The organism is Fangia hongkongensis FSC776 = DSM 21703 (genome assembly GCF_000379445.1).
Classification (GTDB): Bacteria; Pseudomonadota; Gammaproteobacteria; order Francisellales; family Francisellaceae; genus Fangia; species Fangia hongkongensis.
Map to the genome: position 1 here is coordinate 1 of NZ_KB902272.1, position 175,206 is coordinate 175,206.

At 37.4% G+C, this 175,206-nt stretch carries 163 protein-coding genes and 1 pseudogene; 100 read left to right on the plus strand and 64 right to left on the minus strand.

The features are described 5' to 3' along the window. Together A37Q_RS0111445 and A37Q_RS16630 are read right to left on the minus strand one after the other, a co-directional pair. A partial coding sequence (locus A37Q_RS0111445; protein WP_018300414.1) for an IS1/IS1595 family N-terminal zinc-binding domain-containing protein occupies positions 1 to 218 on the minus strand: 218 nt, incomplete at its 3' end. A gap of 43 nt (positions 219 to 261) precedes the next feature. Continuing rightward, positions 262 to 552, minus strand: coding sequence for a polymorphic toxin-type HINT domain-containing protein (locus tag A37Q_RS16630; RefSeq protein ID WP_154648687.1), 291 nt, complete (start codon positions 550 to 552; stop codon positions 262 to 264). 198 nt (positions 553 to 750) lie between these two features. On the opposite strand from A37Q_RS16630, the gene A37Q_RS0111455 reads away from it, so the two are divergent. Both A37Q_RS0111455 and A37Q_RS0111460 read left to right on the plus strand, forming a co-directional pair. Beyond that, complete coding sequence (locus A37Q_RS0111455) at positions 751 to 1,581, plus strand: polymorphic toxin-type HINT domain-containing protein (protein WP_018300416.1); 831 nt, start codon at positions 751 to 753, stop codon at positions 1,579 to 1,581. Between the two features lie 120 nt (positions 1,582 to 1,701). Continuing rightward, on the plus strand, positions 1,702 to 2,616 hold the full coding sequence (locus A37Q_RS0111460; protein WP_018300417.1) for a polymorphic toxin-type HINT domain-containing protein: 915 nt from the start codon (positions 1,702 to 1,704) through the stop codon (positions 2,614 to 2,616). A 185-nt stretch (positions 2,617 to 2,801) separates the two neighbouring features. Here the strand turns inward: A37Q_RS0111460 and A37Q_RS0111465 are convergent, their stop codons facing one another. Continuing rightward, positions 2,802 to 3,272 carry a hypothetical protein gene (locus A37Q_RS0111465; protein ID WP_018300418.1) on the minus strand — a complete coding sequence of 157 codons (471 nt, stop codon included), beginning with the start codon at positions 3,270 to 3,272 and terminating at the stop codon, positions 2,802 to 2,804. Positions 3,273 to 3,396: 124 nt separating this feature from the next. On the opposite strand from A37Q_RS0111465, the gene A37Q_RS0111470 reads away from it, so the two are divergent. From A37Q_RS0111470 to A37Q_RS16315, 7 genes are all read left to right on the plus strand, one after another. Beyond that, entirely contained in the window at positions 3,397 to 8,244 is a 4,848-nt protein-coding gene (locus A37Q_RS0111470; protein WP_018300419.1) for a hypothetical protein, read from the plus strand. A gap of 158 nt (positions 8,245 to 8,402) precedes the next feature. Beyond that, positions 8,403 to 9,284: a polymorphic toxin-type HINT domain-containing protein gene (locus A37Q_RS0111475; protein WP_018300420.1), complete on the plus strand. Its 882-nt coding sequence runs from the start codon at positions 8,403 to 8,405 to the stop codon at positions 9,282 to 9,284. A 113-nt stretch (positions 9,285 to 9,397) separates the two neighbouring features. Then, on the plus strand, positions 9,398 to 10,117 hold the full coding sequence (locus tag A37Q_RS0111480) for a Hint domain-containing protein (protein ID WP_018300421.1): 720 nt from the start codon (positions 9,398 to 9,400) through the stop codon (positions 10,115 to 10,117). Positions 10,118 to 10,259: 142 nt separating this feature from the next. After that, the gene (locus tag A37Q_RS0111485; protein ID WP_026196676.1) at positions 10,260 to 11,579 is read left to right on the plus strand and encodes an NCS2 family permease; all 1,320 of its coding nucleotides are present in this window, start codon (positions 10,260 to 10,262) and stop codon (positions 11,577 to 11,579) included. Between the two features lie 89 nt (positions 11,580 to 11,668). Then, positions 11,669 to 12,094 (plus strand): acyl-CoA thioesterase, encoded by a 426-nt coding sequence (locus A37Q_RS0111490; protein WP_018300423.1) that lies wholly within the window; start codon positions 11,669 to 11,671, stop codon positions 12,092 to 12,094. Further along, positions 12,087 to 12,824, plus strand: a complete 738-nt coding sequence (locus A37Q_RS0111495) for an SDR family oxidoreductase (protein WP_018300424.1) — start codon at positions 12,087 to 12,089, stop codon at positions 12,822 to 12,824. Before A37Q_RS0111490 ends, A37Q_RS0111495 begins: the two co-directional genes overlap by 8 nt. A gap of 333 nt (positions 12,825 to 13,157) precedes the next feature. Beyond that, the gene (locus tag A37Q_RS16315; protein ID WP_018300425.1) at positions 13,158 to 13,334 is read left to right on the plus strand and encodes a hypothetical protein; all 177 of its coding nucleotides are present in this window, start codon (positions 13,158 to 13,160) and stop codon (positions 13,332 to 13,334) included. Here A37Q_RS16315 and A37Q_RS0111505 read toward each other — a convergent pair whose 3' ends face one another. From A37Q_RS0111505 to lepB, 5 genes are all read right to left on the minus strand, one after another. Further along, positions 13,335 to 14,399, minus strand: coding sequence for a beta/alpha barrel domain-containing protein (locus A37Q_RS0111505; RefSeq protein ID WP_018300426.1), 1,065 nt, complete (start codon positions 14,397 to 14,399; stop codon positions 13,335 to 13,337). Between the two features lie 91 nt (positions 14,400 to 14,490). After that, the gene (gene rnr / locus A37Q_RS0111510) at positions 14,491 to 16,887 is read right to left on the minus strand and encodes a ribonuclease R (RefSeq protein WP_018300427.1); all 2,397 of its coding nucleotides are present in this window, start codon (positions 16,885 to 16,887) and stop codon (positions 14,491 to 14,493) included. Continuing rightward, a complete protein-coding gene (truB, locus tag A37Q_RS0111515) occupies positions 16,880 to 17,797 on the minus strand; it encodes a tRNA pseudouridine(55) synthase TruB (RefSeq protein WP_018300428.1) in 918 nt (305 codons plus the stop codon). Before truB ends, rnr begins: the two co-directional genes overlap by 8 nt. 2 nt (positions 17,798 to 17,799) lie before the next feature. Continuing rightward, positions 17,800 to 18,480 carry a ribonuclease III gene (gene rnc, locus A37Q_RS0111520; RefSeq protein WP_018300429.1) on the minus strand — a complete coding sequence of 227 codons (681 nt, stop codon included), beginning with the start codon at positions 18,478 to 18,480 and terminating at the stop codon, positions 17,800 to 17,802. Further along, positions 18,480 to 19,313, minus strand: coding sequence for a signal peptidase I (gene lepB / locus A37Q_RS0111525; RefSeq protein ID WP_018300430.1), 834 nt, complete (start codon positions 19,311 to 19,313; stop codon positions 18,480 to 18,482). The genes rnc and lepB overlap by 1 nt, the downstream gene beginning before the upstream one ends. Positions 19,314 to 19,499: 186 nt before the next feature. Here lepB and A37Q_RS0111530 point away from each other — a divergent pair, with 186 nt between their 5' ends. After that, a complete protein-coding gene (locus tag A37Q_RS0111530; RefSeq protein ID WP_018300431.1) occupies positions 19,500 to 19,934 on the plus strand; it encodes a GNAT family N-acetyltransferase in 435 nt (144 codons plus the stop codon). Here A37Q_RS0111530 and dnaX read toward each other — a convergent pair. After that, positions 19,929 to 21,578 carry a DNA polymerase III subunit gamma/tau gene (dnaX, locus tag A37Q_RS0111535; RefSeq protein ID WP_018300432.1) on the minus strand — a complete coding sequence of 550 codons (1,650 nt, stop codon included), beginning with the start codon at positions 21,576 to 21,578 and terminating at the stop codon, positions 19,929 to 19,931. The two genes, A37Q_RS0111530 and dnaX, sit on opposite strands and share 6 nt — an antisense overlap. A gap of 189 nt (positions 21,579 to 21,767) precedes the next feature. On the opposite strand from dnaX, the gene A37Q_RS0111540 reads away from it, so the two are divergent. Further along, the gene (locus A37Q_RS0111540; RefSeq protein ID WP_026196678.1) at positions 21,768 to 22,433 is read left to right on the plus strand and encodes a response regulator; all 666 of its coding nucleotides are present in this window, start codon (positions 21,768 to 21,770) and stop codon (positions 22,431 to 22,433) included. 64 nt (positions 22,434 to 22,497) lie between these two features. On the opposite strand, the gene A37Q_RS0111545 is transcribed toward A37Q_RS0111540, so the two are convergent. The 5 genes from A37Q_RS0111545 to A37Q_RS0111565 form a co-directional block, all read right to left on the minus strand. After that, the gene (locus A37Q_RS0111545; RefSeq protein ID WP_018300434.1) at positions 22,498 to 23,823 is read right to left on the minus strand and encodes a cation:dicarboxylate symporter family transporter; all 1,326 of its coding nucleotides are present in this window, start codon (positions 23,821 to 23,823) and stop codon (positions 22,498 to 22,500) included. A gap of 142 nt (positions 23,824 to 23,965) precedes the next feature. Then, on the minus strand, positions 23,966 to 24,625 hold the full coding sequence (locus tag A37Q_RS0111550) for a phosphatase PAP2 family protein (protein ID WP_018300435.1): 660 nt from the start codon (positions 24,623 to 24,625) through the stop codon (positions 23,966 to 23,968). Positions 24,626 to 24,656: 31 nt separating this feature from the next. Then, the gene (rsfS, locus tag A37Q_RS0111555; protein WP_018300436.1) at positions 24,657 to 24,998 is read right to left on the minus strand and encodes a ribosome silencing factor; all 342 of its coding nucleotides are present in this window, start codon (positions 24,996 to 24,998) and stop codon (positions 24,657 to 24,659) included. Positions 24,999 to 25,108: 110 nt separating this feature from the next. Next, positions 25,109 to 26,482 (minus strand): Trk system potassium transporter TrkA, encoded by a 1,374-nt coding sequence (gene trkA, locus A37Q_RS0111560; RefSeq protein ID WP_018300437.1) that lies wholly within the window; start codon positions 26,480 to 26,482, stop codon positions 25,109 to 25,111. 8 nt (positions 26,483 to 26,490) lie between these two features. Continuing rightward, entirely contained in the window at positions 26,491 to 27,060 is a 570-nt protein-coding gene (locus tag A37Q_RS0111565) for a cob(I)yrinic acid a,c-diamide adenosyltransferase (protein ID WP_018300438.1), read from the minus strand. A gap of 176 nt (positions 27,061 to 27,236) precedes the next feature. Here A37Q_RS0111565 and kdsA point away from each other — a divergent pair, with 176 nt between their 5' ends. Together kdsA and udk are read left to right on the plus strand one after the other, a co-directional pair. Beyond that, the gene (gene kdsA / locus A37Q_RS0111570; RefSeq protein ID WP_018300439.1) at positions 27,237 to 28,070 is read left to right on the plus strand and encodes a 3-deoxy-8-phosphooctulonate synthase; all 834 of its coding nucleotides are present in this window, start codon (positions 27,237 to 27,239) and stop codon (positions 28,068 to 28,070) included. A gap of 92 nt (positions 28,071 to 28,162) precedes the next feature. Continuing rightward, the gene (udk, locus tag A37Q_RS0111575) at positions 28,163 to 28,810 is read left to right on the plus strand and encodes a uridine kinase (RefSeq protein ID WP_018300440.1); all 648 of its coding nucleotides are present in this window, start codon (positions 28,163 to 28,165) and stop codon (positions 28,808 to 28,810) included. Here the strand turns inward: udk and A37Q_RS0111580 are convergent. Next, positions 28,807 to 30,000 (minus strand): multidrug effflux MFS transporter, encoded by a 1,194-nt coding sequence (locus A37Q_RS0111580; RefSeq protein ID WP_018300441.1) that lies wholly within the window; start codon positions 29,998 to 30,000, stop codon positions 28,807 to 28,809. The genes udk and A37Q_RS0111580 overlap by 4 nt on opposite strands. A 290-nt stretch (positions 30,001 to 30,290) precedes the next feature. Continuing rightward, a complete protein-coding gene (gene dacB, locus A37Q_RS0111585) occupies positions 30,291 to 31,757 on the minus strand; it encodes a D-alanyl-D-alanine carboxypeptidase/D-alanyl-D-alanine endopeptidase (RefSeq protein ID WP_018300442.1) in 1,467 nt (488 codons plus the stop codon). Between the two features lie 30 nt (positions 31,758 to 31,787). Between dacB and A37Q_RS0111590 the strand changes: the two genes are divergently transcribed. The 3 genes from A37Q_RS0111590 to A37Q_RS0111600 all read left to right on the plus strand — a co-directional run bounded on the left by A37Q_RS0111590 (position 31,788) and on the right by A37Q_RS0111600 (position 34,543). Then, a complete protein-coding gene (locus tag A37Q_RS0111590; RefSeq protein WP_018300443.1) occupies positions 31,788 to 32,150 on the plus strand; it encodes a dihydroneopterin aldolase in 363 nt (120 codons plus the stop codon). Next, the gene (gene folP, locus A37Q_RS0111595; RefSeq protein ID WP_018300444.1) at positions 32,138 to 33,478 is read left to right on the plus strand and encodes a dihydropteroate synthase; all 1,341 of its coding nucleotides are present in this window, start codon (positions 32,138 to 32,140) and stop codon (positions 33,476 to 33,478) included. Before A37Q_RS0111590 ends, folP begins: the two co-directional genes overlap by 13 nt. 108 nt (positions 33,479 to 33,586) lie before the next feature. Further along, complete coding sequence (locus A37Q_RS0111600; protein ID WP_018300445.1) at positions 33,587 to 34,543, plus strand: DNA-directed RNA polymerase subunit alpha; 957 nt, start codon at positions 33,587 to 33,589, stop codon at positions 34,541 to 34,543. A 113-nt stretch (positions 34,544 to 34,656) separates the two neighbouring features. Here A37Q_RS0111600 and rpiA read toward each other — a convergent pair whose 3' ends face one another. Then, on the minus strand, positions 34,657 to 35,340 hold the full coding sequence (gene rpiA, locus A37Q_RS0111605; protein ID WP_018300446.1) for a ribose-5-phosphate isomerase RpiA: 684 nt from the start codon (positions 35,338 to 35,340) through the stop codon (positions 34,657 to 34,659). Between the two features lie 178 nt (positions 35,341 to 35,518). Here rpiA and A37Q_RS0111610 point away from each other — a divergent pair, with 178 nt between their 5' ends. Further along, positions 35,519 to 37,702, plus strand: a complete 2,184-nt coding sequence (locus tag A37Q_RS0111610) for an AMP-binding protein (protein WP_018300447.1) — start codon at positions 35,519 to 35,521, stop codon at positions 37,700 to 37,702. A 19-nt stretch (positions 37,703 to 37,721) separates the two neighbouring features. Here the strand turns inward: A37Q_RS0111610 and A37Q_RS15375 are convergent, their stop codons facing one another. Further along, positions 37,722 to 39,080 (minus strand): S53 family peptidase, encoded by a 1,359-nt coding sequence (locus tag A37Q_RS15375; protein ID WP_018300448.1) that lies wholly within the window; start codon positions 39,078 to 39,080, stop codon positions 37,722 to 37,724. 206 nt (positions 39,081 to 39,286) lie between these two features. Beyond that, on the minus strand, positions 39,287 to 40,876 hold the full coding sequence (locus tag A37Q_RS0111620; protein ID WP_018300449.1) for an FMN-binding glutamate synthase family protein: 1,590 nt from the start codon (positions 40,874 to 40,876) through the stop codon (positions 39,287 to 39,289). A 315-nt stretch (positions 40,877 to 41,191) separates the two neighbouring features. Between A37Q_RS0111620 and pdxS the strand changes: the two genes are divergently transcribed. Together pdxS and pdxT are read left to right on the plus strand one after the other, a co-directional pair. Next, positions 41,192 to 42,073, plus strand: a complete 882-nt coding sequence (gene pdxS / locus A37Q_RS0111625) for a pyridoxal 5'-phosphate synthase lyase subunit PdxS (protein ID WP_018300450.1) — start codon at positions 41,192 to 41,194, stop codon at positions 42,071 to 42,073. Further along, positions 42,074 to 42,628: a pyridoxal 5'-phosphate synthase glutaminase subunit PdxT gene (pdxT, locus tag A37Q_RS0111630; protein ID WP_018300451.1), complete on the plus strand. Its 555-nt coding sequence runs from the start codon at positions 42,074 to 42,076 to the stop codon at positions 42,626 to 42,628. A gap of 63 nt (positions 42,629 to 42,691) precedes the next feature. Here pdxT and mutM read toward each other — a convergent pair whose 3' ends face one another. The 4 genes from mutM to trxA all read right to left on the minus strand — a co-directional run bounded on the left by mutM (position 42,692) and on the right by trxA (position 45,672). Next, positions 42,692 to 43,537 carry a bifunctional DNA-formamidopyrimidine glycosylase/DNA-(apurinic or apyrimidinic site) lyase gene (gene mutM / locus A37Q_RS0111635; protein WP_018300452.1) on the minus strand — a complete coding sequence of 282 codons (846 nt, stop codon included), beginning with the start codon at positions 43,535 to 43,537 and terminating at the stop codon, positions 42,692 to 42,694. After that, complete coding sequence (locus tag A37Q_RS0111640; protein ID WP_018300453.1) at positions 43,530 to 43,823, minus strand: DUF2845 domain-containing protein; 294 nt, start codon at positions 43,821 to 43,823, stop codon at positions 43,530 to 43,532. The genes mutM and A37Q_RS0111640 overlap by 8 nt, the downstream gene beginning before the upstream one ends. A gap of 172 nt (positions 43,824 to 43,995) precedes the next feature. Beyond that, positions 43,996 to 45,255, minus strand: coding sequence for a transcription termination factor Rho (gene rho / locus A37Q_RS0111650; RefSeq protein ID WP_018300454.1), 1,260 nt, complete (start codon positions 45,253 to 45,255; stop codon positions 43,996 to 43,998). A 99-nt stretch (positions 45,256 to 45,354) separates the two neighbouring features. Continuing rightward, a complete protein-coding gene (gene trxA, locus A37Q_RS0111655; RefSeq protein ID WP_018300455.1) occupies positions 45,355 to 45,672 on the minus strand; it encodes a thioredoxin in 318 nt (105 codons plus the stop codon). Between the two features lie 303 nt (positions 45,673 to 45,975). Between trxA and A37Q_RS0111660 the strand changes: the two genes are divergently transcribed. From A37Q_RS0111660 to A37Q_RS0111705, 10 genes are all read left to right on the plus strand, one after another. Continuing rightward, a complete protein-coding gene (locus A37Q_RS0111660; RefSeq protein ID WP_026196681.1) occupies positions 45,976 to 47,415 on the plus strand; it encodes an SGNH/GDSL hydrolase family protein in 1,440 nt (479 codons plus the stop codon). 126 nt (positions 47,416 to 47,541) lie between these two features. Continuing rightward, positions 47,542 to 48,183, plus strand: coding sequence for a hypothetical protein (locus A37Q_RS0111665; protein WP_018300457.1), 642 nt, complete (start codon positions 47,542 to 47,544; stop codon positions 48,181 to 48,183). Positions 48,184 to 48,203: 20 nt separating this feature from the next. Beyond that, entirely contained in the window at positions 48,204 to 48,602 is a 399-nt protein-coding gene (locus tag A37Q_RS0111670) for a DUF4156 domain-containing protein (protein ID WP_018300458.1), read from the plus strand. 160 nt (positions 48,603 to 48,762) lie between these two features. Next, on the plus strand, positions 48,763 to 50,517 hold the full coding sequence (gene argG, locus A37Q_RS0111675) for an argininosuccinate synthase (protein WP_018300459.1): 1,755 nt from the start codon (positions 48,763 to 48,765) through the stop codon (positions 50,515 to 50,517). After that, a complete protein-coding gene (argC, locus tag A37Q_RS0111680) occupies positions 50,514 to 51,467 on the plus strand; it encodes an N-acetyl-gamma-glutamyl-phosphate reductase (protein WP_018300460.1) in 954 nt (317 codons plus the stop codon). Before argG ends, argC begins: the two co-directional genes overlap by 4 nt. 18 nt (positions 51,468 to 51,485) lie before the next feature. Further along, a complete protein-coding gene (locus tag A37Q_RS0111685; RefSeq protein ID WP_018300461.1) occupies positions 51,486 to 52,493 on the plus strand; it encodes an N-acetylornithine carbamoyltransferase in 1,008 nt (335 codons plus the stop codon). Beyond that, positions 52,480 to 53,283 (plus strand): acetylglutamate kinase, encoded by an 804-nt coding sequence (argB, locus tag A37Q_RS0111690; protein WP_018300462.1) that lies wholly within the window; start codon positions 52,480 to 52,482, stop codon positions 53,281 to 53,283. Before A37Q_RS0111685 ends, argB begins: the two co-directional genes overlap by 14 nt. Before the next feature lie 47 nt (positions 53,284 to 53,330). Continuing rightward, positions 53,331 to 54,449, plus strand: a complete 1,119-nt coding sequence (locus tag A37Q_RS15380) for a M20/M25/M40 family metallo-hydrolase (protein WP_018300463.1) — start codon at positions 53,331 to 53,333, stop codon at positions 54,447 to 54,449. After that, the gene (gene argH, locus A37Q_RS0111700) at positions 54,449 to 55,822 is read left to right on the plus strand and encodes an argininosuccinate lyase (protein WP_018300464.1); all 1,374 of its coding nucleotides are present in this window, start codon (positions 54,449 to 54,451) and stop codon (positions 55,820 to 55,822) included. Before A37Q_RS15380 ends, argH begins: the two co-directional genes overlap by 1 nt. A gap of 155 nt (positions 55,823 to 55,977) precedes the next feature. Further along, on the plus strand, positions 55,978 to 56,976 hold the full coding sequence (locus tag A37Q_RS0111705; RefSeq protein WP_018300465.1) for an OmpA family protein: 999 nt from the start codon (positions 55,978 to 55,980) through the stop codon (positions 56,974 to 56,976). Positions 56,977 to 57,169: 193 nt separating this feature from the next. Here A37Q_RS0111705 and A37Q_RS0111710 read toward each other — a convergent pair whose 3' ends face one another. Then, complete coding sequence (locus tag A37Q_RS0111710; protein ID WP_018300466.1) at positions 57,170 to 58,564, minus strand: hypothetical protein; 1,395 nt, start codon at positions 58,562 to 58,564, stop codon at positions 57,170 to 57,172. A 123-nt stretch (positions 58,565 to 58,687) separates the two neighbouring features. On the opposite strand from A37Q_RS0111710, the gene ampD reads away from it, so the two are divergent. Together ampD and A37Q_RS0111720 are read left to right on the plus strand one after the other, a co-directional pair. Further along, entirely contained in the window at positions 58,688 to 59,251 is a 564-nt protein-coding gene (gene ampD, locus A37Q_RS0111715) for a 1,6-anhydro-N-acetylmuramyl-L-alanine amidase AmpD (protein ID WP_018300467.1), read from the plus strand. Between the two features lie 12 nt (positions 59,252 to 59,263). Beyond that, on the plus strand, positions 59,264 to 60,139 hold the full coding sequence (locus A37Q_RS0111720; protein WP_018300468.1) for an ABC transporter substrate-binding protein: 876 nt from the start codon (positions 59,264 to 59,266) through the stop codon (positions 60,137 to 60,139). A 3-nt stretch (positions 60,140 to 60,142) separates the two neighbouring features. On the opposite strand, the gene A37Q_RS0111725 is transcribed toward A37Q_RS0111720, so the two are convergent. Further along, positions 60,143 to 61,165, minus strand: a complete 1,023-nt coding sequence (locus A37Q_RS0111725; protein WP_018300469.1) for a hypothetical protein — start codon at positions 61,163 to 61,165, stop codon at positions 60,143 to 60,145. Positions 61,166 to 61,434: 269 nt separating this feature from the next. On the opposite strand from A37Q_RS0111725, the gene A37Q_RS0111730 reads away from it, so the two are divergent. The 3 genes from A37Q_RS0111730 (at position 61,435) to A37Q_RS15390 (ending at position 64,277) form a co-directional block, all read left to right on the plus strand. Further along, positions 61,435 to 62,175: an MIP/aquaporin family protein gene (locus A37Q_RS0111730; protein ID WP_018300470.1), complete on the plus strand. Its 741-nt coding sequence runs from the start codon at positions 61,435 to 61,437 to the stop codon at positions 62,173 to 62,175. Positions 62,176 to 62,178: 3 nt separating this feature from the next. Then, positions 62,179 to 62,592, plus strand: a complete 414-nt coding sequence (locus A37Q_RS15955) for a GFA family protein (RefSeq protein WP_018300471.1) — start codon at positions 62,179 to 62,181, stop codon at positions 62,590 to 62,592. A gap of 227 nt (positions 62,593 to 62,819) precedes the next feature. Next, positions 62,820 to 64,277 carry a sugar porter family MFS transporter gene (locus tag A37Q_RS15390; RefSeq protein WP_018300472.1) on the plus strand — a complete coding sequence of 486 codons (1,458 nt, stop codon included), beginning with the start codon at positions 62,820 to 62,822 and terminating at the stop codon, positions 64,275 to 64,277. Positions 64,278 to 64,302: 25 nt separating this feature from the next. On the opposite strand, the gene ispF is transcribed toward A37Q_RS15390, so the two are convergent. Beyond that, entirely contained in the window at positions 64,303 to 64,782 is a 480-nt protein-coding gene (gene ispF, locus A37Q_RS0111745; protein ID WP_018300473.1) for a 2-C-methyl-D-erythritol 2,4-cyclodiphosphate synthase, read from the minus strand. A gap of 13 nt (positions 64,783 to 64,795) precedes the next feature. Beyond that, positions 64,796 to 65,164: pseudogene (locus A37Q_RS0111750) on the minus strand (rhodanese-like domain-containing protein); the annotation flags it as partial. A 207-nt stretch (positions 65,165 to 65,371) separates the two neighbouring features. Here A37Q_RS0111750 and A37Q_RS0111755 point away from each other — a divergent pair. The 4 genes from A37Q_RS0111755 (at position 65,372) to A37Q_RS0111770 (ending at position 67,693) form a co-directional block, all read left to right on the plus strand. Continuing rightward, positions 65,372 to 65,971, plus strand: a complete 600-nt coding sequence (locus A37Q_RS0111755; protein WP_018300475.1) for a UPF0149 family protein — start codon at positions 65,372 to 65,374, stop codon at positions 65,969 to 65,971. Positions 65,972 to 66,098: 127 nt separating this feature from the next. Then, a complete protein-coding gene (trxB, locus tag A37Q_RS0111760) occupies positions 66,099 to 67,046 on the plus strand; it encodes a thioredoxin-disulfide reductase (RefSeq protein WP_018300476.1) in 948 nt (315 codons plus the stop codon). A 155-nt stretch (positions 67,047 to 67,201) separates the two neighbouring features. Further along, complete coding sequence (gene infA, locus A37Q_RS0111765) at positions 67,202 to 67,420, plus strand: translation initiation factor IF-1 (protein WP_018300477.1); 219 nt, start codon at positions 67,202 to 67,204, stop codon at positions 67,418 to 67,420. Between the two features lie 90 nt (positions 67,421 to 67,510). After that, the gene (locus tag A37Q_RS0111770; protein WP_018300478.1) at positions 67,511 to 67,693 is read left to right on the plus strand and encodes a hypothetical protein; all 183 of its coding nucleotides are present in this window, start codon (positions 67,511 to 67,513) and stop codon (positions 67,691 to 67,693) included. Positions 67,694 to 67,700: 7 nt separating this feature from the next. Here the strand turns inward: A37Q_RS0111770 and A37Q_RS0111775 are convergent, their stop codons facing one another. The 6 genes from A37Q_RS0111775 to A37Q_RS0111805 form a co-directional block, all read right to left on the minus strand. After that, the gene (locus A37Q_RS0111775) at positions 67,701 to 68,669 is read right to left on the minus strand and encodes a biotin--[acetyl-CoA-carboxylase] ligase (protein ID WP_018300479.1); all 969 of its coding nucleotides are present in this window, start codon (positions 68,667 to 68,669) and stop codon (positions 67,701 to 67,703) included. 65 nt (positions 68,670 to 68,734) lie between these two features. Further along, entirely contained in the window at positions 68,735 to 70,168 is a 1,434-nt protein-coding gene (locus tag A37Q_RS0111780; RefSeq protein WP_018300480.1) for an SLC13 family permease, read from the minus strand. Between the two features lie 117 nt (positions 70,169 to 70,285). Continuing rightward, positions 70,286 to 70,744: a MarR family winged helix-turn-helix transcriptional regulator gene (locus A37Q_RS0111785; protein ID WP_018300481.1), complete on the minus strand. Its 459-nt coding sequence runs from the start codon at positions 70,742 to 70,744 to the stop codon at positions 70,286 to 70,288. A 5-nt stretch (positions 70,745 to 70,749) separates the two neighbouring features. Then, entirely contained in the window at positions 70,750 to 71,622 is an 873-nt protein-coding gene (locus A37Q_RS0111790) for a DMT family transporter (protein ID WP_018300482.1), read from the minus strand. A 456-nt stretch (positions 71,623 to 72,078) separates the two neighbouring features. After that, positions 72,079 to 72,585 carry a hypothetical protein gene (locus A37Q_RS0111800; RefSeq protein WP_018300484.1) on the minus strand — a complete coding sequence of 169 codons (507 nt, stop codon included), beginning with the start codon at positions 72,583 to 72,585 and terminating at the stop codon, positions 72,079 to 72,081. A gap of 52 nt (positions 72,586 to 72,637) precedes the next feature. Further along, positions 72,638 to 73,333 (minus strand): ComF family protein, encoded by a 696-nt coding sequence (locus tag A37Q_RS0111805; RefSeq protein WP_018300485.1) that lies wholly within the window; start codon positions 73,331 to 73,333, stop codon positions 72,638 to 72,640. Positions 73,334 to 73,418: 85 nt separating this feature from the next. On the opposite strand from A37Q_RS0111805, the gene A37Q_RS0111810 reads away from it, so the two are divergent. From A37Q_RS0111810 to lptB, 5 genes are all read left to right on the plus strand, one after another. Beyond that, positions 73,419 to 74,105: a class I SAM-dependent methyltransferase gene (locus A37Q_RS0111810; RefSeq protein WP_154648689.1), complete on the plus strand. Its 687-nt coding sequence runs from the start codon at positions 73,419 to 73,421 to the stop codon at positions 74,103 to 74,105. Between the two features lie 103 nt (positions 74,106 to 74,208). Further along, a complete protein-coding gene (locus A37Q_RS0111815; RefSeq protein WP_018300487.1) occupies positions 74,209 to 74,751 on the plus strand; it encodes a KdsC family phosphatase in 543 nt (180 codons plus the stop codon). After that, positions 74,748 to 75,341: an LPS export ABC transporter periplasmic protein LptC gene (lptC, locus tag A37Q_RS0111820; RefSeq protein WP_018300488.1), complete on the plus strand. Its 594-nt coding sequence runs from the start codon at positions 74,748 to 74,750 to the stop codon at positions 75,339 to 75,341. The genes A37Q_RS0111815 and lptC overlap by 4 nt, the downstream gene beginning before the upstream one ends. Then, complete coding sequence (locus A37Q_RS0111825) at positions 75,331 to 76,107, plus strand: LptA/OstA family protein (protein WP_018300489.1); 777 nt, start codon at positions 75,331 to 75,333, stop codon at positions 76,105 to 76,107. Before lptC ends, A37Q_RS0111825 begins: the two co-directional genes overlap by 11 nt. A 6-nt stretch (positions 76,108 to 76,113) precedes the next feature. Then, the gene (lptB, locus tag A37Q_RS0111830) at positions 76,114 to 76,851 is read left to right on the plus strand and encodes an LPS export ABC transporter ATP-binding protein (protein ID WP_018300490.1); all 738 of its coding nucleotides are present in this window, start codon (positions 76,114 to 76,116) and stop codon (positions 76,849 to 76,851) included. Between the two features lie 205 nt (positions 76,852 to 77,056). Here the strand turns inward: lptB and A37Q_RS0111835 are convergent, their stop codons facing one another. Together A37Q_RS0111835 and A37Q_RS0111840 are read right to left on the minus strand one after the other, a co-directional pair. Beyond that, the gene (locus tag A37Q_RS0111835) at positions 77,057 to 77,398 is read right to left on the minus strand and encodes a hypothetical protein (RefSeq protein WP_018300491.1); all 342 of its coding nucleotides are present in this window, start codon (positions 77,396 to 77,398) and stop codon (positions 77,057 to 77,059) included. A 180-nt stretch (positions 77,399 to 77,578) separates the two neighbouring features. Beyond that, positions 77,579 to 78,487, minus strand: a complete 909-nt coding sequence (locus tag A37Q_RS0111840; RefSeq protein WP_018300492.1) for a LysR family transcriptional regulator — start codon at positions 78,485 to 78,487, stop codon at positions 77,579 to 77,581. 207 nt (positions 78,488 to 78,694) lie between these two features. Between A37Q_RS0111840 and A37Q_RS15395 the strand changes: the two genes are divergently transcribed. Continuing rightward, a complete protein-coding gene (locus A37Q_RS15395; protein ID WP_018300493.1) occupies positions 78,695 to 79,297 on the plus strand; it encodes an NAD(P)H-dependent oxidoreductase in 603 nt (200 codons plus the stop codon). Positions 79,298 to 79,343: 46 nt separating this feature from the next. Here A37Q_RS15395 and A37Q_RS15960 read toward each other — a convergent pair whose 3' ends face one another. Together A37Q_RS15960 and traT are read right to left on the minus strand one after the other, a co-directional pair. Beyond that, positions 79,344 to 79,832 (minus strand): hypothetical protein, encoded by a 489-nt coding sequence (locus A37Q_RS15960; RefSeq protein ID WP_018300494.1) that lies wholly within the window; start codon positions 79,830 to 79,832, stop codon positions 79,344 to 79,346. Continuing rightward, entirely contained in the window at positions 79,829 to 80,521 is a 693-nt protein-coding gene (gene traT / locus A37Q_RS0111855) for a complement resistance protein TraT (RefSeq protein WP_018300495.1), read from the minus strand. Before traT ends, A37Q_RS15960 begins: the two co-directional genes overlap by 4 nt. A gap of 979 nt (positions 80,522 to 81,500) precedes the next feature. On the opposite strand from traT, the gene A37Q_RS0111865 reads away from it, so the two are divergent. From A37Q_RS0111865 to A37Q_RS0111875, 3 genes are all read left to right on the plus strand, one after another. After that, positions 81,501 to 82,457 carry a hypothetical protein gene (locus A37Q_RS0111865; protein ID WP_018300497.1) on the plus strand — a complete coding sequence of 319 codons (957 nt, stop codon included), beginning with the start codon at positions 81,501 to 81,503 and terminating at the stop codon, positions 82,455 to 82,457. A gap of 203 nt (positions 82,458 to 82,660) precedes the next feature. Then, a complete protein-coding gene (locus A37Q_RS0111870) occupies positions 82,661 to 83,458 on the plus strand; it encodes a helix-turn-helix domain-containing protein (protein WP_154648690.1) in 798 nt (265 codons plus the stop codon). A 33-nt stretch (positions 83,459 to 83,491) separates the two neighbouring features. Next, on the plus strand, positions 83,492 to 84,901 hold the full coding sequence (locus A37Q_RS0111875) for a hypothetical protein (protein WP_018300499.1): 1,410 nt from the start codon (positions 83,492 to 83,494) through the stop codon (positions 84,899 to 84,901). A gap of 57 nt (positions 84,902 to 84,958) precedes the next feature. Here A37Q_RS0111875 and A37Q_RS0111880 read toward each other — a convergent pair whose 3' ends face one another. Further along, positions 84,959 to 85,876 (minus strand): LysR family transcriptional regulator, encoded by a 918-nt coding sequence (locus tag A37Q_RS0111880; protein ID WP_018300500.1) that lies wholly within the window; start codon positions 85,874 to 85,876, stop codon positions 84,959 to 84,961. 189 nt (positions 85,877 to 86,065) lie between these two features. Between A37Q_RS0111880 and tatA the strand changes: the two genes are divergently transcribed. Genes tatA through A37Q_RS0111905 form a run of 5 tightly spaced genes read left to right on the plus strand, consistent with a single transcriptional unit; the run spans position 86,066 to position 93,644 of the window. Beyond that, positions 86,066 to 86,290 carry a twin-arginine translocase TatA/TatE family subunit gene (gene tatA / locus A37Q_RS16495; protein ID WP_018300501.1) on the plus strand — a complete coding sequence of 75 codons (225 nt, stop codon included), beginning with the start codon at positions 86,066 to 86,068 and terminating at the stop codon, positions 86,288 to 86,290. 3 nt (positions 86,291 to 86,293) lie between these two features. Then, a complete protein-coding gene (locus tag A37Q_RS0111890) occupies positions 86,294 to 86,479 on the plus strand; it encodes a Sec-independent protein translocase subunit TatA/TatB (protein WP_018300502.1) in 186 nt (61 codons plus the stop codon). 38 nt (positions 86,480 to 86,517) lie between these two features. Then, positions 86,518 to 87,258, plus strand: a complete 741-nt coding sequence (tatC, locus tag A37Q_RS0111895) for a twin-arginine translocase subunit TatC (RefSeq protein ID WP_018300503.1) — start codon at positions 86,518 to 86,520, stop codon at positions 87,256 to 87,258. A 55-nt stretch (positions 87,259 to 87,313) separates the two neighbouring features. Further along, on the plus strand, positions 87,314 to 92,593 hold the full coding sequence (locus A37Q_RS0111900) for a hypothetical protein (RefSeq protein WP_018300504.1): 5,280 nt from the start codon (positions 87,314 to 87,316) through the stop codon (positions 92,591 to 92,593). A 52-nt stretch (positions 92,594 to 92,645) separates the two neighbouring features. Continuing rightward, a complete protein-coding gene (locus A37Q_RS0111905) occupies positions 92,646 to 93,644 on the plus strand; it encodes a glycosyl hydrolase family 18 protein (protein ID WP_035405298.1) in 999 nt (332 codons plus the stop codon). Between the two features lie 35 nt (positions 93,645 to 93,679). On the opposite strand, the gene A37Q_RS0111910 is transcribed toward A37Q_RS0111905, so the two are convergent. Together A37Q_RS0111910 and A37Q_RS15405 are read right to left on the minus strand one after the other, a co-directional pair. Then, complete coding sequence (locus tag A37Q_RS0111910) at positions 93,680 to 94,606, minus strand: type 2 periplasmic-binding domain-containing protein (RefSeq protein ID WP_018300506.1); 927 nt, start codon at positions 94,604 to 94,606, stop codon at positions 93,680 to 93,682. A 94-nt stretch (positions 94,607 to 94,700) separates the two neighbouring features. Beyond that, entirely contained in the window at positions 94,701 to 95,270 is a 570-nt protein-coding gene (locus A37Q_RS15405; RefSeq protein ID WP_018300507.1) for a helix-turn-helix domain-containing protein, read from the minus strand. A gap of 208 nt (positions 95,271 to 95,478) precedes the next feature. Between A37Q_RS15405 and coq7 the strand changes: the two genes are divergently transcribed. The 3 genes from coq7 (at position 95,479) to dcd (ending at position 97,909) form a co-directional block, all read left to right on the plus strand. After that, a complete protein-coding gene (gene coq7, locus A37Q_RS0111920; protein WP_018300508.1) occupies positions 95,479 to 96,135 on the plus strand; it encodes a 2-polyprenyl-3-methyl-6-methoxy-1,4-benzoquinone monooxygenase in 657 nt (218 codons plus the stop codon). Positions 96,136 to 96,216: 81 nt separating this feature from the next. Next, on the plus strand, positions 96,217 to 97,314 hold the full coding sequence (apbC, locus tag A37Q_RS0111925) for an iron-sulfur cluster carrier protein ApbC (protein WP_018300509.1): 1,098 nt from the start codon (positions 96,217 to 96,219) through the stop codon (positions 97,312 to 97,314). A gap of 28 nt (positions 97,315 to 97,342) precedes the next feature. Further along, entirely contained in the window at positions 97,343 to 97,909 is a 567-nt protein-coding gene (gene dcd / locus A37Q_RS0111930; RefSeq protein ID WP_018300510.1) for a dCTP deaminase, read from the plus strand. A gap of 13 nt (positions 97,910 to 97,922) precedes the next feature. Here the strand turns inward: dcd and A37Q_RS15965 are convergent, their stop codons facing one another. Then, positions 97,923 to 98,498: a DedA family protein gene (locus A37Q_RS15965; RefSeq protein ID WP_169710312.1), complete on the minus strand. Its 576-nt coding sequence runs from the start codon at positions 98,496 to 98,498 to the stop codon at positions 97,923 to 97,925. A 184-nt stretch (positions 98,499 to 98,682) separates the two neighbouring features. Beyond that, complete coding sequence (locus tag A37Q_RS0111940; protein ID WP_018300512.1) at positions 98,683 to 99,858, minus strand: MFS transporter; 1,176 nt, start codon at positions 99,856 to 99,858, stop codon at positions 98,683 to 98,685. 184 nt (positions 99,859 to 100,042) lie between these two features. Between A37Q_RS0111940 and A37Q_RS0111945 the strand changes: the two genes are divergently transcribed. The 4 genes from A37Q_RS0111945 (at position 100,043) to A37Q_RS0111960 (ending at position 104,471) form a co-directional block, all read left to right on the plus strand. Next, a complete protein-coding gene (locus A37Q_RS0111945; protein ID WP_018300513.1) occupies positions 100,043 to 100,462 on the plus strand; it encodes a MerR family transcriptional regulator in 420 nt (139 codons plus the stop codon). Further along, a complete protein-coding gene (locus tag A37Q_RS15415) occupies positions 100,452 to 102,668 on the plus strand; it encodes a heavy metal translocating P-type ATPase (RefSeq protein ID WP_018300514.1) in 2,217 nt (738 codons plus the stop codon). Before A37Q_RS0111945 ends, A37Q_RS15415 begins: the two co-directional genes overlap by 11 nt. Before the next feature lies 1 nt (position 102,669). Further along, positions 102,670 to 103,029, plus strand: coding sequence for a cupredoxin domain-containing protein (locus A37Q_RS0111955; protein ID WP_018300515.1), 360 nt, complete (start codon positions 102,670 to 102,672; stop codon positions 103,027 to 103,029). Positions 103,030 to 103,196: 167 nt separating this feature from the next. Next, positions 103,197 to 104,471 (plus strand): RING finger domain-containing protein, encoded by a 1,275-nt coding sequence (locus tag A37Q_RS0111960; RefSeq protein ID WP_018300516.1) that lies wholly within the window; start codon positions 103,197 to 103,199, stop codon positions 104,469 to 104,471. Between the two features lie 29 nt (positions 104,472 to 104,500). On the opposite strand, the gene A37Q_RS0111965 is transcribed toward A37Q_RS0111960, so the two are convergent. Both A37Q_RS0111965 and A37Q_RS0111970 read right to left on the minus strand, forming a co-directional pair. Next, the gene (locus A37Q_RS0111965) at positions 104,501 to 105,325 is read right to left on the minus strand and encodes a helix-turn-helix transcriptional regulator (RefSeq protein WP_018300517.1); all 825 of its coding nucleotides are present in this window, start codon (positions 105,323 to 105,325) and stop codon (positions 104,501 to 104,503) included. Between the two features lie 187 nt (positions 105,326 to 105,512). Further along, positions 105,513 to 106,169 (minus strand): autotransporter outer membrane beta-barrel domain-containing protein, encoded by a 657-nt coding sequence (locus A37Q_RS0111970; protein ID WP_018300518.1) that lies wholly within the window; start codon positions 106,167 to 106,169, stop codon positions 105,513 to 105,515. A gap of 273 nt (positions 106,170 to 106,442) precedes the next feature. On the opposite strand from A37Q_RS0111970, the gene A37Q_RS0111975 reads away from it, so the two are divergent. After that, positions 106,443 to 107,579 (plus strand): nitroreductase family protein, encoded by a 1,137-nt coding sequence (locus A37Q_RS0111975; RefSeq protein ID WP_018300519.1) that lies wholly within the window; start codon positions 106,443 to 106,445, stop codon positions 107,577 to 107,579. On the opposite strand, the gene sugE is transcribed toward A37Q_RS0111975, so the two are convergent. The 6 genes from sugE to A37Q_RS0112005 all read right to left on the minus strand — a co-directional run bounded on the left by sugE (position 107,576) and on the right by A37Q_RS0112005 (position 111,515). After that, complete coding sequence (gene sugE, locus A37Q_RS0111980) at positions 107,576 to 107,896, minus strand: quaternary ammonium compound efflux SMR transporter SugE (protein WP_018300520.1); 321 nt, start codon at positions 107,894 to 107,896, stop codon at positions 107,576 to 107,578. The genes A37Q_RS0111975 and sugE overlap by 4 nt on opposite strands. Positions 107,897 to 108,057: 161 nt before the next feature. Further along, positions 108,058 to 108,525: a protein-export chaperone SecB gene (gene secB, locus A37Q_RS0111985; protein ID WP_018300521.1), complete on the minus strand. Its 468-nt coding sequence runs from the start codon at positions 108,523 to 108,525 to the stop codon at positions 108,058 to 108,060. A gap of 18 nt (positions 108,526 to 108,543) precedes the next feature. Further along, complete coding sequence (gene grxC, locus A37Q_RS0111990) at positions 108,544 to 108,798, minus strand: glutaredoxin 3 (protein ID WP_018300522.1); 255 nt, start codon at positions 108,796 to 108,798, stop codon at positions 108,544 to 108,546. A gap of 36 nt (positions 108,799 to 108,834) precedes the next feature. Next, entirely contained in the window at positions 108,835 to 109,317 is a 483-nt protein-coding gene (locus A37Q_RS15420; protein WP_018300523.1) for a rhodanese-like domain-containing protein, read from the minus strand. Positions 109,318 to 109,512: 195 nt separating this feature from the next. Then, positions 109,513 to 110,763 carry a sensor histidine kinase gene (locus A37Q_RS0112000; protein ID WP_018300524.1) on the minus strand — a complete coding sequence of 417 codons (1,251 nt, stop codon included), beginning with the start codon at positions 110,761 to 110,763 and terminating at the stop codon, positions 109,513 to 109,515. Next, complete coding sequence (locus A37Q_RS0112005; protein WP_018300525.1) at positions 110,760 to 111,515, minus strand: response regulator transcription factor; 756 nt, start codon at positions 111,513 to 111,515, stop codon at positions 110,760 to 110,762. The genes A37Q_RS0112000 and A37Q_RS0112005 overlap by 4 nt, the downstream gene beginning before the upstream one ends. A 292-nt stretch (positions 111,516 to 111,807) precedes the next feature. Here A37Q_RS0112005 and A37Q_RS0112010 point away from each other — a divergent pair, with 292 nt between their 5' ends. From A37Q_RS0112010 to A37Q_RS0112075, 14 genes are all read left to right on the plus strand, one after another. Continuing rightward, the gene (locus tag A37Q_RS0112010) at positions 111,808 to 112,119 is read left to right on the plus strand and encodes a LuxR C-terminal-related transcriptional regulator (protein WP_018300526.1); all 312 of its coding nucleotides are present in this window, start codon (positions 111,808 to 111,810) and stop codon (positions 112,117 to 112,119) included. A gap of 123 nt (positions 112,120 to 112,242) precedes the next feature. Continuing rightward, entirely contained in the window at positions 112,243 to 113,019 is a 777-nt protein-coding gene (locus A37Q_RS0112015; protein ID WP_018300527.1) for a helix-turn-helix transcriptional regulator, read from the plus strand. Positions 113,020 to 113,021: 2 nt separating this feature from the next. After that, on the plus strand, positions 113,022 to 113,786 hold the full coding sequence (locus A37Q_RS0112020) for a prepilin peptidase (RefSeq protein ID WP_018300528.1): 765 nt from the start codon (positions 113,022 to 113,024) through the stop codon (positions 113,784 to 113,786). Between the two features lie 92 nt (positions 113,787 to 113,878). Next, the gene (locus A37Q_RS0112025) at positions 113,879 to 114,430 is read left to right on the plus strand and encodes a hypothetical protein (RefSeq protein ID WP_018300529.1); all 552 of its coding nucleotides are present in this window, start codon (positions 113,879 to 113,881) and stop codon (positions 114,428 to 114,430) included. 20 nt (positions 114,431 to 114,450) lie between these two features. Continuing rightward, positions 114,451 to 115,854 carry a PulJ/GspJ family protein gene (locus A37Q_RS0112030; protein WP_154648693.1) on the plus strand — a complete coding sequence of 468 codons (1,404 nt, stop codon included), beginning with the start codon at positions 114,451 to 114,453 and terminating at the stop codon, positions 115,852 to 115,854. Next, positions 115,854 to 117,446 (plus strand): type II secretion system protein, encoded by a 1,593-nt coding sequence (locus tag A37Q_RS0112035; RefSeq protein WP_018300531.1) that lies wholly within the window; start codon positions 115,854 to 115,856, stop codon positions 117,444 to 117,446. The genes A37Q_RS0112030 and A37Q_RS0112035 overlap by 1 nt, the downstream gene beginning before the upstream one ends. 25 nt (positions 117,447 to 117,471) lie before the next feature. Further along, the gene (locus A37Q_RS0112040) at positions 117,472 to 119,286 is read left to right on the plus strand and encodes a hypothetical protein (protein ID WP_018300532.1); all 1,815 of its coding nucleotides are present in this window, start codon (positions 117,472 to 117,474) and stop codon (positions 119,284 to 119,286) included. Between the two features lie 108 nt (positions 119,287 to 119,394). Beyond that, positions 119,395 to 120,135, plus strand: coding sequence for a hypothetical protein (locus A37Q_RS0112045; RefSeq protein ID WP_018300533.1), 741 nt, complete (start codon positions 119,395 to 119,397; stop codon positions 120,133 to 120,135). A gap of 32 nt (positions 120,136 to 120,167) precedes the next feature. Continuing rightward, complete coding sequence (locus A37Q_RS0112050) at positions 120,168 to 120,758, plus strand: hypothetical protein (RefSeq protein WP_018300534.1); 591 nt, start codon at positions 120,168 to 120,170, stop codon at positions 120,756 to 120,758. Positions 120,759 to 120,795: 37 nt separating this feature from the next. Further along, positions 120,796 to 122,376 carry a type II secretion system protein GspD gene (locus A37Q_RS0112055; RefSeq protein WP_018300535.1) on the plus strand — a complete coding sequence of 527 codons (1,581 nt, stop codon included), beginning with the start codon at positions 120,796 to 120,798 and terminating at the stop codon, positions 122,374 to 122,376. An 11-nt stretch (positions 122,377 to 122,387) separates the two neighbouring features. Next, on the plus strand, positions 122,388 to 123,800 hold the full coding sequence (locus A37Q_RS0112060; RefSeq protein WP_018300536.1) for a hypothetical protein: 1,413 nt from the start codon (positions 122,388 to 122,390) through the stop codon (positions 123,798 to 123,800). Positions 123,801 to 123,899: 99 nt separating this feature from the next. Next, on the plus strand, positions 123,900 to 124,511 hold the full coding sequence (locus A37Q_RS0112065; protein ID WP_018300537.1) for a hypothetical protein: 612 nt from the start codon (positions 123,900 to 123,902) through the stop codon (positions 124,509 to 124,511). Further along, positions 124,495 to 125,547, plus strand: coding sequence for a type II secretion system F family protein (locus A37Q_RS0112070; protein ID WP_018300538.1), 1,053 nt, complete (start codon positions 124,495 to 124,497; stop codon positions 125,545 to 125,547). Before A37Q_RS0112065 ends, A37Q_RS0112070 begins: the two co-directional genes overlap by 17 nt. 11 nt (positions 125,548 to 125,558) lie before the next feature. Next, positions 125,559 to 127,064, plus strand: a complete 1,506-nt coding sequence (locus tag A37Q_RS0112075; protein WP_018300539.1) for a GspE/PulE family protein — start codon at positions 125,559 to 125,561, stop codon at positions 127,062 to 127,064. Positions 127,065 to 127,068: 4 nt separating this feature from the next. On the opposite strand, the gene A37Q_RS0112080 is transcribed toward A37Q_RS0112075, so the two are convergent. Beyond that, a complete protein-coding gene (locus A37Q_RS0112080; RefSeq protein WP_018300540.1) occupies positions 127,069 to 127,944 on the minus strand; it encodes a LysR substrate-binding domain-containing protein in 876 nt (291 codons plus the stop codon). Between the two features lie 104 nt (positions 127,945 to 128,048). Here A37Q_RS0112080 and parE point away from each other — a divergent pair, with 104 nt between their 5' ends. Continuing rightward, positions 128,049 to 129,935 (plus strand): DNA topoisomerase IV subunit B, encoded by a 1,887-nt coding sequence (gene parE, locus A37Q_RS0112085; RefSeq protein WP_018300541.1) that lies wholly within the window; start codon positions 128,049 to 128,051, stop codon positions 129,933 to 129,935. A 6-nt stretch (positions 129,936 to 129,941) separates the two neighbouring features. Here parE and A37Q_RS0112090 read toward each other — a convergent pair whose 3' ends face one another. Next, complete coding sequence (locus A37Q_RS0112090) at positions 129,942 to 130,373, minus strand: acyl-CoA thioesterase (RefSeq protein WP_018300542.1); 432 nt, start codon at positions 130,371 to 130,373, stop codon at positions 129,942 to 129,944. 18 nt (positions 130,374 to 130,391) lie between these two features. Continuing rightward, on the minus strand, positions 130,392 to 131,156 hold the full coding sequence (locus A37Q_RS0112095) for an SPOR domain-containing protein (protein ID WP_018300543.1): 765 nt from the start codon (positions 131,154 to 131,156) through the stop codon (positions 130,392 to 130,394). A 164-nt stretch (positions 131,157 to 131,320) separates the two neighbouring features. On the opposite strand from A37Q_RS0112095, the gene A37Q_RS0112100 reads away from it, so the two are divergent. From A37Q_RS0112100 to A37Q_RS0112110, 3 genes are all read left to right on the plus strand, one after another. Then, positions 131,321 to 132,415, plus strand: a complete 1,095-nt coding sequence (locus tag A37Q_RS0112100; RefSeq protein WP_018300544.1) for an AI-2E family transporter — start codon at positions 131,321 to 131,323, stop codon at positions 132,413 to 132,415. Then, positions 132,393 to 134,162: a single-stranded-DNA-specific exonuclease RecJ gene (locus A37Q_RS0112105; RefSeq protein WP_018300545.1), complete on the plus strand. Its 1,770-nt coding sequence runs from the start codon at positions 132,393 to 132,395 to the stop codon at positions 134,160 to 134,162. The genes A37Q_RS0112100 and A37Q_RS0112105 overlap by 23 nt, the downstream gene beginning before the upstream one ends. A gap of 122 nt (positions 134,163 to 134,284) precedes the next feature. Then, the gene (locus A37Q_RS0112110) at positions 134,285 to 135,736 is read left to right on the plus strand and encodes a catalase (RefSeq protein WP_018300546.1); all 1,452 of its coding nucleotides are present in this window, start codon (positions 134,285 to 134,287) and stop codon (positions 135,734 to 135,736) included. Here A37Q_RS0112110 and A37Q_RS0112115 read toward each other — a convergent pair. Beyond that, positions 135,724 to 137,217, minus strand: a complete 1,494-nt coding sequence (locus A37Q_RS0112115; protein ID WP_018300547.1) for a carboxypeptidase M32 — start codon at positions 137,215 to 137,217, stop codon at positions 135,724 to 135,726. The two genes, A37Q_RS0112110 and A37Q_RS0112115, sit on opposite strands and share 13 nt — an antisense overlap. A 127-nt stretch (positions 137,218 to 137,344) precedes the next feature. Here A37Q_RS0112115 and cysS point away from each other — a divergent pair, with 127 nt between their 5' ends. From cysS to radA, 6 genes are all read left to right on the plus strand, one after another. Beyond that, positions 137,345 to 138,751 carry a cysteine--tRNA ligase gene (gene cysS, locus A37Q_RS0112120; RefSeq protein ID WP_018300548.1) on the plus strand — a complete coding sequence of 469 codons (1,407 nt, stop codon included), beginning with the start codon at positions 137,345 to 137,347 and terminating at the stop codon, positions 138,749 to 138,751. 3 nt (positions 138,752 to 138,754) lie between these two features. After that, positions 138,755 to 139,714 (plus strand): 50S ribosomal protein L3 N(5)-glutamine methyltransferase, encoded by a 960-nt coding sequence (gene prmB, locus A37Q_RS0112125; RefSeq protein ID WP_018300549.1) that lies wholly within the window; start codon positions 138,755 to 138,757, stop codon positions 139,712 to 139,714. Next, complete coding sequence (aroC, locus tag A37Q_RS0112130; protein WP_018300550.1) at positions 139,704 to 140,765, plus strand: chorismate synthase; 1,062 nt, start codon at positions 139,704 to 139,706, stop codon at positions 140,763 to 140,765. The genes prmB and aroC overlap by 11 nt, the downstream gene beginning before the upstream one ends. A 20-nt stretch (positions 140,766 to 140,785) precedes the next feature. Beyond that, positions 140,786 to 141,406: a DedA family protein gene (locus tag A37Q_RS15425; protein WP_018300551.1), complete on the plus strand. Its 621-nt coding sequence runs from the start codon at positions 140,786 to 140,788 to the stop codon at positions 141,404 to 141,406. Between the two features lie 78 nt (positions 141,407 to 141,484). Continuing rightward, a complete protein-coding gene (locus A37Q_RS0112140; protein WP_018300552.1) occupies positions 141,485 to 141,796 on the plus strand; it encodes a PilZ domain-containing protein in 312 nt (103 codons plus the stop codon). A gap of 10 nt (positions 141,797 to 141,806) precedes the next feature. Next, positions 141,807 to 143,162, plus strand: coding sequence for a DNA repair protein RadA (gene radA, locus A37Q_RS0112145; protein ID WP_018300553.1), 1,356 nt, complete (start codon positions 141,807 to 141,809; stop codon positions 143,160 to 143,162). Here the strand turns inward: radA and A37Q_RS0112150 are convergent. Next, a complete protein-coding gene (locus tag A37Q_RS0112150) occupies positions 143,157 to 143,945 on the minus strand; it encodes a sulfite exporter TauE/SafE family protein (RefSeq protein WP_018300554.1) in 789 nt (262 codons plus the stop codon). The genes radA and A37Q_RS0112150 overlap by 6 nt on opposite strands. A gap of 101 nt (positions 143,946 to 144,046) precedes the next feature. On the opposite strand from A37Q_RS0112150, the gene A37Q_RS0112155 reads away from it, so the two are divergent. Next, positions 144,047 to 144,919: a LysR family transcriptional regulator gene (locus A37Q_RS0112155; protein WP_018300555.1), complete on the plus strand. Its 873-nt coding sequence runs from the start codon at positions 144,047 to 144,049 to the stop codon at positions 144,917 to 144,919. On the opposite strand, the gene A37Q_RS0112160 is transcribed toward A37Q_RS0112155, so the two are convergent. Together A37Q_RS0112160 and A37Q_RS0112165 are read right to left on the minus strand one after the other, a co-directional pair. Then, the gene (locus tag A37Q_RS0112160) at positions 144,903 to 145,895 is read right to left on the minus strand and encodes an inositol oxygenase family protein (RefSeq protein WP_018300556.1); all 993 of its coding nucleotides are present in this window, start codon (positions 145,893 to 145,895) and stop codon (positions 144,903 to 144,905) included. The two genes, A37Q_RS0112155 and A37Q_RS0112160, sit on opposite strands and share 17 nt — an antisense overlap. A 24-nt stretch (positions 145,896 to 145,919) precedes the next feature. Then, positions 145,920 to 147,317, minus strand: coding sequence for a sugar porter family MFS transporter (locus A37Q_RS0112165; RefSeq protein ID WP_018300557.1), 1,398 nt, complete (start codon positions 147,315 to 147,317; stop codon positions 145,920 to 145,922). A 314-nt stretch (positions 147,318 to 147,631) separates the two neighbouring features. Between A37Q_RS0112165 and A37Q_RS0112170 the strand changes: the two genes are divergently transcribed. Then, positions 147,632 to 150,625 (plus strand): ligand-binding sensor domain-containing protein, encoded by a 2,994-nt coding sequence (locus tag A37Q_RS0112170; RefSeq protein ID WP_154648696.1) that lies wholly within the window; start codon positions 147,632 to 147,634, stop codon positions 150,623 to 150,625. Between the two features lie 96 nt (positions 150,626 to 150,721). Here the strand turns inward: A37Q_RS0112170 and uxaC are convergent, their stop codons facing one another. From uxaC to A37Q_RS0112195, 5 genes are read right to left on the minus strand one after another with little or no spacing between them, the layout of a single operon-like run. After that, on the minus strand, positions 150,722 to 152,122 hold the full coding sequence (gene uxaC, locus A37Q_RS0112175; protein WP_018300559.1) for a glucuronate isomerase: 1,401 nt from the start codon (positions 152,120 to 152,122) through the stop codon (positions 150,722 to 150,724). A 22-nt stretch (positions 152,123 to 152,144) separates the two neighbouring features. Continuing rightward, the gene (locus tag A37Q_RS0112180) at positions 152,145 to 152,687 is read right to left on the minus strand and encodes a bifunctional 4-hydroxy-2-oxoglutarate aldolase/2-dehydro-3-deoxy-phosphogluconate aldolase (protein WP_240402943.1); all 543 of its coding nucleotides are present in this window, start codon (positions 152,685 to 152,687) and stop codon (positions 152,145 to 152,147) included. Between the two features lie 13 nt (positions 152,688 to 152,700). Next, positions 152,701 to 153,702: a sugar kinase gene (locus A37Q_RS0112185; RefSeq protein ID WP_018300561.1), complete on the minus strand. Its 1,002-nt coding sequence runs from the start codon at positions 153,700 to 153,702 to the stop codon at positions 152,701 to 152,703. Beyond that, positions 153,671 to 154,855: a mannonate dehydratase gene (gene uxuA / locus A37Q_RS0112190; protein WP_018300562.1), complete on the minus strand. Its 1,185-nt coding sequence runs from the start codon at positions 154,853 to 154,855 to the stop codon at positions 153,671 to 153,673. Before uxuA ends, A37Q_RS0112185 begins: the two co-directional genes overlap by 32 nt. Further along, positions 154,852 to 156,312 carry a mannitol dehydrogenase family protein gene (locus tag A37Q_RS0112195; protein WP_018300563.1) on the minus strand — a complete coding sequence of 487 codons (1,461 nt, stop codon included), beginning with the start codon at positions 156,310 to 156,312 and terminating at the stop codon, positions 154,852 to 154,854. The genes uxuA and A37Q_RS0112195 overlap by 4 nt, the downstream gene beginning before the upstream one ends. A 231-nt stretch (positions 156,313 to 156,543) precedes the next feature. Here A37Q_RS0112195 and A37Q_RS0112200 point away from each other — a divergent pair, with 231 nt between their 5' ends. Next, the gene (locus tag A37Q_RS0112200; protein WP_018300564.1) at positions 156,544 to 157,782 is read left to right on the plus strand and encodes an MFS transporter; all 1,239 of its coding nucleotides are present in this window, start codon (positions 156,544 to 156,546) and stop codon (positions 157,780 to 157,782) included. A 4-nt stretch (positions 157,783 to 157,786) separates the two neighbouring features. Further along, positions 157,787 to 159,289, plus strand: a complete 1,503-nt coding sequence (locus A37Q_RS15430; protein WP_018300565.1) for an MGH1-like glycoside hydrolase domain-containing protein — start codon at positions 157,787 to 157,789, stop codon at positions 159,287 to 159,289. 36 nt (positions 159,290 to 159,325) lie between these two features. On the opposite strand, the gene A37Q_RS0112210 is transcribed toward A37Q_RS15430, so the two are convergent. Continuing rightward, positions 159,326 to 160,048: a helix-turn-helix domain-containing protein gene (locus A37Q_RS0112210; protein WP_018300566.1), complete on the minus strand. Its 723-nt coding sequence runs from the start codon at positions 160,046 to 160,048 to the stop codon at positions 159,326 to 159,328. Between the two features lie 592 nt (positions 160,049 to 160,640). On the opposite strand from A37Q_RS0112210, the gene A37Q_RS0112215 reads away from it, so the two are divergent. The 10 genes from A37Q_RS0112215 to A37Q_RS0112260 all read left to right on the plus strand — a co-directional run bounded on the left by A37Q_RS0112215 (position 160,641) and on the right by A37Q_RS0112260 (position 173,382). After that, on the plus strand, positions 160,641 to 161,486 hold the full coding sequence (locus A37Q_RS0112215) for a DotH/IcmK family type IV secretion protein (protein WP_018300567.1): 846 nt from the start codon (positions 160,641 to 160,643) through the stop codon (positions 161,484 to 161,486). Then, positions 161,476 to 162,612: a TrbI/VirB10 family protein gene (locus A37Q_RS15970; protein ID WP_018300568.1), complete on the plus strand. Its 1,137-nt coding sequence runs from the start codon at positions 161,476 to 161,478 to the stop codon at positions 162,610 to 162,612. Before A37Q_RS0112215 ends, A37Q_RS15970 begins: the two co-directional genes overlap by 11 nt. 10 nt (positions 162,613 to 162,622) lie before the next feature. Then, positions 162,623 to 163,378, plus strand: coding sequence for a hypothetical protein (locus tag A37Q_RS0112225; protein ID WP_018300569.1), 756 nt, complete (start codon positions 162,623 to 162,625; stop codon positions 163,376 to 163,378). A gap of 13 nt (positions 163,379 to 163,391) precedes the next feature. Continuing rightward, positions 163,392 to 166,337, plus strand: a complete 2,946-nt coding sequence (locus A37Q_RS0112230; RefSeq protein ID WP_154648697.1) for a hypothetical protein — start codon at positions 163,392 to 163,394, stop codon at positions 166,335 to 166,337. Continuing rightward, complete coding sequence (locus tag A37Q_RS0112235; protein WP_018300571.1) at positions 166,330 to 166,788, plus strand: type IVB secretion system protein IcmW; 459 nt, start codon at positions 166,330 to 166,332, stop codon at positions 166,786 to 166,788. The genes A37Q_RS0112230 and A37Q_RS0112235 overlap by 8 nt, the downstream gene beginning before the upstream one ends. Next, positions 166,785 to 167,393 carry a DotI/IcmL family type IV secretion protein gene (locus tag A37Q_RS0112240; RefSeq protein ID WP_018300572.1) on the plus strand — a complete coding sequence of 203 codons (609 nt, stop codon included), beginning with the start codon at positions 166,785 to 166,787 and terminating at the stop codon, positions 167,391 to 167,393. The genes A37Q_RS0112235 and A37Q_RS0112240 overlap by 4 nt, the downstream gene beginning before the upstream one ends. A gap of 15 nt (positions 167,394 to 167,408) precedes the next feature. Then, on the plus strand, positions 167,409 to 167,855 hold the full coding sequence (locus A37Q_RS15975) for a hypothetical protein (RefSeq protein WP_018300573.1): 447 nt from the start codon (positions 167,409 to 167,411) through the stop codon (positions 167,853 to 167,855). After that, positions 167,855 to 170,689, plus strand: coding sequence for a DotA/TraY family protein (locus A37Q_RS0112250; protein ID WP_018300574.1), 2,835 nt, complete (start codon positions 167,855 to 167,857; stop codon positions 170,687 to 170,689). Before A37Q_RS15975 ends, A37Q_RS0112250 begins: the two co-directional genes overlap by 1 nt. A 10-nt stretch (positions 170,690 to 170,699) precedes the next feature. After that, positions 170,700 to 171,395, plus strand: coding sequence for a hypothetical protein (locus tag A37Q_RS0112255; protein ID WP_154648698.1), 696 nt, complete (start codon positions 170,700 to 170,702; stop codon positions 171,393 to 171,395). Between the two features lie 253 nt (positions 171,396 to 171,648). Next, positions 171,649 to 173,382 carry a hypothetical protein gene (locus tag A37Q_RS0112260; protein WP_018300576.1) on the plus strand — a complete coding sequence of 578 codons (1,734 nt, stop codon included), beginning with the start codon at positions 171,649 to 171,651 and terminating at the stop codon, positions 173,380 to 173,382. An 86-nt stretch (positions 173,383 to 173,468) separates the two neighbouring features. Here A37Q_RS0112260 and A37Q_RS0112265 read toward each other — a convergent pair whose 3' ends face one another. After that, entirely contained in the window at positions 173,469 to 174,119 is a 651-nt protein-coding gene (locus tag A37Q_RS0112265; protein WP_018300577.1) for a helix-turn-helix domain-containing protein, read from the minus strand. Positions 174,120 to 174,315: 196 nt separating this feature from the next. On the opposite strand from A37Q_RS0112265, the gene A37Q_RS15445 reads away from it, so the two are divergent. Together A37Q_RS15445 and A37Q_RS0112275 are read left to right on the plus strand one after the other, a co-directional pair. Then, positions 174,316 to 174,699 carry a DUF4156 domain-containing protein gene (locus tag A37Q_RS15445; RefSeq protein ID WP_035405305.1) on the plus strand — a complete coding sequence of 128 codons (384 nt, stop codon included), beginning with the start codon at positions 174,316 to 174,318 and terminating at the stop codon, positions 174,697 to 174,699. A gap of 290 nt (positions 174,700 to 174,989) precedes the next feature. Further along, on the plus strand, positions 174,990 to 175,206 hold a 217-nt coding region (locus tag A37Q_RS0112275; RefSeq protein ID WP_018300579.1), incomplete at its 3' end, for an IS1/IS1595 family N-terminal zinc-binding domain-containing protein.

Below are 175,206 nucleotides of genomic sequence, written 5' to 3' on the forward strand. Positions count from 1 at the left end.
GTATCACGAATACCACTACCATTGTTGCACATATCAATAATCTTTTCTTTTGTCTCAGGAAGCCTGCCTTTTGCTTTATATTCAAGCTGAAAGTATTTGCCACAATCTTGGCATTTATACTTCTGAACTCCCTCAGGGTTTGACTTTATCCTATGCCTACCAGCCTTTACTGTATTATTGGATTTACATAGCCTGCAAGTAACGTCAATTTTTGCCATTTTTGATTGAGCATTTTACACGGAGTTAAGACAAAGTAAAACACTACCCTTTTTTTGATACAAAATAGGTATGTGATTCATCTACGGTCAATTCAAATACTGTGGATTTTTTGCACGTTATAGTGACACTATCTAGCTTAATGTTTCTTGATAAGATTGATATAAATTGATCATGAGAAGCACATTTATGCGCAGGAACAAACCCTTTATTATGGATATAAATAAGATGGTTTAGCGTGCACTCAATTGATATATTACTACTTGTATTTATTCTTAGAGTTTGTTTGCCTGCATTCATATAAGTTCTAGAAACTCGGCTAAATATATATTTCATCTATAGAAATTTCCAGTTAGTGCTATTTTTCAGCCCTGATTTTTTCAGATAAATATTGGCGAGTATATACACAAAGTCAGTAATTATTGCTAGGCGACAATTACCCTGACACATAGGAAGCTACATAAACTACGTATAGAAGAACATAAAGCTTTCATTTATAGTTCACTCTAGCCCTGTGGTGTGTTAGGAGAGAGAGTGAAAAGGAAACTAAATCAGAAAGTGGCATTTAATCGTGTGGAGGAAATGCTTTATTTTAAGCACAAGGAAATCTGGAAGATAGAGATTTGCAGTATTATATCAAAGTGTATTTCCTCTATTTTTACAACCAAGGAACATCCTTTTTATATTGAAGGGCTTGGCTTTGTGCCTGCTTTCTTATTAAAAAAGGGCATGTATGCTACTTCAGCTGATGGAGAAAGAGTTGTCATCTGTGCTGATGCAAGAGTGCAAATGGAGAGAAAAGCGGTATATAATTTTAGTGTGCAAAGCCATCATAGTTATTTTGTCGATAAATTGGGGGTATGGGTTCATAATCCAAGTTGTTTGGAGATGAATGTGCTTGATGCTCAAGCCGCTCAAGAATTAGTTATAAGAGAAAGAGGTGATACCCGTGCTAGCATTGACTCTGATGGCTGGGAGCAAGTTTATAGAGTAGAGTCAGATGCAAGCAGTATAAGCGACTGGCATGACCTAAAAGAGGAAATGGATGCGCCTAAGGGTTTTGAAAGTGCAGATGAGTTAATAGCTGAACTGTCAAACAGAAACTATATTTTAGAGAAGATTGACAAGGGAGCAATTCAAGGTTATATGAGACAAAGGATAGATCCACCTTTGCAACCTATGAATGACAGTGTTGAGTTAACACATGACTTTAGTATTTCTCTTAGAGTGAAAGGACGACCTTGGGCGGAAAAATCTCAGGTTCAAATTAAATATGATGGCGTTGAATTCTTTATTGGAACTCCAGAGGTTTTACATGATGTGGATGTGATTCTTCCAAGTGATTTAAGTGGCATGGTAGGCTAAATTGGCTTTGTGACATTAGACTTTAATGCTGCAAGTACTTATATTGGGCATACTGTATGCACTATTTATTGTTGCGAATGAGGTGAGCTTAACTTAACTAATAATTTAATGGAGAGATAAGTGAATTTAAGTTTTAATAAAGTAACTCAGATGTTCTCCTTTGCATCCAAATGTGTCGTTCGACTCGATATAGAGCAGCATGTAGGGGAAAATGAAAATGTTTATGAGAGTGTTTATTGTACAAAGGAGCATCCAATTTATATTAAAGATAGAGGCTTTGTCTCTATAGATGTACTGAGTCAATTGCGTGCAACTTCGCATATTGGTATTAGTGTGGAAAGAGAAAAGGTGATGCTTTATCCTCAAGGAAATAACAGTATAAAGCTTGCACCAGTATATAATGTGGAGGTTAATAAAGCGCATACTTATTTTGTAGGTAATGCGGGTGTATGGGTGCATAATACATGTGATGGCATGGAGCTTTCGCATATTGCTGTACATGAGACGTCTGTAAGTGAGAGAGATCGAGCTGGCTCATTTAATGATTTTAATGACCCAAATGTACTTACAGCAGATATATGGAGGCGTATAGTCTCTTATGTGCCTTTTGATCAAATATCACCTACGATTAACAGGGTTTCTCGTATGTTCAGATCTTTTTGGCCAGATGTTCGAAGCCTAGAGTATAGTGTGAGGGTGGGTCGGATGTTAGATGCAGGGTTTCAAGTTAAAAACGGGGATTTAATAGCAATGAATCATCTTTTACCAGAGCATGCTCGTGCAAATCTACCAGAAACTCGCGAGCTGCATTTTTCAGACAAGCCATTGGTAAAGCAGCTTATGGATGCACATGAAGTTGATATAGTGGGTGAAATAAACATCATTGGTCGTGAGGCCTCTTTTTACATATCTAGTGAACAAGGTGTGGAAAAGTTGAGTCAATTAATGCTGCAAGTTAATCCTGAAGCTGTAGATACATTAGGTTTGCCCGAGGGTGTTAGAAGAGAGAGCTGGGAGGAGTTTATGGCTGATTAAAATATTTGCCTAAGTATATACCACTCGCGAATCATTTTGCGGTGTTTAATGTTGAAGAAGTTTTTGATAGTTTTGAGTCATTGGGTTGCAGGTAATAGCTCGGACTATTAGCAATATTTGATGACTCAAAAGAACAAGCAATTCAATGGCAGAAATAGGGTAAAATGGTTTGCAGGTGGTATATGCTAGTTATAATCACTCCCTGCAAGTACACGTTTTGTTGGGTTTGTCTTGGGATTAAATATATTGCAAGTAATTGAGTAGCCTGCCCAATGTACAAAGCCATCAATAAAACCTGAAAAGTATTTAGACTCTTTCGCGCCTGCAACATTTTTAAAATCAGGATCATGATAGGCGGCAAAATAATGGGTGTTAATATAATCAGCGGTGGTATTGATGATGCCAAGCCCGTTAAACCCTTTTACATTTTGCGCATAGTTAACAAGGGTGACTTCAGTAAATTCAAGTGGTGGCGTCCATTTAGCTAAAGTTGGGTGCCCACCATTTGCAAAAGATTTTTGTGCTGAGATAGTGCATTTGAAGTAACTTGGATTTTGCGGTGTGCTATCTTTATCTAACATCAGTCGTGTATAGCTGTCAGCGGCTATAAATTGGCAAGAGATCGCAAATGCAACGAGTGCTAAAATGGGTTTCATATTATCATCCTTTAAACTGAAATTTAGCATTATTATAACAAAATATTAGGGCATTCATAAGCACGCTATTTGTTCTCAAACTATACTGAAATAATATTCAATAATGTTGAGATTAAGGCTAAGCATGCGAGATTTCATCAGAAACATATTTATTGTAAATAGTTTTTTAATAATAAGTACAGCACTTGGATTTTCCAGTGAAAGCTGTAGTGATTTAACACATGCAAAAGAGCTTAAAAAGACATGCGTTCCAGGGACAACTACTACCTGTACACTTACTTCAGGCACTGTCTATAAAATTACTGAAACGACAGGCTCTGCCTCTAATTTACTGCCTCCCATTATTATTCCCAAAGACACGAGTATTTGTATTGCTGATGATAAATTAAGTGGAGCGATTGATATTTACGCGCAAGGCATCTGGATAAAAGGCGGCCTTTTTCAAGTGGGCTCACAAAGCGCGCCGATTACAAGTGCAAACAAAGTTACTGTTTATATGGGGGGAAGTTTAAGTGCTTCACCTGCCCCTGCGCCACTTTGTCAGAGCGATACCAGTAAATGTAGCACTATTGCTCAAAATAGTATTGCTACCTATAACGCCAGAGATATTACCATCACAAATGGTGGTAAGCTTTTCATGTATGGAAAAAAAGGTCTAACAGCAAGGGCGCATGAGCCTCAAAGCTATATTCATGATGTGCATTTTAATGCTAAAAAGGTTGATAACACATTGGTCCAATCACTACAACAGACAGGATATGATGTAAATGAGCTGGCTTATTTTGGCAATCAAATAGGCTCCAATGCATGGAGTTATTTAATGTATCCAGCAGGGCCTTCTTATTTTGATGCTTCAATGTGGGTGCAGGCACCCGTGAGCTATAAAAATGTTAGCTTATCTCAAAGTGCACCGACTCCTACAAAAAGTGATTCACCTTATTTATTGGTATTAGCAAAAGATGTCACCGCTGGTGATGGTACAGATTGGCAAATGGGAGATTGGATCAGTGTGGCAACAACAAGCTTTGTTTCCCATCAAACAGAAATTGTGCAAATTTGTACTATCTATACGATGGCAAATCCAGATAGCGAAACACAAACTAAATCACCTAATGTTTCAGTAATTGTGCTTGCAGGTGCGCCGAGTTTTTCTTCTAAGTGTCCAACTATCCAAACAAATACACCATTAAAACACTATCATTTTGGTAGTTTTGCACCAACAACAGGCTATTTTTCTTCTGATCAAAGTTATACCAATGCGGCGGATCAAAGCTTTAATGTGAAAAAAGGTCAGGCAAAAAGCATGTATGATTCCTACCTTAGAAATTTTGGTATTGATGAGCGTGCTGAGGTTGCGCTGTTATCACGAAACATTAAGTTAACTTCACTTGTCAGTGGTACAGGAGCATCCGCTGTTTCGCATATAAATAAAGAGTATTTTGGTGGAAATATTGTTGTAATGCATCACCCAACACATACGCACGCGCCTACTGCTACCCATCACAACCCAAACCCACCACCTTCAGAAGAGCTCTCACTTGTCGGTGTGGAGATAGAGAAATTCGGTCAACCTTTAGTGGGTCGTTATCCGGTACATTTGCATCGTTTAAATAGTGACACAACTGGAATTGAGCAGAATTTACGTGTTCAAGATTCTGTTGTCCATCACAGCTTTAATAAATGTTATGTGACACATGATACGATGGGTGCAAAGTTCTATAATAATGTTTGTGTGCGGGCAATTGGACAGGGATTTTATTTGGAAGATGGGCACAATGTCGCTGATAATCATTATGTTAGAAATCATGTTGCAGGGGTAATGGCAGCTGCGCTTAATTATGACATTTCAGATACAGATGTTAAGAATCAATCAGGCATTAAAGTTGGGAAAAATCAATTCTGGGATGGGGATTATCTCGCTCAGCAATCTGGGTTTAATTACAATCCGGCTAAAATTCCTGATACGTCCAACTCAGGGGCAAATACAGGAAGCTATCTTGATTCATTTGGACCAAGTGGATTTTGGATTACAACCTTTGGTGGTAATATCAATGGCACAAACTACCCAAATATCTTTATTAACAACTCCGTTGCTGGTTGTCAGCTTCGAGGCGCTGCCTATTGGCTTGTTCGTCAAGATATTAATGATATTTCACAAATTCCATCAACTGTGCAGGCAGATCAATACCCTGTGTTTATCGGTAATAGGGGACACGCCTGTTATGATGGGGTAATGGCAGGGACAAACTTTGCGCTTGTCAATGCAGGCACTGGCGTGAAACCGATTGCAGCACCACCCAAACCTGTGCCACCTGGTAATGAGATTAATACCGCTCAAAATGCGCCTTTTGTTATCTTTGAAGGGCTCACCTTAACGCAAATTCAGCAAAAAGCCTTTTGGTATCGAGGTGTATTTGTGGGAATCAATAATGGTCGATTTAGCGCCTTAAAACAAGGGATGACGCTTTTAGGTGGGGGTGGTCCTGAGGGAAATTTACTTGGTTTTTGGGGAATTGTCTCAAATTCAGTATTTGCCGCAGTAACGAATAACAATGTTTCACGTTATATTGACTGTGAAGGCTATTTTGAAAGTTATGGCACAGGCGATAAAAGTTTTAACACTACTGAAGCATTTAATGTATCCAAGCAAAATGAAATGGGGCAATGTGCACCGATTAATGCCAATGAAGTATCACTTTCACCACTGCCAAGCGGCATTGCAAATAACACAGCTGTTTTTGGTGATATCTACCCGAATTTCAACTTTCAGGGTTATACCTTTTATGATGGACCTGCCAGAATGGAGGATAATCGCTTTATCAATTTCCGCGCAGATCCAACCAATAGCACGATGCTTGAGAGTATTAATGATCAACAAACGCGTTTTCTGGTTACCAAGGTGGATGCGCATAAAATGATGGATTATAAAAATGTTGCGCAGTTAGGTGATAACTATACAGCAGGTGGCACAAGCTATTACGGTTATGCAGGGGATGCAGCCTTTTCGTGGTTAAAAGGAAATCAGCAATCTGTACCCCCAACACAATATGCGCTCGGGAATATTTGGGAGAATACCAACTTTAAACATCAGGTGTTCACAGAGATTGCAAACTTACAATCCCCTTTGCAAGATGGTGATAAACAAACTGTTGAGATAGATCGAGATGCCACACTCTCTGGTTATAAGCTTTGTACAACAGGTGCATCTACAGTGATTTGTAGTGACAGTGGGCTCAATCATTACCCGATTTCATTGAACAATCTTGCGATTTTCTCAACGGCATATACAACAGATGAGCCAGATTCAAGAGGGCGCAATAATGTTGCAGATAGTGCACTTATGTCACCACATAAATATGCAACGGTAAATATCGGCGTTGCTGGGCAAAATAATATCAATGGCTTAAGTGTCACGCGTGATATGTCTGTCTATGGCAGCGAACCTGTGACAGATTTAACTGGCAGAGGGGGACTTAAGTACATGTATGAGGCGATGGTAATGAATAATATGGGCTATCGTTATACCAGTGGTAATGCCTATAATGGACAAAATAAGTTTTTATTCAGTTACTCTGATGCGCCAATTGATAGCTTGTTTATCAATCGTGTGGGAATTTGTGTTGGGACACCAACGGCAACGTTCAAAAAAAGTGATTTTGATATTAAAATCTACAAAGCACCAAGACAATGGAATTCAGGAGTAAATTATCTTCAAACTTCACCTTATTTTACCAATGGTGATGTGACTGACACTGCAAGCTCTTGCCCATCCATTGTGACAAGTTCAGGGGCATTTAACAGCTGTAAAGCGACAGCGAAAGCACTCTCTAGTCATGGCTGGGGAAAAGTAGATGCCTATGCGGGAAAAAGTGCACTTAATCAGGCTTTTTATAATGGGATTGATGCGAATTATAAAGGCAATACAACTGCTTTAGGTGGACTCACAGAGGGGTATTATTATGATAAAGATTCAGGAATGCTCTATTTTAATATGATTCAATATCCAAATGAATATGACCAGAGAATCACACCACCTTATGGAACTTGTAATAATGGTCAGTATAATGAAAACAGACAAACGATAATCGATTATTTAGCCTTTGCTAATTCCGACAGTATTGCCAGAATTTTAGATGCAGGCTGTTATGCAAGTTATGATACCAATAAGAGCAAATATAAAACCAAAACCTCAGAGTTATTAACCTGTCCTAAAGGCGGCTGTGCGGTCTATACAGTTGAATTTACGCCAAGCCCTAATGCCGCTGATGGGTGTACAGCGCCATCTTGGGCTCAGATTAAATCTGGCACATCGCCAGCGATTGATGCAACAACTTCGAAAGTAACCTATGCATCGCCTTATGCGCTTTATCAAGGAAGCACACTACTTTCACCAACAGCATACGTCTTGAGTGTTTCAGGTGATAGCATTCAAAGCGCTCGTAATTTTAATTATATCGTAAGCACAGGCACTGAGGGCGTAGAAGATAGCCCGTCAACCAGTGTGCTTTTGCCACTTTCAGTACCTGTCTATCAAAATCAAATAACTACCATTAACATGCATCAAAATCCAAGCGATCCAGCAATTACAATCTTACATTATGGCATTACGCCAATACCAAAAGGGCCAATTTGGACGTTTAATACTGGAGCATCCGCTACAGCAGGGCAACAGGCGAGTATTTCTTCTCAAAATCAGAACCATTTCCAATTGGATATTGCTAATAAGTACCCTGAAAAAACTGAGTTGACGATTAAGCCAAATACACAAGATGATGGCGTTAATTTTTACTATGCTGCCTCACAAATGCCAAGTGGGGCAACAGCAATGGTGAGTTTTGGTGGCGCTAATCACAATAATAATAGCTGTCAGCTAAACTTTGGCAAAACATCAGTAAGTTTAGCATCTAATCAAAGTGCTGCATGTAATAGATTAACACTATCTGGTGTGACCATTACTGTGCCTGCTCCATGAAACGAGTAAGTCATTCATGAATAACAAGCTTTTAAGGTTACTTACTATGACACACTACATGCTAAAATCTCAGTTAGGGATATACGTATTTTACGTATGTTAATGAATTAAGTGGAAGCCTAGAATATCACCCAGTGAATCATTGATGGAAATAATGCATGGCTTTAACGTTTAACCGAGTTGATCGAACATTCGCTTTTTGTGATAAAGCATTGTTTTGTCTAACAGTTAGAGTACTGTTAGGGGAAGGAGTATCGTTTAAAAAGCAGTTGTACTGCACGAAAGAGCACCCTTTTTACATTAAAGACTATGGATTTTTGCCTGCTTATGCATTACTGAGAGGGATGAGACTACATTTGTTAACTAACGCTCAGGCTATCATTGAATCAGTAATATGTAGCTCACAAGTGGAAAATGTTTATAATCTGTCGATTTTGGACTCGCATAGTTTCTTTATTGAGAGATTTGGTTTATGGGTGCATAATACCTGTGACGGTAGAGAGTCTGTTGAGGTGATGCAGAAGCCCGCAGTAAGAAAAAAGGCAGAAAGAGGGATAGAAGAGATGCATATGGAATCTGTCTATCAAGGTCGACATCTTTCGCAGTTGAATGATGATGCAAGATACAATATTGTTAGCTTTTTGATCACATCTGAAAGGGTAAGTGCGTTATGGACATCTAGGTTTGACTATTCAGATTTCAGGGCAGCACTTTTACTGGAGTATCCACGGATTTCGCATGGCGAAAGACTGATTGAAATGAACCCTTTTTATATTGATGATCAGTTGCTTGAGCGTTTGTTTACTAACAGTTTACCGCGATCGGAGATGTTTATAACAACAAGTCAGTTAAAACCAAGTGCGATTAAAGAGAAAATGCTCACACTTAATATTGCTGCACAAGATGCTGTAATGCTTGAAGGTGGTGTAGTGCTAACGATTTTTGATGAGCAATCACTGCATCATTTGGGTAGATTTGTGCGCACTGTTGATCCTGCTTTAGTAGATCAATATGGCTATTATAATTTTTATTTGTATTAAAATGCTAAAAGCGTTTTTTCTAAATTGTTATATACGTAATTTGTGTATGTTATAACTCCAGTAAATAGATAAAATATGAACATTATGATTGTATTCAATAAGATTAATTAAGTATGAAGCTGATATTTAATAGAGTAAATGCTTGTTATCACCATAAAGATAAACCTACTTGGGATGTGTTGGTTAATAAGCTTAATATTGATGAGAAGTTAGAATGTACAGGAAATCATCCATTTTATATTCAAGATAAAGGCTTTATGCAAGTGGGCAAAATCCATTCTTGCAAATCTAGTTCAGCTCTTAATGGTGTTGATTCTACAGGGGAAGATATTCAGATAACAGCATTCAAAAGTCTTGGTCACCATAGAGATGTATTTGACCTAACGATTGAAAAAACGCACACTTTTTTTGTTGGGAAAAGTGGGGTGTGGGTGCATAATTCAAATATGTGGGCAGATGGTGATATAGAGATGACTTCAATGACACCTAATAATTCACCAGTGTCTCTATCATCAAGTATTGAAAATGAACAATCAGTAGGTACAGTCTATGGGCTTACAACCGAAGATATGAATCATTTGCGAGAGATAAAATCTCTGGACAAAAAAGCAACTGTATCAGAAGTTTTAAGTTCTCATGGAATAGCGCTTAGAACGAGTCCTGTGACATTGCTTGATGCATTTCCACATAAGCAGACTCATTTGTTTGAGCCGTTGGATGAAAGCTCAGTAACAGCCTTAAGGCATTTGATTGATCACGACCCATATTTTAAAAAGAAAGCTGAACCATATGAATGGGGAAAAAACTATACAGGCCTCAGGGATGCTGTATAAAAAGTGGCTATAAAAACTTGAGCTTCCAAGTATGATTACACTAAAGTTTAAAAGTAACACAGTTGAAATTTATCCCTTGTACAAAGCTCTCAATTAAGTATAAAATGGCGCTTTTAATATTCGCAGTAAGATGTGATTACGCATGAAATCTCTAGAAAATTACTTTCAGTTCTCCGAGAATAACACCCGTTGGCGTGTTGAAATTATGGCGGGAATTACGACATTTTTGGCAATGTTGTATATCATTGTCGTTAATGCCAAAATCCTGTCACAAACAGGAATGAGTGCGCCAGCGCTGGTGACAAGCACCGTGATCATATCTTCCTTTTCCTCCATTGCAATGGGGATTTATGCCAGAAACCCTTATGCATTGGCGCCAGCTATGGGGATGAATGTGTTTTTTACTTACACCATTGTCAAAGCATGGGGCATCCCTTGGGAAACAGCGCTTGGTGCGGTGTTCTGGTCAGGGGTGTTATTTGTATTATTAGCCGTATTTAATATTCGCACCAAAATTCTTGCCGGTATTCCTAATGCCGTAAAACATGGCATCGGTGCAGGTATTGGGATTTTCATTGCACTTGTGGGCTTTTATAATGCCGGCTTTATTCGCCAAGCGCCCTCTGGTTTATTAGAGATTACACCCTTATCAGCACAGACTTTTGTCTTTCTTATCTGCTTTTTTATCTTAGCGATTTTAATGGCACTTAGATTTCGTGCAGCAATGCTATTAACGATTATCGTTGGCTGTGTGTTAGCATTGCCCTTTGGGCGCATCTTTGGAGAACATGTCTTACTTCATGTACCTAGTCACATTGTGGCACTGCCTGATTTTTCATTATTTTTCTCTATTGACTGGTTGGGAAGCTTAAAAGTTGCTTTATTGCCGGCGATATTTACTTTTCTCTTTATTAATATTTTTGACAGCACAGGTGTGTTGCTGGGGCTCGCACACACTTGTAACTGGTTTGATAAAAATGGTCAGCCAATTAGAATACGCCAGTCTCTTTTAGTCGATTCAGTAGCAGCATCGGCAGCAGGTTTGGTTGGTAATACGCCAACGGCAATTTTTGTGGAATCTGCAACAGGGATAGCGGCAGGTGGAAGAACAGGTGTTGTCTCTATTGTTGTGGGTTTACTGTTTCTGCCTTTTTTATTTTTAGCGCCACTTGTTATTATGGTGCCTGTTTTTGTTGTGGCACCTGCACTTGTTATGGTCGGCTGCTTGATGATGGCATCTATTCAGCATGTTAAGTGGAATGATTTAACTCAAGCGATTCCAACTTTTGTTACCATTGTTCTTATGCCTTTAACCTTATCAATATCAGAGGGGATTGTCTGGGGGATGGTCACTTGGTTTTTAATTAGCCTTTTTCATAACCGAAAAGCGTTGACACCGATGTCTGTTATTATCACGGTTTGTTGTTTTTTAATCATGCTCAGCTCACTGAGCGTGCTTTAGATCAAGAGAGTGAGCTGATAGGCTGGATCTTCTCTTATTAAGTGTGTTATAACACTCGCTCAGTGAAATATGAATGATGTGATATATCGATGAAACTAGTCAAACCTGAGCGCTTTTTGCGTGAGAATATCTTTAGCTATACACTCCCTGTTAGATTCCTTGATGTGAATGCTGGGCAACATGTCAGTAACCATATTGTTCTTGATTATCTGACCGAAACGATCTCTAACTTATTACAATCCTATCAAATGAGCTTAGGCGATATTGAGGGCAATGGTCTTGTCTTTCGCAATATTGCTGTCAAATATATCAAAGCGGTTTTTTACCCTGAGAGCTTAACAATTAATACCAGTGTTATTGATATCTCGCCGACTACTTTGTCGCTGTATCATGAAATATACAATAGTCAAAACGAGCTTTGTTATATGGGCTTTATTGATTGTGCGTTTATCTCGCCTTCAACCCATAAGTTAGCTAAGGTTCCGCTGAAATTAAAGGAGCTATTTAATGTTTGAGCGTTTAAGTTTAAATGGACTGATAGCACTTGTCTCAGGGGGAAATAGAGGGATAGGTTATGAAGTTGGTAGGCTGTTGCAAAAAAGAGGCGCTAGGGTTATCTTAACTGCAAGATCTGAAAGTGATATTAAACGCTTAGAGCAAGAAGGGTTTATTGCCGAATATCTTGATGTTGCTGATTTAGTCTCAATCAAATCGCTGCAAGAAAGACTCAAAAAGGCAAAAATGATGCCTGATATTTTGGTCAATAACGCAGGGATTGGCACAATGGATCTGAGCGTTAAATTAAGCGCTGAGAAATGGAGCGAGACGATTACAACCAATCTCAACTCAGCTTTTGAAATGACAAAGTCTTTTATCTCTCATATGGCAAAAAAACGCTATGGTAGAGTGATTAATATCAGTAGTGTTTTAAGTCACTACCCACAAAAGGGGTTTGCGCATTACTCGGCTTCCAAAGCAGGGATAGAAGGCTTTATGCGTGTAGTTGCTCTTGAATATGCTGCAAAACAGGTAACGGTGAATTCAATTTGCCCTGGGTTTGTTGACACTGATATGCTGTCGCTTTTGGGGGAAGCTCAAAAGGCGCAATTTACACAAAGCATTCCAGTAGGTTATATGGCAAGTGCTGAAGATGTGGCTGAGATGGTGGCATTTGTAGCCTCACCAGCTGCGCGTTATATGACAGGAGAGTGTATTCAAATAAATGGTGGTATGTATATGCGTTAATATACCACCCGCAAACCATTTTACCCTATTTCTGCCATTGAATTTCTTGTTCTTTTGAGTCATCAGATATTGCTAATAGTCCGAGCTATTACCTGCAACCCAATGACTCAAAACTATCAAAAACTTCTTCAACATTAAACACCGCAAAATGATTTGCGCGTGGTATAGTAGGCGCTATTTACATTGTTATTCAAAATTTCACATTTTTTATATTTCTTAAGCTTCATTTAATAATCTCACTTTATACTTTGAACTATCCTAGAGCAAACCTAGGAAATTATACACCCATAAGGGTCTTTTTATTAGAGAGTAAAATATAAAAGGAGTGTTATCATGAAGAAGTCTATCAAAAAAATTATAGGAATTACTTTAATTTCATCTTTATTGTTAGGAACAGTAGGGCCAGTATTTGCGTCGAATACTGACTATCCTTCACAGCAAAATCCTGCGTATACAAACCAATTTGTTAATGGTGCTTCTGTGAATCATGTGTCATCTGGCCTTGGGTAGTTAATTAGCTTTATACTTTTGCCATTCATGGGCAAGTAGTGGGTGCCACATAGCACCTGTGCCACTCATGGCAATATCAGCGCCAGCATCTAAATAATCATTAATATCTTGAAACCCAACAATGCCGCCAACGCCACAGAGGATAAAATCATATTTTTCTTTTTGGCGAATATGGTGAATTCGTTTTGTCATTTCAAGTGCCATATCTTTAATGATACTGCCGCAGATACCACTATTTAACCTGCCTTCACCGGGAAGTGCTTGCTGGTTATTTTTAAGTCTTGCTTGCATGGAGATGGTGTTGATCGCAGCAATCCCATCAACAAAAGGTGCATTTGCTTTTAGGATTTGCCCTAGATGCGATTTTGAAGCAATATAGCCCATTTTGATCATAAGAGGCGTGGCTTTAATGGCTTTTTTAACTGCCTTTGAAATGGCGGATGACAGCTCAGGGTCTTGAAAAATGCTGCCTTCTTTAGAGACAACATTTGGGCAAGAGAAGTTAAGCTCGATTGCTTTAGCACCTGCTTCAACGGCTTTTTCAGCGCACAGAACAAAATCCTCGATAATATTTCTTTGTGGAAGAGGAGTGCCAACACAAGAGACAATCATGAGCTGATCTTTATGAAGTGCTTTATTGGCTGTTTCAATATCTTGTTGCCAAATTTCAACCGGCTTGCTTGGAATGCCAAATGAGTTGGTAATGGCAATTTCTTGTGTGGTCGTGGGACTTCGATCAAAAGGGTAGATGCTCTGAGAAATATCTTTTTCTGTCAGTGATTTACTGCTGTCAACCATTAGACAGTTTGGCTTTGGATGTGCTTCTCGCTCAATGGTTCTAACTGTTTTATACACTGGGATATCAAAGCCAAGTTTAGCATACAGTGAGACATATTTTGCATTTAACAGTGGGCCTGCCGGTATACCGATGGGGGAGTTTAGTGTGAAATCCCATATTTTTACAGCAGGAAGAGAGATTCGCTCAGGGATTTCAAAATCAACCTGAGGGCCATCGTTATAATTCTCTAGATAAGATTTATGAATATCATAAGTGGGGTGAAGCATAGCAAAACCAATCAGTGAATTTTCGTTATGCTACATGATTCATTTTAGAAATGCAAAGGCTATTGCAGGATTGAGCGTAAATGTGTAAGTCTTAAGATTTTGATTTAGCATTACTGCGCTTTTTTATTTTCTTACGTGGTTTTTTACTGAGGGTGCTAGCTGTTTTTTGCGCTGGTCTTTTCTTTTTCTGGCTGCGAGATTTATAAGAATGATAGACTTTGTTGCTTTCGGTTGGGGCGTTGATTTTTGGTTTTTTTGTCCCAGAGCGATAGTTTGGTGAATAGTTATCTAAATCATTTCTTCCAACACCATTAATCGCGAGCTCAAAGTCTATATGCCCACCTTCTAGATCAACACGTATCAGTTGAATCTGTACTTCTTGTCCAATGGTGTAGATTTTCTTTGTACGCTCACCAACAAGGCGGTGACGTGTGTCATCAAAGATATAATAATCATTTGGAATAGAGGCAATATGGACAAGGCCTTCAATATAGTTCTCTGTTAGCTCCACGAAAAAACCGAAGCCTGTTACATGGGTGATTTTTCCTGTAAAAATCTCGCCAATACGATCTTGTAAAAAGTGGCATTTTAGCCATTTCTCAACATCATTGGAAGCAGCATCAGCATTTCGCTCTTGTGTGGAAGCATGCGCACATAATGCATCAAGCTCTGCTGCACTATAGAGCTTAGCACCAAATTTTTTCTCTTTTAAAATACTTTTGATGGTCCTATGTGCCAACAAATCAGGATAACGTCTGATAGGAGAGGTAAAGTGTGTATAGGCATCATAAGCAAGCCCAAAATGGCCATGATTATCAGGGGTGTAAATTGCCTGATTCATGCTTTTGAGTGACATGAGCTGTATGTTGTTAAAATCCTCGCGCGTTTTGGCATTTTCAAGCATAACCGCATACATCTGTGGTGTAATTGGCTCTTTGGGTGCAAATTCAATCCCAAGGGTTTTTAAATAGACTTTCAACTCTTGCACTTTAGAGCTTGGCGGGCTCTGATGAACACGATAAGGTGCTGGTGTCTTATTGCGCTCAAAAAACTTGGCAGTTGCAACATTAGCTAAAAGCATACACTCTTCAATAATTCTATGTGCCACATTTCGATGTCTTGGAATAATAGAAGAAATATGCTGGTGCTCATCGAGTAGAATTTGCGTCTCTACCGTATCAAAATCAATTGCGCCACGGTTTTCGCGTGCGTTTGCCAATAGTTTATATAAATCATAAAGGTCAAATAAATTTGGAATTAGATCGGGTGTGTCCTTGTAAATACTATTATCTTTATGTGTTAAAAGCTTGCCAACTTCCGTGTAAGTTAATCTTGCTTTTGAATTAATCACGCCTGAGTAGAACTTATAACGCGTCAGTTTTGCATTTTTACTGATATTCATTTCACAAATAAGCGCTAATCTATCGACCCTTGGCTTTAACGAGCAAAGCTCGTTAGAGAGCCTTTCAGGCAGCATAGGAATAACATAACCTGGAAAGTAAACTGAAGTGGAGCGTTTTTGGGCTTCTTTATCAAGTGCACTTGAGTCTTTGACATAATAAGAAACATCCGCAATCGCCACATAAAGCTTCCAGCCGCCAGTGGTGCTTTTATGCGCATAAACAGCGTCATCAAAATCTTTTGCATCTTCACCGTCTATTGTCACAAAGGGCAAATCACGTAGATCTTTGCGCGAGGATATCTCCTTATCAAGCACATGATCAGGTAGCTTTTTGGCACTGTTCAGCGTTCTGGTTGAAAACTCTTCAATTAAATTATGCTTTTTGCTGGCAATTGAGATTGCTGTTAATACAGGGGATTGCTCTTCAATTACCTCAGAGAAACGAGCCACTGCAGGACCAAATTGTGATGGTTGAATAATAATATGTGCTTTGATGAGGGTATTTGGTTCAATCACATCCTTGGGTGGGCTTAATAGAATATGCTTTGGCATTGTTTTAGAAATAGGCTGAATAATATGCGTATCAAGCTTATGAAAGTAGCGGCCGATAATTTCATGGGTATTTCTTTTAACAATACTATCAATTCTAGCCTCAAGACGATTTTTGCGATTAAGCCCTAAAATACAGGCGCACACAATATCACCATCAAAGACAAGGCGTGCCTGAGCGGGTGGTAAGAACGCATTGGTTTTTTTATTACTGCTTGAAACAAGTGCCGTGCCATCATTTTGAATGTGAACTTCACCGGTGATGATTTGCTGAGGTTTATGGAAAGGGCGAAAATAGCGTTGATCCTGAACAAGCTGTTCATCTCTAAGCATTGCGCCAATTCTATTGGCAAGTGCATCTAACTGCCATGAGCTATGAAGTGAGAGCGCCTCGGCAATATTTTCAAATACAGTGGGTTTTTTAAGGTCGTTTAAATAGTTCAGAATAACATCGCGACTTGGAATAGGATGTTTATATTTTTGCGCCTCAAGCGCTTTATTTGGATCGCTATCGACCCCATATTTCTTTTTAGTCATTATCTATAATGCCTTGTGGAAAAAGTTGCTTTTTATGAATATGCCCATGATCAAATTCAGCAATGCCAATAAAGCCATTTGTGTTATACAGTCTTATAATTCCATGTAATTCAGCTGTATTCATAAGCTTACCTGTTTGATAGAATGTGGTTTCTTCACTTTCAGGTATAGTAAAAATTGGTTTATCTGTAAATGGAAACTCGCTACTTATCAAAGATGCATAGCGCTCATTAGGGCTTAATGCTTCAATATTATCTAAAGAAAGCATCTGTAGGTGATTGAGAAGACCGCAGGCATCTCGTTTGAGCATGCTAAGGTGCCCAGCGGTATCAAGTGCTCTGGCAATATCCATCCCTAAGGTTCTAATATAAGTGCCTTTGGAGCATTTTACATGGATATCAATAGTGGATTTCTCTGGTGAGTAATTAAGTAACTTCAAGCTGTAAATAGAAATATCTCTCGGCGTTCTTTTAATTTCAATCCCTTCTCTGGCAAGCTCATAAAGGGGTCGACCACCAGATTTTAAAGCTGAGAACATCGGTGGGATTTGTTGTATATCACCACGAAATAACGCAAGTACGTTTTCAATTTGCTCTATGGTGTATTTTCCAGCTGCTTTTTCTTCAATGATTTTGCCTTCAGTATCACCTGTATCTGTAGTCATACCAAGTTGTATCGTGGCAAAGTAGCTTTTATCTGCATCAAGCAAATACTGTGATATTCTTGTGCTTTTACCAAAACAAATGGGTAGTACACCTGTTGCCATAGGATCTAAGCTGCCAGTGTGACCGGCTTTTTGTGCATTGAAAAGTCGCTTTACACGCTGTAGTGCCTGATTAGAAGAGAGTCCTTTTGGTTTATTAAGGATAATAATGCCATTAATGGCATCACCTTTTCGTTTTCTTGCCATTTTTATTTCTTATTATTAATAGCTTTAAGTGCGGCTTTGGCTGCACCATGCTCAGCTTGTTTGCGGGATTTTCCCTGAGCGCGATAGCATTGATTAAGAGAGCCAAGAGAAACCTCAACGGTAAAAGTTTGATCATGATCTTCACCTGTGATATTAATGACTTCATAATTTGGCGGCATGTGAATCGCGGCTTGAAGATACTCTTGCAAACGTGATTTTGGATCTTTGGTGTGCTCTTCTATATTAAGCGCATTTAATTTTTCATCATACCATGCAAGGATGCAGTTTTTAGCTGTGATGAAGTCACTATCTAGGTAGATTGCGCCTATCAGTGCTTCAAATGCATCTTCTAATAAGCGAGAGCGTTTATGTCCACCAGATTTCAGCTCGCCAATACCAAATGACATAAACTCGCCAAGCTCAAAATTTTTCGCCATATCCGTTAAGGTTTTTCCACGCACAAGATACATTCTGAGTAAAGATAAAATTCCTTCATCTTCATGCGGGTATTTATGATAAAGTGCCTCGGCAATAACACAGCCAAGTACCGAGTCGCCAAGAAATTCCAAACGCTCATTATGCGCTTTTGTCTTACTTCTATGCGTGAGCGCTTGTTGTATCAGTGCGGGATTGTTAAAGGTATAATTGATTAAACGGTAGAGTTTATCTAAATCTTGAGTCATTATAATACTTTGCCTATTTCATTCCAGCGCACAGAGTGATTTAGAGAGTTCCAGCTAAACCAGACAAGTGAAGCATTACCGACAACATTCTTTTCAGGAACAAATCCCCAATAACGTGAATCTTCACTATTATCACGGTTATCACCCATCACAAAATACATGCCTTTTGGTACAACAAGATTGGTGAAATTTGCAGATGGCGCACTGGCGATATTGTCAATTTGATGTGATGAACCATCAAAGCTTTCCGTGCAGATCGTATTTGCTGTGTTGCCATTGTAGCTATTGGCCTGATTGTCTTTGCAGTTGGTGTATTTTGCAGGAATGCCATTGATGGTGAGTTTTTTATCCTTGTATGAGATGACATCACCCGGCACACCAATAACGCGTTTGATAAAATCAACACCGGGATTTACCGGGTAGTGAAAGATAATAATGTCCCCACGCTTAGGCTCACCGGTTGCAATTAAAGTGCTATTCGTAATTGGGTTTTTAATGCCAAAAGCGGTTTGGTTGACAAGGATAAAATTGCCCACAGGTAAGGTTGGCGTCATTGAAGCAGAAGGAATTAAATAATTGCCAATTAAAAAACCACGTAAAATAAAGACGATCAGAAACACGCTGAATAATGAGCGGGCATAATCAGCGATAACAGGCGCTTTTAGTACTTTATTTTTTTGGATGAATTTGCGGCGCTCTTTTTTCTTCATTGGTTTCAGTTGGTCCAAAACAGGTGCTAAGCGCTTAGGCTCAAATTTAAATTTGTCAATCAGTGCAATGACACCAGATGCAATTGTCAAGACAAGCAACCAAAAGCTAAAATCAATATTCATTTTGTTATTACCTTTATTACCTTCAATATGAACTCTGTGAAACTATTACCCCTTAAGCTTATCATCTTTATCACTCTAAAATAATCTGCGATAGGTATCGATGCCACAAAAATCAATGTTTTACGCTATTGCGCTTTATGCTTATCGCTTTATTATAAGGGGAAAGATAAAAATCGCTATGCTTTTATGATTATTTGGTACCCCTATCAAGCACTTACTCTTGATAAGCTTTATGCTATTTTGGCACTTCGTGCACGTGTTTTTGTTGTTGAGCAAAACTGTAGCTACAATGATCTAGATTATAAAGATCAAGTTGCTTGGCACGGTTGCATAGAAAAAGAGGGAAAGCTTATTGCCTATGTGCGGATCTATGAGAAGGAGCAAAAAGCCATTATTGGCAGAGTGCTTGTTGATAGCAGCTCACGTTCAAAAGGGTTGGCAACAAAGCTAATCATCGAGGCGGAGAAAAAGATTGTCAATAGCTATATAGGTTGCACCCATATTGCGCTTGATGCACAGTGTTATTTACAGGCGTTTTATCAAAAGCAAGGGTATATTCCTGTTGGCGCTGAATTTGAAGAAGATGGTATCATGCATATTCGCATGGAAAAAGCGCTATGATTTCAAACGTATGCTCTTAGGGTCAAGCTCAAAGCCAAGCGCATAGAGCGCTTGTACATCGGGGTTTGTTTGCAGTGAGTCGTGCACTTGCTGAATACGATTTTGTTTTTTCTCTTGTTGTATTTGAGCGGGCGTTGTCAGCTCTTTTTGGGGTGATGGTTTTTGTTGTGCTTTTGCTGAATCATGCGTATCAACAAACTCAACTTTAACTTTGCTTTGTAGATAAGCCTCGAGTGCAGCTTCAAGTTTTTCTTTTGTTTTATCCGTTACAAATGCGCTGATGTTACTAGAGGGTAACAGGGTATAGATGCCATTATTGTTTGAAATAAGCTTTGAGTTTAAAGCCACCTGCAAAGTTGTGCCTTTCAATTTCAAAGACTGACTTATTTCATACCAGTTATGAGCGCTCTGAGAAGTAGTGCTTTGAGATTTTTTTTCATCCGTTGTTGGTTTAGGTATATTTTGTGTTAATTTTCGCTGGGTATTATCAGGTGCAGTTTTTATCTCAGGGTGTGCGTTATTCTCTGGTATATGCGTGCTTGAGTGTGTTTTTCTCTCCAGCTTATCAAATGCACAAAGCCTTAATAATGCCATTCCAAGGGCAACCTCATAAGAGGGGGCAAGCGCAATATCTTCTTTTGCCTTAATCGATAGTTGATAGTACAGTTGGAGCATATCTGCTGATAAGGTGGTTGCAAGCTTTACATTGATGCGTTCAGAACAAGGGCTGTTATCAGCTTGATAAGTCTTTGTAAATTGAAACACACCAGCATAGTAAAAAGCATTTGCTAAAGCATCCAAAACAGCTTTTGGGGCGCGACCAGTTATATTAATCTCATCACAAAGAGAAAGGATGGTATTTACTTCTTTTGATAAAATAGCTTCAATCAGATTATCGATCATATCTGTATCAATCATACCGAGCATTTCTTTAATATCTTCGGCACAAATTGCGCCATTACCAAAGGCAATGGCTTGATCCGTTAAGCTTAATGCATCACGCATACTCCCATCTGCTGCATGGGCAATCAGTGAGGTGCTTTCACTGTCAAAGGAGATCTTCTCCTTCGTGAGAATATCAGATAGTTGCGTGGTGATTTGTTTGTTGGTCAAATGCTTCAAATGAAATTGTATGCATCGAGATAAAATAGTAACAGGCAACTTTTGTGGATCGGTGGTTGCCAGTAGAAACTTAACATGCTCTGGCGGCTCTTCAAGTGTTTTTAATAGAGCATTAAAGCTATGTGTAGAGAGCATGTGCACTTCATCGATAAGATAGACTTTAAAGCGTCCTTGTGAAGGCATATATTGAACATTATCTAAAATTTCGCGTGTATCTTCCACCTTGGTGCGTGATGCAGCATCAATTTCAATCAAATCAACAAAACTGCCGTTGGTAATGCTTTGGCAGTTTGCACAGCTCTGACATGGCGTAGAGGAAATGCCCTCAAGGCAGTTCAGTGATTTTGCAAGCAATCTAGCAAGAGAGGTCTTGCCAACGCCTCGTGTACCAGTAAAAAGATAAGCATGGTGTAATCTATTTTGATCCAGTGCATGCACAAGACTGTTAAGTACATGATTTTGACCAGCAACTTCATTGAAGTTCTGAGGTCTATATTTCCTTGCAAGTACCTGATAAGACATTCGGGTATAACTATCGTTTGAATCTGCAATTAAGTATATACCCAACATAAATTATTTTACAACGTTTCTTAACTGTATTTCATGTAGGATCTACAGATGCTATCAAAGAGGCTTTTATGCTATGGCAAGCTATTAAGTTATTTGAAGATCGGTTAGGATAGGCTTATTATCAAATGAGCAAAGAATAATATGCGGATACTGGTAGTAGAAGATGACGAAATGTTAGGTGATGGCATTGTGGAGGGGCTTAGGCAACACAATTACGCTGTTGATTTGATGGTTGATGGCAAGATGGCATCTCAGGCGCTTGAGACGGAGCCTTACGATGCTGTGGTGTTGGATATTGGGCTTCCGGGAATGGATGGCATTACTTTGGTGAAAAAATTAAGGGCAAAAGAAAACCCTGTGCCAGTATTATTGCTAACAGCAAGAGATGCGATTGATGATAGGGTCAGAGGACTTGATTCAGGTGCGGATGACTATTTAACCAAGCCATTTGACTTATCAGAGCTTCTAGCAAGAATGCGTGCTTTGGTTAGACGTTCAGCTGGAAGAAGTGACCCTGTTATCAAGTTTGGAGCTTTGGAGCTTGATCCTGCTGCTAAAAGTGTAACTAATAATGGTGAGTTTGTGAAACTCTCAAGGCGTGAGTTTACTCTGCTTGAGTGCTTATTAGAAAATACAGGGAAAGTGATTTCAAAAAGCAAACTGTTGGAAAAGTTATACAGCTGGGATGAAGAGGTGGACTCTAATACTTTGGAAGTCCATATTCACAATATTCGCAAAAAGATTCCAAGCGATTATATTAAGACCATTCGTGGTGTTGGTTATATTATTCAAAAAGAAAAGCCTTAGATGATATGAATGCAAGTGATGTGATTGCCATCAAAGCTTAATAGAGAATGTCGCTTGTGTTAGATTAAGCTTTTGTTGCGCCTTCAAGTGCGTTATTGTCTTTTGTGGCGAGCTCAGGATCAAGCTTTGTGGTTTTATCAGTAATCACAGCTGTTGTCATTGTGCCATTAACATTGGTAGCCGTTCTGCCCATATCCAAAATCGGGTCAACGCCTTGCACTAAGGCAATGATATTAAATGGTAATCCAAGTGTAGCAAAGGTAACCCCAGCTGCAACAAATGCGGTGCCAGGGATGCCTGAAACGCCTAGCGAGGCAATCATATTAATAGCACCGACAAGTAAAATAATCTGCCAAGTGATAGGCTCACCCATAATGGCAAGTGTCATCACAACAAGCATCGCCGGGTAAACCCCAGCGCAAGCATTCATCCCAATGGTAGCCCCGATGCTTGGTGTAAAGTTAGAGACACTTTCAGAGAGCTTTAATCGATTAGAAAGCGCATCCATTGTTACAGGTAATGTGCCAAAGCTTGAACGTGTCGTGAAAGCAACTAGAAGGGCACGCCATACACTTTTATAGTAAAAAATAGGGTTAACGCCAGAGAGGACAATTAAGATCGTATGCATGATCATAACGACAATCATAGCAATATACATCGCGCCAATGAAGTTAATCATTTGCAATAAAGTGCTAAGTCCGTGCTCTATCGTCATTAAAGACATCAGTGCAATAACACCATAAGGCGTTAAAGAAATAATCATATTAGCGAGCTTTTTGGCAACAAAGAAAGTAGAGTGAACAACGCCAATAAAAGGCTCGGCAACTTTATTATCTTGCTTGTGAAGCTTAAGCGCTGCAACACCTAAAAAGGCAGCAAAAATAACTACAGCAATAACATTGTTATTCACCATTGCAGCAATAGGATTACTTGGTAGCATGCCAACAACCGTGCTAACAATGCTTGTGTTAGAGTGAGACATATTGAGCGCACTATCAAAGTGCATTCCTGTGCCAATATGCATTATGCTGCCAATAAAGCCACCAATCACGGCGCTAATGCCCGTTAAAATAAGAATAACAGCAATGCTTTTAAATGCCATTCTTGTTAAATAACTGCCTTCATGATGACGCAAATTGACAATAGCATGAATAATAGCAGTAAAAACAAGTGGGATAATAAGCATTTTCAGAAGGCTTATGTAGGTATCACTAAAGAAATTTAAAAGTGAAATTAAACTCTCTGAAGGCACATCAGCTGTCGTTTTGACAAAAATGCCAAAAACAACGCCAATGACTAAAGAGCTGACAGCCCGCAAGTTAAAGCTGATGCCTTTTAGTTGTGCTATAATCAGTAGCGCAATTAAAATTAAAAATATGACTATTAACACTTTGGTTCACTTCCTCAATTATATGTAACTAAAAATCTCAACGGATTATTCATCATATGAAATTGTATGCAGTTGGGCAAAAAAAATATCACACTTATTTCTTATCGTATTAATAAAAAAGATTTATTTATACGTTGCTGGGTCAGTTGTGTGGTTGGCTAGAGTGTCTGGTTTGCCTTTTTGAAAAGTACAGTTCAACAAGATAGCGTGCCCAAAGGTAGGAGAAAATACCAATATACATTCCAGCTAAAACATCACTTAAAAAATGCTTATCTAATAGGATTCTAGAGATAGCAATGATAATGGCAAGAATCAGCATTATATTGGCAAAGCTTTTTTTATTCACGACATAACCAAGTGCAAGTAGTCCTGCAAAGTTTAAAGTTACATGTCCTGATGGGAAGCTATTAAATGTTGAATGCATGGAGAGAAAATGAAAGCCATAGAGCCCTTCTGATAAATATAAATCAGGGCGATAGCGCGCAAGAGAAAATTTCAATACGCTGGCAACTGCTAAGGCAATAAAAAGCGCTAAGGTAAATACATAAAGCTTTTGACTATGCTTTTTACGGAAGGCTTTCCAGAGGCTAATTAAAAACACAATGACAAATATCCCTGCCCATGTGTTAGGGTCAGCAATATCGTCTAATAGTTTAAATATGCTATCAATCAAACCACCACTAATGGACATATTCATTGAAATGGCAAGGATTCTATCAACATAGATATAGCTGATGATGCACAGGATAATACAGAGTATTCCATAAGCGATGGTGTTTTTTGCAAGTGTTTGAAAAGACATAATTCACGCTATCCTTTGTGAATGTGTTAAGTTAATCCTGCTGAGTGCTTGGCTTTAAGTCCCAGAGTTTTTCCAGTTGGTAAAAATCGCGCGTCTCTTTTAACATGATGTGAACAATAATATCACCTAAATCAACCAGTACCCAGTCGCTTTTTGATTGTCCCTCAACACCAAGGATGGGGATGTTTTTTGCTTTGATTTCTTGTTGTAGGTTATTTGCTAATGCTTTTGCATGTGTTACAGAGGTGGCTGTACAAACAACGACATAGCTCATCATTTCGGTTAAATGTTCAACATTCATTACACTAATATCTTCGGCTTTAATAGATTCTAGTGCATCAATAGTACTGTCAAGAATAGTTTGTGTTTCCATAAGGTTGTTATAATTATATCAGGCGATTAAACAGGCCTAGAATTCTAGTCTATCTTGTAATCAGGTGCAAGAATATTCAACATATTTTGCGGGTGTTAAAAGCGGTTAAACTATAGAAAGACAGGTAATACCTGAAACATTTTTTCAACCATTGGGACATAGTCTATATCGGTGACAATAATCACAATGGCATCTCCTGATTCAATGATATAGTCATCATGGGCAATCATAATTTGATTATCTCTAACAATGGCGCCGATCATTACCTGTGGTGGCAGATTAAGCCCACGAATACTTTTGCCTACAATAGGAGAGTTATCAGCACTGCCATGAACAACAATTTCCATCGCCTCGGCTTGACCTGCATAAAGCGAATAGATGTTAGTCATATCACCTTTTCTGAGGTAAGTTTGAATCACCCCAATGGTAATTCTTTGTGGGGAAATTGCCCGATCGATTGAGTGAGTATCATCGATCAGTTGGGCATAGCTTAAGCTATTAACAAGTGCGATGGTGCTTTTTGCGCCCATCTTTTTAGCAAGCATCGCTGACATGATATTGGCTTCATCATCATTTGTAACGGCGCAGAATAAATCGGTATCATCAATACTTTCAGCATTTAGAAGCTCAGCATCTGATGCATCGCCTGAAAGAACGGTGGTATGATCTAAAACCTCAGCTGCCAGATGGCATTTTTCATAATTGTTTTCAACAATTTTAACAAAATAATCTTTCTCAAGACGTTTAGCTAAACCGACGCCAATATTCCCGCCACCGGCAATAAAGATTTTTTTAAACTTTGTTTGCTGAGGTTGAAACTCACTTAATATCGCAGGGATATTAATTTTCTCAGCAATAAAAAATACATCATCATGTGCCTGTAAGATCGTATCAGCTCTGACAAGGATATTTTTCTTTTTGCGGTAAATACCAACAATGCGCGCATCGATATCAGGCAGCTCTTGGCGAAATTCTTTGATCGTCATGCCGTTAAGTGGTGAATTCTCAGCAATGGAGCTGCCGGCAAGTTGTAATCGACCATTAGCAAAATCAACAATTTGAAAGCTTCCTGAGTGTTCAACAAGTCGAAGTAGCCTTTGTGTAACTAACTCTGAGGGGTTGATGATAAGATCGATCGGTATATTATCATTATTGAAAATCTGTGGATATTTACCATAGTTTTTATTGCGAAGTCTGGCAATTTTAGTCGGAATTTTAAATAGGCTATAAGAGATTTGGCAGGCAACGATATTCACCTCATCATTGTTGGTTACAGCAATGATCATATCAGCATCACCGGCTCCAGCATCTTCTAGAATGTTCGGATGGGACGCCGAGCCGCAGATTGTCCTGACATCAAAGTGATCTTGAATTCTTCTTAAGCGCACAGCATTTTGATCAATGACGCTGACATCATGTTCTTTTTGCAGTGATTTGGCAAGTGAGCTACCCACTTGACCGGCGCCTAATATAATAATTTTCATGCGAGAACCTAATCGTTTTGTTGTGTTGTAACTCTATGGCTTGCCCATAGCGTTTCTATATGATTTTGATCATAGTTAAAGTATCTTGCAAGTACAAATAACAGATCTGATAGGCGATTTAAGTATTGTAAAATCATCTTGTTTTGTATGATTTCTTTTTGCATCAGCTCTACATAATAGCGCTCAACAGCTCGCGCAGTTGTTCTTGCTTGATGACAAAGCGAAGCTGCTTTCGAGCCACCGGGTAAAATAAACTCTTTAAGTGGGGGCAGCTGATCATTATATCGATCAATCATATCTTCAAGATGTTTGATATCTGCATCCGATATAGAAGGGCTTTCAGGGTAGGATAAATGTCCTCCAATATTAAAAAGCTGATGCTGGATATGTTGCAGTGTTTCATTGATGCTTTTGTTATCACTAAAAGCAACAACAACACCGATGCTTGCATTTAAGCTATCAATCTGCCCAATCATCTCAACCATCGGGTGATGTTTGAAAATACGCTTGTTATCAGAGAGTGCGGTTTGTCCCTGATCACCTGTTTTTGTGTAAACTTTAGAGATGCGATAACCCATACAGTGATTATATTTAAATCTGTCAATAGTATAATTATATCAGCACTCAAGCTATTTTCGGGGTTTAATTGCAAAGAAATTAATGTGCAGCTGTATGATGAAAGTATTGAAAACTCCTTTTCAATATTTAGAACTCAGATTACACTAGTGGCAGATTAAATTCATAGGTACATAGAATGAAACTATTAGATTTCAATGTTGGTATTGATCAGCCCTTTTTTTTGATTGCAGGGCCTTGTGTCATTGAATCAGAAGCGCTAGCAATTGAAACAGCAGGGTATTTAAAAGAGCTCACAGATGATTTGAATATTCCTTTTATCTATAAATCATCATTTGATAAAGCAAATCGCTCGTCAATAGATAGCTTTCGTGGCCCGGGCATTGAAAAAGGGCTTGAGATTTTACAGAAAGTGAAATCTCAAATCAATGTGCCTGTATTAACAGATGTACACGAAGATACGCCACTTAATGAAGTAGCTTCTGTGGTTGATGTGCTACAAACGCCTGCATTTTTGTGCAGACAAACAAACTTTATTGTTAAAGTATGTGAGCAAGGTTTGCCAGTGAATATTAAAAAAGGGCAGTTTCTTGCGCCTTGGGATATGAAACAAGTTGCCAATAAAGCGCTAAGCACAGGTAATAAAGGCATTATGATGTGTGAGCGTGGCGCTAGTTTTGGTTATAATAATCTTGTTTCGGATATGCGCTCATTGGCAGTGATGAGAGAGACAGGCTGTCCTGTTGTTTTTGATGCAACCCATTCAGTGCAATTACCAGGCGGTAAAGGGCATGCTTCAGGGGGGCAAAGAGAATTTGTGCCTACTTTAGCAAGGGCTGCGATGGCCGCAGGTATTTCAGGGATATTTATGGAAACACACCCAAATCCAGATAAAGCATTAAGCGATGGTCCGAATGCATGGCCAATTCAAAAAATGAAGCCATTACTTCAGCAACTTAAAGCAATTGATCAGATTGTAAAATCAACAAAATTGCTGGAAGACACGCTATAATCGTACACAATTGAATTTAGCAAAATTATATTGCTGATTTTTTTATAAAATTCGTTACAATAGTGACGAAATCCCTAGTCTATTTTTAGTTCATGAAAAATAAAAGTCTTATTATAATTGGTGTTGTTGGTGGATCAGGTTCAGGAAAGAGCTTGTTGTCGAACACCATCGTTGAGGAATTAGAGGAAATAGACTCACAAAGAGTCACGGTGCTGTCAGAGGATCATTATTATCGTAATAATAGTCATTTGAGTGCAGAGGAGCTTTCGCTACTTAACTATGACCATCCGGATGCTTTTGAGCACGAGCTTTTGAAATCACAGCTTAAGTCGCTTATTGCAGGGCATGATATTCAGGTGCCTATTTATGATTATTCAACACATAGTCGCTTAAAGGGAGAGTTTCACCCTGTCAGTGCGCAAACTACCGTGCTTATTCTTGAAGGGATTATGTTGTATACAGATAAAGAGCTTAGAGACTTAATGGATATTAAGCTTTTTATGGACACGCCGATGGATGTGTCATTTATCCGCCGTTTATTGCGTGATCAAAAAGAAAGAGGACGCACGGTTGATAGTATTGTTTCTCAATATTTAGAGACGGTCAGACCAATGTTTTTACAGTTTATTGAGCCATCAAAGCGCTATGCAGATATTATTGTGCCGCAGGGCGGGAAGAATAAAATTGCCATTGATATTATTCGCTCGAAAGTCAAAGAGCTGTTAAGGCATTATGACTAATCATTTTTAACCCCAAACAAAAAGACAAATGAAATGATTGCGGTAATTAAAAATAAAATAGCAATTAAATGAATGGCTGACAGCGGGACAAGCATTGCAGCGCCGCCGACAAGCCCTGCAACCAGCATCGACAAACATCCATATAAGCTTCCAACAGCGCCAAGACGGGTTTTAAATGTCACAATAGCAAGTGCGCTACTGGTTGGAAATATCACCCCTGCTGAGAAATTAAAGATCATTACAGCAATCATGATAAAGACAAGATTGTCAGGGAAAATGAATGCTTGAATAATCATTAAGATGCTTGAGAATAAGAAAAGTATTACGCCAATGCGCTGAGAGTTCTCAATGCTAATATATTTCAATGCCATGCCATTTGCAAACATCCCAATCATGATAAATGCCTCTCCAATGGCAAAAACGATAGCATAATTAATCTCGCTTAAACCAAAGTGTTGTTGGAATAAAAAAGCGCTAAGTGATAAATAAGCAATAATAGATGCCATTACACAACTTGAAATGGTTGTATTTTTAATAAATACCTTGTTTTTAATCACCCAGATATAGGTTTGGATAGAGAGCTTTGCTGAGAGCCTTTTGGAAGGGCTTAAAAGCGTTTCAATTAAAAAGTAATAACATAAAACATAACAGCTGACACTTAAGAGTAAAATAAATATAAAATCAGCACGCCAGTGAAAGACATGTGCCAGAAAAGCGCCCACGATGGGTGCTAAAACAGGGGCTAAGAGTGTTCCGATGCCCATAAAAGACATAAACCTTGCATAGGAGGTTTTATCTGGGATAACATCACGTAAGATTACACGTCCCAATGACATGGGTGCAGCCATACCAATTGCTTCAAAGGTTCTGCCGATAATCAGCATTGTAAAGTTGATACTAAAAAGTGTAATACAAGTTCCAAAGATGCTGATGGCAAGACCAGAGAGAAAGATTTTTCTTCGTCCAAATCGCTCTGATAGTGGACCATAGATTAGTTGTGCAAATGCAAAAACAATAAAATAGAAAGTGACACTAAAGGCTAAAATAGAGGCATTGGTGCCAAACTCATCACCAATACTTGGTAAAGAGGGAACATAGATATCTGATACAAAAATACCAAGCATTGAGGTAATTAATATCATCGTAACAAAGATTGCTTTTGCTGATTTTGATGCTTGCATTTCAAGCATAAAACATTCCCCTTATATGTTGGCGTTTTATCTGTTTAACTTAACGTTCATTAAGCTGATTGAACGATCATTCACTCAAAAAGTCATTTGCTCCACATGCTGAGCTAATAGTGATGCATAACTACACTAGCTAAGCTTTAAAATGGTTGTATATTTAAGTGTTTTTTGATCTATGTAGTATCAATTGTAAAATGATTTACAATCATTACAGGAGGAACTATGGTACGTTAAAAAATAGCCTATTGGAACATGAGATTAGCATTTATGGCTAATAAAATGGCAAAAGCTGTTTATAGTTCGTTATAAAAGACCTTAACAACCCTATCTTGAAAAGCTCTAGCATTATTGCGCTGATTCCTTTTTAGGTCATTTAACATAATAGAAAAGCTAACAAGATGATTTTTCTTTGTTAAGAGATAACCTGAAAGCGTAAAGACGCTAGAGAGTGTGCCTGTTTTTGCATGCACACGACCACGAAGTGGACCATTCATGCGATAGGCAAGCGTGCCGTCAGTGGCAGAGGTTGGTAATGCTCGGTAGAACTTTTTGCCAATAGGGCTATTGTATGCTTTGGTAAGAAGATTAACCATAAAATTGGGGGTTACTTTATCTAAGAAAGAGAGCCCAGAGCCATCATCCATTGTAAGTTTTGTGATATCCGCACCATATTTTGTATGCAATGTTTTTTCAACCGCCGCTGTGCCTTTGTCAGTTGAACCAATGCCATAAATATCATAGCCAACCGTCCTTAAAAAGCTCTCAGCATATAAGTTATCTGATTTTAAAAGCATATGCGTTAACATATCATCAATACTCTCTGAGCGATTATCAACAAGAAGATGAAGCTTGCTCTTAGGCAAACTTCCAATTTGAATATCACCAGTATATTGAATGCCGACTTCTTTAACAAAGTCTTTAATGGTATCAAGTGTTTTTAGTGCAGGATTTTTAATGGCAAGATTCATGTAAAATTCAGCTTGCTGAGGCAAACATCCAGTAAGAGAAATTACGTTGTTATCATCCATAACAAGTGAAAAAGGGCAGCTTTTTCTGACCGAGTAAGGGGCTATGGTTGCCGTGTTTTTAAAAGTAATATTGGAGGTGTTGCCAAGTTTTTTAATGCGCGTATCTTTGCTGCCTGATTTGACAATTTTAAAAACAACACAGTTTTTATTCATATTGAGTGTTGATGCCGGTGCAGCAAAGCAGTATTGTGCATCTTCCTTAGACCAGCCTTTAGGGATGTAGCTGCCTGAGAATTTATTGGCTACAACGATAATGCTGCCATTGACACGCTTGATTCCAGCTTGTTTGGCACGAGAAATCAAGTTATATAACGCAGCGCCTGTTAGGCTTGGATCACCTGAAAATTCAATATATAGATTGCCGTTTAAAGTACCGTTAGCATAGTTGCTCTTTTGGTAATAAATGGCAGTTTGAAACTGAAAGTTCTTTGGTAACGCACTAAATGCCCCAATTGCTGTAAATATCTTGTTATTACTAGCAGGGGTAAATGAGCGATTATCAGCATAACGATAGAGCATTTTTCCGGAGTTAACACGCTGCGCAGCAATGCCAATAGAGGCATCCGAAAGGCGGTATTTTTTAACAAGTGCCTGAATTTCCGTGCGTGCTGAGGCAAAGGAAATAGAAAAACTGACAAGTATCAGGGTCAAAATAATATTAATCTTTTTCACAATAATTTTAAATTCTGGCTTGCAGGGGCTTTCATGTGCCTTGATAATATCAAGAATCATAAAAGGTTGTCATTGGTTTTTGATAAATATATGTATAAAGTCCATTTAAATCAAGTTGAGCTGCCAGTATACCTTGGTGTATATGATTTTGAGCAGCAGCAAAAGCAACTTGTTCTTGTTGATATTGAAATAAGATTTTTAGAGATGCCTAAGGGATGTATTTCTGATCAATTAGAAGATGTGATTTGCTATGCTGGGTTGAATGATACGTTGTTAAAAGCAGCAGAGGAAAAGCGTTATCAACTAATTGAACATTTGGCATATGTCCTTTGTGATCGCTTAATGTTGGGACTTAAGTTTCCTGCGGATATCTCTTTGACAGTACACAAAAACCCTCCACTTGATAATATCCATCAAGCAAGTTTTACAATGGAAAGACAATGGCAAATGTAATTTTAGGGCTTGGTAGCAACCTTGGCTATAAGCTTAATTATCTAAGAGAAGCCGCAAGCTATATTGAAAAGGATATTGGTAAGATCAAAAAAATATCCTCTATTTATCAAACAAAGGCGCTTTTACCTGAAGGTGCGCCTGATAGTTGGGATTCAGATTACTATAATTTGGCGCTAGAAGTGCAAACAATGCTTGAGCCTGAGAGTTTGCTTGAGATGATAAAAAGAATTGAATCTAAAATAGGCAGAGACCCAAATCATTTACATTGGTCACCAAGAGAGATTGATATTGATATTTTGAGCTATGATGATCGAGTCTATCAATCAGATACGCTTGTGATTCCGCACAAGTTATTACTAACAAGGCGCTTTGCATTAGAGCCACTTTTGGAAATAGCACCAAATTGGCAGCATCCAGAGTATCCAAAAGACTTGTATTTGGTGTTAAAAGCATTGCCAGAGCTGAAAATAGCACCTTATACACTGACTGGCAGTAAGGTGATGGGTATTATTAATTTATCTAGGGATTCTTTTTCTGAGGATGAAAGTGAGCTTACAAGAAACACGCCGTATTCGATCAAGCGTTTTTTACAAACAATTCAAAGTATGATTGAAGAGGGCGCTGAGGTGATTGATATTGGTGCAGAAAGTACAAAACCAAATGCCACTCCAAAAACAGCCGATGAAGTTTGGTGCTTACTTAAACCGTATTTAGAGGCATTAGATACATATTTAAAAGATAATGCTTTTCCTGTTCCTATTGATATCAGTATTGATACCTATCATGCGAGCGTTGTAAAAAAAGCGCTTAGCTTTCCTTGTGTTCGTATTATTAATGATGTCTATGGATGCGAGCTTGAAGAGATTGCACAGTTGATTAAAAATACTGATATAAAGTATGTTTTTATGCATCAAATGGGCAAAGCAGGGGGAGAGTATGTGCCACAAAAAGACAAAATAGTAGAGAGTGTGATTCATTTTGCTAGAGAGAAGATAAGCCAGCTAGCTCACTTGGGGATAAGTCAAAATCAAATGATTTTTGATGTTGGTATTGGTTTTGGCAAATCACCTTTTCAAACGAATATACTCCTTAATAGTATCAGCGAGATCAAAGCGGCGCTTAGTGTGTCAATTTTAGTAGGTCATTCAAGAAAAAACTCTATCTGTCCATATGTAAAAGAGCGTTCGCTAGAGCAAAAAGATCTCTCAACGGCAATAACAAGCTATATCTTATCACAAGCCAAGGTGGATTATTTGCGTGTTCATAATGTTAATTATAGCGTTATTGCTAATTGGCAAAGGAACCGATCAAGCTTAGTTGGGGGATAGTGCATCAAGTTTCTGCAGTAAAATGGAATTTTTTTCTAGTCATTACTGATGAAATTTTGTTAGAATGTGGCAAATTTGTGGCATTTATAAAAATGAGTATTAAAAAACATGGCATTAGAGCATCTGTTACACCCGACAAATATTAATTGTCAAGACAAGAATAATAAAAGCTCAAAGATTATACTTGAGCCATTAGAGCGTGGTTTTGGCTATACACTAGGGTTCGCATTGAAGCAAATTATGCTACAAGGACTGTCAGGTAGTGCGTTGGCAAAAGTGAAAATTAACAATGGCGTTGATGATGAGACAGCTAAGCTTGCTTGTCATGAAAGTTTGCCTGAGCTTTTATTAAACTTACAAGCAGTTGAGTTTAAGCTAGATGAAGGTGTTACTGAAGGTAGTTTAAGTATTGAGCTTTCTGGTAAATCTGGAGAGGTTTATGCTGGAGATTTAACAGTAAGTGAAGGTGTTGAAGTCCTAAATCCAGAAGTATTTATTTGTGCTTATGAAGGGAAAGGAAAGTTATCAATTGACGCGCTTATCGAGTCAGGTAGCGGATATCGTGCGACAGAAAAAACATTCGATAATGGTTATTTCTTGTTGGATGCTTCTTTTTCTCCAGTTGTGAGCTTCAATTATAATGTTGAAAATGCACGTGTAGCGCAAAAAACAGACCTTGATAAACTTGTGTTGGATGTGCAAACAGATGGCAGTCTTTCTCCTTCTGAGGCGTTAAGTCAGGCAGCGCAAAAGATTCAGACGCAAATGTCTGAAATTGTGGATGAAGATGAACTTGCTGAGCGTATGCATGTTGAGGAAGAGCCTCAAATCGATCCATTCTTATTGAAAACAGTTGAGGAGTTGGATTTAACCGTTCGCTCTGCAAACTGCTTGAAATCTGAAAATCTTCGCTATATTGGTGAGTTGGTACAAAAGACAGAATCAGAGTTAATGAAAACACCTAATTTCGGTAAAAAATCATTAACTGAAATCAAAGAGAAGCTTTCTTCATATGGCTACTCTCTTGGCACAATTGTTGATGATTGGCCAAAAGACTTATTATAAAATTTCACTGATCAGTAATACCTCATATAGCATGAGGTTATCATCTTTGCATATCTTATCAATCACATAACCTAATTATTAGATCCACTATTTAGTCGTGTGAGCTTAGATTGTTATGATATTGTTTCAATCTGTCCATCTTGAGTTGCCATTAGAATGACATCGGCGGGATTTGCGGCAAAGATGCCATTACAGACAACACCAACAATCTGGTTGATTTTATTTTCCATTTGCAGAGGGTTGTCTATTTTAAAGTTGTGAACATCAAGAATGATATTCCCATTATCAGTGGTCACACCTTCTCTATAGGCAGGCTGTCCACCTAGTTTGACAAGCTCTCTTGCCACATAACTTCTGGCTGCTGGAATGACCTCTACAGGGAGTGGGAAACTGCCAAGTTGTCTAACCAATTTGCTTTGATCGATAATACAAATAAATTTTTCACTTGATACTCGGCAGATCTTTTCGCGCGTTAAAGCAGCGCCGCCGCCTTTGATAAGCTCTCGGTATTTATTTGCCTCATCAGCGCCGTCGATATAAATATCCAGTTTATCAATATAATTTAGATCAACGACTTCAAATCCATGCGCTTTGAGTCTTCGTGTACTTTCTTCTGAGCTTGAAACAGTCAGGTTGATTTTTGATTTTATTTTTACCAGTTCATCAATAAAGTAATTCACTGTTGATCCCGTTCCAACACCAACATTCATGCCAGGGGTAATGTATTCAAGCGCTGATTGTGCTACTTTTAATTTCATTTCATCTTGAGAGGGGTGAGCGTTTTTTTTAAACAACATAACATTTCTTTGGGTATGATTTCTCGCAAGAAATATTGTGTCATATCTTTACAATAAAGATCAAATAGAATATTGACTTAACGGTAAAGAAGCATTGGTGAGAGATAACTATTGCATGATTATTTGCTATATTGTAATTTGCACATGAGATGAAATAAAACGATAAAGAGGTTGATTGATGGTAGTGGTATTAATTGTTATTTTGGTTCTGATAGCGCTGGCTTTAGGCTCTTTGTTTCTATGGCCCAATAAAACACTAAGATATTTAATGCAGGTTAAAAGTCGTCAGCGTTATATGTGTAACTTTCACCATGTTAATTATGTGCCAGAAAACACCTCTGCCATTGTCATTAGTAATAAAGTAAATTTGTTCTTAGCAACCTTGTTAAGACAAATAGCAAAACAAAAAGTCACAGTGATTCTAGAATACAAAAACCCACCTGATAAATTAACGAGTTTTTTGTTAAAAAGGGCAGGCATTGATATTCTAGCGCAACGCTTTATGGGCTCGTGGTCCAAAGAGGGTATTTTGCTTTGTGATCAAAATGATTATGCTGAAGCCGCAAAACTACACCATCATATTATTCCACTTCAAGTCTGCGGGTTTGAATGTATTAAATACAACAAAGGTAAAAATGTACCACAATGGCTTCATCTGGGTTTTTTTGATCCTATCTCACAGAATATGGGAGATAAGGAGCTAAAGGATCATTTGGCAGCTAAAAATATCTATGCATGGGAGCGTTATATTTCTCTTATGCCTGCCATTCCTGAGGTATGGATCAAGCAGGCAAAAGCAAGAAAGGGAAAAAAAGTTATTGCTGATTCTACTGGGGTTGAGCTTAGCTCTGAGCGGATGCTTGTTGGCACGTTAGCATTGTCACAGACGATTGAACCTTTACTTCGTGAACAAGAGCGTGTCGGAATCTGCTTGCCACCTAGCGTTGGCGGATCTATGGCGATGATGTGTGCTTTTATTTTAGGTAAAACCATTGTCAATTTGAATTATACTGCCTCGCAAAAAGCATTAGATGCAGCCATTAATGAATCCAATATCAAAACGATTATTACATCGGGGCGCTTTATTGAGCAACTCAAGAAAAAAGGGTTTTTTCTTGAAGAAGTATTTAGTCAGAGTAATATTATTCTTTTAGAGGATATCAAGCAGCAAATAGATAAATTCACGCTTATTAAGTTTCTTTTAACGGTTAAGCTATCAAGTGCAGAGAGTTTGATTCGTAAGTATGTAAAACATGTCTCAACGGAGCATACAGCCGCAATTTTGTTTAGTAGCGGTAGTGAGGGAAAACCAAAAGGGGTGATGCTGAGTCATAAAAATATTTTGGGTAATATTAAGCAATCAATGATTATTCTTGGCGCAAAATCAGATGATTCTATCTTAAGTATCTTGCCTATTTTTCATGCCTTTGGTATGACAGCGACAACGCTTTTGCCACTACTGGAAGGGGTGTTTATGATTTGCCATCCAGATCCAACAGATGCACAAGTTTTAGGTGAGCTTGCAGAAAAATATAAACCCACTATCTTATGTGGAACTTCTACTTTCTTTAGGATGTATTCTCGCTCAAGGCAGCTAGCATCTGAGCAGTTCTCGTCACTTAATTTCGTTGTGGCAGGTGCAGAGAAGTTACTGCCTGAAGTGAGAGCCATGTTTGAGAAAAAGTTTAATAAGGTCATTTATGAAGGTTATGGCACAACAGAGCTATCTCCTGTGGCCTCAGTCAATCAGCCAGATGAAGATGGCAGAATCAATAATAAAATAGGCACAGTTGGCAGCTCTGTCTTGGGTGGCCGATTTATGATTATTGACCCAGATACAAAAGAAGAGTTGCCAGTTGGGGAAGCCGGAATGATCACTTTTGGTGGGGTGAATGTTATGCAAGGGTATTTGCATAATATAGAGAAAACAGATGAGGTGATTTTTAAGCGAAATCGTATTCGTTGGTATCAAACAGGTGATAAAGGCTCACTGGATGAAGAGGGTTATTTAACCATTCTTGATCGTTACTCTCGTTTTGCTAAGTTAGGCGGTGAGATGGTGAGCCTATCTGCTGTTGAAAGTGAGATTATTCAGCTTTTAGGCGTTGATGATGAGGAAGCTGAAGTGCTTGCAGTGTCAACACCAGATATTAAAAAAGGGGAAAAAATCTCCTTGCTATATACTATGGATAGAGATGCAGAAGAACTAAGATCGCTTGTTAAATCTTCTGGTATGAATAACCTTTTAAAACCTCAAGCATTTTTCAAAGTAGAGAGTATTCCTAAGCTTGGCTCTGGAAAAACAGATTTTGCAGCAGCTAAAACATTAACACTTGAGCTATTGAAGCAAGCTGATGCATAATCATAGAGAAAAAGAAATCTTAGAAGGCACTTAATGCATTTGGCGTACCAAGTCCTGTAACAAGATCATATCCTTTTCCTGCGCTTTCGCCAAGTTGGTTGTCCCCAGAGGTAACATCATAAATATTATTGATATTTTGAGCTGAGTAGAGCTTTCCAAGTAGCGCGTTTGTGCTTTGTGAAACACCTTGAGAGGCAATCATTGCAGCAAGGAGAGGGGCTGCCTCACTGGTGCCACCAATACCGATCCACTTTCCTTGAGAATAAATAGCAATTGGGCTTTTTACCTCATCGGCATTTGCCGAAATATCAGGTGTGCCACGCTTCCCATTTACAATGGAATTGACTTGCTGGTTTGATGATTGATAGGATGGTTCAGGTTCATATTGACTGGTGCCGCCACTTCCACCTCCTTTCCCAGGTTGATCTCCGCCACCATCATCCCAAGCAATTTGTGAAACCTCAGCATTTGAGCGAACGATTGCAGTGCCGCCTGCGGCAACAACATTGGGTGAGGTAGCAGGATAGCCAGACTGCCTGCCATCATCGCCTGTTGAGGCAACATATACAACATTAGGCGTGGTAAAATCATTATCTTGTTGACTGTCAGCGCTTGTTTCTTGACCGCCCCAGCTCATGGAAACGACACCGCCTCCAGCTTGTGATACAAGATCTGAAGCTTTCTGAACGGCAGCGTACAGATCACTATCATTTGCACTTGCTGCCTCGACAAGGATAATATGTGCCTGTGGCAGAAGTGCATGTACAGATTGAACATCAAGGTCAATTTCATCACTCCATCCAAGGTCCTGAATATTTGAAGTCATGGGGACGATTTGAATTTGTGTGCTAGGTAAATTAAATTCTTTGGAGTAAGTATCGAGATTGGCTTGTACGTTTGAGTCACTGCCAGCATCTACAATTGCTACTGTTTGTCCTTTTCCTAAATTGGATGTTGTTGTTACTTTAAGCGGATTACAATCTGACGTTTGACGGGGAACCAAATTATAGACACAGGCTAATGATGCGGGTGTCTCAGCATTTTTACCGTTGGAAATCTGTACAGGATCAGGTGCAGTCACTGCTTGTGTTTTTGCCACTGCAATTTGTGGCTTTTTTACATTTTGCACCAGCTCAATGTTTGTATGTGCATACTGTGTGTTTGCACTGTTTTCTGTACTATAGAGTGATGTTGCACCTGAAGCTTGTGCTTGGGATTGGTTGCTTCCAGAAAAATCAGATGCCGGCTCATAAACCTCAACACCGTTTACTGTTTTCGTGCGCCCACCATTTGTGTGAGTGGTAACACCTGTTGCATAAGCTGTGCTCATTCCCATTATTGCTGCTACGGAAGATAGCATAATATATTTTACTTTCATAGATAACCTCTTCTATATTAAATTGTTTAGCGACGCATTAACCAGTTTACGCCGATATTTTTCCCTTTGTATGTTTCAGTATGGTATCAGTGAGTATTATTTTTGATACATAAGAGGCTTTGTGTAACAATTTTGATACATGAAATGTCGCTGAGCTTAATAAGTTTGAATGCTATGAAGCAGTTTGAAAGCGAGCTGTATGCTATTTAAAAAGTACTGGAATTGGCTTGTTCCCAGTATTTTTTATATTGCTCTGGGAGCGTATCTTTATTTAGGAAGGAGTCTTTTTGAACATAGTGGTAGACTTCATCAAGAGATTTAACACTTTGCTCATCGATTCTACGCATAACACGAGAGGGGGTAAGCTCTGCTGGATCTTTTAATCCCATTGCACCCACAATCTCTGTGAAACTTTTAACAGTAGCCTTATGAAAACGATATACGCGCTCTTTTTTATCATCGATATCAAGTGCGCGATACAGGCGTGGATTTTGAGTGGCAACACCAGTAGGGCAGGTATTTCTATCGCATTGTTTTGATTGAATACAGCCTAAAGAGAGCATCATTGCTCGAGCGCTATTAATTAAATCAGCGCCAAGGGCAATTCTTTTTACAATATCAAAACCATTGGCAGTTTTTCCACTGGCAATGATTTTAATATGCTCACGAATGCCAGAGCCAACCAGTGCATTGTGAACAAATGCAATTGCATCCTCAAGCGGCACACCAATGTAGTTGACATACTCTTCAGGTGCTGCGCCCGTTCCACCTTCGGCACCATCAACTGTAATAAAATCAGGATAAATCTGCGTTTTAATCATTGCTTTACAAATAGCAAAAAACTCTGTTTTTCGACCAATACATAGTTTAAATCCAATCGGTTTGCCACCGGAGAGTTCTCTTAGTTTTTGAATAAATTGACATAAGGTCTCTGGAGAGTTAAAAGCGGTGTGAGCAGGCGGAGATAAGACATCCTCTCCCATTGGCACATCACGGATTTTGGCAATTTCAGGGGTTAGCTTCTCTTTAGGTAAAACCCCACCATGCGCAGGCTTTGCACCTTGTGAAAGTTTAATCTCGATCATTTTAATCTCATCAAGGGCCGCTTGCTTTTGAAACTTTTCAGGACAAAACTTTCCTTCTTTTGTACGAAAGCCAAAATAGCCTGTCCCAATTTGCAAGGTAATATCACCACCTTGAAGATGGAATTTAGTTAGGCCGCCTTCGCCTGTGTTGTGGCAAAATCCGCCAAGTTTCGCACCTTTATTTAGCGCAATAATGGCATTTTTAGACAGCGCTCCATAGCTCATGGCAGAGATATTCAAGCAAGATGCAAGATAGGGTTTTGTGCACTGATGGTTACCAATATGAATGCGAGGGTTGACATCTTTTGGGTGAACGGGAGAGAGTGAGTGCAATACCCACTCATATCCGGGCTTGGTAATGTCTCTTTCTGTACCAAATGGTAGGGTATCTTCAAGGCCTTTAGCGCGTTCATAAATTAACGTTCTGGTTTGTCTGTCAAAGGGTCTTTCACTTTCATCTGTAGCAATAAAATATTGCTGAATTTCAGGGCGGAAAAACTCAAGAATAAAGCGCATATGACCCAGAATAGGGAAGTTTCTTAGAATAGTGTGCTTTTTTTGAGTGACATCATAAATGGCAACAAGTGCAAGCAAAATTAAAAATATCGCGATCATATGCATGCTATGCCATAGCGTTAAGATGCCAAGGATAATGAGTAGAACAATACCAAATCCGATATACCACTTTCTTCGCTCTGAAATGTGAAACATGATTGTAATTTTCCTTCTTTAGAGATAGTCACATTTACAGATGATAGTGATTTGCGAGGAAAACTCAAATAAGACAGGCAGTTATTATGTGAAAGCACCTTCCTCTTTGCTTCAGCGTGGATAGCAAAAAATAATGATCTCTGGATGTGATGTTGTCTATTGTACATTAGGAAAATATAAAGGCAGCGTGTTATTGATAGCAAAATGATGGAATGAATAAAACAGATTTATTTCTTTAGCGTGCACGACGAGCTATGGTAAAATACGCAGTACCTTTTTGATAATAATTTTACAAAAGTGCCGGAGTAAAAGAAAATGAATGAAAGATTTGAAATTAACGTAGGCTTGGCTGAGATGCTAAAAGGCGGCGTGATTATGGATGTTGTGACAGCTGAACAGGCTAAAATTGCTGAAAAATCTGGCGCGGTTGCTGTGATGGCATTGGAAAGAGTACCTGCGGATATTCGACAAGACGGTGGTGTGGCCAGAATGTCTGACCCACGTTTAATTAAGGAAATTCAAGATGCTGTTAGCATTCCTGTTATGGCAAAGGTACGTATTGGTCACTTTGTTGAAGCGCAGATTTTAGAGGCGCTTGGTATTGACTTTATTGATGAAAGTGAGGTCTTAACGCCAGCGGATGATGCAAATCATATCTATAAGCATGATTTTAAAGTTCCTTTCGTTTGCGGTTGTAGTAATCTTGGTGAAGCGCTTCGCAGAATTGGCGAGGGAGCTGCGCTTATTCGCACAAAAGGTGAAGCAGGAACAGGTGATGTTATCCAAGCGGTTAAGCAAATGCGTTTAATCAATAAGCAAATGAAAGAAGTGCAACAAGCGGATAAAAGTGAGCTTATGGCGATCGCTAAAAACTTAGCGGCACCATTTAATCTTGTAGAATATGTTCATGCACATGGTAAACTGCCAGTGCCGAACTTCTCTGCCGGCGGCATTGCAACACCAGCAGATGCAGCCATGATGATGCAACTTGGTGCTGAAACGGTATTTGTTGGCTCTGGGATATTTAAATCATCTAATCCTGAAAAGCGCGCAGAGGCAATTGTAAGCGCAGCAACACATTACAATGATCCACATATGTTGGCAAAAGTTTCTGAAAACTTAGGTGCGCCAATGACTGGAATTAACTGTGATTCACTTTTACCGCATGAGATATTCTCTGACAGGGCTGATGCATAAATGAAAACAGTTGGTGTCTTAGCGCTTCAAGGCGCTTATCATGCACATCAAAAGAAAATCCAATCACTTGGCTATGAGTGTATATTAATCAAAACTTTAGCTGAACTTGAGTCGGTGGATGCGCTTATATTGCCAGGTGGTGAAAGTACCGCGATGAGCTATCTTTTGAAAAAGGATGGTCTTTGGGAGAGGTTACAAAAAAGGGTGCTAGAGGTGCCTGTTTTGGCAACTTGTGCAGGGGTTATCTTGCTTCAATCACTTGGTGCGTTTGATATCGATGTCATTAGAAATGGTTATGGTCCGCAACTAGCAAGTGGCATATTTCCACTTGAGTCTTGCGTGGATGGAAAAGCGATAAGGCTAGATGGTTTTTTCATTCGCGCGCCAATTATTGATCGCATTAAGGATGACTCCATCACAACGCTTGCCAGTTATCAAAATAAGCCGGTATTAATTCAAAAAAATAAGATGATTGCGGCCACGTTTCACCCCGAGTTATCGGATAGTAGTTTTGTTCATAAGCTTTTCTGCCAGCAATTTAAAGTATCTAGTTGAGCTGAACTATAATGCGTAAAACTACTTCATTTTTATACCTTTACTGTAAGTAAAAATCATATTTTACTTGGAGTCTGACTGTAGTTTTAAACTCTGACAGGTTTGACAAAAAAAAGTGTTTCGTTGTGCAATCACTTCAGCTGTAATAGGTGTGTTGCAAATCTTGCATGGCTTATTTTTTCGCCCATATACATGTAATGACTGAGAAAAATATCCCGGTTTCCCTTCTGCGTTTTTATAATCTTTCAAGGTGGTGCCACCTTCAGCAATTGCCTTTTTTAAAGTCTTTTTAATCTTACAAACTAAGGCATTATAATCATTCAAAGTTAGACAATTTGCTTTTTTATTGGGGTGGATTTTAGCTAAAAATAAGCTCTCACAGGCATAGATATTGCCAACGCCTACCACGATTTGATTGCTCATAATCGCAGTTTTAATGCTTTGTTTTTTATGCGCTAATTTTTGTTGCAGATAGTTGCTGTTAAAATCAGAAGATAAAGGCTCTGGACCATAGTTTTTAAAACATGGATGTTCAAGAGGGTTATTGTCAGTCATAATCCAGTAGCCAAAGCGTCTAGGGTCATTGTAAAAAAGGGTAGTATTATTATCTAGCTTTAGCACAATATGATCGTGTTTTTGATGATAATATTGATCAGAGTCATTGACTTGTAAAGAGCCAGACATCCCTAGATGAATAATGGTGGATATATTGTTATCCAAAGAAAGAATTAAATGTTTCCCACGGCGAGATACTGAAAGAATTTCTCTCCCTTGTAGCTTTTGTTTGAGCAAAGGGTCAATCGGATATCTTAAGTTTTGCCGATGGGGGGTTGCTGAGAGAATTTTTGTATTAAGAATATGATTTTGAATACCATTTTTAACTGTTTCAACTTCAGGTAATTCAGGCATTTTTGGCTTCGTCTTCTTGCTCGTAAGAAAGTGAAACAAGCTTATTATTAACAAATTTCATTTTGGTTTCTGTTTCAACAGTTCCTGTTAGCGTCTTATACTTTAAGTAGGTTTTAGTAGTGCGCGTATGCGTTGAAAATGGCTTTCCACAGGCTTTTTGTACTTGCTCGGCACTCATTCCAAGTGTGATATTGGTATCATTACAGGAAATGGTTGCAGAGGTTGCAGCAAATCCTGTTGAAATCAATGTGATGCTTGCAAGGGCAATTGGAATAATCTTTTTCATATGTATCTCTCCATATTACTTTGAGGTTTAGCAAAAACTTTTTCAGCTGGAAAAGGGTATCTTCAAGCGTATGAAAAAATATGTGCTTTTTCAATACAACACTATTAAAAATAGAAGAAAAATTTATTCAAAACAGGTGAAAGTAGTGATTTCATTAATAATGAATGAGCGCTTAACCACGCTTCATAATATTGAAAAACTCATTGTTTGAGCGAGTTTTTTTCAGGCGTTCGGTTAAGAACTCCATTGCTTGGGTATCTTCCATTTCATGCAATATCTTACGTAAAATCCATAGTTTTTGCAGCTCTTCTTGACTGGTGAGTAGCTCTTCACGACGTGTACCAGAGCGTGCAAAACTAATTGCAGGGTAAACACGTTTCTCTGAGATCTTGCGATCAAGGTGAAGCTCCATGTTTCCTGTTCCTTTAAACTCCTCAAAAATAACCTCATCCATTTTCGAGCCAGTTTCTACAAGTGCTGTCGCAATGATCGTTAAGCTACCACCTTCAGCAGTATTTCTTGCCGCACCAAAAAAGCGCTTTGGTTTTTGAAGTGCGTTGGCTTCAACACCACCTGATAATACCCGTCCCGAGGCAGGAGAGACAGTATTGTATGCACGTGCTAGACGTGTAATTGAATCAAGCAAGATAACGACATCTTGCTTGTGCTCAACAAGGCGCTTGGCCTTTTCAATAACAATTTCAGCTAACTGCACATGCCTTGCTGCAGGCTCATCAAATGTGCTGGCAACTACTTCTCCACGCACAGAGCGCTGCATTTCTGTTACTTCCTCAGGTCTTTCATCAATTAAAAGGACAATCAAATAGCATTCAGGGTAGCGTTTGGCAATGGATGAGGCAATGTTTTGCATCATAATCGTCTTACCTGTTTTAGGCGGAGCAACGATTAATCCACGTTGTCCTTTACCAAAAGGAGCTGCTAAATCAATGACGCGAGCTGTGATATCTTCGCTTGTGCCATTGCCAATCTCCATAGAAAGGCGCTCTTTAGCATATTCAGGTGTCAAGTTTTCAAAAAGGACTTTGGTTCTTGCAAGCTCTGGTGAGTCGAAGTTAACACTATCAATATGTTTAACTGCAAAGTAGCGCTCATTATCTTTAGGTGGGCGAATTTTGCCAACAATACTATCGCCAGTGCGTAGATTCAATTTGCGAATAAAAGTAGGGGAAACATAAATATCATCAGGAGAGGCAAAATAAGAAGTATCAGAAGAACGCAAAAAGCCATAGCCGTCCTGTAAAACCTCAAGTACGCCCTCGCCGTAGATATCTTCGCCTTTATCGGCATGTTCTTTTAAGATGTTGAAGATAATCTCTTGCTTTCGGGCTCTGGCGGTGGCTTCCAAACCAAGTGCTTGGGAGAGTTCCATTAATTCAGGGATAGACTTATTTTTTAGATCCGTTAGATTCATTCAGTTTTCTCTTTAATTTAAAATGACGGGAATACAGCCAATGTCATGAGGATAAAGGTGTATAAGTTAAGAATATGATTGAATGGGAATGTAACGGAATTATAGGTATTTGTCAATAAGTGCAGTGAGTTGTGCTTTTGTCGCTGCGCCGACTTTTGTTTCAACATTTTCGCCATTTTTAAATAGCATTAAAGTTGGGATGCCGCGCACAGCAAATTTTTGTGGTGTTGCTGGGTGATCATCAACATTTAATTTAACAATTTTAACTGCCTCACCTTTTTCATTGGCAATTTCATCCAACACAGGAGCAATCATTTTGCACGGTCCGCACCATGGTGCCCAAAAATCAACAAGCACAAGGCCGTCATTTGTTACTTCTTCAAAGTTTTGATCGGTAATATTTTCAATAGAAGACATAGTAAATCCTTAAGTTTTGCATTAATACCTACTATTGCAGGCGTTGTATAATTTGGAGGAATTTTAGCAGAAAATCAAGGTAAGGTGAATTTCAAACGCGATATAAATTACTTATTGCCAAGATAAGCTGAATTGAGTGTGTTGTTTTTCCTTTGACATATCTTTAATTGTCAATTTCATACAAAAGTGATATAACAACTTTTTGTTGAATAAGCTAAATGGGTGAAAGCTCATTGAATAAATACAAAGCGAATCTATATCGCGAGCACACATTATAAATATTAAAATTCGGGGTAATTGATTATGAAAATCAAAATAATGTCTTTATCAACTGTTCTATTATCCATGGCGCTTGCTGGGTGCGGAGGATCTGACTCATCAAGCTCAAACTCAGCTGCAGTGAGTTTAGCGAGTAATACAAATGGGGTGATTTTTTCAGAAGTTGGCAGTGGTGTGACTACCGAAAAGAGCTATACACTTAGCCTACAAGCTAATAATATTGCTGGAATTGGAACAAGCACCACCTACCATATTGAACTATCTGGATTGAGCTCTCCCTTTCAAGTGGTAAATAATACTTGTGCCAATGGGATAGAGGCAGGAAAAAGCTGTGCTTTTTCTATACGTTACACGCCAGCTTCAAGCGAAGACTATCATAAGAAATCAACATTATATATTAATCTTAGCGATCAAAATGGAAAGAGTGTTTATGCAACCAGCACAAATGTCGATGGTGAAAAGGCGCCGTCTATTTATATTTTTGGAGACAGTTTAAGTGATGGTGGGTATCAAGATCTTTTATACAAAATATACTCTGATCAATGGCCTAAGATACCAAACACGAATACACCAAAAGCACCAACCTTTACGACACCTGGGGGGATGCCTTGGAGTGAGGCGTTGGCAACTTATTTGGGTGAGGCTATTCAAGTGAATAATACAAATCCTGTCCCAAGCACAATGACATCAACTAAAGAGAAAAAAGGGAATAATTATGCTGCTGGAGGTGCGACAACAACCTGTACGGGAATCACAAGCACAAACCCTTTGAATGGGGAGCTTATATATTCTCCGCCGCCGATAGGACCAAGTAGAAGTGGGGAGAAATGCCAAGATGCAAATATTGAGAGCTATAATCAGATTGATAATTATCTCTCAGGGCATAATCATGTCGCTGATAGCAGTGCTATTTATATTCTTTGGGGCGGTGCGAATAATATCTTAAAAGCACAAGGCTCGCCAAATACACTACCTGAGGTTGCGATAAATGCAGCAAAAGATATTGCTTATGATGTTGAGTATTTATATCAAAAAGGTGCAAGGAAGTTTATTATTTTGAATTTGCCGAATTTAGGCTTGACGCCAAGTGCAACTGAAAATGGTAAAAACCCAGAAAATAAAGCCCTGTCATCTATTGCTGAGCTATATAATACCACTTTGCAATCAGCGCTTGGAGCACTGAAGTTATCTGGGTTATCCTATCAATATATAGACACCTATACCTTACTGTCTAATATTGTTGCGGACAAGTCTATTACAAGCTTCGGTAAGGAATATACTTTCACTAATGTCACAAGCGCAGCCTGTGCTAAGCTTACAGATTCAGCGATTAACTGTATTCCAGAGACAAGCAAATTAACTGGTTATGTGTTTGAAGATGGGGTTCATCCAACAACAACGGTCCACCAGATTATACGTAACTATGTCTATCAAGCGATAGAAAACTTATACACGCCTCAATAAACGATCAAAATAGCGTAAATTTACGCTATTTATTTAATGTCTCAATTGTTAGAATTTCTCCCGCTCTTAGGTTGTGTGATTGATATTTGATCGCATTTTGATTAAAAAAAGAAGAATGGAGAAACCATGAAAACAAGATTAACAAAGTTAACTATCAGCTGTGGTGCGGTTTTATTCAGCGCTGTAACTTTATATGCAGATAATGCGCCGGCAAAAACGGGTGTTTTATTGTCTGTTGAAGGATCGTCATCAGTAATTTTACAAACAGAAACTCAATCAATTGCAGGGATTGACATATATAAATCAGAGCAAGATAACGGACTCGGTTTAGGAGCGTATATTGCCTTTGATTATGCATTGACACGTAATGTGACCATAGGTGCTAAAACAGGCTATTTCCATGTATTTGATATTGCTAAGGTAACAGTTGGTTCAAGCTCGACTAAAATATCTACCGATAATATTCCACTTTTGGCTACAGCAAAGTATCATTTTGACTCGGGTTGGTTTGTGGGTGGTGAGATGGGCCTTGATTTACAAAGGGCAAGTAGTACTGATAGTAATATTGTTAACTCTACAGGTAAGTGGGGAGTGGCATTTATGGCAGGGCCTGTTGGTGGTTATAAGTGGGATAATCTATCTATCTCTGGTTCTTTGGATTATATTTCAGGTGATGATTTAAGTTTTCAGAACACACAAAACGATGGCCTAAATACTTTGCAGAATATCAAATTAGGTGTTCAGCTTAATTATCTTTTACCGATGTAATTAAATAGAGTAGTAAGCAAATGAAGATATATCATTTTGGCAGCCTAGCACTTATTAGTTTACTTGCTGGTTGTTCAGCTATCCAGCTAAGCCCTGAGGCGCAAAGAATCCTAGCTACACCAAATAAGCCTGAAGGGCATTGTAAATACCTAGGTTCTGTTACAGGGCATCAAGGTAATTTTTTCACTGGATCATGGACCTCTAATGCCAATATGGAAGAAGGTGCAATGAATGACCTTAAAAATAAAGCTCTAAAACTGGGGGCAAACTATATTCAGCTTGTTACCAATCGTGCAGCCAATACCATGAGTGGTAGCTTTTCGGATAATGGAGGTTCTATTTCTAGTGAGCAAACAAGCGTTGTACAAGTAGGTAATGCTTACTATTGCCCGTCACTTGATGAAACTAAAGAAGCTTAGGAGTCATTATTATGTGGGAAATGCACTGTTTTATTGATGCGCTGTTTTTATTTTGGTGTCAAGTGCCATAAATAAATCATCACATTATCAAATTAATGAATTATATTGTTGCTAAAACTTTTGCTATGTTGGTTTTATTCGGACCTTCAGGTGAAAGTCAATGCAAAGCACGCTTAATCATATAGACATTGTTATTGCTCATTCAAAGCATAATTATCTAGCAAAGGGCATCTCCAAACAAATTGCCAAAAGTGCGAAGGACCGCGGCACTGGCATTGCTTTACGTTCAACTGAGTATATTCAATCAAAAATAAATACATCTCATGCAATTATTGCTTTTGATAAGCTGAATAATACGATTGCGGGTTTTTGTTATATCGAATCATGGCAAGCGAAAAATTTTGTTTCCAATTCAGGGCTTATTATCTTTCCTAGTTACAGAGGAATAGGACTTGCCAGAAAAGTGAAAAAAAAAGCACTCGAGCTTGCAAGCACACATTATCCAAATGCAAAATTCTTTGGTTTGACGACAAGTCCACAGGTGATGAAAATAAACTGTGATCTGGGTTACAGGCCTGTGACGTATCAAGAGCTAACACAAGATCAAATTTTCTGGCAGGGCTGTCAAAGCTGTGTCAACTTTTCAATATTACAAGCTAAACATCACAAAAACTGTCTGTGTACAGCAATGTTATATGATCCAAAATGGTTTAAAAAGGAGGAAAAAGTGAAGTTGATTTTGGCCTTTAGTGGTGGATTGGATACAAGTTATTGTGCAAAATATTTGCTTGAAGCAGGCTATGAAGTCTATAGCGTTACCGTTAATACCGGTGGTTTTGATCAAAATGAGCTGAAAGAAATTGAAAAACGGGCACTGAGTTTGGGGGTCACGCAGCATATTAATATAGAGGCAACGAAAGATTTCTATCAAAACTGTGTGAAGTATCTTTTATTTGGCAATGTGCTTAAAAACAACTGCTATCCATTATCGGTGAGCGCTGAGCGTGCTTTTCAAGCGAGAGTGATTGCAAATTATGCTAATGAGCATCATATTCAGCACATTGCACATGGTTGTACGGGTGCAGGTAATGATCAAGTTCGCTTTGATTTGATGTTTCATGTGCTTTGTCCTGATGTAAAGATTATTACACCCATTCGAGATCAAAAGCTTTCACGCAAAGAGACAGCTGATTATCTTAAAAGCCATGGCATTGATTGTCCTCAAAAAACCCAAAATTATTCAGTTAATAAAGGGCTTTGGGGAACCTCAGTGGGTGGCGTAGAAACCTTAAGCTCCAACAAATTTATCCCAGAGAAGGCGTGGCCGACTCAAATGACAAAAGGGACAGATGATGAAATAGTGATAAAAGTGAGCTTTTATCAGGGCGAACCTGTTGCGCTTAATGATGAGGCAAGTAGTCCTATTTGTGTGATTAATAAGCTGCAAGCAATGGCAGGAAAGTATGGCATTGGGCGTGATATCCATGTGGGTGATACTGTAATCAACATCAAAGGCAGGGTAGGATTTGAGGCGGCAGCGCCAATGATACTTATCAAGGCACACCATGCACTAGAGAAACATGTGCTAACAAAATCACAGCTTAAAACAAAGGAGCTTGTTGCTGCAAACTATGGTGAAATGACACATGAGGGGCAGTTTTTAGACCCCGCATTAAGAGACATTGAAGCGCTTCTATGTTCATCACAAAAACATGTTACAGGGGATGTGTTTGTCATGTTAAAACCATGGCATTTTTATATTGTTGGTTGTCAGTCTCAATATGATCTTATGGCTGATCAAGGTGCTGTATATGGAGAAGAAAATAACCGATTTAGTGCAGATGATGTGAAGGGTTTTAGCAAAATTTTAAGTAATCAGCTACAAAACTACCAAACAAAAGTGACCATGCCATGAGTAAAATCAAAGTTGGTATTATAGGTGCTGCAGGTTACACTGGCGGCGAGCTGTTAAGAGTGCTCATCACACATCCTGATGTTGAGATAAGCTATATTCATAGTCACTCTCACAAAGGTGAGCCTATCTCCACTGTGCATAGTGATTTCTCTTATTTGTTGCCTGAGAGGTGCTTTGATGGGGTACTTCAAAGTGAAGTCGATGTGGTGTTTTTGTGTGTCGCTCATGGAGAAGCAAGGAAGTATATTGAAAGTGGTATCTTCTCTTCGCAAACGAAAATCATTGATTTATCACAAGATCATCGCTTACAAGCACATGCAAAAGGTTTTGTCTATGGTTTGGCTGAAGTGAATAAAGAGCGGATTAAAAAGGCCAATTATGTGGCAAATCCAGGGTGTTTTGCAACTGCGATTGAGCTTGCGCTTTTTCCGCTTATGGAATATATAGATAGTGATATTCATATTACTGCATTAACTGGCTCAACGGGCGCGGGAGTCAAACCAAGTGCCAGTACGCATTTTTCATGGCGCTCTCATAATCTTTCAGTTTATAAAGCATTTAACCATCAGCATTTAGCTGAAATCTGTGAGTTATTAGCGCCCAAAGTCAACATTAACTTTGTTCCGCTAAGAGGTGGATTCACACGAGGGATCTTGGCTTCTATTTATTTTAAAGCGGATAAACCATTATCTTATATGAAAGCAAAGTTAGAGAGCTATTATCAACAGGCAAAGTTTGTCAAAGTGATTAACGAGCTTCCTGATGTTAAAAGGGTAGTTAATACAAACTTTTGTCTTTTAAATATACAAGAGCATGATGGTTATATTCATGTTGTCAGTGTGATTGATAATTTACTAAAAGGCGCTGTTGGTCAGGCAGTGCAAAATATGAATTTGATGTGTCACTGCAAAGAGGATGCCGCTTTAATATTAAAGCCGCTTGTTCATTAGTTTAGGGAGCCTGATAATATGAAACATTTTTTGTCTATCAATGATATTGGCGATATAAAAAGTGCAATTAGCACCTGCCAAGCGATTAAAAGAAATCCTTATCTAGGTCAAGGAATAGCAAAGGGAAAGACACTTGGGCTGATATTTTTAAACCCAAGCTTAAGAACAAAAATTTCAACCATCAAAGCGGCGCAAAATTTAGGATTTAATGTTTTGCCTATCGATGTTTCAGATGCTTGGGCGCTTGAATATAATGAAGGTGCTATTATGGATCAAGATAAAGCTGAGCATATCAAAGAGGCGGCAGCGGTGATTGGGCGCTATTGTGATATCATTGCCATTCGTGCATTTGCAAAGCTAAAGCATAAAGCGGAAGATGAGAAAGAGCAAATTTTTCAAAGCTTTGTTCAATATGCGGGAAAACCTGTTGTTAATTTAGAATCAGCACTTCGCCATCCACTTCAAACATTAGCTGATCTTTTAACTATTGAGTCTTATAGAGAGAAGCTAGAGAAAAACAAAAAACCAAAAGTCGTTTTAAGCTGGGCGCCTCATGTTAAAGCTTTGCCTCACGCGGTTGCTAACTCGTTTGTCGAGGGCATCCAAAAGATGGATTATGAGTTTGTTATTACCCATCCTGAAGGGTATGAGTTAGATGACAGTTTTACAAAGGATGCTAAAGTGGAATATGATCAAGAAAAAGCCTTTTGTGATGCTGATTTTATCTATGTTAAAAATTGGTCGAGTGTGAAGGAATATGGAAAAGTAATCAATCAGGATAAAAACTGGATGATCGATCATAAAAAACTGCTTCATACCAGTCAGGCAAAGGTAATGCATTGTTTACCTGTCAGGAGAAACCTTGTTATTGCCGATGAGGTGTTAGATAGTGAGCATTCCATTGTTATTGAGCAAGCAGAGAACCGTTTATATAGCGTACAATATGTATTGGCTGAGCTATTACATTCAAATAATGAGAAGCTAGTGAAAAATGAGTATAAGGAAGCCATTTATGATGAATGTTGAAACGCATATCCTTAAAATTGGTGGTAAAGTACTTGAGGATATAAAAGCACTTGAAAAGCTACTATTAGATTTCTCTAGGCTTAATGGCAATAAAGTGATTGTTCATGGCGGCGGCAATAAGGTGAGTACTTTTTTAGAACAAAATGGTCATAAGCCTTTATTTGTTGATGGCAGACGCATCACTGATGAGCGCTCCCTTGAGGCTATTGTGATGTTTTTGGCAGGCAGTATTAATAAATCCCTAGTATCGATGCTACAAAAAAATCAGATCAATGCGCTTGGACTGACGGGTGCGGATTTAGATCTTATTCGCAGTGGGAAGCGTCCCCCTCAAAAAGAGATAGATTATGGCTTAGTAGGCGATATTAAAAGGGTCAATGTTGAGGCTTTTGTACAACTCTTTGAGATGAATGCTTTGGCGGTGATTGCGCCTGTAACACATGATGGAAAGGGTCAATTATTAAATACCAATGCAGATACTATCGCTACGGAAGTTGCAAGCGCGTTGTCTTATGCTTTATCAGGGAGTGTGTATTTATACTATTGCTTTGATTTAGAGGGGGTGTATCGTGATATTTCAGATCAAAAAACACTTATCTCAAAGCTTAATTATGCAGATTATAAAACTTACAAAGAGAAAAGATACATTGTAGGTGGCATGATCCCCAAATTGGATAATTGTTTTAAAGCACTTAATGCAAATGTTAGCTGTATTTATATCAGTAACCCTGTGTTATTAACTCAGAAGATTAATGGTCATAAATTTATGGGGACGACGATTGAAGCGTAGTAATAATGTCATATTCAAATCTAAGTTAAACTAGGAAGATACACAGTATGTCAGAGAAATTAAATGAAGCTGTCGGCTTTTTAACAGGGTTGATTGAAATCCCATCACTATCAACAAAAGAAGATAAAAGCGCTGAGTATATTTACAACTGGATGGAAAAAAAAGCACTTGAGCCTAAGCGCATTGGGAATAATGTTTATGCAAAATCAAAACATTTTGATCCAGATTTGCCTAGTGTTTTACTTGTCTCGCATCATGATACAGTACCACCGGCAAAAAGTTATACTAAAGATCCATTTAAAGCCGAGATAATAGATGGGAAGTTATATGGACTCGGTGCAAATGATGCAGGTGGGGCGCTCAGCTCAATGCTTATAGCATATGAGCGATTTTCCAAAGAGAAGCTTGGCTTTAATTTAGTATTTTGTGCAGCAGCCGAGGAAGAAGTATCAGGTGTCAATGGCTTAAGCTTAGCATTAAAAGAGATGGGGAAAATTGATTTTGCCTTTGTCGGTGAGCCAACTTCACTTGAGGCCGCGATTAGTGAAAAGGGACTGATGGTTTGTGATTGTGTGGCATTTGGTCAATCAGGTCATGCTGCAAGAGATGAGGGAGTGAATGCCATTGATATTGCACTAAAAGATATCAGCTGGCTCCATAGCTATCAATTTGAAAACAAATCTAAGACATTAGGTGATGTTAAAATGTCTGCAACGGTGATTCAAGCTGGCTCTCAGCATAATGTTGTACCTGATAAATGTCATTTTGTCGTTGATGTAAGAACAACCGATTGTTATAACAATGAGGCGGTGCTTAATATTATGCAAAGCCATATGCAGGCAGTCGTCACACCAAGATCAATGCGTATTAAGCCTTCAAGTACCCCCTCTAGCCACCCCATTTTAGCCTTAATACAGCGTTTTGGGATTAAAACCTATGGTTCTCCAACAACCTCAGATCAAGCGGTATTAAGTTGTCCGAGTATTAAAATATCACCTGGTGATTCCAAGCGTTCACATAGCGCAGATGAATATATTTATATCCAGCAAATAGACGATGGGATTCATTTCTTTATGCGTATGATAGAAGCACTGACGCTTGAATCTGACACATTACAATCCTATATGACAAACAATACGGCATTAGATTTAGATAAGGAAAAATGATGACACAAACACATAAACTATGGGGTGGGCGCTTTAAGGATGATAACGATCAGTTATTTGTCTTTTTTAATGAGTCGTTAAGTTTTGATTATCGCTTGGCACCTTATGACATCCAAGCAACAAAAGCGTTTTCTTTGGCCTTATCTAAACTGGATGTGATTTCTTATAAAGAGCTCACATTAATCCATAGAGCGCTCGATGAAATTGACGATGAGCTTAAGAGCAATAAAGTTACTTTACAAACTGCCATTGAAAGTGGTGTTGAAGATATCCATACTTTGGTGGAAAATCTGCTTGTTAATAAAATAGGTGATGTTGCCTACAAGGTGAATACGGGACGCTCCAGAAATGAGCAAGTCTCCTGTGCAACGCGTCTTTGGCTTAAAGATAAACTTAGTGAGATTATTGCATTAATCAAAGCACTTATGTGCACACTGAAACAAAAGGCAAATCAGCATATTGATGATGTACTTATGGGCTACACGCATTTACAGCAGGCTCAACCGATTACATGGGGGCATTATTTTTTATCGTTCTATCAAATGCTCAAAAGAGATAAGCTACGTTTTGAAGAGCTGTTATCACATGTTGATTACTCTCCTTTGGGGCTTGGTGCAATCGCAGGGAACGCTTGGCAGATTGATCGAAAGCTCATTGCGGACACCTTAGGGTTCAAGGGACTTTGTTTAAATAGTCTTGATGCTGTAAGTGATAGAGATTATATCGTTGAGTTTTTATCGCACACGAGTCTTCTTGGTATGCATCTAAGTCGCCTTGCTGAGGATTTTATTATTTACTCTACGAGTGAATTTAATCTCATTGAAATGAGTGATTTGGTAACAACTGGTTCATCATTGATGCCACAGAAGAAAAATCCAGATGCGATGGAGCTTGTGCGTGGCAAAACAGGGCGTGTATATGGCAATCTTATGGCGCTTTTAACAACGTTAAAGGCAATGCCATCTGGGTATAATAAAGATCTTCAAGAAGATAAGGAGCTATTGTTTCAAAGTGCATCTGAAATTGAGATGATTTTAAAAGTCAGCAACATAACGATTGAAAGTGTGCTAATTCATCCAAAAAATCATGAGAAAAGCTTTTCAGTGGCAACAGAGCTTGCTGATTATTTAGCAAAAAAGAATGTTCCTTTTAGAGAGGCGCATCACATTGTCGGGGAGATAACAGCCTATGCAATTGAAAATAATAAACCGCTTAAAGCATTAACAATAGAAGAGTTTAAAGCCTTTTCAGCTGTCATTGAAAGCGATGTTTATGCTGTTTTAACGATTGATTTTGCTTTGAACTCTAAGAAGGTGCAAGGTGGCACGGCACCTTTGGCAATACGAGAGGTGCTTGCATCAAATGTAGAGTAAAGAGTTTTGATCCGCCTATGATAGGATGATTTGCAATAAGCATATTAAAAGGCGAAGATTGCGAAGAAAGCTATAAATAGCCTTTTTGTTAAACGAAAATTTGCTATACTGGTGTCAATTGAGTCTTGTTAACACAAACATCTGAAGGAAAAATCATGAAAAGAAAACTTATTGTAAGTATTCTTGGTGCTGCTTTATGCACTGGCGCCTTTGCCGCAACTGATCATAGCAATCAATTTTATGGCGGTTTAGGCTTAGGTGGCTATTTTAACCATAGTTATAGCTCAAGCGGCCCTGCTGCAAGTGGAACAGTAGGTTATGGCTTTAATAAAAATTTAGCGGCGCAACTAAACATTAGCTATCTGACTAATGATCAAGGTATTGCATTAGCTGAAGGGATTTGGAATTTACCAAATAGCTCTAAGTTCACACCATATGTTGCCTTAGGTGCAGGTTATACTAAGTTGACAACAAATAGCTTTGGTTTAGATGCTGGCGTTGGTGTGAAATATGAACTTGCTTCAAATGCGTATGCTTCTTTGGATTATCGCTATATCCAAGCATTTGGCTCCAAAACGCCAAACGGTAGCTTAGTAACATTAGGCTTAGGTGTTTACTTTGGTGGTGCTGATAGCACATACCAATCAGCGCCGATGAGTGCTGCGCAAGAGAAACGTGAGTCACACTATCATGCAAAATATGTTTTACCAAAAAATGTACTTGAATGCCAGTCAAATACTACTGATGCAACACGTGAATCAGTAGGTTGTTATACTGTTGATGGTGATAAAGTTACTATGCACTTGGATGCAAAGTTTAATTACGATAGCTATGCGCTTACTTCTGGTGCAAAATCAGCGATTGATAATTTGGTGAGCTTTATGCATGAGTATAACATTAATACGGTTGTGCTTAACGGCTATGCTTCTCAAGGTAAAAAAGGTCCAGCTTATGCTGAATATAACAAGCGCCTTTCAACTAATCGTGCGTTAGCTGTGAAATCTTATCTTGTTTCACAAGGTATGGATGCAACCAATATTGAAGTTGTAGGTTATGGTTATACAAAACCATTGGTACCAAATACATCAACTGAAAATCGCTCTATTAATCAGCGTGTTGAAGCAAGTATTCCAGTACCATTGAAAAAAGCGTAATCAGCTTTTAATCTATTCCAATATATCATTTTTATAACCCTGCATTTAACATTTAATGTGGGGTTTTTTGTTTTCGATATGGTGGTCACAATAAGATTTCTTTTTTACTGAGATGCTCGGATCTTTTTCAATATACTTTTATCTGATTGATTGAGTATTTATCAAAGTTTTTTTAATAAGTATCATGAGATTTTTAAAAACACTTTCTCAAATAAGCAAAACTCACAGCGTTAAATATAAATACAATTGCCGATAGAATTAAAAGAACACTAATAATTTGACTGGAAAATACAAGCTCAGGGTAGAGATGATTCACAGCAGATAGAGTGACTATAAATAAAACAGGCATCAGTCCCGAGCGAATGATTTCGGTATAAATATTTAAAAGTGTATTCGTTTGAGCACTATAGTTATTGATATAGATAATATGTGAAGTATTAAAAGATGCGTGATATTCAATAATGGCATAGCACAATAAAAAAACCAGTAATGCAATGACAACAATACTGATACTATCAAATGGCATAATGGCTATTGTAATAGCAAAAGGAATAAGCCAAAAGCTGCTTTTGAAAATAGCGCTTGCAATTTTTTGGTCGGTTATTTCTGTTTTTTGTTTAAAGATTTGAATTAAATAAAAAATAACAATCACAAGTGAGAATACAGGCTCAAAAATATACAGCCAATCATACAATTTGACAGGAATATTAGGTGACAGCACAAAGAGGATCAATGAGGATAAAATGGTTACAAGCACAAGAGAATACTGGGATAAATTGCAAATATACATTAATGCATAACGTGGCTTTGCTTGGTAGCAAAGTGCAATGGTCACGGCTATAAATGAGAATAAAATAAGCCATGAGGCAAAAAAGTGCCAGCGGTACATAATAAAGCCTGCAAGCATTGCAATAACTGCGCCAAGTAAAAATGGCAGCAAGCAAAATATAACCGTACGACAGCGAATCGACGGCAGCTTTTTAAGGTAGCGAAAATAAAAGTATACAGCGCCTAAAAAAGAAGTTGTCAGGGTGAAATATAGTAGCAAATCATAGAAGGAAGTAAGGACAAAGATAATGGTAACAAGTATTCCAAGTGAGTTGACAATAAGCGAGGCAAGGTTGTTTTTGATGGCATTACTTAAAACAGCCTGATCTTTAATGTGGTATTTTTTAGTCTCTAAAATCACAAAGGTGCCAAGATAGCGAAGAAGATAAAAATGCACGCCCATTGCCATATAAAGTACGCTGGGTGAGAAGCGTCCACTGAGTAAAATATAGGTGGTTAACATTAAGAATACAGGGCAAAAGAATCCAAGGATGCTGATGGCTTCTTCTCGCTTATGTGCTGTATGAATGAGTTTTGTTGTAAGATAAATAACAAACCACACAATGATGCCCAAAAGGGCAACGATACTGATCATATCAACAAAAAAATACAGCTGTTCCATTTCACTATGAAAAACATCACTGAATCCGGAGATATTTGCAGCCAACGCACGAATGGGAACATAAATAGGCAAAATACAAAAATATATTAAGGCAGGATGTGCCAGACAGTTAACAATAAATGCTTTTGTTTTATCCATTTAAGTTCATGGTTTCCTTCGATAACGCCAGAGCTTAGCATAATTTAACTGATCATAGATAGAAGAATATTGTAAATAATCATACAATAACATAAAGCTAAATGGGTGTGGTATACCGCTTTGATGTTAGATAAATACTTTGATAATAAGGGTTGGTGCAGTTTTGCAAAGAAAATTGAATCTCCTAATTATAATAACAGACCTAGTGGAGTGAGAGGTGAAATCTCTCTGTTGGTCATACACTGCATTTCTTTACCAGAGGGGTCTTATGATAATGACAACGTTGAGACTTTTTTTTTGAATCAACTGGATTACACTCAGGATGAGTGTTTTCAATCTTTACGGACATTAAAAGTATCAAGTCATTTTTATATTAAACGAAATGGGGAGATTATTCAGTTTGTCTCAACAGATAAAAGGGCGTGGCATGCTGGAATAAGTGCTTATAAAGGGCGCGAGAATTGTAATGATTTTTCCATTGGTATTGAGCTTCAAGGAACAGATCACAGTGCCTTCAGTGAAGATCAATACAACAGCTTAGCAGATTTAACCAATACGCTTTTATTGCGTTATCCCAAAATAAAGGGAAATATTCAAGGACACCAAGATATTGCGCCGGAGAGAAAAAAAGACCCAGGAAAGCTATTTGACTGGAGTCACTATTTAACGATGATTCAAAGTAATTAAGGCGAGTGTATCATGCGTTTATATCAATATTTTCTATTATTTATTGTTAGCTTTTCTATCTCTCAGGCTTATGGGAATATTCGTGTTATTTCACTTTCTCCCAATACAACCGAGATTGTTCATGAGCTTATTCAGTTAAGCGATCAAAATAAGACATTGCTTGTTGGGACGATTTATTATCCTTCTCAGCCTTCCTATTATAACAATATTCCGAGCATAGGCAGTTATCAAGGCATCAATGTTGAAGCGATTTTAAAACTGCACCCAACGGTGGTGGTAACGTGGAAAAATCAAACGCCACCACAGGTTCTCGCACTCTTAAAACGATTTGGCATTAAAGTGGCTATTTTTAATGCTGAGAGTCTTGTAGAGCTTGCTAATAGTTTTACTCAAATTGCTAAAGTTATATCACTAGAGAAAGAAGGCATAGCGCTAAAGGAAAAATTTACATCTCAGTTACAAAAAATTGTTCAAAATGCGCGTCAAGGCAAAGATAAAGCGGAGAATATAAACACACAGCAATCCCCAAGAGTGTTTTTACAGCTGTCACAACAGCCTATTTTCAGTATTGGCGGTGTGGGAATATTAAATGACATTATTCATGTTTGTAGAGGAGAGAATATTTTTGATCATGTTCAAAAAACAAGCTTTCAAACAATGCTTTCTGCTGTGATTAAAGAGAACCCTGATGTCATTATCATGTTATCTTCTGTAGCAATGAGTAAAGCATATCAAACAGTAACAAACAGCATGTGGAAAAGTTGGCCTGCTATTAATGCGGTGAAAGAGAAAAGGGTATATCTTCTTTCATCATCAGTGATCTCGCAGTTTAGTCCTAAAATAATCAAAGGGGTCAATGCGGTGTGTTCAATTTTACGTACGAATTAAAAATTAATAATTCATAGCTGCAGGGTAATTAATAAAGAAAACAATCCGCTCTGCGGTTCTAATAAAAAAATGTAATACATTAGAACAATCATCATGGCTATTGGGGCTTTTATTTTGGATGGACCTTAGACTTTTCTCAAGCAGCTCACCTTCTCGTTGTAATCTATAAATGACGTCCCTTTCACTATGTCTGTGCAAATTCGGCACATTGTGTTTTAGAATTAAGGAATGAAGCGGGTAATGCTTTTCCATCTTGTCAGCCCCTCGTGCAAGATCTCTTAAGCGACGGCGTCCTTCCCAAGCTCCCGCAAGGAATAGTTTTTGAGATGTTCGCTTAAATAAGTAATGAAGGTCGTCATATCTTTGCCCTCCATGCCTGCCATGACAGTCAAAAACAGCATGACCAAAGTCAAAGGCTCTAATATTAAAGTAGTCAACTCCGTCTAGATTATATTTAATCCATTTTATGTTTTTCATATGCATGTCACCATGCTTAATTCTATTCATAAATAAGATGAAATGTATAAACATGAGTTGATGTATGCAACTAAAGAGCTGTTCCTTGGAAGTAATCTGTTTATATCCTGCAGTAATCATACCCTTATACATGGATACATTGCGGATATCTTCTATCTGTCTTCCATATGATTGTTGCATATTGCTTCTGTTTGACTGCTGCATATTGCTTCTGTGTGACTGATGTATATCTTTTAACTCGATCTCGTGTTGATAAGAAAAAAATGCATCTATATACCTATCTTCTCCTCCAGGAATGAATGAGTTTGATAGAAATCTTGGTATGTATTCAAAATCTCTGATTTTAATTCTGGCCTTATCCTCGTTTATGTAGTCTTTTCTTGCAGATTTGTTCGTTGTTATTGTTTGACCAGCTTGTGGATTAAACTTCTTATTAGCGCCACCTGGTAGGTCTCTAAGGCTGACTCTAGCTTGATGGAGAGTTTGCCGCTCTAGTTCTCTAATATTTGAAAGTGTATTTTTTATACTTTCTTCAAAAAAGTAGCTCATACTATTAACCTCAACAATTGTTATGTATCATGCTCAGCTCTGATTTGTGTCAATAATTAATCTTATTTAGATTGAAAAATGACAATGATATAATATAAGACAGGTAATGATCTTTGAATAAAAAATATGCTATTTCGGGTTTTTTGTCATGAATTGTACTGCAGATGCTATTTAGGAGTTACGGAGATGTTATGAAAAGCCTTTTAAATGCCTAGAAGTTATTATAAAGTGCCAACTACTTAGGGCTTAATTAAACTAAAGAGGGTCGCGTGTTTTCAAGTCCATTTATCGGTGAGTTATTGGGATGTTTGACTTTGATTTTGCTAGGTGGTGGTGTTGTTGCTGGTGTGCTTTTGAAACAATCAAAAGCGGAGAATAGTGGTTGGATTGTGATTACGACAGGCTGGGGATTTGCGGTAATGATGGGTGTTTTTATCGCGCAAGCAGGGGGCTCCCCCCAGGGTGATATCAACCCGGTGGTGACTTTGGCAAAATATTTTTTAGGCACGTATCATTCCTTTTCACATGTAATTACTTTATGGATAGCACAAATATTAGGGTGTTTTTTAGGTGGGGTGCTTGTTTGGCTTTGCTACTTACCACATTGGCGGTTTACTGAAAATAAACACTTCAAGTTAATGGTTTTTTCTACTTATCCCGCTTTAAGACATAAAGGCTGTAATTTCTTAACTGAATTAATTGCGACAACACTATTAATTGTATTTGTGGGTGCGTTAACCGTTTATGGAAAGAGCCTACCATTTGCCAATGGGACCGTGCCTTATATTTTTGGCTTTGCGGTGTGGGGCATTGGTTTATCCTTAGGTGGACCAACAGGATATGCTATTAATCCTGCACGTGATTTAGGACCAAGAATTGCACATGCTGTTTTGCCTATCTCTGGCAAAGGTGATAGTGACTGGGGCTATGCTTGGGTGCCTATTTTAGGCCCTGTATGTGGCAGTATACTTGGTGTTGTTATTATTATCTTATTTATGAAAGGAGCTTAAGCTATGAAATATTCTGGAAGTTGTTTTTGTCAAAAAGTGAAGCTTGAGATGAACTCAGAGCCACTAAAGCTACTTAACTGTCACTGTAAAGATTGTCAAAAGTGGACCGGATGTGCTTATGAAACGGCAGTTGTATTTGATGTGGAGACAGTGAAAGTGAATGGGAAGATTAAGTTTTTTGATAGCTTATCGGATCAAGGTAATACGGTTTCAAGAGGGTTTTGTCCTGATTGCGGTGGGGCTTTTATGAATAAAAGTACAGGCTTGCCAGATAAGGCAATCGTTTATGCTGGGGTCATTGACTGGGATAAGATGCCAAGCTTAAGTGCTGAAATCTATTATGACAATGTATGGTTTTCTTCTTGTATGTTGTCAGATACAAAGAAATTTCAGGGGTATTTCTCACAAGAGCTTTAGTTGGTAAGTAAACTCCCTAGCAAATCGTCTTTGCATTTTTATATAAAAACTTGTAGATTATTAACACAATCATGAATATCATGGTTCCGTTGTAAAGTATATATAGCTTTTGGGCTGAAATTCTCAATAAGAAGATCAGTTAGGGTGGAAAAGTAGATATGACTTTATGCATTTAATTAATAAGTAAATGAATAAATAAAGCATAACGAAAGAGGGGTAGCATTCAAATGTCTCAGCATGTAAGTGCCAATGCACAGTATAGAAGAATTGTATATATGATTTGTCTTATTGGTGCACTAGGAGGGTTATTATTTGGTCTTGATCAAGGGTTTATTGCCAACTCACTGGCAACGATTGATAAAGTATATGGATTAACAACAGAGCAGGGTGAGCACTACTCGGCGGTGCTTGCTTGGGGCGGTATTTTAGGGGCGCTATTAAGTGGACTGTTTGCACGCTTTTTAGGTCGAAAAAAAGTGCTTGTGTTGGCAGGGTTTTTATTTACCTTGCTATCACTTATCTCATCACTACTACCACCTTTGGGTATATTAACGGCGTGTAGATTTGGTTTAGGATTCGCTGTTGGTATTGCCTCTTTTACAGTGCCACTTTATCTATCTGAAACAGCGCCAACCTCCATTCGTGGTGGCATGGCGACCTTATTTCAGTTAATGATTACAATTGGTATTTTCTTAATCGCAGTGACAAACGTTGCAATTGCTAAAGTACTTGGACATTTTGAAATTTCACTTAGCCTTATGTTTGGTGTGATTGTGCTATTTGCTGCAATCATGTTTTTGGGTAGTCTTTTCTTGCCAGAAAGTCCGCGTTGGTTGATGCTCAAAGGGCGTGAAGTAGAGGCGAGAAAGGTTCTGGCTCGCGTACGTGAATCTCAAGAAGTGATTGAAGAGGAAGTCTCTGAAATCAAAGAGAGTATTCGTGTAAACCAAGGAAGTGGGGCCGCGATGCTTTCTAAAGGGTATTTTTGGAAAATATTAGTTGTGGGTGTTGTTTTGCAAATGTTCCAGCAGTTAGTTGGCATTAACATGATGATCTATTATGCGCCAACTATTTTTGGCTATGCTGGCATGACAGGCATTATTGCACTTTTGGCTATTCCAACGGTGAATATGTTATTTACTTTCCCAGCGATTAAGTGGATTGATAAATGGGGTAGAAAAAAGCTTTTATATATGGGTGCAACAGTGATGATGATTTCAATGTTTGCAGCTGGATTTGCCTTTTTATCTATTGCTCACTCAGCGCCAGGAGCTATTTCTAAAACAGTGCTACTGTTATCAGCCGTAGTCTATATCTTTGGCTTTGCTTGCTCATGGGGACCTGTTGCATGGGTGATTTGTGCAGAGGTATTTCCACTTAAAGGCAGAGAAATTGGCATGACGGTTACCACAATGATCAACTGGACTTTTGCCGGTGTCGTGATGGCAAATGCGCTTAGCTTTATGAAAGCCAATGGCAATGCTTCTATCTTCTTTGTATTTGGCGGATTTTGTATCTTATCAATGATATTCTTGAAATTCTTTGTGCCAGAGACAAAAGGAGTAAGTTTAGAGCATATTGAAGCCAATCTTGAAAATGGCGTACCACTTCGTGATTTGGGTAAAGTAGATGGACAGAGCCAAGGGCAAAATATAAATGCTGGCTTAGCTGGTACAAAAGCCTAGTTTTTTTCTCTCAGGATCTAAATAGCTAAACTGGATAAATTAAGGCAACTGCATAACATGCAATGCCTTCTTTTCTACCAACAAAACCAAGTTTCTCGGTGGTTGTTGCTTTAATGTTAACTTGATTTTCCATAAGCTTCAGCATCTTGGCAATGGATGCTTTAATCTTTGGTATGAAAGGCGCAAGTTTTGGTGCTTGAGCCGCAATGGTAATATCAATATTAGAAATTTGAAACTGATGTTGTTTGAGCGCCTTTAGTGTTTCATGAATAAAATGGCTACTTGCCATATCTTTAAAACGATTATCGGTATCTGGAAAGTGATGACCAATATCACCCAGTGCAGCTGCCCCCAGCATTGCATCGGTTAATGCGTGAAGCACTACATCGCCATCTGAGTGTGCTTCAAGTGATAACTCACTTGGTATTTCAATTCCGCCTAACATCAGTGGCTTTTGCTCTAATGAGATCTTGTGCACATCATAACCGTGTCCTATACGAAACATAGCACTATTCCTCTGAGACCAGTTCAAAGTTATTTGATGTCCATGCGCGATAGCCGCCATCAACTGAAATCACATTTCGATAGCCCATTTTTTGCAAATTCTGTGCACTTAATGCTGAGCGATAGCCTCCACCACAATATAGATACATCTTTTGATCTTTATTAGGGATTAGGTTTTCAATCTTTACTTCAATTACTCCACGACTTAGGTGCGTGGCTCCTGGGAAGTGATCACGCGCATATTCAGACTCCTCTCTTACATCGATTAGAAGACCATCTAGTGAGTTATTATCAAGCATGTTTTTAATATCAAATACACTACACTCTTGAATCTCTTTTTTTGCTTCAGCAACTAAAGCGAGGAACTGTGGGTTATGTTGCATCGTATTCTCCTATGATATGGTTTACGCAAATTTGAGAATATTATAGCGAAAGTTACTCTAAGGGCGTTAAAGTTTTATTAAATAAGCGGTATTTGAATTTAAATATACTTTGTCAGTAAAGCATGCTTGCCAAGTTGAAGCAAAATGCTGCACAATAGGGCTCTTGAGTTGTAGTTGATATATACCTTTGGTTGTATGGAGTGAAATGTGACAAAAAAAACACAGCAGATGCAAAATAAGCTGACAACAAAAGAGATTAATCAGTTAGATGATTTGTTATTGGAGTTGTATCCAGAAGTTGATGCGTCCTATGAGGGTGAGGAGCATGTGTTTTCTGTTTCTATGCTGGATGGCTATTTGACCGCAGTGTTATTAGCGCCTTTTCCTATTGAAGAAGAGTCATGGGTAGAAGGCTTGTGGCAAGAAGACAGCCCTCCAGTGTTTCAAACACAAGCGCAGAAAAAAATACTGCTTGATGCGATTAAAAAACACTATTTATATATAGAGAGTATTGTTAATGGTGATTTGGTGGAATTTGAGCCATTAACCTATTATGCCGCGGATAATAAGCAATTGGTTCCGCAGATTGATTTATGGATAGATGGGTTTGCACGTGGTGTAGATTACTTTGAAAAATACTGGCGCTTTAATAAACAAATTGATGAAGTGATTGATCTGGTTTTAGCATTCGATGATAACCATGATTATGACAACCTTTCATTAGATCAACGAAATAAAGTATTACCAAAGCTTGGTGATTATATTATTCAGCTTCATGCCTTGAATAAGAGCCATCCTAATATTTAAGCTATTAGCGCTACACAATAGCGCATTTTCTCTTTACAATACTTTTCAACTTAAAGGTATCATAACGCTAAGTTGGTAGTGGTTTTATCTCTCTATCAGCTTAACGAATTTTAGTATTGGAGTAAAAATGAGCATACATCATAAACTGATTATTTTGGGCTCTGGCCCTGCTGGTTATACGGCAGCAATTTATGCGGCAAGAGCCAACTTAAGCCCAGTTATTATCACTGGTATGACACCCGGTGGACAGCTGACAACAACAACAGATGTTGATAATTGGCCAGGAGAGGAAAATGGGATTCAAGGCCCTGAGTTAATGGATAAGTTACAAAAACAGGCAGAACGTTTTAACACCAAAATGATTTATGATCATATTAACGCGGTCGATTTAAAGCAAAGACCTTTTACGCTGAAGGGCGATAGTGATACTTATACAGCTGATGCACTTATTATTGCAACAGGCGCAACGGCAAAGTATTTGGGTCTGCCATCTGAAGAAGCGTTTATGGGAAAAGGTGTCTCAGCGTGTGCAACGTGTGATGGTTTTTTCTATCGTGGTAAAGATGTAGCTGTTATTGGTGGGGGAAACACTGCAGTTGAAGAGGCGCTTTATTTATCTAATATCGCCAAGACGGTCACACTCATCCACCGAAGAGATACACTACGAGCCGAGAAAATATTGATTGATCATTTAATGGAAAAAGAAAAAAATGGCAATGTTAATATCAAATGGTTTAGCACCCTTGATGAAGTGTTGGGCGATGAAACTGGCGTGACAGGAATCAGAGTGAAAGATGTCAACTCTGATGCATTGTCAGAGCTTGCTGTTGATGGTGTGTTTATTGCCATTGGACATACACCAAATACGGGGATTTTTGACGGGCAGCTTGAGATGAAAAATGGCTATATTCAAGTGAAATCTGGGCTTGAGGGAAATGCAACTGTAACTAATATTGAAGGTGTGTATGCCGCTGGAGATGTGATGGATCATGTTTATAAGCAAGCGGTTACCTCAGCAGGAACAGGATGTATGGCCGCATTAGATGCTGAAAAATACTTAGATGCATTAGCTTAAAGGACTAAAAATAAATTAATTTTATCAAGAGTATTGAATATTTTTTCTAAATAGGGCATGATTTGCACGAAATTTTAAATCATGCTCATATCTGATTTTGATGGTTAACATCAGATACTAAAGGTGCATGATCATTTAGCTTTATAGAGGGTAGAATGGCAAAAGAAGAATGTATTGAATTAGAAGGCACAGTGACTGAGACTTTGCCAAATACAATGTTTCGTGTTGAGTTAGAAAATGGGCATGTTGTAACAGCGCATATTTCAGGCAAAATGCGTAAAAATTACATCAAAATTTTAACAGGCGATAAAGTAACAGTTGAGCTGACGCCATATGATCTAACCAAAGGCCGAATTAAGTTTAGAAACAAATAGTCTATTTATTATAATTTTTCTTTACATGTATTCATGCAGCACATATTCTTGATTCTTCGTTGTAAATATTTATGAGAACAAGAACTTTTTATGCATGGACTAAAGCTTAAAAAAAAGCAAAGTTTTAATATTGCTGCAATAAAAAGCGGTGAGATATATCAAAACTATTTTATAAATATGGGCATGATCGTACTTATTTTTGGTGTCTTTTTTACGCTTTTTGCATGGCTTATTACAAAGTATCTTACAGCAAGAAATATTGAAGTTGCTTAGGGTAGGGTTATAGCGAGCTTTTATCAATATACGCTTCGCCTGAGGCAAATGTTTTTATTGTGTTTTCACTCTTAATCAATAGCTGACCCAATGCATTTACACCAAGACACTGCCCTTGTATATCGGTTTCATTGGGCAAAATAATGCTTATTTCTTTATTATGAAGGTAGTCATATTGTTGGTATTGTGCTAAAAATGCATTGAACCCCTCATTTTCAAATTGATTTAAGCTTTCTAATAGTGTGCTGATCAGTGAAATGATAATAGCTTCTCTATTGACTATTTGACCTGTTGATAAGGCTAAAGAAGTCCACTCTTGAGAGATGTTGGTCGAGGCTTTCATATTGGCATTGATACCGATACCAATAATAATTTGACTTTGATAGTTTGATTCAGCTTTGACTTCAATTAAATTTCCAGAGAGTTTTTTGCCATTAAGATAAATATCATTTGGCCATTTAATTTGCGGTGAGATTGTGCAGCCACTTTTTACTAACGCATCAGAGATGGCGCAAGCAATAGCAAGGCTTAGTCCAGATAACTCGCTGACATCTTTATTAAGCGTCGTTTTCAAAGAAAAGTAGATATTTTGTGCAAAAGGAGAGCTCCAAGGTCGGTTAAAGCGGCCCTTGCCTTGAGACTGATGATCACTAATACAGATATGATATTTCGCACGTTGGACACTTTTTTGTAAGTAGGTGTTTGTTGAATCTATACTAGGGAAATACTCGATTAAGGTCTCTTTATTATGGCAACAATCATAGATGGCTTGTAAATCAATGAGCTTTAAATTATCGGCCAGTTTATAGCCTTTTCCTTTGCTGGAGATAATCGGCACCTGATATTTGTCTTGTAGCTGCTGGATGGCTTTCCATACGGCTGAGCGGGTAATGTTGAGTGTTTGACCAATGCTGGATCCATCAATATATCTATCAGCGCTTAAGAGTTTGAAAATGTTAATTAAAGTGTTATTCATCAGCGTGCTTTAAAAGGTTTTTTGGAGAGTATATCATTTCTTAGCTATTTTACGGACTGCAAAAGTTAAATAACTATATTAAGACCAATAAGCGGCCAGTAGCTCAAGGCAATGATAATAATAACAAAAAAGCCAATGATCTTTAACAAGCTGCCCCATAGGAAAGCACGTTGTAATCTGACATACTCTGAGTTAATGACAAGTGCCATCGCGGGGGTGCTGACAGGTAGCATAAAGGTAAGCCCTGCACTTGTTGCAATGGCAATGGTCATGACTCTGGGGTCAATGCCGTATTCAATGGAAAGGGCAAGGGCAATAGGAAGAAGAACTGCTACAGCCGCGGCATTACTCATAAGCTCTGTTAAAATACAAGCAAGTGCTATCAAGAGTATAAAAATAACAATCGGAGACTCAATACCAAGGGCAAGAATAAAATGGACAATTTCTTGGGCGGCACCTGTTTGCTGAAGTGTGACACTGAGGGCAATAGCGCTACCATACATAATGAAAATACCCCACTGAACATCACGCTCAACTTCTTTCCAGTTTGTAATACGCAGAAGAAATGCAAGAATCACCCCTAAAAGTGCAATCCAATCAAGTCCCCAAGAGGTTCCATAAAAAACCCAAAGGAAAATAGTAAAAAGAAGTACAAGGAGTGTTAAGATTTCTCTTGTACTGATTTTGCCCATTTTTTCTTTATGTTGCAGCAAGGTTTTTTGTGCAAGTTCAATGTTGGCTTGGCTGTTATGTGCAATCAGTAAGACAAATACTAATGCCACCACAAGAATAATTAGTACAATAGGGATTACCCACCAAGTCCACTCAATAAAACTGATGCTGCCAAAGTGTGATAATTTGTGATTGCTATTAAATGTATCTTGTAATATCCCTAAAGCAAGCGGCGCACGTGCTCCGCCTAGTAATGTCGCAGTGCCGCCAATCATAGCACCCCAAGCCATTGCCATATAGCTTGCAAAGGCAAACCGGCTACGCGTAGAAACTTTTGTTGCCTTAACGATTTCAATAACGATGGGAAGAAGCATTGCCGCAACCGCATGTTCACTTATGAAAAAAGCCAAGAAGCTTGAAAGGACAAAGATGGAGCTTGTAAGAGTTTTTGGGCCTTTTCCAAATTTTGAAATAATGCTAATTGCCATGCGTTTACTTAGACCCGATCGCATAACAGGGCTTGCAAGAATAAATGCGCCTAAAACAAAAAAGACAGCCGAGTTGCCAAAATAGCTATAAATATCATGTGCTTTAATTGCATCAGAGGCGGGTAGTAAGAATAAAACGATAATGCCTGTGATGGCTAAGGGAAATATGTTAGTAATCCATAAAAATGCCCCAACGCAAAATACGGCAAAAGCATGTTTGCCTGCGGGGGTAAACTGACCAAAATCTAATGACAGTGCAAAATAATAGATTGCTAGTGCGCAGATGATCCCAAGTGAAACTTTGAAAAACAACCGAACATCAATACCTTTTGCGATCATAGTGTTAGCATGCTAGGTTGTGTGTTTTTATTAAGTTAGATGAAAGTTGTGCATTTTTCCATAAAATGGGTGAAATATTCTCAAAAGATCACGGCCATTTTTAGATTGAGTTCATAGCTATTTTCTTTCTTCTTCTAGCGTGCTTAATACCTGTGATAGGTTTGATTTTAATGCTTCTAATGTATTTAACAGTGCAGTTTGATCTTCCTCTGAAATACCTTCAAGCATTTGCTGATAACTTTGAGCAACTTTATGGTTGAGTCGGTTAAGAATATGATTGCCTTTGTCAGTAATTTGAATACATTTGGCACGTCTATCTGAAGGGTGCGCAACTTTTTCAATATAACCTTGGGAAACAAGTCTATCTAAGACACGGATAAGGTTTTGCGCTTCAATTTCAAGGTGACCTGCAAGCTCTACCTGTGTTAAGTTGGGTCTGAAGTGTATATGAATAAGCGCACGGCGATCAAGCACATTTAGCCCTAAGGTTTTGGCATGAATATTATATAACTTTCTGATTAATAAACCGGTATCACAAACGGCAAACTCTAAAAGTTGTGTCGAAGAAAAAATCATTAACGCTATTTTATTTTCTTAGCTGCTGGTAGTCTGATTATAACAATGGCGCTGATAATTGTCAGTAGGATTCCAATAATAGAGATAAAGTCTGATACTTCGCTGAAAAATAGCATGCCAAGAATCGCAGCAAAGATCACATTTGAATAGTATAGTACACCGACATTTTGCGCGGTTGTATAGGTTAACCCAAGGACAAGAAGGTACTGTACTAAAAAGAAAAGCACACCGATAATTATCAGATCAAAAACGGTTTGTAGGCTAATAGGTGTCCAAAATGCAATAGAGACGATGCCTGCGATAATCGTTGAAAATAAAAAGTAATAAAATACAATCGTAATACTATTGTCATAAGCTGAAATTTGTCTCACCATGGTCATGGAAAGTGCCATAGAGATCCCAGCACCAAGTGCGATTAACGAGTAAGCATCAAAGATATGACTATCAGGCTTTAAGATTAAAATAATACCGATAAAGCCAGCGATAAGTGGTAGCCACATCTTATGCTGTAGTTTTTGACGCATAAAGATAAATAAGATAAATGGAATGAAAAAAGGTGAGGTGTTGGCAAGTAGTACGCCATCAACTAGTGGAACAAAATGAAGCGCAATAAATAAAAAGTAGCTGATGCCTAGGCTAAATATCGTTCTCCAGATATGTAAAACAGGCACTTTACTTTTAAAGAGCGAAGTGTCACTTTTGACTTGTTTAAAACCAATGATAGGTATGAGGATAATTAGCGCAATAAGACTTTGGATAAAAACCAGAACAGGCACAGGGACGCTGCCATCAATGCCTTTAATAATTGCTGCTTGCACGGCATAAAAAAATGCACTTAGTAATGTAAAGATAATGCCAATATGATGATTTGTTTTCATGTTAATATACTCAATTATAGAATTAAACATTATTATAATCAAATATTATTAAATTTCAAGTCTTATTAATCTATGTGTTGTTAGTATGCGTTTATGTATCAAAAAAGATACAGACTGTTACTTACATGAAACAGTTTTTTAAGACATTTTTAGTTAGTATAGGGTCATTGAAGTTATTTCATACATGACTAAAACTAAGGAGCACGATATGAAAAGATATGTATCCATCGCAGGAATGACAACATCATTAAAGAATCGTTTTAAGTCTCAGTATAAGCATGTATGCATTATTCAGACTCAAGGTAATCTTTTATAAGACAACAAATAAACAATAAAAGAGGAGAATGAATAATGGAGATGTTTTTATATCTTTGGAGTTCCCGTTATATTACACAAGCAAGTATTAAGCCAAGCAAGATCAAGGAAACAAAAAAGAAGTAGTAAAGATGTTTAGTCTTACTTCTCACTATCATCAAGAGACTGATGATCACTAGATAGTTGTTTTTCAAGTAGCTTTCTTGTTTGCACTGCTTTTACCCAATAAAGAATAAATAAGACAATGCTGGCAATGGCAACGGCAATTGATAAAAAAGAAATCCAGCTAATAAGCGGTAGAATAACAACACTTAAACCAAGGCCAAATAAAGTACTTCCTTTTTTTCTAATCTCAGCAGAATCATAATGCTTAAGTGCCTTTCCAATGCCAAATGGCAGCATCATCCAGCGAAAAACGTACCCGACGATAGGTATAAGGAACATCCATGCAAACCAAGCAGGAAAAATTTGCTTGTCCTTATCAATACGTTTGGCGAGCTTGTAAATGCTAAGAGAGAATAAAACGGCAATAAGGTAATAGATGACGATGCAGATCACGATAAATGCACCAATCCAGAAGTAGCTCTCAGGAGAGCCTTGGGTAATATGGGCATGATAAGTTGTAATCTCAAAGGTTTCTTGACTCATTGATTTGCCTTAAATGGAGAGTTGGTGACTGTGATCATTATATGCCATTCGCTTAAACACGGCAAAGTGTAAGTACGCTTATTTTGTTGATTTGATTATTTCCATCGGCTTGCAACATTGAGATAATTGCCTTTATGGTCGCACCTGTTGTAATGACATCATCAACAATGAGGAGGTGATTTGCCTTCAGCGGAGATTTCTGGCGAAAAGTATTCATTGGTTGATTTTGACGTGTGGTGAAATCAGATTGAGCTTGTGCCTTGGTATATTTATATTTACTGATGGTGTTTAAAAATAAAGTGCTATTGCTGTTATGAGCAATCGAGTTTGCCAGAATATCAGCTTGATTGAATCCACGCACCAAATAACGCAATCGATGACTTGGAACTGGAAGGATCATATCAATATCTTCCAGTGTACTTTGGCGTTTGAAAGTTGCAGCAAAATAGTAGCAAAGTGCCTCGCCAGCAAGATGATTCTTTTCATATTTAAACATACCTAAAAGCTTTTTTGTATGATCATGATAGTGGTTAAAACTATAAATATTAACGCCTTGCTCATTAATTATAATGCTGCGCCTTTTATATACAATAGACTCATTTGATAAGCTCTCTTCACAGTGCTGACATAAGCTCTTATCGCTCGATTCTCGACAAAGAATACATTCATAATTAAAAAGAAGAGATTTGGTGAATTGAAAAACTTGCTTTACAATGCGTGCTACATACACTGATTTGCCTCTATCCATGTTTGACTACTTTTTATTTAAGCATCTTTCAACAAAAAATAAACAAAATAGATTAAAAAATAATCCAGGATTCATTAAAGAAGAAATGGCAGATCGCCTGATAGATCGCCTTGGATTTATTAAAATCTCTCCCCAAGCCATCTATTTAGAAGGGGTGTTTTCTGATGTGCAAAAGCAATCTTTACAAGCGCGTTATCAAGGGGCAAAGTTTGTTGATGACCTCAATGGCAAGGTAGATTTAATTCTGTCAAATGCATGTATTCATCTTGCAGAGAATATCGCTGGAGCATTAGAGAGATATCAGAATGCCTTGTCCAAAAACGCGCTACTTTTATTTAGCAGTTTTGGTAGTACAACTTTACAGGAGATTACTGAAGCGTGGCGAAAAAGTGGTGACTATGTGCCACATATAAACCAAATGCTTGATATGCATGATATTGGTGATATTTTATTAAAACATCAATTTAAAGACCCTGTTGTGGATAGTGAAACACTGAGCTTAAGCTATGAAAATCTCAGTACATTATTTCAAGATGTTCGTGAAATTAATGAACCCTTAGCGGATACAAAAATGCGAAAAACGTTAACAGGTAAGAACAGGTGGAACGCTTTTTGTGATGCCTTGCAAGAGGGTGGGAGTGTAGTAAGCTATGAATTTATATACGGTTGTGCATACACGCAAGCATATTTACAGGCAAAACGTGTTGATGAAGAACAAGCAAGCATCTCTTTAGATATGCTTAAGGCTTGGATGAAGCAAAATCCTCAATAAAGTTCGAGGATTTGTGAGATATAAAATGATTGCATACCCCAAGCATGTTACAATCTACAGATATTTTTGTTTGCGTGTGAAAAAGTGAAGTAAGTAGCATAAAATGACAGTGTTAGATGACAAGTTAAAGAAAGTTAAATTTTTTATTTTAGATGTTGATGGGGTGATGAGTGATGGGAAAATCATTATCTCTAATGATGGCAATGAATCTAAACACTTTGATGTTAAAGATGGTTTGGCATTAGTGTTATTGAAAAAAGCAGGTATTCGAGTTGGCATTATTACAGGCAAAAGCTCTAATATTGTTGAAACACGTTTTAGAGCACTGGGTGTTGAAGATATTTACCAAGGGCAGAAAAATAAAATTGATGCATTTAATGAGTTGAAACAAAAATATCAGCTGGAAAATGAGCAAATCGCCTATATGGGAGATGATTTACCAGATTTAGCTTTGATGGATAAGGTTGGGTTTTCCGCAGCGCCTTTGGATGCCAATGCACTTATTCTACCTTATGTTGATTATCACTGTACTAAAGCAGGTGGGCAAGGTGCGCTTCGAGAATGTGTTGAGAGATTATTTTCAGCAAAAGGCATGTTGGATAAGGTCGTTGAAGATTACAGACTCTATGGTGAGGCAATGTTTTGATTTTTTTTGGTAAACGTGCATTTGTCTCTACGGTTTCTTTAGCCATTGTGGTCAGTGTCAGTGGTTGGTTTGTGATTAAATCAGCAGAGGAGCAGGTTTTAAAGGGAGCAATTCCGCCCAATTTTGTTGTCAATACTGCTGAGAACTTGCGCTATATTAAAACAACAGATAAAGGCAGCATCGCATATATCGCTGATGCAAAGACAGCAAAGCGTTATCAAAATGAAGATGCCATTATGTCTGATGTGAAAATACGTGTATTCAACACACAAGATCCATCACAGAAACCGTGGGATATTAGCTCAAATCATGCCAAAGTAACGAACAACAATAATAATGTTCAGATGTATGGTCATGTCGTGATGCAAAGAGCGGGAGATGGCATCAATACACCACCTATCAAAATTGCCAGTGAGCTGGTTAATTATGATAATAATAAAGATTTTATTAATACGGATAAACTGGTAACGATTACCGAACCAGGTACAGACAATATTACAACTGGTGTTGGGTTAACAGGGCATCCTAATCAGGGCGACTATCAATTATTAAGTAATGTGAGAAGCTATTATGTGGGCAATGAAAAATAGATTAGTGCGTGGTATTTTTGTTTTTGGTGCGATGGTGATTTCCTCAAGTGCTTTTGCACAAAGTGGATCTAGCACAATGGATGCAAGTAAAATGTTTGGTAAAAATACCACCAAAGATGGTCCTATTACAGTATGTAGTGATATGTTAAGCTACAGCCAAAAAAATCATCAATTAATTTACCAAGGCGATGTTGTTGTACTACAGGTAAAAGGGGCGAATATACTGTGTACCAGTACCCCTATCCCTGAAACTAATACCAACGATACAGCCTCAACGTATTCATTTGCAAAAATCAATACACTGGGTGATTATGAACAAAAACAAGCAGCTTCTCTCAAAGAAGCAAAAGAAATTTGTAAAAAACAAAATGGTTGTCGTTTTCTTGCAGGGCAAAAATTAACCATCTTATTTACAGCAGATAATAAAGCTATTGATAAGGTGATTTTGACAACCGATGATGAACATACAGCAAAATTTTATTCAATTCCTTTTCCAAAACCAACTGTGAAGGATGCAAATGATAATGCTGGTAAAGACAGTACAACTAAAGATGATGATCCGCCAATGTATGCAAGAGGTCAGATAATGACGCTTGAGATGCAGAAGAACCTTCTTACAATTGAAAAAAATGCTTATATTAATCGAGGTGGAAATCAATTTAGCGGTAAAAAAGTGCTCTATAATACAAATACAGGCGTTGTTACCGTGCCTGACACAGGAACGCGAGCGACTGTGATTCTTAATAATTCAGATATAAACAAGTAGTACACTATGACAGAACAAAAGCATCAGCTTGTAGCTGAAAATCTAGGAAAAGCATACCGTTCACGTTGGGTTGTGAAGGATGTTTCCATGGAGGTGAAAAGTGGTGAGATTGTTGGTCTTTTGGGGCCAAATGGTGCTGGGAAAACCACTTCATTTTATATGATTGTTGGTTTGATTCGCCCGAATAAAGGCGTCGTGAAGCTGAATAATCAGGATATTACTAAATATCCGATTCACTGGCGTGCAAGAATGGGCATTGGTTATTTACCACAGGAGGCGTCGGTTTTTAGAAAGTTAAGTGTTGAGAAAAACATTATGGCGATTCTTGAAACAAGAAAAGAGCTATCAAAAGCTGAGCGCAACGATGAGCTTGATGCACTTTTAGATGAGTTTAACATTCAACATATTCGCTCCTCTTTAGGAATGAGTCTTTCAGGCGGAGAAAGGCGAAGAGTGGAAATTGCAAGATCACTTGCGATGTCGCCACGTTTTATTTTATTAGATGAGCCATTTGCTGGTGTTGATCCTATTTCCGTTATTGATATTAAAAAGATTATCACACACTTGAAAAATCGTGGCATTGGCGTGTTGATTACCGATCATAATGTGCGTGAAACTTTGGATATTTGTGAACGTGCTTATATTGTTAATGCCGGTCATATGATTGCCTCAGGGCGCCCGCGTGACATTTTAAGTAACGAGCAAGTGAGAAAGGTTTATCTTGGTGAGCAATTTAAGATGTAATGCCAGTCACGCAAGTTATACCACTCGCAAATCATTTTACCCTATTTCTGCCATTGAATTTCTTGTTCTTTTAAGTCACCAGATATTACTAATAGTCGGAGCTATTACCTGCAATCCAATGACTCAAAACTATCAAAAACTTCTTCAACATTAAACACCGCAAAATGATTTGCGAGTGGTATAAATAGAATAAAGCTTAATCTTATTATCTTCTCATATGCGCTAGATTTGTCTGTTGTGGTATTGATATCGCTGAGATAAAGCCGATAATGCTGCCAATAATCATTAACACCATCACATTGGCAAGCACATGCGTTGCAAAGCTTGCAACAATAATTGCTAGAATAAAGTTAATGATAAATAGGCTGCTGGCAAGCGCTTTTGTATCTGCAAAACTAACAAGACTAAATATAAGCATAATAATACTGAGTAGTAATGCAGGAATGGCAACAGCAAGACTATAAGCAAATGCGATAATTGAGAAAATGATCGCTAAAACACCTGCGATAACAGCAAGTATAGAGCCTAAGTTTTTAATTGCACCCATTGTGTGTTCTCCTTTTACCTTATAAGTAAAGTTAATTCATAGAGGTCCTACATTGTGTAGGCTATCAGAACGCTTGGGTTCTTTTTCAAAACCCTAACGGTGTAATCAAGATCATATCGTATTTATTCGCTTATTGATAATGATGAAAAATTATGACACTTATAGATTATGGTTATACCTTTAGTCTGTTAGGCGCTGAACATGCTCGCTAATAAAATGAATAACGGCTTTGTTTTTTAATAGATGTGACTTTTCTTTACTATACAGAAGGTAGATCGCATTATCAAAATGGTTGGCAGTACTTTTATAATCTGGCAGCAGTGTGATAAGTTTTTGTGATTGAAGATATGGCTTAACAAAAATATCAGGCAATAAAGCGATACCAGCCCCTGATAGAACAGCATTTGTGATCACTTCAGAGCTATTACTAATCAGGAGCGCTTGCGAGAAAGGGTCAATGCGATAATCATGGTCATTTTTAGTAAATAGCCATGAGTTATAGGCACTATTTAGCTTCAAGGCTAAAAGTGTATGTTGCTTTAAATTATTTGGACAGAGGATAGGGGTGGTGTTGCGCTTTAAATAACAGTTTGTGGTGACAAGAGAATAGCCATAGGAGAATAGGCGCTTATAATACAGCTCTGAATCGTTTAACCTTCCTGCGCGTATGAACATATCCGTTGGTGAGTTGGAGATATCTTCCAATTTGTCTTCACAATTTATTTCAATATGAATATGTGGGTATTGCTGATTAAACGCTTTTAATAGTGGAGCTATATAACTGGCTGAAAAATACCAAGGAGCGGAGAGTTTAACGATACCTCTATATAACTCATTATCCTTATGAAACTTGAGCTTAAGTGAATTCATATCCTCAAGCATTGCCTTAACTTTAAGATAGAACTGTTGACCATACTCAGTCAGTGATACATGTCTTGTGCTTCGTTTAATTAAGGTCACGCCATATTCAAATTCAAGTTGTTGAATGGCGCGTGAGACAGAAGAGTTGGAGATATTCAATGATTGTGCGCATTTTGAATAGCTTTGTGTTTCAGCCAGGGTAATGAAAATGTGATAGCTTTTAAGCATTTAGTTCAATCCAATGTGGATCATTATTCCTAATATATAACATAAAAAATTAAATAGGTAATCTATTGTTGCATATTATCGAAAAGTCATTTCCGAAACTGACTGTCTATTTTTACATAAATATCCAGCATACTTAAATTACTCTAATGCCAATCCCTGCTGGCTACAGAGGCAATTTAGATGAGATAAACCAACAGGAGATAAGCTATGACAACACATTTATTAAATAGAGTATTCATTATTAATGGAGCAGAGAGCAACGCAATTGCAAAGGGTGATTATAATCAGATGATGTTTGAGTTGGCAAAGCAATTTTTTTGGGACAAGGGGGTGACTGTTGATGCAACACGCGTTCGGGATGGCTATCAAGTTGATATGGAACAATTCAAACTCACTTCTGCAGATTTGGTTATTTTTCAGATGCCGATTTATTGGTTTAATATGCCGGGGATGTTAAAGAAATATATTGAAGAGGTATATGGTACTGGTGTGACACACGGTGGCGATGCCGCCTATGGGCAAGCAGGGTTATTAACCAATACGCATTATATGTTATCAACCACTTGGAATGCACCAATCTCTGCTTTTGAGGCAGGCGGGACCTATGAGAATCTTTCAGCAGATGATATTTTAAGATCGGCGCATGTGACACAAGAGTATGTAGGAATGCTGCCTCTGCCAAGCTTTCATGCATTTGATATTCTAAGATCACCTGATACAGAAACGTGGAAGAAGCGCTATTTTGATCATTTGGAAGAGATATGTAAAGCGAGCTTTCGTATAATTTCAAATCAACGGTCACTGGCTTAGCATATCACTTTCGGCTTATTGTATTTATAACAAAGTCGATTAAACTTTACGATTTAGTGATTCGAATATAGAAAACATCTCCTTTTTGATGATAGATGTTAACGATTTCTCCTTTGGCAATTTGCTTTTTATCATACTGGTGAATAAGGTATTTCTTCCCATCGGTCTTATTCTCGACCAAATAGCTATACAAATATTGGTTATGATTTTTTGCATAACCATAAATTGCACCACTTCCAGCTCCAATAGCGGCACCACCTGCACCACCAGCTAAGGTTGTGACAGGAATTAATGGTGCTGCCAAGCCAAATGTAACAATAGTTAATCCAATACCTACGACCGCTCCAGTGACAGCTCCTGCACCTGCTCCAATTGTTCCAACAACCGTTGAGTCATGTCCAACGGCATGTAATATATCTTTTTTCTCAATCTTCATGCTATTGAGCACAGGTCCGCTACCAATTGGATGATGAGCGCAGCCGGTTAGCAAAGTAAATATTATAGAAATGATCAATATTATAGGTGCTTGTCTCATGGGGACTCCTTGTGATCGATAAATAATCCAGAAATAGCATCTGATAGTCCGGTGGTAAGTATTGGTTTTGCGTGATCAAACTCAAGGTTTACCTGATTTGCCGTACTCAAAATACGTGTTTTATCAACAATTGTTTTATTGGTGAATTTTTGACTTAGCTTGATGTCACTAATAACAGTGTATGTGACATTTTTAACAAAATTATCAGTAACAGAAGTGGCAACACCTCCAGCAATGCCGCCGGCAACAACATTTGCACCAGCAGTGCTAGCAATGGCAACACCTGAAACAATACCCTCAAGCGTGCCGCCATAACCTTCAGACATCATTTCTTGTGCAGCAGTTTTACTCTTTTGCCCAACCTGCAAAATATTAATTTGCAGAATAAATGAGGCATTTTGCGGATGAGTGACTACAGTATAGCCTTTAGCTTGAAGAGCATTAAATAATTGTGATTTAATTGTAAAATCAGGATGGTCTGTGGTATTTGTAAGCATCACAAATATTGTGGGCTTTAAGTTAACAGACTCTGGAGATAAAAATATACTATTGCTCATTAATGTTTGAGTTTCTAGATTACGGTAACTTACTGCTGTTCCAATAGCTGCGCATCCACTAAAAAAAGTTATTGTTAATAAAATGCCAAGGATAGAAAGTAATTTCTTTAATTTTTTAATTTTAAAGCGCATTTTCAATTCTACATTTATCGAAAACAGTCGATTTTAAAGAAATCATGACACGAAAAATAGCGTATTTTTACGCATTTTTATTAAAATTAAAGATTTTTAGAAAATGACTAAAAGATAGATAGTAGAGATACTCGATTTAGTAATAAAATCAAAAAATACTGGTTGATTTTTCCACAATTCAAGGTAAAATGCACTTTTTTTGACTGAAACAATAAAGAATAAGCAGCATGTTTTGTAATTAAACTGGAATGAGCGTGGATAAAATGAAGAACTATACAACAGTGATAATTTATTTTTTTCATATATTATTGCTATTTTTATCATTTTATACTCCCATTAATTGTATTCATGCCGATCAGCATGCTAAAAGCCAGTGTGTCTCTGATTGTATTGAAATAGAATGCTCTACTGTTAAGGATAGGCAAAGCATAGAGTTTAAATTGCTTGAGTTTTTAGTAGTGAGAGGCTATGCACTGAATTTATGTGTATTTTATTTTTTCCTTTTGCTTTTGCTATATTGCAACCGAGGGATATATCAGTTTAATTTTAATGCAATACGGCCAATCAATTTTAAAAGCGCTATTTTCTATAGGGCTAATTTCAAAAGAGGCCCGCCATTTATAATGGCAAGTGCACTGTAGATCCTTAAGTTTCAATTATAAGAGAAAACTATTTAACAATACATATTTTGTATCTTGAATAGCTTTCTATGAATTGAAGAGTGATCTTAACGTGCCTTTGGTCCTTCATCCATAACTTTTATTAATGTGATAATTAGGTCAAATCAGAGTTATTTAGCTAAAAACCTGAACGTAGTTTAAATAGCAATAATACGCATAATAATTGATTATTAAAGCAAGATAGAAGGTAAATGCAAAGAGCGCTGAGAAGTGTCTTTAAGGTGCAGCTGAGTCGCTTGTCATGAAAAATATAACGTAAGTTAAAAACAAAAATTTAAGTAGTAATGTTAGAGAATTATATGAATATCAAAAAAATAAGTTTATTAATAATGACAATCATCCTTGCTGTTACCCTAAGTGCCTGTGGTGGCAGTGGCGATGGCGATAATAGTAATAATACGCCTTCACCTACTAAGGCTGAATCTATAGATCTTTCTGTTAAGCCAGAAGAAGAGTTAGTAATATTGGCTCCTGATGAAGAGGGTATATTGAAATTAAATACGACAGCTAGAGGACTGTCCTTTGGAAAAATGGAATCATTTGACTCTCCTGTGGCTCGGCTGATTACCGAGCTTAATGGTTATTCTGGAGCGGACAAACCAGATGTTTTTTTTAGGCAAAAGGAAAACTGCAATTTATCATCAAGCAAAATTAGTTGTGATATTGTTATCAAGAATAACAGTAAGAAAAATGTATGGATATCAGGTGAGGAACGTGCTTGGTACTATGCTGATCAAGATAAGCTAGTGACGGGTAATATGCATGGCTTGAATATAATATATGATGAAAATCATGCAATACAGACGAAGAGTGACTCTTCCTCTTTGACAGTGAGTTTTAATAGTGAAGGGGTCTATGAGATTCGCTATAAAAGCAAGCCTTTCGCTTTGGGGTCAGATAGGTATTATGTAGCGGTTAGTTCTGATAAGGCGACACTGAAAAAACACTATACTCTGACAGAAGATGTTGATAAAAATCATAAGGAGGCTGCGCTCAAGGAATTTGGTAAAGCAAATAAAGGTGGCAAGGAGTATATCATCTACCAAATTACAAAGCCTGAAGGAAAAGCAACTGAGCATTATTCAGAATATAAGGTTGAATGGCAATTTGAAGGCCTAGAGAATAATGACAAAGTCTTATTCTATGCTAAGGCTCAAAAGGATAAGGGCAGTCAGTTCTATAATCTTTATCTTCCTGTGCTGGATGGGCAGTTTATTGCTCAGAACGGTCAGCTGATACATGAGAAATCATCATAAACATGGGTCGAATATTTGGTTGCTTGATTGAAGCGTTATTAAATAGCAAAAAAGGAGCATTAGGGCTCTTGTACCTAGCTAGATGATAATGATAAATAGAGTAGTAGTTGTAATCAATGATGAATGAATTTCAAAAAGTGCACAGACACTCCAAACAGAAAATACCTAAATATTTTGCAAATCTGATCCACAGAGTGAAGGGTATGCTGAATCTAACAGGTATGCTTTATACTAGCATTAGCCCAAATGGGGAAATTCATGAGGTCATTATTATCCCACATCCGTTAATAGACTTATGGGCGCAGCAAAACGATGCAATGCGAGGTCCACTGCTTAGTTACACTAATATGCTATCAATGCCAGATTATTTTTTCTATCATGATCTTGCCTGCTTTATGTGCGAGCCAGATAAATATCAGACATTGCAAAATTTGAAAAAAACAATGGTAAATGGTGACATCGTTAGCATATTTCGCATGTTGCGTGAACGAGACCATGCTATTGCGAAGATTGTACTATTTTCAAAGCAGCCTATTTATGGAACAGGTTACACTATGCAGGTTGTTCAAGAGTTTTTGCAGCAGTTTGAGCATTATTTTTGGGCATCAACATTTGAAAGTGATTTTAGAATAAGCCTGCAAGAGGAGCCTTATAAACTTAAGATTCTTGAAGAAGAAAAGCGCAAGCTGATGCATCAGCCAGTGATGAGCTCAGTTCAACTGGAGATAGCGAAATCTTTATATTTCAACCCTTCTTTAACTTCAAGAGAACTTGCCTTTAAGGTGCATAGATCATCAAGAACGGTTGAAAGTAATTTGCAGCGCTTATATGAGGTGTTTGGAGTGAACTCTAAGGCTGCTCTTAGCGGTTATCTACATGAAAATCATAGAGAAATGTTATTTTTCCCGGAGGCTTTTACTCAGAGGAAAAGTGGCAGTAAAAAGTTAGTCAAACCAACGGGTTTGCGGCATCACAATTGTAATTGGGAATTTGATTCCTAGATAAAATAAAGTAAATAATAGAGAGAGTTATATATGAATATCAGTAAAATTAATTTATCAATCATAACAGTAATCCTTGCCGTTAGCTTAAGTGCCTGTGGGGGAAATGGCGGTAGTGATACTGGCACAGGCGGTCAACAATCAACTCATGAGAAGAGTTCTGATCATGAGCTTTCTCCATCGCCTCAACCAGATGTTACTCCTGTAGACCCTGATCAAGAGGACCCAAAGCCAACTCCATATAATCCAAATGACTATATTGAGACAAGTTTCACATCCAGCTCTAGCATTTTAATGAAGGACAAGCCAGTTGATTTAACAACTGAAGCAAAAGCTAAAGCGTTTGCACCGGTTGGGATTAATCCACAACTGGATGTATTAACTCAGATTATTAACACCCCTGACTCCCTTGCAACTAAACTAAGCTTGGAAAATAAAAGTGCAAAATTGGGACAAACTGGTAGTTTACAGAGTAAGCTTAGTTTAACTCATCTGCTTGAGGAAAATCAGAGCTACTTTGATAAGCCAACTAAAATTACAGTTAATAATAGTGTTGGAGGTTCTAAAGAAATTACTGTTATTAATCAATTGGCTGAAATAATTGATCATCGTGAGGAGTCTTCTATTACTCCGGGGAAGTATAATCATCATGACTATCTGATATTATATTTTGGTGAGACGATTCATCATTATATTTTGTCAACAGCTAAGGGTACTCTTTATCAATCAATGGAAGCCTACAGAGATTTACTGAATGAAACCTATGATTTTAAGATTGGTAGTAAAGCTGTAAGGTTAGCAACCTGTGCTATTGATTTAGAAGAAGATCAAATCAGTGTTCGTAAACCAAAAGAGAGTTACCAGCCCTATTGTGTACTGCCTGTTGATCAGGCGCTTAGAGTCAATCTGGAAGATGAAATTAAGCATCGAACATTTGCCTCTCATAATACAGAGTTAGCTGTTAAGGTTGATAACTATCTTGCTAAATCTAAGCATCTTGAGAACTTTTTATCTGCAGAATATCCAGCGGTTTTAACAATGATTGCAGTTAGAACGCTTCTGGCTAATCTTGCAGGTGTGGATATAGAAAAGTATTATAATAAGGCAACACAAAAAGTTGAGATGGACTCTTGGATTAAGCAATATATTCATTTAAGAGGCTTCTTAAAGCTCACAAATGTTAAGCTTGATAAGCTTTTAAAAGACTATGAGGATGCAGCTAAAAAAGCCAACGGGAAAGACATGAGTGAAGCGGGAAGGCTATCAGCGGAAGTGGATGAAGCACAAAAAGAGTTAATTGAAGCAATTGAGCAGCAAAGCTATACGCTATCATTTGATGCTGTAGGCAAAAATAAGGAAAAGAGCCATAGTAAGCTCAAAGTGGGTTACACAGATACCATTTCTTCTAGTTTTGCTTTTGCTTTAACCGTGGCACCAAAATAGTCTTTATATAGACCAACACACGGTGTCCGTTAGATCAAGAGCTACTACATACTACATTTAAATTACTTTAGACAATAAAGTAGATAGATCTTTATGATGAAAATTCTTTTTAATATATAATAATCTTTTTGCATTTGGAACTTTATAATCATGTAAAATTTCGATCAATCCTTTTACTTGATTGCTTTTTATTAGAGATTCACTCAAAATTGACACCCCAGCCCCACCTTCTATAGCATGGGCAGCAATGCTTTCATTGTCAATTTTTATTGTCTTTCCTAAAAACATAATTCTTTTTTTGCCAGTAGGGACATGCCTAAACTCCCATTTATTTACTTTCATATTGCTGGAAATAACCCATATACAGTTTTCTAAATCTTCTAACGTTTCAATGTGTCCATAGCTTTTAAGGTATTTAAGAGAAGTGTAGATTTTTTGAGGGGTGGTAGTCGAGTTAACTTTATCCCATTCGTTTTGATTAATATAGTGGCTATATTCATCTCTTATGGCTATTATATCCACGCTTTTTATTGCGGACCGTATAAGGGTTGGAAAGTTAAGAAAAAATGAAGTACTAAATGTAATTAGTTCAATATGCAATGAGGTATCAGCTTTCAAAATAGACAAGTTTCTTATGAATTCATATGAGCTGTCTATGGACATAAAGAGTTTTATTTTCCTTTTGGAAGGCAGATAATCGGCTTTTGCAGTACTTTCGTATGTATTTAAAATTGAACAAATAGATTCATATAGCTCAAAATTTTTTTCGATTGGATAGTAGTTATTTTGATATCTCAAAAATAATTCTATTTGTAATTTATCTTCAAGAGAGTTAATTGCTCTAGTACAGGTAGCTTCTGAAAGCTCTAACTTTTCTGAGAGTTTTTTTATTGACCCGGTTTTAATGAAAAGCTGAAAAACTTTTAGTTCTTGTAGTGTTATATCATTAAATTTAAAAGAGTTAATTTCTGACATATAACATACTCCATTTTCAAATTAGTGCTAAAGCAGATTTAATTTCTCCAAAAAATACACTTCTTTTAGATCATTTTTATCTTTGATATTTTGCATTCTGTAATTCAAAAATAAGTGTAGTACAAGAAAGTATATTTTGGTTAGAATGCGCTCAGGTTTTCAAATTGTTCAAAACATTAGGAGAAAAAAATGAGTGGAATAAGTATATGGCAACTAGTAATTGTGTTTTTAATTTTGTTATTACTATTTGGTAGTAAAAAGATTAAGTCATTAGGTGGTGATTTAGGCAATTCTATTAAAAGCTTTAAAGATGCCATGAAAGAGACAAAGGAAACAACACAAGAGAAGCAAACCACTGAAGGTTCTGTTACAGCAATTTCTGAGTCAACAGAAAACAGACAAGCCAGAGGTTAAATCATGTTTGGCTTAAGTGGACCTGAGCTATTGCTTAGTGCAGGCATTGGCTTATTAGTATTAGGTCCAGAACAACTCAAGCAAGTTGTTAGGTTTATTGCCAAATGTATACGATCAGTGCGTAAAATCATGTCAGATATTAGTACTTATTTAGAGTCAACTATCGACGATAAGAATAAGCCTAACTAATTTTTATTTTAATACTATTTCAATGAATGAGGTTACCTATGGATGTCAAGGCGGTTAGCTCACACCTGATAGAAATCAGAAATAGAGGTTTTAAGTGTACTATTATATTTGTTATTTTATTTGCTTGTATATATCCATTTGCAGGCCAGCTATTTGATATTGCCGCACAGCCAATATTAGTCGCTTTACCAAAAGCCTCAAGTATAATTGCAACTGAAGTTACCTCACCTTTTTTTATGCCATTGAAGTTAAACTTCTACTTAAGTATGCTTATTTGTGCGCCATACTTATTTTACCATATTTGGGGATTTATGGGCCCAGCTTTATTGCGACACGAAAAACGCTTTTTATTACCGATAAGTTTTTTAAGTTTAGTGTTATTTTATATAGGCTTTGCAACAAGTTACTTTATTGTGCTACCTGTGTTATTTAATTTTTTCATTAGCGTTTCACCAAGCTCAGTGCAAGTGATGACCAGTATGTCAAACTTACTAAACTTTATTATTAATACATCATTTATTGTGGGTTTGATATTCCAAATACCTATTGTTATGACAATTATTGTCAAATTTGGATTTGTGGAGAGAAGAACGCTTGCAAAAGGAAGACGTTTTGCAATTTTAGGTGCTTTTGTCATTGCTATGATTATAGCGCCTGATGTTTTATTCCAAGCGATATTTGCAGGGCCCATTTATGTGATGTATGAATTGGGTTTATTTATTTCACGATTTGTGGAGCCCAAAAAACAAAATAATCAAAAAGCGTTCCCAATTATCTAATTACAAAGAAATTGAAGTGTTCAAAATAAACTAATTTTTAACTGGAGAGATTAAGATGTCAGAGAGAAAAGATCAGCAACAAGTTAATAGCTTACGAGCTAAAGTTAAGAAAACATTAAAGCGTTTTGTGAATAATAAAGATGTATCTGATAAAGAGATGCAAATCTTTGAAAAAGTAGTTTCAAGAAGACAGTTTCTTGGTGGAACATTTAAGCTGTCAACGGTAGCAGCATTGGTGGGGCAAGGAATTGTTCCTTCTGCATTTGCTGCAAAAAGGCCTGATTTAACGCTACCAATTCAAGAAATGCCCATTTTGACAAACGAATTAAAAGAAACTATTACTACAGCTGCTGGCATCAAAGTTACGAGTGATGTTATTGACGATATTTTAAAGCATAAACATATTGAAAGTATTGAGGCCAAGGAATATGAAGATACACTAGAAGCCCTTAATACCGTTGTTCGTGCACAAGAAGGCTTTCAAAATCCAAATCAGGGACTTGAGGAAATATCAAAAAATTTACAGCGAACCTACGGTCATCCAGAATTGGTTCGTTTACAAAACAGTCAATTTAGTAAAGATAGTCCTTATATGCACAATGGCCATGAATTGGTTTTATATGAGTATAATACCAAGCAAACTGCGCCTGTTAAGAAAAGAGTTATACAGCTGCCAACTGCTTTTCCTGAAACACTTACAATTAAACTGTCAAATAAGACGGGCAATTTTGAACTTCGAAAAGGGGATGAAATACAAAATAAATACTTTCGTTTGGTATATCTTCCTGATACTGGGAATATTGAAATTTGGTCTAAAGATAGTGATCGATATTGCTGGACCCTTTTTAGCGGAGAAAAGCATCCTGAGGCAGCAGTACTTGCATTTCAGACAGATGGAAGGTTGGCTATATATTCTAGTAAGGGCAACTTCATAAAAGACCTTTCTGGAATGGGCGCGGAAACGAAGGAAAATGTAATGCTTGAATTTACATCAGATGCCAATTTGAAGCTTTATGCAGGCAAAGAGGGTTGTTATTATGATGCAAATCAAGCTTTTGACGTTAATAAAAACGTTTTTGAGGATTATATGCCTCAAGATTTTGATTACAATCGTATCGTTTCAATCAATGGACATAAACATAACACGCTTGACAATGGTTATGTTAGGAATCAAAAAATGATTCTTGTTGCTAAACAATCTGTTCAAGGCAGTTGGGATGGATCACCTGGGAAGTGGTTAGAGCATACAAGTGAGATGTCATCTTGTTGGGAGCAAATGAGATTATATGTTCAAAATTCAAGGCATGCAGTCCATTGTCCAGATGGTATGCAGCTAAAGGCTGTTTATGATCAAGGTAGCATATCTGATACTTCTGGAGACAGATGGCATGTTTATAACCCTTTAGCGATTTTACAGGAAAATATGATCAAGTTGCTTGATCATCAAATAGACCCGCGCATACCTAGAAGTGGCTCAGGTTATAGGGGTTTTAAAGCAAAAAATTTAAGATTAACAATTGAAGATATTGGTAAATTTGAATCTGGGAATAACTTTGCATGTTTATATGGAACGGTAAAAGTTAACCTTTGGATGAATCTTGGATTTTATATCTTTTTTAAAGAGGGACAAGAGGCACCTGTGGTGAAATTTGTCTCACTAAACAATAAGCATCGTTATGAATATTTATGGTGGTCAGACAATAATGATTCAGATATGTTCTGGAGAATGGCTGGGAATAAGAACTATCGTATCACAGATTCAGATTTAAATGATAAAAATCCACGAGTTGGACATGCACTTTTAAGGCGAGGAGACACAAAATCATTTATTGAGCAATTATTCAGACCGATAGGCTATTTTAATAAGGGACAAAAATTATTAATGGCTTATGAAAATACCCACTCAGGGGATGGGGGAGAGCATTTTGCAAGATCAATCGCAATGCACTTTATTCCAACAACAATTGATAATGAGCTTTATATTTATGATATCCAAGATGAAAGCTTCTTGAAGGAATCACATAAAAAATTTGGGGACAAATACACTGAGTATGTTTGTCCTAAAGAAAGGGAAACAGGTATTATATTTAATAGTACAGTTGATACTTACTTAAAGCACTCTCTATTTAACCAAAATTCAGGGCTTGCCCGTCCTATTTTCCAATTTGAAAAGTATTATTCTACCTATAGTAATGAATACTATAAATTATACTTCTCTGGTGGCTCTTATGTAGAGAGTCGATTTGATTCATTATGTGAGGCAACTGTTCAGCTTGATGAAAGTACAAGCAGTCATAATATTCTGAGGGGCGACCCCGATAAGTGTATTCATCATGAGTTTGGATATATTTATTCTAGTTTTTATCTTGAGGGTAAGTCTGATCAAGAATATGCCTCTAAGTGGTTTAGTAAGGCTAAGATTAAAAAAGCTTATTTCTCTAGGAGTCTCATTGGTGCTGCTAGATACATTGTTCATACAGAAGATGGTGGTTTATATATATTTAGACAGCAGGTAGACAAAGATGGTGGTGGTTATGGAAGAGCTGTTACACAATATAATAACAGCATCCAGTGGGAATCGACTTATCTTCCTTTGAGCACACCGTCTGAAAAAGGATCAAATAATAGATATTGTAAGACACTAAGATTACTGGATTGGAGCAAGTATGCATCTGACCATGAACTTATCGTTGTCCAAGAAAATAATCTAAATAACACTAAAGCTAAAGATATCAGTGTTAAAAAACAATATAAGTATCTTACCAAAGAGATTGCAGATGAAACTTGGCATGATCATGTAATTAATGCACAAGTTGCTGCCGGTGAAGAGCATATTACAGAACATTGTGAAAAAACAACAATATATAATGTTAAGCTTCAAGCAGAAAATATATATAACAAAGATTGCGTATTACGTGATGATCAAGCATTTGAAATACGATTTGCCCAACCCTGTTATTTTGAGATATTTACAGGATCGGATCAGCGTAATGAAGGGGCATATGCTAAGAGGCTTGAATCATACTTTGTAAAACCAGATGCTTCAGGCAAGGTCTCAATTCAAGTGAAAGCGCCAGAAGTTGATAGGCTTTCAGGTATAACTTTCTATTATCGCATTATTGATGGTTATAAGTTCCAATCAGCTGTTTCAATGCCGTTATTGCGATTAAAGAATGAGGTTGAGGATATATATGCGTGGCATGACATGAACCTTGCTTATAATGTTCATGCTCGTATGGATGAACAATCTCGTAATAATAATGGTAACCTTTTGAAAGAGGTAATGGGAAACCTTGATGCCGACTATAAGGGTGATAGTAAGATAGAGAGCGATTTAAAAACAGGACTCCAACAGGCTTCTTCTAAACTTCGTCAAGCTTCTTTTGGAGAGGAGGACAAGGTACAATTTAAATCGCATCATGATACACAGCAATTGAAAACGGGAGTAAAGCGTCGTGTCTCCCTACAGCCTAATATATTGTATCGACATGAAGCGAATATAGCCTTATATCAAAATGGAGTTAATTCTACTTCGTTAGTTAATCCATTATTCAACCCCTCTCAGATAATTACTCCAGGTCAACTTGGTGGCTGGTTGAGTGATATCTGGCATAAAGTCTGTGATTTTGCCATTGCCATATTAAATAAAATTAAAGAAGCAATTAACTGGATTAAAAATAAGTTAAATGATTTGCTGAAGGCAATTGCTGATCTTGAAATCCCCATCATTTCTGATATTGCAAAAATTGCAAAAAGTGTAGTGAGCCTAGTTGCAGGCGTGCTGACAGCAATTGTTGATGTGGCAATCATGATTGTTAATATATTAAAATATATATTTGACTTTGATATCGCACTGGATACTGGTAAAGCATTTTATACTTATGTTGGTAACCTGTCTAATTTAACGAAGCTGAGAGTAGATAATGTTACTAATTTATATGCCGATAATCAGGATTTGCCAGATATTAATGCCATGATGGAAAAAGTGAATCCGAATGAATTAGTAGAATTTGAACAAAAAAAGAATCAGTTGATACAAGATGGGCAAGATCAATCCAAAGGAAAGAATGATAAGCCTGATAATTTTGATCATATAAGCGATTTATTAGAAAAACATGATGCAAATAGGCACGTGGAAGATGCTATTAATCTTCAATTTCAGCAACATATTCGTAACTCTTTGCAAAGTAATACTACGACAGGGCTTAGAGCCTTACAATCTAACTCAGAAATCAACAAACTGAGCACAATATTTAAAAAACAGGCATTTTCAGATACAGGTTGTAACCTGACATTAATAAGTAATGAGTTAAAGCAAATAGATAATAACAGTTTACTTGATACATTAATGACGAGTATCAAAGAGTTGATTGTAGATTTTTCTATATTCGATGTGCTGTCAAGTCTAGAAAAAGTTAAACTTCCCTCTTTTTTAACTACGATTCTTGATTGGATATTAGGCATTAAGTTAAACAATATGAAAGATGTCTTGTGTTTATTTGTGGGCTACCCACTCATGTTAGCTTCTGCGTTGATTTCTTATTTCATTGCGCCAAAAGAAGAAAATAAGCTTATTTTAAATAAACTAAATAACGTTAATAAGCTATTGGAGCCGAAGAAAGTGCTTACTGGGGGGCTTACATATACAGATAATAAATGGCATAAAGATGAGATGGTTTACATTGCTGAAGCGATCAATATATATGAGAAGCTCATTGCTGGATTAGATGTTTTACAACCAGGATTTAAGTATTGGAAATATGTTAAGTATAGTGTGAAGGCCGCAACTATAGGGAATAAAGTTGTGACTACAGGAAGTAAAAGCGGGTTTGAGATCTTGGAAAAATTTGGGGTGAGTATGCCATTGGATAATGAATTTTATATACATCTATATAATGATTTTAGTCAGAAAAAACAAGAAACATTAAAAATATTTACCCAGATTGGTTATGTCACTTCAACAATCAAAGGATTGCTTACAGGATATCAAACGCATCTGGAACAGGCCAAGGACGATAATAAAGACAAGAAGTATACTGAAGCACAAATAAAAGAATTTGAAAAAATGGCAAATACAATTGGGCTAATTTGCAATTCATTAAATTTAGTGATGAATATTTGTAAATGTATCGTCATAGAAAATAAGAATAAACAAGTTAAGCAATTAAATATGCATTTAGCAAAAGATATAATTGATAATGTTGCTGACATATTACTTAACATTATTAAGATTTCTGAAACAAGAGATCCTTATATGCTTGGCTCATATGTAGCTGTTAATGCTGGTTCTATTGGGCTAAGTTTTGGCATTATGCTAACAGATGAAGATAGTTAATGTCGCTTATTACTTTTACAAACTTAATATTAATATAAAAGGAGAAATTAAAATGAATAAAATAATCGCTGCAATAAGCATGATACTGCTATCATCGATAGCTTGTGCGACAGAGTTTCCAAATAAAGCACTTGTAGGCTATCAAGAAAATTTAAATTATGCTGGTGAAGGTGGGAAGTATACCGCCAAATATGATACGTTGCTTCAAAAAGGGTATAACGTGCTGATAGTAGCATTTGCACAACTGCAAGGATCAAAAGTTTCATGGTATAGTAATGGGTGGAATAATGATGGATATGCTCCTTATGAAAGCAAACAAAGCTACCTTCAAGCCGTTGAGCAATATCATGCGGGCGGGGGAATTATTTTAGCTAGTTTTGGAAGTGATGCAGGTAGTGCACTATGGAATCCTGATAGACAAAACCCGGTTCAAGTGGCAGATAATATTACTAATTTTTTGATTGACAATAATTTAGATGGACTGGATTTAGACTTAGAGGCAGATCAATATGCGAATCCATCTTATTTAGCTAAGATGCTTGAAAGACTGAGAAAAAATGCAAATAATAACCAAGATAAATTTCCTCATGGTTTTTATATTACAGCGGCTCCAATTTATAGAGAAGGGTATTCTCATCAAGGAATGCCGGATGGGTTATCTTGGGCTCCTGGGACGATTGAAGGAAAAGGTCAAGGATTCAATGACTTAGCTCAGAAAACTGATGAAACAGGGCAGCCGCTTCTTGATGCTATTTTTGTGCAAAACTATAACTATCGTCCAGCCGTTCCAGCGAATGTTGTATTTAATAAACTCATTAATAAGAAATATGTGAACTACCCAGAAAAAACGAAATTCATTATGGCATACCCTGCAGTAGAGAAGGCTTCTCCGCATGGAGGGTATGTAGATCCAGAAGTTGCTACTGGCAGTCTTAAACAGATTGTTAATAACAAAAGATTTGCAGGTGTTGGTGTGTGGGATATCAACTATGATATAGGGAGTAGGTGGTTTTTTTCTGATATTATGGAAGAAATGCTAAAAGCATCATAAAAACCTCAGTTTTACCTCATCGTTTTCATGGTCATTTAATGAAGCGAAAATTGTTGCAATAGATTTATTATTTCCTTAATACACTCATTTATTCTAGGGTTTTTGGAATTAGATTTTACATACAATGACCACTTTGCTTTGGGTAGTTCATATTCTGAAAGAATAGAGTTAATTCTATCATTAGACAGTTCGACAAGTAGCTTTTCAAGTTTAACAACTCCTAAAGCGTTGCCAGCAGCACATAATTGAATATAATCTGTATCTATATAAATATGAGGCTGAATCTTTATGTGAAATTCATCATTGGCATTAGCTTTAAATGACCATACATTACCAGTTTTCTGATTAGGGCTGTGCCCGATAATATTAGAATTTTCCAGACACTTAGGATGATCAATTGAAGTGTTTCTACTGATATATTCTTGACTAGCGTATACATGAACGGAAGAATCAAAATTATATTTGCATATCCATAGATTTGGGTCTAATAGATACTCATATGTCTTTGGGATATAAACTAGGTCATAATGATTAATAATATGCCTGTAAAACAAACCATAATTATCTAGTATATTTTTTGAATATATAGATATATTAAGGCAATGGTTATCTTTAATTTTAGGCAATATATATTTCGCAAATACCTGACCAAATCCAATGGGTAAATATAAAGTTATCTGGTTACTTTTGCGATAAGTTTTTTCTAATTGAGATAATAATTTCTTTATATTCGATAAATAAGGTTTAACTTTTTTAGATGGTTTGGTCTGTGTATTACAAACCTCATAAACTGCAAAGCCTAAGTGATTGCTAACTTTATCTAATATATTTATTATTTTATAGCGAGGTAAATTAAATTGAGTTTGACAATCTGATAGAGAGTCAGACTCTATGTAATAAGCTAGAACTTCAAGAGAAAAAATCGATACTTTTGACCATGTAAGTTTATTAAAGTCAGTCATAATTTACTACAATTAAATGGAAGCTCTGATTTCAACATAGTTTAAAATAATTTTATTTCAATAATGTCTCTCTTTAGAAATGTGAGTGTGTCTGTTAAATAGAAAAAGACATTAACTTTAATTTATCTGTTTCGCTAAGCTCATTGATGCGAAGCTCAGCCACAGGGTAATAGGCATCGTGTGTGGGGGTTTTTGAAAGCTCCACTTCACCAAGCAAAATATTAGTGACATTTAAAAAAAGCCCACAATGATGAGGGGAATCTTGAGAAAAAAGACAAATCAATGTCACTTTATCATTAATGTTATAGGCAAAGGTTTCTTTAGCAAGTTCATCTTTTTCACTATAAACAAATGATTGAACCGACTCAATGTCCTGACTTTGGGTATATTTAATCCCATCAAATACATTATCAAATAGCGGAATCTGATGTATTGATTGTGGACGCATCGTGCCTCTGCCTGTTGTCAGCCAGTCATAGGAGACATTGAGCCCTTTTGCCATTTCGTACGCAAGCTTACTTCGATCTAGATTTTTAGCAAGGATGTAAGAAACGGATCCTTGCTTAATTCCACAAAGCCTCGCGACATCATTATGAGATAAATTTCGAAGTTCAATAATGTATTGCAGTCGATCTGCAAGTGTATGTAAGGTCGGGTTGGTCATATTGTTATATTTAGGTAATAAGTTTTTGTTTTAATCAAAGACTTATCAAATAGTCGATATTATCGACAAATATAATCGAAATTACGCCAATAGGCAACCTTTGCCATCAATTAGTGTTGAGCCTAAGAAGGGTGACAATTGGGGTAAGAAGCGGTGCAAAAATGTAAGGAGTTAGTATATAATTCTTTTTAAGTATAACGGTGAGATAATGCAGGCATACATGTCATTTCGTCAGTTGAGTTTTATAGATCAATGTATCAGTGAAGTGGATCATTTATTTAAATCAGTTTTTATGGAGGCAAAGCATAATACACGCACCTCTCCAGCAGAAGCACTAGCAGAAGGAGAGTTAGATCATACAGAAAAATCACACGTGGCAGGGCTTATGCGAGTTGATCACACAGGAGAGGTGTGCGCACAAGCGCTTTATCGTGGTCAGGCATTTGTTGCCAAAGATAAGGCGACAAAAGCACATTTGTATCACGCTGCTGATGAAGAATATGACCATTTGTCTTGGTGTGAGCAACGATTAACTGAATTGGATGCAAAAAAGAGTCTTTTAAATCCGCTTTGGTATATAGGTTCATTTACTATTGGTGCAGCAGCTGGGTTAATCAGCGATAAGGTGAGCTACGGCTTTGTGGCAGAAACAGAAAAACAGGTGATGAATCATCTAAGTGAGCATTTATCCTCATTGCCGGTCCAAGATGAAAAATCAAAGGCTATTTTGCAAGCGATGTATGAAGATGAAAAATCACATGCAAAAGAGGCTGTTTTAGCCGGCGGAATGGAGTTGCCTTTTCCTGTGAAAATGCTGATGACACTTAAATCAAAAGTCATGACAACAATTGCTTATAAACTGTAAATCTTAGACATTCTCTTTGCTGTTAATGGTGAATTAAGATAGACTATCCACATTTAGATATTTAAGTTTTTTTATCTCTTTATGCATCAGTTAAGAACGCTGTTAGATCACTATAATGAGCCGCTACTTGGCATTCATGCAAAGCATTATTTAAAGAATGTACAGATTTTAGAAGAAGATGGTGTGGTTCAAATTCACTTGAGAATAGGATTTTTCTTATCTGACACTCAAATTGATCAGTTGATTTCAAAGCTAAGTGATTATTTGTATGATAAAGGGATTGAACAGGCTTTTGAAATTGATGTTGCAAGTAAAGTAGAAACGCATAAAGTTCAGTCAGGTTTAAAGCCAATTAAAGGGATTAAAAATATTATCGCAATTGCCTCTGGAAAAGGGGGCGTTGGAAAGTCGACCACTTGCGCTAACCTTGCCATTGCGCTGGCAAATAATGGCGCTAAAGTCGGCATACTGGATGCAGATATTTATGGTCCAAGTCAGCCGCTTATCATGGGAAGCTATGACAACCCAACAACGGATGATAAGAAAAAAATAAAGCCTTTAGTGAGACATGGCGTTAAGGTGATTTCAGTTGGAAACTTGATTGATCCGGATTCAGCTATTATCTGGCGAGGACCCATGGTTTCAGGTGCTCTAATGCAACTTTTGAATGATACAGATTGGGGTGAGCTTGATTACTTGTTTATCGATTTGCCGCCTGGAACAGGTGATATTCAGCTGACGATGGCAAAGAAAATTCCAATGAGTGCAAGCATTATTGTTACAACACCACAAGATCTATCACTGATTGATGCAAAAAGAGCTATCGCGATGTTTAATAAAGTGCAGATTCATACATTAGGTATTATCGAAAATATGAGTGTGTACACTTGTCAAAATTGTGGTGAAACAGCACATATCTTTGGCGAGAAAGCAGCAGAGAAGTTAGTGGAAAAATATGATACTTCACTTTTGGGCTCGCTGCCATTGGCAATTGAAATTCGTGAGGATGCTGATAGTGGCAAACCTACTATGGCAAAAACACAAAAAAATGCCTTAAGTCAGTTGTATAATGAGATAGCATTACAAGTGAGCGCAAAAATAGCATCTTTACCAAAGGCTGTGATGATTAACATGCCAACGGTTAAAGTAGAATATACAAATAATTCAAGTAAAAACTAAGTTTATATAATTACAAAGGATACATAATATGTCGATAAAATCAGATCGCTGGATTCGTAGAATGTCTGAGAATAATCAGATGATTTTTCCATTTGAGTCAGGCCAGATAAGAGCAAATGATACTGGAAAAATTGTCTCTTATGGCACCTCAAGTTATGGCTATGATGTGCGCTGTGCGAATGAGTTTAAAATCTTTACTAACATTAACTCATCTATCGTTGATCCAAAAGCATTTGATCATGATAACTTTGTTGATTTTACAGGTGATGTTTGTATCATCCCACCAAACTCATTTGCCTTGGCTCGCACGGTGGAGTATTTTAAAATTCCACGCGATACATTAGTCGTTTGTCTTGGAAAATCAACCTATGCCCGCTGTGGCATTATTGTCAACGTAACGCCGCTTGAGCCTGAGTGGGAAGGGCATGTGACTTTGGAGTTTTCAAATACAACGCCACTTCCAGCAAAAATATATGCAAATGAAGGGGTGGCGCAAATGTTATTTTATCAATCGGATGAAGTGTGTGAAACCTCATATAAAGATCGTGGTGGTAAATATCAAGGGCAAAGAGGTGTAACCCTGCCTAGAACTTAAGTTGTATTTTAGGCTATAAGAACACATCAAGTCCGCTTTTACTTGCCTTTGATTCTTGTCGATGTTGTATGAATTTAATCAAGCGATTTTTTACAACAAAAAAGATAATAATGACAGCCGCAGTAAGGTAGATATATTTAGCATAGTTGGAGAACTCATCCATATAATGCATTGTTGCCGCACCAAAGAGATAACCTAATACCCCAAAAATGACAGCCCAGACAAAAGCCCCCACCCAGTCGATAAAGAAAAAAGGCCAGAAGCTTGTTGCATTAATCCCAATGATATAGGGAGAGATAAAGCGAATACCTGGTAAAAATCGATACATCAGGATAAAAAGAAGGCGATATTTTTGAACAGATTCATTAACTTTGGCAAGCTTTTTAGATTTCAAGTGAATATGGTGTTTATTCATAAACCGAACTGCAATGCTGCGAATCACTCTTCCTGCAATAAAATAAATGAAGCTGATCATATGACTGGCAATGGTGAGAATGAGAATAAGGGCAATTAGGGAGCCTGATTCTGCTTTGGCAGCAAATCCTGCAATCACAGCAACAATGGCGCTGTTAAGAGCAGATGCGATCATAGCAAGCCAAAAAAAATGCGTATAAATAAGAGCCATATAGGTAATATTAATCATGTAACAGTATTATTTAGTATAGCCCTTTAAACAGATTTTATTATCTCAAGCTTTCTTCTGAAACAAGGAAGTAGCCAGCAATTAGGGATGTGATGATTGCGGGCATCTTGGCATCTGGCTAAAACTACCATTAAGAGAACTCTCTAAGAGGCCTTTTAATAGCAAAATAACTTCCCCAAGCAATTATGGAAGCAAATAGTGTATAAATACAAATAGGTAGAAGGTTTGTTTGTTGAAAGTGGCTCATTATAAAGGTAATAATGCCAACTAATGTATATGTGGCAAAGCCTGAAAGTGCATTTGAAAGTCCAGCATTCATGGAGAAAGTTGAGAGAAACAGTGAAAAAAAGCTTGGACCAGCTGTTGTTGCAATCAATGCCCAAATGAAAGAGGCAATTACCATTAGATATAAGCTTTGTGGAAATAAACAGCTAAAAATAACAAAAATAATACTAGTGAGGAGCATAAGGCTGAAACATATCTTTATTAGTTGTAAGGTGGCTATGCGTGTTGAATATGTTTTATTGATTAATGAACCAATTAGAACACCAAAACCAATAATTAATGCTAGCTCTCCAAAGGCTGAAGCACTCATGCCAAGCCCTTTTTGAATCACAAATGTTCCTTGTAGTGCAAACACAAAGAAAAAACTCAATACAACGGACTGAAAGCAAATGGCACTTAGAAATGTACAGTGAGTAACAATCTCTTTTGAGTTTTGTATAAATTGTAGCAAGTTGAATTGAGCGCGCTTGTGATGGGTTTCAGGTAAGCTTAACATCAGTATAAAGGAAATTAGTCCATAAATAAGTAAGAGGATAAATACTGAGCGCCAGCCAGATATATATTGTAATAACCCTCCGATCCAAGGAGATATAATAGCGCTGCCTGAAAATAATAGCGCGATATAACTTGAAATTTTTTTGAGCATGTTTCCTTTAAAGGATTCACTGATCATCGCTCGGACAATGACCATAATTCCTGCCACACCAATTCCTTGAAGAAATCTTGCTATATATAACACATAGAGTTTTGCGGCAAAGGTAGCTAAAAGAGTGCCTATGATGTAAATAAGCATTGCGGTAATAAGTGGTTTTTTTCGTCCAAATTGATCTGAAAGTGGGCCATAAAACAGTTGAGCAATGGCATAGGTCACTACAAATAGTGAGACAGTAAGTTTCACATCAGTACTACTCGCTAAGAAATCATGACTAATTGCAGGTAAAGAAGGTGCGTAAATATCAATAGACATCTGCCCAATTGGGAAGATAAATAGAATAATTAAACCTAAATATCTTGTTTTCATTTTGAAGCTCTTTCCATCGAACTATGTGATTTGATTTTATATACCATGTTGGCCAAACTAACATATTTACTGAGCATCCATAAGCCATAACAAGTAAAAATAAATAAACTCAATTAAGTTATTGACCTTAACCTTGAGGTTAAAGCTATACTCACAAATAACAAGATAAAGTGTGAGGAGCATTATGCTAACAATCGGTAATTTAGCTAAAGCGTGTGGCGCAACGACGGTGACCATCCGCTATTATGAAAAAATTGGATTAATCCAATCAACACGTGGCTCTAATGGCTATAGGATGTATATGCCTGAAATGTGCAAAAAAATGCAGTTCATTGAAAATGCAAAATCTGTTGGCTTAAGTCTTGAGGAAATTAAGGCATTATTTGTTTTAGAAAAGCGTAGTAAATCGAGTCAGGATGTTAAAAAGACCATTGTACAAAAACGCTCGGCAGTGACGCAGAAAATAGCGCTATTAAAAAAGATAGAAAAGACGCTTATAAGTTGGGAGAGGGCATGTGATGGAAAAGTTTCAATAGAAAATTGCCCGATTTTAGAGAATTTATATGATAGCGATTTAAAAAAAGGGGCTAGGGATGAAAGCTGAATATCAAGAATATCGACTTAAGTTAAATAATGTTAGCTGTGCAAGCTGTGTTAATCATATAGAAAAAGCGCTTTCAACATTAAAAACACTTAAAAGTTACCATGTGAATTTTGCTGAGAGAGAGCTTTTGATACAAGGGAGTGCTTCAGCTAAGAGTGTTATGGATGTATTAAAAAAACATGGCTATGACAGCACGGTAATTGAAGATGGTGAGCCTACTAATGAAGGCGTTGACTATCAACCTCTCAAGCGGTTTATCATCTCTGGTATCTTAGGGGTGATCTTATTTTTATTGCCACTGATCAATGCCGCTCCATCACTTGACAGCTATTTAGGTAAAGGGTTTTGGCTTGTTATTACTGTCATTGCACTTGCTGCGCTTTTTTACTCAGCAGGACATATCTATAAAAGTGCAGTTAAGGCTTTTTTAAATCATCATGCAACAATGGATACATTAATTAGCGTTGGTACGCTTGCTGCTTGGGTGTTCTCTGTTGTGGTGATTCTATTGCCAAGCCTTTTTCCTTCTGGTGCGCAAAACATCTATTTTGATGCATCATTGATTGTGGTGGCGTTAGTTAATTTGGGGAGCTTTTTAGAAGAAAAAGCACGCGGCAAAACCTCAGAGGCAATTAAAAGTCTAATGGGGTTACAGCCAAAGCAAGCAAGGGTGATAAAGCCAGATGGTAGTGAAGTTGATGTGCTGCTAGATGCACTTCAAATAGATGATATCATTCGTGTGAGACCGGGAGAAAAAATCGCATTGGATGGTGTAATTACAGAAGGTCAATCATATGTTAATGAATCCATGTTAACAGGTGAGTCATTACCGATTAAAAAAAATAAAGGGGATAAGGTATACGCAGGAACCGTCAATAAAGAGGGCGGTTTTTTATTTAAAGCGACAAAGCTTGGCAAGGACACGGCTTTGGCAAATATTATACAAATGGTTCAGCAGGCACAGTCAACCAAACCTAAGATTGCTAAGATTGCCGATAGCGTTTCAGCTTACTTTGTTCCCTCTGTATTGATTATTGCAGTTATTAGCGCGCTTATTTGGTTTAATCTTGGATTCTCAGCAGGTTATATACTTGTTGCCGCTATGACGGTGCTTGTCATTGCTTGCCCTTGTGCACTTGGGCTTGCAACACCGATTTCTGTTATTGTTGGTATGGGGAAAGCAGCCAAAAGAGGGATTTTAATTAAAGATGGAGATGCGCTGCAAAAAGCAAATAAACTAACAACAGTTGTGTTAGATAAAACAGGGACGATTACCAAAGGGAAACCTGAAGTTGTGGATATTGTGACTTTTTCTAAAGTAGATGAAGAGATGTTATTAGCACTTGCAGCCTCAGTTGAACAAGGTTCAGAACACCCTCTAGGAGCTGCTATTGTAGAGTATGCAAAAACAAGATCAATAACACTTGTTAAGCCAGAGAATTTTAAGGCGCTAAGTGGTCATGGTGTCAGTGCGCTTATCAATGAGGAGCGCATTTATTTAGGGAATCAAAAATGGATGGAAGAAAATCAGATTAATATCTCTGAGGCGCTATCAGTATTAAATGAAAAAGCACAAAAAGGTTATACGCCTATGTATATTGCTGATAGCACATCGTTATTGGGCATTATTTCTGTCGCTGATCCGATTAAAGAGGATGCTAAAAAAAGCATTCAGCGCTTTCATGATCTTGGGCTTAAGGTGATGATGCTGACAGGGGATAATAAACACACCGCAAAAGCGATTGCTAATGAAGTTGGAATTGATGCGTTTACTGCGGAGGTGTTACCTCAAGATAAAAAAAGTGAAGTAGAGCGTTTACAATCAGAGGGTGAATGTGTCGCGATGGTCGGAGATGGGGTGAATGACTCTCCAGCTTTGGCGCAGGCAGATGTCGGCTTTGCGATTGGCAGTGGTGCTGATGTTGCTATGGATAGTGCCGAGATAACACTAATGCGTGGCTCATTAGATGGTATTGTTGAAGCAATGGAAATCTCAAGAGCAACCATGCGTAATATCAAGCAGAACCTGTTTGGTGCTTTTATTTATAATGTTGTGGGAATTCCCATTGCCGCGGGGATTTTATTCCCATTTATAGGCGTGTTATTAAGTCCTATGATTGCAGGGGCTGCAATGGCTGCATCTTCTTTAACTGTTGTGATGAATGCAAATAGGCTTCGTTTTATTAAACTTCAAGGGGAAAAATAACATGGGTATTGTAGTAAATAGTATCGGTATTATCTTAATCGTGCTGATTATATGGTGGTTTTGGCTTAAGAAAGCTAAAGCAGAAAAAGTTGCAACTGATGTCATTAAAATTATGGTAAAAGATGGTGTTTACACGCCTTCTCGTATTGAGGTGGCACAAAAAGACAAAATTACGTTGGAGTTTTATCGAGAAGATAAAAGTGCTTGCTCAGAGTATGTGATTTTTGAAGGCATTGATAAGCAGGCAAGGCTGCCTATAGATCAGCCTTTTCAATTAGAGTTAGAGAATCTTCTACCTGGCAAATACCCCTTTGCATGCCAAATGAAAATGTACCAAGGGGAGCTCGTGGTTGTCGCATAATTATTCTCTAAAACTAGCGTAGATTTACGCTGTTTATCTAGCTTACTTACTGTTACCCTTCAGGAGTTCATTTTCACTAAAATGGATAAGTTAACTGCTTAGTCATAGCTGTTGGAATTTAAGGAAATATGATCAATCTATCTGATTGATGTCATGAAGGAGAGGGTATGCCGGCTTATAAATTAATTGAATTTAAAGATATAACTCAAGTTGATACTAATTGTAGTATCTGTCTAGAGAGTTTCTCTATAGAAAATGATCAACAAAATGATATGCATGTATGTATTACAAGTTGTAAGCATTATTTCCATAAGATGTGTATTGATGCATGGCTGCAAAGAGCAGAAGAGTGTCCTCTTTGTAAGACTAGTTTTGGTGATAGAAGACAAAGGCCAGAAGATAACTTTGACATTGGTGAGTTTCTTAATAATGAGCAAAATATAAATCCTCTTGGACAGGAAAATGACTGCATTATTTGTTTGCAGCCTTTGGGTAGTGAACGATTTAATATTTTATGTGGGAATGATCATGATATATTTCATCGACAATGTGCACAAACTTGGTTAGAAAACTCACCAAACTGTCCTATATGTCGAGGAAGGTCGAGATTGAATGGGAGAAATGTTAGAAGGCGCGTCAGGGTTTTTAATCCTCCTCAGCCTGCATATGTTGTGCAACTAAATCCAATATCTCCAAATAGAGGAAATTTATTCCAAACAGCCATAGATAGAACGCATCCTCGTAGATCTGTTACTCTTGAAGCATTACAAACTGCAATTGAGGATGCAACAACAAGTTACCTAACTTGGAGAGGGGATGGCAGAGGGGTATATCATCGCGGAAATACAGGAAAGGATAGGGCGTTAAATTTCTATTTGCAAATCACCAGATCCAGCACACATAACAATAATGTTGTGGCGTGTTGGAATTATATTTGCAACACAATAAGAAATTATCCAAGACACAATCATTCGTACACATCTTTTATTCTAAATTCCCTGAAAACAATCAATGGATTAAGACTAAGAGCTATTGATTATACATCTAGTGATAATGAAATTAGAAATGAACGTCGCAGATTATTGGATAGGGGGTTGTCAGAAATAAATATTAGTGAGACAACTCCCAGAAAATTTAAGGCACTTATTTTTGGAACTTCTGAGAGTGCCCGTTTGTTTTGGCAAATTTGTTTTAATGAACAGCCCAATGATTTATCCACTATGGGGATAGGATATAAAAAGCTTAACTCTCTTCAAGGTGGAGATACGCTGCAAGTATGGGTGACAGCTGGCCAAGAGAGGTTTATATCAATACCTAGAAACGCTTATAAAGGAGCTAATATTATTTTTGTTGTTGGTGATGCTGGAGAGGTCAGAGATTTTGCTTCACGCATAAGAGATAATAATAGTATTCCAGTCATATGGGTGGAACTCTCAAACTAAGTAGAGTTACAGATTAATTAAAATGGGTGTTAGGAAGTTTGATTCAGCATGATTAAAGAGACCATTTCAGGAGACTGGGCAATAAGGATATAAAGCTCATAGCGGGTTCGACAAGCAAAAATATCACGCATTTCATCCAAATGACGCTCTAGTGTTCTAGGAGAGCGGTATAGCTTTTCAGACATTTCATTAACGGAATGTATTCCATTATAGATGAGTATGATCAGCTGTTTTTTGATCTGTTTAAATTGTTTTATAATTTGCGCAACCTCAAGTGTCAGATAGTTTTTACAAGCTTCTGTAATACTGTATGGTGTTACAACTTGCGTAAAATCATAATATTCAATGAGGTTTTTATCTTTGATATATTGAAGAAAGCGATCAATAAAATGATCCAATTTTTGTCTTGTAAAATAGGTTAAAGGAATATGACTGGGAGAGATCATGCCAAGACGTATAATATCTCCCTCTAAGGTCGGTCTGACATAGTAGTTTGCCTTATCTGAAAAGCTAGGAAGCAAGTCTTTTACAGGGAAATAGTCATCCTTATGTAGTAAATCAAGCATGCACTGGTAAGAAAAGAAGTTTTTAGAAAGGTATAAAACATTTTGGTAGCTGTAAGTAGGTTCATATATCTTTTCATTAAAGCTGTTCCATGCTTCAAACATTTCATGTGGAATAATAGAAATATCAATAATGCGACCACTTGGTGTTAGGTATGCTAATACCAAACCATTAAGATTAAAATACTGGCGAAGTTCTCTTACAATTTGCAAGTTAGTAAAACTATGACGGTGTGTATAGCGATTGATAGCCTGATTGATTTTATCAAAATCTCTAACTGTATGCTGCATTTAACATTCCACTTTGCCTTGAGGGTAAGGCAAACTCACCGTCACTTTTTATACTAATATTGTATATTTTAGCATGCTAAGGGAGTGAAATAATTAAGACATTAGCCATACTCAGCAGCGATCTGTTGTTTTATAAATAGATCAAACGCATGTATTTAAAATGGTAGGTAGGAAGTACGTTAAGCGATTAAAGTGCAAAAGTATATTTAAGCTCCACGCCAATACGTAAATAGTTATAAGCTTTATTATCGCTATTTGGAATCTCTCTATCATTTAAAGACTCTCCAGCGCTGTAGGCAATAGAGCCAATGATACCAAGCCCGTTTTGCCATTGATAACCACCTAACACTTCAACAATAGGATCAATACTCCAGTTGCTGTTTGAGTTGCCATTGGCTGAAGGCGTTGTTTGTAAGTTAATATCGTATTTATTGCGCTTAATATCAATGCCCGCGCTAGCACCGACAAGCCAGCCAGAGTAAAAGAAATATTTTCCTGTGATCATAATAGGAAGGCTCTCAATGCTCACAGATCTTTTGTCTGTAATACTGCCGTAGTTTACGGTTTCATGATAAATATCAGAGATATATTGAAAGCCTGTCTTAACACCCAGCGTAATGTTTGAGTTTAAGGCATAATCATAACCAACAAATATCCCAGCTCCCGCGCCACCTTTGAGTTTCTCATAATCAGAACCATCATAATTATGGTGTAGCTCACCACTGATGCCGTTGTAAGATAACATTCCGCTGGCATAGATCCCAGATTTAGCAGGCTCTGATGCCATCGCATTTAGGTGTAACATTAAAAGCGCTGTGCTTATACCTATTGCTTTTAGTTTCATTCTTCTCTCCATATTGTTTATTTATAGATCAAATAAAGACCGTTAAAGATGCATTTTAGCTTGAGGATTTTAGAAAAATAGCGTAAAGCTACGCGATATTAAGCAAATAGGAAAAATTATCTGCTTTTACAAGGTCAAAGTTTTAGAAACTGAGGATATTTTGCTCAGAGGGTATATACAAACCGACAAATAAGGGTAAGATGATAAATGAATACGATGGAGTACGTATTCTATCAAATATGGGTATGGCTGTTATTTTAAGGAGGATCGTTGATGGCATTAGAGATTCAAAATAAATTTGAAAAAAGTAAGTTATGGGATCTGAAAGTACGGCTTCAATTTAGTGGGTGGCTACAATATATTATCCATGCAATATGGGCGATTATTTTGTATCTGATAGCAGCAATAGGGTGGTTAATTGGCTATTGGCAAATATTATTATTTTGGATTCCTTTGATACTTGCGATTTTCTTTACTATTGCATTGGTGGGGACGATTTTAATTGTAAAGTACAACCTTCACCCTCAGGAGAAAATTCCGAGTAATAACAAAGACTTAGATGCTTTTAGCTTGATGAGAAAGCGTCACTCTTGTCGCTCCTTTCAATCAAGAAAGCTAACACAAGAGCATTTTTCAGTACTAATGCATACAGTACAATTATATACACAAAGTGATAATTTGCTTGGCAAGTTGCAGGTACGATTTGAATATGTGGCGGCAAATTTAAAAGTATGGCCTGTAGTCGGTGCCCATGAGTTTTTAGTGGCTATTGCGCCTAAGAGATATAATAGACTAGCGATTATTGATATTGGCAGAAGTTTGCAAAAAGTAGTACACCATGCAACAAGGATGGGGCTTGCTACCTGCTGGATTGGGCCGGGTGCGGATCAAAAAAGCATTATAGAGCACTTAGGGAATCGGTTTAACCATAATAAAGATCATGTAATTTGCGTTTGTGCTATTGGTTATGAGTCTATGTTTAAACCATTATTTATACGGTTTTTTCAAAAGTTGCAGCATAAACGTCTCCCTTTAAAGGAGCTATTTTTTACAGATTGTAAGCTCAGCAACTCTATTGATGTCAAAGAACTGCCATTTTCAGATTACAATGCTTGCTATGAGGTATGTCAATGGGCGCCATCATCGTACAATGGGCAAACCACAAGATCTAGAGCTGTGTTTGAGGATGGTCAGCTTATAAGATTTGATTTTTATACCGCTACAAATTCAAGATATTATGCACCACTGGCCCTTGGAATCTGGTGCGCTAATTGGGAGATAGGTTGCACAGCACTTGGTAAGGAAGGGTACTTTTCGATCATGGAAGATGCGTCTAATGCTAAAGATGAACTTCCACATTATGATATCAGCTGGGTTATTGATAATAATGATGAGAATTCACTGACTTAGTGGCTAAACACCTTCAAGCCAATTACGCCAGCTATGATTAGAACAAGGCATAGTATCTTTAATAAGCTGATAGAATCACCGAGTACCACCATGCCAATGATGGCTGTTCCAACGGCGCCAATGCCAGTCCATACAGGATAAGCAATACTAATCGGTATGCTTTTCATTGCCAGTGACAATAAATAGAAGCTTAGAATCATCCCTAAAATAGTAATAACACTTGCTGTTAAGTGAGTAAATCCGTGTGAAAATTTCAGTGCAATAGCCCAAATAACTTCAGTTATTCCAGCAAAAAGTAAAAATATCCATGCAAGCATGCTATGTCTCCTTTGATCAGTTTTAGTCAATTCATTGTTCAGCAGTTTTATATAAACATCAGTGCTTATAGTTGATATGAACTAAAAAATTAGCTCAGGCAATGCTGAAAATGAACTTAATAAATATCTATAAAGTGTCATAGCGTAATGGCTTTATGGTTTTAAGCAGAAGCTTGTTGCTCTTGCTGTTTTTGTTGGTATAGCATGTCAAAGTTAACTGGTGCAAGACATAGCTGAGGAAATCCGCCTTTTGACACGATATCAGAAATAGCTTCGCGAGCATAAGGGTAAAGTATATTTGGACAAAATGCATATTTTGCATGCTCAAGTTGCTCTTCATTCATATTATCAATGACGAAGATTCCAGCTTGCTGCACTTCTGCTTTAAATGCGTCATCGTCGGCACATTTGACATTCGCTTCAACCGTTAATACCACTTCAAAAATATTATCCTCTGGCAGGGCGTTTACCTGAGTATTAAGTGCAATATTAAGCTCAGGTTTCCATTCACGATTAAAGATGTGCGCACCTTTTGGAATTTCAAATGAAATATCTTTAATGTAAACTTTTTGAATTTGAAATTGTACTTCATTCTCAGCTGCTGTTTTAGCTTCATTTGTATCTGTCATAGTATTTCCTTTTATTTTCTATTTTTCTAGGGTTAACAACGTATCAAGTTTGCCTTTATCTTCCAGTAACATCAAGTCATCGCAGCCACCAATATGGCGATTATTAATAAAGATTTGTGGAACAGTGTGACGCTTTGCTCTCTCTAGCATTTCTGCGCGTAGAGGAGGGTTATTGGTGATATCATAATATTGAATGACTTGCCCCTTTTTCTCAAGCAAAGCTTTTGCCTCAACACAGTAAGGGCAGGTGGGTTTTATATACATTTCAATCATGATGCTTATCTTCTATTCTCTATTGAATTTAATGCTCTACTGCTTCTTTTTCTTCTTTTTATTTGGAAGCACATTTGTTGTGGTTTGCACGGTCTTTTTGGCATCGACAGGAAGCTTTTCAGCTCGCCAGCTTTTCAATCCACCTTTTAACACATACACTTTGCTAAAGCCTTCTTTTTTAAGAAGTTGGTAGGCGCTTTTAGCTGTGACACCGTTATCGCAATAAATAATAATGGGTGCTTCTTTATGTTTATTAAGCATTTTTGTATTGGATTTTAATGTATCTATCGTCGCATGGATTGCACCAACGATGTGCGCCTTGCTGTAAGCTTCATCATCGCGAATATCAAGAAAAACACCTTTATTGCGATTGGCAAGGTTGATGGCATCTTGTGCCTGAAGGTTAAAGCGCCCCGCACTGGCGACGCGGAACTCATAAACAAAATAGATGATCAGCATAATGATAAATGCCGCACATAAAAGCCAGTTGGCAGCAATAAATTGTGATAGGTTGGACATAGGTTGCCTGTTATTCCTGTTGTGTTTAGTTTGTATTAATATAAATTCACGAAATTATATACCAATCACAGCGCATTTTACAGCGCTTCTTGCTGCACAAAGTTTTTATTTTGAGGCAGATAATCTATTGGGCTTGATAAGTAATCAAAAATAAAATCCAGATGAGCGAAGTTATATTAAGCTTATAAAAGTGATCTAGTGTTTAGCGGGCTCTAAAAATATAGATATCGTTAATCCTTTAGGTGCTTTATTTTCAATTATGATTTCGCCATTTATTTGATGTACCAGTTCATATACTACAGCAAGCCCAAGGCCATGTCCTGCGCGTATTCGTGCTTCATGTTGGTTATCTGCTTGGTATTTAGCTTGAAATAATAAGCTTTTATTAAGTGATTTAGGAATGCCTGGACCATTATCTGATACTCGAAGGACAATATTATTCTGTTGCCTAAATAAAGCGATATCAATCTGAGTGGCAAATTTGATGGAGTTGTTAATTAAATTATAAAGTATTCGTTTGATGATAATTGCACTTCCCATAATAATGTTATGCTCATGCTCTAGGTTATGACTGATGTTAACACCTGAAGAAATGTATTCTTCAATAATAATGTTTGTTAAAGAGTTAAGCTCTATTGCTTTATGTGGTTGGCTTTCAAATGTGCTCATATCTAAAATTTGTTTAATCATGAGACGAGTTTCATCAATGTCTTTGAGACAGGCTTTCACCTCTTTGGTTTGATCAAGTGAATGTAACCGGTAATATACCCTTGTCAAGGGAGTGTTAAGATCATGAGAAACGGATTCTAATATTTTGACTCTGGTATTCATTAAGTCAGATACACGACTTTTTAATAAATGAATTAGGTTTGTTGTTCCTTGGAAAATTTCCAGCGCAATTGAGGCTGGTTTAGGAATACGGAGCTCCTCTAAAATAGCATACAAATTTGTTAATGTTGAATAAAGGCGGTGAAATATTAATCCCGCAACAAAAAGTAAAATAGAAATAAATAAGGTTGTTATTACCCGTGCGCTGAGGTTAATAAAAAGATAGCTGTAATTTGGCCTTGCTTGTATGTTTAACCATAAATGTGGTTTGATATTGAGTGAAAAATTCCCATGAACAAACGGGTGCTGATTTAAATAGTTTTGTAGTTGTGTGCTATTGTGCATAAACAGTGTTGGTGTATAGATAGGTGCTGGAGATAAATCTAAATCAAAATAGAAGTTGTCTAGATCCAAATATGCATAATGCTTAGGTGCTGTAATAGATTTAAAATTATTATCTTTAGCTTCTTTCCCATAATTAACAATATCCATAATAGTACCAATAGCTTGGTGCTGGTTATTAAATTGGATTGCCTGAGTGATTTTAAAATATGTATGTATTATAAGAAAGCCTATAGTGACGACCAAAAGAGCAATAATTAAAAATCGTACTTTCATGCGTCATATACTGTTTGGGTAACATCAGCGTTTAACATATAGCCTTTGTGGTAAACGGTTCTAATCAGTCTGGTTCCATCCTCATGTAAACGCTTTCTTAATAAACTAATACGAACATCTATGCTGCGATCATAAGGGGAGTGTTTTACCGATCGCAGCTTTTGTGTTAAAAAGTCTCTAGAAAGAACTTGTCGCGGGTGGTTGAGAAACAGCAGCAGTAAGTCATATTCGCCCGTTGATAAAAACACCGTGACTTTGTCAGGCGTTGTCAAAGTAAAGTCTTTGGTATTAAGCTGCCAGTTTTCAAAGGTATAAGTGCCAGTAGGGGAGGTTTTTCCTACTGGTAGATTGTCAATATCATTTTTAGTTCGGCGTAAAATAGCGCTACAGCGTGCAATGAGTTCAGCAGGATTGATAGGTTTAGAAATACAATCATCCACACCTGCTTCAAAGGCCAAAATAGATTTAACCGGTTTGATTTCATTATCATTTAAACAAGTCATCATAATAATGGGAATGTCAGAGACTTCCCTGATATATCTACATGTATCAATACCATCAATTTGAGGCATCATTAGATCAAGCAGGATAATGTCAAAATTATGTACAGAGGTTTTTAAATAGTGTTTGATATTCTTCCCACTATTTAATATTTTCGTATCAATATCAAAGTAACGTTTAATGCTTTTTGATAGATATATACAGATCTCTCTATCATCATCGATAATCAAAATTTGGTTCACTAACGACATGGTCATTTCCCCCTTCCCAATTTAGCATGAACTGTTTAGATTATTAAAATGCTAACGCAATTTGTGCGCTTGATGAAAATAGCCCCTGCCTTGCTATTTTCACGGTAAGTATAAATTCACTGTGCCATCAATAATGTTCTGATAGACATTTGAACTGTATCACTTTTAATTGTGGTTTAATAGGTAATTTTATCAAAAGTAAGTTAGGGTAATTAAAATCAAACACACTTTCTTTACATTTTTTTACACATATTTACATCTTTTAAGAGTATATTTTCTATGGGGTTTAGATATGAGTGATAAAGGGGGAGATGTGACTCAAGCTGGCTATAATGACTATACTAATGTAGAAGAGCTTTCTAACTTAGATCAATTTTTATGTGAAATAGGGGTATATGATTTAGAAACAGGAATCGCTAAATTAAATTCTAAGGAACTGCATTATTTAAGACTGTTGTCTACAGGGAGTAGTTACCAAGAGATTTCAAGCTTATTAAAATTATCGCTTAGGAGTATTTATTACTATGCAGATACCATTAAAAATAAGATGAATTTTACAAGTAGGTTGGAGCTTTTTAAGTTATCAAAGATACTTTATGGTTGATTATAATTGAATATCTGTCTAAAGATCTGACATCAACTGTACAGTGCTGAGTGTTATATGGGAATGGGTATAAATATAAATATAAATATAAATGGGATGATTTCTAGAAGGGGGAGTTTAGGGATGTTTGGAAAAATGCACAAAACACGCTTATCAAAGTATTATCGTTGCCTTGAGTTATTGGGTATTGATTACTTTAAAGTGTTTTATATTCGCCAAGATAAAAAGGTCCTGATTTTTTGTAATGATAATAACATGCAAATAACAGGCTCAGGTGACATTAATACTAGAGAGAAAGTTGATTATAACAACGCGTTTAGAAGCTTTTATTGCTCGTGTGTTAAGGGGTATAAAACAGGACAAATACTACCGTGGAAGGAGCTTCTACCGTATGAAGAGCTTCAAGTACTTCAACTAAAAGGAATGCTATCGGGGTGTCATTTTATATTGCCATATTCACTTGATAATAAAGGAGTGTCAATTTATATTTTTGGCTCTAAGACACATGATATTGATTTTAGTAAAAAGAGTTACCTTTTATATGCCTTTACTCGTTATTTCTCACGCGCCATTTTAGCCACTACACCTCTTGATTATAAGGAATACTATGGGGGTTTTTTATGTCAAAAAGAGCTATATCTATGCGCAAAGATGCTTGAGTTAGTTCGCCGGCTAAACTCTTTTTTGCCTATGGAAGAGCTGAGTCATTCAGAGTTTACAGTCTTGCGACACATAAGAGACTTTCAAACAGAAAAAGAGCTTTCTGCTTTCTTATCTATTTCAGAAAGAGCGTTACGTTATCATATCCAAAATATCAAACAAAAAATGGGAAAGAATACGCTTTCAGAGATCAAACAGTTAAGCAAGGACAGTTTTCCCACAGAGTTTACGTTGATCTAGAAATGGAAAAGGTATTAATAGCGCTTATAGGAAGCGCTTTAACGATTGCTCTTTCAACGCTTATACTATATGGCTCTAGATATATTTCCCTTTGTATTTTGCGAGGGAGAGACATTAGCATGGGAAAGCTGCTCGTTGGAGCTGTGCGCTCATTATTTACATTACATCGACGCAATCAGTTTGTGATATTTATTGTTTTATCCATAGTAAATATAGTGCTTAGCTTGCTTGTTGTAGCACTGTACCATACAGCTTTAGAGTATCTTTATATGATGGTTTTGATTATTGGGCTTGAAATTCTATTTTTCTGTGATAGTCGATACTTTTTATTACCTGATATCATAACGATATCAATGCTTTGGCTGATTCTTTTAATGATAGCATGCCACTGGAAAGAGGATATTGAGCTTGAAAATGCTATTTTAGGCGCAGCTATAGGATATGTATTTCCATTTTGTATTAATTATCTCTATAAGGTTTTAAAAGGACGCTCTGGCCTTGGCTACGGCGATATGAAGCTCTTCGCTTGTTGTGGTTGTTATTTTGGCACCAAGCTGCTTTTTGCTATTATTTGCATCTCTTGTCTTAGTCTCTCTATATATGTGGCTATTGCAAATGTGTTATTCAAAAAGAATCTAGATGTGATTTATCCATTAGGGCCACATATTTGTCTTAGTTTTTTAAGTTTTATCTTAATAGCACCGTTGGGCATTACAGATGATTTATTAAAAGGATATTACACGATATTAATACCTTTTCTCCATTAGAAACTTCCTATTTATAACATATTGTTTTTGCTACAAAAGCGGATAATTCAGTTAACTTGATTGGGAATTTTAAAATATATAGTAGTGTAAATATGACGTATCAGAAGGGCTTTAGTCTATTTGAGTTTGGATTGATTATTGTTCTTATGGCTATTTTGGTCGTATTAACGCTTTTTGTTTTTGAAATAGTTCAAAATAGAGTAGAGAAAAGTGCGGGGGTGAATCTTGCAATCGAAAATTATATAAGTATTGAAAGAAGGCAAGCCTATGCATTTTCCAATATTGGGGATAGCGATATTTCGGCACAAGCTATCCCACTTGAGACTTTACAAGAGTTAAAAAAACTAAAAGATAAGCTGAAAAACCTGTATGACATAACAATCATATTGCCCAATAAGCAAAATGGCAATAACTATACCAAGGTGGTTAGTGGGAGGTATTTATATAGCATTATCAAACAAATGTTAATAATGCCAAAAAATCTATTATATGGGGCCTTTGAGCGTGGAGCTTACTCAATTAAGAACAAGAGCATTCATATTAAGTCGTGCACAAATGAGATGTGTAAGGTGATCATATATGAGCCACTTTACTACTCAGGTCGAAATAATGCATACAATCAATTTGCAGTAAAAATTGTATAGGCTGTGTGGGAGAGAGCACTTTGGAAAATAGGAAACAGCAGCTAGGTATAAGTCTGATAGAAGTTGCGCTGTCTATCAGCATATTTAGCTTGACCATAATAATGGTGTTGAAGACGTTTAATTTTCAACAAAATCAAAATGATATTATTGATACTACTGTGCAAAAGGTACAGGCAGTAATTGCGGTTGCAAATGCATTACAATCAGGCGGCTATTATCCCAGCGAAAAAACATTAGACACTTATTTTTCACAGCGAAATATTAATATAAATTTAAACACAACAGGTGCTGGAACCTATCTAGGTTACAAGGCAAATAATACGGGGATTCCTTATTTTCGTATACAGTTTTGTGCCTCTAAAGCCTCTCCTTTAGGAAGGCTTGTGGGTCAGTATTTTTATGCGACTGAAATTCAAACGCCTGAAGCGAAACAAGTTTGTACACAAAATGGGATATTAGATCGGTTTCAATACCTTGTCACCTTGTACTCTACCCAACTTTTACCTCACTCTATACATACGTTATTTAAAACTTCCAGTGTATACTTTTCACAACCAGCTCCAGAGCCATCCTCCATAACAAGCACAGCTGTGTGCTACAAGCATGGAGGAAAGCCTTCTAAATGTTTAAAAAAATATAGGATATATAACATATCCCTTAATGATGGCAGCTTTAGAAAACCTGAAGTTTCTATTTACGATAGTGGAAATGAGAGCCATCATCAAGGGCTAAGAAGTGATCAAATTCAGAGGATGAAGTGCCCTATAAACTCTGTATTAGCCTCAATGCCGCTATTAAACAGTGCCTTTTTTACTAACCCATCCCACATGTTTCAGGTGAATGGTTCGGTTGGAACCAATCCTACGATGCAGATGATTAAAACATTAACTGTTTTGCCTGAGGTTACTGATCAAAATGCATTAGAAGTGACACTACCATATAGAGGCACTGTTAATCAGCAGGCTAATGAGAGTGGTGTTTTTAGATTTTTAGCAAGTAACATCAATGATAAAGAAGATAGTTTTTTAAATGCCTATCATAATTTATTAACTCAACAGTCTCAAAGAGGAATATTACCAGACTCAGACCCGCTTGTTGACAAATGGACGTATCAATTTATTAATCATACATCTTCTAAGCTTCCGTATTTTTATGATGTTCCTGGTTTTCCTGTATTTTCGCCAGAAATGCGATCTGCACTATTTCACTATGGAGGGATATTTAACATATATGGTGATAATTATAGGTTTCTTACTAGAAGAGAGCTCACGCAATATAGTAATGTCACAGTGAATGAGCTGGGTGTCGTTGTGCTTCAGTGGTGTGTTCCCGATGTGTTTATACATGACAGTGGGGGCTCTCAGCCAGTGGTAGGGCGACTTGATTGCAATCAGATAAATCGTAAAGGTTGTGGAGTATATTGATGTCAAAAATGCTCACAAGGAAAGTACAAGCTGGCTTTAGCTTTTTTGAAGTTGCACTGGTAGCAGTTTTAATTAGCATTATTATGTCAGTGGCACTTTGGTGGTTTTTCTATTTTGAAAGTTCCGCTACTATTGAAGATGAATTTGCACGTATCGAAAATGTTATTTCAATCTTACAGACAGAATATCAACAAGACCTTTCATCAGGGGCGCAATTTACCATCGATAAAAAGACTTTTTCAGGGTGGCTAGGGTTTGGTAGCTTAGTACATGACTACAGCAAAAACTTATATTCCATCCTCTATAACATTAGCTTGACATCTGCTGGATTATCACTTGCTCCATTGGTAAAGATAGAGTCCTGTATCCCTTTTTCAGCATATATAAGAGCCCAGAGGTATTATCGATTTGGTATGTCATATTACTTAACCGGAGCAAAGATAACTTATGCTAGATGCCGGCAAATTGATAAACGTTATGGTGAGATGGTTGATTTTGTTGTGTATGCGCCATTATCGCTATACTACAAAAAAAACCTTTCCACATATTATCCTCATTTAAATACCTACCAGTATAATATACCTTCATATAGTAATCTTTCATATAAACTCTCTACGCCATATAAGGATGGCAGTATCTTTCATGCAGATCAGCTAGGGCTTGGAACCTTTAACCAAACAATCAAGCAGCTTTCAAGCAGTTTTTATCAATTAGAAAGTTGCGGCAGCACACAAACAGAAATTTTTAATATGGCAGTATCTGGGCTCATGTTGTACCACCCAATGGATGATGTCCCTTATAATAACGCACAAAACTATTACCACTGGCTAAATCAACCAGTCAAAACAAAAAAGCTATATGGCCCAGCGAGCTATTATGCAGAGTATGGCTATCAAGTTCGCCCCTTTGTTATTCATGAATCTCCTGCTCATATGTCGCCATTTGATCCTATGAGTCCATATAAAGATCCCTATGCAGCATTAACAACAAGCAATAAACCTGATATCAAGCCACTTGATTATCAATATTATTCATCGGCAGCATTATTCAGTGTTCCTGTCAATCTCACTTCAATGAAAGGTGGATCAGGTCCCTATACGATACAAATGATACATTTCAGTCAATGCGCAGATAATAATACGACTTTTCAACCTTTTACCTCTGCAAGTGCACAGACGTATATGTCAAATGCACCAACGGATACTACAGTACAATCTGATGCTGGTATGCCAAGCAGTTATGGTGGAATTGATCCAAGGATGCCTACTAACACGTATATTTTGAGCAATATTGGGGGATATGATTTAGCAAATTCAAATTGTCAGTCTGATAATTATACTTGTGAGGGTCAAATTTATCATAGTGCTTTATTTAACTACACAATACCATTCTCAGAGAATGAAGCAAAAGACTACCCGAATAGATGGCCACATTTATTGGATCAGAATGCTGCAATTTTTATTTATCAGGGGTTGCATGTTCCTTATGAACTAAATGCACACTTTCAAAGCCCACCAGATGGTGCGCCATGGTCTCAAGAAGTATTACATAATTACAATCGAATTAAGTTTTTAATTATTCCAAAGAAATAGTACCAGTAAATATAGGGGGGAGAGAATGTCTAATAAGGGAGATAAGCAACAGGGCATTGCTTTGTTAATAGTTTCTTTAGTGATGCTGGTGATTAGTTTTATTATTTATTGGTACTATGCAAACTGGTATGCAGTTGGTAATACAAAAGAGATATATTCAAAAGCGAATCAAATACTTGCAACGAGAGATTTGGCCTATAACTACTACTATAGAACGGGGAAATTCCCTCAGCGTTATCAGGATTTTATAGGAGAAATTTCAGATGAAATGTATGCTAAGCTTTTTTCAAAAAATCTTACAGGTTATCCTTTTGAATTTACCAGTTATAATGGTGAGCGCGGGTATGTTGTATGTACTTTAGATAAAACAAATCAAGTCTACCAACTTCTACCCATGCTTAAACAAAGTAATGATATATATTATAATCTCAGGGCACAAAAAATTATATCTAGCACTTGTGCTAAGGTTGCAGGAGAGAATGCTATCTTCGTGCCTTTTATAGATGGCAGCACCTTATTTGATACAAACTTTCGTTTTTTTCCGTTTGTATTTATTAATACGACAGGTATGCTTTCTGATGATTATTGGGAGCATAATCAGCAAGGAATACAGATTGGACAGCTAGGGCAAGATCTTGCCCTAGAGGGGGCGGGTGATCAAAATTCACCTTATTTCTATTTTTCATCAAAAGTGGATCACTCCGTTGTTTCACACGCATATGAATCACCAAAAGATACACTAAGCGATACATCCCATCTTATGGGGCAGCAGTTCTTTGTATTTCCTTCAATTTGCCCAGCCTCTTCAGATGCTATTCATGGTGGTATTATGCTATCTGGATATGGGGTATCAAGTAGACAGTTTGGACGTTTTGGAAACACCACTCGAAAGGATTTGTTTGAGGTTAATACACAGCCACTTAGAATAGGCGAGTTTTATCAGCCACAAATAGGTGGTTATCAAAATCAAGCATGGCATCGAAAAGATATCAAAGTAAGTCAATATGGAACGGGTACACAAGCAGTTGCAAATACACCGCCTGTTTTATGTAGATTGGATGATTTATCATTGCCTAATGGGCATAAGATGAATGTGATTTTAATGACCATGGGGGAGAATGATCTCTTCAGTCAGATCAAGCATTTAAGCTCTTGGGAAGGTCAGCAAGTGCAGTTTGTAAGAGGGGTTTTATATGAAGCCTGTGCGCCAGATGCAACTGTACTTAAAGCGCCTGTTACGCGCTATCAAACTAAAAATAACATCCCAGTTATGAATAAGAAGACCCTGAGATTACGCTTTACGCGTGACAGTCTAACACCACCATTTAAATTGGTCCTGAATCATCAAGTGGTTATTTCAGTCCCGAGTTATCAAACAGCAAAATATGTCTATACACAATCAGTACCATCACATTTAACCATTGTTGATATTGCGCTGAGTGAGTCTGAGGCTAAAGCAATTGAAAAATTAAAGCAGAACTATTTGAACGTATATGTGGAGTTTAGAAATATCCCCGCTTTTTCTACAGAGTACGGGAAAGGCCCCAACCCTCAAGGGTATATACCCATAACTGTCAATGGGTTTGATAAAACACAGGCGAAAGTGGATTTAATGGTTAATTATAACCGCGGTTGTACTTTTCCGGTTGATGGAGGAGCATTACCTAATGATGCAGATGCTCTTCGGTGTGGCCCAGGTGGAAATGTTGACCCTATTATTCCATCATGTGCTACAAACCTTAGAAGCCAGCTGAGCGCTTTACTTCTCAAACAGCCTCAACTTGTTAGCCATTTACGACAGTATCAACAAGATGCTATCGCCTATAGACCTGCTGGATAACAGTAATATTTCCTATTACTGACATGGTTATCTTTGCAGGTTAAGGCATGATATTCAGCATAGACATTCATATAGCTTAAAACCAATGATATCTAACGAGGAGGATAAATGACTAGAAAGAAAATGGGCTTAATTTTTTGTTTGACAATGGGGACAGTGCTCTTTGCCTCGGGAGAGGAAGTGAAAGCCAAAGCTTTAGAGATAAAGGCACCTCATGGACAAGCACAGGTACAAATTGCTCAACTAAGGACGACAAATAACCCTGCTAGATACTGTGCAGCACTGTTTAATAAGCTATATCGGTTATATTATGGCGACTCTGTTCGTATCCATTTTTATCGTGATAAATTATTAATTCCACAAGGTATGTCGTTGAGTAATTTGATCAAAGGATTGAATGATTATTATTTTACTGATAATGATGGTAATGCATATAAAATTGATTGGAAAACATCAAAAGACTTTCCAATTACGTCAGAGACGATAGACAATATTCCATTAAATAACTCAGAGGGCGCATTTCAATATATTATTAATCGTGTATTTGGGGATAGTGGTTTAAATGGAGAAGGGATTTCGGTAGATGTTTATCCAATTTCCAGATTGATTCAAGTGTCGGTTAAATCACAACAGCCAGATGAACGTGAGAAGTTTTATAATACAGATTACCTCCCTGATGGCCAGAATAATTTAAAGGCAAAAGATAATCTTTATATTCGATCCCAAGATAATCAAGCGCCATCTGCTAATGATTTAGAAAAAAACACTAATGAGAATCCTTCGAAAGCCTCGCAAACAACAAACACCGGGGCTTCAAAAAATAAGGCTCAATTAAATTGGCAATCATAGAAAAAACAGGTTTATAACAAAAGGAGCAAAAGATGCTAAAGACATTAAATCAATATCAGAAAGTACAGAGTAAGAAGAGACAACAGGGAATGAGTATTTTAGAGTTTGGTCTTTACTCTCTAGGCGTTATGGCATTAATTGTCATTATCTTTTTTGCCTACGGCCTTGTTAGTAGATCAACCCAGGCGAATCAGTTTATTATGGCATATCAAAATGTACAGTCATCAATATCTCAGTTTATAAGTAATGATATCCAAAATAATGATACAGGGGTGGCATTTACTGAGGCTCAGATAACAACAGATGCCAACAATGGCACGTTGATTCCCGCTATTGTCGGGGTATTAGGAAATACAGTACAGGCAACTAATATTACTGTTGAGGCAATGTCTACTACACTTTCTGGATTAACACCAGCAGTTACATTACCAACAGGATATGAGCATGGGCTGGTAGCTGCGGTAGTGCTTGATAAAGCTAAGATGACCAAATCATTGTGTATGGCAATGCAGACCAACTTTAATAAAACGGCTGATCAACTTGAATTAATTCAATCTCAATGGGATGACTCTACCGGATGCACAGCTTATGTTGCTGTGGCTGATACACGAATTACATCGTAGCATTTTCTTATTTATAATTCTTTGAAGAGGGGAAGGAATGTTAAATAATTATTTAACAAAAGTTAAAATACCAGCGGTATTAATATTCATGATATTAGGGGTGCAAGGATGCGCAACTTACAATAAAGCCAATAAAAATACAAGCATTCAAGAAAAAGCAGCAAATTCGGCATTGCAGCAGAGAAAAATCACTTATAAGCCGCCAGAGAAAGCATGGCATTATCACTTACAAAAATCAGTAGTTAATATATTGCAAAGTCCAATAAAAGCAAATTTAACCTCGAGCAAGGATTTTTCAATTTATGATCACTTGGCTGTCTATTTTAATGGGCGACTTTCACTGTCTGATTTTCTCAACCTGTTAATTCAGCAACTTGCGCCAAAGGGTATTCGAGTAATGAGTGATACAGACTTGGACTCATATAAAAACAAGCTATATTTGCCATTGAAAAATATCAAGACATTAGCGCAATTAATTCAGCAGATTAATGCAAATACAGATTTACATGTATATATAGAGAAAAATAATCTACATATTGGATACTTGTATAACAAAGTCTATCCAGTCGAGCAATTGCCAGGCAATAACATTTTTAACCTTTCGGTTAAAGGAAAGTCTCAGTCTGGGGGAGCTTCAGGTAGTGGTTCTTCTGGGAATGGTGCTACTTCTAATACGTCCCTAACAGGTGATATTAACATTTGGAATGATATTAAAGCGAATATTCATGGGCTGTTGAAAAATAAGAAAAATGCGAGTTTTTTCTTATCACAGGCAAACTCACAAATTGTGGTTACTGCTTCTTGGAATGATCAAAAAATGATTCAGAGATATGTAAATCGTTTAAATAAACGTTTAATGCAACAAGTTGAAATTGATATCAAGGTATGGAATGTGCAGTTAAAAAGTAGTGCACTTTCTGATTTAGATGGCATAGGAGTACTTAGCTTTGGTGGGAAATTCAAATTACAATTAGGAGGGTTCAATAATACAAGTTCATTAACAGGCGCTATGGGTTCTGCCTTAGATAATGTTGGCAGTGGACTTCAATTATCAGGCAGTAGCAATCATGTAGGGTTCCAATCTCTTAGTGTTAATATGCTGTCAAATCTTGGCCGGGTTTCCATTGTTGATCACCCTATATTAACCACTACAAACAATAAATTAGCAGCGATCAATAACCTGTTGAATACTACGTATGTCAGTGATTCAACAACCACTCAAGGAACGCTAGGTCAAGGGCCAACGACAACCTTTAGTACAGATGTATTATCTACGGGTTTGAGTATATATGTGTTACCACAGATTTTGAGAGATCGACAGCTTTTAATTAATATTGCATTATCTGACTCTGAGCTGTTGTCGATGGGCTCTGCCGGCGCTGACTCTCAATCTGGAACCGATGGAGATACAGTCAAATTACCCCAGTATGCAACTAAAACCTTTAATCAACAATTTAAAGTACGCAATAGTCGACCAATTGTTGTTGCTGGGTTTATCCGTAGCGAAAGCAAATCACAGCTGCGCAAAAACTTTGGCACAGTGTTGCTGGGCGGCACATCAGGACTTACCAATAAAGTGATTACAGTTGTACAGTTAACACCACATATTATCAATTAGAAGGAGGAAAAATGTTAAAGCTACTTTCTGACTTCTACTATAGTGAGTTTCAAAAAAAGGCAATTGATGAGAAGATGCTGGATATGTTGTCTCAGTATCTTTTTAATGCAAAGTCTTTTCGACTGATCAATTATTCAAAAACTTTTGATTTGGTGCTGATTTATGAAGATGGTGCAACCATGCTTGATTATTTTCAGGCAAGTATTGAGTTTTCAAAGTTAAAAAATGTTGTCTATGTTGAATTAGTTGAGACTAAATTGTATGTTTTGATTAAAAATAAGCAGCGTGTTTGTTGCTATACAGTTTATAGCGAAGATAAGTTATCTCAAATATTAGCTATGATAAATAAGCAGTATAAACTGTATTATTATGTTGCTACTGAGGTACATTTAAACTCAGAGCAGACTAAATTGATTGAGTACCTTTCAGGGAAATGTAAAGATGCGCAAGTCCAATCAAGTAGCATTATCCAAAGGAAATATGATGAGAAAATACAATCACAGTATCTACGTGTTGACTCTATCGATGTAGATGCAAATCTTGAGAGGCGCCTTGCACGCTATCAAGTGATTACCCGTTTGCTACTAAACTTTAAAATTATATCACATACACGTTATTTGGTTTTAACAGACTATAGAGCCTATGAGAAAAAGAAGCATAAAGCAGTTACTTTCGCGGTATTTATGCTTTCTATACTCATCCTAGCTGGTGGAGGGTATACTATTTATCGACTGTTTATTTACTCGCCACCACCTCCGCCAAAGCGAGTATTACCTAAAGTTGATATTGACAGATTAAAGTGGCAGTCTTTTAAAAAACAACTTGCTGTGATTAATAAGCAAAAGCCTTCAGTATTGCTGAGAGATTATGTCAAACTGTATACCACGCTTTATAGTTTAAATAAGGTATTATCTTCAGAGGTTAAAATTACAGTATCAGGTGATAATAAACTGGAGTTAGGCATTCCAGAGGCGCTTCAACAGATTCTATTTAATCAGGGCATTAAGCTTAATAAAGCTGAACTATCCGTATATCTTATGAAAGTCTTACTGCAATTATTTCCATCTTATAAACATAGTATTAAAGAGTTGAAAGGGGGGCTGGTGCGTTATCAAATTTACTCTGAAGATAATAATAGAGAGTTTAGCACGCAATATCGACTATCTGAGATTATTGGTGTTGTGAAAAAAAGGGTACACTCTTTCCCAGAGCAGTTCTCATTGTCAAACGTAACAGTAAATACTCACCGATTTTCTAAAAGTGCAAGTTTTACTCTCACAGCAACTGATATGACATTCTCGCGCTTATTACAGCGTATGCAAATTTTTGATCACTATCCATTAGTCATTAAAGGAATCAAGTGTCATACCGGAGAGAATTTTATGATCAGTTGTGTGATTAATATGCAAGCATATGGGTACTAGCTTGGGTTTGAAATTAAAAAGGGTGTAAGTTTAAGTAATGAGTATAGGCATTTAGAAGCCTTGTAAATAATAGTAAATGTAGATTGTTAGGGGGCAAGAATGAATTTAAGAGTAGGGAGCGTAGTAAAGTGGATAAGTACAATCATAGTGGGGGTGAGTTTAGTTTGTTATGCCGCAGATGGTAGTAACACATATTCAAATGCACCACCTGTCTTATCTAAGGATTCAATGAATAACAATGTAAAAACAGGAGAAACCGTAAAACAACCTAGCTCGTATCGCCAAGCTAATACGAAAACCTTAGTACAGCGCTCAGATATGCAGCAAAGTGATCAAATGATAAATGATACAGAGCAAGCTTATCAGCTATATATGAAGACACAACAAGAAATGTCAGAGCTTCAAATTAAATCGGCGTTATTGCAAAAACAAATTGAATACTTGCAATTAAAACAGCGTTATCAGGACCTTAATCACCATTTAGATGACAAAAAGAAAGCAACATTAGCGCTATCGCTAACCGCCATTACAAAAACACAATCAGGACAGTTTGAAGCAGTAGTGCAAGATACAAAAAGTCATCAAACATACTATATGTTAGCAGATAATATATACACCCTAAAAGATAAGAATTATCTGGTAGTCAAAGTGACTAGCAACGCCGTGAAACTAAAAGGTCAAAATGGAGCATTTTATGTATTCACGATTTAGTCTTCAAGGGTTACGTAATCTAATTGAGTTTACTCCGTCTGTAAAAAGAGATTTACTTTTTTACATGGCTGAAATGCTCTCTTATAAGATGTCTATGCGCGAGATTGTTGATGAGATGCTACCATTAAACTATGGAAAGTTTGCATTTTATCGTGATATTAAAAAAACATTTGATGAAACAGGTGGGTTGGCATTATTCTTTAAGCGTTATTATAATTCTGGCGTGCATTTTTTAGTTTCAAGTTCTGAGGAACATGGCACGATTATAAAAGGGTATCAAGCTGCCGCTGATTATTATGCTAATGAGAACTATCAGCCATATAAGGTTTATGCGCCACTTATTTATCCCATTGCAATGCTTATTTTAGGTGGGGTGTTAAGTGAAATTGTTTTTAGTAAAGTTAGCATGGAGTTTGGGAAGTTACACATTACTTTAGATCAAGTTGCACAGGTGTTTTTTCTAATCAAAATTTCAGTTGTTGTTCACCATATCGTATCACTGTGGTTAATTTTATTGATAGTATTAGTGATCTTTAGCACAACTATATTTTTTACAAGAAAACTTGTTATTGGTTCACCTAGAAGAGTGTTGGATAAACTGCCATTTTTTAAAACCTATAGCCGGATAGAATATTGCAAGTTTTTAAAAACATTAAGTTTAATTATGGGTAAAGGCTATACACTGCAGGCTGTTTTACAGTTGCTCTTAGATCAGAGTAGTTATTATATATCATGGCATATTAAAATGGCGCTTCGAAAAATTGAAGAAGGGAAGTACTCTGTTGGTGATATTCTCGATACAGGCATTTTAGAAAAAAAGTATTTAAAAGTACTGACTATTGCGGGAAGGAATAATGTTCTGGATGAAAAAATGGTTGGAATTTCTGATTTCATCTTTAAAAAGACAACTGAAAGTTATAGTCAAAAAATTAAATTTAGTGCAGGTATTTTACTACTATGTGCTTTAGCTACATTGCTGGCTGTCTTTATTACTAGTTATGCTATTCCATCTTCAATTTCGTTATTCAAACACTAATGGAGTGAGACATGTTGGCAAATGATATTAAATCGTTGCGTCCCAATGCTGAGATGCTTAATTGGTGTACAAGTGTTGCAAACTCACGCATGGTTGTACTGGAAGATGGTACTATATTAAGTGATTCGGCGACTAATCCAAACTTGCAAAATTGTCGTTTATTAATGAAGTCATTGAACTTAGAGATTCGGCAAATTATTAATTATGACGTTGTGTTCATTAAAAACATGATTGATTCATATCAATCAAGTATAGAAGGGAAGAGCCTTTATCAATTTACAGATGCACAGCAAAAAATCCGCAAAATTGTACAAGATGCAATTGCCGAAAAAGCGACAGATATTCATATTCTTATTAGAGATGCTACTGCCATTATTAAGTTTCGTGTTTTAGGAGATCTTCAGGTTTATACTACCATGTCTGCGAATGATGCAATTGCAATTGTGTCTGTTGCGTTTAATCGTGAAAGTGACCATGTACAAAAGCAATTTAGTATCAATCAAATTATTGATGCCGCTATGGTCTTACAAATAGGCCGTCAAGAAGTACGTTTGCGTTTGGCATCTGTTCCGACGTATCCTGGAGGAAAAGGCTGTGATATTGTAATGAGAGTGCTGCCTCTGCGCTCACAAGCCAAGCCTATTCAGTTAGAGCAGTTAGGTTATCACCAAGCACAGCTTGAAGAATTTAAGCATGTGATAAGGAAAACCTCAGGAGCTATTTTTTTGGCTGGCCCAACAGGTAGTGGAAAATCAACAACGATGGCAAGTTTAATTAGTTTGCTCCCCAAAAATAAAAAGATATATACAGCCGAAGATCCAGTTGAGAATCTCATAGATGGTGTGACGCAAGTTCCAGTTAATCATGAGGTGGATTATATGAGTTTTGCAAATATTGTGAGACAGTTCTTACGCTTGGATCCAGATATTATTTCAATTGGTGAAATTCGTGATAGTGACACAGCATTTATGGCATTAAGAGCCGCAATTACAGGGCATTTAGTGATTAGTACCGTGCATGCAAATAGTGCGACGAATATTATTGTTCGGTTATTAGACTTAGGGTTATCTGCTACGACCTTGTCAGACCCTGACTTTTTAAACATGCTAGGGTTTCAAAGACTGATTAAGCTACTGTGTCCACACTGTAAAGTTCCATTTTCAGAGGTAAATCACTATACAAAAGAAAGAGAAAGAATGCTGCAAATATTTGGCAGTACTGATATGGAAAAACTCTTTGTTAATGGTAATAATTTGGGCGAGAGTTACCACTGTGAATATTGTAAAAATCGAGGGACCAAAGGGTTGACGATTGTGGCAGAAACATTGCTTGTAGATGATCTGGTGCGTGAGCATATTGCTGATAATCAATTAAATCGACTGCCTAGTATTTTAAGGGCTAAAACAGGGTTTATGACTTGCCATCAATCAGCTGCAATACATATTCTTCAAGGAAATGCTGATCCCTTTGAAGTAGAGTCTATCTTGGGTCCTTTCGAAATTGAAACACAATTTTAAGTGTTTATTGTACACTTTTTTTAATCAGATCGCTTAAAGGCTCTAGCCAGTGCGTCATAACAGAAGCCTTGCGATAGGCAATTCCAATTTCCCTTGAAGGGGCGGGTTTTTTAAAGTTAATATAACGAATACCTTTAAAGTTATCATTGTGGGTTGCAATCTCAGGGATAATGGTAATACCAAGTTTTGCAATGACCATTTGTCTTAAGGTTTCAAGACCTGTGGCATTACATTGAATACTTTGTGCAGGATTAATATTAAGCGCCATCACTTGATCTCGTAGGCAATGGCCTTTTTCTAAAAAGAGCATCGCTTCATCATCAAGGCGTTTAATATCAATCTCTTTGGCATTTTCTAAAGGGTGGCCTTCATAAACCGCAAGCTTAAAGGTGTCTTGAAATACAGGGAAAAAATCCATGCCTTGAGGTAAGGTGGGATTAGCAAGAAGTGCCGCATCAATTTGACCATTTTTTAGCATGGTAATTAAATTATCAGTTTTATCCTCAAGCGGATATATTTTAAGTTTGGTTTGTTCATCTTGGGTTAAGCGAATAAGTGGCGGCAGTATATATTGAGAAAGGGTTGGGAATATCCCTATTTTAAATTGGTGTTTATCTTTTTTCTGAAATAGCTCAGCGGTATTTTTAATATCCTTTGCTGTATTCAATAATTCTCTGGCTTTTTCAATAATGACTTCACCTGCCGGTGTGATCAGGATGTTTTTTTGAAAACGTTCAAATATAGCAACACCAAGTTCATCTTCTAGTTTTTTAACTTGCATGCTAAGTGCAGGCTGACTGACATAGCAAATCTGCGCTGCTTTATTAAAATTACGTGTCTCTGCAATTGCAATGACATATTCAAGGTCACGAATATTCATATTAAGACCATTTTTTTTGTCGAATTATTATTATTGGATTTAAGAATACTGTATTTTATGCCAAAATTGATACTAAATAATAAAAAAGATTGATACACACGATCATGGGGCAATACACAGCAGAGTCAATAGAAGTTTTATCTGGTTTAGATCCCGTCAAAAGACGACCTGGGATGTACACAGATACGCAAAATCCAAACCATATTGCTCAAGAGGTGATTGATAATAGTGTTGATGAAGCATTAGCCGGTCATGCAAATAAAATTAGCGTGACATTATTTAAAGATGGCAGTTTTGAGGTTGAGGATAATGGGCGGGGAATGCCTGTGGATATTCACCCAGAAGAAGGTATTTCAGGTGTTGAGCTTATTATGACTAAGCTGCATGCAGGTGGAAAATTCTCAAATGAAAACTATCAATACTCAGGTGGCCTTCATGGTGTCGGGGTGTCCGTTGTAAATGCGCTTTCTAGGCGCGTTGAAATTGAAATTAAGCGAGATGGAAAAAAACACCATATCGCTTTTGCAGATGGTGCCCTTATTGAGCCATTGACCATGCTTGATACAGTTGGCAAAAAAAATACCGGAACAAAACTTCGGTTTTGGCCTGATGAAAGCTACTTTGATAGTACAAAGTACGCTATTCGAAAGCTAAAGCATTTGCTGAAGGCTAAAGCAGTTTTATGTTCAGGTCTAGAGATACTCTTTTATAATGAGGAAAGCTCTGAGAAGGAAATCTGGCGTTATGATGAAGGCCTTGGAAGTTATCTAGCTGACAGTGTTTCAATGTTTGAATGTTTGCCGGAAGTGCCATTTTCTGGTGAGTTTAGTAATAAAGAGTATCAAATCAGTTGGGCATTATGTTGGCCGCAAGAGGCCGATGTTTTTATAACAGAAAGCTATGTTAACTTAATTCCAACACCACTTGGTGGTACGCATGTTAATGGTTTAAGGACAGGGCTTTTAGAGTCTGTTAGAGAATATTGTGAGCTTCATAATGTACTGCCTCGTGGTGTGAAAATTATGCCAGATGACGTCTTTACTGGGATCAGCTATGTATTATCAATTAAAATGCCAGAGCCTCAATTTTCAGGACAAACAAAAGAGAGGCTCTCTTCGCGTGATTGTGTGAATTTTATTTCAACACATATTAAAGATGCCTTTAGTTTATGGCTTAATCAAAATATAGATGTGGCGAATAAAATTGTTGAGGGAATCATTACGCGTGCGCAAAGGCGATTGAAATCAGCTAAAAAAGTGGTAAGGAAGAAAATCACCCAAGGCCCACAATTACCCGGGAAGCTTACTGATTGTGTGGGGCAGGATTTAGCATATACTGAGATTTTTTTAGTGGAAGGGGATTCAGCAGGTGGCTCAGCAAAACAGGCAAGAGATAGAGAATTTCAAGCAGTAATGCCGCTTCGCGGTAAAATCTTAAATAGCTGGGAGATCGATTCCAGTGAAATTCTTTCCTCGCAGGAGATTCATGATATTTCTGTTGCAATTGGCGTCGATCCGGACTCAGAGAATTTAGATGGACTTCGCTATGGGAAAATCTGTATTCTTGCTGATGCTGATTCTGATGGACTTCATATTGCAACACTATTATGCGCGCTATTTTTACGTCACTTTAAAACATTGGTGGAAAAAGGGCATATCTACGTTGCCATGCCACCGCTTTTTCGTATAGACATTGGCAAAGAGGTTTTTTATGCTTTGGATGAAGCGGAGAAAAACGCGATCTTGCATAAATATCAAAATAAGAAAAATGCCCCTAAGGCAAATGTTCTTCGCTTTAAAGGCTTAGGTGAAATGAACCCAATTCAGTTAAGAGAGTCAACGATGGCGGTTGATACTAGACGTCTTGTGCAGCTGACCTTATCAGAAGATGTTTGTTTTGATATGGAAGAAATGGATGAAATGTTGGCGAAAAAAAGAAGCTTAGATCGTAAAAAGTGGCTCGAGCAAGAAGGAGATCTTGCAGAGTTTTAAATTGCATCATTCCTCCACTAGCGATTTTGGCGTCAAATCAATCGATGTGAAAGCATCTAGCACTTCTTTTAGGATTGGTGTAGTTCTTTGTGACTGAGTATTAATAAAAACCCAGAGTGTTTCAGCCTCAGTAATAAGCTGCTTTTGAGAGTTGTAAAAAGCATATTGGCGCACACATGAGCAGCGTTTGATTTTTGACACCCAAGTTGACATGGTTATTTGATCATTAAGATAAGCCGGAGCTCTATAATTGATAAAATGTGTCTTGGCCACCCAAGTTACCTGATGTTCAAAATAGCGTTTTGTATCCCAACCGCATTGATTTGAGTGTTCGATGGCAATAGCTTGCATCCATTGTAGATAGACAATGTTATTAACATGTTGATTGGCATCGATATCTTCTTTTTGCACAGTCAGTGATTGAGTAAATATCTCCATATGAATTCCAAAGAAAAGTTATTGTACTTTGTTGGTTGTTTTATTATCCGCTGTGTTTTGCTTTATTTCTTGCTTGTCAACTTGGCGAAGAATACTGCCAGAAATGCCAGCAGCCTCAACTTTATGCTTAATAATGTCACCGTCACGTTTTGAGTAAACTGGACCTACATCAACACGATACCACTCACCTATTTTTTGAACAGTTGGTGTTAATCCAGCAAGAATCAGTTTTGCCCTTGTTGCATTGGCATCTTCTTTTTTGCGAAAAGAGCCGATTTGTAACATGTAAGTATAGCGGTATTGCTTAATGGGCTTTGGCTCCACATCAACATTGACAGTCTTTTTGGTCAAAGTGTCATAAAAACTGAAAGTTAATGGTTTTGTTTGCTCTTTCACTTCTTTATCTGTGGCATCTATGTTACTTTTGCTTTCTACGCTGATCTCTGTGCTATTTGCATTTGCTGGCGCTGTTACATTCTTGTGAGATTGAGTAGAATCGTTAGCAGTGCTCGGTAGGTTTTTTGGTGTTACGTTTAGCGCTTTATCTGTTGTGACAGGAACACTAATGCTTGTCTTAGAAGTAGTAGGCTTATTCTCATTGTCATTACTATGAAAAAAGCTCACTAGGAATAAAATGATTAAAACAAGAAGAACGATGCTTAGAATGATTTTTCGCCCTTGGTAAGCACCTTTTTCAGTGTTCTTAGTTTTGTTTGCTCTGCTTTGCTGTTTATTAGATGAAGGGGGTGAGCTTTTGTTTACATTTTTAGCAAAATCGCGCATAGAGTGTTCCAAGCTTATATTTATCAATATCTCTACCCAAGTTTACTGTGATATGGTGGAATATAAAAGCGCTAAACAAGGCTTTTTATAAATCTTCTTATTTGTTTAATGAGGAAAGTTTTATACAATTGCCAATAAGAAAATCCATAAAGGTAACCTTTAATATGCTGCAGTATGTTAAAAATTGGTATTACGGGAAGTTTAATAGTAGCGAGCCTGCTATTTTTATTGCAGTTGTTGTCGTTGCTGTATTGATTATTAATTTTTTTGGTGATTTGCTGGCTCCGATCTTAGCCGGTGTCATTATTGCTTATTTATTGGAAGCTGTGGTGAATTTGCTCTCAAAGCGCCTTAGAATTAATCGCACTTTAGCGGTGTATCTTGTCTTTGTACTGTTTATCGCACTTTTGGTGCTTTTGGTCCTTTTTCTGCTGCCGAAGCTTGCCCATCAGGCAGGGGAGTTTATGCAAAGCATTCCTGCACAAATCCAAAGTTTAAGAGATAGTTTGTTTGAGCTATCAAGGAAATATCCAACCATTGTAACAGAGGCGCAAATCCAAGAAGGAATTGATGCTATTTCTAACATTCGTTTTGATAAGTTGGCCAGCATTAGCCAGTATTTGATTCAGTTTTCACTGGCTTCACTGCCAAGTGTCTTTACTTGGCTAGTCTATCTATTTATCGTGCCGCTTTTAGCCTTTTTCTTTTTAAAAGATAAAGATGCCATTACAAAGTGGTTTGTGGCAAGGTTACCAAAAGAACGCGGCGCACTTGTAGAGGTTTGGTCAGACATGAAGCCGCAACTTGGTAATTATGTAAAAGGGAAAACAATAGAGTGTATTATTGTCAGTGTTGTAACCTATATTGGTTTTGTGGTGTTTAATTTAAACTACTCGCTACTGTTAGCAATTTTTGTCGGCCTATCTGTCCTTATTCCTTATATTGGAATGGTTATTGTCACCATTCCTGTTGCTCTTATTGGACTTGGGCAGTTTGGTTTTAGCTCCGAGTTCTTTTATATGTTTTTGATATATCTGATTATTCAAGCATTAGATGGTAATCTTTTGGTGCCTATCCTTTATTCAGAAGCACTCAGTTTACATCCAGTGGCAGTGATCGCTGCGGTGCTTGTTTTCGGTGGTATTTGGGGGTTTTGGGGATTGTTTTTTGCCATTCCACTTGCCGCTTTAATTAATTCAGCAATGAAAATGTGGATGAGAAGAAGAATTGTCAATGATGTCATTAAGACCAAAGCCTAGTGTTTATGTGCGTGAGAAAAACGATGAGATATACCAATATTTATGTGGAGAAAACATTGATGCGTTTTTAGCCAATATTATTGCCAGAAGAATTGACGATAAAGAGAAAGTGTTATCCTTAACTCAGCTGACACTTAAAAACCTGACTGATCCGCTTTTGATGAAAGGCATGGATAGGGCAGCAAGCAGGGTAATTGAGGCGCTTGAACGAGAAGAAGTTATTGGTCTTGAAACAGATCATGATTGTGATGGACAAACCTCTCATGCGATTTTATTTGAGGGGTTGACCAAGTTATTCTTACATCCAAAAGATAAGATTCGCTCCTATATTGGTCATAGGATGGAAGAAGGGTATGGGCTTTCAGATAAGCTTGCAGCCAGAATCCTCTCAGATACTATCAAGCCGACACTTATTATTACAGCAGATAATGGCTCAAGTGATGAGGAGCGAATTGCATTATTAAAAGCAGATAATATTGACACAATTGTCACAGATCATCATGCTATTCCACCTGAGGGTGTGCCAAAAAGCGCGTATTCAGTGATTAATCCGACACAAAAAGATTGTCACTATCAAGATCCTTATATTGCCGGGTGTATGGTTGCATGGCTTCTTTTAGCAGCAGTTAGAAAAAAGCTTCTAGATCAAAATAAGCTCCCCAATAGCAGCTTTCAGCTAACAGAGCTTTTGGATTTTGTCGCGGTTGGTACAGTAGCAGATTGTGTCTCAATGGCAAAAAGTGTGAATAATCGCATTGTTGCTTTTTACGGCATGCGTAAAATTTCACAAAAATCGCGCCCATGTTGGGAAGCCTTTAGCGATTATTTTCAGCATCAGGTGGATAGTGAGCTATTAGGTTTTATGATTGCCCCACTATTAAATAGCGATGGAAGAATGTCAAATGCGTTAAGCTCGGTTAGTTTCTTGTTGTCAGAAGATGTAAATGAAACATATAAATGGGTCGATTTTTTGCAGTTACAAAATACGCAACGAAAAGCAGTGCAGAAAAAGATGACCGAAAAGGCAATGTCTAAAGCATCAAAAGCGTATCAAAAAGGAAATAAAAGCCTTTGTGTGTATTTAGAAGATGGCCATGCAGGTGTGCATGGGATCTCTGCCAGTCGCATCAAAGATGCCTTTGGCTTACCCACCATTTTATTCTCGCCAAAACTGGGTGAGAGTGAAGTTATTACAGGCTCAGCAAGAAGCGTTGATGGGGTTAATATAAAATGGATACTTGATCAAGTCTCACAGAGTACAAAAGAGGTTGTCATAAAATATGGAGGGCATACTGGCGCTGCAGGAATCAGTATTTATAAAGATAAATTTGATGTATTTTCTGAGGTGTTGGAAAAGTCTGTTCGAGATTATATTCATCAACACAGCTTAGAGCTAAAGCCCCGTATTTTTTGTGAGGGAGGCTTAACTTATAATGAGCTGAAGCTAGAGATTGTAGATAAGCTTGCAAAGCTTGAGCCATTTGGACGTGAATTTGAAGCCCCTATTTTTCTTAATGAAGCCAAAATTTTGGCATTACGCTTTGTTGGAAAAGAGCAGGTGCATTTGCAGTTAATGTTAGATATTGAGCAAAAAAAGCTAAAAGCGATTTGGTTTTTTGCCACTGAGCATGATGGTGTAGGTGCGCTTCAGTTAGGTGATACAGTGAATGTAGCCTATCGATTATCTAAAGAGCATTTCAAAGGAGTAAGCTCATTATCAATAAAAGTGGAATACTTGTATAAATAAGCGGTGATTTGTCATGATTTTTTGGCATCAAATGTCTATATTGGTAATAAGTTTTTAAAGTGTCAGTACGCTTTTACACAGTTTGAAAACACTCATAACCAACTTAAGCTTAAGGAGATAATATGCCTAAGTCAAAGCCAACATTAACGACAACTGCAGGCAATCCAATTGCGGATAATCAAAATACATTGACAGCAGGGAAAAGAGGACCAGCGCTTTTACAGGATTACCAGCTAATTGAGAAACTGGCGCACCAAAATAGAGAAAGAATCCCTGAGCGTGTTGTGCATGCAAAAGGATGGGGTGCGTACGGGGAGCTTGAAATTACAAATGATATTTCTCAGTATTCAAAAGCAAAGCTCTTTGCAGATGTGGGTAAAAAAACAGAGTTACTCATTCGTTTCTCAACAGTAGCAGGCGAGCTTGGCGCTGCTGATGCTGAGCGCGATGTTCGTGGGTTTGCTGTTAAGTTTTACACTGAAGAGGGCAATTGGGATTTGGTGGGGAATAATACGCCTGTGTTTTTTATTCGCGATCCATATAAATTTCCAGATTTTATCCATACACAAAAACGCCATCCAAAAACCAACCTAAGAAGCGCAGCGGCTGCGTGGGATTTTTGGTCGCTCTCACCAGAGAGTTTACATCAGCTAACCATTTTATTCTCTGATAGAGGAATCCCGCATACCGTGCGCCATATGAATGGTTATGGTTCACACACCTTTAGTTTTTTAAATGAAAAAAATGAACGTTTTTGGGTGAAGTTTCATTTCAAAACAATACAAGGCCATAAGCATTTAACCAATGAAGAAGCTGAAAAAGTTGTTGGCAAAACAAGAGAGTCAACACAGGAGGATCTATTTTATGGCATTGAAAATGGTGAGTTTCCAAAGTGGAAGATGTATGTGCAAATTATGCCTGAAAAGGAAGCCTTGAGTACGGAATATAATCCATTTGATTTAACAAAAGTGTGGCCACATAGTGACTATCCATTGATTGAAGTTGGTGTGGTGACACTGAATAGAAATCCACAGAACTATTTTGCAGAAATTGAGCAGGCAGCATTTTCACCGTCTAATATTGTGCCTGGAATTGGCTTTTCTCCAGATAAGATGCTGCAAGGGAGAATTTTCTCTTATGCTGATGCGCATCGTTATCGAATTGGGACACACTATGAAGCATTACCTGTCAATAAGCCAAGGTGTCCTGTGCATACTTATCATAAAGATGGCGCAATGCGCTTTTTTGACAATTTTGACAAAAACCCAGATGCGTATTATGAGCCAAATTCATTTAATGGCGCAGCAGAGGATCCGCGTTTTCGTGAACCACCATTAGCCATATCTGGCGATGCGGAGCGTTATAATCACAGAGAAGGTAACGATGATTTTTCACAACCAAGAGCACTTTTTCAGCTATTTGATCAAGGGCAAAAAGAAAGGCTTGGCAAAAACATTGCAGCATCAATGTCAGGGGTGCCAGATGAGATTATTCAAAGGCAGCTTGCGCTGTTTGAGAAAATTGATCCTGAGTACAAAAAAGTGGTAGAACAGGCGCTTAATCAGCTTAAATAGCGTTTGTTAATATGGCTAATATAAGCATCTGCGTCTAGTGGTTTTCCTGTTGCGTCAATGACAAGCTGATTAAAGCTTTTTTGAGATCCATATTGATGGATATTTTCTTTTAGCCAATTAATGAGCGTGTCGAATTGACCTTTCTCTATGTCCTTTTCTATATTAGGGCTTGCTGTTAAAGCGCAGCTGTAAAGCTGGGCTGCTAGTAGTGAACCTAAAGCATAGGAAGGGAAATAGCCAAAATCACCAAGCGCCCAGTGAATATCCTGCATTTCACCATCTTTATGATTATTCTTGGTATCTATATTTAAATATTGCTTCATTTTTTGCTGCCAGATATCAGGGATGTCTTTCACCTTTATTTCATCAGAGAAAAGTGCTTTTTCAATTTCATAGCGAAGTACAATATGAAGTGGGTAGGTGACCTCATCGGCATCTACACGAATATAAGAAGGCTTAACTTGAGTCACTTGCTGATACAGATTCTGAGGGTGAAAAGCATCTCTGTTACCAAAATGTTTGCTAAGAAGCTCGGATAACCTTGGCATAAAGGATTTGGTTTTACAGGCATGTGTTTCCATAAGAAGTGACTGGCTTTCATGTACCGTCATGCCAAGTGCTTTACCTACTGGCTGGTTAAGATAATCATCTGGCAAGCCAAACTCATACATTGCATGTCCTGTTTCATGACAAATGGCATAGGTATTTGATAAAACATCATGAATATTATAACGCGTGGTAATACGAACATCTCTTGGTGTTCCGCCACAAAAAGGGTGTATGGCTGTATCTAAACGGCCTTGCTTAAAATCAAACCCAATTAATGCCATGAGATCCTTAGCAAGTGCTTTTTGCCGATCAATAGGGTAGCTTCCACTAAGAGGAATAGTCTTTTGATATGACTGCTTTTCTAAAATGTGCTGAATGGTTTCAGGTAAAAACTCTTTAAGCTTGTTAAAGATAGGGTCAATATCTTTCATCGTAAAGCCAGGAGAGTAGAGATCCAAAAGCACATCATAAGGGTGAAGGTTAAAATGATCAGCCTTTATTTGACTAATTTCTTTTGTGATATTAATGACATTTTCTAGAAGTGGTAAGAAGTCGCTCCAGTTATTTTCAGCTCTATATTTCCTCCATCCTTGAAGTGCTGCTTTATTGGCTTTGACTTGCTTTTCAACCAGTGTATCAGGAATCACTTGCGCGTGTAAAAGTTGCTTATTAATGAGAGAGACATTTGCATTTTGCCATCTGTTAAGTGCCGTATTATCTTTGGCAAGTGTTTGTGTGATAGCTAATAGGTTTGAGTCATTTAAGCGTTGATGCTTTAATTTTGCAAGATAACCTAAGGTATTATTTCGCTCCTTGGCGCTATTTTCAGGCATCATCACTTCTTCATCCCATCCTAGCATTTCGATAGCATGATCAAGGTGAGAGATTTCTTGAAAATAATTCTCAAGATACTGGTAATTTTTATCCAACATAAAACTCCTTATAAAGATGGTTAACAATATGCATTATGGCTGTATTCACGCTTAGAAAAACATTTCATGTATGCTTTGCAAATGTTAACATAACGCTATGAAAACAGAAGTGATACATAACAACAAAATGACGCTATCTTTGTATAACTCTTTGGCAGGAGAAAAACAGCGATTTAAATCGATTGAAAAGAATAAAATTAAAATGTATGTTTGCGGAATGACGGTTTATGATGATTGTCATATTGGTCATGCACGTACTAATGTGGCATTTGATGTTATCGTTCGCTATTTTCGCTTTGTTGGTTACAACGTTACTTTTGTGCGCAATATTACTGATGTTGATGATAAGATTATCAAACGAGCAATTGAAAACAATGAGTCAACGGATGCCCTTGTTAATCGTAATATCAAAAGTATGTACAGTGACTTTGATGCGCTAAATATTCTCAGACCTGATTTTGATCCAAGAGCAACAGAAACTATCGATGAAATGTGTCAAATGATTCAAACTTTAATTGATAAAGGGTATGCATATAAAGCATCTAATGGTGATGTTTATTATCGTGTTTCTAAGTTTGATGGCTATGGGAAATTAAGTAAGCAAAATATTGATGCGCTTCTTTCAGGTGCGCGTATTGAAGTGAATGATGTGAAAGAAAATCCGCTTGATTTTGTTTTATGGAAAGCCTCAAAAGAAAATGAGCCGAGCTGGAGCTCGCCTTGGGGCGATGGCCGCCCAGGCTGGCATATTGAATGCTCAGCAATGTCAAAAAAGCTTTTAGGTGATAATTTTGATATTCATGGTGGTGGCTCAGATCTTCGTTTTCCACATCATGAAAATGAAATTGCCCAATCAGAAAGTGCAAATAACTGTAGTTTTGCGAATTACTGGTTACACTCTGGTATGGTGCAGGTTGACGCTGAGAAAATGTCAAAATCACTGGGAAACTTTTTCACCATCAAAGAAGTCCTTAACTCCTATCACCCAGAGGTGCTGCGCTTTTTCTTGATTTCTGGACAGTATCGAAGTGAGATTAATTACTCTGAAGAGAATTTAAATCATGCAAGATCTGCCATTAATCGCTTTTATAGTGCGTTTAGGGGGCTTAATTTATCTGATGTATTGCCTGACGATGCAGATGGATATAAAGCGGCTTTTACAAAGGCAATGGATAATGATTTTAATACGCCAGAGGCAATCAGTGTGTTGTTTGATGTTGTCAAAGAGGTTAATAGATATAAAGAGGCTGGTAATACCGATAAAGCGATAGAATATGCTAATTTGCTGAAACAATTAGCAAGTGTTTTGGGGATCTTATTTACAGAAGTAGAGAGCTATTTCAGTTATACGCCAAGTCGTTTGGAAGATAAAACATTGATGAGTGAAAAGGACATTGAGGAAAAGATCGCAGCACGTCTTACGGCTAAAAAAGAGAAAAACTGGGCACTTGCAGATCAAATTCGACAAGAATTAACAGAAAATGGTGTCATTTTAGAAGACAGTGCAACAGGCACTCAATGGAGAAGAGGTTAAGATATGAATGAGGCATTTGAAGCTGAGGTAAATGTTGATGCGTTGGCTGGCGATTTGGAAACTGTTCGAGATTATTTGCGCTGGGCAATGAGTCGTTTTTTAGAGGCAGATTTATACTATGGTCACGGTACGGATTCAGCATGGGATGAGGCAACACATTTGGTTCTTCAGGCACTTTATCTTCCGCTTGATATCGATGAGCGTATATTGGATGCAAGATTGACACATGTTGAGCGTCAAAAAGTGATCAAATGGGTCTACAGGCGTGTTGTTGATAGAGTTCCATTACCTTATTTGACTAAAAATGCATGGTTTGCTGGAATGAAGTTTTATGTTGATCAGCGCGTTATCGTGCCACGCTCCCCAGTAGGTGAGCTGATTCGAAATGGTTTTGAGCCATGGGTTGATGAGACAAAGGTGCATCGAGTTTTAGATTTGTGTACCGGTAGTGGTTGTATCGGCATAGGCGCTGCCTATGTGTTTGATGAGGCAGAAGTAACACTAAGTGATTTATCTGAAGATGCGCTAGAGGTTGCCAATAGAAACATTCAGCTTCACAACTTAAATGCGCGGGTCAGCACGGTTCATTCAGATTTATTTGAGAATTTGAAAGGACAAAAGTATGATTTGATTATATCAAACCCGCCGTATGTTGATGCAAATGATTTGGCAGCAATGCCAGTGGAATATTTAAAAGAACCAGTGCTTGCGCTTGGTTCTGGTGAAGATGGACTTGATATTACCAGAGAGATTTTAATTCAAGCTGAGAATTATTTAACTAAAGAGGGCACTTTAATCGTTGAAGTTGGCAATAGTCAGTATGCTTTGCAAGATGAGTTTGCGAATGTTCCATTTACTTGGCTGTCATTTGAAGATGGTGGAGATGGTGTATTTTTACTGACTCGTGATGAGCTTATAAGGTACCGTGATGAGTTTGTCAAAGGAGCAAAAAATGCCGGGTAATACATTTGGGAAGTTATTTACTGTAACAACTTTTGGCGAGAGTCATGGGCTTGCTTTAGGGGCAATTGTTGATGGGTGTCCACCGGGTATTGATCTAGATGAGGCTGATTTACAGTTTGATTTAGATAGAAGAAAACCTGGACAATCTAAATACACCACACAGCGTAAAGAGCCTGATCAAGTAAAGATTCTCTCTGGTGTATTTGAAGGCAAAACAACAGGCACGCCAATTGGTCTTTTAATTGAAAATAAAGATCAAAAATCAAAAGATTATGGTGACATAAAGAATCAATTTCGCCCAGGGCATGCTGATTTTACTTATTTTCATAAATATGGCATTCGTGATTATCGAGGCGGTGGGCGTTCTTCAGCAAGAGAAACAGCAATGCGTGTTGCCGCGGGTGCAATTGCTAAGAAAATTCTAAAAGAGAAATATAATGTTGATATTTATGCCTATGTATCACAAATTGGTGATGTAAAGCTTGAGCTTCAAGATAAAGCGTTCATTAATCAAAATCCTTTTTTTTGCGCAGCGCCTCAGAAAATTCCTGAGCTTGAAGCGCTAATACAAAGCATCAGAAAAGAAGGCGATTCAATTGGTGCTAAGGTTGATGTAGTTGCCACAAATTGCCCTGTTGGGTTAGGGGAGCCAGTATTTGATCGTTTGGATGCGGATATTGCGCATGCTTTGATGAGTATCAATGCGGTTAAAGCGGTTTCGATTGGTGATGGCTTTGATGTGGTTGCACAAAAAGGCTCAGAGCATCGTGATGAATATACCAAAAAAGAAGGTTTTTTAAGCAATCATGCAGGTGGTATACTCGGTGGTATTTCATCTGGACAGGATATTAAAGCCAGTATTGCCTTTAAACCAACATCAAGTATTTTAATTCCTGGTAAGTCTATCGATGAAGACAATAATGAAGTGGATGTGATCACAAAAGGGCGCCATGATCCTTGTGTTGGGATAAGAGGTGTTGTTATTGCTGAGGCGATGCTTGCGCTTGTATTAGTTGATCATTATTTAAGAAATAAGGCGCAGAATCAATAACACATATACTGGGAAAATGAATGACTCCTGATCATATTGCATTAATTCAACAATGGGGCTACTGGCTCATGTTTGGCGCCGCCATTATTGAAGGGGAAACCTTTTTAGTTTTAGGTGGAGTTGCAGCAGCAGCAGGTATGCTGGATCTTGGCTATATTATCCTGTTATCTATTGTTGGTTGTATTATCCATGATAGTTTTTTCTTTTATCTTGGGCGTTTTTTAGGCCCTAAAATTTTGGCAAGAAAGCCAAATTGGCAGCCAAAAGTTGCCAGAATTATGATGCTATTAGAAAAGTATGATTTTTGGCTTATTCTAGCTTTTCGTTTTGCATATGGACTAAGAACGGTTATCCCATTTGCACTTGGTATTACACGTATTTCAAATTTCAAATTCTTTATTTTTGATTTAATTGGCGCCATTATTTGGGTGCTTATTTTTATTTTAGGGGGTTATTATTTTGGAAATGCTATTCAGCTTATATTACATAAGCTATCATTAACTCACTTGGCCAGAGAGCACTGGCTAATTTCCACCTTGGTTCTTTTTGCCGTAATCTTTGCTATTATTTATATGGTTATGCGTATCTTGAAGCGTCGCAATATGAAAAAAGTGCAAAGTGATAACAAGAGTGAGAGCTGATTCAATAGAGCTGTTATTTTCGTTATAAACTTGATTTGAAAGCCGGTAAGTGACAAGCAAAATAAAGGATGATGATGAATGCCAGAGATAACAAAAATAAATATTCATATCAGCTCAAAGCAAGATGCTTTGGCAAAATATTTGCCCTATGTGCAGCAAGGTGCCATTCTGGTTGAACAAAATGAAAGTTTGAACCTTGGTGATGAGCTTGATTTTAGCGTTGCTTTTCCAGAGCTAAAGCAAGAGTTGGACTGTAGAGGAAAAGTGGTTTGGATCTCTGCAAAAAACATTAATGGAAAACATAGTTATGGGATCCAGTGTATGGGGGATGAAGGTATTGCTATTCATGATTTAATGGAGAACTACTTAGCGGGACTCTTAAATGATTAAAAGGTGCTAAATGGCAAAGTCAAAGTCGATTTATGTCTGTCAACAGTGTGGGGAGTCCTCCTCAAAATGGCAAGGGCAGTGCCCGAGCTGCCATGAATGGGATACCTTGGTTGAGAGTCTAATTACCGAGAAAACTAGTAAGCTCATGACAAGGCAAGGGTATGCTGGTGGCGAGGCGAAAGTACTTGCGCTAAAAGATGTGGCTCTTGAGGATGTTCCAAGGTTTAGCTCTTCTTTTGATGAGTTCGATCGTGTTATTGGCGGGGGAATCGTCCCTGGGTCGGTGATTTTAATCGGTGGTGATCCGGGCATTGGAAAATCCTCGATTTTACTGCAAATTATGACACATCTTTCACAAAGCTATTCGGCCCTTTATGTTACAGGGGAGGAGTCTTTAGAACAGGTAGCACTGCGAGCAAAAAGGATGAATCTGCCAACCGATAAGCTGATGATGATGAGCCAAACGGATGTCGAGGCAATTTGTGCTTATATTGAAACCCATAAACCGCTTGTAGTTGTCATTGACTCTATTCAGACAATGCAAATTCCTGCACTGCAATCAGCAGCTGGGGGTGTTTCGCAAGTTCGAGAATCAGCAAGCATGATTACCCAAATGGCTAAAAGAATGGGCTCAGCGGTATTTTTAGTTGGACATGTGACTAAAACCGGAGAAGTTGCAGGACCTAGGGTATTGGAGCATATCGTTGATACCGTTATTTTTTTAGAAGGTCAAACAGATGGCAGATACCGGATGATACGAGCAATGAAAAATCGCTTTGGCGCGGTTAATGAGCTTGGGGTATTTGCAATGACAGAAAAAGGGATGAAAGAAGTAAAAAACCCTTCGGCTATTTTCTTAAATCGTGCAGCAGAGGATATATCTGGCAGTGTGATTGTCAGCCTGTGGGAAGGAACGCGTCCTATCTTGGTTGAAATTCAGGCGCTTGTGAATGATAATAGCTATTCACAACCCAAACGCCTAGCTGTTGGTCTTGATCCTAATAGATTAGCCATGTTGCTTGCAATTATTCAACGCCATTTATCCATTCAGCTTGGTGAATCAGATGTGTTCTTAAATGTGGTTGGAGGCATTAAAATCTCTGAAACAAGTACGGATTTGGCCATTATTGCGGTTATTGTATCAAGCTTATATAATAAGCCAATTCCTAAAAGCTGGATTATTCAAGGAGAGGTGGGGTTGTCAGGGGAAATTCGTCCTGTGCCTTATGGTCAAGAACGCTTGAAAGAGGCGCAAAAACATGGCTTTAAAAAGGCGGTTGTTCCTTTTGAAAACGCACCTAAAAAATCAATTGGAATAGAGGTTATTGGGATTAGAAAACTACAAGAGCTATTAGATTTGCTATAGCATATCAATAATAACAAAGATCAAAATAAGCCTAAATAACCATAAAGAAATTCTCTCAGGACATCGTTTAACAATGCGAACGCCTATATGTGTACCAATGACAGAGCCAATAAGGAGACCTAAAAAAGCAGGCAGATATAGATAACCAATGCTGTATGCAGGTAGGTTGGCAATATGATAGCTGGAGATTAACATTGTGATGGTGGCAAATAAGCCAATTGGGAAAGCAAGGGCTGCTGACATGGCTGCGCAGTTTTTCATTGGGTAGTGGTAATGTTTCATATAAGGGTTAACAACGCTTGATCCACCCACACCCACAATGCTTGATAGTGCGCCAGTTAGACCACCAAAAATACTACATGATAATTTAGATGGCAGTTGAGAGTCAGCACTTTGCTTTGAGGCTTTTTGAGTGGAAAAGGTTTTGATAAGGCTGGTAAGCAGTAAGAGGATTAACAAAATTTCTATTGAGCGTGCATTGAGCATTTTGCCAATAATCGTGCCCACAATGGCACCAAGTAATATAGCTGGCATGGCTCGTTTTAAAAGAGGAGTAATCAGGTGTCCATGCTTGTAATGCTTATAGGCGTTATAAAGTGCATTAATCATAATAAATCCAAGTGAAGTGGATACAGATAAATGAATGGCGATGGCGTTAGAAATCCCTTGATATTTACAAATAAAAAGCATAAGCGGGATAATAACTGCACCACCACCTGCGCCAACCCAAGCTGATAATACTCCAGTGATAATACCACCAAGAATATAAACCATAAAAACCATATTTATTTCTCTCATTTTAGAATAACTATGGCGTTATTATATTTTGTATATTAATATTACTCTAATGAATTAATTAAATGTATATCATTCGAAAATAGAATATGAAAAACATAAGAGCGTTTCTCGCAGTTGTTGACACAGGATCATTTACAGAGGCAGCCAATCAGTTGTTTTTAACACAGCCAACCATCACAAAGCGCATTTCACAATTGGAATATCAAATGCATAATAGCCTATTTAATCGCTTAGGTAGTCATATTGAGCTCACCGATGCAGGAAAGGCTTTGTTGCCTTATGCTCGGCGTATGGTAAATGAGTGGAATAATGCACAAAATACGATGCAGATGTTTAATACTGAAGTCATCGGGGATTTGGCGCTGGATTGTAATTACTCCTTGGGACTGCACTTTTTACCGATGGTGCTTAAAACGCTTAATGCTGAACATCCAAAAGTTAATTTGAAAATCAACTTTGACTATACGTTACCGATTATTGACAATATTTTGGATTACAAGTCAGAGCTTGGATTGATTACAGTGAATGACAATATTCCAGATGATATTGTCACGCATAAAATTTTGAAACAAAAAGTCATTCCTGTTATTTCTAGCAATCATCCATTTTGGCGGTCAAAGGAAGATATCCATACAAAACTGCAGTCGATTCCTGTTATTTCACCAGAGGCAGGGAATCAGCATCACACAGAACTTCACAAGCTTATAAATCACTTTTCAATTCAATCACCGGAGATTTCAGGGGTTAACATGTTAGAGATCATTGTCAGTATGGTTGAAAAGGGGATTGGCTGGGCGCTAATCAGTGAGAACATGCTTAATGACAAACTAAAAAGAATTCCGCTTAAGATGAAAGAGACGTTTATTGAAAATGCCTGTATTTATAGAAAAGGGGTGACTTTATCAAAACCAGCCAAAGTGTTTTTACAACTCTGTCAAAATGCTACCAAGCAATCTTAGATGTAGGGACATAGCGCTTTAAAAGTGTTTTGTATTTTGCTTCTAATACTTCCTTTGGTGGCAACTCTGGTAATTTTGAGTATAAATCCGCCTTTTGGAATGCCTTTAAAAGGGGTAGTAAATGCCAATCACGCTTTGATGCAAGTGCCTGATAACCATGTCCTCCTGTTTGTGGTGTGTGCCAAGGGTAAAATGAATGGTAGCGTAAGAGATAAAGGGCTTCATAAGGAAGAGCACTGCCTTGCTCTGCAACTTTGTAGATATATTCATCATGGCCAAAGCTCATATCCACCTGATCAAAACCACAAAATTTAGGGTAGCTGCCAAAATGTGTACTTGTGGAGGTATTGTAGCTTGGATAGTCAGCTGATGCTTGATAATAACTTTTGTGAGCAAATACATTTTGTGGCTCAAATGGACAGGCAACAGGGTAGGTGTCTCCAACAACAGACCATTGTGGCAGTGCTCCATAATCATCAAGTGTCATAATTTTTCCAAGATCATGGATAAAACCGGTTAAAGGAAACCAAGACCAATCGCTAATATGTGAGTAAAGTGCATTTAAGGTATCCTTTTCAAGATAAAAATTTTGATATTCTTGTGGCAGAGAGTCCCATTCATGTGCTCTAAACAAGCCTTTGATGCTGATGTTATCTTTCAATGTATAATCATCATTTAAAAATTTATTTTGCACAGCTTCGGCTGTTTGATAAGCATGCTCTATTTGTGGCAGATCATTATCAGGGTCACTTTCATCATGTACATTTTCCAGTAACTTAAACACCTCATAGACATCCATTTTAGGATGCTTTAATGCATAGTATTTTTGCTTCATACCCTTAACATATTGTTGTGTTTGGTTTTCATGCATCATGCGATAAGTTCTCTCTACGCGTTCTTGAAACAAGCTATCTTCATAGTTTCTAAACTCGCCAAAATTATTATCTTGTTGTATGTTATTCGATGTTTCAGACATAGCTGACTCCTGTATTTTAATTGGTTATGCTGTGTTGCCAAGCTCTCGCAATTTCGCACCAGCATTAAGATTATCTTCAATGGTTTCCAGTTCAACATTTTTCGTCTCTGGAACAAAAAAGTAAGTAATAATACAACAAATAAGTGCAACAATAGCGTATAAACTAAATGTCGTTGAAACGCCAAGAGTATTTAAAATTGTTAAAAAAGTAGCAGCAACGACAAAGTTTGCTAACCACTGAATAGAGGCGACAAAGCTCATGCAAGCACCACGCACATCAAGTGGGAATATCTCTGAGATAATCAGCCAGAAAAGAGAGCCAACACTGATACAATAGCCAATAACATAAACAATTAAGCAAATAAGCGCCATATAGGCCACAAGTGTTGAGCTTGTTGCATCGTGCAGAAAATAACTCATTAAGAATAAGCTAATGGCTGCTAAGGCTGATCCAATAAAGAGAAAAAGACGCCTGCCAAGCTTATCAATAAAGATAATTGTTACTACGGTAAATACAAAATTAACAATGCCAAGCACCATTGTCATAAACATTTGTGTCTCGCTGCCTTTAAAGCCAATGCTTGCCATAATGTGAGGGCCATAATACATCACGGTATTAATGCCAAAAAATTGCTGAAAAATACCAAGGGCAAGGCCAAGATATAAAACAGGTCGCACACGTTTAGTAAAGATAGCTCTAAAGCTCGCTTTATTTACATTTAAGGTATTTTCTAAGTGTTTAAGTTCATGCAGTGCTTCCTCTGCAGTATTTCTGATCCTATTCAGCGTGCGATGTGCTTGATCTTTTTTCCCTTTAGAAACAAGCCATTTTGGGGAATAGGGCATAAATATCATGCCAGCAAATAACAAAAAGGCAGGAATAATGCCTGATAGAATCATGGCTTGCCAGTTTCCTGATGCGGTAAAGGCATAACCAACCATAAATGCCAAAACCTGTCCACCTGTTAAAAAAGCGCCATTCCATAACACAAGCGAGCCTCTATTTTTAGGGGGGGCGACTTCAGCAATAAATAAAGGGGCTGCATAGGAAGCAATGCCAATAGCAAAACCTAAGATAAAGCGGCCAATAACAATCATTTCAATATTAATAGGGAAAGCCGCGATCAGTGTGCCGACTATAAATATAAGTCCCGTTGCTATCATAACACGCTTACGACCGAATCTATCAGTAAAGCGGCCACTTAGTAGTGCGCCAAAAAAAGCACCAAGGACACAAAAGCTAACCACCATTTCAATTTGCCAGTTGCTAGCAGAGAAATCTTGTTGAATAAAAGGTGTTGCCCCTGCAATGATCGAGGTATCAAAGCCAAATAATAACCCGCCTAAAGCTGCGACTGCAACAATTAAAATAACATAACGGTTGAGTTTGTTTTTTTCTTTTGTAAGCATTTTATTTCGCATTTTTCCCATAGTGCCCCGATTCTATCTAATTTGAAACTAAATTACAAATTTGCAACTGAAAGTGCAAGCGTTTGTGTTCGCCAGTTTGCGTTTAATATTTAAACCAATAAAGATGAAGAGTATAAAAAAGGTTGCCTTGAGTGTGATTTGTGATCAATCATTTCTAGGAGTATTATTGCTGCCATAAAAGTGCTTAATATTCAATCGTTTTCAGTGATGAAATATTGAAAATTTTTAATATAGCATATCAGTAGTTTACATCGTGATTTTTGATGCGTACTATTTCATCTAAAAATATGTAATATAAGAAATATATGAATTTTAGAAGAAAGAGAAGAGGCGTTTTATTTAGAAATATGGTACTTTCATGTGCTACAGTAGTGTCATTAAGTGCATGTTTTGGATCCTACTCTGAATATAATGGAGGAGAGACAAGTACAGGTAGTGTTACAAGTCAGGACAATGTGCAAATCCCCACACTCTCAGCAAAAAGTGCACCAGTGCATGGCGAAATGACGATTACCTATCAACAAGCAGCCCATCTACAATCTGCATCTGGATCCTTTATGGTCGGAGCAGACAATAGCAATGATGTTGTGCATATCTCACATATAGGCACTGCCAATCTGCCGGCAGATGTTAATATTCAATATTTTGATACGGCAAATCCTGATAGCTGTATTAATGATAAAGGAGTTGGAATGTCACTCACTCCGGGTAAAAGCTGTACTTTAACGTATATATTAAGCTCTGATAAAGCCCAAAAAGTTGAAGGGGCACTCAATATTAACATAACAGGTGCCATCACTAAGACAATCAGCAAAAAAATCAGTACAGAGTTTAAAGAAAGAAAAGAGCTGCACAATCAATTAACCGCGTCAATGAGTAGAATTGTTCCGGGTGGATCAGTGGTGTTGAAAGTGAAAAATAATAGTAAAGAGCGATTAAACACAGTTGTTATTCAATTTTCAGGTTTAAGTAATGCAGATCAGTCAGCACTTTTATCGCTTATTACAATTAGTCCGGATAGTGATTTGCCAGTGGTGACAACCCAAAGAGAAATTGTTATTCCTGAAATTGCGCCACAGGCATCTAAAGAGATAAAGTTTTCGATCCAAGGGGGGAAAGTAGCACGGGTCCTCTTAACAAAACTGAAAGATCAGTTAAGTCTTCAAAATGCTATAACAGTTGATGCAGGAAACTCAGTTGAGTATGCTATGCCTGTGAGCGTGAATAATCTGCCAATCCTTATTCCAGCGCTTAATATTACTCAACCGGGAACGAATGAGCTTATTATCCAAAATCTCTCTCGTGAAAGGGTTATTCTTGCGAATAATATAGATAAGGTGAGCTTACCTTATGGTGTAAGTTACAATCAACAAAAAAGCACCTGCAAAAATGCGTATATTTTAGAGGGAGGATCCAATTGTAAATTGGTATTTGATACGTCAATAGATGCCTATAATACCAATGGCATACCAAAGGCACTTGATTTTAAGTTCACAACGGCTTCAGATGACTCTGCTAGCAGTATAGATCAGACACCACAAGCTTTGGTGAATGTCTCTCAAGTCACTGTTGCACCTGGGGATGGCAAAACAAACCATATTCTACTCAATCAAGCACCAGAGCACTCAAGCTCAGAGGTTGAAACCACAGTGAAATTAACGAACATGGGCGCATTTACTTGGCATCCATCAAATAATCAAGATGATTATAAGGTGCTGACGGGAGATACCTTAAGCGTTAACAGCATCCGTATTGTTAATAATGAATGTGTTAGCGCCTCTCAGTTGGGAGTGGCACCTAAAAGCTCGTGTAATTTAACTTTTCAAGTATCAGGAGGAGTGAGTAGTATATCAAGCCCATCTCAGCTTGAACTTGTCAAAAGGAATAATTTAGCGCAAGACACGGTGATTCCAATTGATATCAAATCCAGCCAAGATAATAGCATCAAAACGAATCTCAGCGCGGATCATCAGATGCTTGCAGTAAAAGCAATAGATATTTTGAATGATGGTAAAAACCCCTTAAATATCTCAACCACAATCACAAACGATACAAATAATGCGGAAGAATTTCAAATATGGGATGGTAAAACTGCTGTCAAATGGTGCTCCCAAGGAACCTGTCCAAATGCTTGTCCGATTACGATCGAAAATGATAAAGGCTTGATGAGTAATTTAGCATCAGAAAAAAGCTGCAAGCTTTATATCTACTCATCGGGGAACCCTGAGAAAAGCTTAGATGCAAGTTTAAATATTACAGCGACTAATGTTAATAAAGATTACAAAGCAACTGATGTTTACTCACTTCATGCGGTGCAAAATTTATATGCCACAGGGTATATTAATACGGCCTCTAATGTTAATTTAAGTTTGTACAAGGCAGCGCTTCCAGAGCTGCAAAGTTTTCAAGTCATTTCCCCTGATGCACCGAAGCTTCAAACGCCAAGTTATGGGCTATCAGTCTCTCCAAATGGACAAGTGCTTATTGCAAATGGACAAAACTTATATCAGTATGACTTTGTTCATCAGCATATCGTTAAGCTCCCAGATTTAGGAATTAGTGGGGATGATGGTTATATTTCGGCAATCGCTGTAACAAATGATGGAATCTATGTTGGGACAAAAAACAAAATTTATTTATATCAATTTAATCACTTTGAGGATACAGCAAGCCTTGTCAGTGAAATAACAGAAGCAAAATCACAATTGAGTGATACCAGTCAAAATGATATTAGTGGCATTGCTTTGAGCTATAAAGATAACAACCCTGATCAGATATATTATGTTGATACTGGGAGTATAACCATTCATAAGGGTGATAGCGCTTTATCCCAAGCGCCAAACACATTTGCAAGTTATGTAGTGCTAGGGGCATCCTATCCTACCTATTCACTTATTCATAATCAGTCAAAGATAAAAAGTGTGCTAGAGAGTGAAAGGTTTTTTATGGGGGTTAAGCTACCTAGTAATAGTACGATAGGAAGCTATGATGTAAATACTAAAAGTTTTTTACCCTTGAAAGATGAGAAAAAGAGTGACATTTCTATTGATCCGGCTCATTCAGATGCTCATCCTTTGGCATTGGCGCAAACAGTGGGGGATGATGGAACACCCTTAAATACGTATGTAACAACATCAAAGTCTAATAAAGTGTTTGTTTATGGGAATCAAAATGCCCATTATCTGCAAGAGACAAACCTTTCCTATCCTAATACATCAGATAATAAAGAAGTAACCGCAATGCGACTTGCAGTGGGTGCAGAGCTTAGTGTTTCTCGAATGTTGGAACATCGGTTATAGATTATGTTGAGCATATTTTATATGCGGTGCTTTGCCTGAAATGAAAAATAAGCACCATAAGCGCGATGTAGGTAATATTATTTTGCCTGATTATGTTTAAAGCTTAAATAACCGTTTTGATTGAGAGTAGGTGATTTCTTTAGCAATATGATAGGCATCTTTAAGCGATATGCGCTCATTGGCAACTTGCTTTGCTAAATAATGGCTGTCTACACGTCTTGCAATATCATGCCGAACGGGAATGGATAAAAGTGCGCGCGTGTCATCAATAAACCCTGTGGTATTATAAAATCCAGCAACCTCTGTAGTCGCTTCTCGAAATCGCATCATCCCCTCTGGTGAATCATTAAACCACCAAGGCGGGCCAAGAAACACACTTGGATAATGACCAGCAAGTGGTGCAAGCTCCCTTGAATAAACTGACTCGTCCATTGTGAAAAGAATAAGGCGAAAGTTTTTTTCATTTCCTACTTGGCTTAGTAGTGGATAAAGCCCATTTACATAATCACACTTTTGTGGAATATCCGCGCCTTTATCATGACCAAAGCGTTGTTGAACTTGGCGGTTATGATTACGCATGCACCCAGCATGAAGCTGCATAACAAGTCCATCCTCTGCGGCCATTTTTGCCATTTCTGTTAGCATTTGTCCACAAAAGACTCTTTTGTCATTAACATCAGCCTTATCGTGTAAAACACGTTGAAATAAAGCCTCTTTTTCACTGTTAGATAGATCAAAAGTAACAGGAACACTCACACCGTGATCAGTAGCTGTTGCGCCATTGGCTTTAAAATAAGCACGTCTTTCTCTTAGTGCATCTAAAAAGGCTTGAAAGTCCCCAATTTCTTTATTAAGCGTTTTCCCAAGTTTAGGGATATTTTCATGAACGGGGTGAAGCTCTGGATTTGTCACACTATCTGGGCGAAAGGTTGGAATGATTTTGCATGAGAAGAGGGTCTCTTGAATCATTTGATGATAGTTAAGCGGATCATCAACATTGTCTGTTGTCGCAATGACTTCAATATTAAAACGCTTACAGATACCACGAGGTAAAAAGGCTTCTTTTTGTAAACATTTATCAATGTGCTTATAAATGGTATCCGCGGTGTCGGGAGTAAGTGTTTCGCTTATGCCAAAAACATTTTTAAGCTGGGCATCGAACCAAAGTCCCACTTGGGTTCCTGCAAATAAATACCAATGCTTGGCAACCTTTTTCCAAATGATATGAGGATCGGTTTCATAGCTTCCTCCACCTTTTGGCGAAATCCCAAAGTCTTCTAATGCTAAGCCTTGAGAGTAAAACATCCGATAAATATAGTGATCAGGTGTAATCAACAGATTTACAGGGTTATTGAATGCTTTATTTTCAGCGAACCATTTTGGATCAGTGTGACCGTGTGGGCTAATAATCGGTAAATCCTTAATATAATGATAAATTTCAAGTGCGATTTCTCTAAGCTTTCCCTCTGTGGGGAAAAGCGTCATATCTGTAAACATAATAGACCCTTGATGTTTGAGTTTAAATAGATGAGCTACCAATTGCGATAATATTATCAAGTGCTAAATACTGAGATTTATTCTGTTCATTGATGCCACCAGTGACACAAAATTTCATATCTGGAAATACACTCAAATAGCTCTTTAGTACTTGAAGTCCATTCATTGCGCCTGCAGGGAAAAATTTGGCACAATTAAAGCCAAAGCTTTGTAATGTCATCACCTCATGTGGTGTGATTACCCCTGGTAGATAGTTGATTTTATTTATTTTTGCATGCTCTAACAGCATGGGTGTAAACCCTGGGGATACTTGAAATCTCGCGCCCATTTCATGACAAGTTTTCATTTGATCTATTGAAGTAATGGTGCCAACTCCGATGATAAAGTCATTAAAATCTGGATGATTGATAAGTTTATCAACAATATTAAGGGCATTTTTTGAGCGCAGGGTTAGCTCAATAATTTTAATATTTTTTTCTCTGAGCTTATCAAAATAAAGATAGGCGCTCTCAAGCGTATCTATCGATACAACTGGAATAACAGGGTTGTTTTCTAATATACTCATTAGGCTCATAACGTTAGCTCTCTTTGCTATATTGTTGTAATTTATGACGGTATTGATCGGTGGTGTTTTTGTCAATAATCGCGCCTTGATGTTGGATGATTTCAGCGGCAAAACTCTGTGCAAATCTGCATGCAAGTTCCATGTTTAACCCATAGGATAAAGCAGCAAGATAACTTGCGTTGAAACTATCTCCAGCAGCAGTGGTGTCAACAGGGCGTTCAATTTTTTGATCAGGTGAAATTAACAGAAGCTCCCCATCTTGATAGCAAAATGTTGGCAGGGGGCCTTGTTTAATAACAATATGTTGAATGCCGTATGACTGATAACGCACGAGTGTCTCGTTGGGATCTTTGTCGTTAAAAAGAAGCGCTTCATCATCAAATGTGCTAATAACAAGATCACAAAGTGGAAGAAATTTTTGCAGCACAGTTTGCGCTTTATGCGGACTTGTCCAACATTTAGGACGGTAGTTTAAATCAAAAATAATACGTGGGCGATTTATTGCATCACTTTTATGTTTCAATAGCCATTGGGTTAATATCTCAAGCTGTTTTTCATCCCAGCGAGAAAGCGAAATACCAGAGAGATAAATATCAGGGTAACTTTGTGAAAGTGCATTCAGCTGGCTGTCGGAGGTATGTAGAAAAAGAGACTTTACTGGCGCATTTTCACGCCAATAATGAAATGATCGCTCACCCATGCTATCTGTTTGAATGGCATATAGCCCAGGCAGTGCATGATCAATTTGTATAATTGGACTGGTGTTGATCTTTTCATTTTCAAAGGAGCGCATCATCTGATGGGACAATGCATCTTTACCAAGCGCGGTTAAAAAGGCAGTGTCATGCTCTGTGAGACGTCTGTAATATACGGCGGTATTCAGCACATCTCCACCATAGTTTAATTGGCATGCTTGATGAAAAAAAAGCGATCCGCTTATCTCCAGCATACACTCGCCAATAACCAGTAAATTTCCCTGCATGTTATTGACTCTCAAGTTCTCTGGCAACAGCATAGGCAACGCCTCTCACCTCAGCAAGTCCTTTTAAGCGCCCAATACATGAATAGCCAGGATTGGTTTTTTTATTTAAATCATCTAACATTTGATGGCCATGATCAGGGCGCATATAGACAGCGTGTGAGCGTTTTTCTATGTTTAGAATTTCCTTCACAAGTGCATACATATCCGTATTACCATCTAGATGGTCTGCTTCATAAAAGCTTCGATCATGTTCACTTAATCGCACATTGCGTAAATGCGTAAAATAAATACGATCTCCAAACTCTCTGGCAAGATTAGGCAAGTCATTATCTGCGCGCGCACCAAGTGAGCCTGCACACAAGGTGATACCATTTGCTTTTGATGGCAGCTTTTCAAATAACCAGCGATAATCCTCAGCAATAGAAATAACACGTGGTAAGCCAAAGATTTCAAAAGGTGGATCATCTGGATGAATGGCAAGCTTTGTGCCGACTGATTCAGCTACAGGTAAAACGCGCTCAAGAAAATAGCATAAATTCTCTTTGAGTGTCTCTCTTGAAATAGGCTTATATTCATCTAGGGCTGCTTGAAAGTCTTTGATTGTAAAGCTTTCTTCTGCACCTGGCAGTCCTGCAATGATTGTTTTGGTTAGGCGATCTTTTTGCTCTTTTGACAGTGATTCATAATAGAGAGCGGCCTTATTTTGAATCTCAGCGCTGTAGTCATTTATGGCATCTTTTCTTTTTAAAATATGAATATCAAAAGCAGCAAGCGCCTTTTCATCAAATGAGAGCGCTTTAACGCCATTTGCGAGGGTTCGCGCTAAATCAGTGCGTGTCCAATCTAAAACAGGCATAAAATTGTAGATGATTAAGTGGATACCGCATGCTGCTAAATTTTTAATGCTTTGGCAGTAGTGATCAATGAGTTTATCGCGCTCAGGCAGTCCTTTTTTTATTGCTTCATGCACAGGAACAGATTCAACAATTGACCAGTTAAGATTGGTAGGACCAAGGTGCTGAGAGTGAGCGACTTCTTGTTGGCGTTTTTTGATCTCATCGACAGGCCAAATATCTCCATTTGGAATATGATGGAGCGCAGTGACAATATCACTGACACCTGTTTGCATAATATCTTCTATAGACACAGGGTCTTTAGGTCCATACCAGCGCCAAGATTCTATCATTGTTTTTCCTTAGTTAATTCGATTGATTTGCTTGTTGTGACAGAGTGTAGAAAGCTTTGGATGGCAGCCAGTGTTCCTTGCTGTGTGATTAATTTAACATAGTGCAGAACTTTTTCATTTAAAAGCGTATTCTTTTGTAGCTCAGGGTTAAAAACACTCTCAAGTGAGAAATAATACTGAACAAGCTTTTTTGCATCAGTGGATGCTATAAATTTATCTTTTAATGGGTCATTTACCGTTAGCATATTGCCTTGATCATTGCGGCCCTGAGTAAATATAATCCAAGCAGCTATCCCTAAGGCATAAATCTCATAATTGTCTTGTCTTTTAATAAGTGTTTGTAAATTTGTCAGCCATCTTTGTGGAATTTTCTGTGACCCGTCAGCTGCGATTTGCTCTGTTTTATGTGCTAAATGTGGATTTTTAAAACGCTCAAGCAATTGATCTTTATAATCATCAAGTGAGATTTCTTCAGGTAATCCAATTACAAGTGGGGCTGCAATCTTACTCATATAATAGTGAATGAGCTTATAAATATCAGGGTGTGCAATAGCATCTGAGACAGTTTTAAAGCCCGCAAGTGCGCCAAGATAAGCAATTAAGCTGTGGCTGCCATTTAACATGGTCAGCTTCATTGACTCAAAAGGCGCTACATCACGGACAAATTGCACACCTACATTCTCAAGAGGCGGTTTGTCGGAGGCAAAGTTATCTTCAATTACCCATTGGCTAAAGCGCTCGGTAATCACAGGAGCTAAATCTTTATAGCCAATATGTTGGTTGACTTTTTCTATGTCATGTTCACTCACAGCAGGGACAATTCTATCAACCATGGTAGAAGGGAAAGTGCAGTTATCATCAATCCAATTAGCAAAGTCATTATCAATGCTTTTAGCGAAAGAAAGGATTGCGTTTTTTAGGATTTTTCCATTATGAGGCAGATTATCACAGCTTATTAATGTAATGCCACTTTGGTGGTTTTTATAGCGCTTGTGAAGTCCCCATGCAGTAATGCCAATGGCTGTTTTTGGTGCTTGTTGGTGATTTAAATCATAGATGATATCTGCATGATCTAACTGAAAAGTGCTGTCAGATAGTGTTGAGTAATACCCTTTTTCAGTGATAGTGTAGCTAAGCATTTTTACTGCATCATCTGCAATATATTCAACAAGCGTGTTGGCATTTCCTTCACCGGCAAAGAGGGCCGCTTCAAGGGCATGGATTTGTGTATAATTGGATTCATTTTCACTCTCTTCGACTAAAGTATATTGGCAATTTTGTTGGTTAAGCTGATCGATGAGTTTTTTATTACTGCGAATTGTTGCGCTGATATAGTGCCATGTAGATAGATGGTTGGACTTATTAGTATTTTTTAATAAAAGCTGATTAAAGTAATAAAGCTGGTGCGCACGATGAAATGCGCCAAGACCAATATGGATTGCATAGAAACGATTCATATGATTATCCAAAAAGAACGTTGAAGAGTTGCGTTAGTATATACTGAGTTGTTGCTATTTTACAAATAGCATCGCAAGCAAGTTGTTAGTGAACTCGCTTAGAATAATACGTTTCAATATGGTGCAAATCTACATAGAAATGCCATTCAAACTCTGATACTATTGAATTTCTTCGTGTTTTTACGCTTATTTTGTAGCTAAATTACTTGAAATCACAACAAGGGGGATGGTGTGGAGCAGAATAATCTGAATAAAATAAAATTAATTGCAACGTTTGTGATGCTTAGCATATTAACTTGCGGACTGCCAATTTATGTTATGCAGGCAACCGCATATTTTCATGTTAGCACGATTGAAGCAGGATCATTAGAAAGTTATCAGAATCTAACGGGCATCATCGCCTCATTTGTTATTTTTGGTTTTTTACTTCGTTATGGGTATCGAAAGTCAATTATCGCCTCTATGGGGGTGTTAATCATTTTCACTTTTATGATGCCATTTTGGAATAGTTTATGGGCGATACGTTTATATTTGATTTTAATCGGTGTAGCGATGGTGATTATGAAAATCACGGTTTACTCTTCTGTAGCACTGTTGATTAAAGATGAGAAAAAACATGCAAGTTTTTTAAACTTTGCAGAGGCTATTTATACCTTGGGATCAGTTGCAGGTATGTGGATGTTTTCCACCTTTATTCATAAAATGCCCGCACATTGGATGAATGCCTTTTGGTTAATTGGTGCGCTTTGTCTAGTCATTTTACTATTTTGGTTGTTTACAGACTTTCCACACATTAAAGTTGACAAAACAGAGCATGTCTCAGCCAAAGTGCAAGCCAAGATGTTTGTGCCAATTATTTGTGGCACTGCTAGTGTGTTATTTTTGCTACTTTTGTTTTGTAGTGAAACCTTAGAGCAAGGAGTGGGCTCATGGTTGCCTTATTTCTTTCATGGACAGTTTCTAATGACGCAGGCATTTGCAGCAAAACTTGCTAGCCTTCTTATGTTTGGTGAGCTGATCGGTAGAATCTTTGGTGCGATTGTCCTTCGCTTTATTCGTTGGGATTATTTTTTTATGGTAATGTTTTTTATCGGTTTTGTGCTAATTGGCTCAGCGGTAAAAACGATGCCAACAGAGCTAAGCGCAATTAAAACTTGGTCAGCGGTTCCTTGGAATGGTTATGCGCTTGTTGCCATTGGCTTTTTTCTGGGTCCTATTTATCCTACGATTATCTCGGCATTGTTGATGACTCAGAAAAAATCATATCACGCAATTACCATGAGCCTTGTGATGATATTCACGGCACTCTTTGATAGCATATCATCTAAGCTTTTGGGTGTTTTAATGTATCTGACAAGTGATCAGGTGGCATTTGCACTTGTGGTGATTCCATCCTTTGTGCTATTTTTTAGCTTCATTCATTTATATTATAAGTTTGCACATAAGAATAAATACATAGAAGGCATTTAAATTAATGTATAAATCAACCTATATTCATAATGCGCTAGTGAGTGAGAATCCATTTCGCCAGAGACAATATCAAGCAGAAAATCTGCCAGATTTTAAAGAAGTTAAAAGCCTGCTTCCAAGTATTTCTTGGGAAGGGCATGAGGATTATATCGCATGCTATAATAGGGCTTGGGAGATTGCTTTTTCAAATTTATATCAGCCAACAGAAGAAAGTGGCTTTGTCAGTAACTTTATTGATACGGCTTACAATGGCAATATCTTTATGTGGGATTCTGCATTTATAATGATGTTTGGACTTTATGGCAGAAGGGCTTTTAATTTTCAAGGAACACTTGATAACTTTTATGCTAAACAGCACCCCGATGGATTTATCTGTCGCGAGATAAAAGCCAAAAATGGTGAAGATCAGTTTCACCGCTATGATCTAGTGAGCACAGGGCCTAATCTGCTTCCATGGGCTGAGTGGGTTTATTTTGAGCAAACAAAAGATCTCAGTCGTTTAGAAGCTGTGTTTCCTGTCCTTGTGGCATATCATCAATGGCTTAAGCACAATCGCACTTGGAAAGATGGCAGTTATTTTGCCAGTGGTTGGGCAACAGGAATGGATAACCAGCCTCGCTTAGAAAGAGGCTATCATTGGAATTTTAGTCATGGTCATATGAGCTGGTTGGATATGAACCTGCAACAGGTTTTATCAGGCAAAATCCTGATGAAAATGGGTGAAGTTATTGAGCGCTGGCAAGAGATTGAAGAGATTATCGATGAGACAGAATATCTGGAAAATTATGTCAATCAATACATGTATGATACAAAGAGTCACTTTTACTATGATCGATTAAAAAATGGCTCATTAAGCGATGTTAAATCAATTGGTGCGTACTGGGGGCTAGTCAGTGAAAGCTTTAGTCATGATAGAGTGAATAAACTTTGTGATTATTTGGAAGACCCTAAGGTGTTTAATCGACCGCATCGGGTCCCATCTTTATCGTATGATCATCCAAAATATCAAGAGTATGGGCGCTATTGGCAAGGTGGTGTATGGGCGCCAACAAATTATATGGTGCTAAAGGGGTTGGAGAAGTATAACAAGCAAAAGCTTGCCTTTAATATTGCGAAGAATCATCTTGATAATGTTGTTTCAATCTACAAAGAAACAGGCACATTATGGGAGAATTACTCTCCTGAATATATTGCACCGGCAAAGCCTGCAAAGCCAGATTTTGTTGGATGGAGCGGCATTATCCCGATCACTGTATTATTAGAAAATGTTTTTGGTATTCAGCCAGATGCACCAAATAATACAATCCATTGGCACATACAGTTGGACAATGATAGATTTTCAGTTGATAACTATCCCTTTGCGCTTGATAACACGCTGACATTGACTTGTAATAGCAAAAAACTAGTGGAGGATTTCCCAGAGGTTGAGGTGCGTTCAAAAAAACCATTAACTGTAAAGCTGTATTATCAGGGTAAGGAAAAGGTTATTGAAAGTAAATGTGTATAATCATACAAAAATTATTGTCAAGTTATAGAAATATAACTAAGGCAACCACCAGTGCTCGGGGATAAAGTTAAAATATCCTAGAGCCATAGCTTTGTCTACAAGTAACTTTTTGCTTTTCACGTTGAATTTAGCTCTCATATTTGCTATATGATATTCTACCGTTCTCACATTAAGCTTTAGGCGATTTGCAATTTCTTTAGAACTAAAGCCTCGCAATAGAAAAGCTAAGCAATCGAGATCTTGAGGTGAAAGTGCATATGAGTCATCATATGCAGTCTTTAATGTTAATAACCCTTGAGTTAAAACACCTTTCTTGTTACGAAATAAAGAGACTGCTGAATTTAACATGCTCGTGTTAACAAGATCTATGCCCTGATAGGCAATTCCAATAATATTGCCATATTGATCTTTTATAGGTTTACGAGGAGATAAATAAAAACAAAACTGCCCTGATGCTGAAGGTGCGCAGGTGAGAATAGAAAGTTTTTTACCTTCATGTATTATGTTTTTATTCTGTTCAATAAACTCTTCCGCTAGCTCTGAAGCACTGCTTTTAGTCGCCTCAGCTGTTTTTCCTAGTACATCATCTAAGCGCTTATATCCCATATGCTTAAGTACAGCATTATTTGCCAAAGTGATACGGCTTTGTGTATCCATAAACAAGGTAAGCGTTGAAAACTGATCTAGAAGTGATTTTTGTTCTTCCAGTAATTTTGGTTTGCTACTATTTATTATGTTATCTAAAAAAGTATTACTCATCTGTTTACTTACTATTTATAAAGTTCATTAGGTTAAAAATTTTCATGACTTTCTCTGAGTTATACAGATTCTGTCATTAGAGAAATATTCTTATTTTAGTGTGACTAAATTTATCAAAATTGTGATCAGGTCGCATAGATGCTTGTTTTGGTAGGTGGTTTTTTTCTAGTAAATTAAGCACAGTTCATTATAAATATACAAAGTAGGCAGCCAATATAGGCATCCTATGGGGGTGTATCATAATATAGTTTTACGATTTCTCATAGTAAAACATTAAAAATAAAACAAGTAGTAATGGGTCAATCATAGTGACACTCCAGATTTTGATATGTACGATTTTAAAATCCTTTGACTGTCTTTGCACATCATATAGCCATAGTAAATGAGTAGGATGGTCTCCTTGGCTTAAAGGGCTGTTAACTTTTGCAAAGCGGCCGTGATTTTTCAACGGAATGATAGAAAAGTTTCGATAGTCTTATAGTCCTGTATGGTGACTAGGTATATTAATTTGCAACCTATTTGTGAATTTAATTAGTACAAATTCAAGTTGAATACTTTGCAGATAGTAAATGATATTGGAGTATGGGGAATTATGGGGAAAGCTAGAATCATAATTACATTTGTAAGACTATGCATAGCATTATTATTAATTATAAGTATGTGTGAGGTTTCCTTTGCCTCAACTGCATCACAAGTTGTTTCAAGTATGTTCCCTCTGACACCAAATCAAATTGATGAGGTTAAGTCCGAAATTAAATCAAGACAGCAAGCAGCAGCAACGCCACCTTCTATGAATAATACAACAGGCGTTTCGCGTATTTTGGTAGCAAACACACAGCCAGGGTTTAGCTTTGCACCACCGAATATACGATTAGGTATTGGTGTTGTGACGACAGTTATATTTACTAATACCAAAGGAGTTATTTGGCCCGTTACGAGTTTTATTATTGGAGATAAAGAGAATTTTAACGTTACGTTTAACAAAGCTAATGGCATTTTAATGTTGCAATCACTTAAAGCTTATACAAACACAAATATGGCTGTGATGTTAAAAGGAAGAAAAACGCCAGTCACTGTGATGTTATTGTCAACCCAGAAAAAATGGGATTATGAAGTTTATATTCGCGTGCTTTCAGCAAAAGATAATCATTTTGACATTAAAGGTAGCACCTACCTAATTGATTTATTATCTGGTATTGCGCCGTCGGGAGCAAAACGGCTTAGTCTATCAGCAAATAGTATGAATGCACGCTTATGGGAATATCATGGTAATTACTTACTTTTAACGCGCTCAGTTCTTATTTCACCGTCTTATATTCACCACATAGAAGACAATACACTAGGGCAGATAAATGTTTATGAAATTGCTAAGACACCAGTCATTATTTTATCAGGGGGAAAAGGCATGCAAAAAGTGATGGTTAAAGATGATAGCTAGTATATTAAAGCAGCTTAAAAACCATCCTAGGTTACGTATTTTCATTATTTTTACATTACTTGTGGTCATATCTATCTTGGCGCTAAAAGCCTGTTCTAATACAAGTAAAACATATTTACAATCATCTGTTGTTGGGAGTGACTTAAATACAGATTATCAAAGTAGTCAGCAGAATGATAATTACCAAAGATTAGTTAAACAAGAAATAGAAAAAAAACGTCAACAAGCAATCAATCAAAATGGCAGCTACATAGAGGATATTTATAATACCAACCACCAACGACTTACTCAAAATACAAACCAAAAAGCTACTGCTAATATAGCCATGAGGCAATTGAATCAGAGTGAAAGGCTTACTTCTCCAAGGGAGTTTTATAAGCAACAGTTAAATGAAAATAATCAATTATCATCAAATAATCAAAAAAGTGTTCCGATACAAGATTTGCAAAAAAATATGGGCTTATTGCTTAAATCATGGTCTAAAGCACCAACGATGCAGAAAATTCAAGTTGAGTCACTAAATGATTTAGCAGCAGGCTCAGGTGATGCTATGAAGCCAGTTATGATTAAAGCTGGAACTGTCTTGATTGGCGTGATTGATACTGCACTTGATTCTGATCAGTCAGGTACACCAGTTTTGGCACATATTGTGGTCGGTAAGTATAAAGGTGCAAAGCTTTTGGGAAGCTTTGCACGTCAGGATGATAAGTTAGTGATTCAATTTAACACTTTGGCAATGAAAACGATGAGCCGTAGTATTAGTATTCGTGCTTATGCTGTCGATCAGTCAACTGCTCAATCAGGGCTGGCCACAAGCGTGAATCATCATTATTTGCTTCGTTATGGTAGTCTTTTTGCCGCTTCTTTTTTACAAGGTTTTGGTACTTATTTCTCTAATACGCAAAATAGATGTATTGGGATTGAGATAGGAGGAAAGCCTATTTGTTTTAACGATAATCGCCAGAGTTACAATGCCACAGATGCAATGCGATCAGCTGCGTTTTCTGGATTGGGGCAAATTGGAACAGCATTAAGTAGTTCGGTAGCAAAACAATTTAATCGTCCACCAACTGTAAAATTATCACAAGGCTCAGCAATCGGAGTTTTGTTTATGCAAGATGTTTAGGAAGCTAAAAATGAGTGAACATGAATTTCTAGATAATTATCAAGAGTCTGATTATAAACCTAAGAGTGATCAGTCAAAAACAGATCATAAGGAAAAAGCGGGCGATGAGAAGGGAAAAGCATTTGGCTTTAAATTCGAGAAAATTTACATAGGGTATGCTATCGCAGCAGCTGTGTTTGTTTATGGCATTTATATTATAGTAAACTCGTTAATGGCAAGTTCTAGTACAGAGACCCCTAACATACAAAAAACTCCTATCACACAACTCTCATCAAGACATTTTACTCCTATCAAACAAAAAACTGATATGAGGTTCCAACAAGACCAACAGCAAATAGAAAGGCTTAATAAGTCCATGATAGTCAACCAACAGCAGTTGAAAAAAATGGAGGAAGCACTTAATAAGCAAACCCAGATATTACAAAAGTGGTCAGAGAGTTTTAATCATTTAGATAAGAGTGTTATCGCATTGGAGGCGGCAATAAAAACTTATTTTAATAAAGCAGATAGAGGTGATTTAAGTTCGCTCAAAAGCTTATCAAATGAATTAAGAACTGAAATTAATGGTCTAAAAATGCAGAGGTTAAGCTTGATGAACCAATGGCAGCTAACCGCCGTGGTTGGTGATGTTGCATGGTTGGAGAATAAAAAAGGTCAATCAATCACCGTGCATGTAGGGTCAGTTTTACAGGGCTATGGGAAAGTAACTCGTGTGGATGATGAAAGTGGTCAGGTTTTTACATCATCTGGTTTTATTTTTGATTGATGAGGTAGTTAGGATGGAGTTTATTTATAGTACTTGGGAAGGAATGTTTGCTTGGCTGAATAAATTAGCTAAGAAAAATGCATCTCAGTACTGCGAGCTTGAAAGTGCATATGACGATATCACTTTGATTAATAAGGATGGCAGTTTATCAACTGTATTTGAAGTTTGTGGTGTATCTCAAATGGTTAGTGAAGAAGAGTATCTTGATATAAGTGATAGGTTGACTTTAATCTTTTCACCCTTATTGAAGAGAAAGGGGATGATACTTAAGTGTTTTTTTCGCTATGACGATGCGATGACTAAAGAGGATATTAATAAAATACTTTCACCGGCAAAAGCTTGTGCTAAAAGAGTAGATCTTGATTTTAAAACATTATTTTCATATCAGGAAAAAAGTTTGTCAAAACGCTTAACTACTGAAAAATGCTACCTTGTGCTTTGGACTTCGCCACAGATAATTAGCTCCTTTGAACGTAAAACAGCCTACAAAGAGAAAGGGAAAAAATTCAAAAATAAGTCACTTAAAATTTCAGCTTCTGCACAGCACTTCTTGCACGTTTTAAGAGAGGTACAAATACAACATATTGCAGCTATTGATACAATTATAGATGCAATGAAAATGCTTAAGATAAGACTTGAGGTTCAAAGTGTTCATGAGGCATTAGCGATTATAAAGCATCAGCTTTTCCCTATAACAGCTGATGATTGGCAAGCAGCTTTGCCTTGCGATGCAATTTACCCTAAAGCAAGCACAAATGAGTGGAGTAAATGGTTATGGCCAAGTTTATCTGATCAGTTGATGGATGAGCCAGCGGAAAATGTGAACTTATCGGAGTGCATTATCGGAGAGTATCGTTATGCGCCGATAAGCATGATACTTTTTCCTAAAAATATTCAGCCATTTTATAGACTTTTTAGCTCACTTAGGGAGTGTGATATTCCTTGGCAGTGTAGCTTCACTTTATTAGCAAATGGCGTGAAAATCAGTCAGTCAAAGGCGTTGATTGCACAGTTTCTCACTTTTAGTAGCCATGAAAATAAACTAATTATGAATGCACATAAGCTGCTAAAGCATATTAATGAAAATAGTGATAAGCCAGTTGTGAGTTTATCTATTAGCTTTATGACATGGGCAAAAGAAGATGATGTAACACTTTTGAAAAAAAGAAAGGCTGCAATTATCCGTGCGGTTCAATCTTGGGGAGGATCTCAGGTAACACAAAGCTTTGGTGACCCTTTTGATATTGTAATGGGTCAAATGGTTGCAATGAAGCCATCTGTTTTTCCAGGTGCTGTTGGTGCCCCAATATTAGATGCGATCAAGCTAATGCCTTTTTTTAGACCTGCTTGTGTTTGGGATCAAGGGTCGGTGGTATTTAGTACACCTGATGGTAAAGCGTGGCCCTATCAAAGTGGTTCTTGCAAGCAAGTCAGTTGGGTTGAGCTTATTTATGCACGTTCAGGCTCGGGAAAGTCTGTGTTACTAAATAGCTTAAATTTAGCGGCTTGTTTGTCTCAAGGAATAGATGCGCTGCCTTATATTACGATATTAGATATTGGCAGCTCAGCTAAAGGCTTAGTAGATTTAATTAAGTCTACTTCAAATATTCAAGATGTTGCTGAGTTTTATCGTTTTCAATTTAGTGTTGAGGATGCGATTAATCCTTTTGATACACATTTAGGTGCGCGTTTCCCAAGTAGTAGTCATAGAGCATTTTTAACGAACTTTTTAATGGTATTGATGCTAGAGAACTTATCTTATACTCTGCCTGAGGGTATGGAGACAATGTTAACATTGGTTTTGGATAAATTATATACACGATTTACTGATAATGAAGAGCCTAAATTATATCAACAAGGGATAGACACAAACATAGATGAGCTGGTTCAAAAATATTTTCATGCCCAGCGACCAAGTACATGGTGGCAAGTGGTAGATAAGTTATTTGATCAAGGCGATACGATAGGTGCGTCTATTGCGCAAAGGTATGCAATGCCCTTATTGAGTGATTTAATTATATCTGTCAATCATTCTAGCATTCTTGATTTATATCAAAACGTTGAAGTTGGAAATGGGGAAAACTTTATCAGCTATTTTTGTCGTAATATTACAACGTCGATTAAGCGTTTTCCTGCAATTAACATCCCTACAAGCCTTTCAGTGCGTGCAAAAATTGCTGTTTTTGATTTAATGTCTGTTATGTCTTCAGCTTCTTCATCAGACGAGCGTGTTGGCGTTTTGGCATATATGATAGTGCGTCATGCAACATCGAACTATTTTTTTATTAATGCGAAAGATTTAACCTATTTAGATAGCCGATATATAGACTTTCATGCTGTGGCACTTAAGGCACAGCTAAATATCCCTAAGCGAATTGTTTTTGATGAGTTCCATCGCTGTAATAGTTGCGCCCCAATTGTAAGACAGGTCATTACAGACATGCGAGAGGGAAGAAAGCAGAATGTCCAAATTACGCTTGCCTCACAATCTGTTGATGATTTTAGTGATATGATGCTAAGCTTCGCGACCTCTATTTTTATATTAAGCGGAGGTAATCAAGGGGAATTAAATAAAATTGTTAATACATTTGGGCTAAATAATACAGAAAAGCATGCTTTAAAGACTTATGTCCATGGACCCAGTAGGCAGGGCATGAATTTCATTGGACAGTTTTATACAACTAATGGTATTTCAACTCAGTTATTAAATTTATCACTTAGTGCTTATGAACTATGGATCTTCACTACAACAGCTGAAGATGTATATCTTAGAGATTTACTGATTGAAAAGATAGGATTTAATCAAACTTTGCAACATCTTGCGGATGCTTTTCCTTTTGGATCGGCAAAGTCTTATGTTGCTTTGGAGCTTAAGAAAAACCCCGAGCTGACAATGAAACAAGTTTTAGATCAATATGTTAAAGCAGCAGTTGGGAGTGAGGATATTACACATGAGTGAACAAATAAATAACGACTTTCAAAACGAGATTGTAAGCTATTGGCAGCGCTTTAAAAATACAGCTCTTAATGAACTTATGATGGCTTATGATGCTAAAGAGTTACAAACAAATAATATTATACTGTCTAAAAATTTCTATGATGATCTTGAGCGTTTTTGTATTGCATTATCCCAATTGCCAGCCAAAGAAGAATATCTTCAGGAAACACTTGGCATCTGTAAGAAACTGCCGACAAGTATCGTGATGTATATGATGCAAAACCTTCACCAAAGAAATGGTGGTTTTTTTCAGAAAATGTATCAAAAAATGAGTGAGGAAGGTCAATATCAAACGCTCAAATCCAGATGCAAAAGCTTTGAGAAAAATGTCACGCTAGCAAGAGTATTTAGTGAGCTTAGAGTGGAAATTATGGGGGAAATTATGGATGACTTACAAAGAGAGGCCTTATGAATCAAAAAGCACTTAAGGCAGTGGTTGAAAAATCATTCTTCTATAAGCAAAATTTTAGAGCATTAATTCGAATACTCACAATTAGTATTGTTTTAAACATTATTTTGCTTATTAGTTTTGTATTATTTCTGGGGAAACAGAAGGAGCAATTTTTGGCTGTTAATACACAAGGGCAAGTATTAGCACTTAAAACAAGCAAAATGCCCAATATTACTCAAAGCATGCTAATTAACTGGGTGGCTTTAAATATAACAAGGCTCTATGCGCTAGATTTTTTGAACTATAAACAACAGATGTTATCAACGCGCATACTGTTTACAAATAGTGGCTGGAAATCATTTAATGTCGCTTTTACGCCGATTGTTGACAAAATTGTTAAAGAAAAGATTGTTCAGTCCTCTGTGCTTGAAGGTCCGCCAGTAGTTACCGCTGTTGGTTTAGTTTCTGGTATACGAAGTTGGAAGTTACAGGTTCCACTTTTGATTAATTTCAATAAAGGAGAAATATCAGGGAATCTAAAAGCAATCGTTGAGCTGACAGTTGAAGCAACAAGAAGTGGCAATAATCTTTTTGCTATTTCACAGATTATTCAAGTGAATCAATAAAGTTGGAGGTGGGGTGTGGCGCATAAAAAGAAAAAAGAGTATTTCAAACGAACGAAGAAGATGTTCTTATTAAATGCCATCTACCGTCAGCAAAGATATATTTTTCGTACTATTTATAATATTTTTCATTTGAATAAACCCAAATCTAATATGCGCTTTGAAGAGCTAGAGAACATTGGAGTTGATAAGAAAAAGCAGCAGATGCTCCAGAAAAAATTTCGTTTTCTTTGCAATGTTTTTTTATTTTTAGCTTGGCTTGATGGTCTTTATATATTCTATCTGTTTATTCATGGCAATATTCTAGTCGCTTTTGTGGCATTTAGTGTTTTACTGATGCTATTAGCGCATGCATTTAAATTCCATTTTTGGCAATACCAGTTAAAAACGCAAAAGCTGGGTTGTACATTTAAAGAGTGGTTTAGAGATACCTTTTCACTTAAAGAAAAAGGGAGAGAAGAGTAATGGCAGTGACAGAAAGCTGGAGTGCATGGGATATTTTAACGCAAATCTTCAGTGTTAGCATACCGTCAGATGCTCTGATTGGAAGTAGCAACGATACAGCAATACGAACACTGTTATACTATTTTAACAGTGGTATTTTAATGGCTGTCATTGCTATTTATGCCTTTGTATTAGTCATTGGGACAATTAATACTGCTCGAGATGGGGTGTTTTTGGGTAAAAACTGGAGTACACATTGGATTTCTTTACGTGTTATTCTTGGCTCTGCTTGTGCATTTCCTCTAAAGTCTGGATTTTGTATCGCACAGTATCTGGTGTTTTTAATGGTTGCTGTCAGTATCAACTTTGCCAATTACGTGTGGGATATGACAAATCATGATATTAAGGAGAATAATATTCCTGCTATTATGGGTGTTGATATTGTTAATGGACTTAAAACCAATATGGCCGCATATTTATTAGCAAACCATACTAACCATATTTTGCTAGAAAATGGTGGTTGTAATAATAAAGCAAATGGTGGCACAGATGAGAAATTATGCCATTCAACTATTGACTCAGATGCTGATCAGATGACGGTAGCTATAGCGGGAAAAGAGATTGCCAATAACATTCAATCCGTTGGATTAAGCACAGTCGACCCTTTTTTTAAAAAAATAAATAATAGAGGTCAAACTGAGATTAACCTTGCAGTGATAGACTATCTAAAGCAGGGCATGCTTTCTTGGACAAATGTTTTTGGGAGTAGTTATAACCAGACTCGCGTTACAAACATTATTAATCAGTATCAGTTTAGTGTGCCTAATACAGCTCCGGATACAACTGAGGTGTCAGGTGCGCTAGCAGCGTATTGTAAACAAGGGGAGGCTTGTGAACTGATTCCATTAATTGCAAATACAGAGCTTGATTATTCAGCTAGATTTCCTGAATTTTCAAGTACAGCGCCCAAAGTCCCTACGCTGGATGCAATTTCATCAGCAATTTTAAAGGGACTTAAAAATCAGCTTGAGGATCAGGAACAGCAGTTAAGCGTGGATAGCAATAATTTAGATAAAAATAACGATTGGTGGAATGCAGATCAGCAGTATTTTACACTTGATAATACATTAGCAGAGAATTTAAGTGCATTTTATAGTAACTTTGCGATTTTTAATCGCATGATGCAAGGTAGTACAAATAGTGTCATTCAGCTGCATAAAAGTGGTGTGTCACTTGAATATATTTATCAAACACATGATGTCGATACACTTTCAAAAAAAGCAGGCTCAGGGGATTTGCATTATCGTGTCACGCCAAGCCCTTCAGATAAGGTGCAAACGACTGAACTACTACCTATCCATGTTTTACCAGATGCAAAAGCAGATAAAGTCGTTGCATATAAGATGGATAAATTCATCCAGAAATTCCAACATATCTTAACGGAAGCAAAAGTGAATTGCAGTGAGTTGTCTAAAGGACTATATCCACATACCAATAAAGACGACAGCTGTAAAACGTTGATAGAAAACATAATTCCTTCCTCCTTGCCAGCCGGCCTTGGGAAATATTTTATTATTATAGATGCTGCGTTTAATGGTAATAATATAGAAAATGAAGCCAAAGAAGTGACAGAGCTTCTTTATCTAATGCGCTTTTTTCAAATAAACAAAGTGAGTTTTGCTCATGGTGGTAACATGGTTACTAATGTTGCAGAGCCTGCCCAATTATTTTTAAATGAAATTTTTAGCAAGCTCTCGATTAGCTCAGGTGCAAGCAGTATCTTAAGCCAAATCTATAACTTTGGCGATAGTGCTACGGGTGATTCATCCCAGCATTACTCAATGATTCGCGAGCTTCAAGGCTTAGGGAAGTCAATTATTAAAATGACAATTGATTCTCTTAGAGATGTTACAGGAAAGATATGGCGCCACACTGCAGGAGAGATAGCGACAGTAATGGCTGTACAAACAGCAACCTCAGCGCTTGCACTTGCATCGTCAGTTATTCCGTGGATATCGACAGGGCCAACAATTGCATTAGTTGGAAATGCAGCCCTGCAAGTCCTAATATCTGCACAAATGCTTGCTCTATCAGCATCATTGGTATGGCTCCCTTTGGTTTTTTTTGTCTTGATGGCGTTATTTGGAATAGGTGTGCTATTTGCACTTGTTATACCAATGACACCCTTTATTTTATTTTGGGCAGGAAAAATGGCATGGCTGCTTCTTGTCATTGAAGCATTAGTTGCCGCCCCCATTGTTGCGCTTGGTATTGTCTATCCCGAAGGCCACGAAGTATTTGGTAAGGCAGAGTCAGGGGTACAAATTATGCTAAGCTTGGTGTTAAGACCTGTTCTCATGATTGTCGGCATTATTACCGCGATGGTTTTAACCTACGTTATTATTAGTGCATCGGCAAAAGGGTTCCATGTTGTTGCAACACAATTAAGTAGTATGCATGGTGCATCCAATGATAGTTATGTGACAGGTTCATTTAATTTACTACTGGTTTTAATGTATGCCACTTTTCTTTCAATGGCATTTTATAAATGCTTTTCTTTAATTTATATTCTCCCTGATAAAATTTTAATGTGGATTGGGGGAGGGCAAAATGAACGTGCTGGTGCTGAGGAGATGCAAGAGATAAAGTCAACAACTTCTCAGCAAGCCCAGTCGATGGCGAGCTCAGCAACCCAGACAGTAGATAAATATGCAAAACAAAGTGGTGACATTGCAAAGGAATCACAAAACTCAGGAGCTTCAACTTCTCAAGCTGCTGGACAAATCGATAAAGATAGAAGAGCAGATAAAAGTAAGAATAATCGGGCTCCAAGGGCTCAAATTGATGATAATTAAGGAGGATATATTGATAAGTCGCAGTTCTTTTTATCTAGTTAGAATATTTTTTTTGCTTTGTTGTATTCCCGTGTTGGGATTTTCAGAAGCAGGTATATATATGCAGATTACAAACTCATGTAATTATCCTATTACTTATCAGTATAAGGGCAAGAGCGAGGAATCTTATCACTCTGATCCTAGTATTAATATAGAGCAAGGTAAGACGCAAAAAATTTATTTTTCAGATTATAAAGAACCGAAAAAAGAATATTATGATATTATATTTAAAGTTAAAGATTCGAGTGTGGCGGTAGGCGGATTTGAAATACGCTTGTATAGCACTCGTGGTGGCGTAAGAAATCATATGGAAATATCACAAGTAACAGGAAATGTTATGCTGTCTGATACTGAAAATCATTGGAATAATAGAGTAGGAAATACTCCTGATCTTCTTATTGCATCTTGCCCTTTTTCAGCGAATGCAATTGGTTTGGGAGAAGTAACCGTACAAAGACGAGGAAGTATGTATACGTATACTTTCAGTGTAAACCCAGGGCGTTGTACAATTAATAATGATACTAAGGAAGTTCAGTGTACAGGTAATATTGGCTATAAATATATGAATAACTCAGTAACATTTTTTTGTCAAAGAACCAGTGTTGGAAATCCAAGTTGTCCTTGGGTAGAGCTAGACAGCGATACTAATGATTTTAATATTTTTTAAATACTTTTCTGAGGTATTTAGTTTGGCTTGATATTTAATTCTATATTTGACTACATATTGATCGTATATTGGTGTTTTTTTCACTAGAAACAATAAAATCTTAGACAGAATGATGATAAAAATATTCATTTATCCGTCTTCACAATAAGTTTTTTTTAAACTGAGTCCTGCAAGTAAACTGTGTAATGAAGAACTCCTGATATACGTCATTAATTTGAAAGTCAGGAGTTCTATAACCAAAGGAAATATAACTATGAATAAGAAGTTTTTATTGACAAGCTTAATTAGCTTATCATTGCATTCCTTAGCAATCGCAAATATCTCAAAATCAGAGATAACGATGCCAATTAAAATATCAAATGATCTTCCAAATTCAATCATTTATCCTTATATCACAGGAGATAGTACATGTATGCCAAAAGCATTACAAAAAGGGATTTTGCCAGGAAGTTCTCACACGTTTGAACTTACACAAACTTGCTGGAAAGCAGGGCGTGTCTATATATCAGATAGAGCAGATGTCGTGAATCAGTCAAAGAAACTTGGAGGAAGGTATCAACTTGTTGAATATACCTTTACAAATAATGCTCAAGGGACAGCTCCAATGGTTGATTATGATTTTTCAGCAGTTGACTCACTTAATACTATTTCTTTAGCAGTTGAGGCTATTGGTAGTACAAAAGGGGAAACATTTGGTTGGGTTGGGATGCCATCAAGTATAGAAAAATTACAATTACAAAGTAAAATAGATACATTTTCACTTCAAACAGGTTGGCCTAAGTTTACAGGTAACGAATCAAAAATTCCAAGCGGATATAACTTGTTTGCTTTGACCTTAGATTCTGATCTACCACAGGCAAAGGCAAATTTACTTAGGCAAAGGCTAATTAGTCGTTGGTTATATTGGTATGATACAAGTTCTAGTGAAATTTGCTTTAATAATCCTCATGGGCGCTCTTTTTCAGAGTGCAAAGCGTTTGCAGATTCGGTTAAAGCCGTCATGAATGCCTTTAAGCAAAATGCAAATGAAAATGGTGTGCATAACCCTTCTGATGCAGATTTAATTAAACATATTATTGGTTATGTTAACTTTGCTCCAGATGGTAAGAATTGGGCATATTTAACACATGATATTGGTAGTAAAGTTATTGGGTTATTACGTGGTGTTGCTGACAAAAATGATGGGATATTACATAAAAAATATTTATTTCCAGCTTACGATAGTAACTATAACCTTAACCCATACGTTACTTTTATTCATGGACAAAAAGCATTAAATTTGCAAGTCTATGCATTTTCTATTGATGACTCAATTGGCAATATACAGGTTAAAGACTTTAGAGGAATGCAAATTGACGTTGGGGGTACTAAACAGCTGCCAGATACGAGACATTATACGCGTCCAAAGGAGCCACTTGATAGTAAGTATCATATTATTCCAGGAGGAGGCTGGGGGGTAACAACGGGTGTTATTTGTGGATTAAAGCAAACTTATAAACCAGGTGAGCCTGCTTTAGCTGCTCTTTTTAATAATGCAAACGAGTGTAATGTGACACTTACAAATCCAGACACCACATTTAGTTTGAGAAAAATGACAAGTGGGGCACTTAGATTAGAGAATTGTCATGGAGCAGTTTGTGATAATATTACCGTTAATCAAACTTCAGTCAATCTTCCAGGAGGTAGTAGTAAACCTGTGAATACTGATTATCATATATATGTTGGCGCGGGTTGGGGGCTGACTACGGGATTTGCTTGTCAGCAACCTGTTTCTTATCAGCTTGGTAAACCCGCTATTGATATTCTATTCAATAGAAACAAAAGCTGTTTTGTAACGTTATATAGTCCGGGAGTCTCTTTTAATCTGAATAGAGATCAAAATGGCAATTTAGTTTCCTCTAACTGTAAAAATAAAGGTCAAGCTGACATTTGCTCTATGATCCATTTTGGAGACAAAAATATTAATTTACCAGGGGCTCCAGCTTAAAAAGTTAATGTGGTCTAGTATTCTGTAACATATCTTACGTACACAATAAGTGCATAAGAATTAGAATCTATAGGGCGTAATGCCTATTAAAGAAGTGCTGCATTAGTAGTGGATTCTTTAGGAGGTTCTTTTGTCAAACCAAAGCGTTTATCAAGGAGGGATAAACTTGTTTCATTTAACCATTGTCCTAAATTAAAATAACGTGCCAGTGTAACAAAATCATAGACCTCAAAGTCAGTATAAAGCCCTTGGATAATGTTTCGAACGGTTGATTCTGCGCGAAATATATAATTAGCGATCTCAAGGTTACTTACGCCCCTACAGCGTAAGCTCAGTACGTAGAATTTTAATAAAGAGAGCTTTACCGGGCGAAAATAGTTTAAAATAATCAGGTTTTTACCATCCCAAACAGTCGGTGATTCATGGAGTTTAAAGAAAAACCCTTTGATATAAATATCATCTTGATTAACATAGTGGCGTGTTGTAATAATAGGCTGTATGCCAACATCATTGAAATAAAATAACTCTTTATGAATTGATATTCCCTTAAATAGATGAACTTCTCGCTCTCCAATGGAATAGAGTTTGTGAAAAGGTCTAAGTTCACTGATTTCAACCTCCTGACGTCCAATCACTCTGTCAATATTTTTATGGCCAAGGTACTTTAGATATACATCATTAATATTAATAAGTCTTCCATGTGCATCTTTCTCGAAGTAAGCAAATTTTGAACACATATACCGATTACTCCCCAAGTATCAAATTGATTTTCCGTTAACCTTGTAGAGTATAACAAGAGAAAATACAGCTTTGTAAGTCAGGAAAATTACAAAAAATATGGATTTTACTTGTCTGTATAACGGGGCCTGTCATAGTGATAGAAAGCTTGCTATGCTTGAGTATAGAGCGATGAAACTATGTGAAGGAGAGAAAATGGAGCAACGTATTTATAAAAGAATAAACTGGGTAATAATCATGGCTGCAGCTGTTGCATTAACAGGCTGCTCAATCTTATCACCAATCAAGCTTGAACCTAAAGCAAGTATGATTGAAATTTCAAAAAATAAACCAAAAGAAAAGTGTCGGTATATCGCGCCAATTGAAGCTGTCGATAGTTGGTTGTTTAGAGATATGTTTACCTCCAATGATAATCAGGTTCAATCTGCCTATAGTTTGCTTAGAAATAGAGCACAGACACTTAATGCAAATTATGTTCAGGTCTTGCATTATGAGTATCGCCAAAGCAGTTTGCTTGGAATCTTTGAGTTTACAAGAATGCCTGCGCTATCTGCCGTGGCTTATAGATGTTCACAATAAAAGGTCACTATGACTCGCAGTTTGTCTGGTCATCCAAAGTATGATTCCAATAACAGCAATTTTTTATACCACTGTACCTAGTTGGGCATTTTCATGTTTTATGGCTTTGACATCGGGTGTCATAAAATATTAGGGTAAAAATAACAATCGATCCTTATGGAGATGTTATTTTATCTTGAGGGAGCTTCCTCGAAATTTAATACTGGTTATCTTTTATAAAACACTAAGATTATTAAAAATTTGGTAGTGTTTTACTTTGTCTTAACTCCGTGTAAAATGCTCAATCAAAAATGGCAAAAATTGACGTTACTTGCAGGCTATGTAAATCCAATAATACAGTAAAGGCTGGTAGGCATAGGATAAAGTCAAACCCTGAGGGAGTTCAGAAGTATAAATGCCAAGATTGTGGCAAATACTTTCAGCTTGAATATAAAGCAAAAGGCAGGCTTCCTGAGACAAAAGAAAAGATTATTGATATGTGCAACAATGGTAGTGGTATTCGTGATA

Coding starts and splice junctions, on each gene's coding strand:
- A37Q_RS16630 (WP_154648687.1), bottom strand. CDS start 552: ATGAAATATATATTTAGCCGAGTTTCTAGAACTTATATGAATGCAGGC.
- A37Q_RS0111465 (WP_018300418.1), bottom strand. CDS start 3,272: ATGAAACCCATTTTAGCACTCGTTGCATTTGCGATCTCTTGCCAATTT.
- A37Q_RS0111470 (WP_018300419.1), top strand. CDS start 3,397: ATGCGAGATTTCATCAGAAACATATTTATTGTAAATAGTTTTTTAATA.
- A37Q_RS0111475 (WP_018300420.1), top strand. CDS start 8,403: ATGGCTTTAACGTTTAACCGAGTTGATCGAACATTCGCTTTTTGTGAT.
- A37Q_RS0111480 (WP_018300421.1), top strand. CDS start 9,398: ATGAAGCTGATATTTAATAGAGTAAATGCTTGTTATCACCATAAAGAT.
- A37Q_RS0111485 (WP_026196676.1), top strand. CDS start 10,260: ATGAAATCTCTAGAAAATTACTTTCAGTTCTCCGAGAATAACACCCGT.
- A37Q_RS0111490 (WP_018300423.1), top strand. CDS start 11,669: ATGAAACTAGTCAAACCTGAGCGCTTTTTGCGTGAGAATATCTTTAGC.
- A37Q_RS0111495 (WP_018300424.1), top strand. CDS start 12,087: ATGTTTGAGCGTTTAAGTTTAAATGGACTGATAGCACTTGTCTCAGGG.
- A37Q_RS16315 (WP_018300425.1), top strand. CDS start 13,158: ATGAAGAAGTCTATCAAAAAAATTATAGGAATTACTTTAATTTCATCT.
- A37Q_RS0111505 (WP_018300426.1), bottom strand. CDS start 14,399: ATGCTTCACCCCACTTATGATATTCATAAATCTTATCTAGAGAATTAT.
- rnr (WP_018300427.1), bottom strand. CDS start 16,887: ATGACTAAAAAGAAATATGGGGTCGATAGCGATCCAAATAAAGCGCTT.
- truB (WP_018300428.1), bottom strand. CDS start 17,797: ATGGCAAGAAAACGAAAAGGTGATGCCATTAATGGCATTATTATCCTT.
- rnc (WP_018300429.1), bottom strand. CDS start 18,480: ATGACTCAAGATTTAGATAAACTCTACCGTTTAATCAATTATACCTTT.
- lepB (WP_018300430.1), bottom strand. CDS start 19,313: ATGAATATTGATTTTAGCTTTTGGTTGCTTGTCTTGACAATTGCATCT.
- A37Q_RS0111530 (WP_018300431.1), top strand. CDS start 19,500: ATGATTATTTGGTACCCCTATCAAGCACTTACTCTTGATAAGCTTTAT.
- dnaX (WP_018300432.1), bottom strand. CDS start 21,578: ATGTCTTATCAGGTACTTGCAAGGAAATATAGACCTCAGAACTTCAAT.
- A37Q_RS0111540 (WP_026196678.1), top strand. CDS start 21,768: ATGCGGATACTGGTAGTAGAAGATGACGAAATGTTAGGTGATGGCATT.
- A37Q_RS0111550 (WP_018300435.1), bottom strand. CDS start 24,625: ATGTCTTTTCAAACACTTGCAAAAAACACCATCGCTTATGGAATACTC.
- rsfS (WP_018300436.1), bottom strand. CDS start 24,998: ATGGAAACACAAACTATTCTTGACAGTACTATTGATGCACTAGAATCT.
- trkA (WP_018300437.1), bottom strand. CDS start 26,482: ATGAAAATTATTATATTAGGCGCCGGTCAAGTGGGTAGCTCACTTGCC.
- A37Q_RS0111565 (WP_018300438.1), bottom strand. CDS start 27,060: ATGGGTTATCGCATCTCTAAAGTTTACACAAAAACAGGTGATCAGGGA.
- kdsA (WP_018300439.1), top strand. CDS start 27,237: ATGAAACTATTAGATTTCAATGTTGGTATTGATCAGCCCTTTTTTTTG.
- udk (WP_018300440.1), top strand. CDS start 28,163: ATGAAAAATAAAAGTCTTATTATAATTGGTGTTGTTGGTGGATCAGGT.
- A37Q_RS0111580 (WP_018300441.1), bottom strand. CDS start 30,000: ATGCTTGAAATGCAAGCATCAAAATCAGCAAAAGCAATCTTTGTTACG.
- dacB (WP_018300442.1), bottom strand. CDS start 31,757: ATGATTCTTGATATTATCAAGGCACATGAAAGCCCCTGCAAGCCAGAA.
- A37Q_RS0111590 (WP_018300443.1), top strand. CDS start 31,788: ATGTATAAAGTCCATTTAAATCAAGTTGAGCTGCCAGTATACCTTGGT.
- folP (WP_018300444.1), top strand. CDS start 32,138: ATGGCAAATGTAATTTTAGGGCTTGGTAGCAACCTTGGCTATAAGCTT.
- A37Q_RS0111600 (WP_018300445.1), top strand. CDS start 33,587: ATGGCATTAGAGCATCTGTTACACCCGACAAATATTAATTGTCAAGAC.
- rpiA (WP_018300446.1), bottom strand. CDS start 35,340: ATGTTGTTTAAAAAAAACGCTCACCCCTCTCAAGATGAAATGAAATTA.
- A37Q_RS0111610 (WP_018300447.1), top strand. CDS start 35,519: ATGGTAGTGGTATTAATTGTTATTTTGGTTCTGATAGCGCTGGCTTTA.
- A37Q_RS15375 (WP_018300448.1), bottom strand. CDS start 39,080: ATGAAAGTAAAATATATTATGCTATCTTCCGTAGCAGCAATAATGGGA.
- A37Q_RS0111620 (WP_018300449.1), bottom strand. CDS start 40,876: ATGTTTCACATTTCAGAGCGAAGAAAGTGGTATATCGGATTTGGTATT.
- pdxS (WP_018300450.1), top strand. CDS start 41,192: ATGAATGAAAGATTTGAAATTAACGTAGGCTTGGCTGAGATGCTAAAA.
- pdxT (WP_018300451.1), top strand. CDS start 42,074: ATGAAAACAGTTGGTGTCTTAGCGCTTCAAGGCGCTTATCATGCACAT.
- mutM (WP_018300452.1), bottom strand. CDS start 43,537: ATGCCTGAATTACCTGAAGTTGAAACAGTTAAAAATGGTATTCAAAAT.
- A37Q_RS0111640 (WP_018300453.1), bottom strand. CDS start 43,823: ATGAAAAAGATTATTCCAATTGCCCTTGCAAGCATCACATTGATTTCA.
- rho (WP_018300454.1), bottom strand. CDS start 45,255: ATGAATCTAACGGATCTAAAAAATAAGTCTATCCCTGAATTAATGGAA.
- trxA (WP_018300455.1), bottom strand. CDS start 45,672: ATGTCTTCTATTGAAAATATTACCGATCAAAACTTTGAAGAAGTAACA.
- A37Q_RS0111660 (WP_026196681.1), top strand. CDS start 45,976: ATGAAAATCAAAATAATGTCTTTATCAACTGTTCTATTATCCATGGCG.
- A37Q_RS0111665 (WP_018300457.1), top strand. CDS start 47,542: ATGAAAACAAGATTAACAAAGTTAACTATCAGCTGTGGTGCGGTTTTA.
- A37Q_RS0111670 (WP_018300458.1), top strand. CDS start 48,204: ATGAAGATATATCATTTTGGCAGCCTAGCACTTATTAGTTTACTTGCT.
- argG (WP_018300459.1), top strand. CDS start 48,763: ATGCAAAGCACGCTTAATCATATAGACATTGTTATTGCTCATTCAAAG.
- argC (WP_018300460.1), top strand. CDS start 50,514: ATGAGTAAAATCAAAGTTGGTATTATAGGTGCTGCAGGTTACACTGGC.
- A37Q_RS0111685 (WP_018300461.1), top strand. CDS start 51,486: ATGAAACATTTTTTGTCTATCAATGATATTGGCGATATAAAAAGTGCA.
- argB (WP_018300462.1), top strand. CDS start 52,480: ATGATGAATGTTGAAACGCATATCCTTAAAATTGGTGGTAAAGTACTT.
- A37Q_RS15380 (WP_018300463.1), top strand. CDS start 53,331: ATGTCAGAGAAATTAAATGAAGCTGTCGGCTTTTTAACAGGGTTGATT.
- argH (WP_018300464.1), top strand. CDS start 54,449: ATGACACAAACACATAAACTATGGGGTGGGCGCTTTAAGGATGATAAC.
- A37Q_RS0111705 (WP_018300465.1), top strand. CDS start 55,978: ATGAAAAGAAAACTTATTGTAAGTATTCTTGGTGCTGCTTTATGCACT.
- A37Q_RS0111710 (WP_018300466.1), bottom strand. CDS start 58,564: ATGGATAAAACAAAAGCATTTATTGTTAACTGTCTGGCACATCCTGCC.
- ampD (WP_018300467.1), top strand. CDS start 58,688: ATGTTAGATAAATACTTTGATAATAAGGGTTGGTGCAGTTTTGCAAAG.
- A37Q_RS0111720 (WP_018300468.1), top strand. CDS start 59,264: ATGCGTTTATATCAATATTTTCTATTATTTATTGTTAGCTTTTCTATC.
- A37Q_RS0111725 (WP_018300469.1), bottom strand. CDS start 61,165: ATGAGCTACTTTTTTGAAGAAAGTATAAAAAATACACTTTCAAATATT.
- A37Q_RS15955 (WP_018300471.1), top strand. CDS start 62,179: ATGAAATATTCTGGAAGTTGTTTTTGTCAAAAAGTGAAGCTTGAGATG.
- A37Q_RS15390 (WP_018300472.1), top strand. CDS start 62,820: ATGTCTCAGCATGTAAGTGCCAATGCACAGTATAGAAGAATTGTATAT.
- ispF (WP_018300473.1), bottom strand. CDS start 64,782: ATGTTTCGTATAGGACACGGTTATGATGTGCACAAGATCTCATTAGAG.
- trxB (WP_018300476.1), top strand. CDS start 66,099: ATGAGCATACATCATAAACTGATTATTTTGGGCTCTGGCCCTGCTGGT.
- infA (WP_018300477.1), top strand. CDS start 67,202: ATGGCAAAAGAAGAATGTATTGAATTAGAAGGCACAGTGACTGAGACT.
- A37Q_RS0111770 (WP_018300478.1), top strand. CDS start 67,511: ATGCATGGACTAAAGCTTAAAAAAAAGCAAAGTTTTAATATTGCTGCA.
- A37Q_RS0111775 (WP_018300479.1), bottom strand. CDS start 68,669: ATGAATAACACTTTAATTAACATTTTCAAACTCTTAAGCGCTGATAGA.
- A37Q_RS0111780 (WP_018300480.1), bottom strand. CDS start 70,168: ATGATCGCAAAAGGTATTGATGTTCGGTTGTTTTTCAAAGTTTCACTT.
- A37Q_RS0111785 (WP_018300481.1), bottom strand. CDS start 70,744: ATGATTTTTTCTTCGACACAACTTTTAGAGTTTGCCGTTTGTGATACC.
- A37Q_RS0111790 (WP_018300482.1), bottom strand. CDS start 71,622: ATGAAAACAAATCATCATATTGGCATTATCTTTACATTACTAAGTGCA.
- A37Q_RS0111800 (WP_018300484.1), bottom strand. CDS start 72,585: ATGAGTCAAGAAACCTTTGAGATTACAACTTATCATGCCCATATTACC.
- A37Q_RS0111805 (WP_018300485.1), bottom strand. CDS start 73,333: ATGGATAGAGGCAAATCAGTGTATGTAGCACGCATTGTAAAGCAAGTT.
- A37Q_RS0111810 (WP_154648689.1), top strand. CDS start 73,419: ATGGCAGATCGCCTGATAGATCGCCTTGGATTTATTAAAATCTCTCCC.
- A37Q_RS0111815 (WP_018300487.1), top strand. CDS start 74,209: ATGACAGTGTTAGATGACAAGTTAAAGAAAGTTAAATTTTTTATTTTA.
- A37Q_RS0111825 (WP_018300489.1), top strand. CDS start 75,331: ATGAAAAATAGATTAGTGCGTGGTATTTTTGTTTTTGGTGCGATGGTG.
- lptB (WP_018300490.1), top strand. CDS start 76,114: ATGACAGAACAAAAGCATCAGCTTGTAGCTGAAAATCTAGGAAAAGCA.
- A37Q_RS0111835 (WP_018300491.1), bottom strand. CDS start 77,398: ATGGGTGCAATTAAAAACTTAGGCTCTATACTTGCTGTTATCGCAGGT.
- A37Q_RS0111840 (WP_018300492.1), bottom strand. CDS start 78,487: ATGCTTAAAAGCTATCACATTTTCATTACCCTGGCTGAAACACAAAGC.
- A37Q_RS15395 (WP_018300493.1), top strand. CDS start 78,695: ATGACAACACATTTATTAAATAGAGTATTCATTATTAATGGAGCAGAG.
- A37Q_RS15960 (WP_018300494.1), bottom strand. CDS start 79,832: ATGAGACAAGCACCTATAATATTGATCATTTCTATAATATTTACTTTG.
- traT (WP_018300495.1), bottom strand. CDS start 80,521: ATGCGCTTTAAAATTAAAAAATTAAAGAAATTACTTTCTATCCTTGGC.
- A37Q_RS0111865 (WP_018300497.1), top strand. CDS start 81,501: ATGAATATCAAAAAAATAAGTTTATTAATAATGACAATCATCCTTGCT.
- A37Q_RS0111870 (WP_154648690.1), top strand. CDS start 82,661: ATGCTGAATCTAACAGGTATGCTTTATACTAGCATTAGCCCAAATGGG.
- A37Q_RS0111875 (WP_018300499.1), top strand. CDS start 83,492: ATGAATATCAGTAAAATTAATTTATCAATCATAACAGTAATCCTTGCC.
- A37Q_RS0111880 (WP_018300500.1), bottom strand. CDS start 85,876: ATGTCAGAAATTAACTCTTTTAAATTTAATGATATAACACTACAAGAA.
- tatA (WP_018300501.1), top strand. CDS start 86,066: ATGAGTGGAATAAGTATATGGCAACTAGTAATTGTGTTTTTAATTTTG.
- A37Q_RS0111890 (WP_018300502.1), top strand. CDS start 86,294: ATGTTTGGCTTAAGTGGACCTGAGCTATTGCTTAGTGCAGGCATTGGC.
- tatC (WP_018300503.1), top strand. CDS start 86,518: ATGGATGTCAAGGCGGTTAGCTCACACCTGATAGAAATCAGAAATAGA.
- A37Q_RS0111900 (WP_018300504.1), top strand. CDS start 87,314: ATGTCAGAGAGAAAAGATCAGCAACAAGTTAATAGCTTACGAGCTAAA.
- A37Q_RS0111905 (WP_035405298.1), top strand. CDS start 92,646: ATGAATAAAATAATCGCTGCAATAAGCATGATACTGCTATCATCGATA.
- A37Q_RS0111910 (WP_018300506.1), bottom strand. CDS start 94,606: ATGACTGACTTTAATAAACTTACATGGTCAAAAGTATCGATTTTTTCT.
- A37Q_RS15405 (WP_018300507.1), bottom strand. CDS start 95,270: ATGACCAACCCGACCTTACATACACTTGCAGATCGACTGCAATACATT.
- coq7 (WP_018300508.1), top strand. CDS start 95,479: ATGCAGGCATACATGTCATTTCGTCAGTTGAGTTTTATAGATCAATGT.
- apbC (WP_018300509.1), top strand. CDS start 96,217: ATGCATCAGTTAAGAACGCTGTTAGATCACTATAATGAGCCGCTACTT.
- dcd (WP_018300510.1), top strand. CDS start 97,343: ATGTCGATAAAATCAGATCGCTGGATTCGTAGAATGTCTGAGAATAAT.
- A37Q_RS15965 (WP_169710312.1), bottom strand. CDS start 98,498: ATGATCGCATCTGCTCTTAACAGCGCCATTGTTGCTGTGATTGCAGGA.
- A37Q_RS0111940 (WP_018300512.1), bottom strand. CDS start 99,858: ATGAAAACAAGATATTTAGGTTTAATTATTCTATTTATCTTCCCAATT.
- A37Q_RS0111945 (WP_018300513.1), top strand. CDS start 100,043: ATGCTAACAATCGGTAATTTAGCTAAAGCGTGTGGCGCAACGACGGTG.
- A37Q_RS15415 (WP_018300514.1), top strand. CDS start 100,452: ATGAAAGCTGAATATCAAGAATATCGACTTAAGTTAAATAATGTTAGC.
- A37Q_RS0111955 (WP_018300515.1), top strand. CDS start 102,670: ATGGGTATTGTAGTAAATAGTATCGGTATTATCTTAATCGTGCTGATT.
- A37Q_RS0111960 (WP_018300516.1), top strand. CDS start 103,197: ATGCCGGCTTATAAATTAATTGAATTTAAAGATATAACTCAAGTTGAT.
- A37Q_RS0111965 (WP_018300517.1), bottom strand. CDS start 105,325: ATGCAGCATACAGTTAGAGATTTTGATAAAATCAATCAGGCTATCAAT.
- A37Q_RS0111970 (WP_018300518.1), bottom strand. CDS start 106,169: ATGAAACTAAAAGCAATAGGTATAAGCACAGCGCTTTTAATGTTACAC.
- A37Q_RS0111975 (WP_018300519.1), top strand. CDS start 106,443: ATGGCATTAGAGATTCAAAATAAATTTGAAAAAAGTAAGTTATGGGAT.
- sugE (WP_018300520.1), bottom strand. CDS start 107,896: ATGCTTGCATGGATATTTTTACTTTTTGCTGGAATAACTGAAGTTATT.
- secB (WP_018300521.1), bottom strand. CDS start 108,525: ATGACAGATACAAATGAAGCTAAAACAGCAGCTGAGAATGAAGTACAA.
- grxC (WP_018300522.1), bottom strand. CDS start 108,798: ATGATTGAAATGTATATAAAACCCACCTGCCCTTACTGTGTTGAGGCA.
- A37Q_RS15420 (WP_018300523.1), bottom strand. CDS start 109,317: ATGTCCAACCTATCACAATTTATTGCTGCCAACTGGCTTTTATGTGCG.
- A37Q_RS0112000 (WP_018300524.1), bottom strand. CDS start 110,763: ATGAAAGTACGATTTTTAATTATTGCTCTTTTGGTCGTCACTATAGGC.
- A37Q_RS0112005 (WP_018300525.1), bottom strand. CDS start 111,515: ATGTCGTTAGTGAACCAAATTTTGATTATCGATGATGATAGAGAGATC.
- A37Q_RS0112010 (WP_018300526.1), top strand. CDS start 111,808: ATGAGTGATAAAGGGGGAGATGTGACTCAAGCTGGCTATAATGACTAT.
- A37Q_RS0112015 (WP_018300527.1), top strand. CDS start 112,243: ATGTTTGGAAAAATGCACAAAACACGCTTATCAAAGTATTATCGTTGC.
- A37Q_RS0112020 (WP_018300528.1), top strand. CDS start 113,022: ATGGAAAAGGTATTAATAGCGCTTATAGGAAGCGCTTTAACGATTGCT.
- A37Q_RS0112025 (WP_018300529.1), top strand. CDS start 113,879: ATGACGTATCAGAAGGGCTTTAGTCTATTTGAGTTTGGATTGATTATT.
- A37Q_RS0112035 (WP_018300531.1), top strand. CDS start 115,854: ATGTCAAAAATGCTCACAAGGAAAGTACAAGCTGGCTTTAGCTTTTTT.
- A37Q_RS0112040 (WP_018300532.1), top strand. CDS start 117,472: ATGTCTAATAAGGGAGATAAGCAACAGGGCATTGCTTTGTTAATAGTT.
- A37Q_RS0112045 (WP_018300533.1), top strand. CDS start 119,395: ATGACTAGAAAGAAAATGGGCTTAATTTTTTGTTTGACAATGGGGACA.
- A37Q_RS0112050 (WP_018300534.1), top strand. CDS start 120,168: ATGCTAAAGACATTAAATCAATATCAGAAAGTACAGAGTAAGAAGAGA.
- A37Q_RS0112055 (WP_018300535.1), top strand. CDS start 120,796: ATGTTAAATAATTATTTAACAAAAGTTAAAATACCAGCGGTATTAATA.
- A37Q_RS0112060 (WP_018300536.1), top strand. CDS start 122,388: ATGTTAAAGCTACTTTCTGACTTCTACTATAGTGAGTTTCAAAAAAAG.
- A37Q_RS0112065 (WP_018300537.1), top strand. CDS start 123,900: ATGAATTTAAGAGTAGGGAGCGTAGTAAAGTGGATAAGTACAATCATA.
- A37Q_RS0112070 (WP_018300538.1), top strand. CDS start 124,495: ATGTATTCACGATTTAGTCTTCAAGGGTTACGTAATCTAATTGAGTTT.
- A37Q_RS0112075 (WP_018300539.1), top strand. CDS start 125,559: ATGTTGGCAAATGATATTAAATCGTTGCGTCCCAATGCTGAGATGCTT.
- A37Q_RS0112080 (WP_018300540.1), bottom strand. CDS start 127,944: ATGAATATTCGTGACCTTGAATATGTCATTGCAATTGCAGAGACACGT.
- parE (WP_018300541.1), top strand. CDS start 128,049: ATGGGGCAATACACAGCAGAGTCAATAGAAGTTTTATCTGGTTTAGAT.
- A37Q_RS0112090 (WP_018300542.1), bottom strand. CDS start 130,373: ATGGAGATATTTACTCAATCACTGACTGTGCAAAAAGAAGATATCGAT.
- A37Q_RS0112095 (WP_018300543.1), bottom strand. CDS start 131,156: ATGCGCGATTTTGCTAAAAATGTAAACAAAAGCTCACCCCCTTCATCT.
- A37Q_RS0112100 (WP_018300544.1), top strand. CDS start 131,321: ATGCTGCAGTATGTTAAAAATTGGTATTACGGGAAGTTTAATAGTAGC.
- A37Q_RS0112105 (WP_018300545.1), top strand. CDS start 132,393: ATGTCATTAAGACCAAAGCCTAGTGTTTATGTGCGTGAGAAAAACGAT.
- A37Q_RS0112110 (WP_018300546.1), top strand. CDS start 134,285: ATGCCTAAGTCAAAGCCAACATTAACGACAACTGCAGGCAATCCAATT.
- A37Q_RS0112115 (WP_018300547.1), bottom strand. CDS start 137,217: ATGTTGGATAAAAATTACCAGTATCTTGAGAATTATTTTCAAGAAATC.
- cysS (WP_018300548.1), top strand. CDS start 137,345: ATGACGCTATCTTTGTATAACTCTTTGGCAGGAGAAAAACAGCGATTT.
- prmB (WP_018300549.1), top strand. CDS start 138,755: ATGAATGAGGCATTTGAAGCTGAGGTAAATGTTGATGCGTTGGCTGGC.
- aroC (WP_018300550.1), top strand. CDS start 139,704: ATGCCGGGTAATACATTTGGGAAGTTATTTACTGTAACAACTTTTGGC.
- A37Q_RS15425 (WP_018300551.1), top strand. CDS start 140,786: ATGACTCCTGATCATATTGCATTAATTCAACAATGGGGCTACTGGCTC.
- A37Q_RS0112140 (WP_018300552.1), top strand. CDS start 141,485: ATGCCAGAGATAACAAAAATAAATATTCATATCAGCTCAAAGCAAGAT.
- radA (WP_018300553.1), top strand. CDS start 141,807: ATGGCAAAGTCAAAGTCGATTTATGTCTGTCAACAGTGTGGGGAGTCC.
- A37Q_RS0112150 (WP_018300554.1), bottom strand. CDS start 143,945: ATGGTTTTTATGGTTTATATTCTTGGTGGTATTATCACTGGAGTATTA.
- A37Q_RS0112155 (WP_018300555.1), top strand. CDS start 144,047: ATGAAAAACATAAGAGCGTTTCTCGCAGTTGTTGACACAGGATCATTT.
- A37Q_RS0112160 (WP_018300556.1), bottom strand. CDS start 145,895: ATGTCTGAAACATCGAATAACATACAACAAGATAATAATTTTGGCGAG.
- A37Q_RS0112165 (WP_018300557.1), bottom strand. CDS start 147,317: ATGCGAAATAAAATGCTTACAAAAGAAAAAAACAAACTCAACCGTTAT.
- A37Q_RS0112170 (WP_154648696.1), top strand. CDS start 147,632: ATGAATTTTAGAAGAAAGAGAAGAGGCGTTTTATTTAGAAATATGGTA.
- uxaC (WP_018300559.1), bottom strand. CDS start 152,122: ATGTTTACAGATATGACGCTTTTCCCCACAGAGGGAAAGCTTAGAGAA.
- A37Q_RS0112180 (WP_240402943.1), bottom strand. CDS start 152,687: ATGAGTATATTAGAAAACAACCCTGTTATTCCAGTTGTATCGATAGAT.
- A37Q_RS0112185 (WP_018300561.1), bottom strand. CDS start 153,702: ATGCTGTTGCCAGAGAACTTGAGAGTCAATAACATGCAGGGAAATTTA.
- uxuA (WP_018300562.1), bottom strand. CDS start 154,855: ATGATAGAATCTTGGCGCTGGTATGGACCTAAAGACCCTGTGTCTATA.
- A37Q_RS0112195 (WP_018300563.1), bottom strand. CDS start 156,312: ATGAATCGTTTCTATGCAATCCATATTGGTCTTGGCGCATTTCATCGT.
- A37Q_RS15430 (WP_018300565.1), top strand. CDS start 157,787: ATGTATAAATCAACCTATATTCATAATGCGCTAGTGAGTGAGAATCCA.
- A37Q_RS0112210 (WP_018300566.1), bottom strand. CDS start 160,048: ATGAGTAATACTTTTTTAGATAACATAATAAATAGTAGCAAACCAAAA.
- A37Q_RS0112215 (WP_018300567.1), top strand. CDS start 160,641: ATGGGGAAAGCTAGAATCATAATTACATTTGTAAGACTATGCATAGCA.
- A37Q_RS15970 (WP_018300568.1), top strand. CDS start 161,476: ATGATAGCTAGTATATTAAAGCAGCTTAAAAACCATCCTAGGTTACGT.
- A37Q_RS0112225 (WP_018300569.1), top strand. CDS start 162,623: ATGAGTGAACATGAATTTCTAGATAATTATCAAGAGTCTGATTATAAA.
- A37Q_RS0112230 (WP_154648697.1), top strand. CDS start 163,392: ATGGAGTTTATTTATAGTACTTGGGAAGGAATGTTTGCTTGGCTGAAT.
- A37Q_RS0112235 (WP_018300571.1), top strand. CDS start 166,330: ATGAGTGAACAAATAAATAACGACTTTCAAAACGAGATTGTAAGCTAT.
- A37Q_RS0112240 (WP_018300572.1), top strand. CDS start 166,785: ATGAATCAAAAAGCACTTAAGGCAGTGGTTGAAAAATCATTCTTCTAT.
- A37Q_RS0112250 (WP_018300574.1), top strand. CDS start 167,855: ATGGCAGTGACAGAAAGCTGGAGTGCATGGGATATTTTAACGCAAATC.
- A37Q_RS0112260 (WP_018300576.1), top strand. CDS start 171,649: ATGAATAAGAAGTTTTTATTGACAAGCTTAATTAGCTTATCATTGCAT.
- A37Q_RS0112265 (WP_018300577.1), bottom strand. CDS start 174,119: ATGTGTTCAAAATTTGCTTACTTCGAGAAAGATGCACATGGAAGACTT.
- A37Q_RS15445 (WP_035405305.1), top strand. CDS start 174,316: ATGGAGCAACGTATTTATAAAAGAATAAACTGGGTAATAATCATGGCT.